A 230,686-nucleotide genomic window follows, 5' to 3' on the forward strand; every position below is an offset into this window, starting at 1 on the left:
TGATTCATTTTTTGCAAACCATCTTTAGCCATCTGATAAGGAGTAGCAAAATAGTGAACCATTGTGACAAAAATTAAAATTGGTAAACCATTGTGTAAAGCTGTTCCACTAAACAGTAGTAAATAAGCAATCCCTAAAACCATTCCAGGAATTGAGTTAGTTACTGTTGCGAAACTATCAATTAATTGATTCAACTTATTAGGCTTTTCCCGTGCAGTAAATAAGGCTGCCGTATAAGCTAAAATAGTTCCAAAAATCGCAGTTAAACCTGCAACCAATAAAGAATTTTTTAAAGTCAGCAATAACGTTTGGTCTTGCCTGAATACTGTAAAGTGCGCCATGGTCGGTACTAAATCGTATGGCCACATTTTTACGAAAGGAATAATCAGTAAAACTGCGAAAATTCCTAGTATGAATACATTCGTGAGTAAAAACATGCTTGCAAAAAAGCAATCCCGAATTTTATTTTCACGGATATTCTTTTGGGCAGTCTGGTCAAAAGCGACCACTTTCTTTTGCAGTCGATTTAAAATATAAATGCTAATAATAGAAGGTAATAGCATTGTTAAAGCAATCATGGCACCATATTGAAAATTCGGAATCGTCCCCATAAAACCCTCATACAATAAGGTAGTAATAAAAGGTGTCTGACCAGCCAAAGCCGTTGGGATACCAAAATCAGTAAAACTCATAAAAAATCCTTGCAAGAAAGCCACCACAATCACTGGTAGCATGGGTTGTAGAATCGTATTTTTAAGAGATTGCCAAATATTATCTTGCATTAATCTAGAAACAATAAATAAACGGGTATCCAAATAACGCATCGAATTATTCATTAGTAAAAATAAAGGTGGCAAGATATAGATAATAAATCCAAGAACTACACCTGAAGGACCATAAATTGAAAAATAGTGATGCAGATATTTCCCCCAAAGTCCTTGTGTGCCAAAAGCATAGATCAGGACAAAGCCATAGGTGATTGTTGGCATCAGCATTGGTAGCTGCAATACGTGACTTTGACTCTTTAAAAAGCGTTGATTGATACCGGTAAAATTATTTCCATAAGCTAATAAAAAGGCCAATAATGTCGCAATAGTGGCTGCTAAAATTGAAAAGAATAAACTATTTGCAAAAGCAACTTGCCAATCTTGGTTAAAGACTGCCAGAAACACTGTCCAATTATCTTTTCCTTCAAAAGGGAAAGCAGTAAAGAAAATGGATCCCACGGGTAAAAACAAAAATAGAAGAAAGAATCCAGTTAAGAGTATTTTTAAGCTTGTTTGTAAATTCAATTTATTCATAAGACATTCCCTGCGCCTGTCGGAATAGTTGCTGAATATTCTGCTGTTTTAAAGTTAATTGTTGAATGATGAACTCTTCAACAAATCGATTACTTGTTTGCGTAATAATTTCTGCTGGTGTACTACATTGAGCAATGGTGCCTTCGTCTAGGACAACAATTTTGTCGGACATAGTCATGGCTTCTTCTGGATCATGGGTGACGATGATGACCGTTAAATTTAGTTTTTTGGCGATTTCTTGGATTTTTTGCTTGATTGATTCCTTTATCACGCCATCTAAAGCAGAGAGAGGTTCATCTAACAGTAGGATTTCTGGTTTGGTCATTAAAGTACGGCCTAAAGCAACCCGTTGTTTTTGTCCGCCAGATAATTGTTGGATGGGTTTGTTTAAATGAGGCGATAAATTCAATAAATCAACCAATTCATTTATCTCGTTTTGGGGAACTTGTTTTTTCTTACAACCATAAGTTAGATTTTGATAAGCCGTTAAATTTGGAAATAAAGCATAGTCCTGAAACACGATATTAAAAGGACGCTTTTCCATCGGGACAGTGGTTATATCTTGGTTGTTAAAAAACAATTGTCCTTCTGTTGCTTGATCTAAACCTAAAATAATATTTAGTAAGGTTGTTTTGCCAGAACCAGATTGTCCTAGAATTGAAACAATTTCACCAGTTTCTATAGTTAAATTGATGTTTTTTAATACGGCTTGTTGATGAAAAGCTTTTGATAGATTCTTAATAACTAACACATGACTCACTCCTTTGATTTGAGTCTAGCGAAACAGTATTAAGTTCTGATCAACTTCATGAAAAATATAAATAAAGATTGTGATTAACTGATTGAGATTGTAAATTTTAAGTAAATAAAAAACTGGAAGTAAACAAAAATTTGTTTACTTCCAGTATTTTATTTAAAGTTTATGGTTGGTTGGATCGGTTAAAAATTGTTGGACATGTTCGGCATCTTTTTCTGTCCGTGAAATAATAAAAATGGTATCATAACTCGCCATTGTGGACACAACCAATGGATTATTTAGTTCATCTAAAACCGCAGCAACTAAATTGGCATTATCAGGCAAGGTAGTTACAATGGTCATGAATTGCACACGATCTACGTTAACGATGATTTCTTGTGACATCTTAATTAGTCGTTTCATCTCATCGTCTTCAGAAGGTTCAGGATTTTCTTGGAACAACTTAAACTGTGGCTGTCCAGTGTCATCAATAGTTTTGACAATTTTTAAATCACGAATGTCACGAGAAATGGTCGCTTGTGTCGCATGAATCCCTTCTTGATTTAATAAAGCCATTAATTCATTTTGGTTCCGAATGGGATTTTCTACAATGATTTTTTTAATTAAATTATGTCGATCAATTTTACGCATAAAAATTCTCCTAATTAAATTTTATGCACTAATTATAGCAGAACATTGTAAAAATATTTATAAATATTAGTTTCATCTGGGAAAATTATAAGAAAGAGAAAAAGTTGCTTTTCCCATTAGCCTACTGTATAATATTAAATTGTGTGTAGGAGACTACAGGCAAAAATCCACATCGTGATTAGATTATTTTTAAGGTGCTTTCTAATTAGAGAGTTTGAAAATGAGCTTTAAAAATCACGAGAGGAAAAAAACCAAAAACGGAGGAACACAAATGTCAGTATTATCTATGAAACAATTGTTAGAAGCCGGCGTACACTTTGGTCACCAAACACGTCGCTGGAACCCAAAAATGAAGAAATATATCTTCACAGAAAGAAATGGTATCTACATCATTGACTTACAAAAAACAGTTAAATTAGTAGATGCAGCTTACGATTACATGAAAAATGTTGCTGAAGATGGCGGCGTTGCATTATTCGTAGGAACTAAAAAACAAGCCCAAGAAGCAATTAAAGAAGAAGCTATCCGCTCTGGTCAGTACTTTGTAAACCACAGATGGTTAGGTGGAACTTTAACTAACTGGGATACTATCCAAAAACGTATCGCTCGTTTGAAACAAATCAATGCAATGGAAGCTGAAGGAACTTTTGAAGTCTTACCTAAAAAAGAAGTTGCTGGTTTGAACAAACAACGTGAACGTTTAGAAAAATTCTTAGGCGGTATCGCTGATATGCCTAGAATTCCTGATGTAATGTACATCGTGGACCCTCGTAAAGAACGTATTGCTGTGCAAGAAGCACACAAATTAAATATCCCAATCGTTGCAATGGTGGATACAAACTGTGATCCAGATGAAATCGATGTAGTTATCCCTTCAAATGATGATGCAATTCGCGCCGTGAAATTAATCACTGCAAAAATGGCTGACGCATTTATCGAAGGTAACCAAGGCGAAGATCAAATTGGTGCTGAAGATTTCGCAACAGAAGCTGGCGAACAAGCAACTTCAATCGAAGAAATCGTTGAAGCAGTAGAAGGCGACAACGCTACTACTGAATCAGCAGAATAATTTTGTAGCTTTAGCTGCTTCAAAGGTAAGGCTTTGAAGCAGCTTTTTTAGAAAAATTAGAGGAGGACCATTTAAAATGGCAAACGTAACAGCTAAATTAGTAAAAGAATTACGCGATATGACAGGCGTAGGTATGATGGATGCTAAAAAAGCATTAGTAGAAGTAGAAGGCGACATGGACAAAGCTGTAGATTTTTTACGGGAAAAAGGAATGTCTAAAGCAGCTAAGAAAAATGATCGTATTGCAGCTGAAGGTTTAGCTTCAGTCGCAATCAACGGAAATTTTGCAGCAATTGTTGAAGTAAACTCAGAAACTGACTTTGTTTCAAAAAATGAAAAATTCCAAAACTTAGTAGCAGAAATCGCTAATTTAGTAGCTGAACATAAACCAGCTGATTTAGATGCAGCAATGGCTCTTAAAGCTTCAAATGGTACAATTTCTGAAGAATTAATCGAAGCAACACAAGTAATTGGTGAAAAAATCAGCTTCCGTCGTTTTAAAGTTTTAGAAAAAGCTGACAATGCTGCTTTCGGTGGTTACTTACACATGGGCGGTCGTATCGCTGTATTAACTGTTTTAGATGGTACAACTGACGAAGCGATTGCTAAAGATGTAGCAATGCATGTGGCAGCAATTAATCCTCGTTATGTAAACGAAAGCCAAATTCCAGCTGAAGAGTTAGAACATGAAAAATCAGTTTTAACTGAACAAGCTTTAAACGAAGGCAAACCTGAAAAAATCGTTGCGAAAATGGTTGAAGGCCGTCTAAACAAATTCAAAGCAGAAATTGCTTTAGTTGACCAACCATTCGTTAAAGATCCAGATATGACAGTTGAAAAATATGTTGAATCTAAAGGTGCTACAGTTAAAGACTTCGTTCGTTTTGAAGTTGGCGAAGGTATCGAAAAACGCGAAGATAACTTTGTTGAAGAAGTTATGAATCAAGTGAAAAAATAAAACTGTTTGAAAAAACAGGATTGGGAACGCATCTTTTGTGCGCTCCCTTTTTTTAAGCATAACTCAATAGGTTTCAGAGAAAATTTATGCTAAAATATGATTAGAGCAACTCTGGAGGTATGACAATGACAGAACCAAGATATCAACGCGTAGTATTAAAAATAAGTGGCGAAGCTTTAGCCGGCGATGAAAGATTTGGTATTAATCCACCAATTATCAAAGAAATCGTAGAAGAAATTAAAGAAGTTCACGAATTAGGTATCGAAATGGCAATTATTGTTGGTGGCGGAAATATTTGGCGTGGAAATGTAGGCGCACAGATGGGTATGGAACGTGCACAAGCAGATTATATGGGCATGTTGGCGACAGTGATGAATGCATTAGCGCTACAAGATGCGTTAGAAAATATTGGTGTACCAACCCGTGTACAAACATCAATCGAAATGCGTCAAATTGCCGAACCATATATTCGCCGTAAAGCAGAACGTCATTTAGAAAAAGGTCGGATTGTTATTTTTGCCGGTGGAACAGGGAATCCATATTTCTCTACTGACACTACTGCAGCATTACGTGCTGCTGAAATTGATGCAGATGTGATTTTAATGGCTAAAAATAATGTTGATGGTGTTTATTCAGCCGATCCTAAATTGGATGCAAATGCCGTTAAGTTCGATGAATTAACTCACTTAGATGTGATTGCTAAAGGATTGCAAGTAATGGATTCGACAGCAAGCTCTCTAAGTATGGATAATGATATTCCAGTCGTAGTTTTCAACTTAAACCAACCAGGTAATATTAAACGAGTTGTTTTGGGAGAAAATATCGGAACAACAGTGAGGGGGAAATAACATGGCAGATGCAGTCATGACAGAAGCAAAAGAAAAAATGAAAAAAGCTGAGGAAGCATTACAACGCCAACTTGGACAAATTAGAGCAGGTCGTGCAAATGCAAGCTTGCTAGATCGGATTACGGTTAACTATTATGGTGCACCAACACCGATTAATCAATTGGCTTCAATTACTATTCCAGAAGCACGGGTATTAATGATTACGCCTTTTGATAAAAGTACAATTGGAGATGTTGAAAAAGCTATTTTAGCTTCTGACATCGGTTTGAATCCAGCAAATGACGGCAATGTCATTCGTTTGGTGATTCCACAATTAACTGAAGAACGTCGTAAAGAATTGGCTAAAGATGTGAAAAAAGAAGCTGAAGGCGCAAAAATTGCTGTCCGTAATGTCCGCCGTGATGTAATGGAAACTTACAAAAAGCAACAAAAAGCCAGTGAAATCACAGAAGATGATTTACGTAATCTAGAAAAAGATATTCAAGCATTGACTGATGCAAGTGTGAAAGAAATCGATAGTATTATCGCTGACAAAGAAAAAGAATTGCTAGAAGGCTAATTCATTGTAAATTTCTTAGAGGAGAGCAAGTTCTTTTCTCTAAGATTTTTTTATTTCTTGAAAAAAGCTAAATATGATTGGTTTGTCATAGGAAAAAGCTTATTTTATTGCTATAATTGCATGTGAATTAAAACGCAGTTAAGAGGAGGAAAAAAATGGTCTTACGATTTTTTCCGCAAAAAGAAAAATATACACCAGAAAAAAGTCAATTAACCTTTGATCCTAAACAAGCTATTCCTAAACATATCGCGATTATCATGGATGGAAATGGTCGTTGGGCTAAAAATCGCCGTTTACCAAGAGTTGCTGGCCATAAAGAAGGCATGGAGACGGTTAAGAAAATTACGAAGCATGCCAATCGTTTAGGGGTAAAAGTATTAACTTTATATGCGTTTTCAACTGAAAATTGGAAGCGTCCCGATGATGAAGTTAACTTTTTGATGCAATTACCTGTCGACTTTTTTGATACTTTTGTGCCAGAGTTAATTGAAGAAAATGTGCAGGTCCATGTTATGGGCTACGAACAATATTTACCGGCCCATACACAAGATGCTGTAAAGCGAGCTATCGAACAGACTGCTACAAACGATGGTCTGGTCTTAAATTTTGCCTTGAATTATGGCAGCCGGGCAGAAATTTTAACAGCTGTAAAAGGTATTGCCACGGAAGTGCAAAACAATCATTTAGCCGTTGAGGAAATTGATGAAACGGTTATGGGTAATCATCTAATGACTGGGTTTTTACCTGAAGATTTGCGAGATCCCGAATTAGTAATTCGTACCAGTGGTGAAGAACGAATCAGTAATTTCTTATTATGGCAGTTAGCCTATAGCGAATTATTTTTTACTAAAGCGTTGTGGCCAGACTTTGATGGGGAACATTTAGAAACCGCCATTGCTGATTTTCAAAAGCGAAACCGACGCTTTGGTGGACTAGACAAGGAGGAGAAAAAATGAGAACAAGAGTAATTACTGCAGTTGTAGCTTTAGCTATTTTTATTCCAATATTATATGTTGGCGGAATAGCAGTCGAAATCGCAGCTGCTGTTCTAGCAGGTGTCGGTGTTTATGAACTTTTTAGAATGCGACAGCTAGCGATCTTAAGCTTTGAAGGAGTATTAGCCATTCTCGGATCAGTATTTTTAGTTTTTCCAATAAATAAATATCTTTCTTTCTTTGGAGATACAAGCAATTATTTATTATTCTATCTAACAGTGATGATTATTTTAGGATTTTCAGTCATTTCGAAAAATACCTATACTTTTGATGAAGCTGGTTTTCCAGTTTTAGTGAGTTTGTATGTGGGGATGGGTTTTCAAAATTTAGTTGTTGCTCGTTCAGCAGGATTAGCACTATTATTATTTGCCTTTTTTGTTGTTTGGGCGACTGATATCGGTGCCTATATGGTTGGTCGTAGATTTGGCAATCGGAAGCTATGGCCAGATATTTCACCAAATAAAACGGTAGAAGGTGCTTTAGGCGGAATTTTATCCGCAGTTGTTGTGGCAATCATTTTTGTTATCGCGATGCCGGGGATTTTCCAACATAATTTATTGACGATGATTATTTTTACAATTATCTTTTCAATTGTTGGTCAATTTGGTGATTTGGTAGAGTCAGCAATTAAACGGCATTACGGAGTAAAAGACTCAGGGAAAATTTTACCAGGTCATGGCGGCATTTTAGATCGTTTTGACAGTATGTTGTTTGTCTTTCCAATGATGCATTTACTTGGCATTTTTTAAACATAAATTTTGGAGCTATTAAGAAAGTTTTATTTCTTAATGGCTCTTTTTATAAATTTTTTTATCGGTGGATAAAGAAAGATAGGTCTTTTTTAATAAGTATGATAGACTAATAAACAAGAAAATCAGTGAAGGTAGAGGATTTTAATGCGTACAATTATTACGTTTTTGATTGTTTTTGGAGTGTTAGTGATTGTTCATGAATTTGGACATTTCTTTTTTGCAAAGCGAGCAGGAATTTTGGTTCGTGAATTTGCGATTGGTATGGGGCCAAAAATTTATGCTCATATGGGTAAAGATGGCACCACTTATACGATTCGTTTGCTACCAATTGGTGGTTATGTACGGATGGCGGGTTTGGAGGAAGAAGAAACAAACTTGACTCCTGGTATGCCACTTTCAGTTGAGCTGAGTCCTAAAGGTGAAGTACAGAGAATTAATGTTAGTAAAAAAATTCAGTTGCCAAATAGTGTACCAATGGAATTAATTGCTGCCGATTTAGTTGATGATTTAACTTTAAAAGGTTATGTTCACGGTGATGAGAGCCAAGAAGTCGTCTATCCTGTTAATCATGATGCAACTATCATTGAAGAAACTGGAACAGAAGTCCGAATTGCACCGAGAGATGTACAATTCCAATCAGCAAAATTAGGGTCAAGAATTTTAACAAACTTTGCTGGACCAATGAATAATTTTCTTTTAACGATTGTATTATTAATCGCGTTGGCCTTTATTCGTGGTGGCGTGCCAGTAACAAATACTAACCAAATTGGTACCGTTCAAGATAACAGTCCGGCAGAAGCTGCAGGTATAGCTGACGGGGATCGCATCTTATCGATTGATGGAGAAAAAATTAGTAGCTGGAATGATTTGACCGCTATTGTCACCCAAAATCCCGACAAAAAATTAACCATCGAATACAGTCATAATGGAAATAAAGAAACAACTACTTTAACTGCAAAAAGTGTCAAAAGTGGCAATGAAACCATTGGACAAATTGGTGTAACTAATGCCATGAAGACCGGAATTATCGATAAAATTGCCAGTGGTTTTACTGGAGCCTTTGCAATGGTTACCGGATTACTTTCTGCGTTAGGATCTTTATTCACAGGTTTTAGCTTAAATAAATTAGGTGGACCCGTCATGATTTATCAGTTGTCTTCTCAAGCAGCCAGTCAAGGAGTAGCTACGGTGATTAACTTAATGGCTTTCTTATCAATGAATTTAGGAATTGTTAATTTATTACCGATTCCAGCATTTGATGGTGGGAAAATTGTTTTAAACTTTATTGAAGGTATTCGCGGAAAACCGTTAGACCCTGAAAAAGAAGGCATGATCACGATGGTTGGATTTGCTTTTATTATGGTATTGATGGTTCTAGTAACTTGGAATGATATTCAACGTTTTTTCTTTTAAAAAAATTTAATGAAAGATGTGGCAGATATAATCGAGCCGCATCTTTTTGTTTTGTAATGCAAGAAATCGAAAAAAAAGTTATACTGAGAAGTACTTTAAATAAGTGAAGGAGATGTCAAGGTGTCTGAAAATCGCGAAATGTTTGAAAATTTATTACAACAAATTGAATTAGCTGATGAAGACCAGCAAAATTCTTTGATGCAAGAAGCAACGATTAAAGAAGTGGTAGTCCATCAAAATTCAAGAGTTTGGGAATTTTATATTCAAACACCTAAAATTTTACCGGCAGAATTATTTTTACGTTTTTATCATCATTTACAAATTGCCTTCAATCAAATTGCCAGTGTAAAACTACATATTGTTCCTTTAGAAAATAATTATGATGAAAAAATATTGCAAGCTTATTGGCAAATCGCGCTTAGAGAGCAAGATTGTGATACGCCATTAGTCAAACAAGTTTTGAGTAAGCCGTTGCCAGTTATTTCTGGTAACCAAATTATTTTGTTAATTGATAATCAACAAGTCATTCCATTTTTAAAGCAACAATATTTACCCTTAATAGAAGAAAATCTAGAAAATTTTGGCTTTCCAAAATTACGTATCGATCCAGAAGTTGACGAAGAACAGGCTCAACGAGTAGTCGAGCTTTTCGAAGAACGTAAAAAAGAGCAAGAAGCTGCAATGCAGGCCCAAGCAGCGGAAAGTATTGCTACTTACGAAAGCAAAAAGAAAGATAAAAAAGCGACTAGTCAAAGCGGTCCAATCCAAATGGGTAGAAATATTCCGACCGATGAAGTGATTACTCCAATGGGCAACATTATCGAAGAAGAACGTCGTGTAACCATTGAAGGCTTTATTTTTGATAAGGAAATCCGTGAGCTGCGTTCGAAACGCAAAATTTTAATCTTGAAAATGACAGATTATACCTCTTCTTTTGTCGTAAAGAAATTCTCCAACGGTGAAAAAGATGAGCAATTGTTTGATGCCATTCCTGAAAAAAGTTGGCTAAAAGTTCGAGGGAGTATTCAAGAAGATACTTTTATGCGAGATTTAGTTATGAATGCACAAGATTTACAGGAAGTAAAACATCCAGAAAGAACAGACAATGCCCCGGCAAAAAGAGTCGAATTACATTTACATTCAAATATGTCTACGATGGATGCTACCAATAATATTAAAGATTTAGTCGCTCAAGCTGGTAAATGGGGACACAAAGCAGTAGCTATTACCGATCACGCAGGAGCGCAATCATTTCCAGATGCCCATGCTGCTGGGAAAAAAGCAGGCGTAAAAATTTTATATGGTGTGGAAGCAAACGTTGTAGATGATGGTGTTGTGATTGCCTATAATGACAGTCATGTTGAATTAAATGAAGCAACTTATGTTGTTTTTGACGTAGAAACAACCGGGCTTTCAGCAGTTTACGATACAATTATTGAATTAGCTGCTGTAAAAATGCATAAAGGAAATGTCGTCGATACCTTTGAAGAATTTATCGATCCAGGCCATCCGTTATCAGAAACCACTATCAATCTAACTGGTATTACTGATGAAATGGTGAGGGGATCTAAATCAGAAAAAAAAGTCATGACACTCTTTGAGAAATTCAGTGAGGGTTCCATCCTAGTTGCCCACAATGCTTCTTTTGATATTGGCTTTATTAATACAACTTACGTTAGAAATAATATGCCAGAAACAAGCAATCCGGTAATTGATACTTTGGAATTGGCTCGATATCTGTACCCGCAATTTAAACGTTTTGGTCTAGGAGTCTTGACTAAGAAATTTGGAATTAATTTAGAACAGCATCACCGGGCAGTCTATGATGCCGAGGCAACTGGACATTTGGCTTGGATTTTCATCAAAGAAGCAATGGAAAATCATCAAATGTTTTATCATGATCAAGTCAATGATCATGTGGGAGAAGGTGATTCTTACAAACGAGCACGACCTTTTCACGTGACTTTATTGGCTAAAAATCAGACAGGACTAAAAGACTTATTCAAGTTAATCTCGATGTCTAACGTGAATTTCTTTGAAAGAGTTCCGCGAATTCCACGCTCTCAGTTAAAAAAATTGCGAGAAAACTTATTAGTCGGTTCAGCTTGTTCAAATGGTGAAATATTTGAAGCGATGATGCAAAAAGGTGTCGAAGAGGCAAAAAATAAAGCGAGTTTCTATGATTACATAGAAGTCATGCCTAAAGCTGTCTACGCACCGTTAATTGAACAAGAGTTAGTCAAAAACCAGGCTGATTTGGAAGATATTATTAAAAATATTATTCAAATTGGTAAGGATTTAGATAAAATCGTCGTAGCAACAGGTGACGTCCATTACTTAAATGAAGAAGATGGGATTTATCGCAAAATTTTGATTAGTTCAATGGGGGGAGCAAACCCATTAAATCGCCATTCTTTACCTGACGTTCATTTCAGAACAACTGATGAAATGTTGAGAGCTTTTAGCTTTTTAGGTGAAGCATTGGCACAAGAAATTGTGGTAACCAATACAAATGCGATTGCTGATATTTGTGAAGAAATTGTCCCAGTCAAAGATGAATTGTATACGCCGAAAATTCCTGGTTCAGAAGAAGAAATCAAAGAGTTGAGTTATTCGAAAGCCAAAGAATTATACGGCGATCCTTTACCGGAAATTATCGAAAAACGTTTAGAAAAAGAATTGACTTCTATTATTGGTAATGGTTTCTCAGTTATTTATTTGATCTCACAAAAACTAGTTCATAAAAGTAATGAAGATGGCTACTTAGTTGGTTCTCGTGGGTCAGTTGGCTCTAGTTTTGTAGCTACCATGACTGGAATTACCGAAGTGAATCCTTTGCCGCCTCATTACTATTGTCCAAATTGCCAGTATTCAGAATTTTTTGATGATGGCTCTTATGGTTCAGGTTTTGATATGCCGGAAAAAGCTTGTCCGAAATGCAGTACTCGTTTAAATAAAGATGGGCACGATATTCCTTTTGAAACGTTCTTAGGCTTCCATGGTGATAAAGTTCCCGATATTGATTTGAATTTTTCTGGCGATTATCAAGCCAAAGCCCATGATTATACCAAAGTTTTATTTGGTGAGGATTATGTGTTTAGAGCTGGAACAATTGGTACGGTAGCTGATAAAACGGCTTATGGCTTCGTAAAAGGTTATGAACGAGATCATAATTTACATTTTAGAAATGCTGAAATTGATCGTTTGGCTAAAGGTGCAACTGGCGTAAAGCGGACTACTGGTCAGCATCCAGGTGGGATTATTGTTATTCCTGATTACATGGATGTTTACGATTTTACGCCAATTCAATATCCGGCTGATGATCAAGGTTCTGAATGGAAGACGACCCATTTTGATTTCCATTCGATCCATGACAATGTTTTAAAACTAGATATTCTTGGACACGATGATCCGACGGTGATTCGGATGCTGCAAGAACTTTCAGGAATTGATCCGAAAACAATTCCGACAGATGATCAAGAAGTTATGAAAATTTTTTCTGGTCCCCATGTTTTAGGCGTGGAACCTGATCAAATTTTTTCTAAAACTGGGACCTTAGGTATTCCAGAATTTGGTACCCGTTTTGTACGGGGGATGTTGGAAGAAACGCGTCCAACTACTTTTGCAGAATTACTGCAAATTTCAGGGCTATCTCACGGAACCGATGTTTGGTTAGGCAATGCAGAAGAATTAATCTCGCGAGGAGAAGCAACATTGGCTGAAGTAATCGGTTGTCGGGATGATATCATGGTTTATTTAATTCATGCTGGTCTAGATTCTGGGATGGCTTTTAAGATTATGGAAACGGTACGTAAAGGTATGTGGAACAAAATTGATGATGAATTGCGAAATACTTATTTAGCAGCTATGAAAGAAAATAATGTACCTGATTGGTATATTGATTCTTGTTCAAAAATTAAGTATATGTTTCCGAAAGCCCATGCGGCAGCCTATGTATTAATGGCGTTACGGGTAGCTTATTTTAAAGTCTATTTCCCAATTTTATATTACTGTGCCTATTTTTCAGTACGGGCTGACGATTTTGATTTAGTCGCCATGGCGAAAGGTAAAGATGCAGTCAAAGCTGCTATGAAAGCCATCACTGATAAAGGAATGGATGCAACTACGAAAGAGAAAAATCAGTTGACGGTATTAGAATTGTGTAATGAAATGTTGGAACGTGGATTTTCATTTTCAATGATTGATTTATATAAATCCGATGCCCATGATTTTGTGATTGATGGAGATACTTTAATTGCTCCTTTTAGAGCAGTTCCAGGATTAGGGTTAAACGTAGCAAACCAAATTGTTGAAGCAAGAAAAGATGGTATTTTCTTATCGAAAGAAGATTTGGCTACTCGTGGCAAAGTCTCAAAAACGTTAATCGAGTATATGGACAATCAAGGAGTTCTGAAGGATCTACCTGATGAAAATCAGCTTTCACTTTTTGATATGTAAAGAAAAATGAAAGAAACAACATGCAATGAACCATCAGTTGAATTTTCTATAAATTTATGATAGTATTACAAAGTAATCAGATGAGTGAGTGAGGGAGAAATCCCTCACTCTTTTTAATGGATTGAAAAGGAGGCTACAGGCTTGAGCAGTGTAATCGAAACCGTGACAGATTTAGTTACGCCGATTGTTGACAAAGAAAATTTTGAATTAGTGGAAATTGAGTTTGTCAAAGAAGGGAAAAGTTGGTTTTTAAGAATTTTTATTGATAAAGAAGGTGGCATTGATATTGAAGAGTGTGCTTTTGTCAGTGAAAAATTAAGTGAGAAATTAGACGCGTTAGATCCCGATCCGATCCCCCAAGCTTATTTTCTGGAAGTTTCATCTCCTGGTGCAGAACGTCCATTGAAAAAAGAAGCCGACTATCAAAAGGCTTTAGGTGAGTATATCCATATTTCCCTTTATCAAAATATTGAAGGTGAAAAGCAATACGAAGGCTTCTTAAAAGAGTTGACCCAAGAAGAATTGACTTTGACTGTCAAAATTAAAACCCGAAAAAAAGACATTACATTTGATCGAAAAAATATCGCAAAAGCCCGTTTGGCAATTGAGTTTTAGGAGGAAAAATAAATGAGTAAAGAAATGCTTAATGCACTAGACACTCTGGAAGCAGAAAAAGGTATTTCTAAAGAAATCGTGATTGAAGCCCTTGAAGCAGCTTTAGTTTCCGCATATAAAAGACATTATGGACAAGCGCAAAATGTTGAAGTTGATTTCAACCAGAAAAAAGGAGACATTCACGTTTTTGCAGTCAAAGAAGTAACAGAAGAAGTGATGGACTCACAATTAGAAGTTTCTTTAAAAGAAGCCATGACAATCAATCCAGCTTACGAGATTGGTGACAAGATTCGGTTTGAAGTAACACCAAAAGACTTTGGTCGGATTGCTGCACAAACAGCAAAACAAGTTATTTTGCAACGGGTTCGTGAAGCAGAAAGAAACATTATTTACAATGAATACAGCGAATATGAAAATGACATTATGCAAGGAATCGTAGAACGTCAAGACAACCGCTATATTTATGTGAACTTAGGAAAGATTGAAGCTGTTTTATCTAAACAAGATCAAATTCCTAACGAACGTTATCAAGCCCATGATCGAATTAAAGTTTACGTTTCTCGCGTAGAAAACACTTCAAAGGGACCACAAGTCTTTGTTAGTCGTTCACATCCTGATTTATTGCGTCGCTTATTCGAACAAGAAGTACCAGAAGTTTACGATGGTACAGTTGAAATTGTTAGTATCGCTAGAGAAGCAGGCGATCGTGCAAAAGTAGCTGTTCGCTCGAATGATCCTAATATTGACCCAGTTGGTACTTGTGTTGGACCCAAAGGACAACGAGTACAAGCGATTGTCAATGAATTAAAAGGTGAAAATATGGATATTGTTGAATGGAATGAAGATCCGGCAGTATTTATTGCAAATTCTCTAAACCCAGCACAAGTTGAAGATGTCATTTTTGATGTTGAAAATCCGAAAATTTGTACGGTAGTTGTTCCTGATTACCAACTATCATTAGCAATCGGAAAACGGGGCCAAAATGCACGGTTAGCTGCAAAATTAACAGCTCACAAAATTGATATCAAAGCTGAATCGGATATGGAAGAATTTTATGCTAATTATGATGATGGTGATTTTGATGAATCAGCTGAAGCTTTAGCTGAGGTTCCTGAAGTAGAAGTTCCTGTTGAAGAAGTGACAGTTGAAGAAATTACACCAGATATGTCAACAGATGATATTGAAGAAGTAGCTTTTGATGAGGAAACGGAAAACTAGGAGGTCACTGATGAAAAAACGTAAAGTTCCTTTGAGAAAATCAGTCGTTTCAGGTGAGCTTTTTCCCAAAAAAGAATTGGTACGAATCACGAAATCAAAAGATGGTGAAGTAAGTTTAGATCCTACTGGCAAGATGCCGGGTCGCGGTGCATATGTTGCACTAGAACCTAGTGAAGTTGAAAAAGCCTGGGACAAACACTTATTAGATCGCGTTTTAGAGACTGAAATTAGTGATGCTTTTTATCAAGAATTATTGGATTATGTGAAACATCAAAAAGCTAGAAAAGAGCTTTTTAGTAATGAATAAACAAGTCTTAAACATGTTAGGGCTTGCTATGCGTGCAGGCAAACTGATTACTGGAGAAGAACTGACTATTCAAGCAATTCGCAAAAGCAAAGCGAAACTTGTGATTGTCTCAACTGATGCCAGTGAAAATACACAAAAGAAGTTAACTGACAAAAGTCAGTACTATAAAACGCCATGTGTCATCGCGTTAAGTGAGGATGAGGTGATTGCAGCCATTGGCAAACCGCGAAAAGTACTCGCAGTTGTTGATAATGGCTTTGCGAAAAAAATCATGACGTTAATAAAAGGTTAGGAAGGTGATTGCATGGGAAAAAAACGAGTATATGAATTTGCCAAAGAAATCAATCAATCAAGTAAAGAAGTTGTGGAGAAAGCCAATAAGCTAGGAATCCAAGTGACAAACCATATGGGTTCACTTTCAGGAGACGATGAAACCAAGCTGAAAAAGGCTTTTCAACCAGCTGATAAAGTAAACAATACTCCAGCAAAACCAGCAGCTAACCAGCACGAAAAAAATAAATTCCATGGGAAAAGTTCAAAAAATAATCCAAACTTTCAAAATAGAAAAGGAAATAAAGAAAACGTGAATCAAAACCAAAATAATGCAAGACCTAATCGCAACAATCAAAATAATCAAGGGAATCAAAATCGCCCGAATAATAACCAGGCGAATCGATCAGCCCAATCAACACAGAACAGTCGACCACAAAATAACCAACAAAGTCGACCAACTCAAAACGCTGGTGGATCAAACCGTCCAGCCCAAAATACTGGTGGACAAAATCGCCCGACTCAAGGCAATAATCAAAATCGTTCATCTCAAAATACGCAACAAAACAGACCGACTCAAAGCAACCAAAATAGAACGAATGCAAGTGGTCAAAATCATTCGCAACAAAGACCAAATAATCAAAACCGTCCAGCAGCAAATACAAATCAAAATCGTCCAACAAATACTGGACAACAAAACAGTAATCAAAATCGTTCAACTAATAATCAACAAAATCGTCCAACGACTAATAATCAACAAGGGACAAACCAGGGTGGACAAAGTAACACGCAAAATAAAAATAAAAAAACATACAGTAATAACAATCAAAATCGTAATAGCTACGGTGGAAATAGTTATGGTGGCAACCAAAATCGTCGTAACAAGTTCAACAAAAAAGGCAAAAAAGGTCGTCAACAACAAACCAGCAATAAACCGCCAGTGCCAGCACGTAAATTCCGTGAATTACCTGATGTATTAGAATATACTGATGGCATGAACGTGGCAGATATTGCTAAAAAGATTCACCGCGAGCCAGCGGAAATCATCAAAAAATTATTCATGATAGGTGTTATGGTCAACCAAAACCAACCATTGGATAAAGATACGATTGAACTTTTAGCAACTGACTATGGTATGGAAGCCGAAGAAAAAGTACAAGTGGATATTGCTGATATCGATCGGTTCTTTGAAGCTGAAAAAGTTGATGAAGACAAATTAGTACCACGTCCACCAGTTGTAACCATCATGGGTCACGTTGACCATGGTAAAACTACTTTGCTAGATACTTTACGTCATTCTCGAGTAACCAGTGGAGAAGCCGGCGGGATAACGCAACATATCGGTGCTTACCAAATCGATATTAACGGCAAACCAATTACTTTCTTAGATACTCCAGGTCACGCGGCCTTTACAAGCATGCGTGCTCGAGGAGCAAGTATTACAGATATTACTATTTTAGTAGTTGCTGCTGATGACGGAGTAATGCCTCAAACAATTGAAGCAATCAATCACGCGAAAGCGGCAGAAGTGCCAATCATCGTAGCAGTAAATAAGATTGATAAACCAGGCGCTAATCCACAACACGTGATGCAAGAATTAAGTGAGTACGAATTAATTCCTGAAGCATGGGGTGGCGACACAATCTTCGTGGAAATTTCTGCCAAATTCAATCAAAACATTGAAGAACTATTAGAAATGATTCTATTAGTTTCTGAAGTGGAAGATTTGAAAGCTAATCCTAAGCAAGCTGCCATCGGTACAGTTATCGAAGCCCGTTTAGATAAAGGTAAAGGCCCAGTTGCGACTTTATTAGTTCAAGAAGGAACTTTAAATGTCGGGGACCCAATCGTTGTGGGGAATACTTACGGACGTGTCCGAGTAATGACAAATGACATTGGTCGTCGTGATAAAACTGCTGGACCTGCGACACCAGTTGAAATTACTGGTTTAAATGATGTGCCTCAAGCAGGTGACCGTTTTGCCGTCTTTGCAGATGAAAAAACTGCACGTGCTGCCGGTGAAGAGCGAGCTAAACGCGCAATGTTGGTTCAACGAAATGCTAACCAAAGGGTAACTTTAGATAACTTGTTTGAATCATTAAAAGAAGGCGAATTAAAAGCTGTTAATGTCATTATTAAAGCGGACGTTCAAGGTTCTGCGGAAGCTTTAGCTGCTTCATTACAAAAAATTGATGTTGAAGGTGTTCGAGTAAATATCGTCCATTCAGCTGTAGGTGCCATTAACGAAAGTGATGTTACTTTAGCTGCAGCAAGTAATGCGATTATTATCGGATTCAATGTGCGTCCTACACCACAAGCGCGTCAACAAGCTGAAGGTGAAGAAGTTGATATTCGTTTACACCGTATCATTTATAAAGCCATCGAAGAAATCGAAACAGCTATGAAGGGTATGTTAGATCCAGAATTTGAAGAAAAAATTACTGGTCAAATGGTTATCCGTGAAACTTACAAAGTTTCTAAAGTTGGAACGATTGCTGGATGTTATGTGACTGAAGGTTCAATCCAACGAGATAGTGGAATTCGATTAATCCGTGAAGGAATTGTTATTTTTGAAGGCAAACTTGCTAGCTTGAAACGTTTCAAGGATGACGTGAAAGAAGTTAAAATGGGCTACGAATGTGGCGCTATGATTGAAAAATTCAATGATGTAAAAGTTGACGATATTATTGAAGGCTTCATCATGCAAGAAATCGAACAAAAATAAAAAGTTAGATTTTAAGTAAATATTATCTGAATAAAGGGAGTTACATGATGCCAAACTATCGTGATCGTCGTGTGGCCCAAGAGATTCTAAAAGAAGTGAATGATATTTTACGTAAAAGAGTGCGTGACCCTAGATTGCAAGATGTAAATATTACTGATGTACATGTGACGGGTGATTTGCAACAAGCAACTATCTTTTACAGTTTATTATCTGAAAAAGCTTCTGATAAACAAAAAGCTCAAGCTGGTCTTGATAAAGCAAAAGGTTTGATTCGGCGAGAATTGGGCCAAGCATTATCGATTTATAAAACACCAGAATTGTTTTTTGAACTAGATGAATCTGTTGAATATGGGTCAAAAATCGACCAAATGTTAAGAAATCTGAATAAAGAATAATCTGTGAAAAAATCTGGACAATTCTGTTCAGATTTTTTTGCATTTTTCATGAAATCCTGTTACAGTTACCATTGTTAAAAAGATTCCTTTTTTTATCAAATCTAGGAGGCAATTAAAATGACCATCAATTTTGATGAAAAAATGCGGCAGCTTCATGAAGAGTTTGGCGGCATTTCACCTGAAGAAAAAAAAGAATTAAAACTACGCTTAAAGAAGAATAATTTATTAGCCTTCAGAAAAATTGAAAAAATCAAACATGACTTATTGCGTTTAGAAGCTAAACGAGGACAATTATGTTGTACCGTCAGTCATGAAGCAGAAATTCAAGAATTGGAAGATAAGATCATCCAAAAAAAACGTGAATTTCTTACAATTCTCATTAAAGCAAAACAAACTAAAATTAAAAGATAAGAGGTGATTCAATGGGTTTAATTGAAATAATCATTGTAATCGCCATCGCTATCACACTTTCAAATATTATCGCAAAAATACTTCCCAATATTCCTATTTTTATGATTCAGATATTATTAGGAATTCTCCTAGGTTTTACTGAACTTGGACGTTCAATAACCTTTGAGCCGGAAGTATTTTTGGTGATGATTATTGCTCCTTTACTATTTCGTGAAGGTGAAACTGCAGATATTCCATCCATTTTGAGACATTTTAAAATTATTCTGTTGTTAGCCTTTGGTGGAGTTATTTTAACGATTGTTGGATTGGGGTTTGCCCTCAAAGGATTGATTCCGACCATTCCGATTGCAGCTTGTTTAGCCTTTGGTGCATCATTGGGCCCGACAGATGCTGTGGCTGTGGGATCTTTAGCCAAACGTTTAAATATTCCTAATTCTGTTATGCATGTGTTAGAAGGAGAAGGATTAATTAATGATGCAACTGGGGTAACAGCTTTTCAGTTTGCTCTGGCGGCTTTATTAACTGGACAGTTTTCTCTAGTGGATGCTAGTGGCACATTATTATTTTCTAGTATTGCTGGTGCGTTAGCAGGATTTGCTGTGGTTTTTATCAAACGACAAATTACGAATTTAATTGAACGTATTTCGGCTCAAGATATTTCGGCTTATTTCATGATTGAATTAATTTTGCCTTTTGCAGCTTATTTTGTGGCGGAGTTATTTCACGCTTCAGGAATTATTGCAGCAGTGGTTACTGGTGTATTGGAAGCGGCAGGTTTTAGAAAAATCACTTTATTCGATGCGCAATTGTCAAATATTACTGAAAGTACTTGGGGAACGATTAGTTTTACTTTAAATGGTTTGGTATTTATATTTCTAGGTATTGAATTAACTCAAGTATTTTCTCCGGTATGGACTAACCGCAGCTATTCAAATCTGCATTTAGTAACGATAGTGTTATTATTAACTGCGTTATTATTTGTCTTGCGTTTTTTATTTGTAACAGTCTACTACGTATGTACAAAGGGCTTTAAAAATACTCATCGTCATATTCGAGAACGATTACTGCTGACTTTTGGTGGTGTAAAGGGAACAGTCAGTATTGCTACAATCTTTATTTTGCCAGCGACAATTAATGGTTTAGAGTTTCGAGATCGTTCACTACTGTTGTTTATTACGGCTTCGGTTACCTTTTTCACTTTAATTATCGGGACTTTTGTCTTGCCTCTTTTATCGGATGGTGAAAAAGTACCAGAACTAGAACCTAAATTAATGGGTATTTTTCGAGAAGTCATTGATAATTTAGAATCAGACTTGAATCAAAATGAATTAAGTGAAAAGGAGCAATTTGCTCTTCAGGCGGTGATTGCAAACTATCAAGACCGCATTCAAGAGGCGTTTAATAATGCAATGCCAGAGAGCAGCCAGCAAGAATTCCAAGAGATTCAAGCACTAATTATTTCTGTGGAGCAAGATGGCTTAGATGAAAGCTTTAGAAATCGGACCATCAATATCAATGCATATCGCTTATATTCTCGCTTTATATCAAATGTTGAATCCTCTGTGGCTAAACAGTTGCTCTCTTTCCTAAGCTTTTGGTTAATCTTTGTGAGACGCTTAATACGGATTATTCTACATCCTAAATTGGCTTGGCAAAGACGTCAGAAACGAGAAGAAATTGTTAGCAATATTGATATAAATGCTTTGAAATCAATATTTGAACGGAATAGTCAAATTATTTTAGATTCATTAGATAATTTAAGAGATGTATATGATGAAGAGTTAATCGATTTTTTTATCGCTACGCGAGAAAATTTGATGTTGCAGGTTGAAGGTGGCGGACTTTTTGGGACTTTTTTAATCCAACAAGATCCGATTTATTCAAAGGAATTGATTCGAGGCTATTATTTAGAGCGTAAAGTCATTGATGAGTTCGAAGGAGCTGGAGAAATCTCAACTTTTTCAGCGAATGAATACCGTCATCGGGTGAACCTTTTGGAGTCTTATGCGATGAAAAAAACTACCGAGTCGAGCGTTCATTTTCGCTTTAGAAATAAAAAACAGATTGCAAAGGAAAAAGCAGATAATCTTGAAGATCATTAATTAAAAAGGTGTCAGAATAAAGAGGCAAAATCTTTTTGTTCTGACACCCTTTTTTTGCTATGCTATAATATGTGAGTTGAATAAGAAACGAGGAAATGTAAATGGATGGCATTTTACCGCTATGGAAAGAACGCGGCATGACCAGTCATGATTGCGTATTTAAATTAAGAAAAATTTTGCAGACAAAAAAAGTTGGACATGGAGGAACCTTAGATCCTGATGTCGATGGTGTCTTACCAATCTGTATTGGTAAAGGCACAAAAGTCATAGAATATTTGCAAGACAATGGGAAAATTTATCAAGGAGAAATTACTTTAGGTTTTTCGACGACTACAGAAGATGCATCAGGCGAGATTGTGGAGAAAAAAGAGGTGAAAGAACCTCTATCAACCGAAGAAATCGATCAAATGATGACAAGTTTTATCGGTACAATTATTCAGGTACCTCCAATGTTTTCAGCTGTCAAGGTGAAGGGCAAAAGGCTTTACGAGTATGCTCGCGCTGGTGAAACTGTCGAAAGACCAATTCGACAAGCTGAAATTAAAAGCTTTGAACGTATTAGTGAGCCAATCTATAATCTAGAAAAGCATACTTTTTCTTGGCGTTTTCAAGTAGACTGTGGCAAAGGAACTTACGTCAGAACATTGGCAGTTGATTTAGGAGAAAAGTTGGGTTATCCAGCCCATATGTCTGACTTAACCCGTTTGGCCAGTGGCGGTTACTCAGCAGGACAGGCGAGAACCCTAGCTCAAGTAGCTGAATTAATGGAAAATAATCAAATGAATCAAGCATTACAGCCAATCGAATCGGCAGTAACAGATTTTCCAAGAGTCAATTTGACTGACAATCAATGGCAGAAAGTAAAAAATGGGCAATTAATGCCAATTAAAGAATTTGGTTACAAGCAATTGCCTGCGCCATTAATTGCTTTTTTTTATCAAGATCAATTGGTTAGTCTATATCAGCAACATCCAGAAAAAAACTGGTTATTAAAACCTAGTAAAGTCATTCGAAATGAACAGGAGTCAAATTAATGGAAGTAATTAAACTACATCATCCTTATCAAAAAGCGATGATTCCCGATGATGATGTCGTATTGGTTTTGGGCTTTTTTGATGGTGTGCATCGAGGACACCAAGAAGTTATTGAAAAAGGTAAACAAATTGCGCATGAGCGGAACTTAAAACTCGCAGTCATGACTTTCAATCAACATCCTGCAGTTGTATTTAGTAAAGTAAAAGAGACACCGATTAAGTATTTATCGACCTTAAAACAAAAAGAAGTTTTAATGAAAAATTTAGGTGTTGATTATTTATATGAAGTGGCCTTTACCTCTGCATTTGCTGGACAGGATCCGCAGAAATTTGTTGATGAATATATAGTTGCGCTTCATGGGAAAGTCGCAGTAGTAGGATTTGATTATACTTATGGCGGTAAAGGAAAAGATGCCGATGTTGATCACTTGCCGATCTATGCTAAAAATCGTTTCGAAACAGTTGTTGTTTCAGAAAAAACTAAAGACAGTGAAAAAATCTCTTCCTCTCGCATTCGCCAATTGTTATCAGAGGGCGATTTAGAGGCGGCAAATGAATTATTAGGTTATGTCTATGAAACTAAAGGAACTGTTATCCATGGTGATGCTAGAGGACGCACGCTAGGTTATCCAACAGCCAATATTTTAATTGATCATGATATTCTTTTACCTAAAGAGGGCGTGTATGCCAATGAGATTTTTGTCGGCAATAAGTGGTATCAGGCAATGGGATCGATTGGACATAATGATACTTTTGAAGCAAATCGTCCCTTAACAGTTGAGTTGAATATTTTAGATTTTGACCAAGATATCTATGGAGAAAAAGTAAAAGTTCGTTGGTATCATTTGCTTAGAGGTCAAGTAGCATTTTCATCGGCAGAGGAACTAATTCAACAATTAGAGCAAGACAAAGAGAATACGTGTAAATATTTTGAACTCATCAAGTAGTTATTGATGAGTTTTTTTGCAAAAACTATTAGAATAACTAAAAAATATTTTGATCGCGTGTGATTTCTTCTATATAATAAAGATATCAATCATTGACGGGAGTGAGTTAATGGCAGTTTTATTAGGAGTTATTTCAGCTTTTTTCTTTTCGATAACTTTTGTTTTAAACCAAGTGATGTCTCTAGATGGCGGCGATTGGCTTTGGACTGCCGCACTCCGTTATTTAATTATGCTGCCATTTTTCTTTTTTATCGTAGCAAGAAAAAGACATCAGCTTCGAAAAGTCTTTAATGAGATCAAACGCTCACCTTTACGCTGGATTTTATGGAGTCAAGTTGGTTTTGGTTTGTTTTATGTTCCGCTGACTTTTGCGTCCACCTTGGCACCTGGCTGGTTAGTGGCGAGTACCTGGCAGATTACAATTATTGCTGGTAGTATCTTGGCACCGTTCTTAGCAAAAACGAATCAAGCAAAAATAGACAGTCACATGACAACCTTTGATTTGTTTTGTTTTGCAGTTATTTTATTTGGAATAGTATTGGTGGAATCCAGTCATTTTTCTGCTAGTTCTTGGCAAAATAGTTTACTAGCTTTTTTTGTTGTTTTAGTCGCAGCTTTTGCTTATCCATTAGGCAATCGAAAAGTTATGTTGTTAAATGTGGAAGGGAGCAATTTAACAACGATGGAAAGAATTTTAGCGATGCTTATTTGTAGTTTGCCAACTTGGCTTATTTGCAGCGTTATCGCGTTCGTACGTAGTGGCTTGCCGAGTCAAAGCCAGGTAACGGCAAGTTTTATTGTAGCACTTTCATCAGGAGTGATTGCTACTTATTTGTTTTTCCGAGGTACCCAAATGGTGCATGATAATTTGCGATTACTTGCCACGACAGAAGCAACGCAGTCATTAGAAGTAGTTTTTTCCGTTTTATTAGGAATTATTATTTTAGGAGATCCATTACCAAATATTGTGACTTTTTTTGGTCTCGCATGTATTGTTGCTGGGATGAGTATAAAAGTAATGCGTTGAAACATCCATCTATTTGGATGTTTTTTTATTTAATGATTCATGTTAAACTTTGTTAGCAGATTCAACAAGGAGACCGAGAAATGAACCAAATGAACCGAGCAACGTCTGCCTATATTCATATCCCTTTTTGTCAACATCTATGTTATTACTGTGACTTTAATAAAGTTTTTATTGAGGGGCAACCGGTAGATGAATATATTGCAGCTGTCTTAAATGAAACAAAATTACAGTTAATCGAATATCCAGTGGAAAATGTTCCCACCATTTATGTTGGTGGAGGTACACCAACATCTCTTTCAGCCAATCAATTAGAGGTTTTATTGAAAGGCTTAAGGGAAATTCTGCCCTATAGTGAAGGTGAATTTACGGTTGAAGCAAATCCGGGAGATTTAACCGAAGAAAAACTTCAAGTTTTTAAGAATAATGGTGTGAATCGTGTATCAATGGGTGTTCAGACTTTTGATAATCATTTATTAAGAAAAATTGGGCGAAAACATACCGCTGAAGATGTCTATGATTCAATCAAATTGCTGGATAAAATGGACTTTAATAATATCACGATTGATTTAATCTACGCTCTGCCGGGACAAACATTAGAAAGTTTTCGTGAGACGATTCAGCAAGCTTTGGCTTTAGATTTGCCGCATTATGCGTTGTATTCTTTAATTTTGGAAAATAAAACAATGTTTATGAATTGGATTCGTAAAGGAAAAATGATTTTACCGGAGCAAGATATCGAAGCGCAAATGTATTTAGAAGTGATGGAAGCATTGGAAAAAGCCGGCAAAAAACAATATGAAATCAGTAATTTCGCTCAACCCGGCTATGAAAGTCAACACAATATGGTTTACTGGAACAATCAAAATTATTTTGGAATTGGTGCGGGAGCTAGTGGGTATTTAGGAGATAAACGCTATAAAAATCGTGGACCGATTCAACATTATTTACAGCCTCTAAAAGAGGATCAATTACCGATTATTGAAGAAGAATTTTTGACTGTTAAAAGCCAAATAGAAGAGGAACTATTTTTAGGTTTACGAAAAAAAGAAGGCGTGTCTAAAGAAAAATTTAAAGAACGCTTTGGTAGAAGAATTGAAGATATTTATTCACTAGTCATTGAAGAATTAGTCAATGAAAAATTGCTTCAAATCAGTGATCAACGAATCTTTTTAACTCAGGCAGGTATGTTTAAAGGCAATGAAGTCTTTGAAAAATTTTTAATTGATGATGCGATTAGCACTCTTTAATAGAGAGTGCTAATTTTTTTGTCTTTTCTCTTGACTTAATCTACAATTATGGTATATTTATAATCGAGTTAGCACTTAAAGATAAAGAGTGCCAACCAGAGGGTGAGCATATGTTAACGGAAAGGCAAAATTTAATTCTCCGCTTGATCATCCAAGACTTTACTGAAACTGGTCAGCCAGTTGGTTCGAAAAGGTTGATGGAAGAAGGCGTACAAGCAAGCTCGGCAACAATTCGCAATGATATGAAAGTATTGGAAGAAAATGGCTTAATTGAAAAGACTCATTCATCTTCCGGACGAGTACCTTCGAAAAAAGGTTATCGTTATTACATTGATCATTTATTGACGCCAGCTAAGGTGAATAAGCAAGAAGTAGAGCAAATTCGTTCTTCCTTAAAAAAAGACATTCATGAGATTGATGATATTATTTCACAATCAGCCAAAATTTTATCAGAAGTTACTAGTTATACAGCATTTTCTTTAGGACCTGAGATGAAGGACCGGACGTTGACAGGGTTTAGAATTGTTCCTTTGAATGACCGTCAGATTTTAGCAATTATCGTGACAGACAAGGGAAATGTAGAAAGCCAAGTCTTTAGAATTCCTGAGAATGTAGCAAGCAGTGACTTAGAAAAAATGGTGAAGATCATTAATGACCGTCTAGTCGGTCAACCGCTCTTAACAGTCTATCAGAAGTTAAGAACGGAAATTCCGATGATTTTACATCGTTATTTTCAAACAACTGATGGTATTGGCCGATTGTTCGATATCATTTTAAATGAAGCTTTTGAGGAAAAAGTTTTTGTCAGTGGTCGGATGAATATTTTGAACGCAAATCCTGACGATTTATCTCAGTTCAAATCAATGTATTCATTGATGCAAGATTCCGATGAATTGACAAAATTACTTTTACCAACTGATCAAGAGATTCATGTTCGCATGGGTGCTGAATTGGGAGATCGCATGTTTGATAATTTGACAATGGTGCAAGCCAACTATCAAATTATTGGTCATGGTCGCGGCACAATTGCTTTATTGGGACCGACTTCAATGCCTTATTCGAAAATATTTGGTTTATTAGATGTTTTTCGTTACGAACTGACAGCAATACTGGATGATTATTATCGTTCCCTTGATTTGAATCACTAAAATATTCCTCAGAAAGGAAGAGCAAAGTGGCAGAAAAAAACAAACACGATGATGCGGAATTGAATGAAGAAATGGATCAGGAAATTGAGACAACAATTGAAGAAAACGAAATTTCTGAGTTTGATCAATTAACCGCAGAGTTTAATGAGATGGAAGATAAGTTTTTGCGGGCACGAGCAGAAATTGCTAATATGCAAAACCGCAACAAAAATGAGCGAGAACAATTAGTTAAGTATCGTTCACAAGATTTAGCTAAAAAAATTCTACCTGTGATTGACAACCTTGAACGTGCATTAGCTACTGAAGTAAATGATGATCAAGGTGCTAGCCTTAAAAAAGGTGTGGAAATGGTGTTAGAAAGTCTGACTGTAGCTTTGAAAGAAGAAGGAATTACAGAAATTCCAGCAGTTGATGTTGTATTTGATCCAAATCTGCATCAAGCAGTGCAAACAATTCCTGCAACTGATGATGTTCCTACAGATTCAATTGTGGAAGTATTGCAAAAGGGCTATCAATTACATGATCGCGTGTTACGCCCAGCGATGGTTATTGTCGCACAATAAAAAAATTCACTGATTCGTCAGCTTAAAAAATAAAGGAGACTGAAAATTATGAGTAAAATTATTGGTATTGACTTAGGTACAACAAACTCTGCCGTTGCCGTATTAGAAGGTAATGAAGCAAAAATTATTGCAAATCCAGAAGGTAACCGTACAACTCCTTCTGTTGTGTCATTCAAAAATGGAGAAATCCAAGTTGGTGAAGTAGCAAAACGCCAGGCGGTTACTAATCCACATACTGTTTCATCAATCAAACGTCATATGGGTGAAGCTGGTTATAAAGTTGAAATGGATGGCAAATCTTATACACCTCAAGAAATTTCAGCAATGATCTTACAATATATGAAAGGTTTTGCAGAAGATTATTTAGGTGAAAAAGTTGAAAAAGCAGTTATTACTGTTCCTGCTTACTTTAATGATAGTCAACGTCAAGCAACAAAAGATGCTGGTAAAATTGCTGGTTTAGAAGTTGAACGGATCGTTAATGAACCAACTGCAGCAGCTTTAGCATATGGTTTAGACAAAACTGACAAAGACCAAAAAATCTTAGTATTTGACCTTGGTGGTGGTACATTTGACGTATCAATCCTTGAATTAGGTGATGGTGTCTTTGATGTATTATCAACAGCTGGTGACAACAATTTAGGTGGGGATGATTTTGATAACAAGATCATTGACTATCTGGTTGCTGAATTTAAAAAAGAAAATGGTATTGACTTAAGTTTAGATAATATGGCTATGCAAAGATTGAAAGATGCAGCTGAAAAAGCCAAAAAAGATTTATCTGGTGTAAGCTCAACTCAAATTAGCTTACCATTTATTACAGCAGGCGATGCTGGTCCATTACACTTAGAAAATACGTTATCTCGTGCAAAATTTGATGAAATTACTGCTGATTTAGTTGAAAGAACTAAAACACCAGTCCGTCAAGCATTAAAAGATGCTGGACTTTCTCAATCAGAAGTTGATGAAGTGATTTTAGTTGGTGGTTCTACTCGTATTCCAGCAGTAGTTGAAGCAGTACGTAAAGAAACTGCTAAAGAACCAAATAAATCAGTGAACCCAGATGAAGTAGTTGCCATGGGTGCTGCTATTCAAGGTGGCGTTATCACTGGTGATGTAAAAGATGTTGTTTTACTTGATGTCACTCCATTATCTCTAGGGATTGAAACAATGGGCTCAGTCTTCACTAAATTGATTGACCGCAACACAACAATTCCAACAAGTAAATCTCAAGTATTCTCGACAGCGGCTGATAACCAACCAGCAGTAGATATTCACGTGTTACAAGGTGAACGTCCAATGGCAACTGATAATAAAACTTTAGGTAGATTCCAATTAACTGATATTCCACCAGCTCCACGTGGTATTCCTCAAATCGAAGTAACATTTGATATTGATAAAAACGGGATCGTAAATGTTTCTGCCAAAGACTTAGGCACACAAAAAGAACAAAAAATTACGATTAAATCTTCTTCAGGTTTATCTGATGATGAAATCGAACGGATGGTTAAAGATGCAGAAGCAAATGCTGAAGCTGATAAAGTTCGTAAAGAAGAAGTTGATTTACGTAATGACATTGATGCCTTATTATTCTCAGTTGATAAAACTTTGAAAGAGTTAGAAGGAAAAGTTGACGCTGAAGAAGTTAAAAAAGCCGAAGAAGCTCGCGATGAATTAAAAGCTGCTGTTGAAGCTAACAACATCGAAGACATGAAGACTAAACGTGATGCATTGAATGAAATCGTTCAAAGCTTAACTGTAAAACTTTATGAACAAGCAGCTCAACAACAAGCAGAAGAAAATCCAGAAGCTGCACAAGGTGGCGCGGATGATGTCGTAGATGCTGATTTTGAAGAAGTTGACGGCGACGACAAAGATAAATAAGCTTAAGAATAATTAGATAGCGAGACTGAAGCAAAAAACATTTTGGTTTTTGTCTCAGTCTCGTTTCTGATTTAGCTGGTATTCATCTATCGTTAATGGAAACATTGTGATACAATACTAGCGATTCTATTTTATGGAGGAAAACAAATGGCTGAAAAAAGGGATTATTATGAACTCCTTGGGGTACAAAAAGGAGCTTCAGATGATGAGATAAAAAAAGCTTATCGGAAGCTTTCAAAAAAATACCATCCAGATATTAATAAAGAAGCCGATGCAGAAGAAAAATTCAAAGAAATTTCCGAAGCCTATGAAATTTTAAGCGATCCTCAAAAACGAGCAGCCTATGATCAATATGGTCACGCGGGAACCGATCCAAACTTTGGCGGTGGAGCTGGTGGCTTTGGCGGATTTGGTGGCGCCGGAGCTGGTTTTGGCTTTGAAGATATCTTTGAATCATTTTTTGGAGGAGCTGGTGGCGGACGTCAAGCGGATCCTACTGCACCAAGGCAAGGTGCTGACTTACAATATTCAGTTACCTTGGAATTTGAAGAAGCAATTTTTGGTGCTGAAAAAGATGTTAAATATAACCGTGAGGAAACATGTCATACTTGTCACGGTAATGGAGCAAAACCAGGAACACAACCGGAAGTTTGTCATAAATGTCATGGTGCCGGAACAATTAATGTTGAACATCAAACTCCTTTAGGACGAGTTGTTAGTCGTCAAACATGTGATGTCTGCCATGGGACAGGTAAAGAAATCAAAGATCCTTGTCCAACATGTCATGGTTCAGGACATGAAAAACGTCCACACACTGTAAAAGTAAATGTGCCTGCAGGTGTAGAAGATGGTCAACAAATGCGTTTAGCTGAACAAGGTGAAGCAGGTACAAATGGAGGACCTTATGGCGATTTATATGTGGTTTTCCAAGTAAAACAAAGTGATATATTTGATCGTGAAGGACCAGAAATTTATTACACATTACCATTGAGCTTTGTTCAAGCAGCATTAGGTGATGAAATTGCGGTACCAACAGTTCATGGTGACGTTAAATTAAAAATTCCTGCTGGAACACAAACAGGACAAAAATTCCGCTTACGTGGTAAAGGTGCACCACGTTTGAGAGGAAATGTAAATGGCGATCAACAAGTAACAGTAAAAATTGTCACTCCTAAGAATTTAAATGACCAACAAAGAGAAGCTTTAAGAACTTTCGCTGAAGCAGGTGGGCAAACCGTTTCTGAGCAAAAAGAAGAAGGTTTTTTCAATAAGGTCAAAGATGCATTCGGTGGAAAAAAATAAAGTTTAGAACAATCGAGGATAAAACTTCGGTTGTTCTTTTTATTAATCAAATACAGACCCAGAAGTCCTCTTTTGTTATAATTAAATATAAGGAGGGGTCTTATGGGACAAATTGAAGAATTATTTAATCGATTAGCAGAAGATTTTTATCATTATTTATTTGTAGGTAGTATGGATGATGCTGATTCACTTTTAGATACGATTGATTTTTTCTTAGATCGCGTAGATAAACAAAAGTTTAGCTATAAATTAGTGGATTCTAAGACTGTTCTGCAAGTTTATACTGTGGACATTCCTAAAGATTTCCCCGTTTTTTTTTGGTGAAGGCTTATTGATTTATCAAGCGTTGATGGACCTATATTTTGAGTTAAGACAAGTTGATTTAATTTCTAAAGAGGATTTTAAAAAAATACAGACACTACTACAAGAAAACAAAAACTTATTTTTTTACCGATTGATTGATTCAAGCTTTTGGGGAGCAGATAAGAGAAAATTGTTGGTTGAAATGACTGATAATGAAATTATTGATTTTGCTCAAGTTACTAAAACGATGTTAAATGAAATTAATCATGATAAACCACATACGAAAAGTAATGTCATTCCTTTTCCTAATATGGAGATCGATTTTTTTTGAGCCGTTTGAAGATGATGACGGCATGCTAAAGGGATTTCAGTTACGAGTTGATATTGTTGGTGAAAAACCACCTGTTTGGCGGAGATTATTAGTTCCAGAAGAAATTAATTATCGGCAATTAAGTGACATTATGCAAATGATTTTTCAAATAGATCGTAAAGGGAAGTATTCTTTTAAAGCTTTGCAAGGGCAAATTCAAGGAGTCGAAGAGTTAACTGAAACTTATTTGAAGAGTCATCTAGTTAATGTTGAAGATCAGTTAGTTACAAGTTTTATGGGGAAAAATAAGGAACCTTTTCGCTATTATTACTCTTCTTTGGGAAATGAATTAGTTTTAAAAGTGAAAGTAGAAGATTTACTTGGTTTCGAAGATTTCTTTCGGGAAGTTCAACCGATTTGTGCTAAGCTGGTCGGTGAAAATCCTTACGTTAGTCAGCAAAAATTACCTCAACTAGAAGAAATCAATCGAAAACTATCTGTCTATTGGCATAAAGAAATGACATAAAAATGACGCAGTAAGTTTTAAAACTTATTGCGCCATTTTCTTTTATTTGAATGTGCATCATTTAAAACAGGTGCATTGTCAGTAATCAATAGGGCAGCCATAACATAGCCGATCCAGCTATCTCGTGGATAAAGAACATAAGCCGCAGACCACTTGGTAGCATATTTATCTTTGTATTCTTTTAAGCCGCCAAAAGAATAAAAACGAGAACCAAAATTATAGACTAGGTAGGCAATTCGTTCTTGAGTAAAACTTTTTCGAGAAGTTCCTACATTAGCTAAAGGAGCCATTCCCAAATCAAAATATTGGATACCTTGTTCTTGAAAATATTGGAACAAATTAATAAATAGAAAGTCCATCGTTCCCCCAGGAGCTTTTGTCGGACTATGCCGCATAAGGTCAATGGTTGCTAGTTGGTTATTTGTATAGGTTGGCATAAAATTAGCAAATGCAACGATCTCTTGATTTTCATTTCTGATTACCCCAATGGGTGCACGTTGTAAATAATCTTCTGAGAAAAAGCCGAGGGAATAGCCTTTTTCTTTACGACCATTTAACCACTCATCAGAGATATCCTTTAATTGTTGGATTATTTCTTTTGAAAATGGTGGTTGAATGACTTCAAAGATAAAGCCTTGTTTTACTATTTTGTTGAAACTGGCTCTTTGACCCTTCATTTTTTTTCCGCTTAGAGTAAAGTCTGGTAAGTAAACATGGGCTTTTTCGCCAAACTTGATAAAATCATACCCGACTTCATGTAACAACATCACCATGTCTTCGCTATTTTCATAAAAAACAGGTTGATAATTGAAACGATCAGCAATTTCAATAAACTCTTCGGTCGCTTTTTCAAAATCTTCCTTTTTACCTGAAGGATCTCCCATGACTAAAAGCTTATTGTTAAAGCTAGACATTTGGAAAAAGACAGTATCTTCTTCGCCATTATTGTAAATATAGACCTGTTTATCCTTTAAAAAGACCAATTGACTATCAGCATTTCCACCATAATTTGCTAAAATAGTCTCAATCTTTTGTGCATCTAAGTCTTCGCCAATCTTCACTTTTTTCCCTTTTAAATAGCGAACAAAGAATAATACAATCAGTGATACGACTAAGATGGCAATAAAGCCAACTCCCCAAATCCTTTCACTAGGAAATAAGAAAAATTCTGGCAAATGGTGGCGATGATGGATGTGGGGACTATTATAAACGCCAATAACAATATACAAAATAGCTAATCCACCAAAGATAAGTCCATCAATTGTTAGCCATTCCCAACTGTAAACCAATTGTTCTCGATACAATTCATTTTTAGAGAAAATAACGAAAAATAGTAAAAACAAAAGAAAAATCCCTGTTGACAATTGGAAGCCAGCAAAAAATGCATAGATAAAAGTCAAAAGAATTAAAAGAATAGTTGGCCAATAAGCTCGTTTGACTCTGGCTTGAATACCACGACCAGCAATAATTAATAAATAACCTAGCAATATTGCTGGAAAAACAACGATGACTCTTGATTGAATCGGGTTAAGATGATTAAACCAGCTAAACCTGAAAAAGAATTCTGGAATTGTTGCTGATAAAACCATCATGATGCCAGTCAGATATAGTAGGAATACTTCAACTTTATGAAAGATTTCTTTCAATAAATTGATAGGAATGTCATTATAGCGTTGATTGATTGTTGTATTGAAATTTTTAATAAAGAGAGTAACCCCAATAATAAATGGCACAATATAATAAAAAAGTCTAAACAATAACAACCATGCGACAACAGTTTCACGATTAATATTTAGAGCGGATAAGCCAATAATCATCATTAAATCAAAACTACCTAATTCGCCTGGAATCATTGAGGCAATCCCAATTACGGTAGCAGCGATGAATAATGGAATGACCTCACGAATTTCAAATGAGAGCCCCATTAATAATCCAGTAGCAATAAAACTAATTAAAACAAAAGACCATTCTAAGACAGAAGTTAAGATTAATTGGAAACGATGACGGTGAGACAAGTCACCTAAGTATTCACCTTTACCAAATAAGCTTAAGCAAAAAACAATCGGGAAGTATAAACCGCCGGCAATTAACCAAACCCAATACTGGCTTAAATAACTATTTGATTCATCAAAAAAAACTAGGAAAAAGGAAAGGAGGGCATATAACGAAAGCCCCGACATGGTAAAGATTAATATTTTGGATAAAGCTTGAACAACTTTTTTTCCAGTATTTTGTTTTCCATAAAATTCTGAGCGGAGGCCGGCACTGATAAAACCACCAAACCCAGCTAAATTATTCAAAGTATTCACTAGCCAGCTAGTTTCTAGGAGATAAGTTTTTTTTGGTTTTTGACCTAAGAGTTGATTCAAAATAACGTCATAGCCTAACATTGGAAGAATTGCTATCAAACCTATTAAAGCCATTAATAAAATATTAATCGGCGGGATATTTGAAAAAATATCCTTTAATTGATGAAACGAGATAGTCTTAGCAATATTCGATAATTCGTAGAAAACAATCACTATTACAGATATTAAAAAGATTGTTTTTATTTTTTTGGCGTTTCGTTTAAACCAATCAATCAGTTTTTCCATTTTAAGACCTCGTACTTTCTAGAAGAAAGCGTAATACTTCTTCATTAAATCGTTTTGGATTTCTTCTGGCAAACATGTGACCTTGACCTTTAACTAGTGCAAAGCTAGCATTGGGAATGGTACGGGCTAAATACATTGAGTGACTCGTTTTGATAACATCATGTTTTCCAACTATAACTAACGTTGGTGCCGTAATTTCTGCTAGATCTTGACTATTTAAACCAACATCATGAAACAGTAATTTCAAAATAGGTAAAAAATTCCGCATCCCTTTATCAAAGAAGGAACCTAACCAAACAATAGCATATTGTAAATAACTTGCTAGATGAGGTATCAAGCGAACACCGCTGACCAATGTGTTTCCCGCATTTAATACTAAATGGTCACAATGATCCGGATAAAGATGGGCAAAAACCATCGCTAAATTTGCACCATCACTAAAGCCCAACAAGTCAGCTTTTTCAATTTTTTCTTGTTTCATAATTGCCAATAGATCATCTGCCATTAATTGAAAACTCGTTACTTTTTTTGTATTTGTTGACCGTCCATGGCCACGACTATCAACCACAAACACAGTGAAGTACTGACTAAAATTTTCTAATTGTTTTGAGAAATATTTCCCACTACCACCATTTCCATGAAGTAAGAACAAGGCACTACCACTACCATATTTTTCGTAATATATTTCTGAACCGTCTGCTACAACCACTGTTTTATTTTTCACTTTCACATCATCACCTACTATTACATTAGTATAACGATTTCTATGTTTACAATGCAATTAAAAAGAGAGCACCTTACAATAATTAAAGATTGAATAATAATAGTTTAAAGAAATATAAAACTGTCGAAGTTTACTTTTTTATCTTCGTAGCTTCTTGTACTATGTAAGTCATAAGAAATTTAGTTGGATGGTTATCAATGAGAAAAATTAAAAATTTTTTTAAGGGATTCGTTATTTTCATATTAATGGGCGTTTTAATAGTTGCAGGAATTCTATTTTATCGCACGTTTCAATTTACAAAAACAGTTAATGCCTATCGCTCAGAAGTTAGTGAAATTGCTGCAGATGAAGGTATTGAAGAATACACCGACACGATCTTAGGTATTATGTATACTGAATCAAAAGGTCGTGGAACAGATTTAATGCAGAGCTCTGAAAGTGCTTATGGAACAACTGGGCAAATATCTAGCCAAGAAGAAAGCTTGAAACAAGGTGTTAGTCATTTTGCTGAAAGTTTAAAATTAGCGGAGGCTGCCGGTTGTGATTTATCTACTGCTATTCAAGCCTATAATTTTGGTTTTAAATACATCGATTACGTCAAAGAAAATGGTGGTGAAAATACTGTTAGTTTGGCTGAAAATTATTCGCGGGATGTGTTATCACCAGGTATGGGTAATACAGATCAGTCTCAGTATCGCTACATGAAAATTCAGTCCTTGATGTATAATGGTGGTTATTTGTATCGTAATGGTGGCAATATGTTTTATGCTGAAATCGTTGAGATGAACCGTAAGATTCTAGATTTTTTTGCTCCAATGCAAAAGTAAGCGTAATGCTTGAAATTTTTTTGGAATCTGATAAAATGATAAATGTATATTTGTGTCTTTGAGTCGCGCTGATTAGTTTTTGAATTAGGGCGATTTTTGTGGCTGTTATTCTTTTAAAGATAGGGGTGATGGGTATGGCACAGAGAATTCCTCAGGAAGTAATTGATGATGTTAGGGAAAAAACCAATATTGTCGAAGTAATTGGTCAATATGTTCAATTGAAAAAATCTGGAAAAAATTATTCTGGATTGTGTCCTTTTCATGAAGAAAAGACCCCCTCATTTTCAGTAGCAGAAGACAAACAGATCTTTCATTGCTTTGGCTGTGGAAAAGGTGGAAATGTCTTTACTTTTTTACAGGAGATTGAAGGAATTAGTTTTCCTGAATCGGTTCAAAAAGTTGCTGAAATGGAACAAATTCCGTTACAATTAAATATCAACCCACAGACAGAAGTGGTCGAAAATTCAGATCAAAAAAAATTAATTACGCTTCATGAAAAAGCTCGTGATCTTTACAATCATATGTTAATAAACACAGCAGTCGGTGAGGCAGCATTAGACTATCTGCAGCAACGCGGATTAGATGATTCAATCATTGAAGAATTTAAGTTAGGCTTTGCGCCAAATCAACGGGATTTTTTAGTGCAGATTAGTCGTCGTGAAGGTTTTTCTGATGACATTATGGAACGCAGTGGTTTATTTATTCGGCGAGAGGATGGTAGTTTTGTTGATCGTTTTTACCAGAGGGTCATGTTTCCTTTAAATGATTTTCGTGGAAAAACAATCGGTTTTTCAGGACGGTTGCTAAAAACAGCAGAATATCCTGGTGAGGATCAGCCAAAATACCTGAATTCCCCTGAAACTGAGTTATTTAACAAGCGAGTCGTGCTTTTTAATTTTGATAAAGCTCGGAATGAGATTCGTAAACAAGGCGAAGCAATCTTGTTTGAAGGTTTTATGGATGTGATTGCTGCTTGGCGAGCTGGTATTAAAACGGGGTTAGCTTCAATGGGTACAAGTTTGACCGAACAACAAATGGCGGCGATTGAACGAATCACAAATCAGGTAATCATTGCTTATGATGGTGATTCGCCTGGAATGGCGGCAACCGAACGAGCCATCACTAGTTTTAGTAATCACTCTCGAATAAATGTTTCTGCTGTTACCATTCCAGAACAATTAGATCCAGATGAATATTTAAAAAAATATGGTGCTGAAGCATTACAAAATTTATTTCAGCATGGCCGGCAAACACCTTTTGTTTTTAAGATGAATTATTACAAAAAAGGCTTGAACTTAGATAATGAAAATGATCTGTTGACTTATTTAAACGAGTTGATGCAGGATTTAGCAAAAGTTCAGTCACCGGTTGAGCAGGATTTATATTTAAGTCAATTAGCAGATAATTTTCAGTTATCAAAAGATAGCTTGAAACAACAACTACAATTGGCAAGAAACCAGGTGCGTAATGAACGGCGTCAAACCAATGTACAAAGTGCACCACAAGTAGCAGTTCAGCAGCTATCTCAAACAGAAAAGGCTGAACAAATGTTAATTTATCGTAGTATGAATGAGCCGATGGTGAGAGAAGAACTAATCGCTGGCGGATTTCAATTTGTACACGATCAATATCAGGAATTGCTTCTTTATATCGATAGTTATATGATAGTTCATGGGAATTTTATTTTAGCGGATTTCTTGAATTATTTAAAGGATGATGGGATGAAGCAATTGATCGTCGACATCTCCATAATACCTATGTCACAAGATAGTAATGAACGGGAAATTTCTGATTTGAAAAAAGTTATTGCGCTGACTGGCCTAGCTGAAGAAATCAAAAAACGACAATTAGAGCAGCTTGAAGCCAGAAAAACCGGCAATCAACAAAAAGAATTGGAATTAACGGTTCAAATTATTGAACTGACTAAGCGCTTGAAACAAGCCTAGAAGTGAAAGGGGCATTTTGTATGGCAAACAAAACAGAAAACAAAGAGTATCAAAAAAGATTACAAGCCTTTATTAAGGAAAAGAAACCATTGGGACAAGTGGTTTATGATGAATTAACCAACAAAATGGCGACACCTTATGCTTTGAACGCTGAAGAAATGGATATATTGATCCAAAAAGTGGAAGATGCTGGGATTAGTGTCGTTGATGAAAACGGCGAACCTTCTAAAGCCAGCTTGAAAACACAAGAAAAAACAGCTGAAAAAGCAAAAAATGAAGATTTATCTGCACCAACAGGTGTAAAAATTAATGACCCCGTTCGTATGTATTTAAAAGAGATTGGTCGTGTTTCATTATTAACAGCTCAAGAAGAAGTTGAGTTAGCATTATTAATTGAACAAGGTGACCAAGAAGCTAAACAAAAATTAGCCGAAGCCAACTTACGTTTAGTGGTAAGTATTGCCAAACGTTATGTCGGTCGGGGCATGCAATTTCTTGATTTAATTCAAGAAGGGAATATGGGCTTAATGAAGGCCGTTGAAAAATTTGATTACCGTAAAGGATTTAAATTCTCAACTTATGCTACTTGGTGGATTCGTCAAGCAATTACACGTGCGATTGCTGACCAAGCAAGAACGATTCGAATTCCAGTGCATATGGTCGAAACCATTAATAAATTAATCCGAGTACAACGTCAATTACTTCAAGATTTAGGTCGCGAACCGACACCAGAAGAAATTGGAGCGGAAATGGATTTACCAACTGAAAAAGTTCGTGAAATTCTAAAAATTGCGCAAGAGCCAGTATCTTTGGAAACACCGATTGGTGAAGAAGATGATTCACACTTAGGTGATTTTATTGAAGACCAGGAGGCTACTAGTCCGGCTGAACATGCAGCATCTGAAATGTTAAAAGAACAATTAGAAGATGTGTTAGACACCTTAACTGATCGTGAAGAAAATGTTTTGCGATTGCGTTTTGGTTTAGATGACGGCAGAACTCGTACGTTAGAAGAAGTAGGTCGGGTATTCGGTGTAACAAGAGAACGGATTCGACAAATTGAGGCAAAAGCTTTAAGAAAATTACGTCATCCATCTCGCTCAAAACAATTAAAAGATTTCTTAGAATAAAAGATCAAAAATGGAGCATGGATATTATTATCTGTTGCTTCATTTTTTTTATTCAAATATTAAATTTATAGAAATCTAGCAAAACATCTTTTACCTTGGTAGAGGATATGATAAATTTAACAGTAAGAATGAAAAAAAGGAGCAGATTTCATTGCATAAATGTCCCAATTGCGGTTTTGAACCCGTTGATGGCAGAGCTATTTGTCCAAACTGTGGTTTTGAGTTAACCGCCAAAAATGATAGAGCGAAAAAAAATGATGAAATTGAGTGGTCAGAGTTAGCATCTATGCCGATTGATTCGGTTAAGGAAATGTTTAGTGCTACAAACGATGAATCACCTGAAGATAACGAAGGTTCTCAAGATGAATTAAAAATTGTCGAAAAGAAAGCGGAACATTTACCTGAAACGGAAGCATCTTTTGACAGAACCAATCCAATTTTGGAACAATATATCCGAGAACATAAAGAAGAATCGGAAAAGTTAAAAGAAAAGTCAAGTGCTGAAGAAAAGGCCGAAGCTGAAAGAAAAGCACTAATTGAAGCTGAGCAAGCCAAAGTTATCGCAGCAGAGCAGGCCAAGGCAGCAGCGGACAAAACTCGTTCGTTGGAGAGTCATAAAGAAAGCAATCAAGAACCGCCTAAAAAAGGAAAAAAAGGTCGCAACATTGCGATAGCTGCAGTTATTTTAGTAGCACTATTAGGTGGAGGTGGTTATTACTACTCTTACCAACAGGATCAAGCGGCAGAAGAAGCCGCAGCAGAGAAAGCTGCGGCTGATAAAAAAAATAATCAAGCAATTGACGAAATTGAAGCAGAAATAACTGATTTTTATACTAATAGTAAGCAAGTCTTTCTAAAAGTTGATAAAGTCGATACTAACACAGCTAAAATTGCAGAAGAGATTAATCAATATAAAAAGAATGACCGTTATAAAGAATTAAAAAATAGTTATGATACTTTAACAGCAAAACAAAAAGATGTTCAAGCAGTTAACAATCTATTTACATCTACGGCAATTAACGGTGACATCTTAGCGAGCGATTTAAAATTAAAAGCAGCAGAAGATGTTACTCTAACTGTTGATACAAAAGATAACCAGTTTAACGATTTGTTAAATGAAGCAATTAATCAAGCTAAAACGCAGTATGATCAAATTATTGATTTGAGGAATTCTGTAAGTACTCTTATTACTAATGGTACAGTTGCAAGTACAGCTACTCGTTCGACTTATAATGCAACAATGCAAAAAGCTGGAACTGTTCCAAATCAAGAACTCATCACAGATCAAGTTAATCAATTGGCAGAAGTAAACCAAACTTTAACCGAATGGGAAACTGCTGCCAGTGAATCAGCAAGTCGTGCTGAGAAAGAGGAAGAAACTACTTCAAGTAGTGAATCTTCAACAAGTTCACCCTCATATAGTATGAGCGGTAATAATCAACCTATTATGTCAACAAACCAAAGTCAAGTTGCAGATTCTGGTAATAGTGCTTGGTCTTGGAATAGTGGTGTGCGCGAAAAATTCTTGCAAACAGTAATTGATCGTGGTTATGTTACTGAGGGTGGTTATTCACTTGTACCAGTTCAAATTCAAGGTGACGAAGGATATTACAATTTATTTGCAACTAACAATCAATCCGATTTAACTAAAGGATATACGTCCGCTGATTTACCAATGTATGTTGTAACTGTTAATTGTAAAACTGGTTGGTTTAAGGGAAATGGCGGCGGCGGAAGCAGAAGCTAAAATAGTAAAAATGAATTGAAAAGAGCTGTAACATCAGTGAAGTTTCACTTGTGTTGCAGTTCCTTTCGTTTGAAAAGGAGAAAATAAATGAACGATTTATTAGGTCAAGTCTTTACTGGCTTGATTACAGACGAAAATGAAGAAGCTTATTTTGTGCAAAAAAATGGTGTCACTTTTCAATTAGCGAAAACAGAAGGAGAGCACAAGATTGGTGATCCAGTAGAGGGATTTGCTTATGTGAATCAAAAAAAACAGGGGGCTTTTACAACAGAAATTCCAGCTATTAAAAATGGGCAATATGGTTTTGCTGAAGTGATTGGTGTGCGTAAAGACTTGGGTGTATTCGTTAATATCGGTTTGCCTGATAAGGACGTAGTTGTTTCATTAGATGAATTACCGACTATGAAAGAATTATGGCCCAAAAAAGATGATCGTCTGATGATTACTTTACGTGTCGATGATAAGGATCGTATGTGGGGAACTTTAGCTGATGAGAATGTATTTCATGCAATGGCTCGTAAAGGCACTGCTGAAATGAAAAATAAAGATGTAAAAGGAACAGTATATCGATTAAAAGTTGCTGGAACATTTTTAATTACGGATGATTTATATTTAGGTTTCATCCATCCATCTGAACGATATAATGAACCTCGTCTTGGTGAAGTCATCGAAGGACGTGTCGTTGGCTTGGCTGCTCATGATAATATGTTAAATATATCTCTTAAGCCTCGTAGTCATGAAATGATTGACGGTGATGCGGGGATGTTGTTAGCAATGCTAGAACGAAGCGAAAATAAAATGTTGCCTTATGGAGACAAATCAGGTCCTGATGAAATTAAAGCGGCATTTGGTATCAGTAAAGGACAATTTAAACGAGCAATTGGCGCTTTATTAAAAGCTAAAAAAATTGAACAACGAGATAATCAAATTTACTTAAAAAACTAATTGAGAATAGCTTGTGTTAATGAAGAATATAAATTATACTTATTCTAAACTAATCACGAAAACCAAATATTTTGTTTATAATGATTATAAATTAGCAGGGAGGTTCTCAATGAATACCGTTTTAGCTCTACAAAAAACAAAAAAACAACTCCATGATTCAGGATTTAAATTAACTCCCCAAAGAGAATCTGTTGTGATTGTCTTGTTAGAAAATGAAAAAGATCATTTGTCGGCTGAAGAAATTTATTTTCTAGTTAAGAAGAAAAGCCCTGAAATTGGTTTAGCAACAGTTTATCGGACTTTGGAAATATTGACTGATTTGCATATTGTTAATAAGGTCAGTTTTGATGATGGTTTGGCTCGTTATGATCTGAGAAAAGAAGGAGCCGCACATTTTCATCACCATTTACTTTGTTTGGAATGTGGAAACATCGAAGAAATAGAAGAGGACTTGCTGGGAGAAGTTGAACAAGTAGTCGAGTCACGGTATCATTTTATCGTGAAGGATCACCGGTTGACTTTTCACGGTATTTGCTCGGATTGTCAAAATAAAAACAATAAATAGTTTTTTGATTAGAAAAGCTTGAGTCCCTTAGTTGATACGTGTATCATTTTAAGGGACTTTTTGGTATGATAAAGCGAAAGTGGTGAAACGATGGAAGAACAAATCATTGAATATTTACATTATTTGACGATCGAACGAGGCCTTTCTGCCAATACTAAAAGCAGTTATCAAAGAGATTTAAAACAGTATTTAGCCTTTTTGAATGAGGCTGGTATTTCCGATTGGCAAGCTGTCGATCGTTATACAGTAGTGGCTTTTTTAGCACATTTAAATCAACTGAATAAAGCATCGGCGACTGTTACTCGCATGATTTCTAGTTTACGTCGGTTTCATCAATACTTACGGCAAGAACGATTTACTGATCATGATCCTATGCAGCATATTGAAAGTCCTAAAAAAACTCAAAAATTACCTCAAACACTTTCCTTGCAAGAAGTTGAAAAACTGATTGCTACGCCTGATACAACAACAACTTTAGGTATTAGAGACCGGGCGATTCTAGAAGTGATGTACGCAACAGGATTGCGGGTGAGTGAATTGATTGGCTTGAAAATGGGCGATATCCATTTAGAGATGGGACTTTTACAAACCTTGGGTAAAGGAGATAAAGAAAGGATTGTTCCGTTGGGAGATTATGCGATTCATTGGATTGAGCGATATTTAGCGGAATCCAGACCTTTATTAACGAAAAAAAGACCCCAAGAGAATCATTTGTTTGTCAATAATCATGGCAGTGGATTGAGCCGACAAGGTATTTGGAAAAACCTGAAAGTTTGGGTTCTAAAAGCCGGAATTATAAAAGATGTCACGCCCCATACTTTACGACATAGTTTTGCGACTCATTTGTTAGAAAATGGTGCTGATTTAAGAACTGTTCAAGAATTATTAGGTCATTCGGATATTTCGACAACTCAGATTTACACACATATCACAAAACGACGAATGACAGAAGTCTATAAGGAGCATTTTCCTAGGGCTTAATAAAGGAGTTTATATGATTACTAGGTATCGAAAAAACCAAAGAAAAATTGCGATGGGACTTTTAAGCTTCCATCAAAATTTAAAAGAGCAACAGCATCTTTTAAAAGAATTAGATACTTATGAAGAAGATAATAATTACCAATTATTTTGTTACTATCATGAAGGTGAATCTGCTAATGTTCAAGGACTAATCGGGATTAGCATTGAGAACGATAATGAAATCGTTTTGCAAGATATTAGTTTAAATCCGTCTTATCGTGGTGAACGCATTGGTTTTCAAATGTTAGATGAATTACAATTTTTATTTCCTGGTCAAAAAATCTTAGCAACAAAGACTACGGCCGATTTCTTAAGTCATTGGCATGAAAGTAAAAAGGAAGCAACAAATGAGTGAAATTAGTTTAAAATTAGATGTTTTTGAAGGTCCTTTGGATTTACTTTTACATTTAATTCAGCAGTTAGAAATTGATATTTATGATATTCCAATTACTCAAGTAACTGAACAATATATGGATTTTATTCACACAATGAAAACTTTGGAATTAGAAGTTGCCGGAGAATACATCGTGATGGCTGCGACATTAATGTCCATTAAAAGCCAAATGTTATTGCCGAAAGTAGAAGTTTCTTTAGGTGAGGATGATCTCTATGAAGAAGATCCGCGAGAGGCTTTGGTACAACAGTTATTAGAATATCGAAAATATAAATACGCGGCGAATTTATTGTCTGAAAAGGCAACTGAACGCGGTCAATATTTTTCTAAAGAACCAATGGATTTATCAGATTACAAGGAAAATAATACCTTACTACCGGCAAATCAAGTCAATACGATTGATTTGTTTTTAGCGATGCATGATGTTTTGCAAAGAAAAAAATTAAACCGCCCACAAGATTCTGTTGTTAGTGGTGAAACCATCACAATTGAGGAGAAAGTAAATCAAATTCGTTTTAAGTTAGATGAATTAAACTCGGATGAAGGGCTTCCTTTGGAGAACTTTTTTCAAAACTATACAAAAGATGAAATGGTGACGACTTTTATGGCGTTATTGGAATTGATGAAAAATGGGCAAGCAACGGCAAAACAAATTAAAAATTACGATCCAATTTTAGTCTACAAAGGAGTTTCAGATGAATAAATTAAGTCAAGTTGAAGCTTTGCTTTTTGTTGTTGGTCAAGAAGGTATTGGCTTAGATGAGCTTTCATACAATTTAAAAATATCAACGGCTGAAACCTATCAGCTGATTGAATCGTTAACAGCAGCATATCAAGCAGATCCGAATCGAGCATTAACTGTTTTGGAGGTGGGCAGTCATTTTGTGTTAACCACCAAAAAAGAATGTGCGCCATTGTTAAAAACTTTTGCACGTTCTCCATTAGTGAACAAATTGAGCCAAGCAGCTTTAGAAACTTTATCTATTATTGCATACAAACAACCAATCAGTCGTGTACAGATTGATGAAATGCGAGGGGTTCAATCTAGTGGAGCAGTTCAAACTTTGGTATCAAGGCATTTAATTGAAGAAAAAGGTCGTGTGGAAGGGCCTGGTCGAGCGATTTTATATGGTACAAATGAGCGTTTTATGGATTATTTCGGTTTAAAAGATTTAAGTGAATTGCCAGATGTTGAAAAAATGGAGGATGATTTATCTTCCGAAGAAGAAGTTCCACTGGATTTGTTTTTTGACCGGTTAAAAGAGGAGAATATATAGATGGAAAGATTACAAAAAGTAATTGCACACGCGGGAGTTGCTTCTCGTAGAAAAGCCGAGGAAATTATTTCCAATGGCAGAGTTAAGGTCAATGGAGAAGTTATTACCGAGTTAGGCACAAAGGTTGGTAAAAAAGATGTGGTAGAAGTTGATGGTGTACCCATCTACCAAGAAGAACCGGTTTATTATTTATTTTACAAACCGCGCGGCGTGATTTCTGCTGTCACAGATGATAAAAATCGTCGAGTAGTCACTGATTTTTTCCCAGAAGTGACTGAAAGAATTTATCCAGTGGGTCGTTTAGATTATGATACATCAGGAATTTTAATTTTAACCAATGATGGGGATTTTTCACAAAAATTAGCCCATCCTAAACATCAAATCGATAAAGTATATGTAGCAAAAGTTAAAGGTATAGCTGATCAAAAGAATCTATATCCTTTGACAAAAGGAATTGTGTTGGAAGGCAAAAAAACAGCACCCGCACGTTACGATATTATTTCAAGTGATAAAAAATCTGAGACGAGTATCGTAGAGCTGACTATTCATGAAGGGCGTAATCATCAAGTGAAAAATATGTTACAAGCTGTTGGTCTACCTGTTCAAAAGCTAAAACGTGAAAAATATGGTGAACTTACATTAAAAGGTTTAAAACCAGGTGAGTATCGTCGCTTAAACGCAAAAGAAATCAAAAATTTGTTGCATCAAGCAAAATAAAAACTTTTTACTTGTATTTTGTTAGTGTTGTGCTATATTTGTATTGTAAATAAAAATAATTTTAAGGTTCGTCTTCAGGGGCAGGGTGAAAATCCCGACCGGTGGTAATAGTCCACGAACTGCGTTTACGCAGCCGAATCGGTGTAAATCCGATACCGACAGTACAGTCTGGATAAAGAAGATAGGGCTTATTTGAGTGTGAAATTCAAGTAACTCTATGCTTTTTTCTGAAGCATAGAGTTTTTTTGTACTTTCAAATTCGAGTGGTTCGTTGAAGATGATTCCTGAATCTTGGAGGATGTCAAATGAAGAACTTAAAGTTACAAAAGATGACAGCAGTAGCAGTAGCAGGAGCAATGGGATTGATTTTGCAATTTATCGCTTTTCCCTTAATTCCAATTTTCCCCTTTTTAAAGTTGGATTTTAGTGATATTCCTATTTTAATTAATATGTTCTTATTTGGACCAATTACTGGGATTGCGACAGCGTTAATCAGATCGTTGCTGCATTTAACTATGACTGGCTTTTCCTTTGATAATATGATTGGAGATTTTGCTAGTTTCTTTGCCACTACTATTTATACGTTACCAATTTTTGCATTATATAATAAAAATAAATTTAGTCGAAAATTTTCTGGTTTAGCTTTAGGGATTTTGGCGATGACTTTATTCATGAGCGTGGCTAACTATTTTGTTATCACACCACTTTATTTAAAAGCATTTGGCTTATCAGCTGGACAAATGTTAGGTATGAGTTTAGGTCGTTACGTATTGGTGGGTATTGTGCCATTTAATATTTTAAAAGGTATCATTGTCAGCAGCGCTTTTGTAATACTTCATGCGAAACTATTACCATGGTTAAGTAAGAAGAGTTTTAGTAGCCATTCCCATCACTCTATTTAAATAAAAGGACTAGCCATGATATTTTGGCTAGTCCATTTTTGTGTTATAGTGAATCGTAAGAAATCGCGTAAGCTGGGCATCTTTTTGCTGCTAGCCGAACGTCTTTTTGCGATTTTTCAGGAATAAATTGTTGTCGGGCTTTTTCTTCACCAGAAAAAATGATGATTCCATCATCACGATAGTCAAAAACTTCTGGTGCAATCGTTTGACAGAGTCCGCAAGCAATGCAGCGCTCTGGAAATATTTCTGCTTTCATTTTTCACCTCAAGGAGTATCTATATGACTTTGTTTATTTTAACGTTATTTCGTTCAGGCCACAAGTTAAGAGTATCTAGCATTTATCATTTATTGACTGGGAAAAGAACTAGTTCGGTCCTTATTTTCGGGTACTTTCATCAAATTTTAGTTTTTTTAGGTAGTTTGCCTTCACTAGAGAAAGCGGTATTTAATCAAGTAATCAAAAAATTATTGCAACTTAATTATATTGAAATGAATGATGAGTTTGGAAAAATAACTGATCTAGGACAGCAAGCTTTAACTGAAGTAGTCCAATTAAAACAGTTGACACAATTAGATGGTTTTAGATTTGGGCGGATGCGAATAGAGATGTGGCGGCTCATATTATTTGCGGTTCAAGTTATTAGCTTTATCAGTGTTCGTCAAAAAAAATATACGCCAATTGAACAAAGACCCGAAGCAGTCTATCAGTTAAAAAAATGGCTGAAAAATGCAGACAGTAATTTAATCGGACTATTGCTGGCTGAACTAGAGAAAATCTTTTCACAAATGCCCCAGAACCAAGCTGATTTTCTAGCGAATCAATTAAGTGGCTATCATCAGGATGGGAAAGTAGCTTTTCAGCTATTAGCTGAGGAGTGGCAAAGTGAACCATGGAATGTACTTTTCCAACAACAATGTATTGATTCTTTTCTTGAAAAAGTAATTCCAAATAGCCAGATTGATTTATTAATAAGTGATTTTTCACAACAAAATTGCAATCAAAGTATGTTGCAAACTAGAGATTTATTTTTAGCTGATTTGAATGAAACTGAAATCTTACAACAAAGAAGTATTAAAACTGGAACCTATTATGATCATATTATCGAGTGGGCAATTAGTGATGAAAATTTTCCATTCGAAAAATTTACTTTACTTGATTTTAAAGAGTCTAAAAATTTCGAGGAAGTAATTGATTTAAGTTATAAAAATTATCAGGAGAATTATTTGAATTTTCGTTTATCGCAAATAAAAAATTTGAGGGATTGCCAATGGAATTAAAAAAGGCTCTAGAACAGTATTTTGGTTATTCTGAGTTTCGTCCAGGACAAGCTGAGATTATTTCGACTGTTTTAAAAGGGGAACCGGTCTTAGGTATGTTGCCGACTGGTACAGGGAAATCTCTATGTTATCAATTAGCCGGTTATTTATTACCTGGGACAGTAATTATTATTTCGCCCTTGATTTCATTAATGGAAGATCAAGTCAATCAGTTACAGCAACTTGGAGAAAAACGCGTGATCGCTTTGAATAGTGTTCTTTCTTACAGTGAAAAAGATTATGTCCTTAAAAATATGAAAAAGTATAAGTTCATTTTTATGAGTCCTGAGATGTTTTTACAAGAAAAAATAATGGCACAACTAAAAACAAGTAATATTTCACTCGTAGTGGTCGATGAAGCCCACTGCATTTCACAATGGGGGATTGACTTTCGACCAGAATATCTAAAGCTGTCTGCAGGAATTCATCAATTACCCCAACCGCGAATCATGGCTTTAACAGCAACAGCGACCCCAAATGTACGAGAAGATATCAAACACTTATTGTTTCATCATCAAGTAAAAAGTTTTGTTTATTCAGTTGATCGCCCTAATATTAGTTATTTTGTGTTTCAAGCAGAGAAAAAAACTAAATTGAGAGAGCTACTGGAAACTTTGTCTGGTACGGGAATTGTTTATTGTGCTACTCGTAAACAAGTAGAATCACTATACCAGCTTTTTAGAAATGATTTTCCTGTTGCCTTTTACCATGGTGGTTTAAGCGGACAAGAAAGACGGGTCTTGCAGCAACAGTTTCAGCAAGATGAATTGAAAGTTTTATTTGCCACCAATGCTTTTGGGATGGGGATCAACAAGAATAATATTAGGTATGTGATTCATTATGATTTACCTGATTCACCAGAGAACTATCTACAAGAAATCGGTCGCGCTGGTCGTGATGGGCATCATGCACAAGCTATTTTACTATATGAAAATAATGATGAAAAAATTCACTACTTTCTCCAGGATCAAATTAATGACGTACGTAAACTATATGAAATGAAACAACAAAATCCCGAATTGCTCATTGAACTACCTCTGATTAAAAAATGGGAAACATATTTTCCTGACCAAAGCGATCAAATTATTTCATTATTGGAAAAACGCCAACAAGTAAAAAGACAGCAAATCCGCTTTATGTTGGCTTATGTTCAACAGACTGAGTGTCGCAGAAAATTTCTGACAAATTACTTTGCCGAAAAGTTAGAAAAGATTCCTAAGACTTGTTGTGACAATCATGGTGCCACTTTAACAACTGTAGAAAATAATCTGCAAGAAAAAGTCCAACCACAATCATGGCAAGAAATCTTAGAAAAAATTTTTAAAAATCCCTTGAAAATTTGAAAAAAACGCCATTCTTTTTGAAGCTATGATATAATATTGAACGATATTAAAGAGGAGGTACAAAGCGTGAGTAGAAAAGACCGTTACAATCAAACAGAAAGCAACGAGCCTTGGGATCAACATATATATGAGTCTGAGGAAAGTCAGACTGCAACGAACCGAGTTTCGCGGAGTGAAGCAAGAAGAAACAGTGAAGGAAATAAAGACAATAAAAATGGTGGAGGCAATACTAAATTTTTAACTATTTTAGTTATTTTGTTAGTGGCTCTGATTACCATTCCGGCAGCTGCCTATTTTTTTATAACTAGAGATGGAGGAAATACTGCTGCAAGCTCGTCATCAAGCAGCATTACCGCTTCGTCTACATCAAGTACGGAAGAATCAAGTACAGAAGAATCAAGCGATGATGACACTTCTGCCTCGTCAGAAGCAGAGCAACAGCAAGCGGCTGCTTCACAGGCTGCGGCGTCATCGGAAGCGGCTGCATCACAATCAGTAGCTGGTCAACAGTCGCAATATGTTTCACCAGCAGGTGAGGGAGCAAATACGACAACTGTTCAAGCAGGTGAAGGCTTGCAACAAATAGCTAATCGAACAGGTGTAGATATTAGTACAATCGCAGCTTTAAATGGGATTACCATTCAAGGGGATTCATTCTATCCACCAATTAATCCAGGTCAACAAATTGTGATTAGCCAATAATAGTTAAATCTGAATGATGGAGTTGTGGTATGAGTTTTTTAGAACTCGTGTCACAACTCCCTATTTATTGAAGGGAAGTTTAAAAATGAAAAAAATTTCAATTGCGATTGATGGTCCAGCTTCATCAGGAAAAAGTACAGTAGCAAAAATACTAGCGAAGGATTATCAATTCATTTACGTTGATACCGGTGCAATGTATCGAGCGGTAACCTATTTAGCAATGATCAATCAAGTCGCTTTTTCGGATGAAAAAAAGATTGTTGGATTGATTGAAGAATATCCGATTCGCTTTGAACAAGTACCTGGTGGTCAACGTGTTTTTGTAAATCAAAGTGATATTACCGAAGAAATTCGATCACAAGCGGTAACCCAAGCTGTTTCAGAAGTGGCTGCGCATCAATTGGTTCGAGAAAAACTAGTTGAAATTCAGCAAAAACTCGGAGAAACTGGCGGCGTTGTGATGGATGGCAGAGACATTGGGACTACGGTTCTTCCAAATGCAGAAGTAAAGATTTTTCTTGTAGCTAGTGTGGAAGAACGTGCCCAAAGACGGTTTATTGAAAATCAGGCGAAAGGCTTTTCAGCTAGCTTTGAAGAATTAAAAGAAGCAATTTCAAAACGGGATTATTTAGATTCTCATCGCGAAGTGTCACCTTTAGTACAGGCTGAGGATGCTATTTTGGTAGATACAACAGGTATGTCGATTGAACAAGTAGTGAAACGCATCAAAGAAATTGTAATGGCAAAGGGCTTTTAAATAAAATTTTGTCGTAAGTAAAATCATTTTTTACAAATTTTAAGAAAAAAAGAGAAATCGCTTTATTTTTCCCTGTAGATAAATTAAAATGGTAATTGTAGTCTATTCATATATTGAATTGTTGGTTAGGAGGACATATGTCATGGCAGATTTAGAACAAAATCCATTAGATAACGAAAATGTATCAATGGAAGCAGCAATGGAAAGTGTACATGAAGTAAAAGTCGGCGATATCGTGAGAGGCGAAGTGCTTGCTTTGGAAGACAAACAAGTCGTTGTCGGTATCGAAGGAGCAGGAGTTGAAGGTGTAGTTCCTGCAAAAGAGCTTTCTACTTTACCAGTAGAAGATATTTCACAAGAAGTAAAAGTCGGTGATATCTTAGACTTGGTAGTCATTTCTTCTATCGGAAAAGATAAAGAAAATGGCAGCTATCTACTTTCTAAACGTCGCTTAGATGCGAAAAAAGTTTGGGAAGACATCGAAAAAGATTTCCAAGCTGGAAAAATAATCGAAGCACCTGTTACAAATAGTGTTAAAGGTGGTTTGGTAGTTGACGTAGGTGTCCGTGGATTCGTACCAGCATCAATGATTGACGATCATTTTGTAGACGATTTTTCCGCATATATCGGTCAAACCTTGGCCTTTAAAATTATTGAAATTGAACCATCAGAAAACCGCTTGATTTTATCGCATAAGGCAGTAGTTGAAGCAGAAAAAGCTGAGAAGAAAAAAGAAATCTTAGCGACTTTATATGATGGTCAAGTAATCAAAGGTCAAGTAGCTCGTTTAACGGACTTTGGTGCATTTGTTGACTTAGGCGGCATTGACGGATTGGTTCACGTATCAGAAATTTCTCATAGCCATGTTGGTAAACCTTCAGATGTTTTATCAGTCGGTGATGAAGTGGAAGTTTTGGTACTTTCTGTCGATCCTGAAAAAGAACGGATTTCATTATCAATTAAAGCAAACTTGCCTGGACCTTGGACAGACATTGAAGAAAAAGCAGCACCTGGAACTGTTTTAGAAGGAACTGTTAAACGTTTGACTAGTTTTGGTGCTTTTGTGGAAATTTTCCCAGGAGTTGAAGGATTGGTTCATATCTCTCAAATCTCTCACAAGCACATTGCCACTCCTCATGAAGTATTACATGAAGGTGATAAAGTTCAAGTGAAGGTTTTAGAAGTAAATCCGGATGAACACCGAGTAGCACTATCAATCAAAGCATTACAAGAAAAACCTGAAGAGTTAAAAGAAGAAGTTGTTGAAACTGATGACTACGAAATGCCTGAAGAAAGTTCTGGCTTTACATTAGGTGATGTTTTAGGTGATGCTTTAGCTGAAAGTGAAGCTAACGAAGACAAAGAGTAAAAAAGGCTTAAGGACGTACAATTATGTGCGTCTTTTTTTGTGGTTTTTTCATCTCTTTCTTGCTATAAAGTGATTTCTTCGTTAAACTAAGGAGAATTTTAAAAAAGGAGCAAAAACATGTCAAATCCTATTATAGCCATCGTTGGACGACCCAATGTTGGTAAATCTACATTATTCAATCGTATTGCAGGAGAAAGAATTTCAATTGTCGAAGATACTCCCGGTGTTACTAGGGATCGCATTTATGCAAAAGGTGATTGGTTAGATCATGAGTTTTCAATTATAGATACTGGTGGTATTGATCTAGGTGATGAACCATTTATGGAACAAATTAAACACCAAGCACAAATAGCAATTGATGAAGCTGATGTCATTTTATTTATTGCTAGTGGCCGTGAAGGTGTGACTGACGCTGACGAAGCAGTCGCTAAAATCTTATATCGCAGTAACAAACCAGTTATTTTGGTAGTCAATAAAGTAGACAATCCAGAGATGCGTAGTGACATTTATGAGTTTTATGCACTAGGATTGGGAGAGCCTTTCCCGGTTTCTGGGAGTCATGGCTTAGGTCTAGGTGATGTTTTAGATGAAGCAGTCAAACACTTCCCAGATGATAGCGAAAATGAGGAAGATGAGAGCATTAAGTTCAGTCTAATTGGACGACCTAATGTTGGTAAGTCTTCTTTGATTAATGCGATCTTAGGGGAAGACCGTGTTATTGTGTCAGAGATTGAAGGAACAACGCGGGATGCTATCGATACTAAATTTATTGGCGAAAATGGTCAAGAATTTACCATGATAGATACAGCAGGCATGCGTAAACGTGGTAAAGTTTATGAGAACACTGAAAAATATAGTGTGATGCGGGCTATGCGCGCAATTGATCGCTCAGATGTTGTCTTAGTCGTTATTAACGGTGACGAAGGAATTCGTGAACAAGATAAACGGATTGCTGGATATGCTCATGAGGCTGGTCGTGGAGTTATTTTAGTTGTAAATAAATGGGATTTAGTTGAAAAAGATACTAATACCATGAAAGACTTTGAAGCAGAGATTCGTGATGAGTTTGCTTATTTAGATTACGCGCCGATTATTTTTGTCTCAGCTTTGACGAAGCAACGTCTAAATAAACTTCCTGATCTGATTGAAACGGTCAGCATGAATCAGAACCTGAGAATTTCCTCTTCTATCTTAAATGATGTTATTATGGATGCTGTTGCGATTAACCCGACACCAACTGATAAGGGAAAACGTCTGAAGATTTTTTATGCGACTCAAGTGGCTGTTAAACCACCGACTTTTGTTGTCTTTGTCAATGAAGAAGAATTGATGCATTTCTCTTACGCGCGCTTTTTAGAAAATCAAATTAGAAAAGCTTTTGATTTTGAAGGTACACCGATTCGAATCATCGCTAGACGGCGAAAATAAGCCATTTTACCATAAGTTATTCTATAGGACAAATATTTTTATCAATGTTTACCATATCTAGGAATTTTTGGTGATAATCGGCTAAAAACCTTGCTATCACAAGGTTCATATGCTATCGTAAAACAAGAATATTGACCAAATCAATATTTATGGTAACTGGACCACTCAGTTACTAAAAGATGTGCAAACATCAAATCATCACTCACGGAGGTGAAAATTTACATGGCAAACAAAGCAGAATTAATCGAAAAAGTTGCAGCTGCGACTGAATTAACTAAAAAAGACGCTACAGCTGCTGTTGATGCTGTATTTTCAAGCATTCAAGACGCTTTAGCTGAAGGTGAAAAAGTTCAGTTAATCGGTTTTGGTAACTTTGAAGTTCGTGAACGTGCTGCCCGCAAAGGTCGCAACCCACAAACTGGCGAAGAAATCCAAATCCCAGCAAGCAAAGTACCTGCGTTCAAACCAGGGAAAGCCCTTAAAGACGCAGTTAAATAATTGACGTCGTAGAACCCTTGTCTGACAAGGGTTCTTTTTTCTTTTTAAGAATTCCCTGATGTTTACAAAAATACATAAAAAAAAGCATCTAAAATACAATACATAGAAAAAAGTGAATGGAGTTCATATGGATAGTCGATTATTTCAAATTTTATATATTTTATTAGAAAGAGGAAGTATCACGGCAAAGGAATTAGCGGAAAAATTTGAAGTATCTCCCCGAACAATTTATCGTGATGTGGATGCTTTAAGCGGTAGTGGGATTCCAGTCTATGCTATGCAAGGCAAGGGTGGTGGTATATTTATTAATGAAGATTTTGCTTTAAATCGTTCTGTACTTTCAAAAGAAGAACAACTTCAAATTTTGACAGCTGTTCAAGGTTTATCAATATTGCCCAGTATTTTTGATGATAACTTATTAACAAAACTTGGAGGATTATTTCAGCACAGACAGACTGATTGGCTAGAAATTGATTTTTCCGATTGGGGACAAAAAAATCAAGAAGTATTTGTCAATATTCGTGAGGCGATTATTCATAAGAAAAGACTGTATATCTTATATTTAAGCCAAAAAGCTGTAGATTCAGAACGGACAGTTGAACCTTTAAAATTAGTTTTTAAACAAAATGCTTGGTACCTGTATGGCTACTGTTTAAAAAAAGAAGCGAATCGAATTTTTAAATTGAGTCGCATCAGGAAAGTTCAAATCTTAGATGAATATTTTTCACGAAAATATGAAGGAAAAATATTTGATTCTAAAGAAAGTTTTGCTTTACCAGAAACTTTAATAACTTTAAAATTCAAAAAGGAGCAGTTATCTCAAGTAAAAGAGAATTATCAAAATTATACCCAATTGAGTGATGGTAGTTTATTGGTAAAAGAGAAATATCCAATATCTGAAGGCTTTTATGCTCTTTTGTTATCATTGGGGGCTAATGTTGAGGTTGTTGAACCATTAGATATTCGGGAAGAATTAATAAAAAGAATTCAATCAATGGGAAATAATTATTAAACTTGACATAAGATGACATGTTTCACTTGTTATAATTATTTTATCTTATAGAAGTGAGGCGAGAATGATGAAATATGAATGGCGTAAACATGAGAAGAATTTATACAGTACAGTTAAGAAAACATTATTAGTAACTGTCCCAAAACAAAATTTTATAATGATTGATGGTGAAGGAGATCCCAATCAAGCAGATTTTTCAGAACGAGTAGGTGTGCTTTTTTCTTTGGCCTATGCAATAAAAATGAATTATAAAAAGCTATGGGCTGATCCGAAAAATCTATATGACGATTTTACTGTTTTTCCATTGGAAGGGCTTTGGGATTCTAAAAATAGCCAAGATACTAGTGATAAGGCCAGTTATATTTATACAATTATGATTCAGCAACCAGAATTTATCACGTCAGGAATGTTTGAAAAAGCCTTATCTATGACCAAGAAGAAGAAACCACATTCTCTACTTGATGAAATTTATTTTAATTCTATCGAAGAAGGAAAATGTGTGCAAAAGCTACATGTTGGTCCCTTTGAGAATGAGCCAGCTACCTTTGAAAAAATGCAATTATTTATTGAAGATCAAAAATACTGTAGGAACGGTCATAAGCATCGGGAGATTTATTTAAATGATGCGAGAAAAACACCATCAGAAAAGCGCAAAACTATTTTACGTTTTCCATTGGCTTGACCAGTAATAATAATCATGGTACCGTTAACATAAGAAATAGAAAGCGAGGAATCCCAATGAGATATTTCACCAAATAAGTAGAAGCTGCATTCAGACTAAACCAAGGATTTTCCAAGGGGACAGTGTGCAGATTTTTGAAAAATTGGTGGAACATATGATTTGAGGGATTTTAAGCAAAGGATCAGCTAGATTTTTTTGCTGTGTTAAAAACTCAAAATATAGATATGTTTAGGAGACACCAGTTTTTCATTAATAACTGGAGTCTTTTTTTGCTCCTTTTTTCAAAGGAAGTGAGCCAGTATGTCCAATATTAAAATTGAAAATTTGTCTTTTGGTTATGATCAAATGGGAACTTTATTATTTGATGATGCACAATTAATCATTGATGATCAATGGAAGCTAGGATTAGTAGGTAGGAACGGTCGCGGAAAAACTACATTTCTTAGAATTTTACAAAAGCAATTGCCTTATAGTGGAAGAATTCAGTATCAGATGATTTTTGATTACTTTCCCAAAACAATATCTGATGCGAAGCAGCTAACTTTTTATGCTTTATTAGAAATCCGGACATTTGAATTATGGCAGATGGAGCGAGAGTTAAATTTATTAGCCTGTGATCCAGAAGTTTTGTGGCGTCCCTTTGAGACCTTATCTGGTGGTGAACAGACCAAAGTATTGTTGGCCTTAATGTTTATTGAAGAAGGCCTTTATCCTTTGATTGACGAGCCGACCAACCACTTAGATGTAGTCGGTCGTAAACAGGTTGCAAATTATTTAAAGGAAAAAAGACAAGGGTATATTTTAGTTAGCCATGATCGCCAATTTTTAGATGAAACGGTCAATCATATTTTGGCGATTGAAAAAAATCAACTGGTATTATATCAAGGGGATTTTAGTACCTATGAAGATCAAAAGGCCCGTCAAGATGCTTTTGAACAAGCACAAAATATCAAACTGAAAAAAGAGATTTCGCGTTTACAGAAGACGGCAATTGAAAAAGCTGAATGGTCGAAAAATCGTGAAAAAGACAAACTAAATCAATCAAAAGGTTTTATTGATACTGAATATCGGCGGGTAAGCCCAGGTGCAATTGGTGCTGACGCTGCACGAATGATGAAACGATCAAAAGCCATTTTACAAAGAGTAGAAGGTCAAATCAGTGAAAAGTCACAGCTATTAAAAAATATTGAAACAGTTGATGGTTTAGAAATGAATTATCAGCCAAGTTATCATCAAAGAATATTACAAATGGAGAAGGTTGTGCTTACTTATCAACAAACTCCCCTTTTTGATCCAGTTAATATTGAATTATTTAAAGGGGAATGTTTAGCTATTACAGGAGCTAACGGAAGTGGAAAAACTTCATTATTGGCAGCAATTTTGCAGGAATTTAAAGGTAAACAAGCAGGGGAAATCCATTTACCTAAAGGTATCCAAATGAGCCATATTCGGCAAAATTATCAAGATAACTCTGGGACATTAGCAGCTTTTGCTGAAACAGAAGGGCTTGATTTTTCACAGTTTTTGAATAATCTCCGTAAATTAGGCATGGAACGCAATGTTTTTGAAAATAAAATTGAAGAAATGAGTATGGGACAACGAAAAAAAGTTGAAGTGGCTAAGTCTTTAGCTCAACCAGCTAATTTATATGTTTGGGATGAGCCGTTAAATTATTTAGACGTTTTTAATCAGAAACAACTATTAACATTGCTTAAAGAAGTTTCACCAACGATGATTGTAATTGAACATGATACTCGTTTTATTGAAGCAATTGCGGATAAAATTGTCTCGTTATAGCAGAAGTCACATTTGACTTCTGTTTTTTTAACCTTTTTTTGGTATGATAAGAAAGAGGTGGTGAGAAAATGGAAAGAACTTTTCAAAGAAAAGAACCAACTAAAATTTTCTATGGAAAAACTGTGGCTAGCTTATTTCGTTCAACTGACTTAAGGGATAGTCAAATTATTTTTTGCGGGAATCAACGCTACTATGATCATTTGGCTGAGAAACTGAATCAGTTTGTTCAAGCAGCAACTTCGGTTGATTGGTTTATTACAACCAATAATCGATATTGTAATGATTTTCGAACATTTGAAGATTTTATTTCCTTCATGAATCGATTCTCACCAAATAAAAAAATGATCATGATTGGCATCGGCAATCAAGGTGTGATGGAATTGATGAGTTTTTATCAACAAGTGGCAGTTTTTGATGTAGAACTTTGGTTGATTCCCTTATCACTACGTGCATTTGCTCAGTCTTTAAACAATCAAAGTCAAATTATTTCCCAAGAGAAAGTTCAAGCAGTTATGGCAACAGAAATTTCTCCTCAGAGAATTTTGTTCGATCAGACTTTAGCTGACCAACAAATTACTGGTAAAATAGTTGATTTATTAGTACTCATTCGATGTGGAATTGTTTTGGATTACCATTTTTTACAACAGGTTTTTCGAGCATTTCCCACTCGTCAAGTATTGAATACCAAATCCTCAGCGGCATTTATTGATGCAGTCATTGATTTTTATCAAGATAGCCGAACAGAATTGGCCAGTTTTGATGAAATTTTTACCGCAGCATTTTTTCAAACAGAAAACGGACATTTGTTATCAGATAGTATGAAAAATCAGTTTGGGCTACTTTTTGCTTTCTTTTGGAATGGTCAAGTCGCGAAACTTGATTTTAATTTCAAAAATTTTATGATATGGTTGATGCAATTAGATTTTCCAGTTCTCTTGCCGGCGGCGATTTCTTTAGCTGATTATGGCGAGCAAGTAGTTATTATGGCAAAAGGAAAAGGTTCGTTAGGATTAGCCGAGGTAGGGAAAACAAATGGGTATCAAGCAGTGACAGAAGTGCAATTGGATCGTGCTTTTGCAAACTACACAAAAGTATTAAAAGAAATTAGAGGGACAATCAATGAATAGTTATAGTGAAAAAATGTTAGATGCTTTAAGAAATGAAGATTTAGCAAAAGCTCAAGAGATGTTTCAAGCAGCATTGAAAAATGATTCGGCAGAAATATTAGCCAGTTTGGCCCAAGAATTACAGAATTTAGGATTTTTAACAGAAGCTCGTGAAATTATAACGCAGTTGTTGGAAGAATTTCCTGAGGAAGATTATTTTTATTTATCGTTAGCTGAAATGGCGATTGAAGATGACGAGATCGATCAAGCTTTTGAATATCTTGAAAAGATTCCGATGGATAGCCCTAATTATTTAGAAAGTTTATTAGTTACTGCTGATTTATATCAGGTTCTAGGCATTCCTGAGGTTAGTGAAGCAAAATTGTTACAGGCCAAAGCGATAGCACCTGAGGAAACATTGATTACTTTTGCTTTAGGCGAGCTACATTTTGCCAACAACCAATTAGGTGAAGCGATTGATGAATATGGTCAACTACAAAAACAAGGAATTAATGAAGTCGCAAATATTTCGTTAAATGAACGGATTGGCAGTGGGTATAGTTTGTTAGGCGGTTTTGAAGAGGCGATACCTTTTTTAAAAGCAGCTATTGATGAAGAAAGCACCTCTGATCGATTGTTCCAATTAGGCTTTACTTATTATCAACTGAAAGAATATCAACAAGCTATTATTTATTTTGAAGAAGTTCAAAAAATGGATCCAGAATATCAAAGTGTTTATTATTATTTAGCAGACAGTTTGAAAGAAGAAGAATTAGTAGAAGAAGCTTTGAAAATTGCTGAAGCAGGAATAAAAGAAAATCCTTATCAGGTGGAAACTTTACATTTGGCTTCCGAATTGGCTTATCGTTTACATAATCGAGAAAAATCTGAAGACTATTTAGACCAAGCTCTAAGTACAGGTGAAAAAGTCGATGAAACATTGTTAACATTGAGCAATCTATTTTTAAATGAAGGTGAACCTGAAGAAGCGATTCAAGCGATTAGTAAAATGGATGAACAAGACAATCCATATGCTTTATGGAATTTAGCACAAGCCAATGACGAGCTAGAAGAATATGCTGAAGCTGGTAAATATTATCAATTGGCCTATGAAGAATTAAAGCAAGAAGCAGAGTTTTTGAAGGCTTACGGATTATTTTTGAGAGAAGAAGGCCAATTAGCGCAAGCAAGACAGGTGTTAGCAGATTATTTAGCATTGGAACCAGAAGATATTGAGGTGCAATCGATTTTACAAGATTTATTAGAGAGGTGATCAGATGGTAGATGTAGCAGATAAAAGAGAATTTTTAGTTTGGCTAATCAATAATGTCCCTTTTCAAAGAAGAGAGGTTGTCTGGATTTTAAATTATTTAATTAATCACGAGGCTATTTTAAAAAACGTCCATGTGGTGGAGCAAGCGGAAAAAACTGAGCGAGGAATTGTTTTTCGTGATGCTAGTCAAGAAAAGATGGAACCAATGATGTTGACTGTCTCTGGACAAAATTTTGCTAGTAGTGATCAAATTTTTCATGAAATTCGTCTCCATTGGCAACAACCCTTATATATAGAATGTATTTTTCCGAACCCTTGGCAAAATGCGCTATATTTATCTGTCTTAGAAGATAATCCAGCTATCTCCTGGAATGATTCTGTCAGTGCCGAAACGATCAATGAAGTAGAATCGTATATGGAAAAAGAAGCTCAACAAGCGACTTTGAAACATTTATATCAGCAAATCGATCAAGCTCTAGAAGATGGCGATCAAGATACTTTTGTCGAGCTATCCAATGAAATCAATCGTTTAAAATTATTGATTAAAGAAAAAGAAGTTCAATAAAAAACTAAGCAAAAAGGATAATCAACTCTTGTCCTTTTTGCTTTTTTTGCTTATATTGAATGAATAAGGTGAAAAATTTTGACAACAATTTAGAAATGTTTAGAGCGTCACTCTAGGGGGAAAGAGTAGTGAGATGGGATCGGATTTTTAACAAGCGATATTTAAAATCAATCTTAAACGTGAATCATTTAGATAAAAACATGAAACGAGTTCAAAGAGTCGCCAGAAAAAGAAGAATCGACATGATCTTTTGGCTAAGTTTAGGGTTACTTAGTTTGATAATGTTAGGGATTCGTTTTAGTGAAGCTAATACACAAACGAATGAACCAACAAATACACCAGTAGTTACTAAAAAAAATGAACAAAAAGCGACCATCACAGCAAGCGGAGATATGCTGTACCATGATATTTTATTCAGAAGCGCCTATGATGGTTCCGGCTATGATTTAGACAATGATTATGCTCAAATCAAGCCAATTCTAAAAGAAGCGGATTTGTCTTTAGGAGACTTTGAAGGAACGATTAATCCTGACTGGCAATTAAGTGGTTATCCGATGTTTAATGCCCCAGAAGAAGTAGCAGACAGCATTAAAGAGGCGGGATTTGATGTTGTTGACTTGGCCCATAATCATATTTTGGATACAGGACTAGCAGGACTGAAATCAACGGCTGCAACTTTTAAAAAAATTGGTATTGATCCGATTGGCGTAGAAACGGATCAAGCAGATGCAATGGTCATTAAAGAAGTTAACGGCATAAAAATCGCTTTGCTCGCATATTCTTATGGTTTTAATGGTATGGAAGCTACTTTGACTAAAAAACAATACAATCAATATTTGAGAGATTTGGATATGGAAAAAGTTGCTGCTGATTTGAAAGAAGCTGAAGAAGTGGCAGATATTACAATCGTCATGCCACAATCTGGAGTAGAGTATTCATTAGAACCAACTAAAGAACAACAAAAAAGTTATCGTAAAATGATCGACTTAGGAGCAGATATTATTTTTGGCGGACATCCCCATGTAGCAGAACCGACTGAAATTATCGAAAAAGATGGTGAAAGAAAGTTTATTATTTATTCGATGGGCAATCTTATATCCGATCAACGTTTTGAAAGTGTAGGAGATTACTGGACTGAACGCGGAGTAATTATGGAGGTCGAGATTACTAAAAATGATGGAGGAACCAAACTAACTAAGGTAAAAGCTCATCCAACTTGGGTAGATAAAGAACCAATTGCTGGTCGCTTTTATCGGCACCCAGAATATGGAGCAGTCCAAGCGCAAGATTATCAAGTTTTTTTAGCTGAAAATTATCTTCCTAAGGGTAAATATGCAGATACGGTTCCAGAAATAAAAAGACAGCGAATTGAAACTGCCTATTATCGCATGTTGGATTTACTAAATATCCAATGGTAAAAATATTGAATCCTATATTACAACAAAAAAAATCCAAGTCAGTATAAAAAAATTACTGACTTGGATTTTTTAGTTTTTCTTCAAAAAGAATTTTCTACGCTGTGGCTTGAGGTAAGTGAATCCTTCTCCTACCACATCATGAACATTTGAAATAGAGATAAAGGCCTTTTCATCCACAGTATGAATAATTTTCTTTACTTCATTCATTTCTTGAGGAGAAACAATAATATAAATAATTTTTTTCAAATCAGATGAAAAGCCGCCTTCACCATGAATATAAGTGACACCTCGCTCTAAATGATCCATTAAAATTTGAGCGATTTCTTCGTTTCGATTAGAAATAATCATTACACCTTTAGCAGCGTAACCGCCAGATGATAGCATATCGACGACCTTACTAAAGACAAAGGAAACAATTAAAGTATACATCATGCGCTTTAAATCTAAATAAGTTAGAGACAATAGCAATACAATCACATCAAAGATTAGTAATGATTTACCCATTGTAAAACCAATTTTTTGTTCTAATATGCGAGCAATCACATCGGCACCACCAGTAGTTCCACCGTAACGATAAACCAAGCCACTACCAAAGCCTGCGAATAAACCAGCAAGTAGTGAAACAATAAATAAATCGTGGTCTAAATTAATCACAAGAGGTACCCGCTGCCAAATCCATAAAAAGACAGATAAACAAACTGTTCCTAAAATCGTGTAATAAAATGACCGTTTGCCTAGAACTTTACCGCCAATTAAAATCAGAGGAATATTAATCAGTAAAGTTGTATAGGCTGGATCGATACCAAATAATGCACGGATGATTAAAGTGATACCAGTCACTCCACCTTCAGCCAAATGATTCGCGATATTTAAGTAAACCAAACCAAATGCATAAATTGCCGTTCCGCCAACAATGAAGAAAATTTCTTTCACATGGGTTGATGTTGATGTTTCCATTGTGTCCTCCTTTTAGATGTTTTCCACCTTCAAACTTATCATGAAAAAGCAGGACTTACAACATCAGGATAGGAAAGAAAAGCGTTTTTTGATAAGATAGTTCTGAGGTGGTTTGATGGAACAAAAAACATTAGCAAAAATGCAAATAGAAGTTGATCAATATATTCAACAATTTAAGACTGGTTATTTTTCACCCTTAGCACAAATGGCTAGATTAACTGAGGAAGTGGGTGAACTTGCTCGAGAAATTAATCATTATTATGGTGAGAAACCTAAAAAAGATACAGAGGCAATTATTTCTGTTGAAGAAGAATTAGGAGACGTTTTATTTGTTACTTTAATTATGGCGAATTCATTAGATATTGACCTGACGAAAAGTTTTAATCAAAATATGGCGAAATTTAATCAACGAGATGCTTATCGCTTTGAACGTAAAGATGGACAGACAGGTGAGACAAAATGAGATTAGAAAATTTACCGTTGGAGTTCCAAGGAGCGATGCCGATTTTACGAAAACTACAAGAAGCGGGATATGAAGCTTATTATGTTGGTGGTAGTGTGCGGGATATTCTTCTGAATAAACCCATACATGATGTGGATATTGCTACCAGTGCTTTTCCAGCAGAAGTAAAAGCTTTATTTCGAAAAACTATTGATGTCGGTATTCAACACGGCACAGTCATGGTTATTACAAAGGAAGAAACTTATGAAGTGACGACTTTTAGAACAGAATCAACCTATCAAGATTATCGTCGTCCAGACCATGTTGAGTTTGTACGTTCGCTGAAAGAAGATTTAAAACGTCGCGATTTTACAATCAATGCTTTGGCAGTGGGAATAGATGGCGAAGTGATTGATTTATTTGATGGCCTGAATGATTTACGAAATAAAGTTTTACGGGCAGTTGGTAACCCTTACGAACGATTTCATGAGGATGCGCTACGGATGATGAGAGCTTTACGTTTTGTTAGTCAACTAGGATTTAATTTACAAAGGGAGACTTTTGATGCGATTAGTGAATATCATTCTTTGCTGGCAAAAATTTCAGTTGAACGAATAAATATGGAGTTTGTCAAATTATTAATGGGTTCTTTTCGTCAAGCAGGGATGCGCTCGTTTGTGGAATCAGAATGCTATATCTATTGCCCAGGTCTAAGAGCCTATGGTGAAGGATTATTAAGCTTTGCAGAGTTAGCAGGGCCAGCCATTCCATTAGAAAGCCAAGCTTGGACGTTATTAATTGATCAAATTCATTTACCGGAGGACAAAATTCGTTCTTTTTTAAAAGAATGGAAATGTTCCAATCAAGTCATTAAAGATGTGCAGCAAATGGTTCCCGCTTTAAAGTATCTCAAAGAAAATGAATGGACAGCTTGGAAATTATATCAAATCGGACGAGAATTGGCCTTATCAGTGGATTACTTATTATATTATTTTGATCAAACACCTAACTTGTCCAAGATTCGGATGATGTATCAGACTTTACCGATTCACTCTTTAAAAGATGTAGTAATCAAAGGAAATGATTTGTTTTCACTATTTGACCGACCTAAAGGACCTTGGATTAATGAAGTATTACGAGCAATTGAAAAGGGAATTGTCGAAGGAGAATTAAAAAATCAAGAGAAATCACTCATTCAATTTGCCCAAAAATATTTAGAAGAGGTGGATAATGGAAAAATTGACTAAAGAGTTTGTAGTTTCGGCAGTAGATACAGCAGAAAAATTAGGTTCGGGTGATCTAGCCGTTTTGGCAACACCACGTTTGGTAGCAATGATGGAAAACACCGCAAAAAATATGTTGGATTTAGCTAGTAATATGACTAGTGTTGGTTTTATTATGGAGATGAAACACCTAGCTCCCAGTCCAGTAGGAGCTCAAATAATCGTTACTGCTGAAATTCTTGAGAGAGGTGAGCGAACAGTTGATTTCACTCTCTCTGCTTATGCTGGAGATACATTAATCGCCACTGCAAATCATCAAAGAGTCATCGTGAATCGCTTGAAATTTATGGAAAAAATTCAAAATAAGCCAATCATGTGACCGTTTACTGCTACTTATGCTAGAATTGATTTATCTTATAGATGTAAGGAGAATGCAAAAATGGCAAGAGAAATGAGTGCTTTAAAATTTTATTTCCGTAATGGGGAAACTTGGACAATTGACCGTCGCTACATTGGCGATTTATGGATTAAACAAATTACAACAAGTTATGGTCGGATTAATGGTAGTGAGTTTGTGGAAATTCACCCAGTTGCTGGTTTCAAAATTGAAATCTATCAAGAGGGCGATCATGTCCAAACATCTGATATTAACTTAGGTGGTTTAGAATTAGGCATGTTCGAAAGAGCCCATAAATTCCAAGATATTGAAAGAATGGAAATCATTTTCCGCAGTGGTAAACCTGATATTGTTTATTTCCCATACAAAGAAAAAGATGCTGATGGTTTAGACAATGTTTATCAATCAATTAAATTCTCTGAAAAAACTAAGAGCTTATACATCGTTATTGACCCAGAAAAAGATGTAGATAGTACGTATCCTGACAAATTTTAAATCCTAAAAGACAGAATTTTCGTAATTCTGTCTTTTTTGTATAAGAAATTATTAAGGTACCATAATAAAAAGAGGAATATTGTTGCAAAAATAGTAAGGTACCTGTATTATATAAACATAAGGTACCTGAAAAAAATAATAACCTTAAGAGGAGATTTTTATTATGGAAAACAATTTAAACGAACAATTCATGAAAATGCAACATGATTTGAGAAGATATTTTCATCGTCAAAGAGCAAAAAACCATGGATTAGAAGCGCATCAAGGACAAGGGCGAGTGTTAGCCTTACTAAAATTACATCCAGAAATTTCGCAAAAAGATTTGATCTTTGTACTAGGATTACGTCCCCAATCTGCTGGAGAATTAATTCAAAAATTAACTGATAAGGGTTGGGTAACTCGTGAGGCATCAGAAGAAGATCGTCGGGCCATGATTGTTAAGCTAACTGATTTGGGTCGCGAAGAGGCTGAAAAAATCGGTCAACGTCCTGATATTACGACAGAACTATTTGTAGATTTTACTGATGAAGAAAAAATGCAATGGTCGACTTTAGTTGACAAATTAAACCAAAAACTTGAAGAAGAATTGGCAGGTGAAGAAGATTCATTTGAAGATGGACCACACGGACATCATGGTAAACCTCATGGACATCACGGACCGCATCATCGCCATCACCATCATGGTCATGGACCACACTGTCATAGAGATTAATTTCGCAAGAGAAGGAGATGCCATCCTTCTCTTTTTTTGTTACAATGAGTTGAATAAATCTAAAGGTGGCTATCATGAAAGAATTAAAAGTAACAAACTTGCATAAAACTTTTGGGGATAAAACATTGTTTGATCACATTTCTTTTTTAATTCACGAAAAAGATCGTATTGGTTTGATCGGTGTTAACGGTACTGGCAAATCGAGTTTGCTTGCCATTTTAGCTGGTTTAGATAGTGGCGATGGAGATATTTCAGCGATTGAGAAGGCTAGTGATTATCGCATTGGCTTTTTGACTCAAGCACAAGAATTTCCACCTGATGAATCAGTTTTGGAAGTTGTTTTTGCAGGGAATAATCCCTTAATGCAAACAGTTCGTCAATATGAAAAAGCCTTAATAAATTTAAATTCCGACGGTAGTAATCAACAGTTTCAGGAAGAATTTTCTAATGCTGAAGAAGCAATGAATAAACAAGATGCTTGGACAGCCGATAGTGAAGCGAAAGCGATCTTAAATAAGTTGGGAATTGATACCTTACATAAAAAAATAAGTGAATTATCTGGTGGACAGAAAAAAAGAGTGGGTTTGGCACAAGTATTAATTGATGCACCTGATTTACTTTTGTTAGATGAACCAACTAACCATTTAGATTATCAAGCGATTACTTGGTTAGAAAATTATTTGAAAAACTATCAAGGTGCCCTTCTAATGGTTACTCATGATCGTTACTTTTTAGATCGTGTAACCAATCGTATCTTTGAATTGTCATTTGGAAAACTCTATGAGTATCAAGGGAATTATGAATATTATGTAGCTGAAAAGGCAGAGCGAGATCGGATTGCTGGGGAACAAGAAGGCAAGCGAAAACAATTATTTAAACAAGAATTGGCGTGGATGCGTGCTGGTGCAAAGGCTCGAACAACCAAACAACAAGCACGGATTAATCGTTTTGAAGATTTAAAAGAAAATTTGAATCAAGTGCAAACTGATGGGAAAATTGAAGTAAATATTGCTACAAATCGTCTCGGGAAAAAAGTTTTAAAACTTGAAGATGCGAATTATGCGATCAATGGTAAAATTTTGTTGGAGCATTTTAATTTATTAATTCAGGCCAATGAACGTTTGGGTATCACCGGAAAAAATGGTGCTGGAAAATCAACGCTATTAAATATTTTAGCTGGTCGACTTGAATTAGATAGTGGTATTTATGAGATTGGTGAAACTGTTCATTTGGCTTATTACACTCAGGAAAATGAAGTGATTGATCCTAACAAACGGATGATTGCTTATTTACAAGAAGTTGCCGAAGAAGTTAAGCAAAATGATGGGAACCAAATTAGTGTGGCTGAATTATTGGAAAGATTTCTATTTCCAAGATCAATGCATGGCACATTGGTTGGCAAACTTTCAGGTGGCGAAAAACGACGTTTGTATTTGTTGAAATTATTAATTCAACAACCTAATGTCTTGTTATTAGATGAACCGACAAACGACTTAGATATTGCGACTTTGACAGTTTTAGAAGATTATTTGCAAGATTTTTCGGGTGCCGTTATTACTGTGTCTCACGATCGTTATTTCTTAGATAAAGTGACTGACAAACTCTTAATTTTCGAAGGTGAAGGCAAGATTATAAGTACTTTAGCGAGCATTATGGATTATTTAAAAGAGACAGAGGAGTCGACAAAAGTCATAAAAGCTGTTAAAAATGAGACAAAAGAAAAATCAAAAAAGAAGAAATTGTCATATAATGAACAAAAAGAGTGGGCAACCATTGAAGATCGTATTGCCAAGTTAGAAGAAAAGATCGAACAATTAACCGAAGATATGAACCATCAAGGAGAAGATTTTTCTAAATTACAGTCATTACAAAAAGAAATTGATCAAACTGAAATAGATTTAGAGGAACAAATGAATCGTTGGGAATATTTATCTGAAATAGTGGAGGAAAGCTAAATGGAACAAGCATATCTAGATTTAGGTCGTAAATTATTAGAAGAAGGTCATCAGAAAGGTGATCGTACTGGAACAGGTACCAAAAGTATTTTTGGTTATCAAATGCGTTTTGACTTAAGTGAAGGGTTCCCATTATTAACGACCAAACGGGTACCATTTGGTTTGATCAAAAGTGAATTGTTATGGTTTTTAAAAGGAGACACCAATATTCGTTATTTATTACAGCATAATAATCATATTTGGGACGAATGGGCTTTCGAGCGTTATGTTTCTTCAGAAGATTATACAGGACCTGATATGACGGATTTTGGTCGCCGTGCTTTATTGGATGAAGCTTTTAATGAAAGCTATCAAAAAGAATTAAAAGAATTTTGTCAAAAAATATTAGATGATGAAAAATTTGCTGAAAAATATGGAGAATTGGGTAATATTTATGGTTCACAATGGCGTCATTGGCAAACAAAAGATGGTGGTTTTATTGATCAAATCAGTAATGTAATTGAGATGATTAAAACGACACCTGATTCTCGCCGTTTAATTGTATCAGCATGGAATCCTGAAGATGTACCAACAATGGCGTTGCCTCCTTGCCACACGATGTTTCAGTTTTATGTGAATGATGGCAAATTAAGCTGTCAATTATATCAACGAAGTGCTGATGTATTCTTAGGTGTTCCGTTTAATATCGCGAGTTACGCATTATTGACCCATTTAATCGCCCACGAAACAAACCTTGAAGTTGGCGATTTTGTTCATACTTTAGGGGACGCGCATCTTTATTCAAATCACGAAGAACAAATGAAAGAACAATTATCTAGAAAACCGCAAGCTTTTCCTAAATTAATTTTGAATCAAGAAAAAGAATCTGTCTTCGATTTTGAGATGGACGATATAAAAGTTGAAGGATATACACCGGCAGCTGCGATTAAAGCACCGGTGGCGGTATAAACTATGTTAGTTGCAATCTGGGCACAAGATCAGAACGGCTTAATTGGTAAAAAAGGAAAACTACCTTGGCGTCTGCCAGCAGATTTGAAGTTTTTCAAGGAAACAACAGAAAATCAGACAATTGTCATGGGGAGAAAAACCTTTGTCGGGATGAATAGTCGTCCGTTACCTAATCGCAAAACAATTATTTTAACTCGCGATACAGCCTACCATGCTGAGGGTGTTGAAGTTATGCATTCAATAGAAGATATTATGACATTCGCTGAAGCAATGGAAGACGATGTTTTTATTTGTGGAGGCTCAACTATTTATCAGGCACTGTTACCTCATTGCCAAAAAATATTACGAACACTTATCTATGAAAACTTTACAGGCGATGCTTTTTTTCCAGCACTTGATTGGGATAATTTTATGCTTTTAGAAAGAAGAGTTGGGACTAAAGATGAAAAAAATCCTTATGACTACCAGTTTGAAAGCTACCTGCGAAAATAAAAATCGATGATAAAAACTGCTTTAAATAGTTTTTATAATATGCTAGTCTAAAAATGGTCCATTTTATTTTCTAATCAAAAATTTGATTGAGCAAATATAAGACTAGCGTACATATTTAAGGCTAATATTTTTAGTAGTTTTAACTGGTATGAAGCTGGCAATTTTAATTGCCAGCTTTTTTTAATAAATCTATTTTTATTAAAAAGAGTTTAAAAGGGGGAGAAAAAGTGCATAAAGAAATAGATCACATTGAAAAAAAACGGTTTAAAATGTACAAAGCTGGAAAAAAATGGCTGATTGCGCCAATTATTTTCTTTGGGTTACTGGGATTGAGCATTGCTTCTACCAGTCAAGAAGTTGCAGCTGCTGAAACCGAAGCTGTTACAAATTTTTCCGCTGACAGTATTGCAGAAATAGTTGATTTAACCAATCAAGCTATGTCTCCACTTTCTGATACCGAAGCAATTGTCGTAGAATCTCAATCAACTGAATCACTCGAATTCAATCACGAGTCCAAAGAAGATGAATCAACTCAAGCAGTTTCATCAGAAGAAACACTTGATCCAACGGTAGCTGAATCGAATTCAGAACAACCTGATTTAGAAAATACGCCTTTAAATAGTAATACGAATGAAGTAAGTAATGAACAATCGGTTGAAAAAGTACCTAATAATACGAATACATCTACTCAATCAGCTGCTAAAGAAGCGACCAACACAAATGACCAACCGATTGAAGATTTAAACAAAGTAACTACGGTAGACACGATGGATGAAATAAGTGAACCCGACCCAAAAGTATTGGGGGGAACTGTCGATAATGCGCAACCAGCTGAGCAAATTCCAGTTTATCGGGTATACAATCCTCATTCAGGTGAGCATTTTTATACAAAAGATACGAATGAACGAGACTATTTAGTAAGTATTGGCTGGCAAGATGAAGGTATCGGTTCTTATAGTGTTACCGAAGGGAATGAATTGTACCGCGTCTATAATCCTAACTCTGGTGAACATCACTATACTTTATCGCGAGGAGAAATTGATGAATTAATTATAGCTGGTTGGCAGGATGAGGGAATTGCTTGGCTGACAGCAACTGATGGATTATCAGTTTATCGGTTGTTCAATCCAAATGCTCGCAATGCTGGGTCACATCACTATACGGTAGATCTCAATGAAAGAAATCAATTACTAAAATTAGGTTGGAAAAATGAAGGAATCGCATATTATTCTGCTGGAAATAGAGCTAGAATCGATAAAGTTCTTGATTGGTTTTATCAACGACAAGACAATGTAACTTATTCGATGCAAAATCGAAAAGGTCCAAGTTCATATGATTGTTCTAGTGCGGTTTTTTATGCTTTAATTGAGAGCCATTACTTACCGTCAGATCATCGAATTGGTAATACGGAAGACTTATTTGCATTAATAGATATTTTGTTTGTTCCAATAACAAGAGATCAAGTAAAAAAAGGTAGCCTATTTATTTCCGGCGTACAAGGAAGTTCTGGTGGAGCAAGCGGTCATACAGGATTTGCCACAGGCAACGGAACGATTATTCATTGCAATTATGATGATAATGGTATTACAGAAACAGAAATCGATGGACGTACCGGTAGTCCTGTTTTTTGGTTTGACTTAAAAGATATTTATAGCGATTAGTGATTGCATAAAAAGTATTTGAGAATTTTTAATTTTTCAAATAAAATGGAAAATGGGTCGATAATTCAAGCCCATTTTTTTGAAAGTGTTTCAAGTTTTTATAAGAAGACTTCGCGACCAATGATTTATTTTTGCGTGTCTGTTATACTGGTAAATGTGTAAATGTTCTATGAGAAAGAAGGATAGAGATGTCTAAAGTAAAAATAGTTACCGATTCGTCTTGTACCATTGAAAAAAGTGTGCGGGATGATTTAAATATTACAATGATTCCATTATCAGTGATGATTGATGATGTGGTTTATCCCGATGATGATAATTTAAGTGGCGAAAAATTTATGGATATGATGGCAGGGGCAAAGAGTTTACCTAAAACTAGTCAGCCACCAATTGGTTATTTTGCTGAACTTTATGATGAATTGGGTAAAGATGGTAGCCAAATTATTTCTATTCATATGGTTCATACTTTAAGTGGGACTGTTGAAGCAGCTCGCCAAGCAACTTTTTTAACTAGTAGTGATGTCACTGTAATTGATAGTGGTTTCATCGATCAAGGATTATCTTTTCAAGTTATTCGAGCAGCTGAAATGGCAAACAATGGTGCATCAGTTGAAGAAATATTAGCAGCTATTGGTAAAATTAAGGAAAATAGCTATTTGTTTATTGGTATTTCTTCGCTAGATAATTTGGTAAAAGGTGGCCGGGTTTCTCGAGCCAAAGGTGTTATTTCAAACGTATTAAACATGCGAGTGATTATGGAATTAGATAATGGGTTACTCACGCCCATCGTTAAAGGCCGAGGGAAAAAAACTTTCACCAAGTGGTTTGAAAACTTCAAAGATGAATTAAGTAAATTTACCATTAGAAAAATCGGTATCTCACATACCGGCAAAACAGAATTCATTGAAGAAGCCAAACAAGCATTACAAGAAATGTTTCCTGATATGGAAATTCCAGTTCTGCATACAAATCCAATTGTAGCGACACATGCTGGTAAAGAAGCTTTTGCCATCATGTATTATACTGAATAAAAATTTTGGAGCTGAGTCAAAGTCCTAGCGACTTTTGCTCAGCTTTATTTGTAAAATTATCAATGAAAAGAGGCATTTTCTCTAAATGAAAAGCGTGAATATAAAAAAATTTCTACCAGTTATTGTTCCAATCATTACAGCATTGATAGTTTTGCTTAGTTTAAATCTGCTTTTACCTAAGGCCCAGCCAAAGTTAAAATTTTCTGCGGATAATACAAAGCAAAATTATAAAGAAACGATCCATTTTGTTGCTGTTGGAGATTCTTTGACTGAAGGTGTAGGTGATGAAACCGGTGATGGTGGTTATGTGCCAATAGTAGCTAATGAATTAAAGGAACATTATGATTTGTCTACTGTCCAAAATGAAAATTTTGGAGTTGCGGGTGAACGCAGTGATCAAATTTTAAAACGAATCAAAAAGAATGATGATTTGCAAACAAGTCTTGCTAGTGCTGATTTGATAAGTATTACTGTTGGGGGTAATGATTTAATGCAAAGCTTCCAAAAAAAGATTAACGCAAAAAAATCCAGTGCTTTTAACGGAGCAATAAAAAAATACGACAACAATATTCAAGATATTATGGATGAGATTAGAGAGCTAAATAAAGAAGCACCTATCTACATAGTTGGTATTTATAATCCGTATTATCTAAATTTTTCAAATATAAAAATTATGCAAGAAGTTGTCGATAATTGGAATGAGTCAACAAAAGAAATCATTGCAGATAATCAGAATACTTTCTTTATTCCAGTAAATGATTTACTTTATAAAGGTTATAAAACCGCGAATTCTGATAGTGAGGATAATTCAGTCAAAAATAATCTCTTGTCTGACGATGATAGTTTCCATCCTAATAATACTGGTTATCACATCATGGCTGAGGCGATTAGTCAGGAAATGGTCAAGAGTCATAATTTGTGGTTGTTGAAGGAGAATGAATAAATGAAGAAACCAAAAAATATTTGGAAATGGGCTTTTTTAATTTTGATAGGACTGATCTTAGGTAGTGGTATTTTTTTAGGTACTAGGATCTTTTCTCAACGAGAAACCAATCTACCACCAGCTAGTGAAGTGACCGTCACAAAAGGTACGTCAGTAGTAACCATGAACACGAATAAGAAAAAATTGAACACTTTGATGTCTTATTTTTTAAATAATTTTCAAAAAGATTCCGATGTCAAATATCAGTTTTATTTAGAAGATGAGGCTTTACTAACTGGAGAATTTCCAATTTTAGGGACAAAAGTAGAGTTCAGCCTTTATTTTGAACCGTATGTGATGACGAATGGCAATGTCCAATTAAAAGCAACTGATTTATCCATCGGAACTTTGAATTTTCCAGTGCAGCAAGTTATGTCCTTGGTTGAAAAAAGTTATGATTTTCCTGAATGGGTGGAAGTCAATCCTAGTGAGCAAACAATGACGATTAAATTAAATCAATTTAAACTGCAAAACGATATGTACGTGAAAGCTGATCATATTGATTTAGTTGGCGACGATATTCAATTTAGTTTATACTTACCGTCAGATGAAGGAGATGGTGAGTAATGGAAAAAGCAATCTTTGCTGGCGGTTGTTTTTGGTGCATGGTTCAGCCGTTTGATAGCTTAGCGGGTATTGAATCAGTTGTTTCAGGCTATACTGGTGGAACAACTGAAAACCCAACTTATCAGCAAGTCAAAAAAGGAGATACGGGACACACTGAGGCAGTTGAAATTACTTTTGACCCGACTATTTTTAGTTATCAAAAATTGTTAGAAGTGTACTGGCAGCAAACTGACCCAACCGATGCTTTTGGCCAGTTTGAAGATCGCGGGGACAATTATCGACCAGTGATTTTTTATCAAAGTGAAGAACAAAAACGTGCAGCGGAAAAAAGTCGTCAAGCCTTGGCAGACAGTGGCCGATTTAATAAGCCAATTATCACAACGATTGAACCGGCACAAATTTTTTATGCTGCTGAAATGGAACATCAAGACTATTATCAAAAAGAGCCAGAGAATTTTTCAAAGAATCATGCCATTCGAGAAGATTTCCTAGATCAAAATTGGAGGTAAATTTTGCGTAGAAGTTTCTATCATTATATATTGACGCAACGCGGTCACAATGTAGGTGATCCAGTTGAGGATTTTGCAGCCAATGTGGCAAAAGATAATAACTTTCCTAAGCAGTCACAAGACTATCATGAATTAAGTAGTTATCTAGAATTGAATGTTAACTATCTCTCATCGATGGATTTATTTGATCAAGTTTGGGACAATTATCAAGAAAATAATCAGTAAAATTATGGGAAAAGCCAAACAGCGCTTTTCCTTTTTTTTTTTACATGCTATCATGAAAAAAAGGGATGAAAGGAGTTTTTTTTTGCATAAAAGAACGATTCCACTACCGATTTTTTTAGTTGGACTTTTTTTTACTGTGGTTGTTACTGCAGTTGTTGTTCATTTTATTGAAACTAGAGCGAGTGTACAGAATCAATCGGTTGTTCGAGTGACCCGTAGTGATTTAGATGAAGTTCAGGATTTATATGATTTAATAAGTACGAATTATGTGGAAGAAGTTAGCAAAAAAGCTTTGGTAGAAGGGGGTCTAAGCGGCATGACCGCCGTTTTAGATGATGAATATTCAGAATTTTTAACTGCTGAAGAAACCAAAAAAATTGATGAGTCTGTTTCAAGCAATTTTGGTGGTATAGGGACAAGTATAAATTTAAAGGATCGTTTGCCAGTTATCGAAGGTGTTCCAATTAAAAATTCTCCTGCGGAAAAAGCGTCTTTAAAAGCTGGAGATATTATTTTAGCTGTCGATGGTCAGTCCACTGAAAATCAGACGATTGATGAGACAGCAAATAAAATTCGGGGAAAAAAAGATACAGAAGTGAGTTTGTTGATTCGTCGTGGAGAAGAAGAATTTAGCGTTGATTTAAAAAGAGAGGTTGTTCCCAATGAAACGGTCATGGGAGAAATTAATTCAGATAATCCGACTATTGGTTATGTTGAATTAACTAATTTCCGAGAAACAACTGCGTTAGAATTTCGCAATACGATTGAAGATTTAAGAACTCAAGGAGCTACTTCTCTTGTTGTTGATATCCGTCAAAACTCCGGGAATTTACTTTCTGAAGCAGAACGAGTAGCCAGCTACTTTTTATCGGATGGTGATACAATCGCACAATTTTCAGCCCGTGGCGAGGTGGTATCAACCGAAAAAGCTGGTAGTAAAATAGATAGCGGATTTAAGGTAATTGAACCGACTGTATTTCTAGTAGATCAAGAAACAGCGTTTGGTTCAGAAGTATTGGCTGCGGCAGTTAAGCATAAAGGTTTTTCTTTAGTTGGAGTGAATACTTTTGGCAAAGGAACCATCCAAAATGTCTTACCAATTGGTGAAAATAATTATTTACAATTAACAGTCATGAACTGGCTGACACCAGATGGTTCTTCGATTGATCAGACGGGAGTAAAGCCAACGATTCAAGCAGATTATCCTGACTATGCCAAATTGCCACCAATTTCTACCAGCTCAAACTGGCGAGTTGGTGATAATGGTGAAGTAATTAAGAATATTAATGTAATGCTAGCTGCCTTAGGCTACGAGACAAGTGGTGATTCTTTTAATGAACAAACATTAGATGCAGTCAAGGATATACAAATCAATAATAATATGGAAGCAACTGGTGTAGTGGATGAGCCGACAGCTAAGAATATTCAAGAAAGCATTTTTCAATTAGTAAAAGAAAATGATATAGCATATCAAAGTGCGGTAGATATGTTAAAAAATCAATAAAATCTCCTAACATAAAATTAAAAGGAAAGATTAGATGAAAAGATTTAAAAAAGAATATTTATGGTTAGGTCTAAAATATTTGATAATTGCTTTATTTTTTGGCGTAATTATTCGGGGTTTCATTTTAATTCCTGTACCGGTGACTGGTAATTCCATGTCACCGACTTTGAAACAGTCCGATATGGTAATCATGGAGAAATTTACATCAGTGAAACGTTTTGATGTCGTTGTTTTCGAACAAGCAGATCAAACTACGTATATTAAGCGTGTGATTGGATTGCCGGGAGACCAAATTACCTATCAAGATGATATATTGTATGTGAATAACCAAGCTGTTTCCGAGCCGTATTTACAAAAGAAAAATGCAAGCAAGCAAATGCCTTATACGACAAATTTCACGCTCCGAGAATTAATTGGTGAGGATCGCTTACCTGAAGATCAGTATTTTGTTTTAGGAGACAATCGCCGAATCTCTAAAGACAGTCGTTCTTTTGGAACCGTCAAGGCGGATGAAATTATTGGTAAAGCAAGGTTTGTTTATTACCCTTTTAGTGATATGAAAATTATTTCTTAAGCTCTGAGATTAAATGTCTCAGAGTTTTTTTGTGAAAAAAATAGGGGAAATCCCTATATTTTTTCAATGAAAATACGTTTACAATATTTGTGAAATACTTAATTATATGGAGGGATAAGATGCCAGAAATTGATTTATCGCGAACCCTGTTTGATATAGTCAAAGACTTTCCAGAAGTTCAAACCATAATGGCCGCTAATGGATTTAAAGAAATTGCCAAACCAGGCATGCTTCAAACAGCTGGCCGCTATATGACAATACCTAAAGGAGCAAAAATGAAAAAAATTCCTTTAGCAGAAATAGTTACAAAATTTGAAGAAGCTGGTTTTATTGTGAGAGGAGGAGATTAAATGGATCAAACTAAAGCACAAAGACAAGAGAAAATTGTTGAAATTTTGTCGTTATTACACCAAGGAGGTTCCTTTGAAGAAGCCAAGGAGATGTTTAATCAAGAATTTGATGGTATCGATGTGACGGAAATCACTGCTGCTGAAAAAGCTTTAATTCAAAGTGGACTAGCGCCGACTGAAATTCAAAAATTATGTAATATTCATGCGGCAGTTTTTAAAGGTTCCATTAATGAGATTCATCGTTCTGATTACGAGCATGAACAACCAGGGCATCCAGTTGCTGTCTTAAAGCTAGAAAATCAAGTGTTGCAATCGTTATTGACTGATGAAGTGGATGATTTGTTACAGAAAATAAAAACTGGCGATTGGTCTCAAAAAGAGCGCTTGCTATCGGCCTTGACTGATTTAAAACAAATTGATAAACATTATGCCCGTAAAGAAACGATCATTTTTTCTTATATGGAAAAATACGGTATCACAGCGCCACCTAAAGTAATGTGGGGCGTGGATGATAACATTCGGGAAATGCTAAAAGAATTAATTACTTATCTTGATTCGTCTAAAGCAGCCTTTAATCCGCTCTTTGAAAAGTGGACAGCTTTAAAAACAGAAATTGAAGAAATGATTTTTAAAGAAGAAGAGATTATGGTACCGATGACTTTAGATGTCTTTAGTTTAGCTGATTGGGAAAAAATTGCAGCTGATAGTTTTGATATTGGCTATGCGTTTATTCCCGAACCTTTACCATGGAAAGCTAGTGAAAAAGCGAAGGCTAGTGAAATCGAAAGAGAGCCGGCTAGGCAAATCGCAATTGCTCAAGCAAAAGAGACCACAGATGGTATTGCTGCAGGATTAGAATTAACTAAAAATGTGGAAGAATCGATAACCTCTAACTCAGAAATAATTGGTCTTCCGACAGGTTCATTACAGCTAAAAGAAATGGTTGCGATATTTCAAGTATTGCCGGTAGACTTAACCTTTGTTGATAAAAATGACATCGTACGTTTTTACTCTGAAGGAAAATCTCGTGTATTTCCACGTACAAATTCCGTTTTAGGCCGAGAAGTAATTAACTGTCATCCGCCAAAAAGTATGCATGTTGTGCAACAAATTTTAGATGATTTTCGGGCAGGTGTGAGAGAAACAGCTGATTTTTGGATCGATATGAAAGGGATGAAGGTTTATATTCGCTACTTTGCTTTAAAAGATCAAGAAGGTGAATACTTAGGTTGTTTAGAAGTGACTCAAGATATTACTAAAATTCAAAAGATTGAAGGCCAAAATCGTTTATTAGATGAATAAGTTTGTTTAATAATGACGTTTTACAGACGTTCTATGCGAGCGGCTTATTACAATAAAAATTTTTTTTATGCTATATTGAATTTATAGACAAGAAAGGATGATTCAAATGGCAAAAAAAATCTCACTATCAACAGTTGTTAATGAAGGCGGTCGTGAAGGCGAAAGTAAATCAGTGACAGGATATTTAGATGTTAAAACGACTGGTGCAAAAAAAGAGGGGTATACAAATCCTGAAGAACTATTTGCAGCAGGAATTGCTGCTTGTTTTAATGGCGCGATGGTTTTCCCATTAGAACGTGATGGTAAAGGGGATCTACATCGTTCTGTCCGAGCTGAAGTTGGTTTACTTGGTGATTTGCCTGATTTTAATACTTTACATTTAGAAGTGACTTTAATTGGAAAAATCGATGGCTTGTCTAAAGAAGAAACTTTAAAATATATGGAAGAAACAGAAGGTATCTGTCCATATTCTAAAGCAATTAAGGGTAATGTAAAGATTACTTTAGATGCTGAATAATAAATGAACAATCACAAGTTGAGTAATCGGCTTGTGATTTTTTTGCATAAATTTGTAATGATCACTCCTGTAATCTTTTTGAATTTGCTATACTAAAATAAATTAGTAAAGAGAGAAGGGATAAGAATGATTGATCATTTAAGTTTAGGTGTATCTGATTTATCAAAAAGCAAAGAGTTTTATTCAAAAGCTTTGGCACCTTTAGGCTATCAGGTAAAAATCGAAATGGACCACGGAATTTGCTATGGTGCCAGTGATGGTGGGGATCTATGGATTTTAAAAAGCGAGCCAACTAAAATTCATGTAGCTTTTGGCACAACCAAACGGGAAATTGTTGATGCATTTTATCAAGCAGCAATTAATGCTGGTGGAAGAGACAATGGGGCACCGGGTCTTCGTCCTAATTACCATGAAAACTATTATGCAGCCTTTGTAATTGACCCTGACGGTTATAATATTGAAGCCGTCTGCCATCAAGAATATTAGGAGGAAAACAATGATAATTATTAATGTTTTGTTGAAAGTTAAACCAGAAAAACGAGAAGAATTTTTAGTATTTGTAGAGGATTTAGTGAGTAAATCTAGACAAGATGAAGGGGCTCTTTTCTATGATTGTTTAGAGAGCTTGGATACGAAAAATCAGTTTATGATTATAGAAAATTGGCGGGATCAAGCAGCTGTTGACTTGCATAATGAAACAGCCCATTTGAAAAAATTTATTGTTGAAATCGATCAGTATTTAGCTGCTGATAAAGAACTGAAAAAGATAGCTTATCCTGAATAATAAAAAAGTAGAGAACTATTGGCAAAATAGTTCTCTATTAACTATAGTTGCAAAGCTTGTCGTCTTTCAAAACGTTGATATAATAAACGTGAGAGAAAAACAAAAATAATCGGACCAATAATCAAGCTGAAACCATCAACATAATTGCCTAATTTAAAAGGTTGATAAATTTGAAAACCAATTGCTAGCAATATACAAAGACAGACACTGATCGACAATAAATAATTGGTTTTTTTATTTTGAATTAAACGCTCATGATCACTGACAATATTTTTTCGAATAAAGAATGGAAAACTGATGGCAACTACAAAATATGGGATAGAACGAGCGACATTTGTCATATAGGTTAATTGATTGTAGAGATTACCTAAAAATTGATTATTTAAAGATAGTGTAAGAATCACTAAAGCTACCAACATGGCTTGTAACCATAAAGCATTAACCGGCATCTGATTACTATTTAATGAAACAAACTTTTTCGGCCAAATTTCTTTTGGTGTCCCTTGAATTAAACTTTTTAAAGGCCCAAAAGTAATTGAAGATAACAAACTTAAATAAGCAACAAACAAGGTGAACGCCGTATAACGAATAAAAATTTGATAAAGTAGTGCTGTTTGACTGTTAGAAAAATTAAAACTAACAGCTAAGTTTTTAGCAGTTGTACCCATTAAACCGTACATAAGATTACCCAGATGCATCTGATTTGTTTGTCTTAAAGCCTCCAAGTTATTCGCACCACTCCATAGAATAATACCTATGAAGTATAATAAAGTAATAATTACTGCAGCAATAATGACTGCTCGAGGAAAACGACTTTTGCTTTTTTTTGTGCGGTCAGCTAAACTAGCAACAGTATCTAAGCCACCAAAAGCAGTAATTGAAAAAATAAAAAATGGTAGTTGTGAAAAAAACTGGTTATTTGTGCCAGTAAAAAAGCTATCCGCATGAATACTACCGATGATATTTGGGAAAAACTCAGCAGGATGACGGCTAATAATCAGTAAATTACTAATTAATGATAAGATTAGTAAGCCGACCATGGCAAAGCTTGAAATTTTCAAAAAAGAAACTATCACTTGAAAGCCACGAGTGTTTAAAGCTGTTAATAAGAAAACTGACAGAATCGATAAAAGAGCTACCCAGATTTGGCTAGAAATGCCAAACCAACTGGCTGCACTAGAAATATCTTTACCAAATAGTAAAATAGAAAATGGAATCATGATTCGCATGAACAAACTAACCATCCAAGTAAAATAACTACAATACCATAAGGCAGCGGTAATAAAAGCCAACTTTGGGGACAAGGATTCTTTTAACCAGTCAAAAATAGTTCCTGATCGATCAGCGTATTTTTTAGTATACTGTGCGACAATTAAAGCATAAGGAATGAAGTAACAAGCACCGCTAATTAAAAACCAGGGGAGAGACTTACTGCCCATCATGAAAAAAGCGGTAGTCATACTGGAAAAAGAAAAAACAGTGGTTGTAATAATTAGGATTAAGGTAGGTAAGGAAAGATCCTTCTTCATAATTTTTAGCCTCCAAGATTAATAAGCGAAACCTGATTCTTATATTAGTGATATTTGTAACAAAGTACAAGTGAACGAGAAAAAAATAGGGAATTGGAGTAGTTTTGATGATAGAAATCAATAGCTGGTTAGAAATGCAAAGAAAGAAAATAGGTTGTGATTTTTTAGGCGTCGCAGAAAATGTTGCAGAAAAAAATCAAACAACTGAAATTCGTTGGCTACATGTCGCTGGAAATCAGGGAACAGCCTATCAAAAAATTCGTTTACGAGTCGGTCGAGGGATTGCTGGCATTGTTTGGAAAACAGGCAGAATGCATGAAGAACATCATATTTTAAGCCAAACAGATAAATTAGCGGAGTATCCAATTGCTCGTACTGAAAAACTTCAATCTTCATTAGCTGCACCGATTATTGATAATCGAGAAGTTTATGGAGTGGTCTTAATGGGGTATCGCCAAGAAAAATATTTTTCAGAAAACGATAAAGAATCGTTAGTTCAGATTTGTGAAGCTTTGAAAGGCAAATTAGAGGAGTGAAATATTATGGAAGTAACCACTAATTTATTTCGTGAAATCAAACAGGCTTTGTGGTTGCTGGATGATCGTTCTACCGTTTTAGCTCGAACGAAAAAAGCGGAACAGCTACAAGAAAAATTTCAAATAAATTTGACAAAAATTATTGAAATCAGTCAGGGTAAGGGTTGTGCACTACATAGTACCAAAGAAGAATGCTTAAATTGTCCATTGGAAGGGGAAATTTCAGCTAATGGCTTCCCTTTTGTTTTATTGGATCATCAGCAACAACCAGAAGAATTTTGGGGGAGCTTACAAAGGGACCAAGGTAAAATAATGCTTCAAATCGAAGTTCAAAAAAGTCCATTACTCCAACCAAGTGATTCGATGTTTAACTATTTAAATAATGCCCGTGAAAACGAGCGGAAAAAAATAGCGCAAGATCTCCATGATGGTATTGCTCAGAGTATTTATAGCCTAATGTTGGAAACACGTAATTTAAAATGGATCGATCCTTCTTTACGAAGTGAAAAATTAAAAGAAATTGATCATCATTTTAGTGATGTGTTAAAAGAAGTCAAAGATTTGGCTGGAGAATTACGTCCAATGATGATTGATGAATTTGGCTTGGTGCCGGCAATCGAACAATTTGTTGAGCGAACAGTTGAAATGACAGGTTTTGAAATTACATTATCTGTTACAGGAAAACTTGAGGCTTTAAGTGAGAATAGCCGAATCTCAACCTATCGAATTATTCAAGAAGCAGTCGGTAATTCATTGAAATATTCTGGTGTAAACCAAGTGGAATTGACATTGAACTTTACCAATAATTTTCTGCACGTTCTCATCGAAGATCAAGGAGAAGGCTTTGATTTGAAACGGGCGGAAAATGGATTTGGATTGATTAACATGCAGGAAAGAGCACACGCTGTTGCGGGAGAACTGAATATAATTTCTGCACCACACCAAGGGACAAAAGTTATTTTAAAAGTGCCAATCAAGGAGGTTTTGGAATGAAAATCTTAATTGCTGATGATCATGCAATGATTAGAAACGCTTTGGCTTTTTTAATTAATGCGCAAAAAGATATGGACGTTGTTGCCGATGCGGCTGATGGCCACGAAGTCTTTATGAAGGTTGAAAATGAACCAGTAGATATTGTTTTGATGGATATTTCAATGCCACCAGGAGAGAATGGACTATTGACAACAAAACGATTGAAAGAAGCTTTTCCAGAAGTAAAAGTGATCATGTTGACGATGCATGATGAGCGTTCTTATGTAAAAGAAGCATTGGGAGCAAATGCTGACGGTTTTGTATTAAAAGCTGCTGACGATGAAAAATTATTAGAAGCAATTCGCCGTGTTTATAATGGAGAAATTTTTTATGATGGCTACACAAAAAAAGATCTATCTGAGTTTGCCGTAGAAAAGGAAGATCCTTTGTATGCTAGTTTATCAAAGCGAGAAAAAGAGATTTTACCTCTTATTGCGTTAGGATATAATAATAAACAAATTGCTGAAAAGTTATTTATTTCAGTCAAGACTGTTGAAGTTCATAAAGCAAATATTCGTAAAAAATTGCGACTGGAGAACTATGCTGGCTTGCTAAGGTATAGTTTGAAACACCATTTAGTTGATTTTTAGGAGGTATGAGGATGAAAGGAATCATTTTTGTTTTACATGGAAGACGCGAAAAATTGTCAAAGACTAATTTTTCAATCATCGAAGAAGTAGAAGCGCAATTAGAAAATCCTTCTGCAATTGGATTATTAGAAGGCGAAGAACAAACATTAGAAGATGCTATGGAAAAAATGCAAACAGAAAAAGTTGAAGAGATTATTTTTTTACCTGTATTATTGTTTGCAGCGACGCATGTTAATGAAGATTTGCCAACACGTGCAAAAAAATATTTTATGGATACCCCTTTTAGTATTTTACCAACTTTAGGAACTACTGCAGCGGTCTTGAATTTTGTAGTTGAAGAAATTTCAGAGAAAAAAGAAGATTCAGCTGTCCTATTGATTGCTCATGGAACGCCTCATTATCAAGAACCTTATGTACAACTAAGTCGAATTGCAAATGCAGCTAGTTTAAGAAGTGGTAGAAATATTTATCCTGTTTCCTACATTGGTGAAGGAAACTATCAAGACTTTTTAATTAACCACCCAGAAGAATTTATAGTTTTACCATTGTTTCTGACTTCAGGCTTTTTACTAAATAAAATTAAAACAAAAATAACTAAAATTCATGGTGACGATGATATTTGGCTACCGACTTTAGAAAATCAGCCGGCGTTGAAAGCAGCTATTTGGGAGAGATTGAAGGACGCGCATGTATCCAGTACTAATTGATCTAGAAAAAATAAAGATTGTTGTCTTTGGTGGCGGAAAGATTGGTACCCGAAAAGTGCAAAGTTTGGTGGCTGAAGGAAGTTGTCCTGTGGTTATTGCACCAGAAATCACAAACCAACTGGAAATATTATCTTCAGAAGGAAAAATCAATTGGCAAAAAAGAGTTTTTCAAAAAGGTGATACTACAGATTTTCAAATGGTTTTTATTTGTACTAACCAGAAAGAAGTTAATCAAGAAATCTTAGAGGAAACGTCAAGCACCCAATTGGTAAATGATACAAGTGATAAAAATAACAGCAACTTTTATAACCTAGCACTGTTAAAGCAAAAGGATTTTTCAGTAGCTATAACTACTCATGGTCAGTCTCCCACAAGAAGCAAAGCAATTAAAAACAAAATTAAGGATATACTTGAAAAGCTGTCAATTTAAATTGGCGGCTTTTTTTTATTAAATAGGGGATTCCCCTATATTATCTAAAATCTATTTCATTTATTGTGAGTATATTAACAAAGTATAATTCTGAGGTGAAAATTATGAAAGAACGTTTAGTCGTTATCGGCAACGGCATGGCGGGTGTCAGAACGGTAGAAGAAATTATTGAGCGAGATCCCGATCGGTATGAGATTACCATCATTGGTAAAGAAGAATATCCTAATTATAATCGTATTATGTTGTCTAATGTTTTACAAAAGAAAATGACAGTTGATGAAATCATCACAAACCCTCTTAGTTGGTATGATGAAAATGATATCGCTCTGATCAATGATGATCCAGTTGTAGGGATTGATTCAGAAATTAAAAGTGTCGTTACAGAATCAGGTTTGGTTATTCCCTACCACAAATTAATTATTGCTACAGGTTCACACCCATTTATTTTACCAATACCTGGTGCTGATAAAGAAGGCGTAGTAGCTTTTAGAACAATTGATGATACGAAAGAAATGCTAGCAGCATCAGAAAAATATAAAAAAGCTGTTGTTATTGGTGGCGGATTACTAGGATTAGAAGCCGCTAAAGGATTACAAGAACAGGGAATGGAAGTTACCGTTGTTCATCTAGCAAAATGGTTGATGGAAACTCAGTTAGATGAAAAAGCAGGTAAATTATTGCAAGCTGAGTTAGAAGATCAAGGTTTGAACTTTTTGATTGAATACGCTACCCAAGAAATATTAGGTGACAATCATGTAACAGGACTAAAATTTTCTAATGGCGAAGAATTTGAAACGGATTTAGTTGTGATGTCAATCGGTATTCGTCCAGCTGTTGAATTAGCGAAAGAGGCTGGTTTAGAAGTCAACCGTGGGATTGTGGTAGATGATTTCATGCACACAAGTCAGAAAGATATTTATAGCGTTGGTGAATGTGCTGAACATAATGGTATTGCTTATGGATTGGTGGCACCTTTATATGAACAAGGCAAGGTTTTAGCCAATCTTTTAACGGATCAAGAAGAGATCAAACCTTATCAAGGTTCTAAAACTTTCACTTCTTTAAAAGTTTCTGGTGCTGATTTGTATTCGGCAGGGAATATTTTGAATACGGATGATTTAGACAGTATTGAAGCTTATGATAGTGCTTCTCGTAAATATAAAAAAATCTTTTTGAAAGATGGAAAAATTCAAGGAATCGTTTTATATGGTGATACAGATGAAGGTAGCCGCTACTACAATATGATGAAAAAAGGGCAACCGATTGAAGACTTGCAAACTATTGCTGTTTTACAGGCGATTGGTGAAAATCTTGGGGGCGCCGAAAGTGTTGTCGATTGGGATGACGATGAAACTGTCTGTGGCTGTAACGGCGTAGAAAAAGGTGCAATCTTACGTTCCATTCGTGAAAAGGGTCTGACAAGTGTAGCTGAGGTTGGTAAAGTTACAAAGGCAGGAACTTCATGTGGAAAATGTAAACCACAAATTCAAGCTTTATTGGAACATGAACTAGGCGACGCAGTGACTGCTGTAACCGGAATTTGTTCTTGTACTGATTTGAATCGCGATCAAATTGTAACTCAAATTTATGCCAAACACTTAACTTCAACTAAAGAAGTCTATGAAGCACTAGAATGGAAAAATCCAGAAGGTTGTCCAAAATGCCGTCCGGCCGTTAACTTCTATTTAAATGTTGCTTGGCCAGAAGAGCACCAAGACGAGAGTACTTCACGAGTAGTCAATGAAAGAATGCACGCTAATATTCAAAAAGACGGGACATTTTCAGTTGTTCCAAGAATGCGTGGGGGTCAAACTTCTCCACAGCAATTGATGAAATTAGCACAGGTTGCTGAAAGATACAATGTACCTTTAGTAAAAGTTACTGGTTCCCAAAGAATTGGTTTATACGGCGTGAAGAAAGAAGATCTGCCACAAATCTGGGAAGAATTAGATATGGTAGCTGCTCAAGCATACGGGAAAGTTTTCCGTTCAGTGAAAACTTGTGTTGGTCAAAGTTTCTGTCGCTTTGGTACCCAAGATACGATGGGGCTAGGTGTAAAATTAGAAGAAGAATTTGAATATATTGATACACCTCATAAATTTAAAGTGGGTGTTTCTGGTTGTCCAAGAAGTTGTGTAGAATCTGCTGTTAAAGATTTCGGCATTATTGGTGTAGAAAATGGTTTCCAAATTTATATTGGTGGGAATGGTGGAACCGAATTAGTAGCAGCACAATTGTTAACTACGGCAGAAACGGAAGAAGAAGTTGTTGATATTTGTGGTGCGATGATGCAGTATTATCGCGAAACTGGCATCTATGCTGAAAGAACAGCACCTTGGTTAGAAAGAATGGGCTTTGAAAACGTTCAGTCTGTTTTATTAGATCCAGAAAAACGCAAGGATTTGTGGAAAGACTTAAATCGTGCATCAGCTGCGAAAGGTCGTAAGGACACTTGGGGAGTAGTCCTTCGTAATCCTGATTTGAGAGAAAAAATGTATACTATTGATCGTCCAGAAGTTGTAAAGGTGGGAGAATAAGATGAGAGTATTAGCAACTAAAAAATCAAATTTAATCCCAAGGGTGGGACGTTCAGTCGAAATTAATAATCAAAAAATTGCAGTTTTCGAAACAACTGCTGGAAATATCTATGCTTTAGCAGACTTCTGTCCTTTAACCGAAGGGCCAATCTTAGAGGGTATGGTTTCAGGTGAATATGTTTATGAACCAATGCGAGATTTTAAAATTTCATTGATTGACGGTAAAATTCAAGAACCAGATGAAGGACAAGTAAAAACTTATCCAGTAGAAATTTTAGCGGATGATATTTACATTGAGGTGTAACAATGATTTCTTTTGTGGGTAGTGGACCAGGAGATTTGGAATTAATTACGGCAAAGGGTCAAAGAAGATTGCAAGAAGCAGACGTTGTTATCTATGATCGTCTAGTTAATCCATTATTATTATTTCATTGTTCAAAAACATGTCAATTTATTTATGTGGGTAAGATGCCTTACGTTGCCAGCATGAAACAAACAGAAATTAATCAACTTTTAACTATTTATGGGAATAAAAATCAACGGGTCGTGCGTTTAAAAGGCGGCGATCCCGCGATTTTTGGTAGATTATTAGAAGAGTTAGCTGTTTGTAAAGAAAATCATATCTCTTTTGAAGTTATTCCGGGAATAACCGCTGCTAGTGGTACAGCTGTCTATAACGGCATGCCTTTGACTGAAAGAGGACAAGCGCAATCGGTCACCTTTATGACGGGGCGTATCCAAACAAGTGAAGAAAATCACTTTCCTGTCATGGGAAAAAATCAAACGATTTGTTTATACATGGGTGTAGAGACATTAAAAAAATTTATTCCGCATTTAATCAATCATGGTTTTTTACCTGACACAAAAATTTGTGCCATAAGTTGGGGGACATACGGCCGTCAACAAAAAGCAGTGGGTACATTACTAACAATTGAAGACTTAATTGAAAAGCAAAAAATAACTAATCCAGCAATGATTATTGTTGGCGAGGTGGTTTCTAATGAAGTTAGTTATAATTGGTTTCAACAGCTACCAAAATATGGTCAGCGTGTCTTATTAGTTAGTACAAGATCTCCTGAAATATCAGAATTAATTGCTTACACTGAAAAAGGTGCAGATGTTTGGTGGCAACAAGTAGGCGAAAAACGAGATCTTCGTTTTGATAGTATTTCTGAAAGATATTTGGCAGAACAATCGTACCATGAAGTTATTTTTGTAGATAAAAAAGCAAAAGAACTTTATCAAACTTGAAAGGAAGTGGCAACTTGTCATTATCGCCAAAAGAATTAGTCGATGAAGCAATTAAAAGAGGAACAGCAAAAGCAAATTATGGTTTTTTAACAACAGCAGTTTTAAGTATCATGGCAGGAGTTTTTATTGGTGTCGCTGGTGTTGCAATGATTCGAACAATGGGATCTATGCCAGCTGAATGGGGTACTTTTGTTAATTTAATGGGTGCATTGATGTTTCCATTTGGTTTAATTTGTTTATTATTAGTTGGTGGTGAATTAGTCACCGGTAATATGCTTTCTGTCTCGATGGCATTGTATGCGAAAGCAATTACTTTGAAGCAGTGGGCCAGAAATATGTTTTTAGTGACAGTTTTCAATTTAGTAGGTGCAGTTGCGGTAGCCTTTTTCTTTGGTTATCTATCCAATACGTTGCAAGGCCCCTTTGTGGAAAGAACGATTGCTGTAGCGCAAGGTCGAATTGCTGACGCACCCTTGCAAGCTTTTTTATCAGGAATTGCTTGTAATATTTTGGTTTGTACAGGTGTGTATATGAATATGGCAGCAAAAGATTTTATTGGTAAAATTATGGGGACATTTTTGCCAATTGCTGGCTTCGTCATTGCTGGTTATCAGCACGTAGTGGCTAACATGTTTTTAATTGCTGCGGGAATATTTGCCGGTGGTGCAACGATGAATCAATATATTGTCAATCTAGTTGTTGTTTGGTTAGGGAACCTTGTTGGTGGAGGCGTGATTTTAGCGGGTATGTATTTCTTAGCCTTTAAAGTCGGCATGAAGGAACCAGCAAAAGAATTGGATAATGACGAATCTTCTTCTATAATAAGTGAGAGATTAAAATAAAAGAGGTATCCATGAAAAAATTAAGAGTAGGCACACGAAAAAGTCCTTTGGCTATGAGACAAACCCAAATTGTGATCGATTTACTAAAAGCAGTCGCACCTGAAATTGAATGTGAGGTTGTTGGTTTATCAACTAAAGGTGATCGTTTACAAAAAGCAGATCTCACAAAAATTGGTGGTAAAGGTGTCTTTGTTAAAGAAGTTGAATATCAACTTCAGCAGGGGTTAATCGATTTTGCTGTCCATAGTTTAAAAGATATGCCTGCAAAATTGCCATCGGATTTATTATTAGCGGCAACTCCTCAAAGAGCTCTTGCTTTAGATTGTTTGATTTTAAAAGAAAAGGTGGATTTGAATCGACCTTTAACTATTGGAACTAGCAGTATTAGACGTGCAAAACAATTAGCTAATCAATTTCCACAGATGCGCTTCGTACCTATTCGTGGAAAAATTGAAACTCGTCTGAAAAAAATGGTAACGGAAAACTTGGATGGCACAGTGTTGGCTTGCGCAGGTTTAGAACGAATGAATTATTTTGATATTCTTGATGAGTATCAAATATTAGCTCCAGAGATTTGTGTGCCTGCTGTAGGTCAAGGTATTTTAGGAATAGAATGTTGTAAAAATGATAGTGAGTTATGTCAATTATTATCTAAAATCAATCACTTAGAAACATATCAGGCGGCACTGGCTGAACGATATTTTCTAGAACAAATGGATGGAAATTGTGATGTGCCGATTGGTGCTTATGCTAAAAAGCTTGCAGATGGAGAATGGTGTTTTTATGGCTTTTTAGCAGAAAACCGTGAATCTGATGGTGAAAAAGTTGTCTTAACAGGGAGTGATCCGTTATCACTAGCAAAAAAAGCCATGAAAAAACTATCTTATTGACACGTGGAAAAGGATTAAATCACCCAGATCGTATTTTTTTTGAAAATCTAGGTTATCAAACATTAGTCGCTCCATTAAGTGTGATAAAGATTCTTCCATTATCAGTTGAAGCAATCAATGAATTTGAGAAAAGTCAGTGGGTTTTTTTCACGAGTCAAGCTCCAGTGAAAACAATTTTATCTGTTGCGCCAAAAGATATAAAAATTGCAGCTATTGGGAAAAAAACTGCAAACGAAGTTAAAAAATATGGTTATAATCCTGATTTTGTTAGTCCCATAGAAACAAAAAAGGCTATGTTAACAAGTTGGAAAAAATTATATCCTGAACGTACAAGTATTTTTTATCCCAAAAGCCAACTAGCAGACAAGTTTTTGGAAAACTTTTTAAAAACAGACAATGTTTATTCATATGTTGCATACGAGAATGATTTCACTCAAGAGGATCAAAATTTTTTAAAAAAGTTACTAATGGAACATTCTATAAGTGCTGTTTATCTGACAAGCCCATCTGCATGGCAACGATTTTATCATGTAAATTCAGACTTCGAAGATTTAGAATTCATTGTGATTGGCGAAACAACTAAGGAAGCTATTTTGGCGGATTTTCCTAAAGCATGTATTAATTTAAAAAATAATATTTAAAAAATGACTTTTAAAAGTTAGATGACCATTCTAACTTTTGAAAGTCATTTTTTTATATCATAAATTGAAGTTCGTTCTTTCAGTCATTATTTAACGCAAAAATATATTAAAATAATTAATTAATATTTGGATAAGTATTTTTTTGTAGTTTCATTGTTTTTTATTTGCAAAAATTTTTAAACAAATATTCTAAATATTTTCTAAATAAATTTGTGTAATTGGTACTGAATTAACGAAAAAATAAATTTAAAATCTTTAAATTGATTTAAATATAAATAATTTATGTGGAAATATTATTATTTTTAATATTAGTATATTTAAAAAGTGATTAATAAATTCTTGTATAGACTATATATTTGAGTGAAAATGATAATTAATCTAGTGATTTCTTTACTTAATTGTATCTTGGAATTTTTGATAAAAATGCTGCAGATGCTACTGAAACCATGAATAACCAAACAGTCTCTTACGATAAAGATACAAATCTAAATGTGAATCAGCATAAACCATCAGGCGACTTTTTTACTGGTTGGACTACTAATTCAGATGGTTCAGGCGATACCTATGAAGATAAAGTTAGCATGAAAAATTTGGCAGAAGTAGATGAAAACATCACGTTTTATGCTTAATGGTTTTGTTTTTTATTATTTGATTTGAATCAGATGATTTAATGGGAAAATACTCATTTAAATTTTTTGAAATTACTAAAGAAGAGTTACTTCAATTAGTAACTTATCAAATGTAAATTAGACTTTAGGGTCTGACTTTATGTATTATTGTATGGTAAAGATAATACTTTTTAAAAGAAGATAATTCTTTGTTTAGATCTATTGTTTATATTTGTAATGGGGGAAGTTACTATGAAATGAACCGAGCGAGGCGCATCATAATCAAAACGTATATTCTAATTATGATATTATATTATGATTTGAAAAAAATTAATAATGTGGGAATTTATCTGTAGAGGCTTCCACAGCGATATTTTTACTTATCACAGTTTAACAGTTTCAAATTGTTGAACTGACTGTGTTGAAAAAAGCCCTCATTTAAAAGAGGACTTGAAATCTTAAAAAACGTAGTTATATTAATTCATTATTTAATTCTGGCAGAAGTTTAGAAATCGAAAAGAAATAGTATGATCTAATTGTCTTTATAAGATGGTGCCTCAAACCCACTATTAAGAGATGTACATTTTTAAATATCTCTAACTTATTCGAGTAGTGATAAATTAAATATGATTTCTCTAGTTTCTGAATTTTTTTAAAATCTCTTTGAATATGTTCAGTGGAAGATTCTTTAAAAAGTAAAAATTCAAAGAATTATCATTTTAAGATTACTCAATCATTTCTTCATTATTTATTAGGTCTGTAACTTTTCCTTCATCATTTTTATTTTTGTCACTTTTTTTGCATAAAGAAGTTAGATAGATGCCTGATAGGCTAGGTAGCACAATTAAAATGATTGGCAATAGACTTTTAGTAAACCACACGGACAAGATCACTAACCCAAAAGAAAATATGATTTCTTGGATGTTACCTTTTATGGTTTCTAATAATAAATATTGCTGATTTTCTTTTGGTGTTACAATGAATTTTGGTTTAATCCCAATCCACGCTTTGGTCGCTCCATAAAAACTGATCCAATATAATGAACCATAAAGAAGAAAGGCAGAAAATAAGTATCCAAGGCTTTTTAGAATTGGATAACGGCCTAATAAATAGACCATGTCATTAATAGTTGGCGCATACAAGAATATAATTGTCGGTGTCATTAACCATAGCGGATACCCTGCGCTCACACCCAATACTGGCAGGAGAATTAAATTGATAATCAAAAATAAAAAGAAAACTGTAGACATTGGTAAACTAAATGTGAATAGAACAACATCTAACTTTTCAAACCAGCGTAAATTTTTGCTAAACATTAATTTTTTTGCATAGTTACTAATAAATTCTAAATTTCCGCCTGTCCATTTCAGATGCCTTTTTTTAAAAGCAAAGTAGTCTACAGGGTACTCTTCTTCACATACAATATAAGTTGAGAAAGCTGTAAAATAGCCTTTAATTTTTGCTTCTATAGAAAAGCATAAATCTTCTGCAACAAGATGTGGAAACTGTCCCACTGCTTTAAAGCATTCTCTAGAAATCATTGCTCCATGTCCCAAAAACGACATAAATCCATATCTTTCTTTCATTGATTGATAAGTTGGCCAATGTGCATCTACTCCTACAGAAAAACGTTCCATGAATTTCGTTTTATTTCTTGTTGATATGTGATTAGCTTGTAATAGCCCTATTTCTGGATAATAGGAAAAGTAATGTAAGGATTTAGTAATAAAATCTTCTGGAATGATTTCATCGCTATCTAAAATAACAAAAAAATCATAATCATCTCGATCCACTAGATAATTATTCAGATTACCAGCCTTGTATCCTTCACGATCTTCTCTTCTTACAACTTCAATTGAATGGAGTTGAGCAAAAGTATCAATTCGTTCTTTGTATTGATCTTCGCTGGAATCATCAAGGATGACTGTTTTATAATTTGAATATTGTTGATTCATAGAAGTAGTTAAACTGTCTTCTATAAAATCATTGCAAGTACAGTAAAGCAACAGAACACGAGCATCCTTGTATTGAGGTAGTACATCTGTTTCTAATACCTTCAGTTCTTGTTTTTGCAATTTTCTATATTTAAACTGATAAAAGAAAATATAAACAATATCTTTCGTTCCATTTAACCAAAAATATAAGATGAAAACAGTATTTACCATTAAAAGAATAATGGTCCAGATAGATACATTCATGGCTTTGTTCTGAATAATTGTTGTAATGAAAGTAATTAAACCGAAAGCACTTAAAATTCCCCATGCAATCAATATCCATATATATAGACTACAGTTCTTTTTTATTGTGTTTTTTTCCTTTTCCAATTTGTCCAATTCCTTTCAACGATAAAACAGACACTGCTACAATTAATAATCCTAATAAAATCGGATTTTTCATTAAATATAGAGAGTGTAGATCATTCTCAAATAGTGTTACTAAAAAGTCCAATCCTCCTCCTCCTTTGCGAGCATGTTTCAATAGCAATTATTATAATTGCATATTTTTTAAACATAAAGTGCTTTTTGAATCCGTTTACATAGTTTTTTTATTTAGAAAAACAAATTTTTATCTATATATAAAGTATAGTTTTTCTAGAAATATTGAAGTAAAAATACTTTTTTTAGAAATAAAAAACCTTGTCAGGATATGAAACATTTCCAATGAAAAAAAGCACTCTTTTTTCTTCAATATTAAACGTACTGGCCTTTTTGTAGCCTAATATATTGTTTATTATGAAAAAAACCATCTATAAAATAAAAAAATTGATAAAATTTTTTAGAAATCAAATGATACAAAGGAACCATTTCATTTAAAAATTGTACATGCCATCATCGAACCTATGTTTTTTCTATATGTTGCAGCAGCATCGATTTATTTCTTTTTAGTGGAGTCACTAGACGGGTTAATTATGTTGATATTTGTTAGGTTAATTATTTCTATTGAAGTGGTCTAGGAATGGAAGACTGTGGCAAGCCGCTTCAGAAGATTACTGGCGGACAGACTATGTATACGCAGGAATGCTTGTTACAATCGGAAGTTCAGTAGTTATGGTTGATAAAAATAGCTAAAGTTATTTTGGTAGCTTCTTTTTACTATTCCTCTGAAGGATGAATTGAGAATTAAACTATTTAGATGTGTAACTTTTATAAGAATTTAGAAAATTGTGAAAAGATGCAGATCGGTTGTGTCATTTTTTTATTAAAATAACCGTGTTCAAAAAATTGCATATTTTGAAAAAAAAGATAAAAACTGATAGTTGTTTTTTTAGGGGGAAATATAAACACCTGAGCAATTTTGAAAAAGAAAGTAGTTTTAATACTATTTAAATAATTTAAGTGGATTGTTTTGTATTATTCAAAGAAAAACATCCATTTAATTATGGTACAATCAGAGGTGACTATCTAAGATTTAAGGTATTAGGAGGAAGTATTTATATGGCTATACAATGGTTTCCAGGGCACATGGCGAAGGCTCGGCGTGAAGTTCAGGAAAAATTAAAATATGTAGATATCGTTTTTGAGTTGGTAGATGCTCGGCTACCAAAATCATCCCGTAACCCGATGCTGGATCAAATTATTCAACAAAAACCACGGATTATATTATTAAACAAAGCAGATTTAGCGGACCCTGTCCAAACCCAAAAGTGGCAAAACTATTTTAACAATCTTGGCTATGAAACATTGGCTTTGACTGCGAAAAATGATAAAAGTGTCAAACAAATTGTACCAGCTGCTAAAAAGGTTTTGGCTGAAAAAAGAGCACGGGATAAAGAAAAAGGTCTAAAAGAACGAGCTATTCGAGCAATTGTCTTAGGCATTCCAAATGTGGGGAAATCAACATTACTTAATCACTTAGCTGGGAAAAAAGTTGCCACGACAGGTAACAAGCCAGGTGTAACAAAAGGTCAGCAATGGTTGCGTTTTAATTCACAATTAGAATTATTGGATACACCAGGAATTTTGTGGCCAAAATTCGAAGATCCAGAGGTGGGTAAAAAGCTGGCTTTGACTGGTGCGATTAAGGATGATTTATTACAATTGGATGATTTAGCCATTTACGAGTTGGAAATTCTTAGTCGTTTTTATCCAGAAATTTTGATGGAACGGTATCGATTATCTGAAGATGATTTGTTTCAACCAGCAGCGGAAATATTAATGGAAATCACCAAAAAACGCGGTTTTAAGGATGATTATGAACGTGGTAGTGAGTTGTTAATCAATGAATTACGTCAAGGACGCTTAGGACGATTCACACTTGATCGATATGAGGAGAAGGTAGACTAATGGAGAAGCTGTCAATTCGAGAAATAAAACAAATTCTATTAACAATTACGGCAGATAATGACCCACAATTAATGATCTTTCGTGAGGATTCCAGAAAAGGTGTTCAGCAAGCAATTATTCAGTGGGAAAATCAACAGTCAAAAAAAATTGCTTTAAAAAAACAATATCAAGAAATGTCGCAATTTGAAAAAGAGAAAAAAGCGGCCGGTTTTACCGCAATTTGTGGCATTGATGAAGTTGGTCGAGGGCCATTAGCGGGACCTGTAGTTGCAGCGGCAGTTATTTTAAATGAAGATCATCAAATTCTTGGTTTAAATGATTCTAAACAATTATCTATAGCTAAAAGAGAAAGTTTAGTTAAAGAAATTAAGAAAAATGCTCGTGCGATTGGAATTGGGGAAGCAACGGCTGAGGAAATCGATCAAATAAATATTTATGAAGCCACAAAAGTTGCGATGCAAAGAGCAATTGATCAGTTAGAAATCTCCCCAGACTGCTTGCTAATTGATGCCATGGTATTACCAAACGGCTTACCTCAAGAAAAAATTATCAAAGGAGATGCCCGTTCGGTGTCGATCGCGGCTGCCAGCATTATTGCCAAAGTTTATCGCGATGAGTGGATGGCAAATTATGGTAAAGATTATCCGGCATACGGTTTTGAAAAAAATGCTGGTTATGGCACAAAACAACATTTGGCTGCTATTGAGAGTCAAGGAATATTATCGATTCATCGTAAAACTTTCGCACCGATTAAAGATAAATAAATCAAAACCTCTCTTTTAAACTACCTTATTAATAAATGGTAGAAAAGAGGGGATTTTTTTGGAAGAAAGAGATTTTTTGTTGCGGTTAAGCTTGACAAAAGGGATAGGCATCGTTAGTAAAACCAAAATTTACAATTTTGCTAAAACAAATCATTTTTGGAATCTGACGGCTAATGAAATTGGCTTAATTACCAAATGCCGTCAGCCGAATAATTGGCACGATGTGACTATGGATCATTTAGCTGAAATAAAACGAACGCATCAATACATTACTTACAGCGATGAAATATATCCTGAAGAATTACGTCAAATTCCTCAGCCTCCACTTGTTATTTTTTATAAAGGGAATATTGATCTTATTTCCAGAAGTAAAATTGCAGTTGTTGGTGCGAGAAATGCCTCTAATTATGGTTTTGACGTTTGTAAAAAATTGGTTGGAGATTTGGTGAAGCACCAATTTGTGATTGTTAGTGGTTTAGCTAAGGGGATCGATTCGTATGCCCATCAATTTGCCATCAGTTATTTTGGAAAAACAATTGCTGTAATTGGTACAGGCTTAGATATTTGTTATCCTAAAGAGTCAGCAAACTTACAAATTGAGATGGCTAAAAATCATTTAATCTTAAGCGAGTATCCTAATGGCACGTCTCCACAAAAATTTCATTTTCCAATGCGGAATCGAATCATTGCTGCTTTGGCAAGTGGTGTGTTAGTTGTAGAAGCAAAAGTTCGTAGCGGGTCACTAATTACGGCTCAAGTTGCTTTGGAGTATGGTAAGGAAGTTTTTGCTGTACCCGGAAGCATTATTGATGGTCGTTCCAGTGGTTGCCATCAACTGATTCAAGATGGTGCGGTCTGTGTGGAGAACGTGCAGAATATTATAGATTCTTACCAATTATTGAAAAAAATTTACTAGCGCTTACTTGACAAATAAATTCTGAATGGCTAATATAGGCTACGATTTGAAAAAAGCTTCAAAAAAGTAGATATATAATAGAAGAAAAAATTTAAGGAGGCAAAAAACTTTGGCCTATAAGAATTTAGTCATTGTGGAATCGCCAGCAAAAGCAAAAACAATTGAAAAGTATTTAGGGAGAAATTATAAAGTTGTAGCAAGTGTCGGACACGTTCGCGATCTACCGAAAAGCAAAATGGGGATTGATGTTGAAAACAATTATGAACCTCATTATATCAACATTCGTGGAAAAGGCGATGTGATTAAGGGCTTGAAACAGGCAGCCAAAAAAGCGCAAAATGTCTATCTCGCAAGTGACCCGGACCGTGAAGGTGAAGCGATAGCTTGGCATTTGGCATATATTTTGAAATTAGATTTGGAAGATAAAAATCGAGTGGTTTTTAACGAAATTACAAAAGATGCAGTAAAGGCTGCCTTCAAAGAACCTCGGACAATTGATGTTTCACTAGTCGATGCCCAACAAGCCCGTCGTGCATTGGATCGTTTAGTAGGTTATAGCATTTCACCTATTTTATGGAAAAAAGTCAAAAAAGGTTTAAGTGCTGGCCGAGTCCAATCGATTGCCTTAAAAATTATTATTGATCGCGAGAAAGAAATTCGTGATTTTAAACCAGAAGAATATTGGAGTATTGACGGTAATTTTAAAAAGAAAACCAAAAAATTTAAAGCTAATTTCTGGGGAGTCGATGGTAAAAAGAAAAAATTACCAAACTCTGAGGCTGTAAAAGAAGTTATCAATCGAATTGATGGTAAAGATTATGATGTCACCAAAGTTGAAAAGAAAGAGCGTAAACGAAATGCGCCAAATCCATTTACCACAAGTAGTTTGCAACAAGAATCTGCTCGTAAAATAAATTTCCGTACTAGAAAAACCATGATGGTAGCGCAACAATTGTATGAAGGAATTACTTTAGGTAAACAAGGAACAGTTGGCTTAATCACTTATATGCGTACAGATTCCACTAGGATTTCTGATACGGCTAAGACTGAAGCAGCGACTTACATTGAAGAAACTTATGGTAAAGAATATTCGCAACACCATGCCCGTAAAACAAAAAATCCACAAGGTTCACAGGATGCCCATGAGGCAATTCGCCCTACCAGTGTCACTCGTACACCAGAAGTAATGAAACAATACTTAGATAAAGATCAGTTAAAACTTTATACATTAATCTGGTCACGTTTTGTTGCCAGTCAAATGACACCAGCCGTTTTTGATACAGTTCGCGCAACTTTGGAACAAAATGGTGTGACTTTTGTAGCAAATGGCTCGAGAGTGAAATTTAAAGGTTATATGATTGTGTATATAGAAGGTCGCGATGATGGCAAAGAAGATAAAGACAATATTTTGCCAGATTTAGCTGAAGGCGATAAAGTGCAATCTATCGATATCGAACCAAAACAACATTTTACCCAACCACCAGCTCGTTATAGTGAAGCAACTCTAATAAAAACTTTAGAAGAAAATGGCGTGGGACGTCCATCAACCTATGCACCAACTTTAGAAACAATTCAACGACGTTACTATGTAAAATTAAATCAAAAACGCTTTGAGCCGACAGAACTAGGCGAGATTGTTAATTCATTGATTGTGGAATTCTTCCCACAAATTGTCGATGTTAACTTTACAGCTTCGATGGAAAATGACTTGGATAAAGTCGAAGAAGGCAAAGAAGAATGGATTAAAGTCGTAGATAAATTCTACCGACCATTTGCTGAAGAGTTAGAAAAAGCTGAAGAAAATATGGAAAAAATCCAAATTAAAGATGAGCCAGCAGGTTTTGACTGCGACGTTTGTGGTAATCCGATGGTGATTAAACTTGGAAGATACGGAAAATTCTATGCATGTAGTAACTTTCCAGATTGTCGTAATACCAAACCAATCATTAAAGAAATTGGTGTGGAGTGTCCTGTCTGTCATGAAGGTCAAGTTGTGGAAAGAAAGTCTAAGAAAAATCGCTTATTCTATGGTTGTTCTCGTTATCCAGATTGTGATTTTACTTCGTGGGATAAACCAATTGGCCGTAATTGTCCGAAAGATGGCGGCTACTTAGTTGAGAAAAAAGTTAAAGGTGGCAAACAAGTAGTCTGTGTGAACGGTGATTATGAAGAAGCACCGCAAAAATAATTTGAAGTGAGGAACAAGATGAAACCTGTGAATGTAATTGGTGCGGGATTGGCTGGTAGTGAAGCCGCATGGCAGATCGCCGAAGCAGGCGTCCCGGTGAATTTATATGAAATGCGTCCAGTTAAATCAACACCCGCTCATAAAACAGAAAAATTCGCTGAACTAGTTTGTAGTAATTCGTTACGAGGAAACAGTTTGGCAAATGCGGTAGGAGTTTTAAAAGAAGAAATGCGACGCTTAAATTCTGTCGTCATAACTTCAGCTGATGAAACAGCAGTACCAGCTGGTGGTGCCTTGGCAGTTGACCGTGAAGGCTTCTCAGAATTGATTACAAAAAAAGTTAAAAATCATCCTTTAGTGACTGTCATTAATGAAGAAGTGAATGACTTACCTGATGGAATTACTGTAATTGCAACGGGTCCTTTGACTTCTGAAACATTGGCTGAGAAAATTGCTGAATATAATGGTTCCCACGGATTTTATTTTTATGACGCTGCGGCTCCAATTTTAGATGGTTCAACGATTGATCGAGAAAAAGTTTATTTGAAATCACGCTATGACAAGGGTGAGGCAGCTTATTTAAACTGTCCAATGAATAAAGAAGAATTTGATGCTTTTCGAGAGGCACTTATTGAAGCAGAAGTAGCTGAGCAAAAAGAATTTGAAAAAGAAAAATATTTCGAAGGCTGTATGCCGATTGAAGTAATGGCGAATCGTGGAGAAAAAACGATGCTTTTTGGTCCCATGAAACCAGTTGGACTAGAAGATCCTAAAACTGGTAAACGGCCCTACGCAGTTATTCAATTACGTCAGGATAATGCGGCAGCGTCAATGTACAATATCGTAGGTTTTCAAACTCATTTAAAATGGGGCGAACAAAAAAGAGTCTTTCGAATGATTCCCGGTTTGGAAAATGCTGAGTTTTTACGGTACGGTGTTATGCATCGTAATAGTTTTATGAATTCACCAGAATTATTAAAACCCACATATCAAAGCAAAAAACGTGCTGATTTATTTTTCGCCGGACAAATGACTGGTGTAGAAGGTTATGTTGAAAGTGCGGGTAGTGGCTTAGTCGCTGGAATTAACGCAGCAAAATTAGCCAAGGGTGAAGAGTTGATTGAATTTCCACCAGAAACTACGATTGGCTCAATGGCATATTATATTACTCATGCAGAAGGAAAACACTTCCAACCAATGAATGCCAACTTTGGTTTATTTCCAAGTTTGCCTGAACGAATCAAAGATAAAAAACTACGCTATGAAACGTTAGCCAATCGTGCATTAGTAGCATTAGCCGAAACAAAAATTTAATAAAAGTAAAAGATGAAGTTCATATTGACTTCATCTTTTTTTGTTATCTTAAAAAACCTAAATAGGAAATTGTAAGGTGATTCGTGAAAACTCAATAAATTCTGACAATTTAATTGTATTTATCGATTGGCTGTGCTAAATTTACATATATCTGAGGTGATTAAATGGAGAACCAAAAATTAATTTCAGAATTTTTAAGTTATTTGATTAATCAAAGAGGTTATTCACCTGAAACGGAAAAAGGCTATGGGAATGATTTAGCTGATTTTTTAGAATTCTTGACAGAATCTGGTGAAGCTAATTTACTAAAAGTGCAACATTTAGATGTTCGAATTTACCTTTCCTATTTAAACGATCTCGAGTATAGTCGCAATACGATTAGCCGTAAAATTGCTAGCTTAAGATCATTTTACCAGTATCTTTTACGTCTAGAGATGATAGAGGAAAACCCATTTTCTTATGTCCATTTAAAAAAGAAAAATGCTAAGTTGCCACGTTTCTTTTTTGAAAAAGAAATACAAGTATTATTTGATAGCGTATCTGGTGATAAACCATTGGATCAAAGAAATCGGGCATTATTAGAAATATTATACGGTGCTGGTTTGCGAGTGAGTGAATGCGCTAACTTAATCTTGTCAGTAGTAGATTTTGATAATAGTGTCTTATTGATTCACGGAAAAGGTGGTAAAGATCGTTATGTGCCACTGGGATCTTATGCAGCGGATGCTTTAAAAGAATATTTAAATGATGGCCGACAAAAAATCATGGCACATTTTCAACAAAGCCATGATTTTGTATTCATTAACCATCGAGGTGTTCAGATTACGCCAACTGGAATTGAATATGTCTTAAAACAAATTATAAAAAAGAGTAGTTTAGCTAGTGACATTCATCCACATATGCTGCGACATACTTTTGCCACGCATTTACTAAATAATGGGGCCGATTTAAGAACGGTGCAGGAACTATTGGGTCATAGTAATCTATCTTCCACTCAAATTTACACACATGTAACAAAGGAAAGTTTACAAAAAAATTATCGCTCATTTCATCCAAGAGCATAAACTAGGAGGAAACAGGAATGTCAGAATCACAATTTCATTCAACAACTATATGTGCCGTTGAAAAAGACGGCAAATTGGCGATGGCTGGAGACGGTCAAGTAACCATGGGACAACAAATCATGATGAAGGGAACCGCTAGAAAAGTTCGCCGCATCTATAATGGAGAAGTGGTAGTCGGATTTGCAGGCAGTGTGGCAGATGCCTTTACCCTTGAAGAAAAATTTGAAGGCAAATTAAATGAATACAATGGCAATTTACAAAGAGCAGCCGTTGAGTTAGCCCAAGAGTGGCGCACTCAACAAGCAATGAAAAACTTAGAAGCTTTGTTAATTGTTATGAATAAAGAAGAAATGCTATTAGTATCAGGAAATGGTGAAGTAATTGCACCAGATGACGGTATTCTAGCCATCGGTTCAGGAGGAAACTATGCTTTAGCTGCTGCTCGAGCAATGAAAAAACATAATCCTGAAATGAGTGCTAAAGAAGTTGCTGAGAGTGCTTTAAATATTGCGGCAGATATTTGTGTCTTCACTAATCATAATATCATTGTCGAAGAAATGTAAAGGAGTTAAAAAATGAGTGAAATGAATAAAACCCCAAAAGAAATAGTCGCTGAATTAGATCAATATATTATCGGTCAAAATGACGCTAAGAGATCAGTTGCCATTGCATTACGGAATCGTTATCGACGAATGCAATTAGAAGAAAGTATGCAGCAAGAAGTAACGCCAAAAAATATTTTAATGATTGGTCCAACTGGTGTTGGGAAAACTGAAATTGCTCGTCGATTGGCTCGAATTGTTAAAGCACCTTTTGTCAAAGTCGAAGCTACAAAATTTACCGAAGTTGGTTATGTTGGTCGTGATGTTGAGTCGATGGTGCGGGATTTAGTCGAAAATGCAATTACAATAGTTGAAAAAGAACAGTATTCTCGTGTATATAGCCAAGCCTTAAAAAAAGCTAATAAACGATTAGTGAAAGTTTTAGTTCCTGGAATCAAAAAAGAACAAAATAACCAAAATAATAATCCTTATCAACAAATGATGAATATGTTTAATCAGGCACAAACCAATGAACCTAAAGAAGAAATCACAGAAGAAATAAAAGTGAATCGTTCAACAATCTTAGAACAATTAGAAAAGGGTGCTTTAGATAGCCGCGAAGTGACTATTGAAATCGAAGAGCCGAAAAAAAATGCTCCCCAAATGAATAATGCGATGGAACAAATGGGTATTGATCTTAATGATGCATTAGGCGCGCTAAGTCCTAGTAAAAAGATCCAACGAACAGTCACTGTTAAAGAGGCGCAAGAATTATTAGTCAGAGAAGAGCAAGCAAAACTTGTTAACGAGGCGGATATTTCTACTGCAGCAATTCGATTGGCTGAAAGTTCAGGCATTATTTTCATTGATGAAATCGATAAGATTACTTCAAAATCCCAACAAAATTCAGGAGAAGTTTCGCGAGAAGGTGTTCAAAGAGATATCTTGCCAATCGTGGAAGGCTCACAAGTAAATACAAAATATGGTGCCATTCAAACTGACCATGTGCTATTTATTGCTAGTGGTGCATTTTCTTTATCTAAACCAAGTGATTTGATTCCTGAATTACAAGGTCGCTTCCCAATTCGGGTAGAATTATCTGATCTAACGGCGGAAGATTTTGTTCGTATTTTAACTGAACCGAACAATGCATTAATCAGCCAGTATGTTGCTTTAATCGGAACAGAAAATGTTAATGTGATTTTTACTCAAGAAGCTATCAAAAAAATTGCCGAAATTGCGTACAATGTCAATCGTGAAACGGACAATATCGGGGCTCGACGTCTTCATACTATTTTAGAGAAATTACTAGAAGATTTATTATACGAAGCACCAGATATGCAAATGGGGGAAATCCGCATTACGGAAGCCTATGTGGATGAAAAATTAGCTAGCATTGCTGAAAACAAAGATTTAAGTCGCTATATATTATAAAAAAGGGGTTGTTAAAAATATGGTCTCATTGCTAGAAAAAACTCGTCAAATCAATAAATTGATGCAACAAAAAAACGCTTTTGAACCACAAGCTGAAATGCCTTACAATAACATGGCTCGAATTTTAGGAGATGTGTTAGAAGCTTTGACGTATATTATCGGTTCTGATGGAAAATTATTAGGTTACAATGAAAAGATTGATATTAATACTGATCGGGTAAAGTCATTTATTGTTGATCGGCAATTTCCAGAAATATATGTATTGAATATGGAAAACGTTGAAAAAACGGAAGCCAATATTTCAGTGGAAAATCCTTTAACCGCTTTTCCAACCGAACGATCTGAATATTATCCTAATGGTTTGACAACAGTGATTCCGATTTTCGGTTCTGGAGAGCGTTTAGGAACAATTGTTGTAGCTAGAACAGATGAAGCTTTTGGTGACGATGATTTAGTCCTAGCAGAATATGGTGCAACTGTTGTCGGTATGGAAATTTTGTACCAACAATTCTTAAATGTTGAAGAAAATGTTCGTTCACAAACAGCTGTCCAAATGGCCATTAACACTCTTTCATATAGTGAATTAAAGGCTGTAAAAGCGATATTTGCAGCTCTCGAAGGTGATGAAGGAAGATTAACTGCTTCTAATATTGCTGATGAAATTGGGATTACTCGTTCAGTGATTGTAAATGCTTTACGAAAGTTAGAATCGGCTGGTATTATTGATTCACGATCTTTAGGAATGAAAGGCACATACTTAAAGGTGTTGAACCCGCTCTTTAAAGAAGAGCTGGCCCGTCACCGCTAAACGAGGGGGCTTGCAAATGTCAGTAACAATTAAGAATGAATATTTGACTGCAATAATTAATGAAAAAGGGGCAGAATTAACCAGTCTTTCTGCGAATCAAATTGAGTATATTTGGCAGGCTGACCCAAATTATTGGGGACGTCACGCACCAATTCTATTTCCTTTTGTGGGTCGTTTGAAGAACGACCAATATACTTATCAAGGGGAAAATTATCCAATGGGTCAACATGGTTTTGCCCGTGATAAAAAATTTGAATTGTTAGAGCAAACTGCTGAAAAAGCTACATTTATTTTGAAGAGTGATGCTGAAACAAAAAAGATCTATCCTTTTGATTTTGTTTTGATTGTTAGTTATGAGGTTTGGGGAGAGGGGCTCCGGATACGTTTTGAAGTCCAAAATCCTAGTTCAGGCGAATTAATTTTCGCTTTGGGTGGACATCCAGCGTTTAACATTCCTTTAGAAGAAAACTTAACATTTGATGACTATTTTATTGCTTTTTCACCGCAAAAAAGTCGGATAAAGATTCCTTTGGAGGGACCGTTTGCTAATTTAGATCAAAAAACTTTAGGTCAAACCAACACCAATATTCAATTGAGTCATGACTTATTTAAAGAAGATGCGTTAATTTATGAAACTCGTGGACTTAATTCATATACTGTTGGTTCAGAAGATTCAAAACATAACGTTACAGTGACTTATAATAATATTCCTTACGTTGGCTTTTGGTCTCCAATGCCTAAAGAAGCACCCTTTTTATGTATTGAACCTTGGTGGGGATTTGCGGATACAGTTAATAGCACTGGCAAATTGGAGGACAAAGCAGGTATGCAGCATTTGCCAGCAAACGAGACATTTAAAACCGAATTTTCAATTACTATTCATTGAGGTGAAACGAATGGAAATTATTAAGTATGATAAAAAATACCAGCAGCAGTTAACCGATTTGATTGTAGGTATTCAAACAGATGAATTTGGGGTAAATATTACGTTAGCAGATCAGCCAGATTTGGCTAATATTCCTGATTTTTATCAAAAAGATGGTGGAAATTTTTGGCTAGCTATCGACCAAGGTCAGGTGGTAGGGACAATTGCTTTGATCCGTTTGAAGGATGGCAATAGTGCTTTAAGAAAAATGTTTGTTAATAAAAAATACCGTGGCAAAGCTCAAGTTGGTCAGAAATTATTGGATGTGTTGTTGGATTATTGTAAAACCGAAGACATTCACTATGTATATTTAGGAACTATTGATATTTTCAAGGCGGCTTTGGGATTTTACAAGAAAAATCAGTTTGTCGCTTTACCATTGACTGATTTTCCAAAGGACTATCCGGTTGTTGCGGTTGATAATGTATTTTTAATGAGAGAAATTTAAAAAAACCAGCTCGTCGCCTAAGCGATTAGCTGGATTTTTTGTGTAAACCAAAGGATATTCGGCTTTCTGTACCATTTTTTATTCGAATGATGTTTTCTCGATGACGATAAATAATGTAGCAAGTTAGTGCAAAACAAATAATAGTTAATAACCAGTTAAAGTTAGGTAGAATTCCTGTATGTGTCAAGGGTAAAATAATTGTCGATAATGTTACAAAGATCGCTGCAATGATACTAGTAGCGCTCACCATACTGGTAATGTACAAAATAATGATAAAAAAGATTAGCGAATACAAGAAAAACTGGGGACTGTAACCTAATAACATGCCACCACTTGTTGCAACTGCTTTTCCACCTTTAAATCCAGCAAAGATTGGTAAAGTATGGCCGATGACAGCAACTAAACCGAACCAAAGTGGATTAATCTCTAAATGGAAAATCATTGGTAGGCAAGTTGCTAAAGTTCCCTTTAATAAATCCATCAAAAAAACAATTGCACCGGCTTTTTTACCTAAAACACGGAAGGTGTTGGTAGTGCCGGTATTTTTACTACCAAAATCACGGATATCTTTTTTAAAGAAAATTTTGCCGATCCAGACACCTGATGGAATCGAACCTAAAAAATAAGCTACTGCCAAAAGCATAGCTGTTTCCATATAAATCCTCATTTCTATCAATAATATGTTCATTTTAGCAGATTTCAAATATGTGAACAAATCAATTTCACATGTTATACTATAAAAAAAGAAAGAGGTGGACTGATGGCGTTTGAAAATCCTAGTCAAGAAAAGATTTTCGATTATCTGAATGATGCTAAAGTTATTGCGGTTGTGGGCTTAAGTGATAATCCAACTAAAACAAGCTATGCCATTTCGGATCTTTTGAAAAAATTTAATTATACATTATACGGTGTGAATCCGAAACTTGCTGGTCAGACAGTGAATGAGATTCCTGTTGTCGCAAGCTTAGCTGAAGTTCCTGAGTCGATTGATATTGTTGATATTTTCCGTCGTAGTGAGTTTCTACCACAAGTAGCCGAAGATTTTATCAAAACAGATGCAAAAATATTTTGGGCTCAATTAGGTTTACAAAGCGAAGAAGCTTATGAAATTTTGAAAGAAGCCGGAAAAAAAGATGTCGTGATGAATCGGTGTATCAAGATCGAATTAGGTAAAAGAGGATAAACTTTTATTTGTAATCATGACAAAAAATTGATAAAATGCCTCTCGGGTACTAAGGGAGGCTTTTTTTTTGGCCAAATTTAGCGTATCATACAAGAGATGTATTTTTTAGATAGGAGCTGTAGGATTGGCTAAGAAGATAAATAATGAATATAATGATGCTTCTATTCAAGTGTTAGAAGGATTGGAAGCAGTTAGAAAACGTCCAGGAATGTATATCGGTTCGACTGACAGCCGTGGTTTACATCATTTGGTTTATGAAATCGTTGATAATGCAGTTGATGAAGCATTATCTGGTTTCGGTAGTGACATTGAAGTAACTTTACACCCTGATAATAGTGTGGAAGTTAGCGATAAAGGTCGTGGGATGCCAGTTGGGATGCATGCTTCAGGAATTCCCACGGTAGAAGTAATTTTTACTATTTTACATGCCGGCGGAAAATTTGGTCAGGGCGGCTACAAAACGTCTGGTGGATTACATGGTGTTGGTGCCAGTGTGGTAAACGCTCTATCAAGTTGGCTGACAGTAAATATTGTTCGTGATGGTGTTGAGTATCAACAAGAATTTAAAAATGGTGGTAAACCACAAGGCACTCTGAAAAAAATTGGCAAAACTAAAAAACCAAACGGTACAATGGTTCATTTTATGCCAGATGATACAATTTTTAGCACAGTTAAATTTTCTTTTGATACTTTAGCTGAACGATTGCGAGAATCGGCTTTCTTATTACGTGGTGTCAAAATTACTTTAAATGATTTACGGGGAGAAGAAAAAAATTCTGAAGTCTATCATTTTGAAGAAGGTATCAAGGAATTTGTAGCTTATTTAAATGAAGACAAAGATACTCTAACACCGGTTACTTATTTTTCTGGAGAAAAAGAAGGAATCGAAGTTGAGTTTTCTTATCAATATAATGATGGCTACTCAGAAAATATCTTATCTTTTGTTAATAACGTCCGCACAAAAGATGGTGGTACCCATGAAGCAGGGATGAAGACATCGATTACAAAGGCATTCAACGAGTATGCTCGTAAAACTGGGTTACTGAAAGAAAAAGATAAGAATTTAGAAGGTACAGATTTCCGTGAAGGTTTGGCGGCAGTATTATCAGTTCGCATTCCTGAAAACCTATTACAATTTGAGGGCCAAACCAAAGAAAAACTCGGAACGCCAGCTGCTAGAGGAGCGGTTGATAGTGTGATTAGTGAACAGCTAGGCTACTATCTACAAGAAAATAGCGAAAATAGTCAGATGTTGGTCCGCAAGGCTGTCAAAGCCCGAGAAGCTCGTGAGGCTGCTCGTAAAGCGCGAGAAGAAAGCCGTAATGGCAAAAAACGTAAAAAAGGTGAGTCACTACTTTCTGGTAAATTGACTCCGGCTCAATCCCGGAATGCAAAACGTAATGAACTATTTTTAGTCGAAGGAGATTCTGCTGGTGGTTCAGCTAAGCAAGGACGCGATCGAAAATTCCAAGCAATTTTGCCTTTAAGAGGGAAAGTCATCAATACTGAAAAAGCCAAAATGCAAGATATCTTAAAAAATGAAGAAATCAATACGATGATTTATACAATTGGTGCTGGCGTTGGTCCAGAATTTAGTATTGAAGACTGCAATTACGATAAAGTGATAATCATGACCGATGCGGATACCGATGGTGCCCATATCCAAGTCTTATTACTGACTTTCTTTTATCGTTATATGAAACCATTGATTGAAGCTGGGAAAATTTATATAGCTTTACCACCATTGTATAAAGTTTCAAAAGGTAGCGGTAAAAAACAAGTAGTGGAATATGTTTGGACTGACGATGAATTACAATCAGCGATTGAAACAGTTGGCAAAGGTTATATGTTACAGCGTTATAAAGGTCTCGGAGAAATGAATGCTGATCAATTATGGGAAACAACCATGGATCCAGAGCATCGTACATTGGTTCGTGTAAGAATAGATGACGCTGCTAAAGCAGAACGAAGAGTCACTACTTTAATGGGGGATAAAGTTGAACCCCGTAGAAAGTGGATTGAAAGCCATGTTCAATTTACCTTGGAAGAAGATGGTAGTTTGTTGGACAGTAAAACAGAAGACGATATTACGGCAACTACCACTGTAGTTAAAGATCCAACTGAAACGGAAATTTATCAAGCAAATTTATTTGATGGGGAGGAATAGCCTTGGAAAATCAACATGCGATTCAAGAATTAACATTAGAAGAAGTCATGGGAGAACGCTTCGGGCGCTATTCTAAATACATTATTCAAGAACGGGCACTGCCGGACATTCGAGACGGTTTAAAACCTGTTCAACGGCGCATCTTGTATGCAATGGATAAAGATGGCAATACTTTTGACAAAGGGTTTCGTAAGTCTGCTAAGTCAGTTGGAAATATCATGGGGAATTATCATCCTCACGGCGACAGTTCAATTTATGAAGCTATGGTCCGAATGAGCCAGGACTGGAAATTACGGGAAGTATTAATTGAGATGCATGGTAATAACGGTTCGATGGATGGAGATCCACCTGCTGCGATGCGGTATACTGAAGCACGTTTATCAAAATTAAGCGGTGAAATGCTGCAAGACATCGAAAAAGAAACAGTCGACTTCGTCTGGAATTTTGATGATACTGAAAAAGAACCGACTGTTTTACCAGCTGCGTATCCTAATTTGTTGGTTAATGGTTCAACAGGGATTTCTGCAGGTTATGCAACTGAAATTCCGACCCATAATTTAGCTGAAGTGATAGATGGTACCATTTATTTGATTGATCATCCTAATGCTGATCTAACTAAAATTATGACTTATATTCCTGGACCAGATTTTCCAACTGGTGCAATTTTACAAGGAAAAGATGAAATCAAAAAGGCCTATGAAACAGGTCGTGGCAAAGTAATCTTACGTTCAAAGACTTCAATTGAACAGTTAAAAGGTGGCAAACAACAAATTGTCATTCATGAAATTCCTTATGAGGTTAATAAAGCTGTGCTAGTGAAAAAAATGGATGAAATCCGTTTAAACAAGAAAATTGATGGTATCGCAGAAGTTCGTGATGAAACAGATCGGACTGGTTTGCAAATTGTTGTGGAATTGAAAAAAGATGTGAATGCAGAAGGTATTCTAAACTACCTATTTAAAAATACTGATTTACAAATCAATTATAATTTCAATATGGTTGCAATTGATAATATGACACCAAAACAAGTTGGCTTGGTTCATGTTTTAAAGAGCTATATTGGTCACCGCCAATCCGTTATTACTAAACGAAGCCAGTATGAATTGACTAAAGCACGTAAACGTCAGCATATCGTCGAAGGTTTGGTTAAAGCTTTGTCGATTTTAGATGAAGTCATTGCAGCAATTCGCGGAAGTAAAGATAAAAAAGATGCCAAAAATAATTTAGTTGCCCAATTTGATTTTACCGAAGAACAAGCGGAAGCAATTGTGACTTTGCAATTGTATCGTTTAACCAATACGGATATCACACAATTAGAAAAAGAAGCTGAAGAGTTAGCAGCTAAGATCAAAGAATTACAATTAATCTTAAACAGTGATAAAGAACTTTTTAAAATAATGAAACAAGAACTACGTCAAATTAAGAAACAATATGGCAATGACCGTCTGACTAAAATTGAAGAAGAAATTTCTGAAATAAAAATTGAAACTGAAGTTTTAATCACACAAGAAGATGTCATAGTGACCTTAACAAAGGAAGGTTATTTGAAACGTAGTAGTATTCGGTCATATAATGCCTCACAAGTAAATGAACATGGCATGAAAGATGGCGATCAACTAATCTTTATTGATAAATTGAATACCTTGGACCATTTAATGATATTAACCAATCATGGCAATATGATCTATCGACCAATTCATGAAATTACTGATTTAAAATGGAAAGATGTTGGTGAACATATTTCACAAACAATCTCAAATTTATCAATCGATGAAGAAGTGGTAGCAGTATTTCCTTATAAAGAGATTGATGAGAATGCTGTTTTTATCTTTATGACAAGATCAGGCATGATTAAGCAAACGAAGATGTCTGAATTTTCTCCATGGCGTACCTATCGAAGTCGTTCAACCTTAGCAATGAAAATGAAAAACGCTGAAGATAAAGTTGTTTCAGCGATTTTAACCAATCAGAAAAATGACATGGACATCTTTACTGCTACCAACCGAGCTTTTGGATTGCGTTATCCATTAACTGAAGTTCCTTGTTTAGGTGCGAAAGCTGCTGGTGTGAAATCAGTTAACTTGAAAGAGGGCGATTTCATTGTTGGTGGTGCACTAGTCTTTTCTGAAGGGGATTCACCAATTACATTAATTAGTCAACGAGGTGCGGCAAAACGTATCTTGGCTCAAGAACTACCTCAACTTGGTCGTGCTAAACGAGGGTTAATGATTTTCAGAGAATTAAAGAAAAATCCTCATCGATTGGTTTATTTAACGGATCAGTCAATAGGGGAATTAAACATCACTAGTCAAAATGGCACTGAACACTCAATCGCGATTTCTGATATCGTCTTAAGTGATCGTATGTCGAACGGATCATTTGTGATAGATGAAAAAAATGAAGGTCAAGTATATAGTGTTTCATTAGTGAAGGAATTATCTGAAGAAAACAGTTAATCTGTACTACACAGATTGATGAAAACGGCTATCTGTATTAATACAGATAGCCGTTTTTTGTATCACATAATAACTGTTTCAAGAAAATTTGTTAAGAATTTTAAAAAGTAAATATGTTGCAAAAAGCTTGATATCAGCGTTTTGTTAACGATAACAAAAACCTCGGGAAAATATTGTGCAAACTGTTACAAGAAAACCTTGCAAACATTTAAAGATGTGTTATACTCTTTTTGTAGAGCTGTAGCAATTAAATAGTTGGATATTTCTAAGGAGGTCTCTTGAATGGGAACTGCAACAAACGAACTTAAAAAAATGAACAATCTTGAAAAAAGCGCATGGGATGGATTTAAAGGTCACTTATGGAAAACTGAAATTAATACACGTGACTTTATCCAAGCAAATTACACACCTTATGAAGGCGATGCATCTTTCTTAGCTGACCCTACTGACGCAACTGACAAATTATGGGGCAGATTACAACAATTACAAAAACAAGAACGTGAAAATGGCGGCGTATTAGACATGGAAGCTGATGTTGTTTCAGCTGCAAATGCTTATGGTGCTGGTTACATTGATGAAGCTTTAAAAGACAAAGAAACAGTTGTTGGTTTACAAACTGACAAACCTTTAAAACGTGCATTTATGCCTTATGGTGGTATTAAAATGGCTGAAGAATCATTGAAAAGCTATGGCTATACTCCTAACCCTAAATATACTGAAATTTTTACAAAATACCATAAAACACATAACCAAGGTGTTTTTGATGTTTATACTCCAGAAATCAGAGCAGCTCGTCGTAATAAAATTATTACTGGCTTACCTGATACTTATGGTCGTGGACGTATCGTTGGTGACTATCGTCGTGTAGCATTATACGGAATTGATTACTTGATGGAACAAAAATTCCATGATCACGAAAATGTAACACATGGTCAATTCTCAGATGAAGATATTCGTCTAAGTGAAGAAATTACTGATCAATACAATGCGTTAAAACGTATGAAAGAAATGGCTGCAGCTTATGGCTACGATATTTCTCGTCCAGCTGAAAATGCTAAAGAAGCGGTTCAATGGACTTACTTTGGTTACTTAGCTGCAATCAAAGAACAAAATGGTGCGGCAATGTCAATTGGCCGAGTTTCAACTTTCTTGGATGTATATATCCAAAGAGATATCGAACGCGGATTAATGAATGAAGATCAAGCACAAGAATTAATTGACCATTTAGTAATGAAATTACGTATGGTGAAATTTGCTCGTATCCCTTCATACAATGAATTATTCTCTGGCGACCCAGTTTGGGCAACATTATCAATTGCTGGTATGGGTATGGACGGACGTACTTTAGTTACTAAAAACGATTTCCGTTTCTTACACACATTGGAAAACATGGGACCATCTCCAGAACCAAACTTGACTGTTCTTTATTCTTCACGTTTACCAGAAGGCTTTAAAGAATATGCAACTAAAGTTTCAATTGATACTTCTTCAATCCAATACGAAAACGATGATGTTATGCGTCCAGTATGGTTAGATGACTATGCAATTTGTTGCTGTGTGTCTGCCACTCAAACTGGTAAAGAAATGCAATTTTTCGGTGCTCGTGCTAACTTAGCAAAAGGTTTATTATATGCTATCAATGGCGGGGTTGATGAAAAATCTAAAACACAAGTAGGACCTGCTTATCAAGCAATCACTTCTGATGATGCTTTAGACTTTGATGAAGTAATGGCTAAATACGATGACATGATGGAATGGTTAGCTGGTATGTATGTAAATACTTTGAACATCATTCACTATATGCATGATCGCTATTTCTACGAAGCAGCTGAACTTGCTTTGATGGATACAAACTTAAAACGTACTTTCGCAACTGGTATCGCTGGATTCTCACACGTAGTAGACTCATTATCAGCAATTAAATACGCTAAAGTATATCCAGTTCGTGATGAAGATGGTATCGTTATTGACTACCGTACTGAAGGAGAATTCCCTAAATATGGTAACGACGATAGCCGTGCAGATGATTTAGCAGTTTGGTTACTTAAAACATTCATGGAAAAATTAGAACATTACAAAACTTACCGTGATTCTGAACCAACTACTTCAATCTTAACAATTACTTCAAACGTTGTTTACGGAAAAGCAACTGGTGCTTTACCTGATGGTCGTGCAGCTGGCGAACCTTTAGCTCCTGGTGCGAACCCATCTTACGGTGCGGAACAACATGGATTATTAGCTTCATTAAATTCATTAACTAAATTGCCTTACGAATATGCTTTAGACGGTATTTCAAATACTCAAAGTATCAATCCTGATGCTTTAGGTCATGATGAAGAAGAACGTATTACTAACTTGACAAGCGTATTAGATGGTTACTTTGACCAAGGCGCTCATCACTTAAACGTGAACGTATTTGGTAAAGAAAAATTAGTTGATGCAATGGAACACCCAGAAAAAGAAGAGTATGCAAACTTCACAATTCGTGTTTCTGGTTATGCTGTTAAATTTATCGACTTAACTCGTGAACAACAAATGGACGTTATTAGCCGGACTTTCCACGCTAAAATGTAATTTGGTTTCACAATAACTTTAAGCTACAATTGGGCGGATGGACGGAATGTCTATTCGCCTATTCATTTCTAAGGAGGAAAAATCTCATGACTACTGCAACTGAAACGGCTGTTTTAGGAAATGTTCACTCAATTGAAAGCTTTGGTTCTGTGGATGGACCTGGTGTACGTTTTATTGTCTTTTTACAAGGCTGTCAAATGCGTTGCCAATTTTGTCATAATCCAGATACTTGGAAAATTAATGACCCAAAGGCAAAAAAAAGAACAGCTGATGATGTATTGGATGAAGCCCTACATTATAAAAGCTATTGGGGAAAAAAAGGCGGTTTAACAGTCAGTGGCGGGGAACCTTTATTACAAATGGACTTTTTAATTGATTTATTTAAAAAGGCTAAGGAAAGAGGCGTAAACACCACCTTAGATACCTGTGGAAAACCATTTACGAGAGAAGAGCCATTTTTTTCTAAATTTGAAGAACTAATGAAATATACTGATTTAATCTTATTTGATGTGAAACATATTGATGAAAAGCAACATAAAATTCTAACCGGTCATAGTAATGAAAATATTTTGGGAATGGCTAGATATTTGTCTGAAATTAATAAGCCAGTTTGGATTCGCCATGTCCTAGTGCCAGAACGTAGTGACTATGATGAATTTTTAATTCGTTTAGATGAGTTTATCAAAACTCTGAACAATGTCGATAAAGTTGAAATTTTACCTTATCATACAATGGGTAAATATAAGTGGGAAGAATTAGGCTTTAAATATCCATTGGATGGGATTGAACCGCCAACTGATGACCGTGTTGAAAATGCCAAAAAATTATTGCATACGAGTGATTATAAAGGCTATTTGAACCGTTAATCTAAAAGAAAAGAGCAGGATTTTGTTGCTCTTTTCTTTTTTTTTGATATGATAAAAAAGAACTGATAAAAAGGAGCGATAAAATATGTCAAAAGTTTTAATTTTCGGACACCAAAATCCAGATACTGATGCTATTGGTGCTGCTTTAGCCTTTGCACATTTACAAAAAGAATTAGGTGTTGACGCGGAAGCAGTTGCGTTAGGCACACCAAATGAAGAAACTGAGTACGCGTTAAATCAATTTGGTTTGATTGCGCCACGAGTTGTTGAAAAAGTTGCTGGAGAAACGCAAGATGTCATGTTAGTTGACCATAACGAGTTTCAGCAAAGTGTTTCAGATATTGAAGAGGTGAATATTTTAGCGGTTGTTGACCATCACCGAATTGCTAACTTTCAAACAGCTAATCCTTTATACTACCGCGCCGAACCAGTCGGTTGTACTTCAACCATCGTATTGAAATTGTACAAAGAAAATAATGTGACCGTACCTAAAGAAATCGCTGGCATGATGCTTTCAGCAATTGTTTCAGATACTTTATTATTTAAATCTCCAACTTCAACTGAAGAAGATATGAAAGCCGCTAAAGAATTAGCAGCAATTGCTGATGTTGATTTAGAAAGTTATGGCTTAGAAATGTTAAAAGCTGGTACTAACTTAAGCACAAAAACTGAAGCAGAATTATTAGACTTAGATGCTAAAAGTTTCCCAATGGGAGACAAAACTATTCGAGTGGCACAAGTGAATACAGTAGATTTAGCAGAAGTTTTTGCTCGTCAAGAAGCATTGGAAGCAGCGATGATTGTCGAAAACACAAAAAATAAATATGATTTATTTGTTTTATTGGTAACGAATATTTTGAATTCTGATTCTGAGATCTTGATTGCCGGAGAGCCTAAAGAAAAAGTCGAAGTGGCTTTTAATACAAAATTAGAAAATAATCGAGTATTCCTACCAGGAGTTGTTTCTCGAAAAAAACAAGTTGTTCCCCAATTAACTGAAGCCTTTGAAAAATAATTTGACTTGGAGACTTTCATAAGAGAGTCTCCTTTTTTAGGAGTAAAAATGAAGATTATATCTAATGAAGAAAAACTAATAGAATATATAAAAAAACCAGAAATTATGACTCTACTTAATTATTTTGAAAAACAAGAAAATCCTGTGATCCTGCGAGAAATTAAAAATAATTTTCCTAGTATGCGGCATTTGGATCAATATTTAGATCGTTTGATTTCGTTTGAAATAATTTTTCGTAGAAATCGGCGTTATTATTTGCATATTCCTCAGTTAAAGGCGTATCCTTTGGTAGAAAGTTGGAACAAAATAAATCAATTGGCTGAAGAGACAGCAAAAGTAACGTTGATTTCTTTCTTAATCCAAAATTATTGGCAAGAAAAATATCCTGGCACTATAGCAGTTGATTTTAATTTGCCGGAGATAACGCAAATAGCAAATGAGGAATATCAACTGATAACAGTAAATGTGGAAAAAAGGAATGATTTTACAATTCCTAATTATTTTTCTTTTCAAACAGAAGATTATCCTGAATCATTTGAACAATTGGAAAAATTAATTGGTGATGTGAACCAAGAATTTTATTTTAATCAAGTTAGTACGGTTTTAGATTTTGTTTTGAAACAAAAGAAACCGCGGCGAGAAACTATTTATTCTCAAAGTTTAATTGTTACTGATTTGATTCAATTAGATCCAGTGCCCAAAATTTTAGTACCAGTTGTAGATGAAATTCCTGATTTACCAGAATTAGACGCTGAACTTAAAAAATTATCTGGGGATATTCGTTATTTTGCAATTCGTCGATTAATGAAAATACTAGTTCCAACATTAGGTTTTACTTATCTCATAAAGAAGGCGTAAATATGCAAAAAATTTTCAAGATATTAGTAGCAATTATTTCAGTTTTTAGTGTAACTGGAATGTTTTACTATTTTCAAATACGTTCAATAAATGGTGGCAACATATCTAAACAAAAAGGAATTAATTATAGTCAAACACCAACTGTTTTTATTCATGGCTATCAAGGAAATAGTTTTTCTTTTGGTCCGATGCTAAAAATTTTAAATGATGATCAATATGCGAAACGTGCTATGACAATTACAGTTGCTGAGGATGGTCAATTGACTGTAAAAGGGAATTTATCAAAGAAAGCAGATAATCCAACGATCATGTTACTTTTTTCAAATAATCGTGCTAGTGAGATTAAGCAAAGCCAGTGGATTTCTGATGCAATGCAATATTTATCCAAACAAGGCGTAAAAAAAGTGAATCTAGTTGCTCATTCAATGGGTGGTGTATCAGCTTTACGTTACCTTTTAGAATACGATCAAGGTCCTAAAGTAGAAAAGTTGGTGACGGTTGCTACGCCATATAATGATTTAGAAATCGCCGAAGATACTGATGAGGTATTTGCTGCAGAATTGACCGAGACGGGTCCTAGCCAAGAGACACCTATTTATCAATATTTTGACCAACAAATGAATAAATTGCCAAAAAACTTACAAGTTTTAAATATTGCTGGAAATAAAAAAGACGGGACTCAAAGTGATGGTGCGGTCTCACTGCATAGTGCATTTGCCTTACGCTATTTAATCTCGTCTCATGTAAAGAGTTATCAAGAATATACAATTACTGGTATTAAGGCAAGTCATTCTTGGATAACTAAAACAGCCGCATTTGAAAAAGAATTAATTAAATTTTTATGGCAAAAATGAGCTAGAGAATCTATCAAGGATTCTCTAGCTTTTTTCGTGTAAAATAACGATTGGTTTTTAATAGATGATGAAATGAAGTGTTTTTTTAGAAGAGAAAGTTTTCAATTCATTTTCATAAAGCTATTATTTTCTGCATATTTAAATCATTTTAGTAAAAAAAAACTATTTTAATTAGTATTTCGAGCGATCGTACGCATTTTTTATGTTATTATAAAAGAAGAGAAAGTTAAAAAAATAATGAAATAGAATTTTTATTTCAGATTTTTTTACAAGTATTTTTTGAGTAAAATAAGTAAATGAGGTGGCCTATGAAAGAGAAATCTGATGTTGAAGAAAAGCCGTTACTTGAAGCCAAACAGAATTTTTTGTCGGGGGAAAACTTTTATGCCCAACATTTTTTAGGCGCACACTTAAAAAATGATCAATACACATTTCGAGTATGGGCACCTAATGCACAAATGGTATTTTTGGTGGGTGACTTTAATGACTGGAATGATTCTATTCCTATGGAAAAAGATGCTTATGGTATTTGGGAAGTAACAACCGCTTTACCTAGTGAAGGTGATTTGTACAAATTCAAAGTTCGTCAAGCAAACGGTCGTGAGATTATGAAAATTGATCCTTTTGCAATCTTTTTTGAAAAAAGACCAGGTGATGCTGCAGTACTTCATACAGTACCTGAAAAAAAATGGAAAGATGGTCTTTGGCGCGGCAGAAACAAACGTGTAAATCATTTTAAACGACCAATGAATATCTATGAAGTTCATGCTAGCTCGTGGAAACATCACGAGGATGGTCAGCCGTATAATTTCGCTGAATTAACGGAAGAACTAGTGCCATATTTAGTGGAAATGAATTATACTCACGTGGAATTTATGCCATTGATGGAACATCCTTTAGGGATGAGCTGGGGTTATCAATTAATTGGTTATTTTGCATTAAGTTCATATTATGGTACACCAGAAGAATTCCAAAATTTTGTAGAAGCTTGTCATTTAAACAATATTGGCGTGCTAGTCGATTGGGTACCTGGGCATTTTTGTATTAATGATGATACATTGCCTTACTATGATGGAACGCCACAATTTGAATACCAGGATCCAGATCGGGCAAATAACGTTCGTTGGGGATCAATTAATTTTGATCTCGGCAAATCTGAAGTTCAAAGTTTCTTAATATCTAGTGCGATGTTTTGGATTGAGTTTTACCATATTGATGGTATTCGTGTAGATGCTGTTTCAAGCATGATTTATCGCGATTACGATGATGGTCCTTGGACACCCAATCATGAAGGCGGAAATCAAAATTTCGAAGGCTATTATTTCTTGCAAAAATTAAATGCAGTTATCAAATTAGCCCACCCAAATGTACTAATGATGGCTGAAGAAAGCTCTTCAGATACTCAAATTACTGGTTTAATTGAAACAGGTGCTTTAGGTTTCGATTACAAATGGAATATGGGGTGGATGAATGATATTTTACGCTTTTACGAAATGGATCCGCTATATCGTGGAGACAATTTTAATCTATTGACTTTTTCGTTTATGTACATGATGGATGAAAATTTCATTTTACCTTTGTCTCATGATGAAGTTGTTCATGGTAAGAAAAGTTTGATGCATAAAATGTGGGGAGATCGCTATAAGCAATTTGCTCAGCTGCGAAATTTGTTTACTTATTTTATGACTCATCCTGGGAAGAAGCTATTATTTATGGGTAGTGAATGGGGTCAATTTTTAGAATGGAAATATGATGAAGGCTTAGAATGGGTGGATTTAAAGGATTCTCTTAATCATTCCATGCAATTTTTCACTAGCCAGTTAAATCAGTTTTATAAAGACAATCCAGCGTTGTGGGAATTGGAAGAATCTTACGATACTATCGAGATTATTGACGCAGATAATACGAATGAAACAGTACTATCCTTTATCCGCAAAGGAAAACGTAAAAAGGACTTTTTAATTGTTATTTTAAATATGACTCCAGTAGAAAGACAAGGTTTTAGAATTGGCGTGCCTTATGCTGGCAGTTATGAAGAAGTTTGGAATACGGAAATGCTAGAGTTTGGTGGAACTTGGACGGAGCATAATCCAGTAGCAGAAAGTGATGAATATCATTTTAAAGATTATCAATCTTCAATTACTACGACGGTACCGGCTTTGGGGGCATTGATTTTAAAACCGTTAAAAGTAAATACACGGACAAAAAAATAAAAAAGGGGGATGGTGAAAGCTAATTTTTTCACCAACAAAGATTATGAAAACAGAAATCTTAGCAATGATCTTAGCCGGGGGAAAAGGCTCAAGATTAGGGAAATTGACACAACATATTGCAAAACCCGCTGTTCCGTTTGGTGGAAGGTATCGGATTATTGATTTTACTTTAAGTAATTGCGTGAATTCAGGAATAAATAATGTTGGTGTCGTGACACAATATCAACCACTTGCTTTAAATAGTCATATTGGGAATGGTTCAAGTTGGGGATTTGATGGACTGAATTCAGGGGTCACTATCTTACAACCATTTTCTAGTAATGACGGTAGTAAATGGTTTGAAGGTACTGCTCATGCAATCTATCAGAATATGGATTACATTGATCAAATGGATCCACAGTATGTCTTGATTTTATCAGGAGATCACATTTACAAAATGGATTATGAAGCAATGCTTGATGTGCATAAAGAAAATAATGCATCTTTATCTGTTGCCGTTATAGAAGTACCTATGGAAGAAGCTTCTCGTTTTGGAATTATGAATACAGATGAAAATAATCGAATTATTGAATTTGAAGAAAAACCAGAAGAACCAAAAAGTAATCTTGCATCGATGGGGATTTATATTTTCAACTGGTCTCGTTTACGAGATATGCTACTAAATAGTTACCAAAAAGATGATCATATGCTTGATTTTGGGAAACATGTTATTCCTGCTTATCTTGAATCTGGTGAAAATGTTTTTGCTTATCGATTCCAAGGTTACTGGAAAGATGTTGGTACAATTGATTCATTATGGGAATCAAATATGGAATTTATAGATCCTAATCACAGCTTAAATATTCGCGATAAAAATTGGCGAGTTCTAGCTAAAAATACAGTTTCACCACCGCATTTCTTAACTGAAACAGCCTTGGTTAAAGATTCTTTGATAGTCGACGGTTGTTATGTCGCAGGTGAAGTTGATCACAGTATCTTATCAAATGATGTTCAAGTAAAAGAAGGCGCTGTGATAAAGGATAGTTTTATTATGCCGGGAGCTACAATTGGTCGAAATGTAAAAATGAATCGTGCGATTGTTGGCGAAAAAGCTATTATTGGTGACAATGCAGTAATTGATGGGACAGATGAGATTGCTATAGTTGGCTATTCTGAAGTGATTGGAGTGAATGTTGATGAGAGCGAATAAAATAGCGGCGATTATTAGCGGCGTATATGAAAGCAAAGAATTACTACCTTTAACTGAAAATCGACCTTTATCTACTTTACCTTTTGATTGTAAATATCGTATTTTAGATTTTAGTCTTTCAAATGCTGTAAATGCCAATATTAAACAAGTTTATATGATCTTTAATCAGCATCAGACTAAGTCAGTATTTGATCATATTGGTGGAGGACGAGAATGGCATCTTGATAGTGTTGATAGCCGTTTTTTCATTAATTTTTATCAAGAATATTTACAGAAAAAAGCAGAAGGTTTACCATATTATGATGATGCGATTGATTTTTTAAATAAATCTAAGTCAGAGTACACTGTATTTATGGGTAACAGAATGCTGTGTAATATTGATATTGAATCTGTTTTGAAAATTCATCAACAAAAAGATGTCGACTTAACAGTGGTGTATAAAAAAATGTCGAAAGAATATATTTCTGCAAAAGACGTTATCTTAAAAATCGATGATGGACACGTTATTGGTTATGATCGTTTTGAAAATAATAGATTGGAAGATGAATTGCATAATTTGTCCATGACAATTTTTATCTGCCGAACAGATTGGTTGATCCGACAATTTCAAGAGGGTCAGCTAAATAATTCACCGGCTTCTATGCAAGAATTTTTAATGGATCGGATGAATCAAGTACGAACATCTGCATATGAATATACAGGATTTTTAAGTAATATTTTTGATGTCAAATCTTATTATGATGCGAATATGGCAATGCTAGATTCAAAAAAATTCAATTCATTGCTATACACTAGTTAAAAAATTTATACAAAGTTAAAAAATGAAGTTGCAACTTATTATGCGCCGACTTCAGTTGTTAATAATAGTCAGTTTGCAACGGGCTGTATTATTGAAGGAAAAGTTGAAAACTCGTTATTTTCAAGAAAAACCTTTGTCGCAAAAGATGCCGAAGTGTATGATAGTATTGTAATGGCCAATGTGAAAATTCAAGAAAATGCTTTCATAAAAAATGCAATCGTTGATAAAAATGTCATCATTGAGCCAGGTGTGAAGATTATCGGAACAGCTGAAAAACCAGTTGTTGTGAGGAAAAATGCCCATGTCTTAAACGATATCTATGGAGGCGAACATTGATGAAAGTTTTATTTGCGGCAGCTGAATGTGCTCCCTTTTTTAAATCAGGTGGATTAGGCGATGTAGCCGGTGCTTTACCGAAGGAATTAAAGAAAAAAGGGGTCGATATTAAAGTTGTGTTGCCGTTTTTTACTAAGATGGCTGAAAAATATCAAGATCAACTAGAAGATTTGCTTCATTTTGACGTATATGTTGGTTGGCGTAAACAATACTGCGGGGTAAAATATTTACAATTAAATGGAATAGATTATTACTTTCTTGATAATCTCTATTATTTCAATCGTGAAGAATTGTACGGATATTACGATGATGGTGAACGCTTTGCCTTTTTCCAATTAGCTTTGATTGAGATGATGGAAAAAATTAATTTCATTCCTGATGTTCTCCATGTGAATGATTATCATACCGCAATGGTGCCTTTCTTGTTAAAGGAAAAATATAATTGGATTTCGGCCTTCTCTGATATTCGCATCATTTTAACGATACACAATATCGAATTTCAAGGTCAGTTTGATAAACAAATTTTAGTCGACCTATTTGGGATGGGAACAGAACGTTATGATGAGGGTACAATCAAATTCAATGATTGTTTGAATTTTATGAAAGCAGGAATTTTATATGCTGATCGAGTGACAACAGTTAGTCCATCTTACGCTAATGAAATCAAAACACCACAATTTTCATCAGGTTTAGATGTCATTTTACAGATGGAAAGTGGTAAATTAAGTGGCATATTAAATGGAATTGATACGGAGGTCTTTAATCCTGAAACGGATCCCGCAATCTTTGAAAAATTCAATATCGAAAATTTAGCTGAAAAGAAAAAGAATAAAACTGATTTACAAAAAGTAATGGGTCTGCCCATTCGTGAAGACGTCCCATTGATTGGTGTGGTCAGTCGTTTGACATATCAAAAAGGTTTCCATTTGGTTTTACAAGAATTAGAAAATTTACTTCAATTTGACGTGCAATTTGTATTAATTGGTACAGGTGATCCGAATTTCGAAGCTGGTTTTAGCTATATTGGTAGCAAGTATCCAGAAAAAGCTAGCATTAATATTGCTTTTGATGTGAACTTGGCGCAAAAAGTTTATGCCGGAGCAGATATGTTTTTAATGCCATCAGCTTTTGAGCCATGTGGATTATCACAAATGATTTCCATGCGTTATGGCACTTTGCCGATTGTTCATGAAGTAGGTGGATTAAAAGATACCGTAATCCCTTATAATCCAATCACTCAAGCAGGCACTGGATTTGGTTTTAATATTTTTGAATCCTATATTTTGATGAATACTTGTAAGCAAGCAATAGCTTTGTACCAAGATGAACCTGATATTTGGCAAAAATTGATGGTTAATGGTATGAAAACAGACTTTAGTTGGGACTTGTCTAGTCAGAAATATTTGGCATTGTATCAAGGCATGCAATAATTAATAAAACCAGAGTCTGCGGTTTACCGTGAGATTTTGGTTTTTCTTATAAATTCGTGAAGGTTGTGATAATTAATGAACAAAAAAGAATTTAAGGCAATATTTAAAAAGCGTTTAGCAGAAAAATACGCAATGGAAGTAGAGGATGCTACTGCTACAGAACTTTATCAAACGCTAGGTTCAATTATTACTGATAGTTATTCGCCGGATTGGTATCAAACTTGGCAAGATTATCGTAAACAAAAACAAAAACAGGTTTATTATTTCTCAATTGAATTTTTACCTGGGCAGATGTTAAAAAGTAATTTATTAAATATGGGTTGGTTAGATATTGTTGAAGACGCCTTAGCAGATATGAATATTGATTTAGCTGATTTGGCTGCTGTTGAACCAGATATGGCACTAGGAAATGGTGGACTAGGTCGGTTGGCCTCATGCTTTATGGATTCAATTGCTTCTCGTGGATTGCCAGGAAATGGTAATGGAATCCGTTATCAATATGGTTTATTTAAACAAAAATTTGTTGACGGTTATCAAGTAGAGCTACCAGACGAATGGTTAAATCAAGGGAGTTTATGGGAAGTTCGCAAAGAAAGTAAAGCAGTTAATGTTCATTTTGGCGGACATGTTTGGATGAAAAAAATGCTAGATGGTAATTTAAAACCAGTTTACGAAGGTGGCTCTAAAGTTCGGGCAGTCCCTTATGATACTGGTATGGTCGGATATCAGAATCAAACGGTTAATACGATGCGCTTATGGTCGGTGGAAATTCCTGAAGAAGAGGAAGATCGTTATCGTAGTGTAGAAGAAAGACGCGCAGTTGAAGATTTAACCTCTGTATTGTATCCAGATGATTCTAATGAAGAAGGTCGAAATCTAAGATTAAGACAAGAATATTTCTTTGTTTCGGCTGGACTGCAAAGTATTTTACGTCATTATCTTCAATTACATGAACCAATTGATAAAATTAATCAATATGTGGCGATCCATATTAATGATACCCATCCAGCTATGTGTGTGGCAGAATTTATGCGTCTATTAGTTGATGAGCAAAATGTTCCTTGGGAAAAAGCTTGGGATTTAACAATTAAAGTGATGAGTTATACTAATCATACAATTATGGCTGAGGCTTTAGAAAAATGGTCAGTCGGTATGATGAAGGCTGTTTGTCCCCGAATCTATCAAATCATTGAAGAAATTGATCGTCGTTTCGTCGTAGAGACATCTTGGGTTCATGGTGAAGAATTAGTCAGTCGCACACGTATTATCCAAAATGATCAAGTTCATATGGCTCATTTAGCAATTATTGGTTCTCATTCAACTAACGGAGTGGCAAAACTCCATTCTGATTTGTTAAAATCTGTTGTGCTCCATGATTTTTATATTTTATATCCAGATCGTTTTAATAATAAAACTAATGGAATCGCACAACGTCGCTGGTCACAAATTGCTAACCCTAACATGAGTCGGGTTTTAGATAAGACTATTGGCACTTCTTGGCGTCAAAATTCTAATGATTTAAGATTACTGTTGAATTATCAGGATGATGATACTGCTTTGGATGCTTTAGCGGTTGCTAAACGAGAAAATAAAATTGAATTTGCTAATTATATTAAAGAGACAACCGGAATTACGGTGTCACCAGACGCGATTTTTGATGTACAAATAAAACGTCTGCATGCATATAAACGACAATTATTAAACTTGATGCATATTTTAAATATGTACTTTGATTTGAAAAATGATCCTACATTGGAAATTCCTGCCCGTGTATTTATTTTTGGAGCAAAAGCTGCGCCAAGTTATCATTATGCAAAAGCAATTATTAAGGTCATAAATGAAGTAGCAAAATTGATCAATAATGATCCAGCAATCAATGATAAAATAAAAATCGTCTTTTTAGAAAATTACAAAGTTTCTTTAGCTGAAAAAATTATTCCAGCAGCTGATGTTAGCGAACAAATTTCTCTCGCATCAAAAGAAGCTTCAGGAACTTCAAATATGAAACTGATGCTAAATGGTGCGGTCACAATTGCTACACTAGATGGGGCGAATGTGGAAATTAGAAATTTTGTCGGTGATGACAATATTGCTATTTTTGGCTTAACCGAGGAAGAAGTTTATCGTTATTACCAAGACAATAGTTATAATGCCGGTGATATTTATAATCAAAATGAAAAAATTCACCGGGTAGTCAATGCTTTTGTGGATGGTACCATTCCAAACATTTTATTTGAAGGACAAGAAATTTATGATTCGTTAATTAAATATAACGATGAATACTTTGTTTTACGAGATTTTGATTCTTATTTAGCTGCTCAAAAGACGATTGAGGTTGCTTATTTAGACACAAGACGCTGGCGTCAAGTGAGTTTACAGAACATTGCCAATGCTGGAAGTTTCTCAGCAGATGACACGGTTCAAAAATATGCGGACGACATTTGGCAGATTGAGCCATTATTTAGTCACAATGATGAACGAGGTACAACCCATGGTCAATATTTATTATAATGCTTGGCAGGAAAAGTATAAGCAGCCTTTTGGTGCGATTCCGATCAAACAAACAGTTCATTTCAACATCAACGTATCTGACTTTGCTAAAGCAAAAGTATATTTGGTGATTCGTGAAGAGGATAGTGCTAAGGGTGCAGAAACTTTCATGATGAATCAATTGGAAGAGGATTTGTTTCATTTTTGTTATCGTCTTGGTGAACAGGCTGGTTTGTATTTTTATTATTTCAAAATTGATTTGATCAATGAAAATAATCAAGTATCTACCTATTATTGTAGTTATGGCGAAGATGGTGGTGCAGGAAAAATTTATGATTCAAAAAATCAGATGCCAGAGTATCAACTGACTTGTTATGAGACAGCTGAGATTGCACCTGATTGGTATCAACAGGCAGTTTTTTATCAGATTTTTCCTGATCGTTTTAATAACGGTAATGAAAATGGCCAAGTAAATGCGCCTAAAAAAAATAGTTTTATATATGGAACTAAAGAAGATACGCCGATGTATATTCGAAATGAAAAAAATGAAATTTTAAGATGGGATTTCTACGGCGGTAACTTAAAAGGTATCCAAGCAAAAATTCCTTATTTACTGGAGTTAGGAATTAACGCTTTATATTTAAATCCGATTTTCGAAGCAACTAGTAATCACCGTTATGACACGAATGATTATTTTAAAATTGATCCAATGTTAGGAACAGAAAAAGATTTTGTGGAATTATTAGATGCTTTACATCAAGTCGGAATCCATATTATTTTAGATGGTGTCTTTTCCCATGTTGGTCGCAATAGCCGTTACTTTAATCAAGCCGGCATCTATGGTGAAGAAGTCGGTGCTAGCAGAAATCAACAAAGTCCTTATTATTCTTGGTTCCAATTTACTAAATATCCTGACGAATATCGTTCGTGGTGGGGTGTGGCAGATTTGCCGGAAGTAAATAAAGAAAATCCTAGTTTTCAGTCCTTTATTTATGGACCAAAGGGAGTCATAGATAAATGGACAGCGCTAGGTGTAGATGGTTGGCGTTTGGATGTTGCTGATGAATTAACGGATGATTTTATCGGCGGAATACGCCAACGCTTGAATACATTTAAAAATAAAATATTGATCGGTGAAGTCTGGGAAGATGCTTCTAACAAGATTGCTTATGAAAAAAGAAGAAAATATTTATTTGGTAATCATTTACAGTCAGTGATGAATTATCCTTTACGTCAACAGATTCTAGATATTTTAACAATGCAAAAAAAGATGAGTCAAATTACTAAGGAAATGGTAGAAATTCAAGCCAACTATCCGAAAGATTTTTACTACAATCAATTAAATAACCTTGGGACACATGATACAGAACGAATTTTTACAATGTTGAATCAATCAGAAGATGATTTAGATGTCGCCTGGGGATTATTATTCGTGATGCCCGGTATCCCTTGTGTTTATTATGGTGATGAAGCTGGAGTAACCGGTGGAACAGATCCTGACAATCGAAAATATTTCCCATGGAATCACGTGAATCCAACGATTTATCAAGATTGTCATAAATGGATCAAACGCAGAAAGACACATAGCTCTCTTATGAATGGTGAATTCTATCCATTTTATACTGAAACAGAAGATGTCTTTGGTGTATTGCGTTTTAATCAAGAAGAATATAGTGCGTATATTGTGAATCGCGGAGAAAACGACAAGGTTCTGAGATTGACTGATTTGATTAATCCACGCCAGTTTAATGGTAATTTGTCAATTCTAGAAAAATTATTTTCAGAAAAAGTAATTGAAGGTCATGCAAATTTATTTTTATCGATAAGAATATAAGATATTTTCTCTAATTTGTGCTAGAATTTAAGTACAAAATAAGATAGGATGAATGGCTATGAGTGATCAATCATTTGACGGAAAACGAGCACGTTTTCCTGCTTACGACGATGAATTAGGTGTAAAATTGCATAGTGAAAGCACAAAGGATAAATTTGAAGGTGGAATTAATTTAATTACTGATTTTCGTTTAGACGAGAAAACAGTATTTGAAAGAGAAATTAGCCGACCAACCAAAAGACGTCCCGTTCACACTGATGATAAACCAAAAAGAGAATTGGCAAAACATCGTCAAAATTTACCAGACTATGGTCCTATTGGAAGCGATCTGAAAAAACCTCGTTCACTTTTTGAAGAGGTACCAGAGAAGAATGACCATAAACTACGCTTCAAACCAGAGCAAAAAAATCTAGCGCAATTTGAGCCAACTTATGTTCCAGCTTCTTTGATTCCAGATGAGCCTGAAGATAAAATTTCTCAGAGAGAACTGTTAAATAGTATGTTAAAGGATCCAGAAAACTATATTTTATTAGCAGAAGATCGAGAAGTTCCTAACCAACCTTCGATCAAAAAGAATCAAATCCGAAAAGGTGGCCGCTTAGATCGTTCATTGCGAGGTATTTTACAAGAAGATAGTGATGCAGTTGAAAATACAAAATATTTTAAAGAATAAGAGCGGGAAATCGCCGCTCTTTTTTGAGGTGATAAGATGCAAAATCCATTTGAAGAAAAAATCAAACAACTGCGATCAGGTGAAATTGCCCAATTAGAAGTGAATCATGACGACTTTTTTATGTTTCGTGAAGCTTGGCAGCAACAAGAAGATCGGAAATTTTTCCGGGGCATTGCTGATTTGAATGGTAATATTATTTATGTCTATGATACAACTATAGTATAAAATAATGCGGTGGTGTTGGAATTGGTAGACAAGCAAGACTAAGGATCTTGTGGGCTTTGGCCCGTGTGAGTTCGAGTCTCATTCGCCGCACTAAAAAACACATTAGTAACATTGTTAAAGCAATGTTGCTAATGTGTTTTTTTATTCTTTTCATGGAAAATCTGCGGAAAGATTTTTAAAGTACTGCTTTAATATTTAAAAATCATCCCAGCCATCATTATCAATTCCCTTATGATCATTCAATTCACGCTCTCTTTTTTCAAGCGCGATTCTTTTTGCTCGTAATTCTAATTGTCTTTCACGTTCAGCAAGCTCAGCTTCTTCTGCGGCATGCTGTTTTCTTTGCCTCATCTTTGGAATATAGATAATTAGTCCAATGATGACTGCAATGATTAAAATAAATAACAAGTAAGGTGCAATCGTAATGAAGATTGAGCATAAAAATAGAAAGCCAATAACACTCCAACAACCACAACCAGATTCTTCGGTAACAACATATCTTTTCCCCATCATTAAACTCCTTATAAAAATTTATTATGATACCAACCTTTATAAGTTATTATACTATTACCAACAATTCACTTAAAGAAGAAAATAAACACATCGAGAACTAATTTATAATAAAAAAGCTAGTAGATGATCACTACTAGTTTTACCAAGTAAAGAAATCTTGTGTTGTAGTGGAATCTAAATACTCAATCAGTGCTTTTAACTCAAATAGTTTTCGCTGGCTACTTTCAATTGGAGTTAATTTTTGGTCTGAAAATTCTTCTAAGGAATACTGGATTACAAACGAGTCACGATCGGGAATAAAGACAACATAGCCAGGCATTAAGTAAGTTTTTTCTTGGTATTGAGCAAAAAAAGAATTACTTAAATCAAAATTTCCGTCTTGTACAAAGTGAAAATCCTCAGATAAAGGAACAGACCAACTCTTTAATGGTTGCCAAATAAACTCTTTTTCTCCAGTTAATTTCAAAATTTGATTGATTGTTAGGGTCATTTTTTCACTTTCCTTCTCGTTTATAGTGAATTTTATTTAATTGTTACAAAAATTCGAAATCTATCTGAAAAAGTATAGCACGAGTGCTGGGAGGGACAAAATAATTGAACCGATTACAATAAGTTAAATCAAAGGATTCTTGTCACTATCATTTCTTTAGGATAAAATAAAGAAAATGCGAATTTGCATATTTGGAGGAAATCATGGTAACGATTGGTGAAGCATTAAAGGAATTCCGTAAAGAGCGTGGTTTTACTCAAAAAGAGTTGTCACAGGATATCTGCTCGCAAAGCGTTTTAAGCCGCATCGAAAATGATGAAGAAATTCCTAATATTTTAGTTATTTCTCAATTAAGTCAACGTTTGGGTATCAGTGTGAATCAATTAATTGGTGACTTATTGCCTGAAGAATTACTGTTACGCAAATACTTTAATAAAATGTTTATGTATTTAAGGCAACAAGGCTATTTAGAAATCGAAGGTATTTTAGCTTTTTTAGAGGCTAGAAAGACGATTTATTTAGATAAGGATTTACAGTTACTATATTATTTTAAGGGTATTTGCAGTTATTATATTGATAATGATCCAAAAAAAGCGTTAGAAAAAATCAAGCAAGGTTTGTCAGTTTTTTTTACCCATAAATCACAAGGCTATTTTGATCAAAAAATATTGTTATTATGCTTTGCTGGTAAGATGCAACAAATTCTTGGAAACTTTAGTGAAGCGGAACGTTTATATAGCGAAAGTTTTCAATTATATAAAACAATGATGGCAGATTATTCAGAGCGACTTGAGTTAGTCAATATTTTTACTAATTATGGAAACTTTCTGTTTGATAAAGAAAATCTTGATAAAGCCGAAAAGGTAATTGATGCAGGCTTAACCTGGAGTAAAAATCAACACAGCTATTATCAGTTGTCTGAAATGTTGACCTTAAAAATAAAAATATTGGATACCCGTGGTTTAACTAAAGAGAGTGAATATTTTAAAAAGATTTTGGCAAATATGAATTAATTCCAAGAATGGTGTAGACCATTCTTGACTTTTTTTTTCGGCTGGAGTATTTTTATTGAAAAGAGAGGAAGTTTGAAGATGAAAACATATATTTATGCTGACAAATTCTTTTTAAATTCTGGAGTGAAACCAGCAGGTTATTTAGAAATTACTGATGGCTTTTTTGGTAACTTTAGTCAAGAATTACCAGAAAAAGATGCAAAAGTAATTGACCAATCAGGCAAATGGATTGCACCAGGTTTAGTAGATACCCATATTCATGGTTATTTAAATCATGATGTTATGGATAATGATGCGGACGGTTTAAAAATCATGTCGGAAGCATTACTTTCTTGTGGCGTAACAAGTTTCTTGCCAACGACGTTAACTTCAACTAAAGAACGTTTAAAAGATGTAGCAGAAACGATTGGTAAAGTTCACGAAGATGTGCCTGGAGCAAAAATTCAAGGAATTTACTTCGAAGGACCATTTTTTACGGAAGAACATAAAGGTGCACAAAATCCCAGCTATTTTGGGGATCCAGATTTGCAAACATTTAATGAATGGCAAGAGGCTTCAGGTGGATTAATTAAAAAAATTGCTTTGGCTCCTGAGCGTAAAGGTGTGAAAGAATTTGTTTCGGCTGTAACTGATGAAGGAGTAGTCGTTTCTTTAGGTCATTCCAATGCCACTTTAGAACAAGCACAAGAAGCCGTGGAAGCTGGAGCAAGTGTTTTTGTTCATGCATATAACGGTATGCGTGGTTTAGATCATCGTGAACCAGGAATGGTTGGTGCTTTAATGACTTTGGAGCATGTTTTTTCTGAATTGATTTGTGATGGTCACCACGTCCATCCGCAAGCAGCAGATTTATTGATGGAAAAAGTGGGTCATGACCATGTAGCTTTAATCACTGATTGTATGATGGCTGGCGGTATGCCAGATGGTAATTATAATTTAGGTGAGTTTCCTGTAGTGGTTAAAGATGGGACAGCGCGTTTAGACTCTGGCAATCTAGCTGGTAGCATTTTAAAATTAAAAGAAGCAATTAAAAATGTAGTCGAATGGAATATTGCGACGCCAGAAGAAGCAGTTATGATGGCTAGTTATGTACCTGCTGTTAGCTGTAAAATTGACGACCAATGCGGTATGATTAAAAAGGGACGTGCAGCTGATTTTATCGTTTTGGAACCTACGATGGATTTAGTTGCAACTTATTTAGATGGTGTAGAACGTTATCATGTATAGAAATTTTAAAACCTAGCCAATTTTGGTTAGGTTTTTTTTATGTTAAACTATCAAAAGGAGGGGAAAGTTATGGCTTATATAGATGTGATTGATGAAAGTAAACATTATAAAATGGGAGAAACGATTATTTCTGCCAATGATAAAATAAATTTTTCGATTGAACAAGGGGAAGTAGCAGTTATTCTTGGCCCAAGTGGTGCTGGGAAATCAACTGTCTTAAACATTTTAGGTGGTATGGATACTTGTGATGAGGGCCAAGTAATTATTGATGGTACAGATATCGCTACTTTTAATAATCAACAATTAACAACTTATCGACGTAATGATGTCGGTTTTGTTTTCCAATTTTATAATTTAGTTCCAAATTTGACGGCTAAAGAAAATGTTGAACTGGCTGCTCAGATTGTTCCTGACGCAATCGATGCGGCTGAAGTTTTGTCTTCAGTGGGATTGTCTGGTCGTTTGGATAATTTTCCTGCTCAACTATCTGGTGGAGAGCAACAACGGGTGACGATTGCTCGTGCCCTAGCTAAAAAACCTAAATTATTGCTATGTGATGAACCAACCGGGGCCTTAGATTATGAAACGGGAAAGCAAATTTTAAAAATTTTGCAAGATACTTCGAAGGAATTAGGAACGACAGTAGTCATAATTACCCATAATTCAGCGGTAGCACCGATGGCAGATCGGGTTATTCGGATTAATGATGCAAAAGTTCGTAGTGTTGAACTAAACGAAAATCCTCAATCAATTGAAGAAATTCAATGGTAGGAGGTTCAAAATGAAGAGTGCATTAGGGAAATCAAATTTACGAGAAATTTGGCAAACGAAAACAAGGTTTCTATCTATTTTAGGGATTATTTTTTTAGGGGTCGCTTTTTTTGTTGGTTTATCAGCCACTGGTCCAGACATGTTGGAAACAGCCAATCAATATTATAAAAAAAGTCAGTTAGCTGATGCTACTGTTTTATCTTCTACAGGACTAACCAAAACAGATGTAGCACTAACTAAAAAAAATAAAAATATTGCAGCAGTGGAAGGTCGCTATTTTCAAGATTTTTCGGTTGAAAAGGAAAATCAAGTGTTGCGACTGTATAGTTATCAAAAGCAAGATAAAATCAATCAACTGACCTTACTTGAAGGAAAACTTCCTATTAAAGATAATCAAATAGTTTTAGATGAAGTGGCTAAAAATCGTCATGGGTACAGAATTGGTGATCAGGTAACTATTAATCAAACCAATCAACAAATGACTCGAAATAAGTTTAAAGTTGTCGGTTTTGTAAAAAGTGCCCAATATATTGAAAATATTTCTCGTGGCAATACCAATGTTGGTAAAGGTTCTGTAGATTACTTTGGCTATACTAAAGAAAAAAATTTTAATCAGTCAGTCTATACTGAATTACTAGTTCGTTTTAAAAATTTAGAAAACGTTTCTGCCTATTCAAAGACGTATGATGATCGTTTAGAAAAAAATCTTAAGAAATTAAAGAAAGATTTTAAAGTAGAATCAGACAAAAGAATCACTGCGGTTAAAGAAGCACGACAAAATCAATTAGACAAAATGAAAGAACAAATTGCCTCACCAAATGATCAAGGCCAAATGGATCAAGCTCAAGCTAGTTTGTCTGCTGGACAATCAGAATACCAGCAAAAAACGGCGGAAGGTACCGCTCAAATTACTGAAAGAGAAACTTTACTAGCACAAATCCAAGCACAAATAACCGCAAAAGAACAAGAATTACAAACTGTCGAAACTTTAAATCAACAAAAAGATGAGGCCCGCCAAACGGTTTCTACTGTTAATGATCAGCTGAATCAAGTTACCCAACAATTATCGGAATTAAATCGAGAAAAATTGTTGCTTACTGAATCAAATAGTATCATTAATCAGGCACTACAAGGAGATAATAGCCATCTGAATCAATTAAATCAATTAGCAGAGGCTTTATCTAACAATCAGAAAGAAGCTATCATAAACACTTTAAAAGAGCCATCACAAGGGAACCTACAAAGCTTATTGAATAGCCAAAATGAACGCCTGTCTGAAATTAATCAGCAAACTGTTCAATTGAATCCACAGCAAAGTGCTTTAAGTGATCAGTTGAGTCAAGCGCAAGCAATCATTGATCAAAAAGGCATGTCGACCTTGCAACAAGAACAAACTAGAAAAGAAATTGAGCAATTAAAAGAATCTTTAGTGACTGGGACGCAACAATTAGAAAAAGGTAAGGCCGATTTAGCCGAAAGTCAACAAACGGCTGAAGCAGAATTAAATGATGCACAAAAATCTTTTTCTGGTTCTCAGCAGACAATGGCAGAAATAACTGCCCAAATCATTGAGGAAGAAACTGCTATTACTAATTTAGATACTATTGATTATGTTTATCAAGATCGAAATGATAATCCTGGTTATAGTGAATACCAAGATAATGCCAACCGTATCTCATCATTAGCGACCGTGTTTCCGATTATTTTCTTTTTAATTGCTGCTCTAGTAAGTCTGACGACAATGACTCGAATGGTCGAGGAAAAAAGAAGTGAATTGGGTACATTAAAAGCGTTAGGTTTTCGTAACCGCGAGATTGCGCAAAAATATATTTTATATGCTAGTCTAGCTAGTGGAATTGGAACAGTTCTAGGTTTGGCAGTTGGTTTTTATTTCTTACCAACAATTATTTTTAATGCCTATGGACAACTTTATAATTTAACCAATATGGTAACGCCATGGTATCTAAGTTACGGATTAATTGCTTTAATTGTAGCGCTGTTATGTTCGGTAGGATCAACGCTTTTTGTTTTACGTTACGATCTAAAAAGTACCCCTGCCAGTTTGATGCAACCAAAAGCACCAAAAAGCGGGAAAAGAATTTTATTAGAACGAATCACGCCGATTTGGTCACGACTGTCATTTATTCAAAAAGTCACGTTGAGAAATTTATTCAGATATAAACAGCGCATGCTGATGACGGTTATTGGAATTGCCGGATGTATGTCAATGGTAGTGACCGGCTTTGGCTTACGGGATTCGATTGGTGATATTGTCAACATCCAATTTGATAAACTATGGCATTATCAGGCAATGGTTACTTTTGATGATGATATTTCGGATAACCAATTGACTGATTATCTGAAAGAATTGGAATCCGATAAAAATTATGAAAACCACTTATTGTTAGATAGTGAGACTTATACGGTTAGTAAATCGGGTGTAAACACGCAAGATGTAAATTTACGAGTACCAAAAGAAGTAAAAAGAGTGGATGACTTTATTGAATTTAATGATCGAACCACTGACACTCAGTATCAATTAAACAATCAAGGAGCAATTATCAATGAGAAATTAGCAAAACTTTTTGATCTCAAAGTGGGTAATAAACTTACAGTAAAAAATACGGATGGAAAAGAATTTAAGGTGAAAATTGCTAATATCACTGAAAATTATGTCGGACATTTTATTTATCTAACACCAACATATTATCAGAAAATTTTTGATGAAAAACCGAAATATAATACCGATTTGGTTAATTTCAAAAAGGATGTCAGTCATAAAAAAGAAGATAGCTTTGGTCAGAAATTAATGGGTAAAAACGGTGTGGTAAATGTTACTTTCACTTCTCGTTCTCAAAATGCTTTGCGAGATACTGTGAATAGTTTGAATATTATCATGTGGGTATTGATTGTCTCTGCTGGATTATTGGCTTTCATTGTTTTATATAATTTAACCAATATTAATATTTCCGAACGAATACGAGAATTATCGACGATTAAAGTTTTGGGATTTTATGATATGGAAGTAGTTGCTTATGTTTATCGGGAAAATATTTTGTTAACGCTGATGGGAATTCTTTTTGGCTTACTGTTAGGAAAAATTGAACATCATTATATTTTACAGACAGTCGAAGTAGATATAACGATGTTTTCACCTATCATTCAACCGTTAAGCTATCTGTATGCCAGCGGGATCACTTTATTATTTGCGATAATAGTCGGTGTAATCATGTATTTCAAACTTAAAAAAATTGATATGATAGAAGCCTTAAAAGCCAGCGATTAAAAAAAAAGACAGAACCAAAAAATTTATTTTTTAGGTTCTGTCTCTTTTATTTTTTTTTGGACTTCTGTTAGCATTTTAGTTAAATCAGCTTCTTTTTGTTTGAGGACTTGTAAATCTTCTTCAATTTCTTTTTCTTTTTCATCGCGATTAGGCGAGATAGTGACATTTAAAGCCAATGCAATCAATGTACCAATGAAAGTATCTAATACGCGGTTCAACGCATAGAGGGCTGATTCTCCTTCTGGAATACTTAAAGCAATTAACAGCATTGTGGCAATTGCAGAAATGATACCAGTATTATTATTTAAGCCATCAGAAATAACAATTACTAAGATGACTAAAAGAGGTAACAGAAAGATATCAAAATAAATATTTTCTCGAAAGAAAGACTGAATGTAATAATAGACGAGGGCTAATAAGCCACCTAAAGAATTACCTAAGACTCTGGAACGTCCGAAAGAAACACTTGTATTTAAATCTTGCCTCAATGAAAAAACAGCGGCTAAAGCAGCAATCAAGGGGGTACCACGATTAGTAAATTCAAATAAAGCGATACAAATCATTACAGCTAGTGCTGTTTTGATTGTGCGCATCCCTAAACGAAAACGACCGATTTGCATAATACTCCCTCCTATAATTATAGTTTAACCAATTTACTAGAAAAAAGCGAAAACGTAAGGGGCGTAAGATAAGCAAAGAAGGACCTCACGTTTTAGCTTAAGAGACTAATTATTTTCCCAATGTTGGCGCATTTGATCCAATAAGTCGATAACATCTTTAGTATAGAAAAGTGATTGATTTGTTTTTTTGTTAACTATCATGTCAGTCATATTCTTGATTTCATAATTCATGGCTTGATTGCTATCACCAACTTCGATAAATTCGTGGGTACCATCATTGAAAAATATTTCGGCTTTGTTTGCGCGGGGATAATCATCTACAGTAATATAACCATTTTCAAAGGCGACAATCCCTTTTTTGGGCATCTTAGCTTGAAAAGTTAAAGTAACAGCCGCTAATTCATTTTTATTATTTTGTAAAATCGTCACAGATTGTTCATCAACACCTGTTTCAAAAGGAACCATTGTTGAAGCAATCACTTGTGGTTGGGCAGTCATAAACCAACGTGCAAAGGAAACAGCATAGGTGCCAATATCTAATAAGGCGCCACCAGCTAAATCAGGGTTAAAGAAACGATTTTTTGGATCAGGTTCTTTGTAGCTGCCAAAAGGTGCCTGAATCATTTTTAATTTTCCTAACTTATTTGTATCTATCAAGCGATGTAATTCGTGATATAATGGCATATTGAAGATGGTCATTGCCTCAGCTAGAATTAAATGATTTTTTTCAGCTAAGACCATCGCTTCTTTTAGTTCAGCACTATCCATCGTAATAGCTTTTTCAGCTAATACATGTTTACCGGCGTTTAAAGCCTTTAAAATGTGTTCATGATGTTGACGATTTGGTACTGCAACATAGATAATGGAAATATCAGGATCGGCTAATAATTCATCATAGCTGCCATATGCTTTTGACAAATTATATTTTTTTGCAAAGGCCTCAGCTTTATCTAAGCTTCTTGAAGCACAGGCTGTTAGTTGACTATCTTCTTGATGGAAAGATTCAGCAAAATCGTTAGCAATACCGCCTAATCCGATAATGCCCCATTGTATTTTTGACATAAAAACAACTCCTTTTTTTAAGTATAGCAATAATTCTTAAATTATTTCAATCAATTAAGTAAAGGACTAGGCAATTTTGAAAATTTCAGTAAAATAGATGTGGAGGAAAGAAAAAATGAATCAAGTATATTTAGATTTAGTGTTGAATGCAATTATTGAACAATACCGTAGCGAAAAAGTTTTTTATGAGGAAATACTGGGTGCGGATGAAGCGAGTTGGTTAGCTTTTAAGCAAGGTGAGTATACTTTTTCAGCTGAAACCAATCAAAAAATTAAAAATTTATTTAGTGATTATGAATGGATGCTGAGCCAAAAAGTAATTCGTCAAGCCATTTTATTTCCTGAAAAACGCCATACAGCCGTAGCTGAATATCGTGAAATGAAGACGATTGTAGCAAGGAAATGGATTGCTAGTGGTGTGGCAGAAGTCTCTCTTATTCCTCATAAAAATGGGGAAAAACAAACAGCACGAGATTTTATCGATTTGAGAGTATCGATTGATTATCAAACTTGGGGATATAATGATATTTTAAGTTTCCGTTTGCCTGCGCATATGCAAAGTCAAATTGAGACTGCACAAAAACAAACAGCCTTATTAGATTGGGTCAATGAAAACTTGACTGAAGCTTATACGTCATCTTAATAAGGTAGACAACCATGAGAGGATTTTTTTAGTTGAAACAATTATTAGGTATTTTATCAGTTATTGTCATGTTCGGCATGGCGGGCTACTCAATTTTTTTCAGTACCAGCCCAGCTATTTCTGAAAACCAAACCGAAAGCACACAATCCAGTACGCAAAATTCTGAAGCAAAAAAAACAGCGGTTCAAAAGGAATTCCCTGATTTAAAAGCCAGTGATTGGAATATGGTCTTAGTGGGTCCTTCTAATAAAATTGCTAGCGAGGTGGCTGAAGATCAGTTAACAACGTTATCTGATAATTCTCATCAATTAGATAGTAGAGTAGCTGATGCTTATGAACAATTTTCTAATGCTGCAACAGAAGCTGGTTATCCGTTGGTAGTTGTTTCTGCCTTCCGGTCAGTTGCAACACAAGAACAAGTTTTTAATGCTAATGTTCAGACGCTCGAGGCACAAGGGTATAGTGCAGAAGATGCAAATACTGAAACTAAAAAAACAATTACTGAGCCTGGATTCAGTGAACATCACACAGGGTTAGCTATTGATGTTGTTGATCAAAGTTGGTACAACAATTACAGTACAACAGTTTTAGATTCTGCTTATGGTGAACAACCAGGCGCCCAATGGATTGCTGAAAATGCACCCAAGTATGGATTTATTATTCGCTACCCTGAAGGAGAAGAAGCTGTAACTGGTATTACTTATGAACCATGGCATCTTCGATATGTTGGAGTAAATGAAGCCGAATATATTAGTGAGCGTAATATGACCTTTGAAGCCTTTCTAAATCAATTGAACGGAAATTAAGGAGAAATTATGCCAAGAAAAAAACTAAAAAAACGCAAACTAACTATCTCAACGCCTCTAATTGTTTTGGGGGCGTTGATGATTGGTCTAGCCGGCGTTTTTTCTTTCTATATTTTACCAAGCCTGAATAGATATGAGAGTCAAACCAATATTGAGAATATGAGTCATGATGAATTTATTCAGACTTTGGAACCCCACGCAAAGCAATTACAACAAAGTTATGGTATTCTACCAAGTATTATTTTGGGACAGGCAATTTTAGAGTCAAACTGGGGGCAGTCAACTTTAGCCAGTCAATATTATAATTTATTTGGCATAAAATCATCTGGTAACCAATCAAGTATCCATTTGGAAACACAAGAATATGTCAACGACCAATGGATTACCATCCAAGGGAATTTTCGTGTATATCAATCTTGGGAAGAATCAATGGATGATCATACCTTATTATTTGTGAATGGAACAGATTGGAACAGTGATTTATATAAAAATGTGTTAAGTGCTACTAATTATCAAGAAGCGGCGACAGCGCTACAAACTGCGGGTTACGCTACTGATCCCGATTACGCCCAAAAAGTAATTAATGTTATTGAGACCTATCAGTTGAACCAGTACGACTAAACATATTAGAATGAATTTAGAGAAGTACTGGGAAGGAATGATGAAAATGGACGCACCAGAAATTATGACAGATTTAAAACAAGATATTGTTCGGGTACCAAAAGTTATCAAAGAAGCATCTGGAATTATTTTCTTTGGGAAGAGAATACGTTCAATTATTTTTACGACTGATATTGCCATAATCAGAAATACAGACGCGGAGGCGGTCATCGCTGTGTATCCTTTTACACCACATCCAGCAATCACCAAAAGTATTATTGAGGCTGCAGATATCCCAGTTTTTTCTGGCATTGGTGGGGGCTTAACTCATGGGCAAAGATCAGCGTATATGGCTTTGTTTGCGGAAGCGCAAGGTAGTCTTGGAGTAGTTGTAAACGGACCGACGCCAGTTGAAACAATTGCTGAGGTCAACAACGTTATTGATATTCCAATCATCAGTACGGTTACTTCAATTCATTCAAAAATTGACGAAAAACTAGCAGCAGGTGTAAAAGTTATCAATATTTCTGCGGCTAAAGATACGGTTGAAACAGTTAAATATTTCCGAGAGAATTATCCTGATTTGCCAATTATTGCCACTGGTGGCCCCGATGAAGAAACGATTCAAAAAACAATTGAAGCTGGGGCGAATGCCATAACATATACGCCACCTTCAAATGGAGAATTGTTTAGTTCGAAAATGAAAAAATATCGGAAGCAAGAAGAATCAGAAAAATAAAGGTGAAGACCATTTCAAATGAATGAAGTGGTCTTTTTTATATTCAATTTCATTTTATCATCTAGTATAATAAAAAAAAGAGGTGTGTTTATGAAAAAGAAAAAAAGACAAGTAACAGATTTAGAGACGATCAAAGAATTTGTCGCTGAAACCCAAGTTGCAAGATTAGCTTTTTTCGATGAAGAATATCCTTATATTGTGCCAGTAAATTTTGCTGAAAAATGGCAGGAAGATCAGCTTATTTTGTATATTCATGGAGCTAAAGATGGGAAAAAAATTGATTTAATTAAGAAAAATCCAAAGGTAGCTATTGAAATGGATGGGAAGCATGAATTGATTGCAACTGGTAGAAATGCAGCTGGTTATTCTTATGCTTATCAAAGTTTAATTGGTTTTGGTGAGGTGGAAATTATCGAAGAGTTAGCTGAAAAACGTCAAGCGCTGGAAGATTTGATGGCTCACGCAGCTCCGATGGCTGAATATGATGAAATTCCAGAAAAAATGATCAAAATTACCGGTATTTTAAAAATAACTTTAAATAGCTATACAATGAAACAAAATCCACCAAAAAAGACGTCTAATTAGACGTCTTTTTTCTGATTGATAGGCGATAACCCTCAAAATATTCTGGTTTATTTCGGCTAGCAAACCAAGCGTAAATCCCCATAATCAAAGCACCAATTGTGTTGGTTAATAAATCTCCCATCGTATCCATCAAAGCAGCCCGACCAACTAAAAGCGTTCCTCCAGAAGTCGCATAGCGTTGCAAATTCATATTTGCGACAGTGTCACAGAGAAATTCCCAAAACTCCCAAAAAACACCACAAGTTCCGGCAAAAGCAAAACCAAACAATAAAAATAGCCATGGAGAAGTTTTGTTAATGCTAGCATTTTTCATCAAGATACCGATTAATCCGTACCCTAAGGCAGTCAACACCATGGGGCTAACGGCATGTAAAATTTTATCCCAAAAAGAAATGATTGAAATCATGTGGAGAGAAGTTCCTAGAAAGACTGATATTATTAAGAAAAACCAGTAGAAATAAACAATTTTATCTGGAATAACAATTTTCAATAATTTATTAGCGATTTCCGGTAGAAAAATTAAGACAATTCCGGCAAGACATTCAATCAAAAAGATAATTCCTTGTTTTGTTGAGTATTTACTAATAAAAAATTCATAGAGATTATAAATAAAGCAGAGTGTTCCAAAGGCTACTAATCCTAATTGCATTTTACGATAAGTCATTAATTTCACCAGTTTCTAAAAATTTTTGAATTCCATGAAGAAAGTCTTCTTCGTTATTGGTTATTTGACCATTTAATTTCACTAAACCAGCGGTAAAAAGATTCAAATAATGAAATTGATTTTCGGCTGTTTCTTGTAAAGCAGCTAATTTTTTCTGGTTATCCGCACCTTGTTGGCGCGTATCAGAATACAATCCAATTACTGGAATTTCTTTCGCAAAAGCAATACCAATCTCTGATGCTACACCGGGATCAATTACTAAACCGTCCAAAATAGCAATTAATAAATCACTTTTCAACACTTCATCGGCATCTGCTTGAGCAATCATCTTGCTATCAGCATAAGCGGATTTTTCATTAATATCGCCATTTTCTTGAGGAAGATAAACTGTCACTTGGTGATTTAATTGACGAATTTTTTTCACCAAATAAGCATTGTACCGCAAATCGCTATTGGCAAACATTGGTGCTGCAAAATAAATATGTTTAGAAATAGTCACTAAAATACGCCTCCATATCAGGTAATGTTGTTTCTAAGAGTGAGATGGCTTTTTTATCAGCTTCTAAGCGCTCGATTCGTGCCAAATAAGAAGCTCTGCGATAATTCATCATCATGCAAGTTAAAGTCTGAATATCTAGTTTAACTTTTTGACCTTTTGGCTGATCTGTTACAGTCAATCGTTCGTTTTCGTCCCAGCTTAAAGCAAAAATACCATTGTTCCATTCCGCTGCTGGATCACTGACTTCAAAATAAAAATCAGCGACTGGTTTGAAAAACGGATAAGCCATTAAAAATTCTTTCACATCGACAATGCGAGCCATAAAGTAAGGTGCAATGGTTTCGGTTATTTCGCTATCGTCTAATAAAAATGATAATGGTTCGTTTTTAAAAATATCTCCTTGCACCCAGTAAATCATTGAAAAATGCGCACTGATAAAATTCCACAAACCATTTCTTGCTGCTTGATTTAAATAATACATCTCTTTAATATGAAATACTTCTTCTTCAATCCAATAAAACATCACACCCATTGGCTGCTGCTTTTGATCATAATAAATCGCAGCTGTTCGTTCTTCTTGATTTTCAAAGCGCCAGTATTCATCCCAGTTTAACGGTTTACGGATCATTGCGCCATGATTTTGCAATGCGAATTCATTATAAACTTTATAAACATCTGGATCATCGACATCTTTTCGTTCAACAATTCCTGGTACATCAACCGTTTTAGGTAATTGCGTATCACGAATTTTAAAGGAAAGTTTATCAGACATAATTTCCCAACCTTTACGACGATAGTAAGGGATGTTATAAGGATATAAATAAGAAATCCATTGTTTGTCTTTTCGCATTTCTTTAAGAGCTAGTGAAATTAGGTCTTTCATTAAACCATGATTGGCATATTCAGGATAAGTACCCACGCCAGTGACACCACCCATTTCGAAAACTTTGCCGTGAATATTTACTTGGCAAGGATAGATAGCAATCTGTGAGATTAATTGATCACCATTAAACCAACCAAAAACTTTTGATTGCTCTAATACTGGTTTTTTTGCTCGAACCATTTCTCTTTTATTTTCGTAACCGCTGCTTTCAATATCACTTTCGGTGACTTGAAAAACATAACTCAATAATTCGTCATATTGGGCTAAGTGTTCTTGTCCAACTTTTTTCAAAACTAATTCTCGATTAAAATCATTGTCCATTCTTTCATCTCCAATTGTTTATTACAGAACTAGTATAGCAAAACCAGCATTATTTTTCTCTTTTTAAAGCAGTTCGGGGAAAAGACTTTTTTTTATCGGTATTGGTTGGTATAATTGAAATTGCTGACTAAAGGAAATGAGGAACTATTTATGAATATAGAAGAAATGAAAGCACGGCAAGAGAAGATACGTAATTTCTCAATCATTGCCCATATTGACCATGGGAAATCTACCTTGGCCGATCGAATTTTAGAGCAAACCAATACAGTGAGCTCTCGTGAAATGCAAGATCAATTATTAGATTCAATGGATCTTGAAAGAGAACGTGGCATTACGATTAAATTGAATGCTGTTGAATTGCACTATACTGCAAATGATGGAGAAGATTATATATTCCATTTAATTGATACACCGGGACATGTCGATTTTACATATGAAGTATCGCGCTCACTAGCTGCTTGTGAAGGTGCGGTGTTAGTAGTAGATGCGGCTCAAGGAATTGAGGCCCAAACTTTAGCAAATGTTTATTTGGCGCTTGATAATGATTTGGAAATCGTTCCAGTAATTAATAAGATTGATTTACCTGCTGCTGATCCTGAACGTGTTCGTAAAGAAATTGAAGATGTCATTGGTATTGATGCCGAAGATGCAGTGTTAGCCAGTGCAAAAACAGGAATTGGAATCGATGAAATTTTAGAACAAATCGTATCCATCGTTCCTGCTCCAGACGGAGACTTAAATGCACCGTTGAAGGCTTTAATCTTTGATTCAGTTTATGATTCTTATCGTGGTGTTGTTTTAAATGTCCGCATCAACGACGGTATCGTTAGACCAGGCGATCGTATTCAATTAATGAGTAACGGTAAAACTTTTGAAGTCACAGAAGTCGGGGTCTTTTCACCAAAAGCGGTTCAACGAGATTATTTAATGGTAGGGGATGTAGGTTATATTACAGCGGCAATTAAATCCGTTCAAGATACGCGGGTAGGGGACACTGTAACTTTAGCAGAAAATCCTGCTGAAGAAGCTTTACCTGGGTACCGTAAGATGAACCCAATGGTTTATTGTGGACTATATCCAATCGATACTTCTCGTTATAATGATTTACGAGAAGCTTTAGAAAAATTGCAACTAAATGATGCAGCTTTACAATTTGAACCAGAAACGTCCCAAGCATTAGGATTTGGATTCCGTTGCGGATTTTTAGGCTTACTTCATATGGATGTTGTGCAAGAACGTTTAGAACGAGAATTTAATTTAGAATTGATTACGACAGCACCATCAGTAATTTATCATGTTAATCAAACTGATGGTACACAAATTGTCGTGGATAATCCAGCAGAATTTCCAGACCCATCAAAAATTCAAAATGTTGAAGAACCTTTTGTGAAAGCCAATATCATGGTACCAAATGATTATGTTGGTGCAGTGATGGACCTCTCTCAAAGAAAACGGGGAGAATTCGTTACGATGGATTATCTAGATGATTATCGCGTAAACGTGGTTTACAACATTCCTTTATCAGAAATTGTTTTTGATTTCTTTGATAAACTAAAATCCAGCACAAAAGGTTACGCGTCACTAGATTACGAAATGTCTGGTTATCGCGAAAGCCGCTTAGTAAAAATGGATATCTTATTAAATGCTGAAAAAGTCGATGCCCTGAGCTTTATTGTCCATCGAGAATTTGCTCAAGAACGTGGAAAAGCTATCGTTGATAAACTAAAAGCATTGATCCCTCGTCAACAATTTGAAGTACCCATCCAAGCAGCAATTGGGACAAAAATTGTTGCCCGTACAGATATCAAAGCTTTACGTAAAAACGTATTAGCAAAATGTTACGGCGGGGATGTCTCTCGTAAGCGTAAATTATTAGAGAAACAAAAAGAAGGTAAAAAACGAATGAAACAAATTGGTTCAGTGGAAGTCCCTCAGGAAGCGTTCATGGCTGTCTTGAAAATGGATGAGGATCAACCTAAGAAGTAGCAAGTTTTTTTTGAAAATAAACGCTAAAATGAAACGATTTACAATAATCTTCCTACCATTTGCCAACATTGAGTTGGAAAGGTAGGAAGATTCTTTATTTATTGCTGCGATCTTCTAAGTCGTTCGGCAAATAAATCAACTGTTTCAGTTTTCATTTTTTTGGTGACATGGACGTATTTATCCATTGTTGTTGCAATTCGAGAATGACCTAAACGTTCTTGAACTGCACGAGGTTTGGCACCATCTTCTAATAGCATGGTTGCGTGAGTGTGTCTAAGTGAATGAAAATTGAAGTTAAATCCTAAATCTCGTTTAACAGTGGATGAAAAGTATTTAATTGAGTTTGGAGTGACAGGTTCACCATTTTCTTTTGTGCACACAAAATTTGAATCAAAATAATATCTACCATATCGAATCTTCGATTCCATTTGATGCTTTTTAGCTTTTTTCAATTCGTCAATTAAAATATCATCTATACTGATTGTTCTGTAGCTACCTTGTGTTTTTGGAGTTCCCAACTCGAATTCTCCTTTATCAAGATTTAGCATATTTCTTTCTACTGATAAAGTTTTCTCAGTAAATGAAATATCCTGCCACATAAGACCTGATACTTCACCACGCCTTAAACCAGTATGAAACGCAATGACAAGTGGCAGATGAAAAGGTGAGGACTCAGGAAAATTATCGAGAAGTTGAAAGTATTGGTCCATTGTAATTATCTTCATATCTTCTCGTGTTTGTTTTGTCTTTTTATCGTATTTGGGCATTTCGATGTAAGCAGTCGGATTGTTTTTTATTAATTGGAAAGGGTAGACCGCTTTTTTAAAAGCTCCTTTTAATACAGTGATAACTATTTCAACTGAGTGCTTTGCTAGAGGTCTGTCGAAGCCATTAGGTAGTTTGTCAACAAACTCCTGCAGTTTAGCTGGTCCAATACTTTTTAATTTGTATTTACCAATCTCAGGTTTGATGTATTTGTTAATGACATTTCGATAGTTATTCTGTGTGTTTAATTTTAAATTTTTTACGACATAGTTTTTATGCCAATAATCAAAATAATCAGCGACACTAATATTTGAAAAATCAATTTGATCGCCATTTTCATAACTTATAATTGCTTTTCTTAATGCTTCTTGTGCGTCTGCTTTTGTATATCCTCCAAACCTTTCTATACGTTGACGTTTTCCGTCAATTTTGGCACCTTCAAAAGAATAGTACCAACTGCCGCCTCTTTTTCTGACTGAACCTTCCATTATTAATTCCTACTTTCTTTCTATGTATAGATAATCATTTAAAATATACAAACTCACGTTCGTTTTTATTGCTAAAAGAAAAGCCCGAAGGCTCTAAATATGATATAATTGGATGAGACTATAATAATCCAATTAGAGGTGGTTTTTATGGACAAAAAAACAGAATTTTTTGTCAATACTCTTTCACATGATGAACTTATGGCACTTGATGCATGTTTATCTATTTTTTTTAACAAAGAACTTTCAAAGAGGGAAGCTTATGTGGATTCGTTACAAAACTTCCCAAATACTAAAGAGGAACTGTTACAAAAATTAGATATTCTATTTACTCTTCGAAGGAGTGACTTTCTTAACAATATCTCCAACTTTAACGGGATCAGGTGTTAATCCCCCAGTGATATCTTCACTTGTCACATCAAGTTTTTCATGAACTGAAACAATTTTTGATCCAGAACCACCTATTGTAGCCATTAGACCTGTTTCTCTTTTTTCATCATAGGTTCTTGTGCGACATATTGAAAAGTGATCGTAAATTGTATGAGCGTAAATAAATCCTTTTTTAAGTGTGTAGCTTCCTATAGGAGTTTGCGTGTCAGGATCAAGAACTTCAAATTCTCCATCTTGAAGAATCTCGAATTTCTCGTTTACTTGTACGCCTTCTTCTTTACCTCCGGTTATAATAAAAGTATAATCATTTACTATTTTAGCAATTTTGAAAACATTCTCTGTATTATTCAATTTCATTTGCGGGTCTCCTCCTTGGTATCATTAGTGATTTTACCTTCAAACTCATATACTTTTTCAGCCTTTTTAATTGTCTGGTCATCTGAATTCATCAATATTGTCTTAAAGACAAAATTTAACTTATCAAAATCTTGAAGAATTCTTTCGTTTTCTTCAAGCAGATTTTTATTTTCTTTTCTGTATTCATCTAGTGATTCATTAAGACCATTAATATTGGCTTTAGACAATTTATTTTTTTCGGATAATTCTCTAATTTTTGAGTCTTTGACTTTAAATGAAAAATATACCCATAAACAGAAAAAAATAAAAAGAAGAATTAAACCAATAGAAAAGAAGATTAAAGTTATGATGAGATATTTAAATTCATAATTCTCTATATATAATATGAAACAGGTATATAGAGAAAAAGCGAAAAGAGATAATGCTGCTGTTCTCAACCAATGAATGTGTTTCACATAAAAAAACTCCTTTCAATAATTTTTATTCCCCAAACCGGAATCGAAGCGGCGGCGCCAGGTGGGGTAGGAAAGCCAGAAGGCTTTTTTTTAAGAGAATACGCCACTAATAAAGAGTAGACCAAAACCTATCAACATAAAAATGACTCCCCAAAATAATTGTGAAAACATGCTTTTATCACCGAAATATAAACGTAAAAGAACAAACTTTTTTCCAAAGATAAAAGTAATTAAACCTACGATAAAAATAATTATTCCAGCAATAATTAACGGGTTGTTTGTATAGCTGTTGTTCATGACGTAACCACCTAAATTTGTTTTTTTTATTTTTATCAATTTTTAATTCCCAGGCCGGAATTGAACCGGGGACACCAGATGGGGAGCGTAAAACTTAAATATTATTCTTTAGACAATTTTTCTTTTTCTTTTAGAACCTTCTCAATGTCTTTTTTTGCTTGAAAATAACTTTCTGCAACTTGAGTTGCAGATTTATGATCTAAATTAGCTTGCTGTAAAAAAACAAGTGCTACATCATGAGCATTTTTTTCAATTTCTTTATCTAGCATTTGTATCACCACCTTAGTTTAATATTCTCTATCCAAACTCTAATTTACTCTTCAGGTAGTTTACTAACTGCTTCGAGTAAATCTGAGTTTTTATTTTGAATATAAATTAAGACCTTCATAGATTTACTTGAAGTATCATCGTTATCTAGGGTATCTAATTGCTCTGTAACTTCATTAAAAGTAGCGATAGTAGTACTTTCATCCTGTAAAAACTGTAATTTAGCATCTTCAGTAAACGAAGAAGGGTCTTTCGCAAATGCATTTGCTCGTTTTGTTAATTCATCATACTGTTGACTAAGTTCAGAAATCTTAGAATCTAGGTCAGCATTTCCAGTCTCTGGAGGTGTTTGGTTATCAAAAATCGATTTCTTTTTTGACGATTTTTTCTTATTAGACGATTTTTTTCTATTTTTATTTGATTTTTTTTCTTTCTTTGTTGATGAAGCTGTTATCTTTTTCTCTGATGATGACGAACTAGATATCGAGTTAGTTTCGTTAATAGCAGAACCATTATTTATATCAATTGTTTCAGTTCCAATTTCTTCATACTCACCATTCACGAATTCAAAAATCAAGGGACTATTTTCATCAACCAATTGTAAAGCCAGTGCAGCTTCAACTGTTTTACCAGGTTTTAAATCTTTATGGGACATTTTTATTTGATTTTTGTATGGGGATTTTTCTTCGTCAATATATGCACTAGGTAAATCTTCTGTTGTATCTCCAGTATCTTGTTGGATAGTACATCCCTCAACTAGAGAAGAAAAAATATTTTCTTTCTCTTTAGACTTATTAGTTAATTTTACAATAATGTAAACTATGGGTTCGTTTTTATAATTTTTACTTTTTTCGACTTTTGTAATTTCATATTTTTTTTTCGGGAGTTTCATAAACTCTATCTTTATATGAGTAACTATCACTTGCATTAGCGATGCTAGAAAACCCTATGAATCCTGTAAATAATACCATCAACAAAGCAACAATTTTTTTCATTTCTAAATCCTTCTTTCTATATAAAATATTTTAACTACCCATAAGATTGTTTATACGCATATTCGTAAGCGACTTGTTTAATTAATCCTTCATATTCAATACCTAGATCGTTTTGCTCGATAAATATCATAAAATTAAATTGATGTATATCAATATCAGCCAATGAAATATAAATTTTTACAAGTTCAGTAATCATGAAACATTCGGCTTCGTATTCCATTTTGGAGTGAAAAAGACTATTTTTTATAAAGTTCTTTTAAATCCTCATGTAGCGCGCCGTGACCAACCTCATGTAGAATTACTTTTATTTTTTCAAGATCACTCATTGTATCGCAGACGAAAATGGTTTTTTCTTCAGGAAGATAAAAGCCTGATGATTCCATATCTAGATATATTAATTTAATTCCGTATTTTTCGAGAAGTGCCTTCACATCATTCATATTGCGCCTCTCTTATTTGCCGTATTTCCCTTTAAGATATGCACGAATAACTTCTCGGTCATGGTCACTCATAGGTTCCCCGTCGAAACTCATAGCATTATCTAACATCTTATCTAGATCAGTAGCCGTATATTCTTTTTTATTGTCTTCGTTAATTATTTGTTTTTTATCTGTTTTTCCTAATAGATAATCTACTGTAACTCCGAATAATTCGGATAGTTTTATTAAAACCTCACTATTTGGTTCGGCACGTCCTACTTCCCAACTACCAATTGTTTGCTGAGAAACATTAATTTTAGTGGCTAAATCATTTTGTGTCCAACCCATTTCTTTTCGTAGACTCTTAATTCGATTATTTAACAATTCAAACCCTCCTAATAAATAAAAGTATATACTACAATTTGTAGTATAAAAAGAACTAATGTTTGTTTACAAAAAAAAGTAGTAAAAATATTGACTTACTATGTTTCGTAGTATATTATTACTACATAAGGTAGTAAAAGAGAGGTGATAATGATGAATAATAAGCTAAGCGAAGTACGCATGAACCAGGAGGTTTCTCAAAAACAATTAGCTACACTTCTGAATGTTTCTCAAAAAACTATTAGTTCATGGGAAATCGGGCGTACGAATCCCAAGCCAGCACAAATGCAACATTTAGAAGATATCTTTGATATTCCCAAAGAAGAAATTTTTTTTACAGCTTTTAACTACAAAAATGAGTTGAATGACAAGGAGGTGGTCTGATGAATCAAGAAATGACTCGAGAAACAAAGATCAACATTATTATCGACGCACGACCAAACATGAAGCACATTATCCTATGTGTTAATGATGAACAACTTGACCGTATGGTTGAAGAAGTTCAAAAGGAACTGAATCGAGAATTGATAGAAGCAATGTATTCATTCTAAATTACATTTTATGGCACTTAGACTGCTATAAATAGCATTAAAAAAATACAAAAGGAGTGATGAAAATGGTTGTTTCTACGAGCGAGAAACAAATAGCGACTTTATTTCGAGATGAAGTTGACAACCAGCACTTGAATCAAAAAGACATGGCAAAAGACATCAATGTTTCTCCACAATTATTAAGTCATATGTTAAATGGAAGGCGAGCGATGGGACTTGATCGAGTGATTAGTATTGCTGATTACTTAGGGAAATCTGAGATTGACTTTGATGTTGCAGCCGAATTAGTGCATACGCCTAAACCGCTAAATCGTAAAAGACGAGATAGTCATCCGTTATCAAAGATGGTTGGTCAAGATAAAGAAGAGATGGAACGAATCGAAAAAGAAAAAAAATATGAAATTTGGGATTTACTTTCTATTCCATATGACGAAGTTTCAAAAGATGAAAGAAATGATATTTTCGATTGGCTTTTGGAGTTGAAAGATGAAATCTCAGCCGAAATTGCTGTATTTTCTTCTGTTTGTGATCGTTACTGTTTTGATGGTAGGGAAGTAATTAGGGTTGCTGAAACGAGAGAGAGGGATGATTAAATGTTAGTTTTTACATTACCTGAAATTGCTAAAGAGTTCAGAACATCTAAAGAAAATGTTTATATTTTGGAACAACTAGGATTAATAAAAACGACAAAATATAGTTCTCGAAAATTAGTGAGTAAGTACGAGGTAAAACGATTTTTAATTGAGAATGCAGGCAAAGATTTTAGTACCTTAATATCTGAAGAAAAGAAAAGAAAAAAAATAAAAGATATGAGTGATAACGTAGTTAATTTTAAACAGGAGGGCAAATAATGAAAAAAATATATTTGTTACGATGGTCCGGACTTTTGTTAGCTGCATTCATGGGCGGAGCTTGGTTAAGTGGTAATATGCCTGTTTGGCTTAAAATCACTGGTTCAATCATTGCGGTTGGAATATGGCTTATTTACACAGAGGTATCATACGACACAAAAAAAAGACTCACTAGCCGGCAAGCATAAGTAAGTCAAAACAATCTAATTAAGGAGATTATATCATGGAAACTACAGAACCATCAACTGAATTACAAGTAGGTGTTAGTTATACACCTAGCGAAATTATTATTGAAAATGAAGAGAAGCTAGCAGATAGCGTTTTTAAATTAGTAACCACATACGGAAATTTAATATTTACCGATGCAAATGTGCCTGAAGCAAAAACAGCAAAGGCATCACTAAATAAAGTTCGCAAGATTCTTGAAGATCAAAGAAAAGACGTAAAGAAAAAATACAATGAACCTTTAAAAGTATTTGAGGATCGTATCAAGGCATATGTATCACAAATTGATCAAGTCAAAAATGATATTGATCAAGGCATACAAGATTTTGAAGAACGAGAAAAGCAGACTAGAGAAGTAGTTTTATTAGAAACAATCAATGAGATGTTACCAAATTACAACGTGACTACTGATGAACTTGAGATTGATCCTTCTTGGTTGAACAAGACAAATTATACAAAAATGGGAGAAGTAAATAGTAAAACAGTAAAAGCTATTGCTGATAAGCTTGGTTTTATTGCTTTAGAAAAATCTCGTATTGAAGGGGACAAAAAAACTGTTCAAACCTTTGCCGAATTAAATGGGCTAGAGCCGTATGCATGGGAAAACCTTATAGTTCAAGGTGACAGTGTAAATGATGTCTTAGAACGGATGAAGCAGGCTGTGGAACAAAAGAAGCGTGATGAAGTAGAAAAAGAGCGTCAAATAGCAGCAGATAAAGAATATCGCGATGCAATGGAACAGCTTGAAAAAGATCGTCAGAAAGCTGTAGGCGAAAAGGTTATCGATTCTGATACGGGCGAAGTAGTTAACGAATTTGTAAAAGATAAAATTTTAAAATTCACTCTTGAAATCAGCGGAACTAAATCAAAATTACATGAACTTAATCAGTATATGACAGAACAAGGTATTGAATTTAAAAAGGTGGAGATTCAAAATGAAATTTTATCCTAATGGAACAATACCTGAACAAGCAAATATGTATTTCATCTATGGTGACGGCGGGACAGGTAAAACATCCCTAACGAAGCAGTTTACAGGAAATAAGATGCTGTTCAGTTTTGATTTATCAACGAATGTCATTCGAGGAGAAAAGGATACATCAGTAGTACAACTAGAAACTAACGATGCACCAAGTATCCAATCTCTAGTTGAAAAATGGGTATTCGGTGCTCTTATTAAACCGGATTATGACATTATTATCTTGGATAATATGACAGCATTACAAAATCTAGTATTAGAAAATATTGATGGGGCATCTAAAGACGGCCGTCAAAACTATCAGAAATTACAACTTTGGTTTAGACAACTAGGCATAAGGCTAAGAGAAAGCAACAAAACAATCTATGCTACTGCACACCAGGTAGATAATGGTGCTAGTGGGTTGGATGGTAAAGGTAGATATGCTGCTGACATGAACGAGAAGACATTCAATGCCTTTACGTCCATGTTTGATGTAGTTGGAAGAATTTATATTGATGGCGGTAAACGTCTAATTGATCTAGACCCAGAAAACGGGAATCATGCTAAAAATCGTTTAGATGATAGAAAACTTATCAAAGCTAATGAATTAGTAAATTATAAAAAGGAAGAGGTAATTTAAATGGCTTTATTTGTAACAGATTCGCAAAACACTTTAGGTAAATCAATTGAGGAAGCGGGTAGTTATAACGTAAAAATTCTACCTGATTCAGAACATAAACTAACCAAAGAAACAAAAAATGATATGGCTGTTTTAAATTATGAAGTCGAAGATGGAAAATATATTGGTGGGAAAGTTTTATATGACAATTTGGTTTGGGACCATAGTGCTACTGAACTTTCAGTTAAACGTTTTAACACTGTTTTAGCCGCAATCGGTGTGCCTGATGGTACGCCAATTGAAAGTATTAACCAACTGGTTACTGCGATGAAGGGTAAACGTCTAAACATTATCGTCGATTGGAAATTTAGTGATTATAGTGGAAAGTGGCACTTAGAAGTAAAAGGTTATCAAAAAACTGATCCTGAAGGAAGTAAACCAAATGGTGTTAAAAAACCAAACGGTCAACCAGGAACACAACAGTCTTTCCCTGGAATAGATCCTATGTCTGATAATAGAAGTTTTGGTAATGGTGACTTTTCGGGGAAAATAGATATCAGTGACGATGACTTACCGTTTTAATTTGAGGGAGGAAACTCCCTTTTTATGAGGAGGTGCAATATTGGCAAGGCCTACTAAAAGCGGTCTTGATTATTTCCCTCTGGACGTCCATATCTTTGAGGATGAAAAAATAGAAGCAATTGCTGGCGAATTTGGTATCAAAGGTGAGTTAGCGGTCATCAAACTGTTATGCGCGGTATACGAAAAAGGATACTTCGTTGTATGGAATGATCTGACTAAAGCAAAACTTTTGAAAAGACTACCAGGAACCAGTAAGGATTTGTTAGATCAAGTTGTCAACCGCTTGGTTACATGGGGATTTTTTAATGAATCGCTGTTTAACTCGGCTAAGGTCCTGACCAGTGAAACAATCCAGGCAACCTATTTTGAGGCGACAAAAAGAAGGAAATCTCAAAAACCTACACAGTACGTCATTAATGACAACATTAATACACAAGCAACAGGAGTTAATGATGACATTAATGCACAAAGTAAAGTAAACCAAAGTAAAGTAAATAAAAACAAAAAAGATAATCATAATGAACGATCTCCAATCAGAGTTGCAAATGAATTTTGGGGAAAACAACGTCCACTAAACAGTGTACTTCAAGATGCTATTTTACAATGGTGCAATTCTTGGCCAAACGAGATGGTTATTCACGCTATTGAATTAGCTTATGCGCAATCAGTTGACATGAGGGGTGTTAAGCCATATGTAAATGCAATTTTTAAAGATTGGGATAGTAAAGGTATTGATAGCGTAGAAAAAGCTAAAAAAAATAAACAAACTAAAAGTAGCCATAAAAATGCCTATCGTCAGGAACAACTACCTGATCATATTGCACATCCAAAAACTGAAGAAGAGGTTTCTGCAGAAGCAAGACAAAAATTAATTGATATGGGGGTAATGGTGAATGATTGATACGGAAATTAGTGATGTTCAATTGGCAACAGAAATAGTTAGTTTCTTGCCAATAAATTTTCAAGAATGCCTGACTTGTACATTGAATTCTCTAAAAAAGGCAGCAATAGAGGATACAGAATGGGCATTTAAAAAATTCATGATAATGTTTTATCTTGTCGCGTATCCAAAAAAATACGAGTTTAAGAGATTAAATAAATTAACTTATGAATTTTGGAGAAATAAAGCTAAAGAAAATCTTGACGAATTAAAAAATAATCAAAGTTTAAGTCATATGAATGGTGGTGGATAAATGATAACTGAAGTTGAAACTAATAAATACCGACATGGCGCTTTGCATACTGTTGAGCCTAAAAAGCGTGTAAAGAAAAAAGGAAAAATTGAAGTCGGTAAAAAGTATATTTGTAACCCTAGAAAAGATTGTAAGTGGACTCATCCTTTTTTTGGCATTGTTGAGCAGATTTACAAAAATAGTGCGCTAGTCATTATTACAGCAACTGATGAAGTTGACGATCATCTGACAGTTGAGCATAAAGGAAAAACAGTTGTTCCGTTTAAAAATATGATTGAACTTGAATAATCTAAAAAATTAGGAGGAGGAAATTTTGTGGAAGCGACAGAAAGATTTATTGATGCCGTTGTCCGTCAGATGGATTCCGAGTTAGAAGTCAGTCAGTTAAAACAATTGAAAGTTATTTTGACTTTAAATTTAAATAAATATCGGATTGAAGAGTCAAAAAATGAAGTGATTATATATGATGAAACCTCAGATTTAGCAGCGTATAAACAGTATTTTGTCAGCAAAAAGCTGCAGGGATTATCTACAGGGACCCTCAATTTATACAAGACTACGATTGACCGGTTTATGAGGGCTGTGAGAAAACCTTTTGCTGAAATTAAAACTCAAGACATTAGGATGTATATTGCCAGACGCAGTATGCAGGATAATCTTTCTTCAGCGACACTGGATCGTGAACGTGGCGCAATATGCCGATTCTATAAGTGGCTTTTTGAAGAAGAATATATCAGTAAGAATCCTGGTTTGAGAGTTGAAAGTATCAAGGTTGAAAAAAGACTCAAAAAAGCTTTTACCAATGTGGAAATTGAGTTAATGAGAAATGCTGCAGAGACGCTTAAAGAAAAAGTGGTAATAGAATTATTGCTGTCCACAGGTTGTAGAGTGTCAGAATTAGTTTCTTTACGAATCAGTAACTATGACCGATTGGCAGGCAGTATTACTGTTATCGGAAAAGGAAATAAAGAGCGGCGAGTTTATGTCAATGCTAAAGCCAAGGTTGCCATTGATAATTATCTTGCTAAGGCTAAGCATCAAATTGGTCCAATTTTAATGGGTTTTAAGCAAAAGCAAATGACCTCTAGCGGTATCCAACGCTTAATTAAAAGGATTGCTGTTAGAGCCGGTGTGGATCATGCTCACCCTCACAAATTTAGAAGAACTGCTGCAACTTTAGCGTTAAGGCGAGGAATGGAAATTGATAGAGTTAGGATTTTTCTTGGACACAACGATATCAATACAACATTAGAATATATAGATACGTCATTAACCGATTTTAAGATGACGCATGAAAAATATTTAGGATAATCCGCAAAAGGAAGATTTTACTGACTTTAGGAGGTGATTATTTGCAAAGAATTTTAAATTATCCAGGTAGTAAATGGAACATGGCCAGTACAATTATTCAAATTATGCCAGAACACGAAACTTATGTAGAACCTTTTTTTGGATCTGGCGCAGTGTTTTTTAATAAACCAGCTGCAAAGGTTGAAACGATAAATGATGTTGATTCTCGAATAGTAAATTTTTTCAAAGTGTGTCGGGATTATCCGGATAATCTAATTCAGAAAATTCTACTAACACCCCATAGTCGTGAAGAATATTTAAACAGCTATGAAGTGAGCAGTGATCCAATCGAAGACGCTAGAAGATTAATGGTTAGATGCTGGCAAGCGATAGGTGCGAAAACAAGTGACAAAACAGGATGGCGATCAATCATTAATCCTAATGGTCCAAATACAGCTGGCGAATGGGCAGGAGTTTGGGAAAGAATTGAGGAAGTAGCTTTTCGGTTGAAGGGCGTACAAATTGAGCAGCAGGATGCTACGAAATTATTAACCAGGTATAACCGAAAAGGTGTGCTGACATATGTTGATCCGCCTTACTTATTAAGTACCAGGTCGAAGAGACTATATGCATGTGAATACTCAGATAAAGATCATATAGAACTATTAGATGTTCTATGCAATTTCGAAGGATTAGTCATTTTATCCGGATATGATAATGATTTGTACAATCGAAAACTCAGCAGCTGGTATAAATTGTCATTCAATAGTAAAGCGGAATCTGGTGCTAGCAGGCAAGAAGTTTTATGGTGCAATTATGAACCAAGTGGCCAGCTATCATTATTCGGTTAACGAAAGATTTTACGAATTTTATAAGCGAAAAAAAACCATCTGAATTTGATCAGATAGTTAGTCTTTTTGATTTTTATTTAAAAATAAAGCGCCGGTAATAAGTAAAAGTAATAAAAAAATTAGATCAAAAAGAATGAAAATGATTCCAGATATAGTGGTTAAAGAATAGTTTATATTAACTACTTCCTTAAATGCATCACTCAAAATACCTGATAAAAAGAGAATAAACACAAAAACAAAAAAATGATCTCTATACACATTTAATAAATCTTTAATCTTTTCCAATAAATAATCTCACCCCTTTTTAATAAAATTTTATAACAAAAAATTTGTTATGTAAATATCAATTTTTATTAGGTACTGGCAAATCTATATGAAATAAATATAAGTAAAACTATAGAGTTGAGATGTGTTTGGAATTTGTTGAGCAAATTTTGAGTGAGGTTATTAGTTTAATAAAATTCCGTAATAGAAACATTTTGCGGAATAAAAGAGGTGAATAATTTTGGTTAATGAATCTGATAATGATACAGAGAAAACAAGTGATGAAGGTAAAAATGAGAAAGATAAAGATTCTGATAACTATAATCTAGGACACATATTACAGTTAGGAACAACTACAGGAATTATAATCTCAATAGCAATGTTCTATTTTGGAATACCTTCTAGCACTCCAAACTATAAGTTTATTACTATTAGTGTAGTATTGCTTATTTTTCTGTTCTGTAGACTCACTTATGTTACTGGATTAGATTTAGGCGGATTAAAATTCCAAAAAAATTCTGATATATCTAAACTGGAACATGCCAAGGTGATACTTTTATATTTTTTAATCTACATTTTTATAAGTGTCGTAGTTACTTTATTTATCCATTTTTTCCTTTCAGAACTAATCTCGCAAATGGTAGATATATTCAATAGATTATAAACGAAATATCAAATGAGAATAGGGAGAGAGTCGGAAATGAATCATACTCCATTACCATATTTAAGAACTCAGTATCAATTATATAAACGAAGTAATGACGAATTTGAAAAAGGAAAAATCAAAGAATCTATGAAAGAAATTCTAGATGGAAAGGATTTTTCTTTCATATTGCCTAAAAGTTGGGATAAAGAGCTCGAAGAAATATTTCAATTACTTGATTATAAAATTACGAGGATTCCATAAACGACGGATATAGCTGAGTCAGTAGTTGGAAGATATTGCGGAAAATTATTAATCAAAGGAGAAAAAGTGATGTTTAAACGTAAATACATCTGTAAAGTTATTCAAGGGGTTCAAGTCAAAGATATTGTTTTTGAATCAAAAGATTCAGAGGCTATAGAAAAAGCTAAAAGTTTTGGAATTTTTTTAGAACTAAAACCGTATAAAAAAGAAGAACATTACTACAAAGGTATAATCTTTCATGATCATTAAGTTTGCTAAAGCTTTTCCGCAAAAGAAAGAAATAGCGGAAAAAAACTATCTATAAACTATAGAGTTTTTAGATAGTTTCATTAAGTCTTTTTTTCTTGATATTTTTTCGTATATTCCATATTTCATATAATGACCCCAGTATTAAATCAGAAATTAAATCGCTCAGCATAATTTGGTGTGTATGAAATGCTAGAAAATATCCAAGAACGCAAATGGGTATGTATAATATACATCCTGTGAAAATTCCAGGAGAGTATTTATGAGTTTGTATAGCACCAACAATATGAGTGAAAATTGCATTACAAGCCAAAAAAGTCGAAGCTATTAAAAAAGAATTATAGGATGTATGAAAAAAGAAAACGCTAAAAGAAATTAGTAATATTATACTAAATCCTATCAAATTGACTTTAATATAGTATTGAGAACTTTGTTTGGATAAAAAAGGTCGAAAAGAATGATACCAGTTAATAAAGCCTCCAGGAAAGATAAATTCCTCAAAGCAGTGAAGCAAATAAGTTATAGGGAGTAGTAAGACTAATAAATTCATAGTAAAAGAAATCATGAGAATGCTCCTTTTTGGTTTTTAGTATACGCCTATATTAAAAAAAAGAAAATTGGTTTAATTATGTAATTCAGAATAAGACTAGTTGACCAGAGAAAAAATTCTCAAAATTAAAAATTCTTGTCCCATAAATCCTTATTCAGTTAACGACGGATATTGTGGAATCAAAAAACAGCCAGGGGGAAGACTGGCTGCTAAAGGAGGAGCTGTGATAGTTCAAAAAAATAAAAATAAATTTGAAAAAAATATTTATTAGGTTGTTTAGATTATAGATTCAATAAGTTAATTTACAAAGACTTAAGTTTGAATATTTAAAGAACAAGCGTTATAAGCCTTCCATATCAACATTTTCAATTTTTTTGTTTTTTAGAAATATTTGATAACAGTTGTTACACGAAAAAGATAGCTGAAATGAGGAAGAGGGATATTAGAATGACAATCAACGATCTACTGAAACGATTGAAGCCAGAAGATTATGACAAAGTAATTATATTTGAAGCCTTAGATGGTGGCTGGTGCAACATCAATTTATCTGGTAAGAAATATTGCATCGTGTTACAAGCAGATAAAAATGTATTGTTTGATGATTAGTCCGCTAACCACCAATATTACGGAAATAGTAAAATATATTTATTCTTTCGTTAAATCATATTTGAATAAATAAATCATATTTGTTGAAAGAGTTAAGAAACCAAGAAGGACTGAAAATGTCTCGAAACTAAAAAGCATTGATACAAAAGTGGCAGCAGAATCGTCAACTAAAGTTAGATTTGCAAATTTAGAAAAAACCGCGATAAATAAAGTAATTGTTGAGATAATACTTTTTGATTTTTCAAGTAACCATTTTTCAGTTAATTCTTTTTGAATATGAAATTTTTCATATAAAGTCAAAAATAAAAAAGTAGTAAATAAACAACAGATCGCCATCCCGATCACAAGAAAAACAAATTCGTTTGTTGAATTAATAATTCCTGTTCTATTTATCCGTATATAAATACCTAGAGCGAAGCCAATTGTAAACAAATTTACCATATATAACTTAAATAGAAAGGAGATAAGGATAATAAAAATTCGCTTTTTTTTCATTCGATAGTCTCCTAACCTTTTTTATTTCCAAAAATAAATTATTGCTTATCATTAATCAATAGTCAGCTAACTCAGCCTTTTACGGATTCAAGTATATCTGAAAATATATTATCTAGTAAAAAGAGATAGAAAAGGAAAAATTATAATAATTGGTAAGACTCCTTTGAGTAAGAAATCAACTATGAGTGGCACCTGATTGTAATCTGCCTGAACCCTTAAATTACCTAAAAATTTTGAGCGATTCACATCAAACAATTTTTCTTGTTTTGAATAAGCACCGCATTTAGGGCAAGTAAAAGAATAAAATACAGATCTGCTTTTTGGCGATGATTTAGAAGTTTTTATAGAACCCTTTGCTAATTTTTTCGCTTCTGGTCCTGTTAATTTATAGGATTGACTGCAGTTAGTGCACTTGAAAGAGTGAGTCGTATTTTCAGAATAAGCTATTTTATTAATTTTTATAAAAAAGTTTATTGCTCTAAAAAAGAAATTAAACGCTAGTAACAAAAAAAGAAAAAAACCAAAATAGATCATAAGATACCCCTTACTATTTTTTTTAATCATATAAAAGTATCTGATATTTGTAAAGATGATCTAATGGTTGTGTTGCTGGTTTATTAACCTTTATGTGCAGCTAAAAAAATCGATTAATACCGCTAACGTCGGTTTTTACAGAAAAAGACCGTTGAGCCAAGAATCAACGGTCAGGCCATGGAGACATCCGATCAAGGAAACATGGCCATCAATATTTTAACATAAAAAAAGACTGTCGACATGAACGGTCGTCAACAGCCATAGAGCTAGTTTGAAACAGTAATGTTTTCAGTAATAGGAAGTTACTAGCTCATGACTAGTTTACACCAAAAAGAGGCAGCCGACCACTGGCTACCTAAAGATAATTACACTTGTCTGTTTCCGCAGACTTAAATATTTTAGCAAATAAAAATACCAGCCACAAGACATAATTAAAAAACAAAAAACCGACTTAAATAAGTCGGTCAAAGATAAAATAATAGAAAGGAATGTATGCGTATGTTTTATCTTTATGTCGAGAGGCAGCTTCCCCACGAATACTTTACGATAAAGTGATTCGTCTCCCTCTACAAAATAAATAATAACAATAAAAAAACAAGAATACCTTAAAAATGAGTGCAGAATAAATGTTTGTTTTGTGAATAAATAAAGAACGTTTTTTAAGTAACATTCCACAAACTTATTCTATTACGGAGTAGCGGTTGTGAAAAAAACACGATTTTTGTTAAATAGTTGTGAAAAATAAAAAAAGCCAGGATTTCTCCTAGCTAAATATAATCGCTTAAATTCATTATAGCATAGGAGTGGCGTATTTGATGGCTTTAATACCAGAAATTGATAAAAGAAAAACCAAAATGAACGCTAGAAAAGTCTTGGCACAGTATCGTAAGTGGGAACGGATTGCTGGAAAGTCATCTATAGATATCAAATCACCACTAATTAGTGATATGCCCAGAACTCTTGGTGTATCAGTTAATAAATCGCAAGATGGTTTCGTTGAGCGTGTGGACGCTGAAATTAATAGAGACGCAATATTAAGAGCTTTAGCAGCTTTATCTTGGAGAAGTAGACAAATACTCTCTATGACTTACTGCGAACCTGAGAAAGCTTCTGTGTATGAAATAGGGTTGAATATGGGATACAGTGAAATACGTATTAAAGAACTACGAGGCATCGCACTGATAGAATTTTCGGAAGCGTATAAGAATGGCCAACTTTTATCATATGAATAAAAACATACTTTTTCCATACTTTTTATTCGAAAAAGGGTGTTATCATAGTATTGTGGAAATTTCCAATAAGGCAGCTAAACCAAATTTAAAAACAGAAAGCGAGGAAATTCTGTTTCTAAATAATTCAAATTCTACACATTGCTGTCTTAGTTATAGTTCAGATATCTCTTGTTTCGTTATAAAAGCGAGAAAGTTTAAACAGTCTCTTTTAGGAGGCTGTTTTTTGTTTAAAAAAAAGTGAATAGGAGTTATACTATGACTAAAATATCGATTTTAGGAGCAGAAATGAAAATAAACGAGCTGAATATAACGAATGTAGGTAATATTACTGACTTGGCTTTAAAGTTTAATTCTAATATGAACGTTATTTGTGGTACAAATGGTATAGGTAAAACTACCATACTTAATTCCATTGCAGCATGTTTTTCAGATTCAGGTAGAAATTTGAAAAAAAAATATGGGAGCAATAATGGCGTGGTTGAAATTACTTTTCAGGACTGTAACCAGGAATTGAGTCAAAGTAGACGTGTGGATGTTAATGCTGTAACACCAATCGAAGAATACAAGCCTCTAAGGAATGAAACCACTCTTTATCGTGACTTGATTCACTTTTCTGTAGTGAGAAATATTGATTACAAAGAATTGGATTCACTCAGTAAGTATCCGAATAGAGAATATTGGTACACAACCGAAATTACCAAGAATGGCATTTCTGATAACCAATTGAAGAGTTGGTTAGTAAACAGATATTTGAGTAGTGGCCATTGGGAAGACTTAGAATCATATGAACAAGAAAATTATAATTTGATGAAAAATGTTTTTTCGATAATAAATCCTGATATACGTTTTAAAAAAGCTGATACAAAAAACTATGAAATTTTATTAGAAGATCGTGGAAGTGAAGTGTATTTTGAATTTGAGTCAGCTGGGTATAAAGCAATAGTATTTATTTTATTGGGGATTATCTCTGAAATTGAATTCAGAACAACTGATAATAAAATACCGGCAGCAGAATTTGACGGAGTAATTCTTATAGATGAGATAGATATGCACTTACATCCAGCATGGCAACGTGAAATAGTAAGAGTATTGAAAGAAACTTTTCCGAATGCACAATTTATTATTACTACCCATAGTCCAAGCGTTTTACAAGATTTAGAAAATAATGAGATTATTCCCTTGGAGTTAGATGAAAATAAAGATGTAAGAATCAAAGACTTAAGTCTTACTGAATACGGTTTAAAGGGATGGACTTTGGAAGAAATTTTATCAGACGTAATGGGTGTTAAATATAGTAAAAGTAAACTGTATATGGAAACAAAACATGAATTTGAGATTGCATTAACTAATGAAGATACTGAAAAATTAAAAAAAGCGTATACAAAATTGAATACAATGTTGCATCCAACTAATCCACTAAGGCAGGTTTTAGAAATTCAAATGGTGGGAATAGATAATGATTAAAATAAAGAGGACCGAACCACCCAATAAACTTGATCAAAATGAAGTCAAGATATTGACAAATATGTATATAAAAGATAAAAAGCCAGTTTGGAATAAGAGATATATCAAAGATAGTCTGCTACTTATGTCCCATGAAAAATGTGCTTACTGTGAAGCACCTTTGGTTGAACCAGGAACTTATATGGAAGTTGAACATTTTTATCCTAAAAGTTTGTATCCTGATAAAGTGGTAGATTGGAATAATTTGTTGCCGAGTTGTAAAAGTTGTAATTCAGCGAAAGGTTCCTTTGATCCGAATGTCGAACCTATTATAGATCCATCAAATAGAAACCCAAGAGATTATATTTCCTTAAAAAGATATAGTTTGGTGGGCAAAAATTCTGTCGGTAAGTCTACTATCGCTACTTTAAATCTAAACGATATTGATCGATTGTTACTGACTAGGATGAGACTTACTGAAATATTAGTTAGAAAGATACAAGATATTCATGCTACAATGCTGCTTGTTACTTTTAACTCCTCTCAAAGTCAGTTATTTAATATTAGGAATACAATGATCGAATTACTTCAATTAGTTCAGCCAGATAAAAAATATAGCGCAACACTTTCTAGTATTCTGTTGAACGAAATCGAATATATTGAATTAAAAAAATTTCTTATTGAGAACAAAATGTGGAACGAAGACTTAGAAGAATTAGACAAAATTGCAAAAGAGATATCATTAGATATTGTTGTTTAATCAAGATCGCTTAGGCGGTCTTTTTATTTTGGGAGAGATATTTATGGAAGTGTTAGAGATAAAGAGTGAGTTCGATTCTGATATGAAACGAATTGATCGTATGAAAACAATACTAGGAAAGTTGCAGAGTATTGATTTTTTTGAAGGTGCAACTGTTCGAGACTGGGGAAGCAGCAATCAAGTCTATTTCAAGGAAGACGAATGCGATTGGTTGGATGAAATGTGGTGTGAAAAAATAAATAGCTTGATTGATGAAATCGATGCTGAAGAAAAGGCGTTCATCAAAAAGTGGAGTCGGTAAAGCAACGAGACTCTAAGAGCAATTAAAGAACGAAGATTTAATTTTGCAGTCCTAGCAGGCTGTTTTTATTTTGCATAGAAAGGTGGTGGCTTGAATGTGGCAAAACTGACAATTAAACAAAAGGCTTTTGCTGATGAGTATTTAATAAACGGTGGTAATGCTACACAAGCTGCCATCAAAGCTGGATACTCTAAGAAGACGGCGTATGTCATTGGAAAAGAGAACCTCAGAAAACCTCATATCGCTAAATACATTGATTCTAGACTGAAACCTATTGAAAAAAAACGCAAGGTTAATTCAGATGATGCACTAGAAGAACTAATAAACATTTGGCAAGGCGAAACACAAGTGAGTTTCAGCAAACATATTAATAGGCTCGAAAAAAATGAAGTAACGAAAGACATGCAGTATGAATACACACCAGATTTAGAAAGTAAAATTAAGGCTTTGGATTTGTATTTGAAATATAAATCGATGCTTTCGATGGCTCAGTTAGAAAAGGCTAAGACTGAAATCAAGTTAATGAAAGCTAAGTTAGAAGCTCTTCAAAGTGGTTCTGAGCAATCGACTGAAGACAAGTTGGACGAATTATTGAACAAGATTAGTGGTGAATTAGATGGCGATAGCTGATGTATATAGCTCGAAGCAGATTGAAGTGTTGAGAGAAACCATAAAGAAAGATTGGTTTATCAATTTATTACACGGTGCTAAACGATCTGGCAAAACAAAAATCAATAATGATTTATTCCTGTTTGAATTACGACGAGTTAGAAAGATCGCTGATGATGAAGGCATTAAAGAACCAATGTATATTTTAGCTGGTGTTTCATCTTCGACAATTCAGAAGAATATCCTGCAAGAGCTTTACAACATGTATAGCATTGAACCTAAGTTTGATAAACATGGAAATTTCAAGTTGTTTGGTGTGAAGGTAGTTCAAGCCTACACCGGTAATATTGGTGGCGTAGGTGCTATTCGAGCGATGACAGCACACGGTGCTTATATCAATGAGACTTCATTGGCACGACAAGAAGTGTTCGGAGAAATTGTTTCCCGATGTTCTGGAACGGGTGCACGAATATTAGCAGATACCAACCCAGATAACCCAGAGCATTGGTTGAAGAAAGAATACATTGATAACCCGACCAATAAGATTAAGAATTTTCATTTCGTTTTAGATGACAATACTTTTTTAAGTAATGAATATAGAGAAAATATCAAAGCTACCACACCGTCAGGTATGTTTTGGGATAGAGACATTCTTGGACTGTGGGTATCTGCTGAAGGTGTTGTTTATCAGGATTTTGATGCAAACAAGCATTATATCGATTCTGATTCTCTACCTCCTCTTTCTAAGTTTTATTGCGGTGTTGACTGGGGATATGAACACTGGGGATCCATCGTTGTAATTGGTGAAACTGAAGAAGGTACGTCATATTTAATTGAAGAACATGCTACTCAGTTCCAAGAGATTGATTATTGGGTAGATATAGCAAAAGGCATTCAAGAGCGTTATGGCTCACGGGTGTCTTTTTATTGTGATTCCGCTAGACCTGAACATGTAGCGAGATTTAAGCGAGAAAACATCAATGCTATGAATGCTGATAAAGCTAGATTGTCTGGTGTTGAGTCAGTAGCAAAAAGAATAAAAGTGAATAAATTATTCATCTGTCGAGATCGTGTGAAGAAATTCCGAGATGAAATCTATCAATATGTATGGGATGAAAAAAAGGGCGAACCAATTAAAGAGTTCGATGATGTATTGGATGCTTTAAGGTATGCGATTTATACAGACGAAGTTAGAAAAGGCAAACGTGCAATCATTACAAACAAAGTGCAATTTGGTTTTTAGAGAGGTGAAATAATGGCAATAGTAGTGAATAGAGAAGTAGCTGGGGATTTGAATAATCCACCAGAAGCATTATTGAATTATTGTATTCAGCAGCACTTAAGCAATTTAGGACGACTAGAAAATTTATCTGATTATTATGATGGGAAACAAAGCATTTTAAAGCGCATTAAAGATAATCCGTCAGTGCCAAACAATCGAGTATTAATTAATCATGCGAAATATGTTGTCGATATGAATGTTGGCTTTATGGTAGGTAATCCAATTGCCTATAGCGCAGAGACCAATAAGAATATTAAGCCTATTTTGGATGTGTATGATGAGATTGATATTGTGTCTCATGATACTGAATTAGAAAAAGATTTATCTACTTTTGGTGTAGGTTATGAACTGTTGTATTTAAATATTAAAGAAGATGGGACCACGCAGCCAACATTAAAGTGTATTGACCCTAGAGGAATATTCTTGGTAACTGATGATACAGTAGATAAGAACCCATTATTTGCAGTTCATCATCAACCAGTATATGACTTAAATGGTTCTATAGCTCATTACCTAGTGAAATATTACAATGATAATCGAGTAATCACATATAAAACAGAATCTCAGGGATGGGGAAGCTATAGTTTAATAAAAGCATTACCTCATTATTTTCATGGGGTCCCTGTGATTGAATATCGGAACAATGAAGAAAAGCAGGGAGATTTCGAGCAAGCTATCTCTTTGATTGATGCATACAATCTTTTACAATCAGATCGCCTAAATGATAAAGAAGCCTTTGTAGATGCAATCCTATTTATTAGAGGTTTTACATTACAAGATGGTGATGGTGAGAGGTTAGCACAAGAAAAGATGCTCCAAACGACTTCTTTTCCAAATGAAGTAGATGCCAGCTATTTAACTAAAGAATTAAATGAAGATGGTGTTAATTTACTAAGAGATGCAATTTTAGATGATATTCATAAGATCACCTACGTGCCTAATATGAATGATGAAAACTTTGCAGGAAACGTTAGCGGCGAGAGCATGAAATATAAGCTATTCGGACTATTACAATTGATGTCTGTGAAATCACGGTACATGATAAAAGGTTTGCGTCAACGGATGCAGCTATTTGAGAACTTTTTAAAAATTAAAGACAGCTCTATTGATGCAACAGGTACCAAGATTAAGTTAAAACCAAACTTACCTATTAATACTACGGATATCATTTCTCAAATAGTTCAAGCGTACCAAGCTGGTGTATTACCGCTTAAGGTATTGTTAAGTTGGTTACCTGATATTGATGATGTCGATGAAGTATTGGAGCAACTAAAAATTGAAAAGGAAGAAAATATCGAGTTCCAGCAAAAAGCTATGGGAACCCAAGCAGATGATAGTCATTCAGATTTAGACGATGAACCAGAAGAAGATGAGGAGGGTGAAGATGATAATAGCAACATTCGAAAAGAATGATGATAAATTCTCAAGCTACTCACTTTCTGGACATGCTGGATTCGCTGAACCAGGTAAAGATATCGTGTGTGCAGCAGTATCCGCTCTCTACACAACTACTACGAATGCTTTAACAGATTATGTTGAACTAACCGAATTAAAAAAATTAAATGGGGAGAATGGCATTTATATTCAGACCTATTCTGATGTAACTGAAGCCTTGATTAAATCTTTTTATGATGGATTGATAGAAATTGAAAAACAGTATCCCGAAAATGTGAAAGTAGAGGTGATTAGATGATAAGAAAAAAATCGCTTAGGTTTATTAATTTTATCCTAAGCGATAGTGACATTTATTTAACTATCATAATTATTTTTCTTTTTTTTATAGTACCTGTTCTGACTTCATTGATTTTTAGTAATATTTTAATTGTTACCGTGGTTGCGCTGATTCTTTCTGTGATAAATATGATTGCAAAAATGTGATTTCTTCATCATTTAATCTGATTACTACAGATTTCCACTTTGAAAATCTATTAGTCTTACTGAAGCAATTAGGGATAGGAAAAAATTTAGCAAACTTTATGTTTATACGAATTTTATCAGATTTTGGATAGACTACAGTTTCTTTAAACAAGGTAGAGTTAGAAGGAATCGTTTCATAATTCGAGTACATGGTGTTCAAATGAGCCACTTCATCTTTATAAGTGATTCCTAGCAACTCTTGTTTTGCTATTTCGGGTCTCAAAGAATAGGTAAAGAAAGATGGTAGCCTTTCATTAGAGTATCCATCCCTGAATACTAAATCAAAAAAGCCTATTGAGTATTTGGATGTATTTAGGAAACGAAGTGATATTCCTACACCAGGTTCTTGATTGGGATAAGCAGGTACTCCATCGAAAGTTTCTACTCTTTTTAATATGTCTTTTTTTGAAATATCAACAGTAATTCTTTTCCAGTCTCTTATCCAATTTATGATCGAAATAATTAGAGCTAATGACGACAAGCATAGAGTTAACAACTCTTGAGGTTCCATTTCTTCAAACATGATTCCACTCCTTTTTTGAGTCTATTTTATCAGATAATATTATTGTCAAGCTAGAGGAGGATTGATTTGAAAAAGGCAAAGAAAAAGAAGCTTACTTACTGGGAACGCCGGAACGTAGCGAGTGAAAAAGCTATCAATGATGGTGCCAAAGAGGTTGAAAAGAAAGTTATTACTGCATATCGGCAGGCTCAATCTTATCTTACTAGAAAGGTTCGAAACCTTTTCGACCTTGCCAAACAAAAGTCTGGTATGGATTCTTATGAGGCAAGAACGCTCTTAAATCGTAAGGTGAGACCTGATGAATTAGTTGAGATGCAAAAGCTTGCTAAGGATATAAAGAATCCTGAGTTGCAATTGGAAGCACAAAATAAACTTAAGGCATTAGTATTTAAAGAACGAATATCTCATGCAGAAGACTTGAAAGCCAAGTCTTTTTTAGTTTCTAAACAAATAGCTGATGTCCAACTGGACCAATCGACTGAGTATTATATTGATGCTATTCATCATTCTTACAGTGAAGCTTCAGCTGAAGCAACTATTAGAAGACTGGAAGATCGAGGAATATCTATTGAGACGTGGAATCAAAATGATCCTCCGCATGAGTTTAAAGAACTCTCTACTCGCTATACTAAAAACATTCTTGATAGCCATTGGAAAGGTTCGAACTATTCAAAACGAATTTGGTCTGACACTGAAGCTTTAGCAAAACGATTAGAGGAATTATTCACAGTTGAATCTATGACCGGTATGTCAGAAGCTGAGATGGCGAAAGCAATTGCGTCTGAGTTTGATGCATCAATCAATGTTGCTAGGCGTTTAATTCGAACTGAAGCGAATTACATGGCGAACCAAGCTAAATTAAAAGCTTGGGAAGATCGTGGTGTGAAGCATTATAAGTTGTTAGTAGTATTAGATTTACGGACATCCGAAATTTGTAAGAACAAAAGTAAAGCAGATAAAATATATGAAGTAGCTAAGGCGATAGTAAATGGAGCAGATGGAAACTACCCCCCTTTTCATCCGTGGTGTAGAACCATAGCAGTCGCATATTTTGGCAAACGAACATTAAGTGGAACCCGAACAGCCATTGACCCTGTTAGTGGAAAGACATTCAAGCTGCCTAAGGATGCCACCTACGATGACTGGATGAATAAGTTAAAAAAAACCTATTCTGATGATGAAATTGAACTGCAGAAGAAAAAAGTTTTAAACCGGCAAAAAGACAATGCAGATTACAGAAGGTTAAAAAATGTTTTAGGAAAAGAATATAGCCCGAAATCGTTGGATGAATATCAGGAAACCAAGTATAATGATAGTGAGAAGTGGGAACGTTTAAGAGACAACTTTTTTGTTAAGTCTCGTATTAAAGATGGCCGATATGGTTCTACAGTGAATAGCGAGAAGCAAGCACCACATATGGAATCCACAGTCGGTAAAGGCAAAAGTTATTTTGGTGATGATGTGGTCGTTCAAAGACTCTTTGATAAGTTCGCAGGTACAGGATACGTGGAACGTGATAGATCAGGAAGACGTACAAATAAAGAAATAGTTCAAACTGATGATTTCGTGGGTACTGCTGCTAACAAAAAAGGGTCAAAAAAAACTCACACATTTAAGATACATCACTCAAAAAAACGAACACACATAGTTCCGATTGAAGAAAGAAGGGGTCAAAATTGAACTTAGAACAATATATAGGTAAAGAAATAAAAGTGACTTTTATTGACAATCAGATTTTGACAGGTTTTTGTAATACCTTCACTGACAAGATGGATACAGAGGACGAACTTTACGATGAAATAACTATTCGTACTACTAAAAGTCATTACGTTGGTTTTAATGAAAGTGAAATCAAAACTATTGAAGTAATTAAAGAATAGCACTTAATCATGAGTACATGACTGGGTGCTATTTTTGTGTCCAAAACGAGGTGAAGATATGAATGTATTTAAGGTAGCAGTCAGGTTTTCATGGGGATCATGGAGTGACTTCAGATTTGTTACAGCTCCGAATAAAAAAGTTGCTATTATCAATGCCTTACAAGAAATTGATGTACCAGAGATGAATAAAAACGATAGATTGTTAATTACTGCATACCAAGAAAGTCCTTTTCCAAAAAAGAAAGGAAAGTGATTCGATGAGTCAACCAGAGAATACTTTACGTGATTTTTTATTAGGATTACACCTTATTTATTTGAAATTAAAGAAGCCTCCGGATCAAATTAAAGTACCTGAAAGGGCAGATAATGCTGTTAAGGTTGGTGATCTGAAATCTCGTTAGCTATCGATAAAGCAAATATTTCCTAGAATGAAATTGTCTTTTTTGATATTATTTATTTAAGGGGATGATCTTGTGAAAAGAGAATGGGATGAGATATACGAATTTTTTAAGAGTATTTTATCAATCTTAAAAAAATACAAATTCAGAATTTTTCTAGTTTTGTTTTCAATAATTTTATTTTTTGTGTTTTATCCATACTTTGTTACTATTGTAAATCTTATTCCATTTGGTAAAAAAGTTGATGGGAGACTAACAAATGTTAGTAGACTTGAATTACTAAAAATCTTTATATCTTTGATAGGTCCAATTCTGACATTTTTGCTTTTCAGAAACACCATAATAATGCAAAAAAAGAATGAAAAAAAACAAGAAGATTTGGAGTTTAATCAACGCAATTTGGAAATAAAACAAAGAGTAGCACAGAATAAGTTGGAGAAAGATAGAATTAAAAAAGAACAATTGCTACAAATTAATGAAGAATTTTATCAATTGTTAAATTTATTTTTAAAAGTACAGGAAGATAAAAAGGTCAATGAGGCAATTGATTGGATAAACTATACTGTAATCAATGGTGAGCAAGGATTCTTAAACAATTATGATTTTAAAGAAGCCTTTACTCCTAGCGCAGGTTCTGCAGCAATGCCCCATCCGCAAAGAATGAGATATTTTGATAAGATGGGTAATGCATTTCTTACAATAGAGACGCCCATTGATGATGAGATAAAAACTAAAAACAAAATAATAAAAAAACAATTTGAACAAGTATACAATATCACTGGTAGATACTTTAAAATATTTCATAGAATTTTGAAAGTATTAAATGCATACCTAGATGATGAAAATAGTGCTTTGGACTATGAAACGTATAAAAAATATATAGGGATTTTACGAACGCAAGTTTCAGCAGGTGAATTTTTAGTTATTTTATTTAATTCGTTATATGCAGTAAGGGGGAACGGTCTAGGAATTCAGTTAATAGGTAGTGGATTTTTTGGAGATGAAAATGATTTTGTTACAAATCAACATTTTACGACTCCCACTGATCAGTCGTGGTTTCTTAATCTTACATTAGCCAATGCAACTAATCGATTAAAAAGAATAGGCATAGTTGATAAATTTAAGCAGCAAGACCTTTCGTTATTTGAATATTTAACTTCATATTCTGAGTAGACGACTAAGTGAAGTGCTAATTTGTCTTTAGATTGTAGACGCTATAAAGAACAGTCAAATAATCGTGTGTGGATTTAAAAATGAATATCAAAGAGTAAGCACTGTGTCTGGGCTATAGCGTAGATGGAGTGCTTTTTGTTATGTCAAAATTTTAAATGTGCATGGGAAAAGGAGAATTACCAATGATCAAAAACAAAATGATGATGAAGAACTTTGTGCGAACTATAAGTGCTCAAAGACTGATGAAAATGAACTTACAGCTATTTGCTGAAGGAGATGGTACTGGTGACAGTCCAGAGGGTGCAGACGGTGAAGCACCTATTTCTTTCGCTAGTCAGTCAGAGCTAGATTCTTTTATCGACAAACGCTTGTCTAAGTCATTAGAAACGGCTAGAACTAAATGGGAAACAGATGCTAACAAACGAGTTGAAGAAGCTAGATCAGAAGCAGAACGTTTAGCAGCCTTATCTGCAGAGGAAAAAGCGACAGAAGAAGCAAAAGCTAAAAATGCCGAAGATGAAAAACGTTTAGCTGATATTACCCGTCGTGAATTGCGTCTTGAAGCGCTAGAAATTCTAGCAGAAAAAGAATTACCAAAAGAGTTGATTGAAACAATTGTCTTAACTGACTCAGATGCATGTAAAGCTTCAATCGAAGCGGTGGAACAAGTTTTCAGATCAGCAGTTGAAGATGCAGTTAATAAAAGACTAGCGAATTCAGCTGATAATCCCGCTGGAAACAATGGTGGTGCTGCATCGACATCAGTTGCAGAAAAAATTGCTAAACAAGCAAATGAACAATCACAACCTAAAGATAATCTTTGGGGTAAATAATAGGAGGAATCGAATATGTATGTAAAACCAACAAACAATGTTGAAGAAATTAACTTTTTAGCTAGTGCTCATTATCAGAACTTCACTTATCAAGCTGATAAATCTTACAAAGCAGGTGAAGTATATCCGGCCAATGATTCAACAGCTATCGGGATTGTCTTCAACGATGTAACAGTAGATACAGATACTGGTAGTCAGCCTGTAGCAATTATGGTGGAAGGCTATGTCTTAAAGGACCGTTTGACAGATGCACCAGACGCTGCTGCTATTACTGCAATGAAAGACATCAAATTTAGATAATTAGGAGGAAAAACAATGCCAGCTATTACAGAATTATTTAGTCAAAACGAAGTACTAAACTATGTTCGCAATCGTGAATATAAACCATTATTAGGAGAAACACTATTTCCAGAACGTAAGACACCATCATTAAAGTTTGATCAAATCCGTGGTGGTAGCCGAATTCCAATTGCCGCGTCTGTCCATGCATTCGATACAGAGGCAGAAATCGGTAGTCGTCAGGCTTCAAAAGAAGAATTGAAACTTACTTTAATCAAACGCAAAATGCAATTAAATGAAGAGGATATCATTGCATTAGAAAACCCTCGGACACAAGCCGAACAGGACTACCTAACTAGTCAAGTCTACAATGACATTGATGTATTAGTGACTGGTGTTCGAGCTCGAATTGAAGCAATGCGTATGGAAGTATTGTCTTCTGGAAAAATTACTGTTGCAGAAAACGGATTGAATCTCAATGTTGATTACCATGTTCCTACCAATCACAAAGAAGCTTTGTCTGGTACAAGTGTATGGACAGATGAGTCTGCAGATCCTTTAGCTGATATTGAGCGTTGGATTGATGCTCTAGATACGACACCAACACGAGCATTAACTTCTCGGAAAATTTACCGAGCTTTAGCTAGTCATCCTAAAATCATTGCGGCAATCTTTGGTCGTGACTCTGGACGCGTGGTTTCTCAAGGTGATTTGGATGCGTTTATGGAGACCCATGGTTATCCAGTTATTCAGACTTATGATGAAAAATATCGCGTTCAGCAAACTGACGGTAGCTATGCTACGAAGAAATATTTTGCTGAAAATCGTTTTGTCATGTTCAATGACGATTTACTAGGTGAAACATTGTATGGTCCAACTGCTGAAGAAACACGATTGACTCGTGACCCATCAGTGGATACTAGCTTAGTTGGAAATGTCTTGGCTTCTGTTTACGATGAAACTCGCGATCCAGTGGGAACATGGACCAAGGCAGTTGCGACAGCTTTACCATCTTTTGCGGCAGCAGATGAAGTATTCCAAGCACAACCAATTGCATAGGGGGAATACTAAATGAATGTGAAAGTTAATAGTATTTCTGTATTTTACAATGGTGTTCGTTATCAAAAAGATGACGAACTAACCATTGAGAAAAAACATTTTAATGAAAAACTTTTTACAGAAATTAAAGTCAACAAAAAGAAGAATGCCTCTAAGGAGGGATAATCTTGAACGAAAAGAATCAGCCAATTCTAAAAAAGCTAGCGGAAGAGCTAACTAGAAAGTTTAAAATTACAGATGATGAAGACTTAAAAATCCTGGCCGATGATTTAAGGGATGCAGCTATCGATGCGCTGGATTATTGCAATAGAGATGTGTTGGTTGGAAACATGTCTTCAGCGGTTAAGGATTTATATGTTTTTCGTCGAAACACAGAAGGTAATGAGGGTGAGTCGTCCCGATCAGAAGGTGGTGTTTCTCAAACCTTTGAAATTGGTATTCCAACAAAAATTAAGTCTAAACTCAATCGTTATCGAGTAGCCAAAGTGAGGTCGTTTCCATGATGCGCCTAAGAAAACGTGATTTATCTACAGTCTATTTAAAAAAGCGACTATCTGAGTTTGATGACGAAGGAAATTCACAAACAGGATACGAGACTGATGCAGTAGAACTACAAATGAATGTGCAATCTGCTGGTGGTCAGGTAATGGCAGCAGTTTATGGTGAGAGCTTGCCTTATATTAAATCCTGCAAATACCAAGGTGATTTAATTAAGCCGGGACATAATGAAAAAGACGGCATTTGTTTATATGTACCAAAAGAAGAAGATCCTGACTATCAGATTATTGCTATCGAACCCTATTCAACACACTTGAATATCACACTAAAGAAATTAGGTGATAGCTAATGGGTGTTGAAATTAGAGGAATGGACAGACTAAAAGCAAAACTTAAAGCAATGCCTAAGGTAGTGGAAGATGCAGTCTGGGATGGCACGTTTGAGATTGTGGAAGAAGTAGCCACAAACGCTGCAAGTAGACTGCAATCCTCAGTTAAACATGGTAGCGGTGAGCTTGCTGGGTCAATCAAACATGAAGTAGTAGTTGATGCGTCAGGTAAAGTCGTCGGTCGCGTATGGTCTGATAAAGATACAGCTATTTATCGTGAGTTTGGGACTGGACCAGTTGGTGAAGCAAGTCCAAAAGACTTACCACCAGGTATCAATCCAGTGTACTCACAAGAACGTTGGTTCATACCTGCTAATAAAGTGGCGATTGATTTAGAAGCTATTTATGGTATTCCAAGAGTGACGATTAAAGACCAAGACTTTTTTATTACGAGAGGTCAACCGGCAAGACCGTGGTTGTATCCATCACTAAAAGAAGTGGAAGAACAAGCACCAAGCATTCTAGCTGATTATGTGAAGGAAGGACTGAAGAAACTATGACAAAAAGATACAATGTTAAACCAGATATTGTAAAAGCTTTGAAATCAGTATCTGAGTTGAAGGTGGTTTCTGCAGAATATCCGAATACGTGGTCCAGTATGCCGGCAGCTATCTATTCAACAAAAGCCAAACCAAACAAGTTAGACATTTCAGAAAATGAAACCCTGACTGAGTGGACAGTAAAAGTTGATCTATATAGCAACAAATCACTCACTACCGTTCAACAAAAAGTGATAGATGCACTAAAAGCAATTGGTTTTAGGAATACTGAAACTGATGATAATAACAATGAAACATTTAAGCGTTCGATTATGACTTTTAAAGGAGTTGTAGATAATCGGACGCTTTTAGTTTATCAATAGGAGGAAACCAAACATGAAAAAACAAAAATTAATCATCCCAATGGATTTACAAAAATTTGCTGGGCTATTATCAAAAGATACTAAACTATCAATGAAGTCAGGAGCAGAGACAGCTTTCACTGAACTGAAAGGCCTACAAGCAGTTCCTGAGGTTGGTGGTGATCCTGAACAAGTGGATATTACTACTTTAGCTGATGCAACCAAAAAATATATTTCTGGAATTCAGGATATGGATTCATTAGAATTCACATTCTTATATGACAAGGCTAGTTTTACTAAATTGAAAACCATTCAAACTTCAGGAAAAGAGGCTTCTTTTGAATTGGAATATCCTGATGGTGCAGTGTGTTCTTTTAAAGGTGGAGTAACAGTTAAAATGGGTGCAGGTGAAGTAAATGGTGCGTATCAATTTACGCTATCTGTCACTGTTTCAGAAGGTCCAGATTGGGCTTAGTAAATATGAATTGATCAAACGGCTAAGAAATACTTAGCCGTATTTTTTTTAATTATAGGAGGAATTTATATATGAAACCGATGAAAGTTGAATTTGGTAAGAAAACATTATCTTTAGTATTAGATGGAAAGGCTACAGTTGATATTGAAAAACGTTTGGGACAGTCGATATTTGGTATTTTGATGAATGGCAACGGAGGATTCAAAATGCCTCGTCTAGGAGAGATGCTAACGATTCTACATGCAACTAACCAGACAGCTAATATCAAAATGGCCGATATGCCAGAGCTGTACGATGAATATGTTGCCAGTGGTGGCTCTATGATGAAATTAGTTGAAGTTATTCAAAAGCTAATGGAAGAAGCAGGTTTTTTCGGCTCGGAGGAAGAAACAGACAAAACAGATCTAATTGGGGACAATCCAGAGGACGAGAGCCTAGTGTAGGTTTCTCGTCTTTTTCAGATTTATTGGAAGAAATGTATCCCAAAGCAGTAGAAGCAGGTATTGATGCAGACAAATATTGGTCCATGACTTATGAAGAAATTGTTGTTCAAGCCGAGGCAAATGTTGCTAAGCGAAAGCAAGAATTAGAACAACAGGCAATGCTTGATTATAAAGCAGCACAATTGAATGCTTACGCATTGAATGAGCCTAAAAAAATGCCTAAGTTTGAAGACCATTATCCATTTGCCAATAGCGATGTTGAGACAAAAGAACCGAACCAACAACAAGATTGGCAAATTATGAAAGCTAGAATGATAGAAAGAACAGAAATAATAAAAAGAACGAAAAAACATCAAGCTGAGGAAGGGGGATAACTAATGGAATTAGAAAGACTGGAAGTTGTCTTTGATGGTGACCTTTCCCCTTTTGAGCAAAAGCTTGAAGCCATGCAAAGTAAATTAGACACGATTTTGGGTCGTGTAAAACAGACTTCTACAAAAAGCGTAGATTCAGTTGAGAAAGATTTTAATAGTAGCCAAGGATTTGACAAATTCACAAAACAAATTGAAAAAATGAACGCAAATTTTGAGAAACAAATGAACAAGATGCAACAAACTTCCTCAAAACAAGGGACAGCAATGGGAAATAATTTAGCTAGTGGTGTTTCTAAAGGCGCTGCTAAAATGAGCCAAGACGTGCAAGCGCAAGTGGATAAGATTAATTTAAAAATGCAACAAGCCAAAGCAGCACAAGCAAAGATGGCCAATCTTCAATCTGATAGAAACGGTGCTTCTGTATCTGGAAATGGGAAAGCAACTACCAGAATAGATGACCAAATGGCTAAAACTCAAATCCAAATGAACAAGGCTCAGACTGATGCACAAGCAATGGTTAGAAAGTTAAAATCTGAATACGATGCTATACCTAGTTCATTAAATACTATATCTGGAAAGATGGAAGCTAACGAACGACAAATTGAGGCGATGCGTTCTAAAGTTAAAGCGCTGAATGCTGAAATGAAGTCTCAGCAAATAGAGACAGGAAGTTTTTCATCTGGAAAATGGCAGTCAACTGGTACAGAAGATACACCAAAATCAACTAAGACATCAGAAGCAATAGCCAAACAATCAGCTAAAATGGAAAAACTGATTATGGACAACGATGCTCTACAACAAGCCTATGCAAGAACGGAAGATCGTGCCAGTGTACTAAAGACAGCATTAGGAAAAGTTAATACTGAACTAGGCGAGCAGCCTGTAAAAAGTAGAATGGCATCAAACGGCATGAGAAATTTAGCAAATTCTACCAAACAATCCCAAGGGCTTTTTTCCAGATTAAGAGATTCTATGAGAAGTTCATTAGGAAACATGGGAAATCTATTTAATCGACAGTCTAAAGCTGTTTCTAGTGGTACAAGAGGTATGAATCGATCAATGGGCGGTTTTTTAGGGACAGTAAAACTATTATGGTCCCAACTGTTTATCTTCAGTTTCTTGTATCAAGGAATTATGCAATTGGCTGGCGGTCTGTGGTCAGCATTAAAAACGAATGCGCAATTTTCAGCTAGTTTGAATCAAATTAAAGTAAATTTATTAACTGCATTTTATCCAATTTATCAGGCAGTTTTACCTGCTATTAATGCACTAATGTCAGGATTAGCAAAAGCTACTGGTTACATTGCTAGTTTCATTTCTACTTTATTCGGTATGAATATTGGTGATGCATTTAGTGGAGCACAAGGATTGATGAATGGTGTTCAAGCGTTAAATGATACTGGAACAGCCGCCGATTCAGCAGCAGATGGCTATGATGAAATGGTCGCTTCAATCAAAGAATCTAATAAGCAATTAAAGGCGCAACATGATAAAACAGAGGCTGCTAGAAAAAAAGCACAAGAGTATAAACGGCTTTTAGCTGGTTTTGACGAGTTGAACATTTTAGATTTTAGCGAGGATTCGTCTGATTCAGAGGAGTTTACGCCACAAGAGATTCCTAAGCGTCCAGATGCGGGGAAAACTACTAGCCCTTGGGCAGACTTTTCTAATGCTAAAATACCAGATACGCCAAAATGGTTAACTGATTTTGCAGGCAAGTTTAAAGACATTATGTCCCGTCTATTTGATCCAATCAAACAGGCTTGGGATGCACAAGGAAAAAAAGTAATAGATGCATGGAAATATGCTTTAGGTGAAGTGATTGGCTTGGTACAATCTATTGGCAGAAGCTTTATGGAAGTTTGGACCAATGGGACTGGACAGAAATTTGTAGAAAACCTTTTAATCCTTTTAGCAGACGTTCTAAATATCATAGGAGATATTGCAGGTGCATTCAAACGTGCTTGGGATGACGAAGGTCGTGGTACGGCTTTAATTCAATCCTTCTTTGACATGTTTAATGCAATTTTGGAGTTGTTACATCAAATTGCAGAATCCTTCAGGAATGCATGGAATGACAGTGTAGGTGAAAGTATAGCTGCAAACTTGCTAGAAATTTTTACCAATATCAATAATACGATTGGAAACTTAGCAACACGATTCTCCGAAGCATGGCAAGCCGGTGGTGTAGGTGAGTCAATCTTTAGGACGATTCTAGGTATCATTGATGGTTTGTTAGGAAATATCAACGGTATGACAGCCGCAACTGCGGAATGGGCTAAAACACTTGATTTCACACCATTGTTAAATTCCATTGATGGTCTTTTAAAATCTATTCAACCATTAACTCAAAACATCGGTGATGGGTTGGAATGGTTTTATACCAATGTCCTTTTACCTTTGGCAAGTTTCACGATTCAAGACTTAATTCCAGCTTTTCTTGATGCGCTCAGAGGAGCTATTAATTTACTAAATGGTGTAATTGAAGCGCTGAAGCCATTATTTCAGTGGCTTTGGGACAGTATGTTAAAACCAATAGCTGAATGGACTGGCGGAGTAATTGTTGATGTCCTAAAGGCATTAGGAGATGCTCTTACGAATTTAGGAAACTGGATGAAGGAGCATAAAGAGGTTATCCAAGGAATTGCGACAGTGTTACTATCTCTAGCTGCAGCTTGGGGGATTGTTCAGGGGGCCATAGCTATTGCTTCGGTAATATCAACTATTATTGAAGTGGTAACAATATTAGGAACCTTAATTTCTAAGGTTGGTCTTATCCAAACAGCAGTGACGCTTTTAGCACCAGTTGTAGGTGGTCTAAGCGCCCCAATATTAGGTGTAATAGCAGCTATAGCAGCTTTGGGTGCAGCATTCGTACTAGCTTATCAAAATAGCGAACCTTTTAGAAACTTTATAAATAATTTATTAGAAGATATAAGAATTTTTGCGGAAAAAGTTTATACAGAATATATCCAACCAGCGATTGAAGAAGTAACCACTGCTTTTCAAAATGCATTCGAAAAGATAAAAGGCTTTTGGGATCAGTATGGGCAACAATTTATGGAGGCTTGTTCTAACATCATCCAATTCATATGGTCAATTATTGGGCCTTTCGTACAAGCATTCGCGGATACATTTAAGGCTCTATTTGACAACGTTGCCGGGATTGTGAGAACGGCATGGGATTTAATAAAAGGTATTTTCTCAGGGGCTTTTGATATCATTACCGGTTTAATCAAGGTTTTCACTGGTATTTTTACTGGTGATTTCAAAACTGCTTTAGACGGTGTGAAAGATATATTTTCTGGCGCATGGGGAATCATTACCTCCGGGTTCGAAGCTTTTATAGAAGGATTCAAAGGTATTGCTAAAACAATTGGAAATGTGCTTATTGCACCAATTGAGGGAGCAGTTAATGGTATTATCGGAGGAGTTAATTGGGTCCTTGACGCTGTAAATGTAGACATGAGAATAAGTAAATGGGATGCTCCAAAATTTTATGCAAAAGTGACCAATTATCATCCAGGAGGTCCTGCAGTTGTTAATGATGCTTCAGGCTCTAATTATCAAGAAATGTTCAAGCTACCCGATGGAAGAATGGGTATGTTTCCTAAACAAAGAAATATGCTTATTGATTTGCCTAGAGGTTCTCAAGTATTACCAGCAAATATGGTACCAAATTATGCCGGTGGTGTTTTTGATACCTTTAAAGATTTCTTTTCTAATGGCTTTGATAAGGCCAAAGGAATTGCTGAAGATGTTTGGAATGTTATTTCCGATCCTTCTAAACTTGTAGACATGGCTATGGAGCAGTTTGTTAACTTGAGCGGTATGTTAGAACCGATGTGGTCCATTGCTAAAGGTGCACTTTCTACTGTGAAAGACTCATTGATTAATATGGTTGTTGATACGATTAATCAATTCACCGGATTCTCTGAAGGAGGATTAGTGGATCAGTTTGGATTTTACAAATTGGCAGAAAATGACAATCCTGAGATGGTTGTTCCATTAAGCAAGCCACAGTTAGCTTTTCAGAGGATTAATGAGGCATTAGATTTTATGGGTTATGATGGTATACCCGATTTAACCATGCCGGAAGTATTTAGAGATTCTTCTGACGGATACTCTGGTTCTAGTTACTCTAAAGGAAATACAAGAACCACCTCTGTTACTGGTACCGGATTAGAAGGACTAAATAGTAACCTAATCGCTTCACTAGGTGAGACAGTCGCAAGTGCAATTATGGCGGCTTTTAGTAACTTAAATCTTAAAAATGATTCTAACGAACCAATTGAAGTGATTTTACAAGTTGACTCTACTCGACTTGGACAAGTGACTATTAAGGGAATTAATCAGTATCACGAACAAATTGGTACGATTGCGCTAAATCTATAAAGGAGATGAATGAATGGAGTTCATAATTGCTGGAAACAAAGTAAAAATGCCAAAAGAGATTTCTGTTTCAATCCAGACTTTAGATAGCGGATCTAGCGGAAGAAATGCCAATGGTGATATGGTTAGAGATATTTTGGCAAAGAAAACAAAAATAGATGCAAAATGGGGACCTTTGAATACTTCAGAGGTCTCTTTAATTTTACGAGCAATTGATGGTGCTTTTTTTGATATTCGTTATTTTGATCCACAAGAAGGTGGACTAATCACAAAAAGCTTTTATTGTGGTGATCGTAGTATTCCTGTGTACTCATGGAATAATAAATTTTCAACAATGATGTGGCAAGGATTGTCTGTGCCCTTTATTGAGAAGTAGGTGGAGAACATGTTAGGAGTTTCAACTAAATTTCACCAAGCTTTTAAAGAAAGTGATAGGGAAATATATGTAAAAATTCACGTAAATGGTATGACTTATTCTGCGGATAAAATAAAATCTATGGAATATTCTTCAGGTGCATTAGGAGGCGAAAGTTTTCAAATAGGTTCTACCCAATCGGCTGCACTAAAAATTACCTTCACTGAAATCATAGAAGGATTGAAAGAACTAGATACTATAACTGTTGAACTAGGCATAAAAATTAAGGGTAGTGGACTGCCGTCAAATATAGAAAATGTTTCTCGAATAGGTAGTGCTAAAGTGGGGCGTGCCAGGTTGGTGACCTTTGTTCCTGATAAATTTGAATTTGTCCCATTAGGAACTTTTTATATTAGTGATCGAGTGGATCCTAACAGAAATGAAGGGACAACTACTTTGGAAGCTAGAGATGGCTTTATTTTTATGGAGGGTGCTTATGAATCGAAGCTATCCTATCCAACTCGTTTAGCCAATGTAGCAATAGAAATTGCCAACAAGAGCGGCGTTAAAATTGATCCAGTTTCATTTAATCACTTAAGTACCTATACAATATCTAAACCTGAAGGCTACACTTATAGACAAGCGATTGGTCTGATTGGTCAGTATGAGGCTGGGTTTGTATGTTTTGACAGGAATGGTCAACTGGCCATCCGACAACTGACAGACCCAAAATTCTTTATAGCACCAAGTGAGTATTTCTTAAAAGGGTTGACGAAAAATGAATTGCTTTTTCAACCAAAAGGTATTTCTTGTAAAGTCATTAAAAAGAAAGACGGTTCCAGCAATGAAACCATTACTTTACAAGCTGGTTCCACCAATGGCCCACAAATTACTATAGAGAACAATACAATGACACAGTCTTTACTAGAACAGATCTTTACAAAAGTGAAGAACCTCAATTATTATCCCATTGATCTTAAATGGCGAGGAAATCCTGCATTAGAAGTAGGAGATTGGGTTACTATGACTGATCGAATGGGTAAAAATTTCAAAACACCTATTTTGAATTACACATTGGTGTTTGACGGAGGCTTAACATCCACTATTAGTGCTGATTCTAAGTCTCAATCGGGAAGCGTTACTGCCTTTAAAGGTCCGCTGCAACAACAATTAGAAAATATTGATTATAGACTAGACGCCGCTGGAAAAAACAATGTTTACAGTGGTACAGCGAAACCTAAGAATCCTCAAGAAGGAGATATTTGGTTCAAAAAAGATGGTCCAGATGATGAGATATGGGTGTATCAAAAATTAGAAGATGGAAGTTTCGATTGGGTAATGACTACATCAACTCGAATGGCTGATGAGATCAAAGAGCAGATCGAAAATGCCACGCCATCAGATGAAATAGTGAAGACCATTAATTTAAGTCCTGAAATGGATGGAAAAGATTGGCTGAAAATTAGTGGGGCTAAGATTTGGCTAACCAATGAAACGAAAATTGATAAAGCCATCATTACATCTGCCATGATTGCAGAAGTAGATGCTGGAAAGATTCGCACAGGGACATTAGATGCTAGTCAGATCACAGTAACCAACTTAAACGCTAATTCAATTTCGACAGGAATAGCTAAAGGTAAAGATTTGAGTATTAACTTTGATACTGGAGCTGTCGACTTTTCAAGAGGGAAAATAATCGGTCCTAATCTCAGTATGGACGTTACTAACGGAACCTTAAAAAGTGTCAGTTCAAGGCTGTATAACAATAAATATGTGCTTGAAATTGAAGAAGGGAAACTTTTCTTCAAACCTGAAAATATCCTTACTAAAGCTTCAACGGGTATTATTCCAGATGGTACTGGTGAAACAAGTTGGGTCACAAGAATTGGTGTAGGATCTAGAAGTAATGCCGGGTTATCATTGACAGCAGGTTACTATTTGGAAGGTTCAAATTTCAATGTAGACTTTAATAAAGCAGCTGAGATTGATTTATCTTATATTGACTCTAAAAGTATAATTGGCATTAGGGCAAATGAAATTAATTTTGCTGGGGTTAATGGTATTGGGCAAGCAACAGTAAATTTTAAGCGAAATGTCAGTGTAAGTATTATAGAAAGTTTAAAAATCCACACTAATTTAAGCGTTGTAGGTTCAAAAAATGCGATACACCCCACAAGAGACGGTGTGCGGGCCACTCCAGCTTATGAGCTAGCAGAAAGCTACCTCGGAGATATTGGTAGGCATGTTACCAATGAAGAATGTAGCGTGTGGGTTCCAATAGATACCCTCTTCTCAGATACAGTGAATACCGATCTTCCTTATGAGGTCTTTCTTCAATCCTACGACAACGATGATGTATGGGTATCAGATTTTAAATCTGGTGCTTTTTTAGTTTGTTCCCATAAACCAAATACACGTTTTGTTTGGGAGATTAAAGCTAAAAGAAGAGGTTACGAGAATGAACGGTTAAAATTGCAAGGAATGGATAATAACGAAATAGATAGAGTGTGGGGTGATACTGATGGAAATTAACGCAGAACAACTAATAAAGGAATTAGTTAATAAAATAGGTGCACTTGAGTTAGAAAATGCAAAACTTACAGTTGCCTTAAACAGCCAATCAAAGCCAATTAAAGACGATAAAGTAGGTGAAGACTAGTGGCTTACACGAAACAAACATGGAAACAATATGATGACAACAAAACAGAAGAACAAAATATTCAGGATGGCGCTGTTGTAACAGCGGAGAGAATGAATCGTATTGAAGAAGGTTTAGAAAACCACTCCACAGATAAGACTAATCCCCATGGGGTGACTAAAAACCAAGTGGGGTTAGATAAAGTTGATAATGTTCAACAAGCACCAAAATCCGATTTTGACACTCATGTGGCAAATAAAAACAATCCTCACAGTGTAACTAAGTCTCAAGTTGGGCTAGGTAATGTTGATAATGTTCAACAAGCGCCTTTAACCGACTTTACTACACACAAGAATGACAAGACTAATCCCCACAGCGTAACAAAAGCACAGACAGGATTGGGAAGCGTAGATAACTATTCCACAGCCACACAGTCTGAGGCTGAGCTAGGCACTTCATCAATAAGATTTATGACACCATTAAGAGTATTCCAAGCAATTGCCAAGTGGACCTCTGGCAAGTTTATGGAATTGACCGGTAATCAGACAGTTGCTGGAACAAAGAACTTTAAAGATGGTCTTCAATTAGCAGGAAAAGTTGTTCAAGCGGGGATTGTTGAAAGGGCCATCACAGATTCAGATCGTAGTGACACAACCTATGTGACAGGAGTCAATGGTGTCTTAACCAGAGTTGGAAATGTTGTGACTTTAGCTTTCAATTTCCAATGCAATACCTGGCCATCTGGCACGGAAACAAGATGGGTCATAAAGATACCAACAGGTTATCAACGAAGTGGATCGACACCAGTTTTGCATCCATTGACCTTATTAAGAAATGCGGCACAACCGACAGATGCACGGGCTTATTTAGATGGGATAATCGTTAATGTAAAATCTGGAAACGGTAGCTCGTATGTTTCTGGAACTTGGATTACCCAAGACGATTGGCCAAGCTAAAAAAAGGAGTGAATAAAATTGAAAACCATTTATAAAGTATTATATCCCATCGGTTTTGAAACTGTTGAGGTTGGTGATACTTATGAGCCACAGGTACCATATACGGAAGTTACACCTCTTGTTCTAAAAAAGGAACAATCACAATACTTTGATTTTCCATCTGAAAAGTGGGAAGAGGCAAAAACCCTTGATGTTTCAAAACAACTAAATTTATTGGAGAGTCTCTTTACAGGAAATCAAAAAGAGAATGAGGCATTAAAAGAGAAGCAACTAAACATGGATGCACAATTAACAGATGCACAGATTGCCATTGCAGAAGTCTTTGAGATAGTCGCTGCTGGAGGTGAAACAAATGGCTAAAATCTATGCCAGTTTAATCCAGAAAGGGTTGAAAACAATTGAACAAGTACCAGATAAAATTAAAGACGAAGTCCAAGCTATCCTTGATTCAGAGATTGAAAATTAGGATGGCTTTTTTGATGCTTAGAAAAGAGGTGAACACCATGGCTGTAGTATATGCAACCTTAGTCATTAAGGGTAAACGAGTAATCGATGAAGTACCTGAAAAAATTCGTGAAAAAGTAAAAGAAATTTTAGTTGATATGGATCTGCCGGAATTAGCTGGGGAATAATCGTTGGAGAGTCAAAATAGAGAAGGAAAGTGAGATTTATGGATATGAGGATGTTGATTTGGGCAGAAATGATGATGAAAAACGAGTATGGGAAAGTCATTGTTTGGCTTGGCGTTATTTTGTTGTTAATGTCTATTGATATTATTACCGGGTGTATTCAGGCCTATGTGAACCACGATTTAAAGTCTGGGAAAATGAGTACTGGACTATTGAAAAAATTTGCTTTGTTGCTGGTGTTAGTGGCAATAGTACCTTTTACAGTATTATTGCCAGATGTTATTTCGGTTAGTGTGATTGTCGGTGTCTATATATTAGAAACTCTGAATGAGTTTGTGAGTATCGTTGAAAATTTGAGTAAGTTAGACATTTCGACTTCTATGTTTGATCCGGTAATTAAAAGACTTCAAATAAGTAATAAAAATGAACAAGAAAAAAATAATGAGAAGAAGGAGGATGAATAATGGCCGGAGAAATATTTAGCTCTTTAACTACTAGTGTGAATCCTAATGCAATGAATGCCGGTAGTAGAAATGGGGTTGCGATTGATCGAATAATTCTACATCATAATGCAACGACTAATAAAGATGTAGCAATGAATACGTGGCTAGCTAGTGGCGGTGCAGGAACATCCGCTCACTATGAAATTACAGATACTGAAATTATCGGTTGTGTTGGAGAACAATATGCAGCGTGGCATTGTGGTGGAACAGGTCCTAATGATCCACCTAAAATAGCTAATCCAAATTATCGTTCAATCGGATTAGAAAATGTTAACTCTAGCGGTGCACCTTCATGGTCTGTTTCAGAAGCCACACATATAAATTGCGCTAAACTAGTCGCAGATATTTGTACTCGCTATGGGATACCTTGTGATCGACAACATGTATTAAAACACAGTGAAGTCACTTCTACAGCATGTCCAGGAGGACTTAACGTAGATAGAGTTGTTCAATTAGCTCAAGAGTTTCAAAAAGATGATCTATTTACACCAATTCAACCAGAAAAAGAAGAACTTAAAAAACAGGAGGAAGAAGATATGAATTACGCATTTGCAAATAGAAACGCAATCTTTTATGTACAAGGACCGAAAGTGAGCGTGTTACACAGCGAGGCTGATTGGAATGCCATGCAAGCAATCTACTCTCAAACACACGATGGAAAACAGATTAAAGTATTTGACTGGATGGACAATAATTCCACAGCCGATGCAGTTTTTCGGACTTTAGGATATTACGAAGACGAAGCATTCAGAAATTCAGTTACTGAAGGTATTGATAATATCAAAAAGAATTTAAAGTAATTCACTAAATCAGTATATTACTGGTAAAATATTTTGAATATTGATATAATTTTTCTGTCATATAAAAAAGTAACACTCTTAAAAAGAGAGCAGCAGAATCAGATAACTTGGGGAAGTAGATCTGAGGGAATTCTGTTGCTCTCTATTTTTATTGTAACATATGTTCGCCATCTAAAAATAAAAAATACCGCCACCTCAAACGAGATGACGGAATAGTAAAACTATCAAGGAGAGGGTCGCTCTCTAACAAAATTCTACCAAATAATGTATACTAATACAAGTCGTACCCTTAGCTCAGTTGGTTAGAGCAGACGGCTCATAACCGTCCGGTCGTAGGTTCGAGTCCTACAGGGTACATAGCCACAGTGAAATAATTTACAATATTTTAATTTTGCAATAAACTTATTAGTGAAATAATCATTTTATTTCTTTAATAATATTGAAATGAGGTATTTTTATGAAAAAGAAAATTTTAGTTTTAATGGAAAACACTGGATCCCCTCAAAGGGCATTAAAAGAAGCAGAACATTTAGCAAAAAATGATTCTTCTGAACTTCATGTTTTAATTTTCAATACGAATCAAAAAGAAATTTATGAAATAGAAGAAGAACAAACGTACTCTTTAGCGGGTGATATTAGCGGAGAAGAAATAGCTCGAGAAGAAAATGCAATCAAGACTATTGAAAATGAAGATGCTGAAAAAACTGATAAGTTTGTTTCTGAGCTTAGAAAGACTGTTTCAGTAAATCTGATGATATCATATGTAACTTCTTCTATTAAAAGTGATGTTGTGACATATTCTGAAGAAAAAAATATAGATTTAATAATTCTAGGACAAGATGAAGCCATGTATAGTCGCCGTGGTTTTGATTCATTAATAAAACATGTAGTAAATAAGACTAACTCTGATTTACTGGTAGTCAAATAGTTACTAGAAAAAAATAATTTAAGAGAGTCCTAGTTGGATCAGTAGCTTACCGTATATTAAATAAATCTTACGGCATCTTTTAGTAGTTAAATAGTGAATGAGAGACCACTACTAATCTAGTGGCCTTTTTTATACAACAAAAAAGCCCGGAAAATCGGACTTTACAAACCTAAATCATCGGTTAATCTGTCTTTATTCAATATTCTAAACTGCTTAACTATTATCTCATCATAGCTATCGTAAATATCTTTAACCCCACCAATTGAAATGATATACTTATTATCATGTAAACCTAGAAGTTTTACGCCTAAAAATAAATCTCCAATAACACAATTAACGATAGAGCTTTCAGTAATCAATGTGAATCTCGTAAGACTCGTACTAAACCTTATGTTTGTCATAATACCAACGTGTTTTATTATAAAAAACACCCCATATAGTATTATAAGGTCGGAAGAGATTTAATTCCAATAAATTCATTTTATTACCATAAATCAATCATTTTAATCAAATTATCTGGATTTAATACAATTAATTGCCTAACTATTAATTGTTCCTTCACATTAAATAATCCTACAACTTCTGCTGTGTATTTATCATCTGGTAGCATCAGGATACGTTGACCTAATATTTCCTTAGCTGTAATACAGTTGATACTCTTATCATCTGACTTCAAGGTAAATCTCACCAACAGCGGTTTATCTTTCAGCAGTCTAATCTTCGTCAACAATCCTGTAACTTTGTCCATGTGATCACCTCGGAATTAGTATAGCATAGTACCGTAGGCCTTATAAAAATCATTATAAACTAGCTAAGTTACTTACCAAAATCATATCCTTTATAGTTGTGTCGGAAGATTGTGGAACCAGAAGGAGAGTTGTAGTCTTTTGGTTTCAAAACTTGGACATCGAAACGGAAATATAAGTTTCTTCTCTTTTTATTTTTCTTAGCAGGAATCAAAAAATAATCTTTCTTACTATGGAATAAAGTCAATAGTAAGCTGTCGTGAAAAGCAAAGAAGGGTATGGGTTCCATTATCACTGACATTAAGTCTATTTCTAATTGATCAGTTGATTTAAAATGATATGGGAATTCCGCTCTGACATGAATATTTTCGTTTTCAAATGGATATACCATATTAAGCACCTCAAAATTATCTAGATTTTAAATCAGCTTCAAGAATATAACGACGCTTTAATTTGTTGTCAGATTGAACTATCTCTTTTGTGATATTGACTTCTTTTACTGACTTTCTTTTTGAAGGAATATTGGTAATACTTATATCTATTTCATTTTGTGTAGTAATATCGCTGTCTTTATAAAAGTCTCCGTATTCATCTCCCAAATACTTCCTAATGAAATCTTCCATCATAACAATCACCTCAATAACATTATGCGAACGAATGTTCTATTTTATAAAGTGAACAAATCATAAAATTTAAAGTAGGAAGAAAAATACTCTTATAGTAGTTTTCCTATTTCCTACATTTTTCCGACTTTCGGGAAAATATCTAAAAGTATTAATAAGCATAAATAGAACCGTACACAGAAATCAAAAAGAGGATGAAGCTATCAGTGGCAAGTATTGAGAGGTTTTTAAAAATACGCTGAAGTACTCTAGAGGATAGCGTAACCACAGGAAATTGTTATGGTGGTATCCAACAATTTTCCATTAGATTTTTCGAATTTTGCCTTAGCGGCTGAATTCCAAAAACTGTCTGATAAAGATCAATCTTTACTAATTCAAAAGTATATTTTTGGATATTCAGACAATGAGATCTCTGTTCAGCTATCGATGACTAGGCAAGGTTTAACAAAAAAGCGTCAACGTATTCTAGAAAAAATTCGAAAACGTCTAATTCATTAGTTTTAAAAAACTATATGATTCGTGCTCCTTCTGAAGCACTCACTGTAGAAAATGAGTGATAAGAAAATGGAGGATACGTAAAATGAAATCTTTGGTGGAACTTGTTCTTCTTGTTCAAAAGGAAGATGAAGAGGCGTTTTCACAAATTGTGGATAGTTTTAAACTATTGCTGATTAAAGAATCATGCAGAAATGGGAACTTTGATGAAGATTGCTACCAGGAATGTATGATTAGATTATATCTGGCTCTAAAAAAATTTAACATTCGAGAATAATTACTTTTTAAAGGTAATCGTGAAATCAATTTCTTTTATTATTCAAGAAAGGTAGGTACAAAGCTAGGGACCTACCTTTCTTTGAAAACAAAAATTAGCTCTCAGATAAGTTGCTTTGATTTTGATTGACACTTAAAAAATATTTTTGGAGGTTTGATTATTATTCTGTTTTTATTAGGTTTGTTTGTAGGATGTATGCTTGGAGCAACTATAATGAGGTGCTTAGCTGCTGGAAAGTATGATGATATAACTTCTGGAAGAGAGTAAATTACATACATATAAATAGAGGTGGAAGGGCTATTACTTTGCAACTAGTTAAATAAAAATAGAACGGAAAAGATATTGTACTGACTTTGTTTTTATTGATAGTATTTTTGTTTTTGACGCAATTTTACAAGGCGGTTGTAAACAAAGTAAAAGCCGTAATTGGAAATGATTTGATAATCGAAGTATTTTACTGCGTCGTTATCAAAAAGACAATCAAGTAGGTAGACTTAGATTAAATTTTTTAGATAAGTTGATCGGAATAATGGGTATAGCATCAAGCTACATAGAGTATTAAACTGATAGAAATTTTGAGTTGAGAAATATGTTGATGGTACTACGATATTTCTTTCAGAATCAATGATTGAAAGGTAAATACAATCCATTTGTCATAATAAATAAAAAAAGAGGAGTAACGAATTTGCTTTTGCCCTGGGCATTTGTTTCGTTTACTACTCTTTTTTGCTTATTCTATTATTAAGTTTGATTTTGAATCTAGAAGAAAATGTAAGGAGAGCAATCGATTTATGGAACTATAGAAAAAGTAATTTGACAGCCTAGTCACTGTATGTAATAGAGATACTCCCATATAACAATATTCTATCCACTTAATCTTTTCTGAGAATCATATTAAGAGTATACTTTAAATATCTATACAATTTTTGAGAGAGGGGTATTCCAATGCACTTTTTAATAAATGATCAGATTTCAAATCTAGCATTATTATCTGGTGAAGAACTAGTAGATCAAATGCTTCAAGTTGATATGGAACATTCTATCCAAGAACAACTATCTTGGAAAAATTCTCTATACTTGTTGATTAAACTGCTTAATAATGAAGGATTTGGCAACTTGTGGTTAGCGGCGGAATATTCACTGACAGCAGATAGAAGAATTGATGCCATTATCTTTGGTTATTCTAGTCAACGACAATCTACCGCAATTATTGTTGAGTTAAAGCAGTGGGAAAACCTTGCTCCTAATATTGAGAAACAAAAAACGAATGTGAATGTTTGTATCGGAAATAGAAATGAGTATAGAGTACATCCGATTTATCAGACAGTGAATTATACACGTGATCTGAAAGCCCATCATGAAGTTGTTGCTAATAAGAAAATCGATTTATATGCCATTCAATATTTACATAACTTTATTGGAGATAAAAATGCCTTTTTCTCTGAAATGTATGAAGAATATCAAAAATTATCTTCCAGTTTTTTTGTTAAAGGTGATGAGCAACTTTTAGTTAATTACCTGAGAAATCATTTTGATACAACGAAAAGTAGTAAGCAAGTAGCAATGGATTTTCTTGAAGGAAGATACATTATTGGGCAGGTTGGTTTTAATGGTTTGAGAGATGTAATCAATCGGAAAGATAATGCGATTATGCTAGAAGATCAAATTGAAACTTCAGCACAGATTAGCCAGATAATTAAAGAATTCACCCACAGTCCGAAAAATACAGCAATTATTATAAAAGGTGCTGCAGGAACGGGGAAAACAATTATTGGCATTCATTTACTTTTTCTTGCTCAGCAATATGGTCTTAAAATCAATGATATGGTTTTTACTTTCGCTAAAAGTAGAATGTTACGAGAAGTAGTCAAAAATGAAGCGGGGTTGATGCAACACATTCCGTATCTAGACGGTATTGCTTCAAAGGATTATTCGTTAGTTGTAGTTGATGAAGCGCATAGAGATACTGATATCAACAAGACCATTAGGAGTTTATTTAGTCATAGCAGAAGACCTAAAATTGTAGTATTTTTACAGGATGACCATCAAAGAGTTTTATTAGAGGAAGCTGGGTCGGTTTCAAATTATCGAAAGGCACTACATGAGTTAGGAATTGAACCATTTATTTTCAATTTGATAGTTCAAAAGAGATCAGGAAATCAAGGGGATTATGTAGATAGAATTCATAATTTATTTTTTGATTGTACTAAAGAAATTTCAAGCAAGAGTACCTTTGAAATTGTGTTATCAGACTCCTTAAAAACAATTGACGAGCAATTATTAAAGATGAAAGACTTAGGTCAAACTGCAAAATGGTTTGCGCCATATGATTGGCCTTGGAAATCTAGAAATAATCTTACCATTAGTAATGATATTGAGATTCAGGATAAAGATGGAACGATTTTTCAAAAGCAGTGGAACCCTATGAAGAATCAGTATGAATGGTATAAAGATGCTGACAAAACGGCATTTAATCAAGTGGGCTCAGTCTATACAGCGCAAGGATTGGATTATGATTACACTGGTTTCATTTGGTATGATGATTTGAGATGGGATACAAATAATAATAAGTGGATCTTTGATATCTCAAAAGTAAAGGATCCAACTTTTGTTAAGCAGGTTGAACGTTTTTTAAGTTCACATAATTACTCTGAAGCAGCTTGTGATGAAGTTCTGGAGATTTTTTTAAACCAATACTATGTCTTATTAACAAGAGCGAAAAAAGGAATTTTCTTGTGGTTTAATGATAAGAATACCGAAGACTACGTTATGAGTGTTTTAAAAAGATAGGTGGGTTCAATTATGTCAGAGATTCAAGAATTAACGGATTTAATTAATAAATTTCGTGATGAGAGAGACTGGCGGCAATTTCATAATGAAAAGGATTTAGCTATTTCGATTTCTTTGGAAGCTAGTGAACTGTTAGAGCTATTCCAATGGAAAACAGCAGAAGAGGGAACTGAGAATCTGCTTGATCTAAAGGATGAGTTAGCCGATGTTTTAATTTATTCTTTTATGTTGGCAGATAATTTAAATTTGGACATCGAGCAAGTAGTAAAAGAAAAACTAAATAAAAATCAGCAGAAATATCCAATCAGTAAGAGTAAAGGATCAAAAACGAAATATACTAACTTCTAATTATTTGGTTTAGAGTAGAGAAAATTTGATTATATTAAGGTGGTTATCGGATGGCGAAATATGTCTGTGTTATGTTGGATGTGGAAGGAACAACACTTGTTGGCTTTAATCAATTACGGAAAGTACAACAAGAAAAATTAAAAAAAGGGGATATTATTTATATCTATAGAAGTACGAAGTCCAATAAAGTGTATATCGGTCAATCAAAACATTTTAAAACTAGACATGAGCAACATTATAACGGGGCTGAAGAAAAGTTTAATGATGCAAACTTTGATCAAGTTATCATACTTTTTTCTGCGCTGTTCAATGGCTCTGCTCTGAATGACGTTGAGAATCAGCTTATCACTTATTTTTTAGCTGATAATTCTAAATCAAGAGGAAATTTAGTTGAGTATGAAACCAGTGAAGTAATCAATCTTACTAAGGGGAACGACACGAATAGTTATAAAGAACGTGAGGCTATTGCTACTGAAGTTGTTCTACCTTTTTGGGAGGAGCTATATAGCAAAGGTTGGGTAAAAACACCTACTATTGATGAACTTAGAAATCAAGCTTTGGTTAAATATAGTCCGATAAAGGAATTGACCCAACAACAAATGGATCTTATCAATGAAATACTTGCAAACCAAGAAAATAACTTTGTAATCAATGGAGATGCTGGAACGGGAAAAACGGTTCTATTGACGCATTTGGTTGCAAAATTTTTGGATGAGCAATCTGATAAAACTATTGCTGTAGTTGTACAACCAAATTGGATTAAGACAGCTCAAGAAATTTTCAAAGTATATGGTATGAATGGAAAAAATCTTACTGTAGCAACCTCTACTCAATTGATTAATCAGAATAAGGACTTTGATGTAGTGGTTGTTGATGAGTCTCATAAGTTATCACGAAAATACGCTAAACAAATGGCTTCGTTTAATAATGTATACAAAGGTAGATTCAACTCAGATGATAATCACCTAGAGCCTCTGAAAAAGATTGGTAAGCAACTTATTCTGATGTACGATGTTTTACAAGCAATTCGACCAGCGAATATGACTCGAGAGCAGTTTAGTAGAGCTACAGAAAATTTCGAAAAGAAATATCTGACTACACAATTTCGAATTCAAGCTCCTGAAGGTAAATCGTATACTTCAGATGACTATATAAATGGTATTAAATACTTACTATATAAAGATACCGACTTATTATCAGAAACCAATTATAATCCTAATTTTGACCGGTCAGTATTTTGCGATAGGGATATAGATGCCTATTTCGGATTTTTTGAAGATAACCCTCTAGCTAATTTATTTGATTGGGTAGAAGATGACAGAAATTATCATAGTGATCATGTCAATAGAGTCTTGGGGGGATTGGTTGAACCTTGGAAACAATCAGATGGGAAGGATCCAGAGATTACCCATTGGCACGAAGGGAATCTTCACAAACGATGGAATTCTACGCAAGAGAATTGGATTAATTCGAAGGACCCCGATGCAGAGGATCAAGTTGGATCAGTTTTTGCTGTACAAGGAATTGACTTGAATAAGGTCGGGGTATTGATTGGAGATGATTTACAAGTCGATGAGTCAGGACGTCTTTTTGGTAATCCCGATAATTTTCACAATGTAAATGGTAAATTTTCAAAGAATGATGCTAATCCGGAAAACCAAAATGAATTTACGCTATTTGTATTGAACATCTATTATATCTTGCTAACCAGGGGAATTGATGGCGTGCGAATTGGTTTTTGGAAGAATGAATCATTTAAGGATTATATGAGAGATACACTTCAAATTGAATAAGAGGATATAATATATCATTTTTTAAACAAAATTAGAGTTGTTGATTAAGTGATTCAAGGCATCAGTAGGACCAAAACATATGACGGAGGGAAATAACATGGGAAATTTAGGTTGGTATCAATTAATAACAACTTTAGCAAAAAAAGTTGGTGGACCAAAAGTATTATTAGGGCTGGTGGCTGCGGGCGGTTACGTAATAATTAGAACTGCAGAAGCGGGAGGGAAGAAAGTTGTTAAATTGGTTAAAAAAAAGAGGGAATCAAAAATAGAAGAAACTAGTTTGACAACTTTCATTTTTACAGAGACCGGTGTTGGCGATGGTGGGCTTAAATATTTCGAAGGAGAATCTTTTTTTGTAGCAGCAACTCATAATGATGTAATCTTGATTGAAAAAGAAAACGATAAAGATAATCCATATTTTGTTAGTGGAGATTGGTTGAAAAAAGTTAGCACATATATGTAAATGAGATATTCGAGCTTTCAGAGTAGGAATCATAAAGTAATTATTTTTTTGATCAACTATAGAAATAGCTCTTGCTAAAGATATAGAAGATAAATTCTAAAAGATTGCTCCAAACTAGAGAAATCTAATGAACTTACGTTTCACACCGGTTAAATCTTTTGAGATAATCAAAGCTTATAATTGTTTTATGTATCGGTGTGAGAGGAATTTAGTGATACACTCTTATATGACACAGAAAAATACTAATATAACAATAAATTGTGTATGTAATGATAGGGTGTATGCTTTCAAAACAGGAGTAACTGGAATTTTACAGGAATATTTTTGAGGAGTGTTATTTATGGATGTTTGTGTGAAAGAGTTGAGAATTAGAAATTATAAATGTTATGAAAGTGTAGATATTAATCTAAATGAATCTAATTTACTGCTGGGAGTCAACAATGTAGGTAAAACTTCTTTGCTAGAAGCATTAGAATTATGTTTTATTCAATATAAGAGAATAAATGAAGATTTTGTTTTTGTTAAACAAAACGAAATACTTTCCAAAGATAAAATAATAATATTGGATGTATTGATTGAATCGGAAGATGAAGACTTTAATGATAAATGGTTTGATTTATTTGGTGAGCTTATCTTTAATGAGAATGATAAACAATATGTAGGGATAAGAACAACAATAAAATACAATTATATAAAGGGGGATTATGAAATCGAAAGAAAAGGAATGAATAATTGGCCAGAGTCTTCAAAGGTTGAATCGTTCGAAAATTTTAGTACGCAAAGGGTTACTAAAAATTTGCTAGAAGCATTTCCTATTTTTTATTTAGATGCAAAAAGAGATATTGTATCTGAAATGGGTGATAAGTTTTCATATTTTGGAAAGCTAGTAAAAGATATTAAACTTTCAGATGAAGATTTAGAAAATATGGAACGTCATTTGAATGAAATTAACGATAATATTGTAGAGAATAGTGAGGTACTCAAACATTTATCTAGTAGCTTGAATGAAATTAGTCAAGTTCTAGATTCGGGAGAAGGTTCTGTACAAATAAATCCTGTTAGTAGACGAATAAAAGATTTAAATCAGGGAATGGAAATACGTTTCACAGATAAAAATTCTGAATCTTTCTCAATTGCCAATCAGGGGATGGGAACTAGGAGTTGGGCAACGTTTTTAACTTTATCAGCGTATATAAAATCGAAGACTAGTGAAATGAATATAGAGGAAGCTGCATTTCACCCTATTCTCCTATTAGAAGAACCTGAAGCTCACTTACATCCACAAGCGCAAAGAAAAATTTATAATCAAATGAACAATTTGCAAGGACAAAAGATAATTAGTACACATTCACCTATAATTGCTTCTCAAGCAAATATTGATGAAATTATTCATGTTTATAAAAAAGATGATCATTCAAATATTAATCATATCTTAGTTGATCATTTAACTAAAAGCGAGATTAGAAAAATTAAGGAAGAAGTATTTAAAACTCGTGGAGATGTATTGTTTGCAGATGTATTGATACTGTGTGAAGGAGAAACTGAAGATCAAGTACTACCTCTTTTTTTTAAAGAGTATTTCGGTTGTGAACCTTTTGAATTAGGAGTAAATATACTGAGTGTTGGAGGTTTTGGAAAATATAAACCATTTCTTAGGGTAGCAAAAGATTTAGATATTGATTTATTCATTTTGAGTGATGGTGAAAAAAATGTAGTTAGAGATTTGAAAAAGCATTATAGGGAAATCTATAGAATTGAGGACGATGATGTTATTGGTAAAAGAGTCAAATTTTTACCGGAAGAGAATGATTTTGAAAAATATCTAATAAATGAAGGATATGTTGTCGAATTGCTAAAAGTTATTGATGTAATAGAAGGTACAGATAATTATTTGAATTTATTTATACAAAATAAAAATGGTACAAAGAAGAAAAGACAAGCAACAGAAAAAGTATGTTCAAAATGTAACCAAAAAATATTTGATGCTCCTATAAGGGATTACAATGGGGAAAAAGGATTTCAAGAAGCACTTCTTGATTATTTATCAGGAAAGAAAACAGAATATTCATCATTGATAGGAGATACTATTCTTGAACGCAATAATAAAACAAAAATACCAAAAATTATTCAAGACTTATTTTTTGAAATTTCAAAAATAAAACATTTACCGGTTACACCGCTATTTCAGTCACATGAGGAGGAGCAAGTATGAATTTAACTAAAGATCAGCAAAAAATTGTAGATTATATCGATGGCCCCATACTAGTTACTGCAGGACCCGGTAGCGGAAAGACAAGAGTTTTAACACAAAGAATTGCAAATATTATAAGATTAAGAAAAGGAAAAGTATTGGCGTTAACGTTTAGTAATAAAGCAGCCGAAGAAATATCTGAGAGAGTAAAAAAACAAATAGCTGCAGATAGCCATGAAAGAATAAAGGTAGAAACAATTCATAGTTTCTGCTTAGATTTAGTTTTAAATAGGGGAAACCAGATTGGATTAGATCCAAACTTATCAGTTATAGAGGATGTAAGTGATAAGCTTGAAATGTTAAGAAGAGCATTTCTTAATTCAAAAATGGTAATACCAGAAGAAAAAAAATTACGTGAAGAATTACGAATTATTGAAGAAAATAAGAAGAACTTTTTGTATCCTGAGAATCTTACTACTAGTGATGATTTTCGTGATATTTTTGAGACATACAATAATTTATTAAAGTCTAATAGAATGCTTGATTTTAATGATATTTTATATTATTCATATAGAATTTTATTGGATGTACCATCGGTGGCAAAAAATTATACTAGGCTTTACAAGTATATTTTAATAGACGAGTCACAGGACTTAAATAGTACACAATACAGGATAATTAAAGCATTAACCCCAAACTTTGAAAATTTAATGATGGTGGGGGATTCAGCACAATCTATTTATGGATTCAATGGGTCAGATAGTAGAATTATGACTGAAATGTTTGTCGATGATTATAATCCAGAAGTGTTTTCATTAATAGAAAATTTTAGATCAACTTCAAAAATTATCGAGGCAGCTAGTAGAATACAACCAGATTCAAGATCATCGTCTGTTTATCCACTAGAGGGAGAACTTCAAGTGTTATCTTTCGAGAATGAAATTGCAGAAGCACAGTGGGTCAGACAAAAAATTCAACATCTTTTAGAATTTGGAAGTGAGTGGGTTGAAAATGATATAAAACCAGAAGATATTGCTATTATCGGAAGAAATAGATATTTATTTTCAAAATTAGAAGAAGAATTTATTGATAATAAAATTGAATTTTCATTTGGGGGAATAAATTCCAATATAGAATGTGAAACAATAGAAATGAAAATATTTGAACTTGGGATGAGAGTATTGGTCAATCCCTTTGATGATTTACATTATCGACAATTAAACAAGTATCTTTTAAGAGAAAATAAAGAAAAAAATTTTTTAGTAGATTTGTTAACAAATATCGAAGTCAACTCAACTGAAGTTGATAAGATTGTTTTCAAATCAGTCATTACAGCTTGGAATATATTATCAAATAATCAAGAAAACTTTATTAAAGCCTTAGATGAGATGAAGAATACTGTTTACGAAGGAGAGTTTAGTGAAGAGTTTAAGTTTTTATTTCAAGGAGATGTTGATTTATGGAAAGGACGCTGGACTAGGTATGTCAAACAGTCTGTAAGAGGAGACCGAAGTTTATCATATTTTAGAAATCAAGTATCTCTGGGTAAATTAGATATTGATAGTGGTTCTGGTGTTTCATTTTTAACTGTCCACATGTCCAAAGGACTAGAATTTGAGATAGTTTTCATAGTTGGGATGGTAAATGGTACATTCCCTGATTATAGAGTGAGGACCAGTGTCCAAGAGAAAGAGGAATTGAATAATATGTTTGTCGCATTAACAAGAGCTAAAAGAGAATGTTATTTAACATATCCATTAATGAAAAAAATGCCTTGGGGAAGTAATAAAATTCAAGTGAAATCTAAATATTTAGATAGAATTTAAAAATGATTTTTTATTCAAATTGGAGTAAATTAAGCGGTGGTTTATTTAGTATATTTCTAGAGGAAGCAACTTTCTTTCAATGAGAGTTGCTTTTTTGTATTCCCAATTGTCTTTATTAGTGTAAAGAAAAATGACCTTTGAAAATTGAATGCAATAATCTATCAGTACTTTCCATTTGCAGGGAGCATTTCCTAATTACGCCATGATGAGTAATCGGAGCGATAAATAATTGAGAGAAGAATTGTCGAATTCGAGCTATGATCTGCAAATGTAATAATGATACTTCCGTAATCAAATTGGCTCGCCATCACTGGGGAGAGGTGAAAATCCTATGTGCTTTTTGACATGAGCAGCTGATAGATAAATAAATGTTCTTTATAATATGTAACTTATGTTTTTTCGTGAGACGCTGACATAGGAAAGAGAAGGCGGTAGAATGAAGACAGCCACTCGGCAAGATATTATCAAGTTGGGATTTTCACGGTATTACGCTGACAAGATCTTCAGGGAATGCAAAGCTCTTTTGGTCACTAAAGGGTATTCTTTTTATCGTAATAACAAGATTAAAAGGATACCCGTGAGTGTCATTGAAGAGGTCTTACACATTTCTTGGGAGGATGAATACTGATGAGAAGAGTTGCAAATGTGTACAAAGATGAGAAGAGAGGAACGTGGTATTTTTCATTAACTTTGGGTTATGACCGTTTCGGAAAAAGAATTCAACCCACTAGAAGAGGATTTAAATCACAAAAAGAAGCAAAGGATGCGATGGAGGAATTAAAAAAGAACTACTCTGATTCTCAAGAGATTTATTTACAAGGAATTACTTTTCGTGAGTTTTATAAGAAGTATTTTTTTCCATGGTATAAACTTGGAACGATTGAGAAAACCTACGTAAAAACCGATAAGACTTTAAAACGTGCTTTAGCTTATTTTGGAAAAATGCAAATGGAAAAAATTCGACCGATTCATATTCAAGAGTTTCAACAATTTCTTGTTCAAGAATGTTCTGTCACGAATAAAGAAGGAGAAATACGTCCACTATCGAATAATTATATTAAACAGATTTTTAATAAGTTACGGATTATTTTTAAACGTGCGGTGGTTTTGGAAGTCATTGATGAGAATCCGGTAGACACCATTGGGAAAATCAGAACCCAGCGATCGGTTGTGGCATTTTGGACTGTTGATGAATTTAAGAAAGTATACAATTGTTCATATCGCTGTGATTTCCAAGAAGAATTTTATAAACGAATGATGCGCTTTTTATTCGTGACTGGACTAAGAAGTGAAGAACTTTTTGCGCTACAATGGCCAGATATTGATTTTCGTAAAGGAACTTGTAGTGTGAGTAAATCACTCTACATTCGAACAAGAACGGATTATGATTTCTCAGATACTAAGAATACTTCAAGTATCCGAACGATTACTCTAGACATGCAAACGATAGAAGACTTAAGGGAATGGAAAGAGTCTCAAAAAACAATTGGGGATGACTTGGGTTTTATTTTTACCTTTGATGGTTTACCTCCATCTCCAAAGACATTTTTAGGTCGAGTAAAAAAATTAGCTGAAGTAGCTGGTGTCAAACCGATTCACTTACATGGATTACGGCATTCTCATGTGGCATTTTTGATTGAACATAATAACAATATCTATGCCGTTTCAAAGCGTTTGGGACATTCTTCTGTTAAGACAACTTTAGATAAATATGGGCATCTTTATCCCGATACCAACCAAACTTTAGCAGATGAATTTACCAAATTTGAAGTGTAATTTTTTTTACGATTTATTGCTGTCAAATTACTGTCACGAGCCGTTTTTAGCCGATTTTTGAATTTTCGATGTTGATATACCGGGCTTTAGAGGCTAGTTGTCGGAATCGAAAATGGATGAGGATCAACCGAAGAAATAAAATTTTTAAAATGAAAATCCTATTAAATCAGCTTTTTTAAGTTACTAAAAAATGAATAAATGTTTTTAAATTGACTTAATGCTGTCGATTCAGCTGTCGCTAGCATTAGGTTGTAACAAAAATGAACATTTTCGTGTTGGGGTTTTTATTTTCATAAGGTACGAGTAGAGCATCTTCTTTTGGAGATGCTCTTTTTTTCTTTACTAAATCAGAAGGAACAGCTAAATAGTAGGGAAATAAATATTCAAAAGGATAAAAATTAGCTAAAATAACAAATATCAATTGTTTAACAATAGCAAAATATGATTGACGGATAACCAATACTTCAGATGAAAAAACCGTCTTATTAATACATTGTAAATTAAGACAGATATATATAATAAAGATAAAATTATTGAATTATCCAGTAACTGTTCTTTCTGGTCGAGGTTAATTAGATGTATCTTTTTTTAAAAATATCCACTACTGACACTGTCTTTTTAAAGAATTTAAATACATAAAAAAACTGTAGACTTTATCCAAATTTTGGATTTTTGCCTACAGTCTGGAATAGACTATCGATAACTCGTTTCTTCTTTTACAAATTATTTTCCATAAAAAGCAACACCTTCATTTTGCCAATCAAGTCTTAATAAATGATCTCTTTCTTCTACATTACTGGTGTAATGATGATTGAAAGCCGTCTGATTTTTATTATAGACACGATAAATTGGTTGTCCATTACTCTCGGCAGAATAAAAAGCTATACCCTCTTGACGCCACCCGATATTACCTAGTTGATTGTATTCATCTTTGTTGGCAGTATAAAAATGCTCTCCAGAATTTGGATTGTACAAACGCCAAACCTCTTTTCCTGAAGTGGGTGTCATCCATGCATTTTTTTCGTCATGCCAGCCTATAGAAATCAAATGATTTTTTTCTTTTGTTGATAAAGTATAAAAATGTTCCCCAGTGTTTGGATTATACAAACGGTAAAGATTTTGACCATTGCTGGTAATTTTTACAGTTATCTCTTTTTTTATTTCTTCATTGAAAAGAATAGTCAAAATATAATCACCAGTCGCCGTATTTTCTTGAGTATCAATCAAGCCTGTTTCATCAATTGTTGCACTCGGATTATTTGTTAAATCAGCTGTTTTTGATACTAATTGATACTTAATTTGATTCGTAATCCAAGAATCAGTGATTGGTTTCTGATTGCCATCTAGAATTTCTGAGTTAATGGATAATTGATTACCTTGACTAATTTCAAGTTCGTTGTTAAGAATACTAATTTTTTCCGGTCGCGGATGACTGATGATTGTTACAGTAGGTTGAAGATTTTTTGGATTCTTGATAGTCACATCTGAATTTTCAATTTCACCAGTAAAAGTATACTTTCCAGGGACTTTTTCATCATAATTTTTTGTATCCCATTTTGAAACGGATACTTCTTGTTGACGACCATCATCTAAAGTCATAGTAACGTTTTTTGGTAAATTCAATGTATCTACGGTTTGACCAGTTAAGATATGTTGTTCAGTTTGATTGAAAGAACTGATATTTCTGCTAAGCACTTTGTCTAAAAATGCTTGTAAAGTCTGCGTATATAATTCTGGATCTGCTTCGTAAGAGGCCGCGTGCTCAGCTCCTTCGACTGTTAATAATTCTTTGTATCCTTGACTTTTTGCATATAATTCTTCAGCAACACTGACGGGTGTCCCTGTATCTGCGCGACCATGAATGAAAAGTTTTGGAATGCTATTTTGTAAACTATCAATCGGTGCAATTTCCTCCAGCCTAAATCCTAAAAGTGCTTTCGTTCGTCTACTTACTTGTTCCGCTAATTGTTCAGGGTCAATAAAATCTAAGAATGGAAATTGCTCAAAAACTTCATCAAAACCACTAGTATCACCGTTGAATAAAACATCATATCCGCTGTCTTCGATATAAGCTGCTACATTTGGGTGAGGATTTTTTTGTGACATCATTGTTACAGAAGCACCCATTGATAGTCCCATCAGAATAATTCTTTGATCTGAACTAGTTTGATTTACTTCGTTATCAATCCATAGATTCAAGTCATCTTGTTCATAATAACCAAATGACAAATATTTCCCTTCACTGCCATTCAATCCTCGACTGGAGATAATCAAAACATTGAAGCCGTCTTCCGCAAAAATTTTAGCTTGTCGGATTAAATCATTCCAGTTTGCTCTGTAGCCATGATGCAAAATGGCTGTGGTATCAGATTTGTTATCAATGTAACGACCAGTCAATTTGATTGGATGTGTTACCTGATTGCCTGAACTATCGTGATAAGTTTCAGTTGTTTCAATCGTTCTGATACTAATATTGTCTAAGCTTTGATACCAATTTTTGGTATACCAATCACGACTCCCTTCCTCTGGATTTTCTGAAATCTCAATATTTTCATTAAAGTTTAAAATTGGATTATCTGCTAAAAAAACAAAATTTATCACTAAGTCAATAAGTGCATCAGGCAATTGTCCATCTGCCGTTAAAGGCACGTTGTCACCTTTTACTCCGGCTTGCTCTAATTCTTGCTTCAATTCATTCATTTTTTGTTCTGAATTCACATCTGCTTTTTCCTCAGCAAAAGTCTGACTACTGTACGCTGTTTGTAAACTTAAAAAACAACATGCAATCAGCAATAAACCAATATTTCTTTTCATCAAATCTACTCCTTACACTATATTTAATATAAACATAACATATAATAGTATTTTTAGGATGATAAAATTCTCTATTAGAAAAAGATTATTTACTTAAGATGTTAATATAATTGTATTTTCATGTAAATGTTAGTGTATGTAATAAAATTAAATACTTTAAACTATAAAGATTATTATTAATGTATTTATCTTTAACTTGAATTTCTCCGAATTAGTGACTTGAGAAAATATGAAAATGAATATAGGCTAGAGCAATTTATAGTTTAGACAATCGCGAATATTGAGCATAGTAAATCTGTATTCTGAGATGGAATAAAAGAATGTTTTAAATTATTAGAGACGGTACTGTCCCTCAAAAGTTAGATTTTTGGTCTAACTTCTAAGGGGCTTTTTAGACTGGTATAGTCAGGCCTTTTTTAGTTTTTTGAATTTAATACGAACGATGAAATTTCAAAGTATATTTAGCACTGAGTTCAAAAAATAATCTAAACATATGCGAACTGCTACTGTTTTTCAAAAATATACCGCATTGCAGTGGAAAAAGGTTCTATTCATTTTGAGAACGTTCTCCAATATACTTTTTATTAGAGAAAAGATATTAACTAAAATCTATCGATAGACAATAGTATTAAGTGAGAAGGTGATCTTATGAATAATATGATTTAAATATGTAAAGTAAAAACGATGATGTTAGTACTAGAGGTAATAAAAGAATGGTGTTACTAAGTTTGCAAATATGGGTGAATCATTAATAAGAGTGTCGCAAACTAATCTGAATTTCAATATGGTTACTTACTTATAGAGTAGTGGGTATGCAAATGCACTTAAAAAATTAGTATATGTCATTAATTATTTTGTAATGTTTTTACTTAATAGTAAATAAATTAAGTCAGTTAGAAAACTGATTTTAGGTTAGATCTCAGTATTCAGAAAGACTATCTATCTAAATAATCAAATTCTACAACTATATTTATGGTTGAATCGATGAATTTATCCAGTAGGAGATATGGAATATCTATGTGAGTATCAATTACAAAGAAAAATAATAGTCGTTAGACCATTCATGAACAATAGCAGAATCAAAACTCGGAATTCCATAAAGAAGGAAAAAGATTTTAGAGATTTTTATAATAAATAAAATGAACTATTTTAAATTTACTTAAATAATCATTAAAAAAATTGTAGCATATTCTAAATAAAATAACTAATGTTATTTAAAAGGCGATTCATTAATATACAAATTATTTGAGAGTTTTGTTTTAATAAAAAAATTGAAGGAGAAGGCTAATAAATGAAAAAAACAGGAATAATACTAGTTTTGTTAGGCAATCTATTTTTTTCCCCGCCTCATACATTAGCTGAGGCGACGATTCAAACTAACGAACAGCCATTAAGAAATAATATTCAAGTAGAGCGGGATGAACCAGATTTTAGTAGTCAAAAAGAAATGATAGATATTATCGAAGAGGAGATGAATAATACTGAAGAATCAAACAATCAGAAATTACCAGATATAGTAGCTAATATCATATTCAGAATGACATTTGAAGCGAATATCCCAATACTAAATCTAAAGGATGATCTAATTGTTACAGATGATTCAGAAGTAGGAAGTTTTGATTGGTACACGATGAATTGGTATGATCAGCTGGATAATACTAGTGATCGATATATTACAGCTAATGAAACTTATCAAGATATACATGGGGATGAAATAAATAGACCAATTAAGCTTCGGAGTAGATATATCGATAATGGTTCAGATACAACTGTTTTAATAAATCATGGTTGGCGAACACCATGGAATAAATTGATCAAACCAGCCAAATTTTTTTCTGATGAAGGTTACAATGTCATGATGATTTCTAATCGAGCGCTTAATGGAAGTGGAGGAAAATATTTTACTTTTGGTTATAGTGAACAATCTGATTTGAACCAATGGATTGAAGATGAGGTAACGAGAACTGCACCAAATCAAAAAATTGTACTAATGGGGGTATCGATGGGGGCATCAGTAGTGATGATGTCACAAAATAATCCCCATCCCAATGTGGCTGCTTATATTGAGGATTGTGGATTTGCCACATTAAGGGATGAAATTAAACATGTCTACGCAGGGTTTACTGAGCTAATCCCGTCATTGAAAAAAATTAGTGGTGATACCGTTGTGGAACAAATCAGTCAAAGAACAGAAATGATATTAGGATTTAGTATTGATCAAATTGCTCCTGTTGATGCTTTAAGTATCAATCAAACCCCTAAGTTATTTGTTCATGGAGGATCAGATGATTTTATTCCATTGAGTGCAGTTGAACAGATGTATGACACTAGTATTGGTCCCAAAGAAAAATTGATTGTTGCAGGTGCTGGACATGGTGATTCTTACAATGTTAATCCACTATTGTATCAACAAACTGTCCAAAGATTTTTACAAGATATTCTCCATAAAAAAATTGTATCGTTTGATGTTCATGAACATCAGGTTCCTGTGGGAACCGCTGTAGAAAACTTAAACTTACCAGAGGAAATTACTGTAATTCTGAATGATGGGAGCCTAGAAGCCGTTAAAGTATCCAATTGGGAAGCCATTCATTATGATGACACTCAAGTCGGTAGCTACACCTTTAGTGGAACATTGGAAATAGAAAATCAAAATATTATTAATTCAGATTATTTGAAGCCAGTTTTAACTGTTGTGTCTCAAGAAAATTAAGTGGATAATATTTTTTCTAAAATATTTCTATGAGTAGGTTATAAGATAAACAATATTTTACTGTTTAATATAAATTGATGCTTTGACCTTTTAAACTATTTTTATTGTTTCTAAGACAAATGAAAAGTCTGCTTTGTAATTTGAAGTTTATTTATTATTTTTATGAAGTTAAAAATAAATTATGGAGGTTAGATTTATAATGAAAAAAGTTGTTCTACTATGTGCTGCTTGTTTGGGAGTTTCTTTAATTGGAATACCGATTGATGCTAAAGAAACAGCTCAAGGTCAAGAAATAACTGGAGAAGAAGTTAGATCATTGGTATCCCAAAGTGACTCACCTGATTTTAAATCAAAATTTAAAGAGACACTAGAAAAAGAACTAATACAAAAGGGGGTCAGTAATCCTGAAGAACTGTTGTCATCAAATAAACCATTGCCAGATTCCGTAATTGATATCGCTTTCAATATTATGTTTAACACAAATATTCCTTTAATGAATATGAATGACGATTTAATAGTTAGTGGAGACCCTGAAGAAGGATCTGCGGAATGGTATGTTACAAGTTGGTACAATCATTTGGAAAACACAAGTTATCGTTATATTAATGCAAATGAAACTTATCGAGATATTCGAGGGAATGAAGTGAGTCATCCGATTAAACTACGTAGTAGATATATTGACCATGGAGCTGATAAAACAGCAATATTGTATCATGGATATCGAGCGAATTGGTTTGATACGATTAGACAAGCGAAATTCTTTTCTGATGAAGGATATAATGTATTAATGGTAGCTAGTCGTGCTTTGAATGGAAGTGAAGGTAAATATATCACCTTTGGTTATTATGAACAAGATGATTTAAATCAATGGATTTCTGATGAAGTTGCTCAAACAAATCCCAATCAAAAAATTGTTTTACAAGGAATATCAATGGGGGCTGCCACAACAATGATGTCACAGACTACTCCTCATCCTAATGTTTTTGCTTATATTGAAGATTGTGGATATAAGGGGTTGGTATCTGAAGATGCAGGGGAGTTTGTTTCGGCAATTTTTGGTCAGTTTAATCAGAAAACTGAAGAGAGACTTGGTTTTAATTTAAATCAAATTAGTCCTCTTAATAGTGTTTCAAAAAATGAGTTACCTAAATTATTTATCATTGGCAGTGAAGATACGGAAAATAATGTAATTGGGACAGACGATCTATTTAATGCAAGTGCTGGATATAAAGAGAAGCTCGTTGTGGAAGGCGCGGGTCATGGACAAGCATTTGAGACGGATCCTGAATTATATCAAAGAACAATGCGTAATTTCTTAAAGGTTGCTTTGAAGCAAAATATCAGCTCTTTTGAATTACCTGATTATCATACTTCCACAGGTCTTTCTGTTAATGAATTAGACTTACCAACTGAAGTGAATACCAAGTTAGAAGATGGAACTCAAGTTTCTGTACCAGTATCAAATTGGGAAATGATTCATTATGATGAAAACAAGGCGGGTAATTATACCTTTAGTGGCACAGTTGAAGAGGTAGATGGGGTAGATAATTTGAATAATCTTAGGCCCACATTAAATGTGATTACACATCCTATTCTTAAAAAAATTGAGATTCTCAATAAAAATATGGAATTGCAGCAAGGAAACGAACTTCAAATTAATGTACAGTTAACTGATGAAAATAATCAGGTTATCAATGATGATTGGGTAAGAAATCAGGTTCAGTATAAGGTGGAATTTGACTCTGCAAATACAACCAATAATCACAATGTATCGGTTGACGAAAATGGGGTTATTAACACTGAAGCAAACACTGCTGTGGGAACTTATAAAGTTACTGCCTATAGTGGTGAAGTATCTACATCAACTAGTTTAGAAGTTAAGAAAAATCAAGAGAATTTTAACTTGTATCGATTATATAATGAAAGTAGTGGAGAGCATTTCTATACCTTGTCAAACGATGAGAGAAGTAATCTAATTTCATATGGCTGGACTGATGAGGGTGTCTCGTGGATAACTTCGGAGTCTGGAAATCCGGTTTGGAGAGCCTATAATCCTAATACGGGAGAACATATTTATACTGCTAATTTAGCTGAATATGAAAATCTATACTCCAAAAATTGGGTGAAAGAGGGGCATGCATTTTATTCAATGAATACTTCTGAAGGGATACCGATTTATCGACTATATAATAAACAAAAAGCTTCTTTTAATCATCACTATACAAAAAGCTTAGAAGAAAAGAAATGGCTAATTGAGAATGGATGGTATGATGAAGGAATTGTATTTTACGGTAACTAATAATAATAATTGATACGAATAATAAGTAGAGCAGAGAAATCTGCTCTTTTTTTGTATTGGTAGGAAAGATCGGACTTATTAAAATTTAGTTATTAAGGCATCTTTAGTAAAAAAATACATTATCAATGCGGTAATAGTCTATATTCATTTATTATCTTTTATAATATATAATCAAATCATAAATATATGATTTATGCATAAGTTAGTCTTCGAATATATAGTTTATATTATTTTTTCAAATCATCAAAGAAGAAGGAGGTAGTTTTATGAAAAAAGCATTAATTATTTGTGCAGGAGGAATGTCTTCTTCTGTAATTGCAAAAAAGGTAACGAAAGAATTGAAAAATATGGGAAATGATATTGAAGTGACTGCAACATCCCAGTCTCAAGGAACAACAACAATTAATAAAGATGAATTTGAATTATATCTAGTAAGCCCGCAAACTAAAATGTTTTTTGCTAGTTTAGAAAAAGCGGCCAGTAAATATGGCAAACCTGCTATTAATATACCCCCGCAAGCATACATTCCTGTACCCACGGGGATACAAAAATTAGCTCAATTAATTACAGAGAATATTGAATAAGGATTGATTACTATGTTGAGTAAACGGGAATTTCAAATTTTAAAATTGCTTGTAGAACAAATAGGTCATTACTTAACTAGTCAAGATATTGCATTATCTCTTGAAGTCTCTGGCCGCACAGTTCGAAAATACTTACATTTGTTGGAAGATACATTAAAAAAAGAACAAGTTGCAGAAATAAAAGCAAAACAAGGAAGTGGTTATAAAATAATTATTCGTGATAAAAAGAAATTCAGTAATTTCTGTTTACGGGAGATTGAACAAGAAGCAAAAGCACAGGTTTTAGGTAACGTATCTATAGCAAATGATAGACAATATTATATTTTGAATCGTTTGTTCTTTGAACAAAGTAATATCTATGTTGATGATATTGCAGAGGAATTATTTGTCTCTCGCTCAACAATTTCTAACGAATTAGCGGAAATAAAAAGATTGTTATCTCCTTATGATATTGAGTTGCAGAGTAAGAATAATCAAGGAATTTATATCGTTGGGCAAGAGAAAAACATACGTCATTTTATAATGAGTTTCTTTTTTATGGACCGCTTACAAGATAATATGTTTGCATTTTCTATTTACGCAAATTTATTACAAGGAATTAATATTGAGGGAATTGTAATGATTGTTTTGGACGAATGTCGTAAATCGGGGCTCAAGTTATCTGATTTTATTGTTTATAATTTGGTTTTACATATCGGTTTGGCGATAAAAAGAATTCATGATGGATTTGAAATTGATGTATCTTTGGAGTCTTATTTAGATTTTAACTCTATCGAATACAAAACAGCTCTTAAAATAATTTCTCGGATTGAAGAATCTGATCAAATACATTTTCCCAAACAAGAAGCAGAATTTATTACTATGCATTTAAAAAGTCGCGTGACAGGGCGATCTGCTCTTCACAAAGAATATTTTGATGAAGTTGAAATAAGAGAACAACTGTTAAGATCCTTAGTAGATATTGATCAAATAGGCGCTTTTGACTTGACTAAAGATGAAATACTCATTGAAGGATTGATGGTTCATTTCTTACCATTACTAACACGTCTTCAGAATCAGATAAAAATAGAGAATCCTTTAACCAGTGAAATCAAAAGTCAATATGCAGATTTATTCACTCTCACTGTTAAACAGCTTTCACAAATGCCGATTTTTACAAAATATGAAATAACAGACAGTGAGTGGGCGTATATAGTTATTCATGTCATTGCAGCAGTGGAGCGATTTTATAATCATAGAAAAGCCAGAGTCATAGTTATTTGTACGACAGGACTTGGGAGCGCACAACTGATTCGAAATCGCTTAGAGCGAGAATTCGGAAGTAAAATATCGATTGAAAAAGTTATTAGTTACTATGAAGTTGCTAATCAAGATTTATCTAAAATTGATTTAATTATTTCTTCAATTAATTTAGGAAATATCACACTTAATCGTCCTATTCTTGAAGTTAGTGTTTTCTTGAATGAGGAGGATATACAAAAAATCAACCAGGCATTAGCTGATTTAAAAATTATGGAGCAGAAAACGGCAATCACTAATGTTATCCAAGAAGATATTTCAGAGAAAATTGTTCTGTTGAAAAAATGTTTTAAGCCAGAATTATTCTATTGCTTAACAGGAAAACCAGATAAAGAACAAGTTTTATCGAAATTAGTTCATGGTATTGAATCAATCGAAAATAGATCAATTGCTGAAATATTTTTCAAACAAATAAAATTACGAGAATCGTATAGTTCGGTAGTATTTTCAAATTATTTGGCTGTTCCTCACCCGATTGAAGCTGTCACTAATAAAGCCTATGTAGCAGTTGCTGTTGTTCCTGAAGGTGTGATTTGGGATGGGAAATATGATGGAATTCAGCTGGTCTTTCTGCTGTCACCAGATAAGTTGCAGCAATTTGAGATAGAAAAGGTGAGTCAGCTTTTGATTTTGATTATGGAAGATGACCAACTGCGAAAGCAATTAAGTCAATGTGAAAGTTTTGAGAGTTTCATCGATACGTTTATTAGAGGAATAGAAAAATCTAATAATTAAGGGGAAAAAAATGGACAATGAAAAATTACAAGAAATTGCCTTTAAAATCATTTTAAGCAGTGGAGATGCAAGAACGCTAATACATGAAGCATTTAAAGCAATGCGAGAAAAAAATTTTAAGATGGCTCATCAATATATTGATGACGTGAACGAGGCTTTAATTGAGGCTCACAAGGTTCAAACGAGTCTCTTACAAAAATATGCAGAAGGTAAAAAAATTGAATTAGAAATAATTATGGTACACGCTCAAGATCATTTAATGACTACAATGACGTTAAAAGAGGTAGCGATAGAAATGTTATACCTTTACAAAGAAGTAGCGGAGAAATGAGGTGTGACGATGGAGAAGCAAAAAATTCAATATCAAAAGAAAAAAATGATGCTTAAGAATTTTAGATTTAATCGTTTTTTACTTTTGAGATATGTTTTGGCACTGTTTTTCTTTTCAAATTTATATTGGGGATTAGCATTGTTTATGTCCAATCGGGTGTATTCATTAGTACCTTTTGGATTGTTAATATTTTCAATATTAGCAATTGTTGAACACGCTAAATTATATAGCTTTATTTCAGATAAGTTACACAATCAATTGGACAATCATTTACGATATAAAAAAATTCAAATATTGATTAATGTTATCCTGATTATTACACTACCTTTAAAAAAAATTCAATCGCAATTATTTCCATTTATGAATAGCAGCTTTTCTGTGAAAATTACTTTATGGTTGGTTTTTTTTGTTGGGATCACGCTATCTGTGATTGTGATCCAAATGATAAATAAAATATATACCCAAAAAGATAAGTATTATAAATATATTCAAATTATTGAAAAAAATAATGTATAGAAGGAGTGTGAAATCATTATGGAAGATTCAAGTAATAAGTTTTTTAGCTTTTTTGAAAAAACTTTGATGGAACCAATGGGGAAATTGGCACAATTCAAAATTGTTCGAGCTATCATGGGTGCCGGATTAAGTGCAATTCCTTTCACAATTGTTGGGTCAATGTTTTTGGTCTTTAATATTTTACCATTGACTTTTCCTTCTTTAGAAGGAATATTTAATGCAACATTTTTTAAAATCAGTGATTTATATATGCTAGCTAATAGTGCGACAATGGGCATATTAAGTTTGTACTTTTGTGTGGCTTTAGGCTATGAGTATACTAAAATTATTGCTGAAGAAGAAGAATTAAATATGACACCGATCAGTGGTGCCTTATTAGCGATGTTTGCTTTCTTTTTATCAATTCCACAACTGATAAATGACGGAGGACAAATTACTCGCTTAACGAATATAGATGATTTGATTATCAATGGTTGGGCGATGGGGAATGATGGTGTTACTCGATTAGGTACTATTGGTATTTTCACGGGAATTGTCATGGCTGTTATTGCTGTTCAATTGTATCGATTTTGTGTGACGAAGAACTGGGTAATTAAAATGCCAGATTCAGTTCCAGAAGGTGTTACTCGTGCCTTCACGGCGCTAATTCCAGCTTTTGTAGTAGCTTTTGTTGTTTTAATAATTATTGGGATTTTAACTGTTTTTAATACAGATATCTTCCAAATCATAGCGATACCATTTAGTTTTGTAACAAAATTAACTAATAGTTGGTTAGGTATAATTGCTATTTATTTTTTAGTCCACGCATTATGGTTAGTAGGAATTCATGGGGCTAATATAATTTTCCCGTTAATTTCACCAATTCTTTTAAGTAACTTATCGGCTAATACAGAAGGAGCACATATTCCACTAGCTGGAGAATTTAACAACGCTTTTGTAACTATAGGAGGATCAGGTGCAACCCTCGGTTTATGTTTATTTTTAGTATATATGGCAAAGTCTGAACAACTAAAAGTTTTAGGGAAAGCCTCACTAGTTCCTGTGTTTTTCAATATTAATGAGCCTTTGATTTTTGGTATTCCATTAATCTATAATCCTTATTTAGCTATTCCATTTTTCTTAGCACCCATGGCATCCGCTAGCATTGGATATTTTGCTATAAAACTTGAGATGATTCAACCAATTATTGCAAACATGCCTTGGCCATCCCCTGTTGGTATTGGTGCATTTATTAGTACTGGAGGAGATTGGAAAGCTGCTGTTGTAGCGCTTATTTGTGCATTAGTTGCATTTTTGATTTATTTACCTTTTGCTCGTTTCTATGATCAAAAATTAGTGAAACAAGAAAAAAGAGAAATGTAATGTAAATCGATATTATTCAACACAATGAATAATATTATTATGAATAGGAATGAAAAATATGAATAGAAAACTAAAAAGAATTATTGTTGCCTCGCTTTTTACAGGAATATTGGTGGGAACGGAAACAACAAATTTTTTGACTATTAATCAAGAGACGGCTCAAGCCGCGGTTATTGGTGGCAATATCAATGAAAAAACAATATTGACTACTGATTTTCAGCAGATTAAAAATATTTGTGCAAATTATGGACAATTCGTAGTAGAAAATTCAGCACTTGCAGAGTTTCAATTATTATTGAAAGGAAACAAAACGGCAGCTATTAAGATTCCTGATGAATTAAAAGGATATGTTTCACTAACAGCTGATGCACAAGTGACAGTACAAATGGGACTCGATTTATCAGAAAATGTAAAATTGATAAAGGATCTGCTGACTGAGTCAAATAAGGCATTAGTGACTTTATCACAACTAATTGATGATCAATCTTTACTTGGATTTAGCATTAATGCAGAGGAGGTTTATACAGCATTAGATGCTGTAAATCAGTTAGCGAATGTAGATTTGGTCCAATCTTCTTCAAAAGTTGTAATCAGTGATGATGGAGCAGTTCTGAATGCAGAGTTCAATGAAGCAACAGTAAAATTGTTAGCTACTAAAGTTTATGAAATTGTTTCCCACTTGAAGTCGGCAATTAGTACTTTTGAAATGCAAGGGGCATCTAGACCTGTGTTAGTTCCTGTAATAAATATTTCACTATTACCTGTAAAAATGATTGTAAATGCTTATTTGGATCAATTTCCTAATCAGATAAATATGGTGCCTGATTTTGTGAAATTGCTAGGTGATGCGGCAATTTTAAAATCTTCTAAAATAATTTTCCCTGTAAGTTTAAATCTCGACAAAAATTGGTTTAAAAATAATGCACCAAATGGACTTGTAACTGAAGTCTTTGCCTCAATAGATGAATCTAATCTAATTTCAATCAATCTTTTTGAGAAGCAGGGAAATAATACCATACCACTAGTTTTTTCTGATATTATTGCTCCAAACGTTCCAATTGTTAGTAATATTAATGCTGAAAAAGATGGATTTTCTTTTGACATAACTGCTGAATCAGGTTCTATTATTACTGTCTACAATAACGAAGATACAATACTTACAAGTTCAAATTCTGTCCCGGGAACAGTGGATGGTAAAACTGCAGGAAAAATTTCCTTGGATGTAAAAGCAGATCCTGGAAGTAAATTGGTTGTGAAATCAACAGATAAATCAGGAAATGAAAGTATGCCGTTAGAATTTTATTTACCAACTAAATCTGATAAAAATATTCCTTTATATCGTGCATATAATCCAAACTCAGGGGAGCATCTATATACAAAAGATAAAACTGAGTTAAACGATTTAATATCGAATGGTTGGATGGATGAAGATATCGCATGGATAACACCTTCTGAAGGTGTTATTGTGTATCGTTCATATAACCCAAATTCAGGGGAGCACTTTTACACAAAAGATTTAGATGAATTTGAGAGAATTATAGAACAAGGTTGGGAAAATGAAGGGATTGGCTTTTATTCAAACATTGACAAAGACCAAAATAATTCTATTTATCGAGTATTTAATCCTAATGCTAGTGGTCCTGGATCACATCACTTTACTAGTTCTATAGAAGAGAGGAACAATCTTATACTAAGGGGCTGGACTGACGAAAAAGAAGCTTTTTATAGTATTATCGAAAATTAATTTTCAGTCATTATTATAAAAAGTAGATATAAATAATTATATTTATAAATTAATGTGTTTCAATGGAGTTAATGGTGATAATGATAGATCAATATATTTTTAAATGAAAAATATTACTTCCCTTAATTTTTAGATCAGTGTTAATCCAAAAATTTTTTTGGATAAAAGTTGATTTTAGCAACGAGTCAAATTCTACCTTTGTAATTCTTTAAAATATGATTGAATCATTTATTATTGATTAACTTTTGAGAATAAATTCTAGCAATTAATTTTGTTAGAGGAGGCTGTAGACAAATTTTTGTCTGCAGCCTTTTCATTTATTGGTCCTAAAAAGCCGAGTTTCGTATGGACTTTGCTTAAAATAAAAAAACATATGCTGTGCAGGTAGAAACCATTGGTTATACAAAAAATATCATTCTTACAACTCAAATATTATACGACATACAAAATGGATGAGTGAATATCACATTATTTTTACTTCAAGATTAGACCGAAAATAATTTACAATTAATTGAGAAAAAAACTAAAATAATAAAAAAGATATATCCCAATTTTACACAAATGCTCATGATCTGAAGAATTGATATAAGTGTCGTTTTTAAATAATTTAAAAATTTGTTATTCTAATTCAATTAGTTTCAATTCTTCAATATTTAAAAAATGTTGTGCCGCGTATGCAACACCACCGTAAAGAACGGGATTCCATTCGATGGGGCTATTTATTATTTTGATATTCTTAGAAAATCGATTGGTTAAGTGTTCGTTGATCAAAGTAATCATATCCGGAATCTTTTTGGTTAAAGCACTATTGAAGATTACCAACTGCGGGGCGTACATCATTATCACATTATTTACTCCTACAGCTAAAAGAGAGGCATACTTTTGAACAAGAAGTCTAACTTCCTCGTCATTACTATCATATAAATCTTTCATGATTTCAGAATTTACTATGTCTAGATTTTTAATTTCCTTCGTTTCATCATAAATCTTTTTTGTTGAACAGTATTGATCAAAACAACCTCGGTTTCCACATGGACACTGACGCCCCTCGGGAAATAAAATCATGTGCCCAATTTCTCCGGCATTCCCATTATTACCAACCTCTAAGCGACCTCTTTTAACAATTCCAGCACCAATTCCTCTATGTAAGCTAATTGAAATTAAACTTTCAAAGTCAGATGAAAAAGTGTACTCTCCTAAAGCCGATAAATTTGCTTCATTCTCAATATAAATAGGAAATGAATACTTACTATTTAATATATCGTAAAGATCAATATTACTTAAATCATAGTAAGGAGTAAAAATAAGCTTGTTTTTAAAAACTTGGCCCTGTATACCGATAGTCATACCTACAATTCCGTGCGGTGTTTTAGGTAAATTTGCTTCAAATTGAACAACAATTTCATCGATAATTGTCTGTATATTTTCAGAAGTAACTAACAGATTTTTTCTCTGAACTCTACCAACTTCACTGCCATCTACATAAGTTAAGATAGCATCCACATAATTAAAGCCTAAATCTATAGCAATTAATAAAGCAGACTTTTTGTTAAAAGTAAGAAGAATGGGTTTTCTGCCACCTAAAGTGGAGGCTTCTCCCGTACCTACTTCATGAATGAGATGTTCATCAATTAGTTTTTTTGTGATAGAAGAAACAGATGCCTTATTTAACGCTGAAATTTCAGATAGACTTGCGCGAGAAATTTTTTTGTTTTTTATAATGTAATTTAAAATGTTAGCTTCATTCTGTTCTCGAATCGTATATTTACTGGATATCATTTTAAATAAACTCCTTTATTTTCGATAATTCTATTATACTTTTTTTGAAAGCGGTTGACATTTATTTTTAAATGTTTTATAGTTTCCTTGTAAGTTAGTTTATCGTACTAACTAACTAAAATCAAGTACATCAACTATGAGAAATTGGAGGTAGCAAGATGAGTTTTTTCCCAAATGTAAAACAAGTGCAATATGAAGGTGTAAATAGTAAAAATAAGTACGCATTTCGCCATTACAATCCCGATGAAATTATTTTAGGGAAAACAATGAAAGCGCATTTAAGATTTGCTGTAGCTTATTGGCATACTATGACACAGGATGGATCAGATCCTTTTGGTGATGCAATTAACATACGTGACTGGCAAGCAGATTCACCTATGGAAATTGCCAAGAAGAGAGTAGATGCTTTTTTTGAAATTTTAGAAAAATTAGATGTTGACTATTTCTGTTTTCATGATGTCGATATTGCACCTCAAGGAGATTCTTTAGAGGAATTTTTCCAGAATGTTGATACAATTACGGATTTAATTAAAGAGAAAATGGATCAAACTGGAAAAAAACTTTTATGGAATACCGCTAATATGTTTTCGCATCCACACTTTACAAACGGTGCTGGCTCAACTAACAATGCCGAAGTTTATGCAATCGCGGCAGCGCAAGTAAAAAAAGGAATTGATATAAGTAAAAAACTTAATGGAGCAAACTATGTATTCTGGGGTGGCAGAGAAGGTTACGAGTCATTACTTAATACAGATATGAAGTTTGAGCAGGAGAATATCGCACGACTATTCAAAATGTCAGTTGCCTATGCGGAAAAAATTGGATATAAACCACAGTTTTTAATTGAGCCAAAACCAAAAGAGCCTTCAAAACATCAATATGATTTTGATGCTGCTACAACGATGGCTTTCATTCAAAAATATCATTTAGAAAATGATTTTAAGTTAAATCTTGAAGCCAACCACGCAACGTTAGCAGGACATACCTTTGAGCATGAGTTAAATGTTGCACGGGTGTATGAGGCGCTGGGTTCGATTGATGCAAATCAAGGAGATTTGCTACTAGGCTGGGATACAGATGAATTTCCGACTAATATTTATGACACGACATTAACGATGTATGAGTTATTAGAAAACGGTGGAATTGCACCTGGCGGTATTAACTTTGATGCAAAAGTAAGACGTTCATCATTTGAAATGGAAGATTTATTATTAGCTCATATAGCTGGTATGGACACATATGCTAGAGGACTAAAAGCCGCTGCTAGACTAAAATCAGATGGCTTCTTTAATCAATTGAAGGCAGAACGCTATCAAAGCTTCAAATCAGATTTAGGAAAAAGTATTTTGGCAGACAAGGAGAGTCTGGACAGTCTAGCGGAATATGCAATGAAACACGATACGGTCAACTTAGAGTCAGGTCATCTTGAATATGTGAAGTCATTATTAAATGACTATTTAGTATAGGTGAAATTATGGAGTATGTTTTAGGAATAGATTTAGGAACCAGCAGTTTAAAAGGAATTGTAATGAATCAGGAGGGTAGTGTTGAAGAGACAGCCTCGACAAACTATATCACATTTCATCCGCAATCTGGTTTTAGCGAACAAGACCCCAAAGTCTGGATAGAAGCTTTCCATGAAGTTTTAACGGAATTGTTGGCAAAGAAACCGGCTCTAAAGGAAAATCTTGTTGGTATAAGTTTTTCGGGACAAATGCATAGTTTAGTCGTACTAGATGAACAGAATCAGGTACTAAGAAATGCTATCTTGTGGAATGATGTCCGTACGACAGAACAAACACAAAAAATTACTGAATATTTTGGTGATGAGCTATTAAAAATCACTAAAAATATTGCTTTAGAAGGATTTACATTACCCAAAATACTTTGGATTCAGGAACATGAACCAGATGCTTGGCTAAAAGTCAGACATTTATTGTTACCGAAGGACTATTTAAATTATCACCTTACTGACAAAATGACGACAGATTATTCTGATGTAGCGGGAACATTATTGTTAGATATGCAAAAAAAAGAATGGTCTACAGAAATACTAAAAGAATTTAATATTCCAAGGGAGTACCTACCAGATTTAAAAGAGTCTAATGATCAAACTGGAATACTTAACCATGAGATAAAACAAAAATATGGATTTGAAAGAGAGATAAAGGTATTTGCCGGAGGTGCTGACAATGCATGTGGTGCCGCTGCCTCAGGAATTTTTGACGAAGAAATGGCCATGTTAAGTATTGGAACTTCTGGGGTATTCTTATCGTTTGAAAAAAATGTTACTTCAGATTACAACGGCAAACTACATTTATTTAGTCATGTATTTAAAAATGGGTATTATTCGATGGGTGTCACTTTGGCAGCAGGAGATAGTTTAAGTTGGTATAAAAATACTTTTGCAATAGACAGTACTTTTGATGAGTTAATTAGTGAAATTCCAACAAGTTCTGAAGGATTATATTTTACTCCTTATATTTCTGGAGAACGTACACCCTATGCTGATAGTAAGATTCGTGGGAGCTTTATTGGGATAGATACTAGACACCAAAGAGGGCATTTCACAAGAGCAGTATTGGAAGGAATTGTCTATTCATTAAAGGACATACAAGTATTAATGAGAAATGTTAGTAAGAAATCTTTCACTAAAATAGTATCTGTTGGTGGAGGAGCTAAAAGTTCCTCGTGGTTACAAATTCAAGCGGATATTTTAAATATCCCGATTGTCTGTTTGAAAACCGAGATGGGCCCTGGATTTGGTGCTGCAATGATAGCTGCAGTTGGTATAGGCTGGTACGACAGTATTATCGATTGCGGAGAAAAAATAATTGAATATACAGAACCTATTTATCCAATTGAAGAAAATGTAAAGAGATATAAAAAATTATATTCTATTTATCAACAAATTTATCCGGCAACTCGTTCAATTTGTCATATGAGTAGAAATTAGTAGCAGGAAGAAGTGATGATGTGATTAGAGTAGAAAAGGACTATTTTGAGAGTCGATTTGATAATGAATTATTGATTGTGGAAGCATGGGGGAAAGATTCCCTAAGAGTTCGCTCATTTGCTGATCAGAATGATTTTGAAGAAAATTTTGCTTTATTAGAAAAACCAGACAGTAATATTAACGAAATTGAGATAAAACAGTCCGAGCATTCCGTTGAAATCATAAATGGTAAAATTCGTGGGAAACTAGATCATCGAAATCGTTTAATTTTTTATAATGACAAAAACGAGATCTTATTGAAAGAATATATTCGCTTAAGGGCTGTTAAACATGATGATGGTGCGGAAGATGCGGGAACTGTTGAAGTAACATCAGATTTTAATTCAACTTTAAAATTAAGTTCTCGAGAGTACAAAGCTAATCAGGGTGGGGACTTTAAAGTCACTACGAGATTTGAGTCTGAACCAAAGGAAAAAATATTTGGCATGGGTCAATACCAACACAGTTTTTTAGATCTGAAAAACACGATTTTAGAATTGGCTCAAAGAAACTCACAAATTTCTATTCCCTTTTATATTTCTAGTTTAGGATATGGATTTTTATGGAATAATCCTGGAATTGGTGAGGTTAATTTTGCAAAGAATTTAACCGAGTGGAAAATGTTTGGGACTCACTTTATTGATTATTGGATCACTTGTGGAGAAGAGCCGAAAGAAATTCTGCAAAAATACGCGAATGTTACTGGTAAAGCACCTAAAATGCCTAATCATTTATTAGGACTTTGGCAAAGTAAATTAAGATACCGAACACCAGATGAAGTATTGGAAGTTGTCAAGAAATATCAAGATAGGGGCATTCAGTTATCTTCAATCGCGATAGATTATTTCCATTGGCCAAAACAAGGAGAGTATCGTTTTGATTATGATTATTGGCCAGATCCTAGTGGTTTAGTAAAAGAATTAAAAGAGAATTATCATGTGGAACCCTTAATTTCGATTTGGCCTACTGTTCAAAATGATGCCGAGAACTACAATCATTATTTAGAAAATGGTTATTTGGTTCAAGTGAATCGTGGTGTCCGCATGACTATGCAAATACAAGGAAGCACAATTTTTGTCGATATGACAAACCCAGATGCGCGTGATTATATTGCCGGTTTAATCGAGCAAAATTATAAAAAATTTGGAATTAACTATTTTTGGTTAGATGTAGCTGAACCAGGTTACGCCGTTTATGATTTTGATAATTTTCGATATAAAAAAGGCACTGATTTACAGTGTGGGAATATGTATCCAATCGATTATTTGAAAATGATTAGTCAGGTGAATTCAAATCAAGATTCTCCTGTAACACTTGTTCGTGGAGGTTGGGCTGGTGCACAAAAATATGGTGCCTTACTATGGTCTGGAGATATTGACTCTAGTTTTGAAGCTTTTAAAAACCAGGTGAATACTGGACTAAATGTCGGGATGGCAGGAATTCCATGGTGGACAACCGATATCGGGGGATTTCATGGAGGAAATCCTAAAAATGAAGAATTTCGAGAATTACTGGTTCGTTGGTTTCAATATGCGACTTTCTCGCCAGTTTTACGAATGCATGGTGACCGCCTGCCTCATAGTAAACCACTTTCTGAAAGTGGTGGTGGGTCTATGGTTACAGGTGCACCCAATGAAATTTGGTCTTATGGATCTGAAGTAGAAGATATTTTGACGAAATATATTCATATGAGGGAGAAATTAAAACCATACATTGAGTTATTGATGACAGAAGCACATGAAACAGGTGATCCGTTAATGAGACCTTTGTTTTATGAATTTCCAAGTGATGAAAGGTCATGGGAAGCAGAAGATACTTATTTATTCGGGCCTGATATTTTAGTATCTCCAATAATGAAATATGAACAAAGAACTGCAAAAATTTATTTACCAAAAGGTATAGAATGGATTAATTTGTGGTCAAACGAAATATATGAGGGAGGGTCAGAAATAGAAATGACCGCAAACCTCGAGGAAATACCATTGTTTTTAAGGGCTGACAAAAGTGAACAGTTTACAGAATTAATTAAGTTTGCAAGGGAGGAAGAATAATGGAAGCGAATTTTTTTCAGATAGTTTTAATTGTTTTATATGGTTTTTTTATTAATTTTGAAAAGAACTCTACAATGTTTGGCACTTATCAACCAGTAACAGCAGGTTTTATTACTGGTTTAATTTTAGGGGATGTAACAACAGGTCTTTATATTGGCGGAACCTTACAATTACTTTCATTAGGAATTAGTAACTTTGGTGGAGCATCAATTCCAGATTATCAAACAGCCAGTATTGTAGCAACATTTATTACAATCACTACTGGACAAGAAGCATCTGTAGGTATTTCTATCGGAATTCCAGTAGCTTTGTTAATGGTTCAATTAGATGTTATTAGAAACACAATTGGAATTTGGTTGGTTCACCGCGCTGAAAATGGTGCAAAAAATGGTGACTATAGTTACATCACAAAAATGCAAATGCTAGGAGTTTTTTTAACAGCGGCAACAACCGGGATTCCTGTAGCATTGGCGGTTATTTTTGGTCCTTCATTAATTAATACCATTTTAAATTACACACCAGAATGGTTAACTACAGGGTTAAGTGTTGCAGGCGGTTTATTACCAGCTGTCGGGATAGGTTTGTTACTAAGATATTTACCTGTGAAAGAATACTTTAGTTATTTAGTCATTGGTTTTGTATTAGCTGTTTATATGAACGTTCCTTTATTAGGTGTAGCATTAGTTGGCGGTGCAGTAGCTTTGATTATTTATAAAAAAAACAGTGCTAATGCTGAGCTTGCAACTTCTGCAGTAGGAGGTATGGATGAAGATGAATAATATTTCAAATGTAGATGAGAAGACAAAAAAAAGTGTATTATGGCGTTGGTTTTTTACAAGTTCAGTTTCATCAAACTATGAAAAAATGCAAGCATTAGCATATTGTTACGCTGTGTTGCCTTTTTTGAAACAAGCATATAAAGATAAACCAGAAGCTTTGCAAAATGCTGTATTAAATCATTTGCAGTTTTTTAATACAAATCCCTGGGTTGCCCCTTATATTTTGGGAATTAATGTGGCAATGGAAGAAAACGCTGACGAAAATACCGAGGAAGCCGTGACTTCAATTAAAACTGGTTTGATGGGTCCTGTCGCAGGGTTAGGAGATAGCCTATTTGTAGTTATTCCTTGGACAATTTTTGGTGCGATTGCTGCAAATATGGCTCTTGACGGAAGCCCTGTAGGTATATTCTTATGGATTGCAGTAAGTATTGCTTTGAAAATGTTAAGTATTCCATTGTTTAATGCAGGATACACTTCCGGTACAAAATTGATTTCGACAATTGAAAAAAGCTTGAAACGTTTAACTGAAAGTACATCTATTTTAGGATTAATGGTAGTGGGTGCTTTAATTCCTTCTGTGGTGAAAGCAAATATTGCTTTAAACTTTAAGCAAGGTGACTTCACAATGAAAGGGCAAGAAATTTTAGATCAAATTATGCCTGGATTAGTTCCAGCATTATTAGTTGGTATTGTTTTTTGGGCGTTGAAAAAAAATGTAAAACCAATTTATTTAATACTAGGTGTGATGGTAGTAGCAGTTATTTTGGCAGCTTTGGGTATTTTAGAATAGAAAGGACTTGTGTAGTTTGGAAATGAAGGGAATTAATAATATTCGTATAGATGATCGTTTAATTCATGGGCAAGTTGCAACTATGTGGAGTAACAAATTGGGTGTAACTAGAATTATGGTGGTGAACAATGCAGTTGCCAATAATGATGTACAAAAAAAAGTATTGAGAATGGCTGTTCCGGCTGGAATTGCTTCGTCAATTATTACAAGTGAAACAGCACTGAAAAATATTATTGCTGACAAATATGAAGGACAGAATGTCTTGTTAATCGTTAAATCACCTATTGATTTATTACCATTTGAAGAAGCCGGTTTGGATTTGGGAGTTGTGAACGTAGGAAATATGTCAAATCGGAAAGATACAGAAGTATTGCGACCTAATATCAGTGTAACATCAGAGGAAAGAGCAGCCTTTGAAAAATTACTGTCGGATGGTGTTGAATTTACGACAATTATGACACCTGACGACAAAAAAACCTATTTGAAAGATATCTTGTAGGTATGCTTATGAATAAAAATATTATATTAATGAGTCACGGAAAAATGGCTGAAGAAACTTTAAATTCAGCAAAGATGATAGTCGGTGATATGTTAGATTATCCTGTAGTTTCAATGGCGTCACAAGATGGTATTGAGGGAACTATAGAAAAATTGAACCAAGCTCTAAAAAAATATGAACGAAGTACAGAAATTTTAGTCATTGTTGATTTACTTGGTGGAACTCCTGGTAATGCAGCTCTTTTGAAAGCACATGAAGATCCACGAATTAGTGTATTGACAGGATTAAACTTAGCAATGCTTTTAGAAAGTATCTCTTTACCACCAGAAAATTTGGCTGATAATTTGAAAGAAATCGGACAAAATAGTATTCAAATTCCGTCAGATAATAAACTTAATGAAGACGATGAATAATGAATTTGAGATGTGATTAACTTTGTAAAACTCCTATTATATGATTATGGACGAATCGTTCGCTATGATCTATTAAAGGAGTTTTTTATTAAGACAAATGGAAAAATATGAAATATTATAGATTAATAAATTTAACTAAGATTATTAAAGAAAAAGTACTAGTATTTGGAAAAAATCATAGAAAGAAATAGACACTCTAATCTTGTTTCTATTTTCATAATACATTTTTAGGAATCGTAACCGTTATTTTTTTAATGAGGGTGTTTTTTGAGAGTGTTACGAAAAAGTACCTGAAAATTCAATTGCAATTAGATAAAAAAGAGTCTTTAGAGCCTTAATTTCACCCAAAGTCATATGAAAATCACATCTCAGAAATCAGTTAGAATGCTGCTTATATTAAATTTGATTTATGTAAAATCAAAGGTGAAATCCTAATACTTCATCGCGATGGAAATCTTATGAGAATGACTGCTCAAATTAGATAAATCAAAGATTATAATTATAGTAATTTAAAGCACCAATTAAATTCGGGAGAATATCTGAGCCAGATTCAATTTCTTGGTTAGTTCAATAGTTGAAGACATGAGTATTGAATCTTTATTTTATCTTATTTTTCATGATCATTGAAACTCATATAAATCAATCTTATAACAAACAAGGATTTTGACTATAGCATTATCAACCAACTATACTTCAATCACTGAGGGAGATAAGAAACTTAGCGTGATTGAAAATTAGGAGGAATAGATATGTTATACAGACAAAATTTATTAAACAATCCATTTTTGAATAAAGGAACTGCTTTTACAAAAGAAGAAAGAGCTAAATATGGAATAACTGGCATGTTACCAAGTACAGTTCAAACTTTAGAGCAACAATCTGTTCAAGCCTACGGACAATATTTGAGTAAAGCGACTGATTTAGAAAAAAGAATCTTTTTAATGAATGTATTTAATACAAATCGAACATTGTTTTATAAATTAATGGGACAACATTTAGTTGAATTTATGCCAGTGGTTTATGATCCAGTTGTTGCTGATGCAATTGAACAATATAATGAAATTTTCTTAAAACCGCAGGATGCAGCATTTCTTTCGATTGATGATCCTGAAAATATTCAAGCGAGCTTAAAAAATGCAGCTGCAGGTCGGGATATTCGTTTAATTGTGGTGACTGATGCAGAAGGTATTTTAGGTATGGGCGACTGGGGTGTTAATGGAGTTGATATTGCAATTGGGAAATTAATGGTTTACACAGCGGCAGCTGGTATCAATCCGGCACAAGTTTTACCAGTCTCAATTGACGCTGGTACGAACAATCAAGAGTTAATCGATAATCCATTGTATCTAGGCAATCGTCATGCAAGAGTGACTGGCGATAAGTATTATCAATTTATTGATCAATTTGTTAATGCGGCTGAAACATTATTTCCTGAATTATTATTGCACTGGGAAGATTTTGGTCGGGGAAATGCAGCAACTATTTTAGAAAAATACCAAGATAAAATCACTACGTTTAATGATGACATCCAAGGAACTGGGATTGTTGTTTTAGCTGGTGTGTTAGGTGGATTGAATATTTCAGGCGAAAAATTAGCTGATCAAAGAATCCTAACTTTTGGCGCAGGAACTGCTGGTGTGGGAATTGCCAATATTATTTTAGACGAAATGGTTCGGCAAGGAACACCGATTGAAGAAGCTCGTCAACGTTTCTATCAAGTAGACAAACAAGGATTATTGTTTGAAGATACAGAAGGCTTAACTCCTGGACAAGTTCCATTTGCTAGAAATCGTGATGAATTTACTAATGCTGATGAACTAACCAATTTAGAGGCTGTAGTAAAATCAATTAAACCAACCATCATGATTGGTACATCTACACAACCCGGTGCATTTACCGAAACGATCATTAAAGAAATGGCTGCAAACACAGCGCGTCCAATCATTATGCCCTTATCAAATCCAACCAAATTAGCAGAAGCAAAAGCAGCTGATATTATTGAATGGACAGATGGTAAAGCATTAATTGGAACAGGAATTCCTGCAGGCGATGTTGAATATAAAGGAGTCACTTATCAAATAGGACAAGCCAATAATGCTTTAATGTATCCTGGTTTAGGTTTAGGACTAATTGCGTCAACTGCAACTCGTGTAAACGCAGAAATTATTTCTCAAGCCAGTCGTGCTTTAGGTGGAATCGTAGATATAACCCAACCTGGAGCTGCTGTTTTGCCACCTGTTGCAAAAATTACAGATTTTTCACAAATTATTGCAGAAGTTGTTACTAAATCTGTTGTAGAGCAAGGATTAAATCGCGAAGAAATTAGTGATATTGAAGGAACAGTTAAAGCTGCTAAATGGTATCCAGAATATCAAGACTTAGAAACAAGCAAGGAAGCAAAATTAATTAAATAAAAAAAACAGTAAGTTGATCAATTTCAACTTACTGTTTTTGTATTTGATTGAGGAACTTTATTTCATTTTTTCTACAAACCAATCAATAACTTTTTCTTCATAATTGGAGGTGGCTGCTTCTTTGTCAATAATAACTTTTCTCGTCTCAAGATTTATTTTAACAGCCAATTTACCCCAGATAAAAAGAGAAGTTTCATTTTTGGAATTTTTGATGCGATATTTCTCGATAATTGGTGAATTAGTGCTGCAACATCCATAATTTTTAGCTATTCGTCGACTTTTGATAACAGCTTCTCCATTTTTTTGTGCTTCTTCGTATAGTTGGTCTAATTCTTGATCGATTCCTAACATTGACTGTCAGCTCTTTTCTGAATGATTTCTACCATATAATTTTAACAGATTTTTGGCAATTCAGAAATTTATAGCGATTGAATGATTAGAAATTTATTGTTTACATAAAAAAGCCTCCAGTTCTCACTGAAGATTTTCGATTTAAAAATTATTTAACTCCGTAGAAGGCGATTCCTTCATCAATCCAGCCATTACTGTGGATGAAATCTTGTTCAGCGGATGAAGCAGTGTATAAATGAGAGCCAGCGCCACGTGCATTTGGATTAAAGCTACGGTAAATAGGTGTACCTTCGTTTACATCAGAGTAGAAGGCAATACCTTCCTTAGCCCAACCTTCCTTAGCCACTGAATTATATTCTTTCTCATTCATCGTGTAGAAATGTTCACCAGAGTTAGGGTTGTATAGGCGATATACAGGTGTGCCAGTTTCAGCTGTTTGCCAAGCAGTACCTTCGTCGACCCAGCCAAGATTTACAATATAATCGAACTCAGCTTTGCTTCCAGTATAAAAATGTTCACCGGAATTAGGATTATATGCACGATATAAAGGAAGTCCTTGCATAACTGGAGCTTCTAAATTAATTGAGATATTTTTTTCGGCAATCAGATTGTTTTGATCAACCGCTCGACTTAGCGGATTTGTTGAACCATAAACTTTTATCGTTGCATTATATTCTCCTGGATTCGCTTTTAAAGCAGCTAATAGTTCTGCATCGGTTTTTCCGGCAGCAGCGCCATCTAAATCGACCTCATAAAAATACTTGTTACTTTCTAAAGTTTCAGTTGGTAACAAAGCAACATTTCCAGCAGTACCGTTATTAGACCAAGGGGCACCTTCGGAAGAACCCAAAATTAATCGCGTTAACATGCCATCTCCGCCAAAGTCTTCAAAAGGAATGATTTTGTTGACACCAGCTGTAAATGGGCCAGGGAAATTTGCACTAGAAAGATATTCGCCGGGAACTTTAACACTATCCTTTGTATTTTCAGCTACGGTATTTTGAATACTTTGATCAATATTTACAGTTGCCATTTTAGTTGCTACAATATCTGTTGTTCCAACAGTATAAACATTGATTGTTGCATTATATTGCCCAGGATTTTCTTGAAGTGCTTTAATTAATTCAGCCCCCATTAAACCTTCAGCAGCGCCATCAAGTGTGACCTGATAAGTATATTGATCAGCTTGGAAATCAGCAGCTGGTAGTAAAGCAGCATTTCCAGCAGTGCCATTATCAGACCAAGGAGCACTGTCTGAAGAATTCAATAGTAATCTAGTCAACATACCATCACCACCGAAGTCTTCAAATGGGATCGTTTCATTGACACCAGCAGTAAATGGTCCAGGGTTAACAGCATTTGTAATTGCACTGGTAGATACATCGATAGAGTCTTTTATATTAGTATCTAGTTGCTGTTGAAGATTATTGGTACCGATATTTAATGTAACATTTTTTGTAGCAACTTCGGTTGGATTACCTGTCTCAAATACTCTGACAGTTGCGTTATATGAAGTTGCTGTGCTAGTTTGTAGCGC

General features: G+C 34.6%; 239 protein-coding genes, 2 tRNA genes, 1 pseudogene and 1 riboswitch (2 of these 243 cut by a window edge). Of the genes and pseudogenes, 202 read left to right on the plus strand and 40 right to left on the minus strand.

What is annotated here, in order from left to right:
* From ID741_RS09530 to ID741_RS09540, 3 genes are all read right to left on the minus strand, one after another.
* Positions 1-1,301, minus strand: partial view of an ABC transporter permease subunit gene (locus ID741_RS09530; protein WP_438719816.1) — the 5' portion only. 421 nt of this gene lie to the left of the window's left edge; 1,301 of the gene's 1,722 nt are visible here — the first part of the coding sequence; its start codon is at positions 1,299-1,301; its stop codon lies beyond the left edge, outside the window.
* On the minus strand, positions 1,294-2,052 hold the full coding sequence (locus ID741_RS09535; RefSeq protein ID WP_218325014.1) for an ABC transporter ATP-binding protein: 759 nt from the start codon (positions 2,050-2,052) through the stop codon (positions 1,294-1,296). The genes ID741_RS09530 and ID741_RS09535 overlap by 8 nt, the downstream gene beginning before the upstream one ends.
* Positions 2,053-2,214: 162 nt before the next feature.
* Positions 2,215-2,688, minus strand: coding sequence for an arginine repressor (locus tag ID741_RS09540; protein ID WP_218325015.1), 474 nt, complete (start codon positions 2,686-2,688; stop codon positions 2,215-2,217).
* Between the two features lie 271 nt (positions 2,689-2,959).
* Between ID741_RS09540 and rpsB the strand changes: the two genes are divergently transcribed.
* From rpsB to ID741_RS09675, 27 genes are all read left to right on the plus strand, one after another.
* Entirely contained in the window at positions 2,960-3,757 is a 798-nt protein-coding gene (rpsB, locus tag ID741_RS09545; RefSeq protein WP_218325016.1) for a 30S ribosomal protein S2, read from the plus strand.
* Positions 3,758-3,833: 76 nt separating this feature from the next.
* Entirely contained in the window at positions 3,834-4,715 is an 882-nt protein-coding gene (gene tsf, locus ID741_RS09550) for a translation elongation factor Ts (protein WP_218325017.1), read from the plus strand.
* 125 nt (positions 4,716-4,840) lie between these two features.
* Positions 4,841-5,563 carry a UMP kinase gene (gene pyrH, locus ID741_RS09555; RefSeq protein WP_218325018.1) on the plus strand — a complete coding sequence of 241 codons (723 nt, stop codon included), beginning with the start codon at positions 4,841-4,843 and terminating at the stop codon, positions 5,561-5,563.
* Position 5,564: 1 nt separating this feature from the next.
* Complete coding sequence (gene frr / locus ID741_RS09560) at positions 5,565-6,122, plus strand: ribosome recycling factor (RefSeq protein WP_218325019.1); 558 nt, start codon at positions 5,565-5,567, stop codon at positions 6,120-6,122.
* A gap of 155 nt (positions 6,123-6,277) precedes the next feature.
* Entirely contained in the window at positions 6,278-7,078 is an 801-nt protein-coding gene (locus ID741_RS09565; RefSeq protein WP_218325020.1) for an isoprenyl transferase, read from the plus strand.
* Positions 7,075-7,866 (plus strand): phosphatidate cytidylyltransferase, encoded by a 792-nt coding sequence (locus ID741_RS09570; RefSeq protein ID WP_438719817.1) that lies wholly within the window; start codon positions 7,075-7,077, stop codon positions 7,864-7,866. The genes ID741_RS09565 and ID741_RS09570 overlap by 4 nt, the downstream gene beginning before the upstream one ends.
* Before the next feature lie 147 nt (positions 7,867-8,013).
* Complete coding sequence (rseP, locus tag ID741_RS09575) at positions 8,014-9,282, plus strand: RIP metalloprotease RseP (protein ID WP_218325022.1); 1,269 nt, start codon at positions 8,014-8,016, stop codon at positions 9,280-9,282.
* A 120-nt stretch (positions 9,283-9,402) separates the two neighbouring features.
* Entirely contained in the window at positions 9,403-13,740 is a 4,338-nt protein-coding gene (locus ID741_RS09580; RefSeq protein ID WP_438719818.1) for a PolC-type DNA polymerase III, read from the plus strand.
* 141 nt (positions 13,741-13,881) lie between these two features.
* Positions 13,882-14,355, plus strand: a complete 474-nt coding sequence (gene rimP / locus ID741_RS09585; RefSeq protein ID WP_218325024.1) for a ribosome maturation factor RimP — start codon at positions 13,882-13,884, stop codon at positions 14,353-14,355.
* Between the two features lie 12 nt (positions 14,356-14,367).
* Positions 14,368-15,573: a transcription termination factor NusA gene (gene nusA, locus ID741_RS09590; protein WP_218325025.1), complete on the plus strand. Its 1,206-nt coding sequence runs from the start codon at positions 14,368-14,370 to the stop codon at positions 15,571-15,573.
* A gap of 10 nt (positions 15,574-15,583) precedes the next feature.
* Positions 15,584-15,880 carry an RNase P modulator RnpM gene (gene rnpM, locus ID741_RS09595; RefSeq protein ID WP_438719819.1) on the plus strand — a complete coding sequence of 99 codons (297 nt, stop codon included), beginning with the start codon at positions 15,584-15,586 and terminating at the stop codon, positions 15,878-15,880.
* Entirely contained in the window at positions 15,873-16,172 is a 300-nt protein-coding gene (locus ID741_RS09600) for a YlxQ-related RNA-binding protein (protein WP_218325027.1), read from the plus strand. Before rnpM ends, ID741_RS09600 begins: the two co-directional genes overlap by 8 nt.
* Positions 16,173-16,184: 12 nt before the next feature.
* On the plus strand, positions 16,185-18,875 hold the full coding sequence (gene infB, locus ID741_RS09605; RefSeq protein WP_218325028.1) for a translation initiation factor IF-2: 2,691 nt from the start codon (positions 16,185-16,187) through the stop codon (positions 18,873-18,875).
* 47 nt (positions 18,876-18,922) lie between these two features.
* Entirely contained in the window at positions 18,923-19,270 is a 348-nt protein-coding gene (rbfA, locus tag ID741_RS09610) for a 30S ribosome-binding factor RbfA (protein WP_438719820.1), read from the plus strand.
* A 117-nt stretch (positions 19,271-19,387) separates the two neighbouring features.
* On the plus strand, positions 19,388-19,681 hold the full coding sequence (locus ID741_RS09615) for a hypothetical protein (protein WP_218325030.1): 294 nt from the start codon (positions 19,388-19,390) through the stop codon (positions 19,679-19,681).
* Positions 19,682-19,692: 11 nt separating this feature from the next.
* On the plus strand, positions 19,693-21,783 hold the full coding sequence (locus ID741_RS09620) for a cation:proton antiporter (protein WP_218325031.1): 2,091 nt from the start codon (positions 19,693-19,695) through the stop codon (positions 21,781-21,783).
* A gap of 101 nt (positions 21,784-21,884) precedes the next feature.
* Positions 21,885-22,817: a tRNA pseudouridine(55) synthase TruB gene (gene truB, locus ID741_RS09625; RefSeq protein ID WP_438719821.1), complete on the plus strand. Its 933-nt coding sequence runs from the start codon at positions 21,885-21,887 to the stop codon at positions 22,815-22,817.
* Entirely contained in the window at positions 22,817-23,764 is a 948-nt protein-coding gene (ribF, locus tag ID741_RS09630; protein ID WP_218325033.1) for a riboflavin biosynthesis protein RibF, read from the plus strand. Before truB ends, ribF begins: the two co-directional genes overlap by 1 nt.
* Positions 23,765-23,873: 109 nt before the next feature.
* A complete protein-coding gene (locus tag ID741_RS09635; RefSeq protein WP_438719822.1) occupies positions 23,874-24,791 on the plus strand; it encodes a DMT family transporter in 918 nt (305 codons plus the stop codon).
* 89 nt (positions 24,792-24,880) lie between these two features.
* Positions 24,881-26,038 (plus strand): radical SAM family heme chaperone HemW, encoded by a 1,158-nt coding sequence (gene hemW / locus ID741_RS09640; RefSeq protein WP_438720462.1) that lies wholly within the window; start codon positions 24,881-24,883, stop codon positions 26,036-26,038.
* A 110-nt stretch (positions 26,039-26,148) separates the two neighbouring features.
* A complete protein-coding gene (gene hrcA / locus ID741_RS09645; RefSeq protein WP_218325035.1) occupies positions 26,149-27,186 on the plus strand; it encodes a heat-inducible transcriptional repressor HrcA in 1,038 nt (345 codons plus the stop codon).
* Positions 27,187-27,212: 26 nt separating this feature from the next.
* Positions 27,213-27,749, plus strand: coding sequence for a nucleotide exchange factor GrpE (gene grpE, locus ID741_RS09650; protein WP_218325036.1), 537 nt, complete (start codon positions 27,213-27,215; stop codon positions 27,747-27,749).
* A 48-nt stretch (positions 27,750-27,797) separates the two neighbouring features.
* Complete coding sequence (gene dnaK / locus ID741_RS09655; RefSeq protein WP_218325037.1) at positions 27,798-29,633, plus strand: molecular chaperone DnaK; 1,836 nt, start codon at positions 27,798-27,800, stop codon at positions 29,631-29,633.
* A 147-nt stretch (positions 29,634-29,780) separates the two neighbouring features.
* The gene (gene dnaJ, locus ID741_RS09660; RefSeq protein WP_438719823.1) at positions 29,781-30,935 is read left to right on the plus strand and encodes a molecular chaperone DnaJ; all 1,155 of its coding nucleotides are present in this window, start codon (positions 29,781-29,783) and stop codon (positions 30,933-30,935) included.
* Between the two features lie 102 nt (positions 30,936-31,037).
* On the plus strand, positions 31,038-31,259 hold the full coding sequence (locus ID741_RS09665; protein WP_438719824.1) for a hypothetical protein: 222 nt from the start codon (positions 31,038-31,040) through the stop codon (positions 31,257-31,259).
* A 7-nt stretch (positions 31,260-31,266) separates the two neighbouring features.
* Positions 31,267-31,569, plus strand: coding sequence for a hypothetical protein (locus ID741_RS09670; protein WP_438719825.1), 303 nt, complete (start codon positions 31,267-31,269; stop codon positions 31,567-31,569).
* Between the two features lie 22 nt (positions 31,570-31,591).
* Positions 31,592-32,074: an IS1096 element passenger TnpR family protein gene (locus tag ID741_RS09675; RefSeq protein WP_438719826.1), complete on the plus strand. Its 483-nt coding sequence runs from the start codon at positions 31,592-31,594 to the stop codon at positions 32,072-32,074.
* A 17-nt stretch (positions 32,075-32,091) separates the two neighbouring features.
* On the opposite strand, the gene mprF is transcribed toward ID741_RS09675, so the two are convergent.
* Together mprF and ID741_RS09685 are read right to left on the minus strand one after the other, a co-directional pair.
* Positions 32,092-34,668, minus strand: a complete 2,577-nt coding sequence (gene mprF / locus ID741_RS09680) for a bifunctional lysylphosphatidylglycerol flippase/synthetase MprF (RefSeq protein ID WP_438719827.1) — start codon at positions 34,666-34,668, stop codon at positions 32,092-32,094.
* Between the two features lies 1 nt (position 34,669).
* Positions 34,670-35,398 (minus strand): alpha/beta fold hydrolase, encoded by a 729-nt coding sequence (locus ID741_RS09685; RefSeq protein WP_438719828.1) that lies wholly within the window; start codon positions 35,396-35,398, stop codon positions 34,670-34,672.
* A 191-nt stretch (positions 35,399-35,589) separates the two neighbouring features.
* Between ID741_RS09685 and ID741_RS09690 the strand changes: the two genes are divergently transcribed.
* The 12 genes from ID741_RS09690 to ID741_RS09745 all read left to right on the plus strand — a co-directional run bounded on the left by ID741_RS09690 (position 35,590) and on the right by ID741_RS09745 (position 46,862).
* Positions 35,590-36,219 (plus strand): lysozyme family protein, encoded by a 630-nt coding sequence (locus ID741_RS09690; RefSeq protein ID WP_218325042.1) that lies wholly within the window; start codon positions 35,590-35,592, stop codon positions 36,217-36,219.
* Positions 36,220-36,353: 134 nt separating this feature from the next.
* Positions 36,354-38,165 carry a DNA primase gene (gene dnaG, locus ID741_RS09695; protein WP_438719829.1) on the plus strand — a complete coding sequence of 604 codons (1,812 nt, stop codon included), beginning with the start codon at positions 36,354-36,356 and terminating at the stop codon, positions 38,163-38,165.
* A gap of 20 nt (positions 38,166-38,185) precedes the next feature.
* Positions 38,186-39,295, plus strand: a complete 1,110-nt coding sequence (gene rpoD / locus ID741_RS09700) for an RNA polymerase sigma factor RpoD (RefSeq protein WP_218325044.1) — start codon at positions 38,186-38,188, stop codon at positions 39,293-39,295.
* Positions 39,296-39,446: 151 nt separating this feature from the next.
* Positions 39,447-41,042, plus strand: a complete 1,596-nt coding sequence (locus tag ID741_RS09705) for a cell division site-positioning protein MapZ family protein (protein ID WP_438719830.1) — start codon at positions 39,447-39,449, stop codon at positions 41,040-41,042.
* An 87-nt stretch (positions 41,043-41,129) separates the two neighbouring features.
* Positions 41,130-41,987 carry a CvfB family protein gene (locus tag ID741_RS09710; RefSeq protein ID WP_438719831.1) on the plus strand — a complete coding sequence of 286 codons (858 nt, stop codon included), beginning with the start codon at positions 41,130-41,132 and terminating at the stop codon, positions 41,985-41,987.
* A gap of 109 nt (positions 41,988-42,096) precedes the next feature.
* A complete protein-coding gene (gene fur / locus ID741_RS09715) occupies positions 42,097-42,552 on the plus strand; it encodes a ferric iron uptake transcriptional regulator (protein WP_438719832.1) in 456 nt (151 codons plus the stop codon).
* A 90-nt stretch (positions 42,553-42,642) separates the two neighbouring features.
* On the plus strand, positions 42,643-43,533 hold the full coding sequence (gene xerD / locus ID741_RS09720) for a site-specific tyrosine recombinase XerD (protein WP_218325048.1): 891 nt from the start codon (positions 42,643-42,645) through the stop codon (positions 43,531-43,533).
* Positions 43,534-43,546: 13 nt separating this feature from the next.
* Entirely contained in the window at positions 43,547-43,927 is a 381-nt protein-coding gene (locus ID741_RS09725; protein WP_438719833.1) for a GNAT family N-acetyltransferase, read from the plus strand.
* A complete protein-coding gene (locus tag ID741_RS09730; RefSeq protein ID WP_438719834.1) occupies positions 43,920-44,669 on the plus strand; it encodes a segregation/condensation protein A in 750 nt (249 codons plus the stop codon). Before ID741_RS09725 ends, ID741_RS09730 begins: the two co-directional genes overlap by 8 nt.
* Positions 44,662-45,243 (plus strand): SMC-Scp complex subunit ScpB, encoded by a 582-nt coding sequence (scpB, locus tag ID741_RS09735; protein WP_218325051.1) that lies wholly within the window; start codon positions 44,662-44,664, stop codon positions 45,241-45,243. Before ID741_RS09730 ends, scpB begins: the two co-directional genes overlap by 8 nt.
* Positions 45,244-45,960, plus strand: a complete 717-nt coding sequence (locus ID741_RS09740) for a pseudouridine synthase (RefSeq protein ID WP_438719835.1) — start codon at positions 45,244-45,246, stop codon at positions 45,958-45,960. It begins immediately after the preceding gene.
* Between the two features lie 66 nt (positions 45,961-46,026).
* Positions 46,027-46,147: riboswitch (FMN riboswitch) on the plus strand.
* A 118-nt stretch (positions 46,148-46,265) separates the two neighbouring features.
* The gene (locus ID741_RS09745) at positions 46,266-46,862 is read left to right on the plus strand and encodes an ECF transporter S component (RefSeq protein ID WP_218325053.1); all 597 of its coding nucleotides are present in this window, start codon (positions 46,266-46,268) and stop codon (positions 46,860-46,862) included.
* Positions 46,863-46,905: 43 nt separating this feature from the next.
* Here the strand turns inward: ID741_RS09745 and ID741_RS09750 are convergent, their stop codons facing one another.
* A complete protein-coding gene (locus ID741_RS09750; protein ID WP_218325054.1) occupies positions 46,906-47,118 on the minus strand; it encodes a ferredoxin in 213 nt (70 codons plus the stop codon).
* Positions 47,119-47,141: 23 nt separating this feature from the next.
* On the opposite strand from ID741_RS09750, the gene ID741_RS09755 reads away from it, so the two are divergent.
* From ID741_RS09755 to ID741_RS09820, 14 genes are all read left to right on the plus strand, one after another.
* The gene (locus tag ID741_RS09755) at positions 47,142-48,140 is read left to right on the plus strand and encodes a helix-turn-helix domain-containing protein (RefSeq protein ID WP_218325055.1); all 999 of its coding nucleotides are present in this window, start codon (positions 47,142-47,144) and stop codon (positions 48,138-48,140) included.
* A complete protein-coding gene (locus ID741_RS09760) occupies positions 48,131-49,522 on the plus strand; it encodes a RecQ family ATP-dependent DNA helicase (RefSeq protein ID WP_218325056.1) in 1,392 nt (463 codons plus the stop codon). The genes ID741_RS09755 and ID741_RS09760 overlap by 10 nt, the downstream gene beginning before the upstream one ends.
* Positions 49,523-49,588: 66 nt before the next feature.
* Complete coding sequence (locus ID741_RS09765) at positions 49,589-50,224, plus strand: SAG1386/EF1546 family surface-associated protein (RefSeq protein WP_218325057.1); 636 nt, start codon at positions 49,589-49,591, stop codon at positions 50,222-50,224.
* 85 nt (positions 50,225-50,309) lie between these two features.
* Positions 50,310-50,981, plus strand: a complete 672-nt coding sequence (gene cmk, locus ID741_RS09770; protein WP_438719836.1) for a (d)CMP kinase — start codon at positions 50,310-50,312, stop codon at positions 50,979-50,981.
* 142 nt (positions 50,982-51,123) lie between these two features.
* A complete protein-coding gene (gene rpsA, locus ID741_RS09775; protein WP_438719837.1) occupies positions 51,124-52,350 on the plus strand; it encodes a 30S ribosomal protein S1 in 1,227 nt (408 codons plus the stop codon).
* Positions 52,351-52,467: 117 nt separating this feature from the next.
* Positions 52,468-53,778, plus strand: a complete 1,311-nt coding sequence (gene der, locus ID741_RS09780; RefSeq protein ID WP_218325060.1) for a ribosome biogenesis GTPase Der — start codon at positions 52,468-52,470, stop codon at positions 53,776-53,778.
* A 222-nt stretch (positions 53,779-54,000) separates the two neighbouring features.
* The gene (locus ID741_RS09785; RefSeq protein ID WP_218325061.1) at positions 54,001-54,276 is read left to right on the plus strand and encodes an HU family DNA-binding protein; all 276 of its coding nucleotides are present in this window, start codon (positions 54,001-54,003) and stop codon (positions 54,274-54,276) included.
* Between the two features lie 127 nt (positions 54,277-54,403).
* Positions 54,404-55,288: a helix-turn-helix transcriptional regulator gene (locus ID741_RS09790; RefSeq protein ID WP_438719838.1), complete on the plus strand. Its 885-nt coding sequence runs from the start codon at positions 54,404-54,406 to the stop codon at positions 55,286-55,288.
* Positions 55,289-55,355: 67 nt separating this feature from the next.
* Complete coding sequence (locus tag ID741_RS09795; RefSeq protein WP_438719839.1) at positions 55,356-55,970, plus strand: GyrI-like domain-containing protein; 615 nt, start codon at positions 55,356-55,358, stop codon at positions 55,968-55,970.
* 300 nt (positions 55,971-56,270) lie between these two features.
* The gene (gene abc-f / locus ID741_RS09800) at positions 56,271-57,767 is read left to right on the plus strand and encodes a ribosomal protection-like ABC-F family protein (protein ID WP_218325063.1); all 1,497 of its coding nucleotides are present in this window, start codon (positions 56,271-56,273) and stop codon (positions 57,765-57,767) included.
* 68 nt (positions 57,768-57,835) lie between these two features.
* The gene (locus ID741_RS09805; RefSeq protein WP_218325064.1) at positions 57,836-58,894 is read left to right on the plus strand and encodes a hypothetical protein; all 1,059 of its coding nucleotides are present in this window, start codon (positions 57,836-57,838) and stop codon (positions 58,892-58,894) included.
* The gene (locus ID741_RS09810; RefSeq protein ID WP_438719840.1) at positions 58,887-60,146 is read left to right on the plus strand and encodes a tetratricopeptide repeat protein; all 1,260 of its coding nucleotides are present in this window, start codon (positions 58,887-58,889) and stop codon (positions 60,144-60,146) included. The genes ID741_RS09805 and ID741_RS09810 overlap by 8 nt, the downstream gene beginning before the upstream one ends.
* A gap of 4 nt (positions 60,147-60,150) precedes the next feature.
* The gene (locus tag ID741_RS09815; protein WP_218325066.1) at positions 60,151-60,711 is read left to right on the plus strand and encodes a YpiB family protein; all 561 of its coding nucleotides are present in this window, start codon (positions 60,151-60,153) and stop codon (positions 60,709-60,711) included.
* Between the two features lie 200 nt (positions 60,712-60,911).
* Positions 60,912-62,129, plus strand: coding sequence for a CapA family protein (locus ID741_RS09820; protein ID WP_438720463.1), 1,218 nt, complete (start codon positions 60,912-60,914; stop codon positions 62,127-62,129).
* A gap of 69 nt (positions 62,130-62,198) precedes the next feature.
* On the opposite strand, the gene ID741_RS09825 is transcribed toward ID741_RS09820, so the two are convergent.
* Positions 62,199-63,086: a YitT family protein gene (locus ID741_RS09825; RefSeq protein WP_438719841.1), complete on the minus strand. Its 888-nt coding sequence runs from the start codon at positions 63,084-63,086 to the stop codon at positions 62,199-62,201.
* Between the two features lie 115 nt (positions 63,087-63,201).
* Between ID741_RS09825 and ID741_RS09830 the strand changes: the two genes are divergently transcribed.
* The 21 genes from ID741_RS09830 (at position 63,202) to ID741_RS09930 (ending at position 79,753) form a co-directional block, all read left to right on the plus strand.
* Positions 63,202-63,549: a nucleotide pyrophosphohydrolase gene (locus tag ID741_RS09830; protein WP_218325068.1), complete on the plus strand. Its 348-nt coding sequence runs from the start codon at positions 63,202-63,204 to the stop codon at positions 63,547-63,549.
* A complete protein-coding gene (locus ID741_RS09835) occupies positions 63,546-64,775 on the plus strand; it encodes a CCA tRNA nucleotidyltransferase (RefSeq protein WP_438719842.1) in 1,230 nt (409 codons plus the stop codon). The genes ID741_RS09830 and ID741_RS09835 overlap by 4 nt, the downstream gene beginning before the upstream one ends.
* Positions 64,759-65,130 (plus strand): thioesterase family protein, encoded by a 372-nt coding sequence (locus tag ID741_RS09840; RefSeq protein ID WP_438719843.1) that lies wholly within the window; start codon positions 64,759-64,761, stop codon positions 65,128-65,130. Before ID741_RS09835 ends, ID741_RS09840 begins: the two co-directional genes overlap by 17 nt.
* Positions 65,131-65,190: 60 nt before the next feature.
* Positions 65,191-65,643, plus strand: a complete 453-nt coding sequence (locus ID741_RS09845) for a hypothetical protein (protein WP_218325071.1) — start codon at positions 65,191-65,193, stop codon at positions 65,641-65,643.
* 163 nt (positions 65,644-65,806) lie between these two features.
* Entirely contained in the window at positions 65,807-66,355 is a 549-nt protein-coding gene (locus ID741_RS09850) for a MarR family winged helix-turn-helix transcriptional regulator (RefSeq protein ID WP_438719844.1), read from the plus strand.
* A gap of 74 nt (positions 66,356-66,429) precedes the next feature.
* Positions 66,430-68,310, plus strand: a complete 1,881-nt coding sequence (locus tag ID741_RS09855) for an ABC-F family ATP-binding cassette domain-containing protein (RefSeq protein ID WP_218325073.1) — start codon at positions 66,430-66,432, stop codon at positions 68,308-68,310.
* Positions 68,311-69,258, plus strand: a complete 948-nt coding sequence (locus ID741_RS09860; protein ID WP_218325074.1) for a thymidylate synthase — start codon at positions 68,311-68,313, stop codon at positions 69,256-69,258.
* Positions 69,259-69,261: 3 nt separating this feature from the next.
* The gene (locus ID741_RS09865) at positions 69,262-69,750 is read left to right on the plus strand and encodes a dihydrofolate reductase (RefSeq protein WP_218325075.1); all 489 of its coding nucleotides are present in this window, start codon (positions 69,262-69,264) and stop codon (positions 69,748-69,750) included.
* A 227-nt stretch (positions 69,751-69,977) separates the two neighbouring features.
* On the plus strand, positions 69,978-71,411 hold the full coding sequence (locus tag ID741_RS09870) for a peptidoglycan amidohydrolase family protein (protein ID WP_438719845.1): 1,434 nt from the start codon (positions 69,978-69,980) through the stop codon (positions 71,409-71,411).
* Between the two features lie 188 nt (positions 71,412-71,599).
* Positions 71,600-72,439: a DegV family protein gene (locus ID741_RS09875; RefSeq protein ID WP_438719846.1), complete on the plus strand. Its 840-nt coding sequence runs from the start codon at positions 71,600-71,602 to the stop codon at positions 72,437-72,439.
* An 85-nt stretch (positions 72,440-72,524) separates the two neighbouring features.
* Positions 72,525-73,382 (plus strand): SGNH/GDSL hydrolase family protein, encoded by an 858-nt coding sequence (locus tag ID741_RS09880; protein WP_438719847.1) that lies wholly within the window; start codon positions 72,525-72,527, stop codon positions 73,380-73,382.
* Complete coding sequence (locus ID741_RS09885) at positions 73,383-73,988, plus strand: YpmS family protein (protein ID WP_218325079.1); 606 nt, start codon at positions 73,383-73,385, stop codon at positions 73,986-73,988.
* Positions 73,988-74,497, plus strand: coding sequence for a peptide-methionine (S)-S-oxide reductase MsrA (gene msrA / locus ID741_RS09890; protein ID WP_438719848.1), 510 nt, complete (start codon positions 73,988-73,990; stop codon positions 74,495-74,497). Before ID741_RS09885 ends, msrA begins: the two co-directional genes overlap by 1 nt.
* Positions 74,498-74,500: 3 nt before the next feature.
* Entirely contained in the window at positions 74,501-74,722 is a 222-nt protein-coding gene (locus ID741_RS09895; RefSeq protein WP_438719849.1) for a YozE family protein, read from the plus strand.
* An 82-nt stretch (positions 74,723-74,804) separates the two neighbouring features.
* Positions 74,805-76,226 carry a S41 family peptidase gene (locus ID741_RS09900; RefSeq protein ID WP_438719850.1) on the plus strand — a complete coding sequence of 474 codons (1,422 nt, stop codon included), beginning with the start codon at positions 74,805-74,807 and terminating at the stop codon, positions 76,224-76,226.
* A 34-nt stretch (positions 76,227-76,260) separates the two neighbouring features.
* Complete coding sequence (lepB, locus tag ID741_RS09905) at positions 76,261-76,800, plus strand: signal peptidase I (protein ID WP_218325083.1); 540 nt, start codon at positions 76,261-76,263, stop codon at positions 76,798-76,800.
* Positions 76,801-76,919: 119 nt separating this feature from the next.
* The gene (locus tag ID741_RS09910; RefSeq protein WP_438719851.1) at positions 76,920-77,150 is read left to right on the plus strand and encodes a DUF1858 domain-containing protein; all 231 of its coding nucleotides are present in this window, start codon (positions 76,920-76,922) and stop codon (positions 77,148-77,150) included.
* Positions 77,151-78,452 (plus strand): DUF438 domain-containing protein, encoded by a 1,302-nt coding sequence (locus ID741_RS09915; RefSeq protein WP_438719852.1) that lies wholly within the window; start codon positions 77,151-77,153, stop codon positions 78,450-78,452.
* A 106-nt stretch (positions 78,453-78,558) separates the two neighbouring features.
* Positions 78,559-78,969: an Ohr family peroxiredoxin gene (locus ID741_RS09920; protein WP_218325086.1), complete on the plus strand. Its 411-nt coding sequence runs from the start codon at positions 78,559-78,561 to the stop codon at positions 78,967-78,969.
* A gap of 126 nt (positions 78,970-79,095) precedes the next feature.
* Positions 79,096-79,455 carry a VOC family protein gene (locus ID741_RS09925; protein WP_438719853.1) on the plus strand — a complete coding sequence of 120 codons (360 nt, stop codon included), beginning with the start codon at positions 79,096-79,098 and terminating at the stop codon, positions 79,453-79,455.
* Positions 79,456-79,465: 10 nt separating this feature from the next.
* Positions 79,466-79,753, plus strand: coding sequence for a putative quinol monooxygenase (locus tag ID741_RS09930; protein WP_218325088.1), 288 nt, complete (start codon positions 79,466-79,468; stop codon positions 79,751-79,753).
* A gap of 41 nt (positions 79,754-79,794) precedes the next feature.
* Here ID741_RS09930 and ID741_RS09935 read toward each other — a convergent pair whose 3' ends face one another.
* Positions 79,795-81,282, minus strand: a complete 1,488-nt coding sequence (locus tag ID741_RS09935; protein WP_438719854.1) for an amino acid permease — start codon at positions 81,280-81,282, stop codon at positions 79,795-79,797.
* Positions 81,283-81,389: 107 nt separating this feature from the next.
* On the opposite strand from ID741_RS09935, the gene ID741_RS09940 reads away from it, so the two are divergent.
* The 12 genes from ID741_RS09940 (at position 81,390) to ID741_RS09995 (ending at position 91,367) form a co-directional block, all read left to right on the plus strand.
* Positions 81,390-81,818: a GAF domain-containing protein gene (locus tag ID741_RS09940; protein ID WP_438719855.1), complete on the plus strand. Its 429-nt coding sequence runs from the start codon at positions 81,390-81,392 to the stop codon at positions 81,816-81,818.
* A 6-nt stretch (positions 81,819-81,824) separates the two neighbouring features.
* Positions 81,825-82,811, plus strand: coding sequence for a sensor histidine kinase (locus ID741_RS09945; protein ID WP_438719856.1), 987 nt, complete (start codon positions 81,825-81,827; stop codon positions 82,809-82,811).
* Positions 82,808-83,440 carry a response regulator transcription factor gene (locus tag ID741_RS09950; RefSeq protein ID WP_218325091.1) on the plus strand — a complete coding sequence of 211 codons (633 nt, stop codon included), beginning with the start codon at positions 82,808-82,810 and terminating at the stop codon, positions 83,438-83,440. The genes ID741_RS09945 and ID741_RS09950 overlap by 4 nt, the downstream gene beginning before the upstream one ends.
* Positions 83,441-83,451: 11 nt before the next feature.
* Positions 83,452-84,147, plus strand: a complete 696-nt coding sequence (locus ID741_RS09955) for a sirohydrochlorin chelatase (protein ID WP_438719857.1) — start codon at positions 83,452-83,454, stop codon at positions 84,145-84,147.
* A complete protein-coding gene (locus ID741_RS09960) occupies positions 84,128-84,577 on the plus strand; it encodes a precorrin-2 dehydrogenase/sirohydrochlorin ferrochelatase family protein (protein ID WP_438719858.1) in 450 nt (149 codons plus the stop codon). Before ID741_RS09955 ends, ID741_RS09960 begins: the two co-directional genes overlap by 20 nt.
* A gap of 104 nt (positions 84,578-84,681) precedes the next feature.
* Entirely contained in the window at positions 84,682-87,114 is a 2,433-nt protein-coding gene (nirB, locus tag ID741_RS09965) for a nitrite reductase large subunit NirB (protein ID WP_438719859.1), read from the plus strand.
* Between the two features lies 1 nt (position 87,115).
* The gene (locus ID741_RS09970; protein WP_218325095.1) at positions 87,116-87,418 is read left to right on the plus strand and encodes a nitrite reductase (NAD(P)H) small subunit; all 303 of its coding nucleotides are present in this window, start codon (positions 87,116-87,118) and stop codon (positions 87,416-87,418) included.
* A gap of 2 nt (positions 87,419-87,420) precedes the next feature.
* Positions 87,421-88,365: a uroporphyrinogen-III C-methyltransferase gene (gene cobA / locus ID741_RS09975; protein ID WP_438719860.1), complete on the plus strand. Its 945-nt coding sequence runs from the start codon at positions 87,421-87,423 to the stop codon at positions 88,363-88,365.
* 14 nt (positions 88,366-88,379) lie between these two features.
* Positions 88,380-89,207 carry a formate/nitrite transporter family protein gene (locus tag ID741_RS09980; protein WP_438719861.1) on the plus strand — a complete coding sequence of 276 codons (828 nt, stop codon included), beginning with the start codon at positions 88,380-88,382 and terminating at the stop codon, positions 89,205-89,207.
* 11 nt (positions 89,208-89,218) lie between these two features.
* Positions 89,219-90,097: a hydroxymethylbilane synthase gene (gene hemC, locus ID741_RS09985; protein WP_438719862.1), complete on the plus strand. Its 879-nt coding sequence runs from the start codon at positions 89,219-89,221 to the stop codon at positions 90,095-90,097.
* Entirely contained in the window at positions 90,094-90,738 is a 645-nt protein-coding gene (locus ID741_RS09990) for a uroporphyrinogen-III synthase (RefSeq protein WP_438719863.1), read from the plus strand. Before hemC ends, ID741_RS09990 begins: the two co-directional genes overlap by 4 nt.
* A 398-nt stretch (positions 90,739-91,136) precedes the next feature.
* Complete coding sequence (locus ID741_RS09995; RefSeq protein WP_438719864.1) at positions 91,137-91,367, plus strand: hypothetical protein; 231 nt, start codon at positions 91,137-91,139, stop codon at positions 91,365-91,367.
* Between the two features lie 704 nt (positions 91,368-92,071).
* On the opposite strand, the gene ID741_RS10000 is transcribed toward ID741_RS09995, so the two are convergent.
* Complete coding sequence (locus tag ID741_RS10000; RefSeq protein WP_438719865.1) at positions 92,072-93,670, minus strand: glycosyltransferase; 1,599 nt, start codon at positions 93,668-93,670, stop codon at positions 92,072-92,074.
* Complete coding sequence (locus ID741_RS10005; RefSeq protein ID WP_218325102.1) at positions 93,633-93,794, minus strand: hypothetical protein; 162 nt, start codon at positions 93,792-93,794, stop codon at positions 93,633-93,635. The genes ID741_RS10000 and ID741_RS10005 overlap by 38 nt, the downstream gene beginning before the upstream one ends.
* A gap of 986 nt (positions 93,795-94,780) precedes the next feature.
* Between ID741_RS10005 and ylqF the strand changes: the two genes are divergently transcribed.
* From ylqF to ID741_RS10060, 11 genes are all read left to right on the plus strand, one after another.
* Positions 94,781-95,629 carry a ribosome biogenesis GTPase YlqF gene (gene ylqF / locus ID741_RS10010; protein ID WP_438719866.1) on the plus strand — a complete coding sequence of 283 codons (849 nt, stop codon included), beginning with the start codon at positions 94,781-94,783 and terminating at the stop codon, positions 95,627-95,629.
* Positions 95,629-96,393 carry a ribonuclease HII gene (locus ID741_RS10015; RefSeq protein WP_438719867.1) on the plus strand — a complete coding sequence of 255 codons (765 nt, stop codon included), beginning with the start codon at positions 95,629-95,631 and terminating at the stop codon, positions 96,391-96,393. Before ylqF ends, ID741_RS10015 begins: the two co-directional genes overlap by 1 nt.
* 58 nt (positions 96,394-96,451) lie before the next feature.
* Complete coding sequence (dprA, locus tag ID741_RS10020; protein WP_438719868.1) at positions 96,452-97,309, plus strand: DNA-processing protein DprA; 858 nt, start codon at positions 96,452-96,454, stop codon at positions 97,307-97,309.
* 109 nt (positions 97,310-97,418) lie between these two features.
* Positions 97,419-99,497: a type I DNA topoisomerase gene (topA, locus tag ID741_RS10025; protein ID WP_218325106.1), complete on the plus strand. Its 2,079-nt coding sequence runs from the start codon at positions 97,419-97,421 to the stop codon at positions 99,495-99,497.
* 18 nt (positions 99,498-99,515) lie between these two features.
* Positions 99,516-100,811, plus strand: a complete 1,296-nt coding sequence (gene trmFO, locus ID741_RS10030; RefSeq protein ID WP_438719869.1) for an FADH(2)-oxidizing methylenetetrahydrofolate--tRNA-(uracil(54)-C(5))-methyltransferase TrmFO — start codon at positions 99,516-99,518, stop codon at positions 100,809-100,811.
* Positions 100,812-100,975: 164 nt separating this feature from the next.
* Positions 100,976-101,875, plus strand: coding sequence for a tyrosine recombinase XerC (gene xerC / locus ID741_RS10035; RefSeq protein WP_438719870.1), 900 nt, complete (start codon positions 100,976-100,978; stop codon positions 101,873-101,875).
* 17 nt (positions 101,876-101,892) lie between these two features.
* Positions 101,893-102,438 (plus strand): ATP-dependent protease subunit HslV, encoded by a 546-nt coding sequence (gene hslV / locus ID741_RS10040; protein ID WP_218325109.1) that lies wholly within the window; start codon positions 101,893-101,895, stop codon positions 102,436-102,438.
* A gap of 12 nt (positions 102,439-102,450) precedes the next feature.
* Complete coding sequence (gene hslU / locus ID741_RS10045) at positions 102,451-103,851, plus strand: ATP-dependent protease ATPase subunit HslU (protein WP_218325110.1); 1,401 nt, start codon at positions 102,451-102,453, stop codon at positions 103,849-103,851.
* A gap of 19 nt (positions 103,852-103,870) precedes the next feature.
* Positions 103,871-104,659: a GTP-sensing pleiotropic transcriptional regulator CodY gene (gene codY / locus ID741_RS10050; protein WP_438719871.1), complete on the plus strand. Its 789-nt coding sequence runs from the start codon at positions 103,871-103,873 to the stop codon at positions 104,657-104,659.
* 16 nt (positions 104,660-104,675) lie between these two features.
* The gene (locus ID741_RS10055; protein WP_218325112.1) at positions 104,676-105,545 is read left to right on the plus strand and encodes an aldose 1-epimerase family protein; all 870 of its coding nucleotides are present in this window, start codon (positions 104,676-104,678) and stop codon (positions 105,543-105,545) included.
* Positions 105,546-105,555: 10 nt separating this feature from the next.
* Positions 105,556-106,032, plus strand: a complete 477-nt coding sequence (locus ID741_RS10060; RefSeq protein WP_438719872.1) for a GNAT family N-acetyltransferase — start codon at positions 105,556-105,558, stop codon at positions 106,030-106,032.
* Positions 106,033-106,057: 25 nt separating this feature from the next.
* Here the strand turns inward: ID741_RS10060 and plsY are convergent, their stop codons facing one another.
* Complete coding sequence (gene plsY / locus ID741_RS10065) at positions 106,058-106,687, minus strand: glycerol-3-phosphate 1-O-acyltransferase PlsY (protein ID WP_218325114.1); 630 nt, start codon at positions 106,685-106,687, stop codon at positions 106,058-106,060.
* A gap of 105 nt (positions 106,688-106,792) precedes the next feature.
* Between plsY and ID741_RS10070 the strand changes: the two genes are divergently transcribed.
* From ID741_RS10070 to ID741_RS10150, 17 genes and pseudogenes are all read left to right on the plus strand, one after another.
* The gene (locus ID741_RS10070) at positions 106,793-107,215 is read left to right on the plus strand and encodes a CoA-binding protein (protein WP_438719873.1); all 423 of its coding nucleotides are present in this window, start codon (positions 106,793-106,795) and stop codon (positions 107,213-107,215) included.
* 124 nt (positions 107,216-107,339) lie between these two features.
* Positions 107,340-109,382 carry a DNA topoisomerase IV subunit B gene (gene parE / locus ID741_RS10075; RefSeq protein WP_218325116.1) on the plus strand — a complete coding sequence of 681 codons (2,043 nt, stop codon included), beginning with the start codon at positions 107,340-107,342 and terminating at the stop codon, positions 109,380-109,382.
* A 47-nt stretch (positions 109,383-109,429) separates the two neighbouring features.
* Positions 109,430-111,838, plus strand: a complete 2,409-nt coding sequence (gene parC / locus ID741_RS10080) for a DNA topoisomerase IV subunit A (protein ID WP_425514601.1) — start codon at positions 109,430-109,432, stop codon at positions 111,836-111,838.
* 282 nt (positions 111,839-112,120) lie between these two features.
* Positions 112,121-114,412: a formate C-acetyltransferase gene (gene pflB / locus ID741_RS10085; protein WP_218325118.1), complete on the plus strand. Its 2,292-nt coding sequence runs from the start codon at positions 112,121-112,123 to the stop codon at positions 114,410-114,412.
* Between the two features lie 86 nt (positions 114,413-114,498).
* Positions 114,499-115,278 (plus strand): pyruvate formate-lyase-activating protein, encoded by a 780-nt coding sequence (pflA, locus tag ID741_RS10090; RefSeq protein ID WP_218325119.1) that lies wholly within the window; start codon positions 114,499-114,501, stop codon positions 115,276-115,278.
* Between the two features lie 85 nt (positions 115,279-115,363).
* A complete protein-coding gene (locus ID741_RS10095; RefSeq protein WP_438719874.1) occupies positions 115,364-116,293 on the plus strand; it encodes a manganese-dependent inorganic pyrophosphatase in 930 nt (309 codons plus the stop codon).
* Positions 116,294-116,341: 48 nt separating this feature from the next.
* Positions 116,342-117,151, plus strand: a complete 810-nt coding sequence (locus ID741_RS10100; RefSeq protein WP_218325121.1) for a DUF1803 domain-containing protein — start codon at positions 116,342-116,344, stop codon at positions 117,149-117,151.
* 2 nt (positions 117,152-117,153) lie between these two features.
* Entirely contained in the window at positions 117,154-118,005 is an 852-nt protein-coding gene (locus ID741_RS10105; RefSeq protein WP_218325122.1) for an alpha/beta fold hydrolase, read from the plus strand.
* A 308-nt stretch (positions 118,006-118,313) separates the two neighbouring features.
* Positions 118,314-120,218 (plus strand): 1,4-alpha-glucan branching protein GlgB, encoded by a 1,905-nt coding sequence (glgB, locus tag ID741_RS10110; RefSeq protein WP_218325123.1) that lies wholly within the window; start codon positions 118,314-118,316, stop codon positions 120,216-120,218.
* A 43-nt stretch (positions 120,219-120,261) separates the two neighbouring features.
* Positions 120,262-121,407, plus strand: coding sequence for a glucose-1-phosphate adenylyltransferase (locus ID741_RS10115; protein ID WP_218325124.1), 1,146 nt, complete (start codon positions 120,262-120,264; stop codon positions 121,405-121,407).
* Positions 121,394-122,542 (plus strand): annotated as a pseudogene (gene glgD, locus ID741_RS10120) (glucose-1-phosphate adenylyltransferase subunit GlgD). The gene ID741_RS10115 and the pseudogene glgD overlap by 14 nt, the downstream one beginning before the upstream one ends.
* Positions 122,542-123,972 carry a glycogen synthase GlgA gene (glgA, locus tag ID741_RS10125; RefSeq protein WP_438719875.1) on the plus strand — a complete coding sequence of 477 codons (1,431 nt, stop codon included), beginning with the start codon at positions 122,542-122,544 and terminating at the stop codon, positions 123,970-123,972. The pseudogene glgD and the gene glgA overlap by 1 nt, the downstream one beginning before the upstream one ends.
* Positions 123,973-124,047: 75 nt before the next feature.
* Entirely contained in the window at positions 124,048-126,483 is a 2,436-nt protein-coding gene (locus tag ID741_RS10130; RefSeq protein WP_438719876.1) for a glycogen/starch/alpha-glucan phosphorylase, read from the plus strand.
* Complete coding sequence (locus tag ID741_RS10135; RefSeq protein ID WP_438719877.1) at positions 126,464-128,296, plus strand: glycoside hydrolase family 13 protein; 1,833 nt, start codon at positions 126,464-126,466, stop codon at positions 128,294-128,296. The genes ID741_RS10130 and ID741_RS10135 overlap by 20 nt, the downstream gene beginning before the upstream one ends.
* A gap of 58 nt (positions 128,297-128,354) precedes the next feature.
* A complete protein-coding gene (locus tag ID741_RS10140) occupies positions 128,355-128,969 on the plus strand; it encodes a hypothetical protein (RefSeq protein WP_218325129.1) in 615 nt (204 codons plus the stop codon).
* 36 nt (positions 128,970-129,005) lie between these two features.
* A complete protein-coding gene (locus ID741_RS10145; RefSeq protein WP_438719878.1) occupies positions 129,006-129,194 on the plus strand; it encodes a hypothetical protein in 189 nt (62 codons plus the stop codon).
* Between the two features lie 6 nt (positions 129,195-129,200).
* A tRNA-Leu gene (locus tag ID741_RS10150) sits at positions 129,201-129,284 on the plus strand.
* Between the two features lie 105 nt (positions 129,285-129,389).
* Here the strand turns inward: ID741_RS10150 and ID741_RS10155 are convergent.
* On the minus strand, positions 129,390-129,704 hold the full coding sequence (locus ID741_RS10155) for a hypothetical protein (protein WP_438719879.1): 315 nt from the start codon (positions 129,702-129,704) through the stop codon (positions 129,390-129,392).
* 142 nt (positions 129,705-129,846) lie between these two features.
* Positions 129,847-130,197 carry a hypothetical protein gene (locus ID741_RS10160; RefSeq protein ID WP_438719880.1) on the minus strand — a complete coding sequence of 117 codons (351 nt, stop codon included), beginning with the start codon at positions 130,195-130,197 and terminating at the stop codon, positions 129,847-129,849.
* Between the two features lie 203 nt (positions 130,198-130,400).
* Here ID741_RS10160 and ID741_RS10165 point away from each other — a divergent pair, with 203 nt between their 5' ends.
* From ID741_RS10165 to ID741_RS10180, 4 genes are all read left to right on the plus strand, one after another.
* Positions 130,401-131,210 carry a helix-turn-helix domain-containing protein gene (locus ID741_RS10165; RefSeq protein WP_438719881.1) on the plus strand — a complete coding sequence of 270 codons (810 nt, stop codon included), beginning with the start codon at positions 130,401-130,403 and terminating at the stop codon, positions 131,208-131,210.
* Between the two features lie 78 nt (positions 131,211-131,288).
* Positions 131,289-132,437: an N-acetylglucosamine-6-phosphate deacetylase gene (gene nagA / locus ID741_RS10170; protein WP_218325134.1), complete on the plus strand. Its 1,149-nt coding sequence runs from the start codon at positions 131,289-131,291 to the stop codon at positions 132,435-132,437.
* 69 nt (positions 132,438-132,506) lie between these two features.
* Positions 132,507-133,208: an ABC transporter ATP-binding protein gene (locus ID741_RS10175; protein ID WP_218325135.1), complete on the plus strand. Its 702-nt coding sequence runs from the start codon at positions 132,507-132,509 to the stop codon at positions 133,206-133,208.
* Between the two features lie 10 nt (positions 133,209-133,218).
* Positions 133,219-136,494, plus strand: coding sequence for an FtsX-like permease family protein (locus ID741_RS10180; protein ID WP_438719882.1), 3,276 nt, complete (start codon positions 133,219-133,221; stop codon positions 136,492-136,494).
* A 23-nt stretch (positions 136,495-136,517) separates the two neighbouring features.
* Here the strand turns inward: ID741_RS10180 and ID741_RS10185 are convergent, their stop codons facing one another.
* On the minus strand, positions 136,518-137,114 hold the full coding sequence (locus tag ID741_RS10185; protein ID WP_218325137.1) for an FUSC family protein: 597 nt from the start codon (positions 137,112-137,114) through the stop codon (positions 136,518-136,520).
* Positions 137,115-137,219: 105 nt separating this feature from the next.
* Positions 137,220-138,176, minus strand: a complete 957-nt coding sequence (locus ID741_RS10190; RefSeq protein ID WP_218325138.1) for a Gfo/Idh/MocA family protein — start codon at positions 138,174-138,176, stop codon at positions 137,220-137,222.
* Between the two features lie 115 nt (positions 138,177-138,291).
* On the opposite strand from ID741_RS10190, the gene ID741_RS10195 reads away from it, so the two are divergent.
* The 5 genes from ID741_RS10195 (at position 138,292) to ID741_RS10215 (ending at position 141,549) form a co-directional block, all read left to right on the plus strand.
* Positions 138,292-138,819, plus strand: a complete 528-nt coding sequence (locus ID741_RS10195) for a hypothetical protein (RefSeq protein WP_218325139.1) — start codon at positions 138,292-138,294, stop codon at positions 138,817-138,819.
* A 32-nt stretch (positions 138,820-138,851) separates the two neighbouring features.
* Positions 138,852-139,625 (plus strand): M15 family metallopeptidase, encoded by a 774-nt coding sequence (locus ID741_RS10200; protein WP_218325140.1) that lies wholly within the window; start codon positions 138,852-138,854, stop codon positions 139,623-139,625.
* 9 nt (positions 139,626-139,634) lie between these two features.
* Positions 139,635-140,246: a glycoside hydrolase family 73 protein gene (locus tag ID741_RS10205; protein WP_218325141.1), complete on the plus strand. Its 612-nt coding sequence runs from the start codon at positions 139,635-139,637 to the stop codon at positions 140,244-140,246.
* 37 nt (positions 140,247-140,283) lie between these two features.
* Complete coding sequence (locus ID741_RS10210) at positions 140,284-140,964, plus strand: hydrolase (RefSeq protein ID WP_218325142.1); 681 nt, start codon at positions 140,284-140,286, stop codon at positions 140,962-140,964.
* Positions 140,965-141,054: 90 nt separating this feature from the next.
* A complete protein-coding gene (locus ID741_RS10215) occupies positions 141,055-141,549 on the plus strand; it encodes a pyridoxamine 5'-phosphate oxidase family protein (RefSeq protein WP_218325143.1) in 495 nt (164 codons plus the stop codon).
* Here ID741_RS10215 and ID741_RS10220 read toward each other — a convergent pair.
* Genes ID741_RS10220 through ID741_RS10230 form a run of 3 tightly spaced genes read right to left on the minus strand, consistent with a single transcriptional unit; the run spans position 141,542 to position 143,916 of the window.
* The gene (locus ID741_RS10220; RefSeq protein WP_218325144.1) at positions 141,542-142,213 is read right to left on the minus strand and encodes a hypothetical protein; all 672 of its coding nucleotides are present in this window, start codon (positions 142,211-142,213) and stop codon (positions 141,542-141,544) included. The two genes, ID741_RS10215 and ID741_RS10220, sit on opposite strands and share 8 nt — an antisense overlap.
* Complete coding sequence (locus tag ID741_RS10225; RefSeq protein ID WP_246601422.1) at positions 142,200-142,676, minus strand: nucleoside 2-deoxyribosyltransferase; 477 nt, start codon at positions 142,674-142,676, stop codon at positions 142,200-142,202. Before ID741_RS10225 ends, ID741_RS10220 begins: the two co-directional genes overlap by 14 nt.
* A 22-nt stretch (positions 142,677-142,698) precedes the next feature.
* On the minus strand, positions 142,699-143,916 hold the full coding sequence (locus tag ID741_RS10230; RefSeq protein ID WP_218325146.1) for a GNAT family N-acetyltransferase: 1,218 nt from the start codon (positions 143,914-143,916) through the stop codon (positions 142,699-142,701).
* A gap of 150 nt (positions 143,917-144,066) precedes the next feature.
* On the opposite strand from ID741_RS10230, the gene lepA reads away from it, so the two are divergent.
* The gene (gene lepA / locus ID741_RS10235) at positions 144,067-145,902 is read left to right on the plus strand and encodes a translation elongation factor 4 (protein WP_438719884.1); all 1,836 of its coding nucleotides are present in this window, start codon (positions 144,067-144,069) and stop codon (positions 145,900-145,902) included.
* A gap of 98 nt (positions 145,903-146,000) precedes the next feature.
* Here lepA and ID741_RS10240 read toward each other — a convergent pair whose 3' ends face one another.
* The 9 genes from ID741_RS10240 to ID741_RS10280 all read right to left on the minus strand — a co-directional run bounded on the left by ID741_RS10240 (position 146,001) and on the right by ID741_RS10280 (position 150,716).
* Positions 146,001-147,155, minus strand: coding sequence for a tyrosine-type recombinase/integrase (locus tag ID741_RS10240; RefSeq protein ID WP_438719885.1), 1,155 nt, complete (start codon positions 147,153-147,155; stop codon positions 146,001-146,003).
* 321 nt (positions 147,156-147,476) lie between these two features.
* Positions 147,477-147,899 carry a hypothetical protein gene (locus ID741_RS10245; RefSeq protein WP_438719886.1) on the minus strand — a complete coding sequence of 141 codons (423 nt, stop codon included), beginning with the start codon at positions 147,897-147,899 and terminating at the stop codon, positions 147,477-147,479.
* Positions 147,896-148,354, minus strand: coding sequence for a hypothetical protein (locus ID741_RS10250; RefSeq protein ID WP_438719887.1), 459 nt, complete (start codon positions 148,352-148,354; stop codon positions 147,896-147,898). The genes ID741_RS10245 and ID741_RS10250 overlap by 4 nt, the downstream gene beginning before the upstream one ends.
* Positions 148,355-148,444: 90 nt before the next feature.
* On the minus strand, positions 148,445-148,651 hold the full coding sequence (locus ID741_RS10255; protein ID WP_438719888.1) for a hypothetical protein: 207 nt from the start codon (positions 148,649-148,651) through the stop codon (positions 148,445-148,447).
* A gap of 101 nt (positions 148,652-148,752) precedes the next feature.
* Positions 148,753-148,920 carry a hypothetical protein gene (locus ID741_RS10260; RefSeq protein ID WP_438719889.1) on the minus strand — a complete coding sequence of 56 codons (168 nt, stop codon included), beginning with the start codon at positions 148,918-148,920 and terminating at the stop codon, positions 148,753-148,755.
* A 44-nt stretch (positions 148,921-148,964) separates the two neighbouring features.
* Positions 148,965-149,810: a DUF5067 domain-containing protein gene (locus ID741_RS10265; protein ID WP_438719890.1), complete on the minus strand. Its 846-nt coding sequence runs from the start codon at positions 149,808-149,810 to the stop codon at positions 148,965-148,967.
* On the minus strand, positions 149,785-149,913 hold the full coding sequence (locus ID741_RS10270) for a hypothetical protein (protein ID WP_438719891.1): 129 nt from the start codon (positions 149,911-149,913) through the stop codon (positions 149,785-149,787). Before ID741_RS10270 ends, ID741_RS10265 begins: the two co-directional genes overlap by 26 nt.
* Positions 149,914-150,149: 236 nt before the next feature.
* Positions 150,150-150,353: an ImmA/IrrE family metallo-endopeptidase gene (locus ID741_RS10275; protein WP_438719892.1), complete on the minus strand. Its 204-nt coding sequence runs from the start codon at positions 150,351-150,353 to the stop codon at positions 150,150-150,152.
* Positions 150,354-150,365: 12 nt separating this feature from the next.
* Positions 150,366-150,716, minus strand: coding sequence for a helix-turn-helix domain-containing protein (locus tag ID741_RS10280; protein ID WP_438719893.1), 351 nt, complete (start codon positions 150,714-150,716; stop codon positions 150,366-150,368).
* A 153-nt stretch (positions 150,717-150,869) separates the two neighbouring features.
* Between ID741_RS10280 and ID741_RS10285 the strand changes: the two genes are divergently transcribed.
* From ID741_RS10285 to ID741_RS10345, 13 genes are all read left to right on the plus strand, one after another.
* On the plus strand, positions 150,870-151,100 hold the full coding sequence (locus ID741_RS10285; RefSeq protein ID WP_438719894.1) for a helix-turn-helix transcriptional regulator: 231 nt from the start codon (positions 150,870-150,872) through the stop codon (positions 151,098-151,100).
* On the plus strand, positions 151,100-151,267 hold the full coding sequence (locus ID741_RS10290; RefSeq protein WP_438720478.1) for a hypothetical protein: 168 nt from the start codon (positions 151,100-151,102) through the stop codon (positions 151,265-151,267). The genes ID741_RS10285 and ID741_RS10290 overlap by 1 nt, the downstream gene beginning before the upstream one ends.
* A gap of 65 nt (positions 151,268-151,332) precedes the next feature.
* A complete protein-coding gene (locus tag ID741_RS10295; RefSeq protein WP_438719895.1) occupies positions 151,333-151,860 on the plus strand; it encodes a helix-turn-helix domain-containing protein in 528 nt (175 codons plus the stop codon).
* Entirely contained in the window at positions 151,861-152,118 is a 258-nt protein-coding gene (locus ID741_RS10300) for a hypothetical protein (protein WP_438719896.1), read from the plus strand. It abuts the gene before it with no gap.
* The gene (locus tag ID741_RS10305; RefSeq protein ID WP_438719898.1) at positions 152,118-152,306 is read left to right on the plus strand and encodes a hypothetical protein; all 189 of its coding nucleotides are present in this window, start codon (positions 152,118-152,120) and stop codon (positions 152,304-152,306) included. Before ID741_RS10300 ends, ID741_RS10305 begins: the two co-directional genes overlap by 1 nt.
* A 35-nt stretch (positions 152,307-152,341) precedes the next feature.
* Positions 152,342-153,295 (plus strand): DUF1351 domain-containing protein, encoded by a 954-nt coding sequence (locus tag ID741_RS10310; RefSeq protein ID WP_438719899.1) that lies wholly within the window; start codon positions 152,342-152,344, stop codon positions 153,293-153,295.
* Positions 153,279-153,944 (plus strand): AAA family ATPase, encoded by a 666-nt coding sequence (locus tag ID741_RS10315; RefSeq protein ID WP_438719900.1) that lies wholly within the window; start codon positions 153,279-153,281, stop codon positions 153,942-153,944. Before ID741_RS10310 ends, ID741_RS10315 begins: the two co-directional genes overlap by 17 nt.
* Positions 153,945-154,505: a DUF669 domain-containing protein gene (locus ID741_RS10320; RefSeq protein ID WP_438719901.1), complete on the plus strand. Its 561-nt coding sequence runs from the start codon at positions 153,945-153,947 to the stop codon at positions 154,503-154,505. It begins immediately after the preceding gene.
* Between the two features lie 40 nt (positions 154,506-154,545).
* Positions 154,546-155,406: a Lin1244/Lin1753 domain-containing protein gene (locus tag ID741_RS10325; protein ID WP_438719902.1), complete on the plus strand. Its 861-nt coding sequence runs from the start codon at positions 154,546-154,548 to the stop codon at positions 155,404-155,406.
* Entirely contained in the window at positions 155,399-155,698 is a 300-nt protein-coding gene (locus ID741_RS10330) for a hypothetical protein (RefSeq protein ID WP_438719903.1), read from the plus strand. Before ID741_RS10325 ends, ID741_RS10330 begins: the two co-directional genes overlap by 8 nt.
* Positions 155,699-155,986 carry a hypothetical protein gene (locus ID741_RS10335; RefSeq protein ID WP_438719904.1) on the plus strand — a complete coding sequence of 96 codons (288 nt, stop codon included), beginning with the start codon at positions 155,699-155,701 and terminating at the stop codon, positions 155,984-155,986.
* A gap of 27 nt (positions 155,987-156,013) precedes the next feature.
* Complete coding sequence (locus ID741_RS10340) at positions 156,014-157,009, plus strand: tyrosine-type recombinase/integrase (RefSeq protein WP_438719905.1); 996 nt, start codon at positions 156,014-156,016, stop codon at positions 157,007-157,009.
* A 41-nt stretch (positions 157,010-157,050) separates the two neighbouring features.
* Complete coding sequence (locus ID741_RS10345) at positions 157,051-157,839, plus strand: DNA adenine methylase (RefSeq protein ID WP_438719348.1); 789 nt, start codon at positions 157,051-157,053, stop codon at positions 157,837-157,839.
* 57 nt (positions 157,840-157,896) lie between these two features.
* Here ID741_RS10345 and ID741_RS10350 read toward each other — a convergent pair whose 3' ends face one another.
* Entirely contained in the window at positions 157,897-158,124 is a 228-nt protein-coding gene (locus tag ID741_RS10350) for a hypothetical protein (protein WP_438719906.1), read from the minus strand.
* A gap of 220 nt (positions 158,125-158,344) precedes the next feature.
* On the opposite strand from ID741_RS10350, the gene ID741_RS10355 reads away from it, so the two are divergent.
* The 3 genes from ID741_RS10355 (at position 158,345) to ID741_RS10365 (ending at position 159,259) form a co-directional block, all read left to right on the plus strand.
* Positions 158,345-158,767, plus strand: a complete 423-nt coding sequence (locus tag ID741_RS10355) for a hypothetical protein (RefSeq protein ID WP_438719907.1) — start codon at positions 158,345-158,347, stop codon at positions 158,765-158,767.
* Positions 158,768-158,803: 36 nt separating this feature from the next.
* A complete protein-coding gene (locus ID741_RS10360; RefSeq protein ID WP_438719908.1) occupies positions 158,804-159,010 on the plus strand; it encodes a hypothetical protein in 207 nt (68 codons plus the stop codon).
* A 69-nt stretch (positions 159,011-159,079) separates the two neighbouring features.
* The gene (locus ID741_RS10365; protein ID WP_438719346.1) at positions 159,080-159,259 is read left to right on the plus strand and encodes a hypothetical protein; all 180 of its coding nucleotides are present in this window, start codon (positions 159,080-159,082) and stop codon (positions 159,257-159,259) included.
* A gap of 67 nt (positions 159,260-159,326) precedes the next feature.
* Here ID741_RS10365 and ID741_RS10370 read toward each other — a convergent pair whose 3' ends face one another.
* Entirely contained in the window at positions 159,327-159,821 is a 495-nt protein-coding gene (locus ID741_RS10370; RefSeq protein ID WP_438719909.1) for an HXXEE domain-containing protein, read from the minus strand.
* Positions 159,822-160,253: 432 nt separating this feature from the next.
* Here ID741_RS10370 and ID741_RS10375 point away from each other — a divergent pair, with 432 nt between their 5' ends.
* Positions 160,254-160,412 (plus strand): hypothetical protein, encoded by a 159-nt coding sequence (locus ID741_RS10375; protein WP_438719910.1) that lies wholly within the window; start codon positions 160,254-160,256, stop codon positions 160,410-160,412.
* A 39-nt stretch (positions 160,413-160,451) separates the two neighbouring features.
* On the opposite strand, the gene ID741_RS10380 is transcribed toward ID741_RS10375, so the two are convergent.
* Both ID741_RS10380 and ID741_RS10385 read right to left on the minus strand, forming a co-directional pair.
* Complete coding sequence (locus ID741_RS10380; RefSeq protein WP_438719911.1) at positions 160,452-160,907, minus strand: hypothetical protein; 456 nt, start codon at positions 160,905-160,907, stop codon at positions 160,452-160,454.
* A 108-nt stretch (positions 160,908-161,015) separates the two neighbouring features.
* Positions 161,016-161,441 (minus strand): hypothetical protein, encoded by a 426-nt coding sequence (locus tag ID741_RS10385; protein ID WP_438719912.1) that lies wholly within the window; start codon positions 161,439-161,441, stop codon positions 161,016-161,018.
* An 815-nt stretch (positions 161,442-162,256) separates the two neighbouring features.
* Between ID741_RS10385 and ID741_RS10390 the strand changes: the two genes are divergently transcribed.
* The 8 genes from ID741_RS10390 (at position 162,257) to ID741_RS10425 (ending at position 168,761) form a co-directional block, all read left to right on the plus strand.
* On the plus strand, positions 162,257-162,673 hold the full coding sequence (locus tag ID741_RS10390; RefSeq protein ID WP_438719913.1) for an ArpU family phage packaging/lysis transcriptional regulator: 417 nt from the start codon (positions 162,257-162,259) through the stop codon (positions 162,671-162,673).
* 255 nt (positions 162,674-162,928) lie between these two features.
* The gene (locus ID741_RS10395) at positions 162,929-164,137 is read left to right on the plus strand and encodes an AAA family ATPase (RefSeq protein ID WP_438719914.1); all 1,209 of its coding nucleotides are present in this window, start codon (positions 162,929-162,931) and stop codon (positions 164,135-164,137) included.
* Positions 164,130-164,876 (plus strand): HNH endonuclease, encoded by a 747-nt coding sequence (locus ID741_RS10400; RefSeq protein ID WP_438719915.1) that lies wholly within the window; start codon positions 164,130-164,132, stop codon positions 164,874-164,876. Before ID741_RS10395 ends, ID741_RS10400 begins: the two co-directional genes overlap by 8 nt.
* 43 nt (positions 164,877-164,919) lie before the next feature.
* Positions 164,920-165,177: a hypothetical protein gene (locus ID741_RS10405; RefSeq protein WP_438719916.1), complete on the plus strand. Its 258-nt coding sequence runs from the start codon at positions 164,920-164,922 to the stop codon at positions 165,175-165,177.
* A 96-nt stretch (positions 165,178-165,273) separates the two neighbouring features.
* Positions 165,274-165,807, plus strand: coding sequence for a terminase small subunit (locus ID741_RS10410; protein WP_438719917.1), 534 nt, complete (start codon positions 165,274-165,276; stop codon positions 165,805-165,807).
* Complete coding sequence (locus ID741_RS10415) at positions 165,794-167,029, plus strand: PBSX family phage terminase large subunit (RefSeq protein ID WP_438719918.1); 1,236 nt, start codon at positions 165,794-165,796, stop codon at positions 167,027-167,029. Before ID741_RS10410 ends, ID741_RS10415 begins: the two co-directional genes overlap by 14 nt.
* 12 nt (positions 167,030-167,041) lie before the next feature.
* Positions 167,042-168,481: a phage portal protein gene (locus ID741_RS10420; RefSeq protein ID WP_438719919.1), complete on the plus strand. Its 1,440-nt coding sequence runs from the start codon at positions 167,042-167,044 to the stop codon at positions 168,479-168,481.
* Positions 168,453-168,761 carry a ribosomal-processing cysteine protease Prp gene (locus tag ID741_RS10425; protein WP_438719920.1) on the plus strand — a complete coding sequence of 103 codons (309 nt, stop codon included), beginning with the start codon at positions 168,453-168,455 and terminating at the stop codon, positions 168,759-168,761. Before ID741_RS10420 ends, ID741_RS10425 begins: the two co-directional genes overlap by 29 nt.
* Positions 168,762-168,893: 132 nt before the next feature.
* On the opposite strand, the gene ID741_RS10430 is transcribed toward ID741_RS10425, so the two are convergent.
* Positions 168,894-169,508 (minus strand): hypothetical protein, encoded by a 615-nt coding sequence (locus ID741_RS10430; protein ID WP_438719921.1) that lies wholly within the window; start codon positions 169,506-169,508, stop codon positions 168,894-168,896.
* A gap of 66 nt (positions 169,509-169,574) precedes the next feature.
* On the opposite strand from ID741_RS10430, the gene ID741_RS10435 reads away from it, so the two are divergent.
* From ID741_RS10435 to ID741_RS10570, 28 genes are all read left to right on the plus strand, one after another.
* The gene (locus ID741_RS10435; RefSeq protein ID WP_438719922.1) at positions 169,575-171,188 is read left to right on the plus strand and encodes a polymorphic toxin type 50 domain-containing protein; all 1,614 of its coding nucleotides are present in this window, start codon (positions 169,575-169,577) and stop codon (positions 171,186-171,188) included.
* The gene (locus ID741_RS10440) at positions 171,185-171,388 is read left to right on the plus strand and encodes a hypothetical protein (RefSeq protein ID WP_438719923.1); all 204 of its coding nucleotides are present in this window, start codon (positions 171,185-171,187) and stop codon (positions 171,386-171,388) included. Before ID741_RS10435 ends, ID741_RS10440 begins: the two co-directional genes overlap by 4 nt.
* A gap of 58 nt (positions 171,389-171,446) precedes the next feature.
* A complete protein-coding gene (locus tag ID741_RS10445; RefSeq protein WP_438719924.1) occupies positions 171,447-171,641 on the plus strand; it encodes a hypothetical protein in 195 nt (64 codons plus the stop codon).
* Between the two features lie 4 nt (positions 171,642-171,645).
* A complete protein-coding gene (locus tag ID741_RS10450; RefSeq protein WP_438719925.1) occupies positions 171,646-171,789 on the plus strand; it encodes a hypothetical protein in 144 nt (47 codons plus the stop codon).
* 72 nt (positions 171,790-171,861) lie between these two features.
* Complete coding sequence (locus ID741_RS10455) at positions 171,862-172,959, plus strand: putative phage abortive infection protein (RefSeq protein WP_438719926.1); 1,098 nt, start codon at positions 171,862-171,864, stop codon at positions 172,957-172,959.
* 182 nt (positions 172,960-173,141) lie between these two features.
* Positions 173,142-173,792: a DUF4355 domain-containing protein gene (locus ID741_RS10460; RefSeq protein ID WP_438719927.1), complete on the plus strand. Its 651-nt coding sequence runs from the start codon at positions 173,142-173,144 to the stop codon at positions 173,790-173,792.
* A 15-nt stretch (positions 173,793-173,807) separates the two neighbouring features.
* Entirely contained in the window at positions 173,808-174,092 is a 285-nt protein-coding gene (locus ID741_RS10465; RefSeq protein ID WP_438719928.1) for a hypothetical protein, read from the plus strand.
* Positions 174,093-174,107: 15 nt separating this feature from the next.
* A complete protein-coding gene (locus tag ID741_RS10470) occupies positions 174,108-175,130 on the plus strand; it encodes a major capsid protein (RefSeq protein WP_438719929.1) in 1,023 nt (340 codons plus the stop codon).
* Between the two features lie 12 nt (positions 175,131-175,142).
* On the plus strand, positions 175,143-175,295 hold the full coding sequence (locus ID741_RS10475) for a hypothetical protein (protein ID WP_438719930.1): 153 nt from the start codon (positions 175,143-175,145) through the stop codon (positions 175,293-175,295).
* A 2-nt stretch (positions 175,296-175,297) separates the two neighbouring features.
* A complete protein-coding gene (locus ID741_RS10480) occupies positions 175,298-175,633 on the plus strand; it encodes a phage head-tail connector protein (RefSeq protein WP_438719931.1) in 336 nt (111 codons plus the stop codon).
* On the plus strand, positions 175,633-175,977 hold the full coding sequence (locus ID741_RS10485) for a hypothetical protein (RefSeq protein WP_438720464.1): 345 nt from the start codon (positions 175,633-175,635) through the stop codon (positions 175,975-175,977). The genes ID741_RS10480 and ID741_RS10485 overlap by 1 nt, the downstream gene beginning before the upstream one ends.
* Positions 175,977-176,516, plus strand: coding sequence for an HK97 gp10 family phage protein (locus ID741_RS10490; protein ID WP_438719932.1), 540 nt, complete (start codon positions 175,977-175,979; stop codon positions 176,514-176,516). The genes ID741_RS10485 and ID741_RS10490 overlap by 1 nt, the downstream gene beginning before the upstream one ends.
* Positions 176,513-176,878, plus strand: a complete 366-nt coding sequence (locus ID741_RS10495; protein ID WP_438719933.1) for a hypothetical protein — start codon at positions 176,513-176,515, stop codon at positions 176,876-176,878. The genes ID741_RS10490 and ID741_RS10495 overlap by 4 nt, the downstream gene beginning before the upstream one ends.
* A gap of 13 nt (positions 176,879-176,891) precedes the next feature.
* The gene (locus ID741_RS10500; RefSeq protein ID WP_438719934.1) at positions 176,892-177,332 is read left to right on the plus strand and encodes a phage tail tube protein; all 441 of its coding nucleotides are present in this window, start codon (positions 176,892-176,894) and stop codon (positions 177,330-177,332) included.
* 71 nt (positions 177,333-177,403) lie between these two features.
* On the plus strand, positions 177,404-177,775 hold the full coding sequence (locus ID741_RS10505) for a DUF6096 family protein (RefSeq protein WP_438719935.1): 372 nt from the start codon (positions 177,404-177,406) through the stop codon (positions 177,773-177,775).
* A gap of 32 nt (positions 177,776-177,807) precedes the next feature.
* Positions 177,808-178,149, plus strand: coding sequence for a hypothetical protein (locus ID741_RS10510; RefSeq protein ID WP_438719936.1), 342 nt, complete (start codon positions 177,808-177,810; stop codon positions 178,147-178,149).
* Positions 178,150-178,152: 3 nt separating this feature from the next.
* A complete protein-coding gene (locus ID741_RS10515; RefSeq protein WP_438719937.1) occupies positions 178,153-182,544 on the plus strand; it encodes a hypothetical protein in 4,392 nt (1,463 codons plus the stop codon).
* A gap of 13 nt (positions 182,545-182,557) precedes the next feature.
* A complete protein-coding gene (locus ID741_RS10520) occupies positions 182,558-182,917 on the plus strand; it encodes a DUF6711 family protein (protein WP_438719938.1) in 360 nt (119 codons plus the stop codon).
* Between the two features lie 9 nt (positions 182,918-182,926).
* Positions 182,927-185,428, plus strand: a complete 2,502-nt coding sequence (locus ID741_RS10525) for a gp58-like family protein (RefSeq protein ID WP_438719939.1) — start codon at positions 182,927-182,929, stop codon at positions 185,426-185,428.
* Positions 185,418-185,555: a hypothetical protein gene (locus ID741_RS10530; protein ID WP_438719940.1), complete on the plus strand. Its 138-nt coding sequence runs from the start codon at positions 185,418-185,420 to the stop codon at positions 185,553-185,555. The genes ID741_RS10525 and ID741_RS10530 overlap by 11 nt, the downstream gene beginning before the upstream one ends.
* Complete coding sequence (locus ID741_RS10535; protein WP_438719941.1) at positions 185,555-186,490, plus strand: hypothetical protein; 936 nt, start codon at positions 185,555-185,557, stop codon at positions 186,488-186,490. Before ID741_RS10530 ends, ID741_RS10535 begins: the two co-directional genes overlap by 1 nt.
* An 18-nt stretch (positions 186,491-186,508) precedes the next feature.
* A complete protein-coding gene (locus tag ID741_RS10540; RefSeq protein ID WP_438719942.1) occupies positions 186,509-186,850 on the plus strand; it encodes a hypothetical protein in 342 nt (113 codons plus the stop codon).
* Positions 186,843-186,956: a CD1375 family protein gene (locus tag ID741_RS10545; protein WP_438719386.1), complete on the plus strand. Its 114-nt coding sequence runs from the start codon at positions 186,843-186,845 to the stop codon at positions 186,954-186,956. The genes ID741_RS10540 and ID741_RS10545 overlap by 8 nt, the downstream gene beginning before the upstream one ends.
* Before the next feature lie 37 nt (positions 186,957-186,993).
* Positions 186,994-187,122, plus strand: a complete 129-nt coding sequence (locus ID741_RS10550) for a CD1375 family protein (RefSeq protein ID WP_438719943.1) — start codon at positions 186,994-186,996, stop codon at positions 187,120-187,122.
* 38 nt (positions 187,123-187,160) lie between these two features.
* A complete protein-coding gene (locus tag ID741_RS10555) occupies positions 187,161-187,583 on the plus strand; it encodes a phage holin family protein (protein ID WP_438719944.1) in 423 nt (140 codons plus the stop codon).
* Positions 187,583-188,422 carry a peptidoglycan recognition protein family protein gene (locus tag ID741_RS10560; protein ID WP_438719945.1) on the plus strand — a complete coding sequence of 280 codons (840 nt, stop codon included), beginning with the start codon at positions 187,583-187,585 and terminating at the stop codon, positions 188,420-188,422. Before ID741_RS10555 ends, ID741_RS10560 begins: the two co-directional genes overlap by 1 nt.
* 283 nt (positions 188,423-188,705) lie before the next feature.
* A tRNA-Ile gene (locus ID741_RS10565) sits at positions 188,706-188,779 on the plus strand.
* Positions 188,780-188,879: 100 nt separating this feature from the next.
* Entirely contained in the window at positions 188,880-189,350 is a 471-nt protein-coding gene (locus ID741_RS10570) for a universal stress protein (RefSeq protein ID WP_438719946.1), read from the plus strand.
* A gap of 161 nt (positions 189,351-189,511) precedes the next feature.
* Here the strand turns inward: ID741_RS10570 and ID741_RS10575 are convergent, their stop codons facing one another.
* The 4 genes from ID741_RS10575 to ID741_RS10590 all read right to left on the minus strand — a co-directional run bounded on the left by ID741_RS10575 (position 189,512) and on the right by ID741_RS10590 (position 190,719).
* A complete protein-coding gene (locus ID741_RS10575; protein WP_438719947.1) occupies positions 189,512-189,709 on the minus strand; it encodes a hypothetical protein in 198 nt (65 codons plus the stop codon).
* Positions 189,710-189,834: 125 nt separating this feature from the next.
* Positions 189,835-190,098 carry a hypothetical protein gene (locus tag ID741_RS10580; RefSeq protein ID WP_438719948.1) on the minus strand — a complete coding sequence of 88 codons (264 nt, stop codon included), beginning with the start codon at positions 190,096-190,098 and terminating at the stop codon, positions 189,835-189,837.
* Positions 190,099-190,166: 68 nt separating this feature from the next.
* A complete protein-coding gene (locus ID741_RS10585) occupies positions 190,167-190,487 on the minus strand; it encodes a DUF5960 family protein (protein WP_438719949.1) in 321 nt (106 codons plus the stop codon).
* Between the two features lie 16 nt (positions 190,488-190,503).
* Positions 190,504-190,719 (minus strand): hypothetical protein, encoded by a 216-nt coding sequence (locus ID741_RS10590; RefSeq protein WP_438719950.1) that lies wholly within the window; start codon positions 190,717-190,719, stop codon positions 190,504-190,506.
* A 580-nt stretch (positions 190,720-191,299) separates the two neighbouring features.
* Here ID741_RS10590 and ID741_RS10595 point away from each other — a divergent pair.
* The 9 genes from ID741_RS10595 to ID741_RS10635 all read left to right on the plus strand — a co-directional run bounded on the left by ID741_RS10595 (position 191,300) and on the right by ID741_RS10635 (position 202,678).
* The gene (locus tag ID741_RS10595; RefSeq protein ID WP_438719951.1) at positions 191,300-191,491 is read left to right on the plus strand and encodes a helix-turn-helix domain-containing protein; all 192 of its coding nucleotides are present in this window, start codon (positions 191,300-191,302) and stop codon (positions 191,489-191,491) included.
* A gap of 945 nt (positions 191,492-192,436) precedes the next feature.
* Positions 192,437-194,281 (plus strand): DNA/RNA helicase domain-containing protein, encoded by a 1,845-nt coding sequence (locus ID741_RS10600; RefSeq protein ID WP_438719952.1) that lies wholly within the window; start codon positions 192,437-192,439, stop codon positions 194,279-194,281.
* Positions 194,282-194,293: 12 nt separating this feature from the next.
* On the plus strand, positions 194,294-194,629 hold the full coding sequence (locus ID741_RS10605; protein ID WP_438719953.1) for a nucleotide pyrophosphohydrolase: 336 nt from the start codon (positions 194,294-194,296) through the stop codon (positions 194,627-194,629).
* A gap of 50 nt (positions 194,630-194,679) precedes the next feature.
* Positions 194,680-196,422, plus strand: a complete 1,743-nt coding sequence (locus tag ID741_RS10610; RefSeq protein WP_438719954.1) for a DNA/RNA helicase domain-containing protein — start codon at positions 194,680-194,682, stop codon at positions 196,420-196,422.
* A 97-nt stretch (positions 196,423-196,519) separates the two neighbouring features.
* Positions 196,520-196,885, plus strand: a complete 366-nt coding sequence (locus ID741_RS10615; RefSeq protein ID WP_438719955.1) for a hypothetical protein — start codon at positions 196,520-196,522, stop codon at positions 196,883-196,885.
* Positions 196,886-197,225: 340 nt separating this feature from the next.
* The gene (locus ID741_RS10620) at positions 197,226-199,097 is read left to right on the plus strand and encodes an ATP-dependent nuclease (RefSeq protein WP_438719956.1); all 1,872 of its coding nucleotides are present in this window, start codon (positions 197,226-197,228) and stop codon (positions 199,095-199,097) included.
* Positions 199,094-200,902: an ATP-dependent helicase gene (locus tag ID741_RS10625; RefSeq protein WP_438719957.1), complete on the plus strand. Its 1,809-nt coding sequence runs from the start codon at positions 199,094-199,096 to the stop codon at positions 200,900-200,902. Before ID741_RS10620 ends, ID741_RS10625 begins: the two co-directional genes overlap by 4 nt.
* A 436-nt stretch (positions 200,903-201,338) precedes the next feature.
* On the plus strand, positions 201,339-201,530 hold the full coding sequence (locus ID741_RS10630; RefSeq protein ID WP_438719958.1) for a DUF3173 domain-containing protein: 192 nt from the start codon (positions 201,339-201,341) through the stop codon (positions 201,528-201,530).
* Positions 201,530-202,678: a tyrosine-type recombinase/integrase gene (locus ID741_RS10635; RefSeq protein WP_438719959.1), complete on the plus strand. Its 1,149-nt coding sequence runs from the start codon at positions 201,530-201,532 to the stop codon at positions 202,676-202,678. The genes ID741_RS10630 and ID741_RS10635 overlap by 1 nt, the downstream gene beginning before the upstream one ends.
* Before the next feature lie 723 nt (positions 202,679-203,401).
* Here ID741_RS10635 and ID741_RS10640 read toward each other — a convergent pair.
* Entirely contained in the window at positions 203,402-205,492 is a 2,091-nt protein-coding gene (locus ID741_RS10640; protein WP_438719960.1) for an Ig-like domain-containing protein, read from the minus strand.
* A 1,291-nt stretch (positions 205,493-206,783) separates the two neighbouring features.
* On the opposite strand from ID741_RS10640, the gene ID741_RS10645 reads away from it, so the two are divergent.
* The 8 genes from ID741_RS10645 (at position 206,784) to ID741_RS10680 (ending at position 217,075) form a co-directional block, all read left to right on the plus strand.
* A complete protein-coding gene (locus ID741_RS10645) occupies positions 206,784-208,205 on the plus strand; it encodes an Ig-like domain-containing protein (RefSeq protein ID WP_438719961.1) in 1,422 nt (473 codons plus the stop codon).
* 199 nt (positions 208,206-208,404) lie between these two features.
* Positions 208,405-210,504 carry an Ig-like domain-containing protein gene (locus ID741_RS10650; protein WP_438719962.1) on the plus strand — a complete coding sequence of 700 codons (2,100 nt, stop codon included), beginning with the start codon at positions 208,405-208,407 and terminating at the stop codon, positions 210,502-210,504.
* A 266-nt stretch (positions 210,505-210,770) separates the two neighbouring features.
* The gene (locus tag ID741_RS10655) at positions 210,771-211,088 is read left to right on the plus strand and encodes a PTS cellobiose transporter subunit IIB (protein ID WP_218325151.1); all 318 of its coding nucleotides are present in this window, start codon (positions 210,771-210,773) and stop codon (positions 211,086-211,088) included.
* A 12-nt stretch (positions 211,089-211,100) separates the two neighbouring features.
* The gene (locus ID741_RS10660; RefSeq protein ID WP_438719963.1) at positions 211,101-213,122 is read left to right on the plus strand and encodes a BglG family transcription antiterminator; all 2,022 of its coding nucleotides are present in this window, start codon (positions 211,101-211,103) and stop codon (positions 213,120-213,122) included.
* A gap of 10 nt (positions 213,123-213,132) precedes the next feature.
* Positions 213,133-213,453 (plus strand): PTS cellobiose transporter subunit IIA, encoded by a 321-nt coding sequence (locus ID741_RS10665; RefSeq protein WP_218325153.1) that lies wholly within the window; start codon positions 213,133-213,135, stop codon positions 213,451-213,453.
* Positions 213,454-213,462: 9 nt separating this feature from the next.
* A complete protein-coding gene (locus ID741_RS10670) occupies positions 213,463-213,969 on the plus strand; it encodes a hypothetical protein (protein ID WP_438719964.1) in 507 nt (168 codons plus the stop codon).
* Positions 213,970-213,987: 18 nt separating this feature from the next.
* Positions 213,988-215,331 carry a PTS cellobiose transporter subunit IIC gene (gene celB, locus ID741_RS10675; RefSeq protein ID WP_438719965.1) on the plus strand — a complete coding sequence of 448 codons (1,344 nt, stop codon included), beginning with the start codon at positions 213,988-213,990 and terminating at the stop codon, positions 215,329-215,331.
* A gap of 58 nt (positions 215,332-215,389) precedes the next feature.
* A complete protein-coding gene (locus ID741_RS10680; RefSeq protein WP_438719966.1) occupies positions 215,390-217,075 on the plus strand; it encodes an adhesive domain-containing protein in 1,686 nt (561 codons plus the stop codon).
* A gap of 618 nt (positions 217,076-217,693) precedes the next feature.
* Here the strand turns inward: ID741_RS10680 and ID741_RS10685 are convergent.
* Positions 217,694-218,854, minus strand: a complete 1,161-nt coding sequence (locus tag ID741_RS10685) for an ROK family transcriptional regulator (RefSeq protein ID WP_218325157.1) — start codon at positions 218,852-218,854, stop codon at positions 217,694-217,696.
* Positions 218,855-219,012: 158 nt separating this feature from the next.
* On the opposite strand from ID741_RS10685, the gene xylA reads away from it, so the two are divergent.
* From xylA to ID741_RS10725, 8 genes are all read left to right on the plus strand, one after another.
* The gene (gene xylA / locus ID741_RS10690; protein WP_438719967.1) at positions 219,013-220,320 is read left to right on the plus strand and encodes a xylose isomerase; all 1,308 of its coding nucleotides are present in this window, start codon (positions 219,013-219,015) and stop codon (positions 220,318-220,320) included.
* Positions 220,321-220,328: 8 nt separating this feature from the next.
* Complete coding sequence (xylB, locus tag ID741_RS10695) at positions 220,329-221,810, plus strand: xylulokinase (protein ID WP_438719968.1); 1,482 nt, start codon at positions 220,329-220,331, stop codon at positions 221,808-221,810.
* Between the two features lie 20 nt (positions 221,811-221,830).
* Positions 221,831-223,900 carry a glycoside hydrolase family 31 protein gene (locus tag ID741_RS10700; protein WP_218325160.1) on the plus strand — a complete coding sequence of 690 codons (2,070 nt, stop codon included), beginning with the start codon at positions 221,831-221,833 and terminating at the stop codon, positions 223,898-223,900.
* Positions 223,900-224,679, plus strand: a complete 780-nt coding sequence (locus ID741_RS10705) for a PTS mannose/fructose/sorbose/N-acetylgalactosamine transporter subunit IIC (RefSeq protein WP_218325161.1) — start codon at positions 223,900-223,902, stop codon at positions 224,677-224,679. The genes ID741_RS10700 and ID741_RS10705 overlap by 1 nt, the downstream gene beginning before the upstream one ends.
* On the plus strand, positions 224,666-225,472 hold the full coding sequence (locus tag ID741_RS10710; RefSeq protein ID WP_218325162.1) for a PTS system mannose/fructose/sorbose family transporter subunit IID: 807 nt from the start codon (positions 224,666-224,668) through the stop codon (positions 225,470-225,472). Before ID741_RS10705 ends, ID741_RS10710 begins: the two co-directional genes overlap by 14 nt.
* 16 nt (positions 225,473-225,488) lie before the next feature.
* A complete protein-coding gene (locus ID741_RS10715; protein ID WP_218325163.1) occupies positions 225,489-225,971 on the plus strand; it encodes a PTS system mannose/fructose/N-acetylgalactosamine-transporter subunit IIB in 483 nt (160 codons plus the stop codon).
* An 8-nt stretch (positions 225,972-225,979) separates the two neighbouring features.
* Positions 225,980-226,384 (plus strand): PTS sugar transporter subunit IIA, encoded by a 405-nt coding sequence (locus tag ID741_RS10720; protein WP_218325164.1) that lies wholly within the window; start codon positions 225,980-225,982, stop codon positions 226,382-226,384.
* 749 nt (positions 226,385-227,133) lie between these two features.
* Positions 227,134-228,798, plus strand: coding sequence for a malolactic enzyme (locus ID741_RS10725; protein ID WP_438719969.1), 1,665 nt, complete (start codon positions 227,134-227,136; stop codon positions 228,796-228,798).
* Between the two features lie 57 nt (positions 228,799-228,855).
* On the opposite strand, the gene ID741_RS10730 is transcribed toward ID741_RS10725, so the two are convergent.
* Together ID741_RS10730 and ID741_RS10735 are read right to left on the minus strand one after the other, a co-directional pair.
* Positions 228,856-229,149 (minus strand): hypothetical protein, encoded by a 294-nt coding sequence (locus tag ID741_RS10730; protein ID WP_218325166.1) that lies wholly within the window; start codon positions 229,147-229,149, stop codon positions 228,856-228,858.
* Positions 229,150-229,297: 148 nt separating this feature from the next.
* Positions 229,298-230,686, minus strand: the 3' portion of a protein-coding gene (locus tag ID741_RS10735) for an SSURE domain-containing protein (protein ID WP_438719970.1). 504 nt of this gene lie beyond the right edge of the window; only the last 1,389 of its 1,893 coding nucleotides appear in the window; its start codon lies beyond the right edge, outside the window; it ends in the stop codon at positions 229,298-229,300.

This window comes from Enterococcus sp. AZ103, from assembly GCF_051714685.1.
GTDB classification, from domain to species: Bacteria; Bacillota; Bacilli; order Lactobacillales; family Enterococcaceae; genus Enterococcus_A; species Enterococcus_A alishanensis.

Excerpts from the sequence above, each read along its gene's own strand:
- ID741_RS10610 (WP_438719954.1), top strand. The coding sequence starts at position 194,680 with ATGGCGAAATATGTCTGTGTTATGTTGGATGTGGAAGGAACAACACTT.
- cobA (WP_438719860.1), top strand. The coding sequence starts at position 87,421 with ATGATTTCTTTTGTGGGTAGTGGACCAGGAGATTTGGAATTAATTACG.
- ID741_RS10395 (WP_438719914.1), top strand. The coding sequence starts at position 162,929 with ATGACTAAAATATCGATTTTAGGAGCAGAAATGAAAATAAACGAGCTG.
- ID741_RS10670 (WP_438719964.1), top strand. The coding sequence starts at position 213,463 with ATGGAGAAGCAAAAAATTCAATATCAAAAGAAAAAAATGATGCTTAAG.
- ID741_RS10360 (WP_438719908.1), top strand. The coding sequence starts at position 158,804 with ATGAATCATACTCCATTACCATATTTAAGAACTCAGTATCAATTATAT.
- ID741_RS09805 (WP_218325064.1), top strand. The coding sequence starts at position 57,836 with ATGGAAAGAACTTTTCAAAGAAAAGAACCAACTAAAATTTTCTATGGA.
- ID741_RS09820 (WP_438720463.1), top strand. The coding sequence starts at position 60,912 with ATGAAACGAGTTCAAAGAGTCGCCAGAAAAAGAAGAATCGACATGATC.
- ID741_RS10185 (WP_218325137.1), bottom strand. The coding sequence starts at position 137,114 with ATGCAAATCGGTCGTTTTCGTTTAGGGATGCGCACAATCAAAACAGCA.
- nusA (WP_218325025.1), top strand. The coding sequence starts at position 14,368 with ATGAGTAAAGAAATGCTTAATGCACTAGACACTCTGGAAGCAGAAAAA.
- ID741_RS10175 (WP_218325135.1), top strand. The coding sequence starts at position 132,507 with ATGGCTTATATAGATGTGATTGATGAAAGTAAACATTATAAAATGGGA.
- ID741_RS10165 (WP_438719881.1), top strand. The coding sequence starts at position 130,401 with ATGGTAACGATTGGTGAAGCATTAAAGGAATTCCGTAAAGAGCGTGGT.
- ID741_RS10555 (WP_438719944.1), top strand. The coding sequence starts at position 187,161 with ATGGATATGAGGATGTTGATTTGGGCAGAAATGATGATGAAAAACGAG.
- dnaJ (WP_438719823.1), top strand. The coding sequence starts at position 29,781 with ATGGCTGAAAAAAGGGATTATTATGAACTCCTTGGGGTACAAAAAGGA.
- ID741_RS10135 (WP_438719877.1), top strand. The coding sequence starts at position 126,464 with ATGGTCAATATTTATTATAATGCTTGGCAGGAAAAGTATAAGCAGCCT.
- ID741_RS10530 (WP_438719940.1), top strand. The coding sequence starts at position 185,418 with ATGGAAATTAACGCAGAACAACTAATAAAGGAATTAGTTAATAAAATA.
- rnpM (WP_438719819.1), top strand. The coding sequence starts at position 15,584 with ATGAAAAAACGTAAAGTTCCTTTGAGAAAATCAGTCGTTTCAGGTGAG.
- ID741_RS10705 (WP_218325161.1), top strand. The coding sequence starts at position 223,900 with ATGGAAGCGAATTTTTTTCAGATAGTTTTAATTGTTTTATATGGTTTT.
- ID741_RS10305 (WP_438719898.1), top strand. The coding sequence starts at position 152,118 with ATGAAAAAAATATATTTGTTACGATGGTCCGGACTTTTGTTAGCTGCA.
- ribF (WP_218325033.1), top strand. The coding sequence starts at position 22,817 with ATGGAAGTAATTAAACTACATCATCCTTATCAAAAAGCGATGATTCCC.
- ID741_RS10500 (WP_438719934.1), top strand. The coding sequence starts at position 176,892 with ATGAAAAAACAAAAATTAATCATCCCAATGGATTTACAAAAATTTGCT.
- ID741_RS09710 (WP_438719831.1), top strand. The coding sequence starts at position 41,130 with ATGAACGATTTATTAGGTCAAGTCTTTACTGGCTTGATTACAGACGAA.
- lepB (WP_218325083.1), top strand. The coding sequence starts at position 76,261 with ATGAAAAGATTTAAAAAAGAATATTTATGGTTAGGTCTAAAATATTTG.
- ID741_RS10335 (WP_438719904.1), top strand. The coding sequence starts at position 155,699 with ATGATAACTGAAGTTGAAACTAATAAATACCGACATGGCGCTTTGCAT.
- hrcA (WP_218325035.1), top strand. The coding sequence starts at position 26,149 with ATGTTAACGGAAAGGCAAAATTTAATTCTCCGCTTGATCATCCAAGAC.
- scpB (WP_218325051.1), top strand. The coding sequence starts at position 44,662 with ATGAATAAATTAAGTCAAGTTGAAGCTTTGCTTTTTGTTGTTGGTCAA.
- ID741_RS10365 (WP_438719346.1), top strand. The coding sequence starts at position 159,080 with ATGTTTAAACGTAAATACATCTGTAAAGTTATTCAAGGGGTTCAAGTC.
- hemC (WP_438719862.1), top strand. The coding sequence starts at position 89,219 with ATGAAAAAATTAAGAGTAGGCACACGAAAAAGTCCTTTGGCTATGAGA.
- ID741_RS10400 (WP_438719915.1), top strand. The coding sequence starts at position 164,130 with ATGATTAAAATAAAGAGGACCGAACCACCCAATAAACTTGATCAAAAT.
- ID741_RS09955 (WP_438719857.1), top strand. The coding sequence starts at position 83,452 with ATGAAAGGAATCATTTTTGTTTTACATGGAAGACGCGAAAAATTGTCA.
- mprF (WP_438719827.1), bottom strand. The coding sequence starts at position 34,668 with ATGGAAAAACTGATTGATTGGTTTAAACGAAACGCCAAAAAAATAAAA.
- ID741_RS10415 (WP_438719918.1), top strand. The coding sequence starts at position 165,794 with ATGGCGATAGCTGATGTATATAGCTCGAAGCAGATTGAAGTGTTGAGA.
- ID741_RS10290 (WP_438720478.1), top strand. The coding sequence starts at position 151,100 with ATGAATCAAGAAATGACTCGAGAAACAAAGATCAACATTATTATCGAC.
- ID741_RS10665 (WP_218325153.1), top strand. The coding sequence starts at position 213,133 with ATGGACAATGAAAAATTACAAGAAATTGCCTTTAAAATCATTTTAAGC.
- ID741_RS10320 (WP_438719901.1), top strand. The coding sequence starts at position 153,945 with ATGGCTTTATTTGTAACAGATTCGCAAAACACTTTAGGTAAATCAATT.
- ID741_RS10710 (WP_218325162.1), top strand. The coding sequence starts at position 224,666 with ATGAAGATGAATAATATTTCAAATGTAGATGAGAAGACAAAAAAAAGT.
- ID741_RS09860 (WP_218325074.1), top strand. The coding sequence starts at position 68,311 with ATGGAACAAGCATATCTAGATTTAGGTCGTAAATTATTAGAAGAAGGT.
- ID741_RS09750 (WP_218325054.1), bottom strand. The coding sequence starts at position 47,118 with ATGAAAGCAGAAATATTTCCAGAGCGCTGCATTGCTTGCGGACTCTGT.
- ID741_RS10270 (WP_438719891.1), bottom strand. The coding sequence starts at position 149,913 with ATGAAAAAAATTGTTGCTTTGTTGATGGTATTATTTACAGGATTCATA.
- abc-f (WP_218325063.1), top strand. The coding sequence starts at position 56,271 with ATGTCCAATATTAAAATTGAAAATTTGTCTTTTGGTTATGATCAAATG.
- ID741_RS09785 (WP_218325061.1), top strand. The coding sequence starts at position 54,001 with ATGGCAAACAAAGCAGAATTAATCGAAAAAGTTGCAGCTGCGACTGAA.
- ID741_RS09745 (WP_218325053.1), top strand. The coding sequence starts at position 46,266 with ATGAAGAACTTAAAGTTACAAAAGATGACAGCAGTAGCAGTAGCAGGA.
- dnaG (WP_438719829.1), top strand. The coding sequence starts at position 36,354 with ATGGCACAGAGAATTCCTCAGGAAGTAATTGATGATGTTAGGGAAAAA.
- ID741_RS10600 (WP_438719952.1), top strand. The coding sequence starts at position 192,437 with ATGCACTTTTTAATAAATGATCAGATTTCAAATCTAGCATTATTATCT.
- ID741_RS10385 (WP_438719912.1), bottom strand. The coding sequence starts at position 161,441 with ATGATCTATTTTGGTTTTTTTCTTTTTTTGTTACTAGCGTTTAATTTC.
- ID741_RS10425 (WP_438719920.1), top strand. The coding sequence starts at position 168,453 with ATGATAATAGCAACATTCGAAAAGAATGATGATAAATTCTCAAGCTAC.
- ID741_RS10585 (WP_438719949.1), bottom strand. The coding sequence starts at position 190,487 with ATGGTATATCCATTTGAAAACGAAAATATTCATGTCAGAGCGGAATTC.
- ID741_RS09940 (WP_438719855.1), top strand. The coding sequence starts at position 81,390 with ATGATAGAAATCAATAGCTGGTTAGAAATGCAAAGAAAGAAAATAGGT.
- ID741_RS10310 (WP_438719899.1), top strand. The coding sequence starts at position 152,342 with ATGGAAACTACAGAACCATCAACTGAATTACAAGTAGGTGTTAGTTAT.
- xerC (WP_438719870.1), top strand. The coding sequence starts at position 100,976 with ATGGAGAACCAAAAATTAATTTCAGAATTTTTAAGTTATTTGATTAAT.
- rpoD (WP_218325044.1), top strand. The coding sequence starts at position 38,186 with ATGGCAAACAAAACAGAAAACAAAGAGTATCAAAAAAGATTACAAGCC.
- ID741_RS10300 (WP_438719896.1), top strand. The coding sequence starts at position 151,861 with ATGTTAGTTTTTACATTACCTGAAATTGCTAAAGAGTTCAGAACATCT.
- ID741_RS10490 (WP_438719932.1), top strand. The coding sequence starts at position 175,977 with ATGGGTGTTGAAATTAGAGGAATGGACAGACTAAAAGCAAAACTTAAA.
- ID741_RS09835 (WP_438719842.1), top strand. The coding sequence starts at position 63,546 with ATGAGATTAGAAAATTTACCGTTGGAGTTCCAAGGAGCGATGCCGATT.
- ID741_RS10095 (WP_438719874.1), top strand. The coding sequence starts at position 115,364 with ATGTCAAAAGTTTTAATTTTCGGACACCAAAATCCAGATACTGATGCT.
- xerD (WP_218325048.1), top strand. The coding sequence starts at position 42,643 with ATGGAAGAACAAATCATTGAATATTTACATTATTTGACGATCGAACGA.
- ID741_RS09915 (WP_438719852.1), top strand. The coding sequence starts at position 77,151 with ATGGATCAAACTAAAGCACAAAGACAAGAGAAAATTGTTGAAATTTTG.
- ID741_RS10650 (WP_438719962.1), top strand. The coding sequence starts at position 208,405 with ATGAAAAAAGTTGTTCTACTATGTGCTGCTTGTTTGGGAGTTTCTTTA.
- ID741_RS10390 (WP_438719913.1), top strand. The coding sequence starts at position 162,257 with ATGGCTTTAATACCAGAAATTGATAAAAGAAAAACCAAAATGAACGCT.
- ID741_RS09790 (WP_438719838.1), top strand. The coding sequence starts at position 54,404 with ATGGATAGTCGATTATTTCAAATTTTATATATTTTATTAGAAAGAGGA.
- rpsA (WP_438719837.1), top strand. The coding sequence starts at position 51,124 with ATGGCAGATTTAGAACAAAATCCATTAGATAACGAAAATGTATCAATG.
- fur (WP_438719832.1), top strand. The coding sequence starts at position 42,097 with ATGAATACCGTTTTAGCTCTACAAAAAACAAAAAAACAACTCCATGAT.
- ID741_RS09855 (WP_218325073.1), top strand. The coding sequence starts at position 66,430 with ATGAAAGAATTAAAAGTAACAAACTTGCATAAAACTTTTGGGGATAAA.
- ID741_RS09565 (WP_218325020.1), top strand. The coding sequence starts at position 6,278 with ATGGTCTTACGATTTTTTCCGCAAAAAGAAAAATATACACCAGAAAAA.
- ID741_RS10420 (WP_438719919.1), top strand. The coding sequence starts at position 167,042 with ATGGCAATAGTAGTGAATAGAGAAGTAGCTGGGGATTTGAATAATCCA.
- ID741_RS09730 (WP_438719834.1), top strand. The coding sequence starts at position 43,920 with ATGAGTGAAATTAGTTTAAAATTAGATGTTTTTGAAGGTCCTTTGGAT.
- ID741_RS10205 (WP_218325141.1), top strand. The coding sequence starts at position 139,635 with ATGCCAAGAAAAAAACTAAAAAAACGCAAACTAACTATCTCAACGCCT.
- xylA (WP_438719967.1), top strand. The coding sequence starts at position 219,013 with ATGAGTTTTTTCCCAAATGTAAAACAAGTGCAATATGAAGGTGTAAAT.
- ID741_RS10550 (WP_438719943.1), top strand. The coding sequence starts at position 186,994 with ATGGCTGTAGTATATGCAACCTTAGTCATTAAGGGTAAACGAGTAATC.
- ID741_RS10275 (WP_438719892.1), bottom strand. The coding sequence starts at position 150,353 with ATGAATGATGTGAAGGCACTTCTCGAAAAATACGGAATTAAATTAATA.
- ID741_RS10730 (WP_218325166.1), bottom strand. The coding sequence starts at position 229,149 with ATGTTAGGAATCGATCAAGAATTAGACCAACTATACGAAGAAGCACAA.
- ylqF (WP_438719866.1), top strand. The coding sequence starts at position 94,781 with ATGGCTATACAATGGTTTCCAGGGCACATGGCGAAGGCTCGGCGTGAA.
- ID741_RS10625 (WP_438719957.1), top strand. The coding sequence starts at position 199,094 with ATGAATTTAACTAAAGATCAGCAAAAAATTGTAGATTATATCGATGGC.
- ID741_RS10140 (WP_218325129.1), top strand. The coding sequence starts at position 128,355 with ATGAGTGATCAATCATTTGACGGAAAACGAGCACGTTTTCCTGCTTAC.
- ID741_RS10680 (WP_438719966.1), top strand. The coding sequence starts at position 215,390 with ATGAATAGAAAACTAAAAAGAATTATTGTTGCCTCGCTTTTTACAGGA.
- ID741_RS10630 (WP_438719958.1), top strand. The coding sequence starts at position 201,339 with ATGAAGACAGCCACTCGGCAAGATATTATCAAGTTGGGATTTTCACGG.
- ID741_RS09755 (WP_218325055.1), top strand. The coding sequence starts at position 47,142 with ATGACTTTGTTTATTTTAACGTTATTTCGTTCAGGCCACAAGTTAAGA.
- ID741_RS10445 (WP_438719924.1), top strand. The coding sequence starts at position 171,447 with ATGAATGTATTTAAGGTAGCAGTCAGGTTTTCATGGGGATCATGGAGT.
- ID741_RS09675 (WP_438719826.1), top strand. The coding sequence starts at position 31,592 with ATGCTAAAGGGATTTCAGTTACGAGTTGATATTGTTGGTGAAAAACCA.
- tsf (WP_218325017.1), top strand. The coding sequence starts at position 3,834 with ATGGCAAACGTAACAGCTAAATTAGTAAAAGAATTACGCGATATGACA.
- ID741_RS10430 (WP_438719921.1), bottom strand. The coding sequence starts at position 169,508 with ATGTTTGAAGAAATGGAACCTCAAGAGTTGTTAACTCTATGCTTGTCG.
- ID741_RS10380 (WP_438719911.1), bottom strand. The coding sequence starts at position 160,907 with ATGAAAAAAAAGCGAATTTTTATTATCCTTATCTCCTTTCTATTTAAG.
- ID741_RS10475 (WP_438719930.1), top strand. The coding sequence starts at position 175,143 with ATGAATGTGAAAGTTAATAGTATTTCTGTATTTTACAATGGTGTTCGT.
- ID741_RS09830 (WP_218325068.1), top strand. The coding sequence starts at position 63,202 with ATGGAACAAAAAACATTAGCAAAAATGCAAATAGAAGTTGATCAATAT.
- ID741_RS09620 (WP_218325031.1), top strand. The coding sequence starts at position 19,693 with ATGGGTTTAATTGAAATAATCATTGTAATCGCCATCGCTATCACACTT.
- ID741_RS10660 (WP_438719963.1), top strand. The coding sequence starts at position 211,101 with ATGTTGAGTAAACGGGAATTTCAAATTTTAAAATTGCTTGTAGAACAA.
- ID741_RS09950 (WP_218325091.1), top strand. The coding sequence starts at position 82,808 with ATGAAAATCTTAATTGCTGATGATCATGCAATGATTAGAAACGCTTTG.
- ID741_RS10505 (WP_438719935.1), top strand. The coding sequence starts at position 177,404 with ATGAAACCGATGAAAGTTGAATTTGGTAAGAAAACATTATCTTTAGTA.
- ID741_RS10485 (WP_438720464.1), top strand. The coding sequence starts at position 175,633 with ATGCGCCTAAGAAAACGTGATTTATCTACAGTCTATTTAAAAAAGCGA.
- pflB (WP_218325118.1), top strand. The coding sequence starts at position 112,121 with ATGGGAACTGCAACAAACGAACTTAAAAAAATGAACAATCTTGAAAAA.
- hemW (WP_438720462.1), top strand. The coding sequence starts at position 24,881 with ATGAACCGAGCAACGTCTGCCTATATTCATATCCCTTTTTGTCAACAT.
- ID741_RS10190 (WP_218325138.1), bottom strand. The coding sequence starts at position 138,176 with ATGTCAAAAATACAATGGGGCATTATCGGATTAGGCGGTATTGCTAAC.
- ID741_RS10330 (WP_438719903.1), top strand. The coding sequence starts at position 155,399 with ATGATTGATACGGAAATTAGTGATGTTCAATTGGCAACAGAAATAGTT.
- ID741_RS10515 (WP_438719937.1), top strand. The coding sequence starts at position 178,153 with ATGGAATTAGAAAGACTGGAAGTTGTCTTTGATGGTGACCTTTCCCCT.
- ID741_RS10520 (WP_438719938.1), top strand. The coding sequence starts at position 182,558 with ATGGAGTTCATAATTGCTGGAAACAAAGTAAAAATGCCAAAAGAGATT.
- ID741_RS10260 (WP_438719889.1), bottom strand. The coding sequence starts at position 148,920 with ATGCTAGATAAAGAAATTGAAAAAAATGCTCATGATGTAGCACTTGTT.
- ID741_RS09600 (WP_218325027.1), top strand. The coding sequence starts at position 15,873 with ATGAATAAACAAGTCTTAAACATGTTAGGGCTTGCTATGCGTGCAGGC.
- ID741_RS10375 (WP_438719910.1), top strand. The coding sequence starts at position 160,254 with ATGACAATCAACGATCTACTGAAACGATTGAAGCCAGAAGATTATGAC.
- ID741_RS09885 (WP_218325079.1), top strand. The coding sequence starts at position 73,383 with ATGAAGAAACCAAAAAATATTTGGAAATGGGCTTTTTTAATTTTGATA.
- ID741_RS09850 (WP_438719844.1), top strand. The coding sequence starts at position 65,807 with ATGGAAAACAATTTAAACGAACAATTCATGAAAATGCAACATGATTTG.
- ID741_RS09865 (WP_218325075.1), top strand. The coding sequence starts at position 69,262 with ATGTTAGTTGCAATCTGGGCACAAGATCAGAACGGCTTAATTGGTAAA.
- ID741_RS10655 (WP_218325151.1), top strand. The coding sequence starts at position 210,771 with ATGAAAAAAGCATTAATTATTTGTGCAGGAGGAATGTCTTCTTCTGTA.
- ID741_RS09795 (WP_438719839.1), top strand. The coding sequence starts at position 55,356 with ATGAAATATGAATGGCGTAAACATGAGAAGAATTTATACAGTACAGTT.
- ID741_RS10545 (WP_438719386.1), top strand. The coding sequence starts at position 186,843 with ATGGCTAAAATCTATGCCAGTTTAATCCAGAAAGGGTTGAAAACAATT.
- ID741_RS09935 (WP_438719854.1), bottom strand. The coding sequence starts at position 81,282 with ATGAAGAAGGATCTTTCCTTACCTACCTTAATCCTAATTATTACAACC.
- hslV (WP_218325109.1), top strand. The coding sequence starts at position 101,893 with ATGTCAGAATCACAATTTCATTCAACAACTATATGTGCCGTTGAAAAA.
- rpsB (WP_218325016.1), top strand. The coding sequence starts at position 2,960 with ATGTCAGTATTATCTATGAAACAATTGTTAGAAGCCGGCGTACACTTT.
- ID741_RS09960 (WP_438719858.1), top strand. The coding sequence starts at position 84,128 with ATGTATCCAGTACTAATTGATCTAGAAAAAATAAAGATTGTTGTCTTT.
- ID741_RS10370 (WP_438719909.1), bottom strand. The coding sequence starts at position 159,821 with ATGATTTCTTTTACTATGAATTTATTAGTCTTACTACTCCCTATAACT.
- ID741_RS09760 (WP_218325056.1), top strand. The coding sequence starts at position 48,131 with ATGGAATTAAAAAAGGCTCTAGAACAGTATTTTGGTTATTCTGAGTTT.
- dnaK (WP_218325037.1), top strand. The coding sequence starts at position 27,798 with ATGAGTAAAATTATTGGTATTGACTTAGGTACAACAAACTCTGCCGTT.
- ID741_RS10245 (WP_438719886.1), bottom strand. The coding sequence starts at position 147,899 with ATGAAATTGAATAATACAGAGAATGTTTTCAAAATTGCTAAAATAGTA.
- ID741_RS09690 (WP_218325042.1), top strand. The coding sequence starts at position 35,590 with ATGAGAAAAATTAAAAATTTTTTTAAGGGATTCGTTATTTTCATATTA.
- ID741_RS10100 (WP_218325121.1), top strand. The coding sequence starts at position 116,342 with ATGAAGATTATATCTAATGAAGAAAAACTAATAGAATATATAAAAAAA.
- ID741_RS09570 (WP_438719817.1), top strand. The coding sequence starts at position 7,075 with ATGAGAACAAGAGTAATTACTGCAGTTGTAGCTTTAGCTATTTTTATT.
- ID741_RS09635 (WP_438719822.1), top strand. The coding sequence starts at position 23,874 with ATGGCAGTTTTATTAGGAGTTATTTCAGCTTTTTTCTTTTCGATAACT.
- rseP (WP_218325022.1), top strand. The coding sequence starts at position 8,014 with ATGCGTACAATTATTACGTTTTTGATTGTTTTTGGAGTGTTAGTGATT.
- ID741_RS09910 (WP_438719851.1), top strand. The coding sequence starts at position 76,920 with ATGCCAGAAATTGATTTATCGCGAACCCTGTTTGATATAGTCAAAGAC.
- ID741_RS09815 (WP_218325066.1), top strand. The coding sequence starts at position 60,151 with ATGGTAGATGTAGCAGATAAAAGAGAATTTTTAGTTTGGCTAATCAAT.
- ID741_RS10210 (WP_218325142.1), top strand. The coding sequence starts at position 140,284 with ATGATGAAAATGGACGCACCAGAAATTATGACAGATTTAAAACAAGAT.
- ID741_RS10115 (WP_218325124.1), top strand. The coding sequence starts at position 120,262 with ATGAAAACAGAAATCTTAGCAATGATCTTAGCCGGGGGAAAAGGCTCA.
- pyrH (WP_218325018.1), top strand. The coding sequence starts at position 4,841 with ATGACAGAACCAAGATATCAACGCGTAGTATTAAAAATAAGTGGCGAA.
- ID741_RS10470 (WP_438719929.1), top strand. The coding sequence starts at position 174,108 with ATGCCAGCTATTACAGAATTATTTAGTCAAAACGAAGTACTAAACTAT.
- ID741_RS09925 (WP_438719853.1), top strand. The coding sequence starts at position 79,096 with ATGATTGATCATTTAAGTTTAGGTGTATCTGATTTATCAAAAAGCAAA.
- ID741_RS10635 (WP_438719959.1), top strand. The coding sequence starts at position 201,530 with ATGAGAAGAGTTGCAAATGTGTACAAAGATGAGAAGAGAGGAACGTGG.
- pflA (WP_218325119.1), top strand. The coding sequence starts at position 114,499 with ATGACTACTGCAACTGAAACGGCTGTTTTAGGAAATGTTCACTCAATT.
- ID741_RS10620 (WP_438719956.1), top strand. The coding sequence starts at position 197,226 with ATGGATGTTTGTGTGAAAGAGTTGAGAATTAGAAATTATAAATGTTAT.
- ID741_RS10570 (WP_438719946.1), top strand. The coding sequence starts at position 188,880 with ATGAAAAAGAAAATTTTAGTTTTAATGGAAAACACTGGATCCCCTCAA.
- frr (WP_218325019.1), top strand. The coding sequence starts at position 5,565 with ATGGCAGATGCAGTCATGACAGAAGCAAAAGAAAAAATGAAAAAAGCT.
- infB (WP_218325028.1), top strand. The coding sequence starts at position 16,185 with ATGGGAAAAAAACGAGTATATGAATTTGCCAAAGAAATCAATCAATCA.
- nirB (WP_438719859.1), top strand. The coding sequence starts at position 84,682 with ATGAAAGAACGTTTAGTCGTTATCGGCAACGGCATGGCGGGTGTCAGA.
- ID741_RS10225 (WP_246601422.1), bottom strand. The coding sequence starts at position 142,676 with ATGTTTGCCAATAGCGATTTGCGGTACAATGCTTATTTGGTGAAAAAA.
- ID741_RS09875 (WP_438719846.1), top strand. The coding sequence starts at position 71,600 with ATGTCTAAAGTAAAAATAGTTACCGATTCGTCTTGTACCATTGAAAAA.
- ID741_RS09615 (WP_218325030.1), top strand. The coding sequence starts at position 19,388 with ATGACCATCAATTTTGATGAAAAAATGCGGCAGCTTCATGAAGAGTTT.
- ID741_RS10265 (WP_438719890.1), bottom strand. The coding sequence starts at position 149,810 with ATGAAACTCCCGAAAAAAAAATATGAAATTACAAAAGTCGAAAAAAGT.
- plsY (WP_218325114.1), bottom strand. The coding sequence starts at position 106,687 with ATGGAAACAGCTATGCTTTTGGCAGTAGCTTATTTTTTAGGTTCGATT.
- ID741_RS09930 (WP_218325088.1), top strand. The coding sequence starts at position 79,466 with ATGATAATTATTAATGTTTTGTTGAAAGTTAAACCAGAAAAACGAGAA.
- ID741_RS10640 (WP_438719960.1), bottom strand. The coding sequence starts at position 205,492 with ATGAAAAGAAATATTGGTTTATTGCTGATTGCATGTTGTTTTTTAAGT.
- ID741_RS10155 (WP_438719879.1), bottom strand. The coding sequence starts at position 129,704 with ATGGGGAAAAGATATGTTGTTACCGAAGAATCTGGTTGTGGTTGTTGG.
- glgA (WP_438719875.1), top strand. The coding sequence starts at position 122,542 with ATGAAAGTTTTATTTGCGGCAGCTGAATGTGCTCCCTTTTTTAAATCA.
- truB (WP_438719821.1), top strand. The coding sequence starts at position 21,885 with ATGGATGGCATTTTACCGCTATGGAAAGAACGCGGCATGACCAGTCAT.
- cmk (WP_438719836.1), top strand. The coding sequence starts at position 50,310 with ATGAAAAAAATTTCAATTGCGATTGATGGTCCAGCTTCATCAGGAAAA.
- ID741_RS10255 (WP_438719888.1), bottom strand. The coding sequence starts at position 148,651 with ATGAACAACAGCTATACAAACAACCCGTTAATTATTGCTGGAATAATT.
- ID741_RS10725 (WP_438719969.1), top strand. The coding sequence starts at position 227,134 with ATGTTATACAGACAAAATTTATTAAACAATCCATTTTTGAATAAAGGA.
- msrA (WP_438719848.1), top strand. The coding sequence starts at position 73,988 with ATGGAAAAAGCAATCTTTGCTGGCGGTTGTTTTTGGTGCATGGTTCAG.
- ID741_RS10685 (WP_218325157.1), bottom strand. The coding sequence starts at position 218,854 with ATGATATCCAGTAAATATACGATTCGAGAACAGAATGAAGCTAACATT.
- ID741_RS10145 (WP_438719878.1), top strand. The coding sequence starts at position 129,006 with ATGCAAAATCCATTTGAAGAAAAAATCAAACAACTGCGATCAGGTGAA.
- lepA (WP_438719884.1), top strand. The coding sequence starts at position 144,067 with ATGAATATAGAAGAAATGAAAGCACGGCAAGAGAAGATACGTAATTTC.
- hslU (WP_218325110.1), top strand. The coding sequence starts at position 102,451 with ATGAGTGAAATGAATAAAACCCCAAAAGAAATAGTCGCTGAATTAGAT.
- ID741_RS10595 (WP_438719951.1), top strand. The coding sequence starts at position 191,300 with ATGAAATCTTTGGTGGAACTTGTTCTTCTTGTTCAAAAGGAAGATGAA.
- ID741_RS09845 (WP_218325071.1), top strand. The coding sequence starts at position 65,191 with ATGGCAAGAGAAATGAGTGCTTTAAAATTTTATTTCCGTAATGGGGAA.
- ID741_RS10295 (WP_438719895.1), top strand. The coding sequence starts at position 151,333 with ATGGTTGTTTCTACGAGCGAGAAACAAATAGCGACTTTATTTCGAGAT.
- ID741_RS09825 (WP_438719841.1), bottom strand. The coding sequence starts at position 63,086 with ATGGAAACATCAACATCAACCCATGTGAAAGAAATTTTCTTCATTGTT.
- ID741_RS09740 (WP_438719835.1), top strand. The coding sequence starts at position 45,244 with ATGGAAAGATTACAAAAAGTAATTGCACACGCGGGAGTTGCTTCTCGT.
- ID741_RS09665 (WP_438719824.1), top strand. The coding sequence starts at position 31,038 with ATGGGACAAATTGAAGAATTATTTAATCGATTAGCAGAAGATTTTTAT.
- ID741_RS10615 (WP_438719955.1), top strand. The coding sequence starts at position 196,520 with ATGGGAAATTTAGGTTGGTATCAATTAATAACAACTTTAGCAAAAAAA.
- ID741_RS10525 (WP_438719939.1), top strand. The coding sequence starts at position 182,927 with ATGTTAGGAGTTTCAACTAAATTTCACCAAGCTTTTAAAGAAAGTGAT.
- celB (WP_438719965.1), top strand. The coding sequence starts at position 213,988 with ATGGAAGATTCAAGTAATAAGTTTTTTAGCTTTTTTGAAAAAACTTTG.
- ID741_RS09945 (WP_438719856.1), top strand. The coding sequence starts at position 81,825 with ATGGAAGTAACCACTAATTTATTTCGTGAAATCAAACAGGCTTTGTGG.
- ID741_RS10315 (WP_438719900.1), top strand. The coding sequence starts at position 153,279 with ATGAAATTTTATCCTAATGGAACAATACCTGAACAAGCAAATATGTAT.
- ID741_RS10015 (WP_438719867.1), top strand. The coding sequence starts at position 95,629 with ATGGAGAAGCTGTCAATTCGAGAAATAAAACAAATTCTATTAACAATT.
- ID741_RS10285 (WP_438719894.1), top strand. The coding sequence starts at position 150,870 with ATGAATAATAAGCTAAGCGAAGTACGCATGAACCAGGAGGTTTCTCAA.
- ID741_RS10720 (WP_218325164.1), top strand. The coding sequence starts at position 225,980 with ATGAATAAAAATATTATATTAATGAGTCACGGAAAAATGGCTGAAGAA.
- ID741_RS10060 (WP_438719872.1), top strand. The coding sequence starts at position 105,556 with ATGGAAATTATTAAGTATGATAAAAAATACCAGCAGCAGTTAACCGAT.
- ID741_RS10160 (WP_438719880.1), bottom strand. The coding sequence starts at position 130,197 with ATGACCCTAACAATCAATCAAATTTTGAAATTAACTGGAGAAAAAGAG.
- ID741_RS09920 (WP_218325086.1), top strand. The coding sequence starts at position 78,559 with ATGGCAAAAAAAATCTCACTATCAACAGTTGTTAATGAAGGCGGTCGT.
- ID741_RS10510 (WP_438719936.1), top strand. The coding sequence starts at position 177,808 with ATGTATCCCAAAGCAGTAGAAGCAGGTATTGATGCAGACAAATATTGG.
- ID741_RS09540 (WP_218325015.1), bottom strand. The coding sequence starts at position 2,688 with ATGCGTAAAATTGATCGACATAATTTAATTAAAAAAATCATTGTAGAA.
- ID741_RS10180 (WP_438719882.1), top strand. The coding sequence starts at position 133,219 with ATGAAGAGTGCATTAGGGAAATCAAATTTACGAGAAATTTGGCAAACG.
- trmFO (WP_438719869.1), top strand. The coding sequence starts at position 99,516 with ATGAAACCTGTGAATGTAATTGGTGCGGGATTGGCTGGTAGTGAAGCC.
- codY (WP_438719871.1), top strand. The coding sequence starts at position 103,871 with ATGGTCTCATTGCTAGAAAAAACTCGTCAAATCAATAAATTGATGCAA.
- nagA (WP_218325134.1), top strand. The coding sequence starts at position 131,289 with ATGAAAACATATATTTATGCTGACAAATTCTTTTTAAATTCTGGAGTG.
- ID741_RS10055 (WP_218325112.1), top strand. The coding sequence starts at position 104,676 with ATGTCAGTAACAATTAAGAATGAATATTTGACTGCAATAATTAATGAA.
- ID741_RS10195 (WP_218325139.1), top strand. The coding sequence starts at position 138,292 with ATGAATCAAGTATATTTAGATTTAGTGTTGAATGCAATTATTGAACAA.
- ID741_RS10605 (WP_438719953.1), top strand. The coding sequence starts at position 194,294 with ATGTCAGAGATTCAAGAATTAACGGATTTAATTAATAAATTTCGTGAT.
- parC (WP_425514601.1), top strand. The coding sequence starts at position 109,430 with ATGGGAGAACGCTTCGGGCGCTATTCTAAATACATTATTCAAGAACGG.
- ID741_RS10220 (WP_218325144.1), bottom strand. The coding sequence starts at position 142,213 with ATGACTTATCGTAAAATGCAATTAGGATTAGTAGCCTTTGGAACACTC.
- ID741_RS10580 (WP_438719948.1), bottom strand. The coding sequence starts at position 190,098 with ATGGACAAAGTTACAGGATTGTTGACGAAGATTAGACTGCTGAAAGAT.
- ID741_RS10405 (WP_438719916.1), top strand. The coding sequence starts at position 164,920 with ATGGAAGTGTTAGAGATAAAGAGTGAGTTCGATTCTGATATGAAACGA.
- ID741_RS10495 (WP_438719933.1), top strand. The coding sequence starts at position 176,513 with ATGACAAAAAGATACAATGTTAAACCAGATATTGTAAAAGCTTTGAAA.
- ID741_RS10130 (WP_438719876.1), top strand. The coding sequence starts at position 124,048 with ATGAACAAAAAAGAATTTAAGGCAATATTTAAAAAGCGTTTAGCAGAA.
- der (WP_218325060.1), top strand. The coding sequence starts at position 52,468 with ATGTCAAATCCTATTATAGCCATCGTTGGACGACCCAATGTTGGTAAA.
- glgB (WP_218325123.1), top strand. The coding sequence starts at position 118,314 with ATGAAAGAGAAATCTGATGTTGAAGAAAAGCCGTTACTTGAAGCCAAA.
- ID741_RS10560 (WP_438719945.1), top strand. The coding sequence starts at position 187,583 with ATGGCCGGAGAAATATTTAGCTCTTTAACTACTAGTGTGAATCCTAAT.
- ID741_RS10215 (WP_218325143.1), top strand. The coding sequence starts at position 141,055 with ATGAAAAAGAAAAAAAGACAAGTAACAGATTTAGAGACGATCAAAGAA.
- ID741_RS10450 (WP_438719925.1), top strand. The coding sequence starts at position 171,646 with ATGAGTCAACCAGAGAATACTTTACGTGATTTTTTATTAGGATTACAC.
- ID741_RS10105 (WP_218325122.1), top strand. The coding sequence starts at position 117,154 with ATGCAAAAAATTTTCAAGATATTAGTAGCAATTATTTCAGTTTTTAGT.
- ID741_RS10460 (WP_438719927.1), top strand. The coding sequence starts at position 173,142 with ATGATCAAAAACAAAATGATGATGAAGAACTTTGTGCGAACTATAAGT.
- xylB (WP_438719968.1), top strand. The coding sequence starts at position 220,329 with ATGGAGTATGTTTTAGGAATAGATTTAGGAACCAGCAGTTTAAAAGGA.
- ID741_RS10230 (WP_218325146.1), bottom strand. The coding sequence starts at position 143,916 with ATGGACAATGATTTTAATCGAGAATTAGTTTTGAAAAAAGTTGGACAA.
- ID741_RS09725 (WP_438719833.1), top strand. The coding sequence starts at position 43,547 with ATGATTACTAGGTATCGAAAAAACCAAAGAAAAATTGCGATGGGACTT.
- rbfA (WP_438719820.1), top strand. The coding sequence starts at position 18,923 with ATGCCAAACTATCGTGATCGTCGTGTGGCCCAAGAGATTCTAAAAGAA.
- ID741_RS10070 (WP_438719873.1), top strand. The coding sequence starts at position 106,793 with ATGGCGTTTGAAAATCCTAGTCAAGAAAAGATTTTCGATTATCTGAAT.
- ID741_RS09810 (WP_438719840.1), top strand. The coding sequence starts at position 58,887 with ATGAATAGTTATAGTGAAAAAATGTTAGATGCTTTAAGAAATGAAGAT.
- ID741_RS10590 (WP_438719950.1), bottom strand. The coding sequence starts at position 190,719 with ATGGAAGATTTCATTAGGAAGTATTTGGGAGATGAATACGGAGACTTT.
- ID741_RS09840 (WP_438719843.1), top strand. The coding sequence starts at position 64,759 with ATGGAAAAATTGACTAAAGAGTTTGTAGTTTCGGCAGTAGATACAGCA.
- ID741_RS10240 (WP_438719885.1), bottom strand. The coding sequence starts at position 147,155 with ATGGAAGGTTCAGTCAGAAAAAGAGGCGGCAGTTGGTACTATTCTTTT.
- ID741_RS09970 (WP_218325095.1), top strand. The coding sequence starts at position 87,116 with ATGAGAGTATTAGCAACTAAAAAATCAAATTTAATCCCAAGGGTGGGA.
- ID741_RS10465 (WP_438719928.1), top strand. The coding sequence starts at position 173,808 with ATGTATGTAAAACCAACAAACAATGTTGAAGAAATTAACTTTTTAGCT.
- ID741_RS10645 (WP_438719961.1), top strand. The coding sequence starts at position 206,784 with ATGAAAAAAACAGGAATAATACTAGTTTTGTTAGGCAATCTATTTTTT.
- ID741_RS09880 (WP_438719847.1), top strand. The coding sequence starts at position 72,525 with ATGAAAAGCGTGAATATAAAAAAATTTCTACCAGTTATTGTTCCAATC.